The 207,218-nt window shown below is 59.0% G+C and carries 187 protein-coding genes and 3 pseudogenes; 91 read left to right on the top strand and 99 right to left on the bottom strand.

Going from position 1 to position 207,218, the window contains the following annotated elements:
* Nucleotides 1-324 precede the first annotated feature (324 nt).
* The 5 genes from RYA97_RS23800 to RYA97_RS23780 all read right to left on the bottom strand — a co-directional run bounded on the left by RYA97_RS23800 (nucleotide 325) and on the right by RYA97_RS23780 (nucleotide 5,591).
* Complete coding sequence (locus RYA97_RS23800) at nucleotides 325-1,785, bottom strand: aldehyde dehydrogenase family protein (protein ID WP_005780495.1); 1,461 nt, start codon at nucleotides 1,783-1,785, stop codon at nucleotides 325-327.
* 184 nt (nucleotides 1,786-1,969) lie between these two features.
* Nucleotides 1,970-2,830 carry a GNAT family N-acetyltransferase gene (locus tag RYA97_RS23795; protein WP_117139565.1) on the bottom strand — a complete coding sequence of 287 codons (861 nt, stop codon included), beginning with the start codon at nucleotides 2,828-2,830 and terminating at the stop codon, nucleotides 1,970-1,972.
* 38 nt (nucleotides 2,831-2,868) lie between these two features.
* Nucleotides 2,869-4,053 carry an NAD(P)/FAD-dependent oxidoreductase gene (locus tag RYA97_RS23790; protein ID WP_005744615.1) on the bottom strand — a complete coding sequence of 395 codons (1,185 nt, stop codon included), beginning with the start codon at nucleotides 4,051-4,053 and terminating at the stop codon, nucleotides 2,869-2,871.
* Between the two features lie 19 nt (nucleotides 4,054-4,072).
* A complete protein-coding gene (locus tag RYA97_RS23785; RefSeq protein ID WP_005744616.1) occupies nucleotides 4,073-4,465 on the bottom strand; it encodes a RidA family protein in 393 nt (130 codons plus the stop codon).
* Entirely contained in the window at nucleotides 4,455-5,591 is a 1,137-nt protein-coding gene (locus RYA97_RS23780; protein ID WP_029240853.1) for a DSD1 family PLP-dependent enzyme, read from the bottom strand. The genes RYA97_RS23785 and RYA97_RS23780 overlap by 11 nt, the downstream gene beginning before the upstream one ends.
* A 96-nt stretch (nucleotides 5,592-5,687) precedes the next feature.
* Here RYA97_RS23780 and RYA97_RS23775 point away from each other — a divergent pair, with 96 nt between their 5' ends.
* Together RYA97_RS23775 and recR are read left to right on the top strand one after the other, a co-directional pair.
* Complete coding sequence (locus RYA97_RS23775; protein ID WP_016980907.1) at nucleotides 5,688-6,572, top strand: LysR family transcriptional regulator; 885 nt, start codon at nucleotides 5,688-5,690, stop codon at nucleotides 6,570-6,572.
* 110 nt (nucleotides 6,573-6,682) lie between these two features.
* Nucleotides 6,683-7,285: a recombination mediator RecR gene (gene recR, locus RYA97_RS23770; protein ID WP_016980906.1), complete on the top strand. Its 603-nt coding sequence runs from the start codon at nucleotides 6,683-6,685 to the stop codon at nucleotides 7,283-7,285.
* Between the two features lie 21 nt (nucleotides 7,286-7,306).
* Here recR and RYA97_RS23765 read toward each other — a convergent pair whose 3' ends face one another.
* Both RYA97_RS23765 and RYA97_RS23760 read right to left on the bottom strand, forming a co-directional pair.
* Nucleotides 7,307-7,630 (bottom strand): EscU/YscU/HrcU family type III secretion system export apparatus switch protein, encoded by a 324-nt coding sequence (locus RYA97_RS23765; protein ID WP_016980905.1) that lies wholly within the window; start codon nucleotides 7,628-7,630, stop codon nucleotides 7,307-7,309.
* Entirely contained in the window at nucleotides 7,630-9,267 is a 1,638-nt protein-coding gene (locus tag RYA97_RS23760; protein ID WP_016980904.1) for a flagellar hook-length control protein FliK, read from the bottom strand. The genes RYA97_RS23765 and RYA97_RS23760 overlap by 1 nt, the downstream gene beginning before the upstream one ends.
* Nucleotides 9,268-9,457: 190 nt before the next feature.
* On the opposite strand from RYA97_RS23760, the gene ccmA reads away from it, so the two are divergent.
* Genes ccmA through RYA97_RS23710 form a run of 10 tightly spaced genes read left to right on the top strand, consistent with a single transcriptional unit; the run spans nucleotide 9,458 to nucleotide 16,836 of the window.
* Nucleotides 9,458-10,099, top strand: a complete 642-nt coding sequence (ccmA, locus tag RYA97_RS23755; RefSeq protein ID WP_011169058.1) for a cytochrome c biogenesis heme-transporting ATPase CcmA — start codon at nucleotides 9,458-9,460, stop codon at nucleotides 10,097-10,099.
* Nucleotides 10,096-10,767 (top strand): heme exporter protein CcmB, encoded by a 672-nt coding sequence (gene ccmB / locus RYA97_RS23750; RefSeq protein WP_005780512.1) that lies wholly within the window; start codon nucleotides 10,096-10,098, stop codon nucleotides 10,765-10,767. Before ccmA ends, ccmB begins: the two co-directional genes overlap by 4 nt.
* A 54-nt stretch (nucleotides 10,768-10,821) precedes the next feature.
* Nucleotides 10,822-11,625 carry a heme ABC transporter permease gene (locus RYA97_RS23745; RefSeq protein ID WP_005780514.1) on the top strand — a complete coding sequence of 268 codons (804 nt, stop codon included), beginning with the start codon at nucleotides 10,822-10,824 and terminating at the stop codon, nucleotides 11,623-11,625.
* The gene (gene ccmD, locus RYA97_RS23740; protein ID WP_002554222.1) at nucleotides 11,622-11,798 is read left to right on the top strand and encodes a heme exporter protein CcmD; all 177 of its coding nucleotides are present in this window, start codon (nucleotides 11,622-11,624) and stop codon (nucleotides 11,796-11,798) included. Before RYA97_RS23745 ends, ccmD begins: the two co-directional genes overlap by 4 nt.
* Nucleotides 11,795-12,262: a cytochrome c maturation protein CcmE gene (ccmE, locus tag RYA97_RS23735; RefSeq protein WP_005754652.1), complete on the top strand. Its 468-nt coding sequence runs from the start codon at nucleotides 11,795-11,797 to the stop codon at nucleotides 12,260-12,262. The genes ccmD and ccmE overlap by 4 nt, the downstream gene beginning before the upstream one ends.
* A 3-nt stretch (nucleotides 12,263-12,265) precedes the next feature.
* Nucleotides 12,266-14,239, top strand: coding sequence for a heme lyase CcmF/NrfE family subunit (locus RYA97_RS23730; protein WP_010198041.1), 1,974 nt, complete (start codon nucleotides 12,266-12,268; stop codon nucleotides 14,237-14,239).
* Complete coding sequence (locus RYA97_RS23725) at nucleotides 14,236-14,772, top strand: DsbE family thiol:disulfide interchange protein (protein ID WP_002554219.1); 537 nt, start codon at nucleotides 14,236-14,238, stop codon at nucleotides 14,770-14,772. The genes RYA97_RS23730 and RYA97_RS23725 overlap by 4 nt, the downstream gene beginning before the upstream one ends.
* On the top strand, nucleotides 14,769-15,239 hold the full coding sequence (locus RYA97_RS23720) for a cytochrome c-type biogenesis protein (RefSeq protein ID WP_004665807.1): 471 nt from the start codon (nucleotides 14,769-14,771) through the stop codon (nucleotides 15,237-15,239). The genes RYA97_RS23725 and RYA97_RS23720 overlap by 4 nt, the downstream gene beginning before the upstream one ends.
* A complete protein-coding gene (ccmI, locus tag RYA97_RS23715) occupies nucleotides 15,236-16,417 on the top strand; it encodes a c-type cytochrome biogenesis protein CcmI (RefSeq protein ID WP_046832740.1) in 1,182 nt (393 codons plus the stop codon). The genes RYA97_RS23720 and ccmI overlap by 4 nt, the downstream gene beginning before the upstream one ends.
* A gap of 11 nt (nucleotides 16,418-16,428) precedes the next feature.
* On the top strand, nucleotides 16,429-16,836 hold the full coding sequence (locus tag RYA97_RS23710; protein ID WP_005780519.1) for a hypothetical protein: 408 nt from the start codon (nucleotides 16,429-16,431) through the stop codon (nucleotides 16,834-16,836).
* 59 nt (nucleotides 16,837-16,895) lie between these two features.
* Here RYA97_RS23710 and RYA97_RS23705 read toward each other — a convergent pair whose 3' ends face one another.
* Together RYA97_RS23705 and RYA97_RS23700 are read right to left on the bottom strand one after the other, a co-directional pair.
* Nucleotides 16,896-17,894, bottom strand: coding sequence for a sulfate ABC transporter substrate-binding protein (locus RYA97_RS23705; protein ID WP_005780521.1), 999 nt, complete (start codon nucleotides 17,892-17,894; stop codon nucleotides 16,896-16,898).
* Nucleotides 17,895-17,997: 103 nt separating this feature from the next.
* Nucleotides 17,998-18,831, bottom strand: coding sequence for an ion transporter (locus RYA97_RS23700; RefSeq protein WP_005780523.1), 834 nt, complete (start codon nucleotides 18,829-18,831; stop codon nucleotides 17,998-18,000).
* A gap of 424 nt (nucleotides 18,832-19,255) precedes the next feature.
* On the opposite strand from RYA97_RS23700, the gene RYA97_RS23695 reads away from it, so the two are divergent.
* Entirely contained in the window at nucleotides 19,256-19,801 is a 546-nt protein-coding gene (locus tag RYA97_RS23695) for a GNAT family N-acetyltransferase (protein ID WP_005780525.1), read from the top strand.
* A gap of 20 nt (nucleotides 19,802-19,821) precedes the next feature.
* Here RYA97_RS23695 and RYA97_RS23690 read toward each other — a convergent pair whose 3' ends face one another.
* From RYA97_RS23690 to RYA97_RS23665, 6 genes are all read right to left on the bottom strand, one after another.
* Nucleotides 19,822-21,255, bottom strand: a complete 1,434-nt coding sequence (locus RYA97_RS23690; RefSeq protein ID WP_117139566.1) for an efflux transporter outer membrane subunit — start codon at nucleotides 21,253-21,255, stop codon at nucleotides 19,822-19,824.
* Nucleotides 21,252-22,136: an HlyD family secretion protein gene (locus RYA97_RS23685; protein ID WP_005733732.1), complete on the bottom strand. Its 885-nt coding sequence runs from the start codon at nucleotides 22,134-22,136 to the stop codon at nucleotides 21,252-21,254. Before RYA97_RS23685 ends, RYA97_RS23690 begins: the two co-directional genes overlap by 4 nt.
* Nucleotides 22,133-22,342: a DUF1656 domain-containing protein gene (locus tag RYA97_RS23680; protein ID WP_005744635.1), complete on the bottom strand. Its 210-nt coding sequence runs from the start codon at nucleotides 22,340-22,342 to the stop codon at nucleotides 22,133-22,135. The genes RYA97_RS23685 and RYA97_RS23680 overlap by 4 nt, the downstream gene beginning before the upstream one ends.
* Nucleotides 22,339-24,426 carry an FUSC family protein gene (locus RYA97_RS23675; protein ID WP_005780529.1) on the bottom strand — a complete coding sequence of 696 codons (2,088 nt, stop codon included), beginning with the start codon at nucleotides 24,424-24,426 and terminating at the stop codon, nucleotides 22,339-22,341. Before RYA97_RS23675 ends, RYA97_RS23680 begins: the two co-directional genes overlap by 4 nt.
* Nucleotides 24,423-24,875, bottom strand: coding sequence for a MarR family winged helix-turn-helix transcriptional regulator (locus RYA97_RS23670; RefSeq protein WP_002554194.1), 453 nt, complete (start codon nucleotides 24,873-24,875; stop codon nucleotides 24,423-24,425). Before RYA97_RS23670 ends, RYA97_RS23675 begins: the two co-directional genes overlap by 4 nt.
* 278 nt (nucleotides 24,876-25,153) lie before the next feature.
* A complete protein-coding gene (locus RYA97_RS23665) occupies nucleotides 25,154-25,393 on the bottom strand; it encodes a hypothetical protein (protein WP_010198023.1) in 240 nt (79 codons plus the stop codon).
* 37 nt (nucleotides 25,394-25,430) lie between these two features.
* Between RYA97_RS23665 and RYA97_RS23660 the strand changes: the two genes are divergently transcribed.
* Nucleotides 25,431-26,099, top strand: coding sequence for a polysaccharide lyase family 7 protein (locus RYA97_RS23660; RefSeq protein ID WP_005733740.1), 669 nt, complete (start codon nucleotides 25,431-25,433; stop codon nucleotides 26,097-26,099).
* Between the two features lie 19 nt (nucleotides 26,100-26,118).
* On the opposite strand, the gene RYA97_RS23655 is transcribed toward RYA97_RS23660, so the two are convergent.
* The gene (locus tag RYA97_RS23655; protein WP_054072754.1) at nucleotides 26,119-27,507 is read right to left on the bottom strand and encodes a heavy metal sensor histidine kinase; all 1,389 of its coding nucleotides are present in this window, start codon (nucleotides 27,505-27,507) and stop codon (nucleotides 26,119-26,121) included.
* Nucleotides 27,486-28,175 carry a heavy metal response regulator transcription factor gene (locus tag RYA97_RS23650; RefSeq protein ID WP_005780534.1) on the bottom strand — a complete coding sequence of 230 codons (690 nt, stop codon included), beginning with the start codon at nucleotides 28,173-28,175 and terminating at the stop codon, nucleotides 27,486-27,488. The genes RYA97_RS23655 and RYA97_RS23650 overlap by 22 nt, the downstream gene beginning before the upstream one ends.
* A 170-nt stretch (nucleotides 28,176-28,345) precedes the next feature.
* Between RYA97_RS23650 and RYA97_RS23645 the strand changes: the two genes are divergently transcribed.
* The 3 genes from RYA97_RS23645 (at nucleotide 28,346) to RYA97_RS23635 (ending at nucleotide 30,411) form a co-directional block, all read left to right on the top strand.
* A complete protein-coding gene (locus RYA97_RS23645; protein ID WP_004657065.1) occupies nucleotides 28,346-28,951 on the top strand; it encodes a hypothetical protein in 606 nt (201 codons plus the stop codon).
* A gap of 72 nt (nucleotides 28,952-29,023) precedes the next feature.
* The gene (locus RYA97_RS23640; protein WP_005780536.1) at nucleotides 29,024-29,644 is read left to right on the top strand and encodes a cytochrome b/b6 domain-containing protein; all 621 of its coding nucleotides are present in this window, start codon (nucleotides 29,024-29,026) and stop codon (nucleotides 29,642-29,644) included.
* Complete coding sequence (locus tag RYA97_RS23635; RefSeq protein WP_002554189.1) at nucleotides 29,641-30,411, top strand: molybdopterin-dependent oxidoreductase; 771 nt, start codon at nucleotides 29,641-29,643, stop codon at nucleotides 30,409-30,411. The genes RYA97_RS23640 and RYA97_RS23635 overlap by 4 nt, the downstream gene beginning before the upstream one ends.
* Before the next feature lie 745 nt (nucleotides 30,412-31,156).
* Here RYA97_RS23635 and efeO (RYA97_RS23630) read toward each other — a convergent pair.
* From efeO (RYA97_RS23630) to efeU, 4 genes are read right to left on the bottom strand one after another with little or no spacing between them, the layout of a single operon-like run.
* Complete coding sequence (gene efeO / locus RYA97_RS23630) at nucleotides 31,157-31,981, bottom strand: iron uptake system protein EfeO (protein WP_005733750.1); 825 nt, start codon at nucleotides 31,979-31,981, stop codon at nucleotides 31,157-31,159.
* Nucleotides 31,982-32,010: 29 nt separating this feature from the next.
* Nucleotides 32,011-33,333 (bottom strand): iron uptake transporter deferrochelatase/peroxidase subunit, encoded by a 1,323-nt coding sequence (gene efeB / locus RYA97_RS23625; protein WP_005780540.1) that lies wholly within the window; start codon nucleotides 33,331-33,333, stop codon nucleotides 32,011-32,013.
* Nucleotides 33,334-33,357: 24 nt separating this feature from the next.
* Nucleotides 33,358-34,569: an iron uptake system protein EfeO gene (gene efeO / locus RYA97_RS23620; protein WP_005780542.1), complete on the bottom strand. Its 1,212-nt coding sequence runs from the start codon at nucleotides 34,567-34,569 to the stop codon at nucleotides 33,358-33,360.
* Nucleotides 34,570-34,577: 8 nt separating this feature from the next.
* Nucleotides 34,578-35,432 (bottom strand): iron uptake transporter permease EfeU, encoded by an 855-nt coding sequence (gene efeU, locus RYA97_RS23615; RefSeq protein ID WP_005780544.1) that lies wholly within the window; start codon nucleotides 35,430-35,432, stop codon nucleotides 34,578-34,580.
* 313 nt (nucleotides 35,433-35,745) lie between these two features.
* Between efeU and RYA97_RS23610 the strand changes: the two genes are divergently transcribed.
* Together RYA97_RS23610 and ada are read left to right on the top strand one after the other, a co-directional pair.
* The gene (locus RYA97_RS23610; RefSeq protein ID WP_004657053.1) at nucleotides 35,746-36,360 is read left to right on the top strand and encodes a DNA-3-methyladenine glycosylase family protein; all 615 of its coding nucleotides are present in this window, start codon (nucleotides 35,746-35,748) and stop codon (nucleotides 36,358-36,360) included.
* 70 nt (nucleotides 36,361-36,430) lie between these two features.
* Nucleotides 36,431-37,537, top strand: coding sequence for a bifunctional DNA-binding transcriptional regulator/O6-methylguanine-DNA methyltransferase Ada (gene ada / locus RYA97_RS23605; protein WP_005780548.1), 1,107 nt, complete (start codon nucleotides 36,431-36,433; stop codon nucleotides 37,535-37,537).
* Here ada and ampC read toward each other — a convergent pair.
* Together ampC and RYA97_RS23595 are read right to left on the bottom strand one after the other, a co-directional pair.
* Nucleotides 37,526-38,683: a class C beta-lactamase gene (ampC, locus tag RYA97_RS23600; RefSeq protein ID WP_005780550.1), complete on the bottom strand. Its 1,158-nt coding sequence runs from the start codon at nucleotides 38,681-38,683 to the stop codon at nucleotides 37,526-37,528. The two genes, ada and ampC, sit on opposite strands and share 12 nt — an antisense overlap.
* Nucleotides 38,683-38,829, bottom strand: a complete 147-nt coding sequence (locus RYA97_RS23595) for a hypothetical protein (protein ID WP_005744526.1) — start codon at nucleotides 38,827-38,829, stop codon at nucleotides 38,683-38,685. Before RYA97_RS23595 ends, ampC begins: the two co-directional genes overlap by 1 nt.
* Here RYA97_RS23595 and RYA97_RS23590 point away from each other — a divergent pair.
* Both RYA97_RS23590 and zapE read left to right on the top strand, forming a co-directional pair.
* The gene (locus tag RYA97_RS23590) at nucleotides 38,828-40,273 is read left to right on the top strand and encodes a SulP family inorganic anion transporter (protein ID WP_004665792.1); all 1,446 of its coding nucleotides are present in this window, start codon (nucleotides 38,828-38,830) and stop codon (nucleotides 40,271-40,273) included. The two genes, RYA97_RS23595 and RYA97_RS23590, sit on opposite strands and share 2 nt — an antisense overlap.
* 50 nt (nucleotides 40,274-40,323) lie before the next feature.
* Complete coding sequence (gene zapE / locus RYA97_RS23585) at nucleotides 40,324-41,439, top strand: cell division protein ZapE (RefSeq protein WP_046832739.1); 1,116 nt, start codon at nucleotides 40,324-40,326, stop codon at nucleotides 41,437-41,439.
* A 3-nt stretch (nucleotides 41,440-41,442) separates the two neighbouring features.
* Here zapE and rarD read toward each other — a convergent pair whose 3' ends face one another.
* Complete coding sequence (gene rarD / locus RYA97_RS23580; protein WP_005744523.1) at nucleotides 41,443-42,327, bottom strand: EamA family transporter RarD; 885 nt, start codon at nucleotides 42,325-42,327, stop codon at nucleotides 41,443-41,445.
* A gap of 224 nt (nucleotides 42,328-42,551) precedes the next feature.
* On the opposite strand from rarD, the gene RYA97_RS23575 reads away from it, so the two are divergent.
* A complete protein-coding gene (locus RYA97_RS23575; RefSeq protein WP_010197997.1) occupies nucleotides 42,552-43,703 on the top strand; it encodes an MFS transporter in 1,152 nt (383 codons plus the stop codon).
* 6 nt (nucleotides 43,704-43,709) lie between these two features.
* Here the strand turns inward: RYA97_RS23575 and RYA97_RS23570 are convergent, their stop codons facing one another.
* Both RYA97_RS23570 and RYA97_RS23565 read right to left on the bottom strand, forming a co-directional pair.
* The gene (locus tag RYA97_RS23570; protein WP_117139567.1) at nucleotides 43,710-44,543 is read right to left on the bottom strand and encodes a PhzF family phenazine biosynthesis protein; all 834 of its coding nucleotides are present in this window, start codon (nucleotides 44,541-44,543) and stop codon (nucleotides 43,710-43,712) included.
* A gap of 128 nt (nucleotides 44,544-44,671) precedes the next feature.
* Nucleotides 44,672-45,154, bottom strand: coding sequence for a multidrug/biocide efflux PACE transporter (locus RYA97_RS23565; protein ID WP_016980896.1), 483 nt, complete (start codon nucleotides 45,152-45,154; stop codon nucleotides 44,672-44,674).
* Between the two features lie 99 nt (nucleotides 45,155-45,253).
* Here RYA97_RS23565 and RYA97_RS23560 point away from each other — a divergent pair, with 99 nt between their 5' ends.
* From RYA97_RS23560 to RYA97_RS23550, 3 genes are all read left to right on the top strand, one after another.
* Nucleotides 45,254-46,138 (top strand): LysR family transcriptional regulator, encoded by an 885-nt coding sequence (locus RYA97_RS23560; protein WP_002554175.1) that lies wholly within the window; start codon nucleotides 45,254-45,256, stop codon nucleotides 46,136-46,138.
* Between the two features lie 97 nt (nucleotides 46,139-46,235).
* Nucleotides 46,236-46,454: a DUF6434 domain-containing protein gene (locus RYA97_RS23555; RefSeq protein ID WP_005744517.1), complete on the top strand. Its 219-nt coding sequence runs from the start codon at nucleotides 46,236-46,238 to the stop codon at nucleotides 46,452-46,454.
* Nucleotides 46,455-46,661: 207 nt separating this feature from the next.
* Nucleotides 46,662-48,755, top strand: coding sequence for a PAS domain-containing sensor histidine kinase (locus RYA97_RS23550; RefSeq protein ID WP_005744516.1), 2,094 nt, complete (start codon nucleotides 46,662-46,664; stop codon nucleotides 48,753-48,755).
* Nucleotides 48,756-48,767: 12 nt separating this feature from the next.
* On the opposite strand, the gene RYA97_RS23545 is transcribed toward RYA97_RS23550, so the two are convergent.
* The gene (locus RYA97_RS23545) at nucleotides 48,768-49,328 is read right to left on the bottom strand and encodes an ankyrin repeat domain-containing protein (RefSeq protein ID WP_005734718.1); all 561 of its coding nucleotides are present in this window, start codon (nucleotides 49,326-49,328) and stop codon (nucleotides 48,768-48,770) included.
* Nucleotides 49,329-49,389: 61 nt separating this feature from the next.
* Complete coding sequence (gene katB / locus RYA97_RS23540) at nucleotides 49,390-50,895, bottom strand: catalase KatB (RefSeq protein WP_004665787.1); 1,506 nt, start codon at nucleotides 50,893-50,895, stop codon at nucleotides 49,390-49,392.
* A gap of 569 nt (nucleotides 50,896-51,464) precedes the next feature.
* Here katB and RYA97_RS23535 point away from each other — a divergent pair.
* The 4 genes and pseudogenes from RYA97_RS23535 to RYA97_RS23525 all read left to right on the top strand — a co-directional run bounded on the left by RYA97_RS23535 (nucleotide 51,465) and on the right by RYA97_RS23525 (nucleotide 55,034).
* The gene (locus tag RYA97_RS23535; RefSeq protein WP_005780566.1) at nucleotides 51,465-52,190 is read left to right on the top strand and encodes a GNAT family N-acetyltransferase; all 726 of its coding nucleotides are present in this window, start codon (nucleotides 51,465-51,467) and stop codon (nucleotides 52,188-52,190) included.
* 114 nt (nucleotides 52,191-52,304) lie between these two features.
* A pseudogene (locus RYA97_RS26655) lies at nucleotides 52,305-53,156 on the top strand (MCP four helix bundle domain-containing protein); the annotation flags it as partial.
* A complete protein-coding gene (locus RYA97_RS26650; protein WP_407719293.1) occupies nucleotides 53,151-54,014 on the top strand; it encodes a methyl-accepting chemotaxis protein in 864 nt (287 codons plus the stop codon). The pseudogene RYA97_RS26655 and the gene RYA97_RS26650, both read left to right, overlap by 6 nt.
* 138 nt (nucleotides 54,015-54,152) lie before the next feature.
* A complete protein-coding gene (locus RYA97_RS23525) occupies nucleotides 54,153-55,034 on the top strand; it encodes a CAP domain-containing protein (protein ID WP_005780568.1) in 882 nt (293 codons plus the stop codon).
* Between the two features lie 28 nt (nucleotides 55,035-55,062).
* Here the strand turns inward: RYA97_RS23525 and RYA97_RS23520 are convergent, their stop codons facing one another.
* The 3 genes from RYA97_RS23520 to RYA97_RS23510 form a co-directional block, all read right to left on the bottom strand.
* On the bottom strand, nucleotides 55,063-55,491 hold the full coding sequence (locus tag RYA97_RS23520) for a nuclear transport factor 2 family protein (protein ID WP_032637516.1): 429 nt from the start codon (nucleotides 55,489-55,491) through the stop codon (nucleotides 55,063-55,065).
* A gap of 141 nt (nucleotides 55,492-55,632) precedes the next feature.
* The gene (locus RYA97_RS23515; protein ID WP_005780572.1) at nucleotides 55,633-57,261 is read right to left on the bottom strand and encodes a methyl-accepting chemotaxis protein; all 1,629 of its coding nucleotides are present in this window, start codon (nucleotides 57,259-57,261) and stop codon (nucleotides 55,633-55,635) included.
* Nucleotides 57,262-57,446: 185 nt separating this feature from the next.
* Complete coding sequence (locus RYA97_RS23510; RefSeq protein WP_005780575.1) at nucleotides 57,447-58,076, bottom strand: TetR/AcrR family transcriptional regulator; 630 nt, start codon at nucleotides 58,074-58,076, stop codon at nucleotides 57,447-57,449.
* Nucleotides 58,077-58,300: 224 nt separating this feature from the next.
* On the opposite strand from RYA97_RS23510, the gene RYA97_RS23505 reads away from it, so the two are divergent.
* Nucleotides 58,301-58,822 carry a DUF3237 domain-containing protein gene (locus RYA97_RS23505; RefSeq protein ID WP_005780577.1) on the top strand — a complete coding sequence of 174 codons (522 nt, stop codon included), beginning with the start codon at nucleotides 58,301-58,303 and terminating at the stop codon, nucleotides 58,820-58,822.
* Between the two features lie 58 nt (nucleotides 58,823-58,880).
* Here the strand turns inward: RYA97_RS23505 and RYA97_RS23500 are convergent, their stop codons facing one another.
* From RYA97_RS23500 to RYA97_RS23490, 3 genes are all read right to left on the bottom strand, one after another.
* Nucleotides 58,881-61,001: a TonB-dependent siderophore receptor gene (locus RYA97_RS23500; protein ID WP_039847427.1), complete on the bottom strand. Its 2,121-nt coding sequence runs from the start codon at nucleotides 60,999-61,001 to the stop codon at nucleotides 58,881-58,883.
* Nucleotides 61,002-61,111: 110 nt separating this feature from the next.
* Nucleotides 61,112-61,549, bottom strand: a complete 438-nt coding sequence (locus tag RYA97_RS23495) for a GNAT family acetyltransferase (RefSeq protein WP_117139568.1) — start codon at nucleotides 61,547-61,549, stop codon at nucleotides 61,112-61,114.
* A gap of 54 nt (nucleotides 61,550-61,603) precedes the next feature.
* A complete protein-coding gene (locus tag RYA97_RS23490) occupies nucleotides 61,604-62,548 on the bottom strand; it encodes an alpha/beta hydrolase (RefSeq protein ID WP_004665782.1) in 945 nt (314 codons plus the stop codon).
* A gap of 363 nt (nucleotides 62,549-62,911) precedes the next feature.
* On the opposite strand from RYA97_RS23490, the gene RYA97_RS23485 reads away from it, so the two are divergent.
* From RYA97_RS23485 to RYA97_RS23475, 3 genes are all read left to right on the top strand, one after another.
* Nucleotides 62,912-63,394 (top strand): GNAT family N-acetyltransferase, encoded by a 483-nt coding sequence (locus RYA97_RS23485; RefSeq protein WP_002554160.1) that lies wholly within the window; start codon nucleotides 62,912-62,914, stop codon nucleotides 63,392-63,394.
* A gap of 459 nt (nucleotides 63,395-63,853) precedes the next feature.
* Complete coding sequence (locus RYA97_RS23480) at nucleotides 63,854-64,114, top strand: DUF1652 domain-containing protein (protein WP_117139569.1); 261 nt, start codon at nucleotides 63,854-63,856, stop codon at nucleotides 64,112-64,114.
* A 666-nt stretch (nucleotides 64,115-64,780) separates the two neighbouring features.
* Nucleotides 64,781-66,181, top strand: coding sequence for a pyridine nucleotide-disulfide oxidoreductase (locus tag RYA97_RS23475; RefSeq protein WP_117139570.1), 1,401 nt, complete (start codon nucleotides 64,781-64,783; stop codon nucleotides 66,179-66,181).
* 108 nt (nucleotides 66,182-66,289) lie between these two features.
* On the opposite strand, the gene csrA is transcribed toward RYA97_RS23475, so the two are convergent.
* The 3 genes from csrA to RYA97_RS23460 all read right to left on the bottom strand — a co-directional run bounded on the left by csrA (nucleotide 66,290) and on the right by RYA97_RS23460 (nucleotide 68,977).
* A complete protein-coding gene (csrA, locus tag RYA97_RS23470) occupies nucleotides 66,290-66,478 on the bottom strand; it encodes a carbon storage regulator CsrA (RefSeq protein ID WP_002554157.1) in 189 nt (62 codons plus the stop codon).
* A 557-nt stretch (nucleotides 66,479-67,035) separates the two neighbouring features.
* Nucleotides 67,036-68,388, bottom strand: a complete 1,353-nt coding sequence (locus tag RYA97_RS23465) for a GntP family permease (protein ID WP_004667761.1) — start codon at nucleotides 68,386-68,388, stop codon at nucleotides 67,036-67,038.
* A 100-nt stretch (nucleotides 68,389-68,488) separates the two neighbouring features.
* Nucleotides 68,489-68,977, bottom strand: a complete 489-nt coding sequence (locus RYA97_RS23460) for a gluconokinase (RefSeq protein WP_005732609.1) — start codon at nucleotides 68,975-68,977, stop codon at nucleotides 68,489-68,491.
* Between the two features lie 282 nt (nucleotides 68,978-69,259).
* On the opposite strand from RYA97_RS23460, the gene RYA97_RS23455 reads away from it, so the two are divergent.
* Complete coding sequence (locus RYA97_RS23455; protein WP_117139571.1) at nucleotides 69,260-70,276, top strand: LacI family DNA-binding transcriptional regulator; 1,017 nt, start codon at nucleotides 69,260-69,262, stop codon at nucleotides 70,274-70,276.
* A 328-nt stretch (nucleotides 70,277-70,604) separates the two neighbouring features.
* Complete coding sequence (locus tag RYA97_RS23450) at nucleotides 70,605-71,576, top strand: WD40 repeat domain-containing protein (RefSeq protein WP_046832738.1); 972 nt, start codon at nucleotides 70,605-70,607, stop codon at nucleotides 71,574-71,576.
* Nucleotides 71,577-71,654: 78 nt separating this feature from the next.
* On the opposite strand, the gene RYA97_RS23445 is transcribed toward RYA97_RS23450, so the two are convergent.
* From RYA97_RS23445 to glcD, 4 genes are read right to left on the bottom strand one after another with little or no spacing between them, the layout of a single operon-like run.
* Complete coding sequence (locus RYA97_RS23445) at nucleotides 71,655-72,062, bottom strand: heme-binding protein (RefSeq protein WP_002554153.1); 408 nt, start codon at nucleotides 72,060-72,062, stop codon at nucleotides 71,655-71,657.
* Between the two features lie 35 nt (nucleotides 72,063-72,097).
* Complete coding sequence (glcF, locus tag RYA97_RS23440) at nucleotides 72,098-73,330, bottom strand: glycolate oxidase subunit GlcF (RefSeq protein WP_117139572.1); 1,233 nt, start codon at nucleotides 73,328-73,330, stop codon at nucleotides 72,098-72,100.
* 2 nt (nucleotides 73,331-73,332) lie between these two features.
* Entirely contained in the window at nucleotides 73,333-74,391 is a 1,059-nt protein-coding gene (gene glcE / locus RYA97_RS23435; RefSeq protein ID WP_002554151.1) for a glycolate oxidase subunit GlcE, read from the bottom strand.
* Nucleotides 74,391-75,890: a glycolate oxidase subunit GlcD gene (gene glcD, locus RYA97_RS23430; protein WP_117139573.1), complete on the bottom strand. Its 1,500-nt coding sequence runs from the start codon at nucleotides 75,888-75,890 to the stop codon at nucleotides 74,391-74,393. Before glcD ends, glcE begins: the two co-directional genes overlap by 1 nt.
* Nucleotides 75,891-76,049: 159 nt before the next feature.
* On the opposite strand from glcD, the gene maiA reads away from it, so the two are divergent.
* Both maiA and hppD read left to right on the top strand, forming a co-directional pair.
* Nucleotides 76,050-76,685, top strand: a complete 636-nt coding sequence (maiA, locus tag RYA97_RS23425) for a maleylacetoacetate isomerase (protein WP_117139574.1) — start codon at nucleotides 76,050-76,052, stop codon at nucleotides 76,683-76,685.
* Nucleotides 76,686-76,829: 144 nt separating this feature from the next.
* Nucleotides 76,830-77,906, top strand: coding sequence for a 4-hydroxyphenylpyruvate dioxygenase (gene hppD, locus RYA97_RS23420; RefSeq protein WP_005780599.1), 1,077 nt, complete (start codon nucleotides 76,830-76,832; stop codon nucleotides 77,904-77,906).
* Between the two features lie 58 nt (nucleotides 77,907-77,964).
* Here hppD and RYA97_RS23415 read toward each other — a convergent pair whose 3' ends face one another.
* Nucleotides 77,965-80,163 (bottom strand): putative bifunctional diguanylate cyclase/phosphodiesterase, encoded by a 2,199-nt coding sequence (locus RYA97_RS23415; protein ID WP_005744494.1) that lies wholly within the window; start codon nucleotides 80,161-80,163, stop codon nucleotides 77,965-77,967.
* Nucleotides 80,164-80,519: 356 nt separating this feature from the next.
* Here RYA97_RS23415 and RYA97_RS23410 point away from each other — a divergent pair, with 356 nt between their 5' ends.
* Complete coding sequence (locus tag RYA97_RS23410) at nucleotides 80,520-82,091, top strand: sensor domain-containing diguanylate cyclase (protein WP_005744492.1); 1,572 nt, start codon at nucleotides 80,520-80,522, stop codon at nucleotides 82,089-82,091.
* A 1-nt stretch (nucleotide 82,092) separates the two neighbouring features.
* Here RYA97_RS23410 and RYA97_RS23405 read toward each other — a convergent pair whose 3' ends face one another.
* Complete coding sequence (locus RYA97_RS23405; protein ID WP_005744491.1) at nucleotides 82,093-82,884, bottom strand: IclR family transcriptional regulator; 792 nt, start codon at nucleotides 82,882-82,884, stop codon at nucleotides 82,093-82,095.
* Between the two features lie 138 nt (nucleotides 82,885-83,022).
* Between RYA97_RS23405 and hmgA the strand changes: the two genes are divergently transcribed.
* Nucleotides 83,023-84,330, top strand: a complete 1,308-nt coding sequence (gene hmgA, locus RYA97_RS23400) for a homogentisate 1,2-dioxygenase (RefSeq protein WP_057405110.1) — start codon at nucleotides 83,023-83,025, stop codon at nucleotides 84,328-84,330.
* A complete protein-coding gene (gene fahA / locus RYA97_RS23395) occupies nucleotides 84,327-85,622 on the top strand; it encodes a fumarylacetoacetase (protein ID WP_117139575.1) in 1,296 nt (431 codons plus the stop codon). The genes hmgA and fahA overlap by 4 nt, the downstream gene beginning before the upstream one ends.
* Before the next feature lie 18 nt (nucleotides 85,623-85,640).
* Here the strand turns inward: fahA and RYA97_RS23390 are convergent, their stop codons facing one another.
* Complete coding sequence (locus RYA97_RS23390) at nucleotides 85,641-86,255, bottom strand: TetR/AcrR family transcriptional regulator (RefSeq protein ID WP_005732625.1); 615 nt, start codon at nucleotides 86,253-86,255, stop codon at nucleotides 85,641-85,643.
* Between the two features lie 194 nt (nucleotides 86,256-86,449).
* Here RYA97_RS23390 and RYA97_RS23385 point away from each other — a divergent pair, with 194 nt between their 5' ends.
* The 3 genes and pseudogenes from RYA97_RS23385 to RYA97_RS23375 all read left to right on the top strand — a co-directional run bounded on the left by RYA97_RS23385 (nucleotide 86,450) and on the right by RYA97_RS23375 (nucleotide 89,888).
* Entirely contained in the window at nucleotides 86,450-87,547 is a 1,098-nt protein-coding gene (locus RYA97_RS23385; RefSeq protein WP_005780602.1) for an MBL fold metallo-hydrolase, read from the top strand.
* A gap of 112 nt (nucleotides 87,548-87,659) precedes the next feature.
* Nucleotides 87,660-88,884: pseudogene (locus RYA97_RS23380) on the top strand (cyanate transporter).
* 68 nt (nucleotides 88,885-88,952) lie between these two features.
* The gene (locus RYA97_RS23375) at nucleotides 88,953-89,888 is read left to right on the top strand and encodes a LysR family transcriptional regulator (RefSeq protein WP_316893195.1); all 936 of its coding nucleotides are present in this window, start codon (nucleotides 88,953-88,955) and stop codon (nucleotides 89,886-89,888) included.
* Nucleotides 89,889-89,895: 7 nt separating this feature from the next.
* Here the strand turns inward: RYA97_RS23375 and RYA97_RS23370 are convergent, their stop codons facing one another.
* From RYA97_RS23370 to RYA97_RS23345, 6 genes and pseudogenes are all read right to left on the bottom strand, one after another.
* On the bottom strand, nucleotides 89,896-90,045 hold the full coding sequence (locus RYA97_RS23370) for a hypothetical protein (protein WP_004656957.1): 150 nt from the start codon (nucleotides 90,043-90,045) through the stop codon (nucleotides 89,896-89,898).
* A gap of 126 nt (nucleotides 90,046-90,171) precedes the next feature.
* Nucleotides 90,172-90,849, bottom strand: a complete 678-nt coding sequence (locus tag RYA97_RS23365) for a type 1 glutamine amidotransferase domain-containing protein (RefSeq protein ID WP_005744484.1) — start codon at nucleotides 90,847-90,849, stop codon at nucleotides 90,172-90,174.
* A 165-nt stretch (nucleotides 90,850-91,014) separates the two neighbouring features.
* Nucleotides 91,015-92,232: an aldose 1-epimerase family protein gene (locus RYA97_RS23360; protein WP_005780610.1), complete on the bottom strand. Its 1,218-nt coding sequence runs from the start codon at nucleotides 92,230-92,232 to the stop codon at nucleotides 91,015-91,017.
* Nucleotides 92,233-92,886: 654 nt separating this feature from the next.
* Nucleotides 92,887-93,214, bottom strand: a pseudogene (locus RYA97_RS23355) (hypothetical protein).
* A gap of 83 nt (nucleotides 93,215-93,297) precedes the next feature.
* Nucleotides 93,298-94,209 carry a hypothetical protein gene (locus RYA97_RS23350; RefSeq protein WP_117139576.1) on the bottom strand — a complete coding sequence of 304 codons (912 nt, stop codon included), beginning with the start codon at nucleotides 94,207-94,209 and terminating at the stop codon, nucleotides 93,298-93,300.
* A gap of 65 nt (nucleotides 94,210-94,274) precedes the next feature.
* Nucleotides 94,275-95,435, bottom strand: coding sequence for a TDT family transporter (locus tag RYA97_RS23345; protein WP_005744481.1), 1,161 nt, complete (start codon nucleotides 95,433-95,435; stop codon nucleotides 94,275-94,277).
* Nucleotides 95,436-95,563: 128 nt separating this feature from the next.
* Between RYA97_RS23345 and RYA97_RS23340 the strand changes: the two genes are divergently transcribed.
* Entirely contained in the window at nucleotides 95,564-96,517 is a 954-nt protein-coding gene (locus tag RYA97_RS23340; protein WP_016982106.1) for a LysR family transcriptional regulator, read from the top strand.
* Here the strand turns inward: RYA97_RS23340 and RYA97_RS23335 are convergent.
* The 11 genes from RYA97_RS23335 to RYA97_RS23285 form a co-directional block, all read right to left on the bottom strand.
* Nucleotides 96,451-97,866, bottom strand: coding sequence for a lipid II flippase MurJ (locus tag RYA97_RS23335; RefSeq protein WP_005744479.1), 1,416 nt, complete (start codon nucleotides 97,864-97,866; stop codon nucleotides 96,451-96,453). The two genes, RYA97_RS23340 and RYA97_RS23335, sit on opposite strands and share 67 nt — an antisense overlap.
* Before the next feature lie 15 nt (nucleotides 97,867-97,881).
* Nucleotides 97,882-98,703: an acyltransferase gene (locus tag RYA97_RS23330; RefSeq protein WP_004665762.1), complete on the bottom strand. Its 822-nt coding sequence runs from the start codon at nucleotides 98,701-98,703 to the stop codon at nucleotides 97,882-97,884.
* Nucleotides 98,700-100,115 carry an O-antigen ligase family protein gene (locus RYA97_RS23325; protein ID WP_005744477.1) on the bottom strand — a complete coding sequence of 472 codons (1,416 nt, stop codon included), beginning with the start codon at nucleotides 100,113-100,115 and terminating at the stop codon, nucleotides 98,700-98,702. Before RYA97_RS23325 ends, RYA97_RS23330 begins: the two co-directional genes overlap by 4 nt.
* A complete protein-coding gene (locus RYA97_RS23320) occupies nucleotides 100,115-101,215 on the bottom strand; it encodes a glycosyltransferase family 4 protein (protein WP_005744476.1) in 1,101 nt (366 codons plus the stop codon). Before RYA97_RS23320 ends, RYA97_RS23325 begins: the two co-directional genes overlap by 1 nt.
* On the bottom strand, nucleotides 101,206-102,423 hold the full coding sequence (locus RYA97_RS23315; protein ID WP_005780622.1) for a glycosyltransferase family 4 protein: 1,218 nt from the start codon (nucleotides 102,421-102,423) through the stop codon (nucleotides 101,206-101,208). The genes RYA97_RS23320 and RYA97_RS23315 overlap by 10 nt, the downstream gene beginning before the upstream one ends.
* 2 nt (nucleotides 102,424-102,425) lie before the next feature.
* Nucleotides 102,426-103,739, bottom strand: a complete 1,314-nt coding sequence (locus RYA97_RS23310) for a cellulase family glycosylhydrolase (RefSeq protein ID WP_044293415.1) — start codon at nucleotides 103,737-103,739, stop codon at nucleotides 102,426-102,428.
* 1 nt (nucleotide 103,740) lies between these two features.
* Nucleotides 103,741-104,919 (bottom strand): glycosyltransferase, encoded by a 1,179-nt coding sequence (locus tag RYA97_RS23305; RefSeq protein ID WP_004656925.1) that lies wholly within the window; start codon nucleotides 104,917-104,919, stop codon nucleotides 103,741-103,743.
* Nucleotides 104,919-106,910 carry a GumC family protein gene (locus tag RYA97_RS23300; RefSeq protein WP_005744471.1) on the bottom strand — a complete coding sequence of 664 codons (1,992 nt, stop codon included), beginning with the start codon at nucleotides 106,908-106,910 and terminating at the stop codon, nucleotides 104,919-104,921. The genes RYA97_RS23305 and RYA97_RS23300 overlap by 1 nt, the downstream gene beginning before the upstream one ends.
* A 17-nt stretch (nucleotides 106,911-106,927) precedes the next feature.
* Nucleotides 106,928-107,707: a polysaccharide biosynthesis/export family protein gene (locus RYA97_RS23295; RefSeq protein ID WP_004656922.1), complete on the bottom strand. Its 780-nt coding sequence runs from the start codon at nucleotides 107,705-107,707 to the stop codon at nucleotides 106,928-106,930.
* Nucleotides 107,708-107,838: 131 nt separating this feature from the next.
* Entirely contained in the window at nucleotides 107,839-109,296 is a 1,458-nt protein-coding gene (locus tag RYA97_RS23290; RefSeq protein WP_005744470.1) for a mannose-1-phosphate guanylyltransferase/mannose-6-phosphate isomerase, read from the bottom strand.
* A complete protein-coding gene (locus tag RYA97_RS23285; RefSeq protein WP_005744468.1) occupies nucleotides 109,296-110,732 on the bottom strand; it encodes an undecaprenyl-phosphate glucose phosphotransferase in 1,437 nt (478 codons plus the stop codon). Before RYA97_RS23285 ends, RYA97_RS23290 begins: the two co-directional genes overlap by 1 nt.
* A gap of 522 nt (nucleotides 110,733-111,254) precedes the next feature.
* Here RYA97_RS23285 and yegS point away from each other — a divergent pair.
* Entirely contained in the window at nucleotides 111,255-112,172 is a 918-nt protein-coding gene (yegS, locus tag RYA97_RS23280) for a lipid kinase YegS (RefSeq protein WP_117139578.1), read from the top strand.
* Here the strand turns inward: yegS and RYA97_RS23275 are convergent.
* Nucleotides 112,156-112,818 (bottom strand): response regulator transcription factor, encoded by a 663-nt coding sequence (locus RYA97_RS23275; RefSeq protein ID WP_316893190.1) that lies wholly within the window; start codon nucleotides 112,816-112,818, stop codon nucleotides 112,156-112,158. The two genes, yegS and RYA97_RS23275, sit on opposite strands and share 17 nt — an antisense overlap.
* Before the next feature lie 157 nt (nucleotides 112,819-112,975).
* Nucleotides 112,976-113,407, bottom strand: a complete 432-nt coding sequence (locus RYA97_RS23270) for a hypothetical protein (RefSeq protein WP_002554116.1) — start codon at nucleotides 113,405-113,407, stop codon at nucleotides 112,976-112,978.
* 450 nt (nucleotides 113,408-113,857) lie between these two features.
* Here RYA97_RS23270 and RYA97_RS23265 point away from each other — a divergent pair, with 450 nt between their 5' ends.
* Together RYA97_RS23265 and RYA97_RS23260 are read left to right on the top strand one after the other, a co-directional pair.
* A complete protein-coding gene (locus RYA97_RS23265; RefSeq protein ID WP_002554114.1) occupies nucleotides 113,858-114,784 on the top strand; it encodes a chemotaxis protein CheV in 927 nt (308 codons plus the stop codon).
* A gap of 102 nt (nucleotides 114,785-114,886) precedes the next feature.
* Nucleotides 114,887-115,696, top strand: coding sequence for an MOSC domain-containing protein (locus RYA97_RS23260; protein ID WP_016982110.1), 810 nt, complete (start codon nucleotides 114,887-114,889; stop codon nucleotides 115,694-115,696).
* 48 nt (nucleotides 115,697-115,744) lie between these two features.
* Here the strand turns inward: RYA97_RS23260 and RYA97_RS23255 are convergent, their stop codons facing one another.
* Nucleotides 115,745-117,673 carry a transglycosylase SLT domain-containing protein gene (locus RYA97_RS23255; RefSeq protein ID WP_002554112.1) on the bottom strand — a complete coding sequence of 643 codons (1,929 nt, stop codon included), beginning with the start codon at nucleotides 117,671-117,673 and terminating at the stop codon, nucleotides 115,745-115,747.
* Between the two features lie 204 nt (nucleotides 117,674-117,877).
* Here RYA97_RS23255 and RYA97_RS23250 point away from each other — a divergent pair, with 204 nt between their 5' ends.
* Nucleotides 117,878-119,788 (top strand): ATP-binding cassette domain-containing protein, encoded by a 1,911-nt coding sequence (locus RYA97_RS23250; protein ID WP_016982116.1) that lies wholly within the window; start codon nucleotides 117,878-117,880, stop codon nucleotides 119,786-119,788.
* A 67-nt stretch (nucleotides 119,789-119,855) separates the two neighbouring features.
* Here the strand turns inward: RYA97_RS23250 and RYA97_RS23245 are convergent, their stop codons facing one another.
* Nucleotides 119,856-120,296, bottom strand: coding sequence for a universal stress protein (locus RYA97_RS23245; RefSeq protein ID WP_004665751.1), 441 nt, complete (start codon nucleotides 120,294-120,296; stop codon nucleotides 119,856-119,858).
* A gap of 131 nt (nucleotides 120,297-120,427) precedes the next feature.
* Between RYA97_RS23245 and RYA97_RS23240 the strand changes: the two genes are divergently transcribed.
* The 7 genes from RYA97_RS23240 to RYA97_RS23210 all read left to right on the top strand — a co-directional run bounded on the left by RYA97_RS23240 (nucleotide 120,428) and on the right by RYA97_RS23210 (nucleotide 128,870).
* Entirely contained in the window at nucleotides 120,428-120,865 is a 438-nt protein-coding gene (locus RYA97_RS23240; protein WP_002554109.1) for a hypothetical protein, read from the top strand.
* A 651-nt stretch (nucleotides 120,866-121,516) separates the two neighbouring features.
* Nucleotides 121,517-123,682: a fatty acid oxidation complex subunit alpha FadB gene (fadB, locus tag RYA97_RS23235; RefSeq protein WP_005744460.1), complete on the top strand. Its 2,166-nt coding sequence runs from the start codon at nucleotides 121,517-121,519 to the stop codon at nucleotides 123,680-123,682.
* A 4-nt stretch (nucleotides 123,683-123,686) separates the two neighbouring features.
* Nucleotides 123,687-124,862: an acetyl-CoA C-acyltransferase FadA gene (gene fadA / locus RYA97_RS23230; protein WP_004656895.1), complete on the top strand. Its 1,176-nt coding sequence runs from the start codon at nucleotides 123,687-123,689 to the stop codon at nucleotides 124,860-124,862.
* A 105-nt stretch (nucleotides 124,863-124,967) separates the two neighbouring features.
* Nucleotides 124,968-125,204, top strand: a complete 237-nt coding sequence (locus RYA97_RS23225; protein ID WP_005732650.1) for a DUF1653 domain-containing protein — start codon at nucleotides 124,968-124,970, stop codon at nucleotides 125,202-125,204.
* A gap of 114 nt (nucleotides 125,205-125,318) precedes the next feature.
* The gene (gene topA / locus RYA97_RS23220; protein WP_005744458.1) at nucleotides 125,319-127,931 is read left to right on the top strand and encodes a type I DNA topoisomerase; all 2,613 of its coding nucleotides are present in this window, start codon (nucleotides 125,319-125,321) and stop codon (nucleotides 127,929-127,931) included.
* Nucleotides 127,932-128,053: 122 nt separating this feature from the next.
* On the top strand, nucleotides 128,054-128,575 hold the full coding sequence (locus tag RYA97_RS23215) for a DUF6586 family protein (RefSeq protein WP_316893185.1): 522 nt from the start codon (nucleotides 128,054-128,056) through the stop codon (nucleotides 128,573-128,575).
* 61 nt (nucleotides 128,576-128,636) lie between these two features.
* Nucleotides 128,637-128,870, top strand: coding sequence for a hypothetical protein (locus RYA97_RS23210; protein WP_002554102.1), 234 nt, complete (start codon nucleotides 128,637-128,639; stop codon nucleotides 128,868-128,870).
* Between the two features lie 16 nt (nucleotides 128,871-128,886).
* Here the strand turns inward: RYA97_RS23210 and sulA are convergent, their stop codons facing one another.
* Together sulA and lexA are read right to left on the bottom strand one after the other, a co-directional pair.
* On the bottom strand, nucleotides 128,887-129,357 hold the full coding sequence (gene sulA, locus RYA97_RS23205) for an SOS-induced cell division inhibitor SulA (protein WP_005780643.1): 471 nt from the start codon (nucleotides 129,355-129,357) through the stop codon (nucleotides 128,887-128,889).
* 9 nt (nucleotides 129,358-129,366) lie between these two features.
* Nucleotides 129,367-129,975 carry a transcriptional repressor LexA gene (gene lexA / locus RYA97_RS23200; protein ID WP_002554100.1) on the bottom strand — a complete coding sequence of 203 codons (609 nt, stop codon included), beginning with the start codon at nucleotides 129,973-129,975 and terminating at the stop codon, nucleotides 129,367-129,369.
* A 258-nt stretch (nucleotides 129,976-130,233) separates the two neighbouring features.
* Here lexA and psrA point away from each other — a divergent pair, with 258 nt between their 5' ends.
* The 3 genes from psrA (at nucleotide 130,234) to RYA97_RS23185 (ending at nucleotide 132,813) form a co-directional block, all read left to right on the top strand.
* Entirely contained in the window at nucleotides 130,234-130,950 is a 717-nt protein-coding gene (psrA, locus tag RYA97_RS23195; protein ID WP_004665746.1) for a transcriptional regulator PsrA, read from the top strand.
* Nucleotides 130,951-131,064: 114 nt separating this feature from the next.
* Nucleotides 131,065-132,063: a beta-N-acetylhexosaminidase gene (gene nagZ / locus RYA97_RS23190; protein ID WP_170947350.1), complete on the top strand. Its 999-nt coding sequence runs from the start codon at nucleotides 131,065-131,067 to the stop codon at nucleotides 132,061-132,063.
* Between the two features lie 9 nt (nucleotides 132,064-132,072).
* A complete protein-coding gene (locus RYA97_RS23185; protein WP_002554097.1) occupies nucleotides 132,073-132,813 on the top strand; it encodes an S-methyl-5'-thioinosine phosphorylase in 741 nt (246 codons plus the stop codon).
* Nucleotide 132,814: 1 nt separating this feature from the next.
* On the opposite strand, the gene RYA97_RS23180 is transcribed toward RYA97_RS23185, so the two are convergent.
* Nucleotides 132,815-133,354, bottom strand: coding sequence for a cytochrome b (locus tag RYA97_RS23180; protein ID WP_004656874.1), 540 nt, complete (start codon nucleotides 133,352-133,354; stop codon nucleotides 132,815-132,817).
* Between the two features lie 216 nt (nucleotides 133,355-133,570).
* Here RYA97_RS23180 and RYA97_RS23175 point away from each other — a divergent pair, with 216 nt between their 5' ends.
* Genes RYA97_RS23175 through RYA97_RS23165 form a run of 3 tightly spaced genes read left to right on the top strand, consistent with a single transcriptional unit; the run spans nucleotide 133,571 to nucleotide 136,598 of the window.
* A complete protein-coding gene (locus RYA97_RS23175) occupies nucleotides 133,571-134,356 on the top strand; it encodes an endonuclease/exonuclease/phosphatase family protein (RefSeq protein WP_002554095.1) in 786 nt (261 codons plus the stop codon).
* A complete protein-coding gene (gene clsB / locus RYA97_RS23170; RefSeq protein ID WP_002554094.1) occupies nucleotides 134,353-135,603 on the top strand; it encodes a cardiolipin synthase ClsB in 1,251 nt (416 codons plus the stop codon). The genes RYA97_RS23175 and clsB overlap by 4 nt, the downstream gene beginning before the upstream one ends.
* On the top strand, nucleotides 135,600-136,598 hold the full coding sequence (locus tag RYA97_RS23165; RefSeq protein ID WP_005744453.1) for a lysylphosphatidylglycerol synthase domain-containing protein: 999 nt from the start codon (nucleotides 135,600-135,602) through the stop codon (nucleotides 136,596-136,598). Before clsB ends, RYA97_RS23165 begins: the two co-directional genes overlap by 4 nt.
* Before the next feature lie 19 nt (nucleotides 136,599-136,617).
* Here the strand turns inward: RYA97_RS23165 and RYA97_RS23160 are convergent, their stop codons facing one another.
* The gene (locus RYA97_RS23160) at nucleotides 136,618-137,526 is read right to left on the bottom strand and encodes a MurR/RpiR family transcriptional regulator (RefSeq protein ID WP_002554092.1); all 909 of its coding nucleotides are present in this window, start codon (nucleotides 137,524-137,526) and stop codon (nucleotides 136,618-136,620) included.
* A 292-nt stretch (nucleotides 137,527-137,818) separates the two neighbouring features.
* On the opposite strand from RYA97_RS23160, the gene RYA97_RS23155 reads away from it, so the two are divergent.
* From RYA97_RS23155 to RYA97_RS23080, 16 genes are all read left to right on the top strand, one after another.
* Nucleotides 137,819-139,756 (top strand): bifunctional 5-dehydro-2-deoxygluconokinase/5-dehydro-2-deoxyphosphogluconate aldolase, encoded by a 1,938-nt coding sequence (locus RYA97_RS23155; RefSeq protein WP_005744452.1) that lies wholly within the window; start codon nucleotides 137,819-137,821, stop codon nucleotides 139,754-139,756.
* 46 nt (nucleotides 139,757-139,802) lie between these two features.
* Nucleotides 139,803-140,708: a myo-inosose-2 dehydratase gene (gene iolE / locus RYA97_RS23150; protein WP_005744451.1), complete on the top strand. Its 906-nt coding sequence runs from the start codon at nucleotides 139,803-139,805 to the stop codon at nucleotides 140,706-140,708.
* 13 nt (nucleotides 140,709-140,721) lie between these two features.
* Nucleotides 140,722-141,531, top strand: a complete 810-nt coding sequence (iolB, locus tag RYA97_RS23145) for a 5-deoxy-glucuronate isomerase (protein ID WP_005744450.1) — start codon at nucleotides 140,722-140,724, stop codon at nucleotides 141,529-141,531.
* 28 nt (nucleotides 141,532-141,559) lie between these two features.
* A complete protein-coding gene (locus RYA97_RS23140) occupies nucleotides 141,560-143,062 on the top strand; it encodes a CoA-acylating methylmalonate-semialdehyde dehydrogenase (RefSeq protein WP_004665737.1) in 1,503 nt (500 codons plus the stop codon).
* Nucleotides 143,063-143,097: 35 nt separating this feature from the next.
* Entirely contained in the window at nucleotides 143,098-143,928 is an 831-nt protein-coding gene (locus tag RYA97_RS23135) for a TIM barrel protein (RefSeq protein ID WP_002554086.1), read from the top strand.
* Nucleotides 143,929-143,986: 58 nt separating this feature from the next.
* Nucleotides 143,987-145,924 carry a 3D-(3,5/4)-trihydroxycyclohexane-1,2-dione acylhydrolase (decyclizing) gene (gene iolD / locus RYA97_RS23130; RefSeq protein ID WP_005780650.1) on the top strand — a complete coding sequence of 646 codons (1,938 nt, stop codon included), beginning with the start codon at nucleotides 143,987-143,989 and terminating at the stop codon, nucleotides 145,922-145,924.
* A 67-nt stretch (nucleotides 145,925-145,991) separates the two neighbouring features.
* Nucleotides 145,992-147,002, top strand: a complete 1,011-nt coding sequence (locus RYA97_RS23125; RefSeq protein WP_005744448.1) for a Gfo/Idh/MocA family protein — start codon at nucleotides 145,992-145,994, stop codon at nucleotides 147,000-147,002.
* A 51-nt stretch (nucleotides 147,003-147,053) separates the two neighbouring features.
* Nucleotides 147,054-147,914 carry a sugar phosphate isomerase/epimerase family protein gene (locus tag RYA97_RS23120; RefSeq protein WP_005780652.1) on the top strand — a complete coding sequence of 287 codons (861 nt, stop codon included), beginning with the start codon at nucleotides 147,054-147,056 and terminating at the stop codon, nucleotides 147,912-147,914.
* A gap of 66 nt (nucleotides 147,915-147,980) precedes the next feature.
* Nucleotides 147,981-149,000 carry a Gfo/Idh/MocA family protein gene (locus tag RYA97_RS23115; RefSeq protein WP_005780654.1) on the top strand — a complete coding sequence of 340 codons (1,020 nt, stop codon included), beginning with the start codon at nucleotides 147,981-147,983 and terminating at the stop codon, nucleotides 148,998-149,000.
* A gap of 252 nt (nucleotides 149,001-149,252) precedes the next feature.
* Entirely contained in the window at nucleotides 149,253-149,423 is a 171-nt protein-coding gene (locus RYA97_RS23110) for a hypothetical protein (protein WP_155276221.1), read from the top strand.
* A 41-nt stretch (nucleotides 149,424-149,464) separates the two neighbouring features.
* Entirely contained in the window at nucleotides 149,465-150,406 is a 942-nt protein-coding gene (locus tag RYA97_RS23105) for a sugar ABC transporter substrate-binding protein (protein WP_004665734.1), read from the top strand.
* Nucleotides 150,407-150,469: 63 nt separating this feature from the next.
* The gene (locus RYA97_RS23100; RefSeq protein WP_005744444.1) at nucleotides 150,470-152,047 is read left to right on the top strand and encodes a sugar ABC transporter ATP-binding protein; all 1,578 of its coding nucleotides are present in this window, start codon (nucleotides 150,470-150,472) and stop codon (nucleotides 152,045-152,047) included.
* Between the two features lie 47 nt (nucleotides 152,048-152,094).
* Nucleotides 152,095-153,120, top strand: coding sequence for an ABC transporter permease (locus tag RYA97_RS23095; protein WP_002554079.1), 1,026 nt, complete (start codon nucleotides 152,095-152,097; stop codon nucleotides 153,118-153,120).
* A gap of 304 nt (nucleotides 153,121-153,424) precedes the next feature.
* Nucleotides 153,425-153,829, top strand: a complete 405-nt coding sequence (locus RYA97_RS23090; protein WP_002554078.1) for a TraR/DksA family transcriptional regulator — start codon at nucleotides 153,425-153,427, stop codon at nucleotides 153,827-153,829.
* A gap of 176 nt (nucleotides 153,830-154,005) precedes the next feature.
* Nucleotides 154,006-155,610, top strand: a complete 1,605-nt coding sequence (locus RYA97_RS23085; protein ID WP_010197581.1) for a methyl-accepting chemotaxis protein — start codon at nucleotides 154,006-154,008, stop codon at nucleotides 155,608-155,610.
* A 283-nt stretch (nucleotides 155,611-155,893) separates the two neighbouring features.
* The gene (locus RYA97_RS23080) at nucleotides 155,894-157,378 is read left to right on the top strand and encodes a T6SS phospholipase effector Tle1-like catalytic domain-containing protein (RefSeq protein ID WP_005780662.1); all 1,485 of its coding nucleotides are present in this window, start codon (nucleotides 155,894-155,896) and stop codon (nucleotides 157,376-157,378) included.
* 19 nt (nucleotides 157,379-157,397) lie between these two features.
* Here the strand turns inward: RYA97_RS23080 and RYA97_RS23075 are convergent, their stop codons facing one another.
* Entirely contained in the window at nucleotides 157,398-157,637 is a 240-nt protein-coding gene (locus RYA97_RS23075; RefSeq protein ID WP_002554074.1) for a DUF2789 domain-containing protein, read from the bottom strand.
* 445 nt (nucleotides 157,638-158,082) lie between these two features.
* Between RYA97_RS23075 and RYA97_RS23070 the strand changes: the two genes are divergently transcribed.
* On the top strand, nucleotides 158,083-158,550 hold the full coding sequence (locus RYA97_RS23070) for a hypothetical protein (protein WP_002554073.1): 468 nt from the start codon (nucleotides 158,083-158,085) through the stop codon (nucleotides 158,548-158,550).
* A 19-nt stretch (nucleotides 158,551-158,569) separates the two neighbouring features.
* On the opposite strand, the gene RYA97_RS23065 is transcribed toward RYA97_RS23070, so the two are convergent.
* The 7 genes from RYA97_RS23065 to RYA97_RS23035 all read right to left on the bottom strand — a co-directional run bounded on the left by RYA97_RS23065 (nucleotide 158,570) and on the right by RYA97_RS23035 (nucleotide 165,735).
* Complete coding sequence (locus RYA97_RS23065) at nucleotides 158,570-158,950, bottom strand: Na+/H+ antiporter subunit G (RefSeq protein WP_002554072.1); 381 nt, start codon at nucleotides 158,948-158,950, stop codon at nucleotides 158,570-158,572.
* Nucleotides 158,947-159,225 (bottom strand): K+/H+ antiporter subunit F, encoded by a 279-nt coding sequence (locus RYA97_RS23060; RefSeq protein ID WP_002554071.1) that lies wholly within the window; start codon nucleotides 159,223-159,225, stop codon nucleotides 158,947-158,949. Before RYA97_RS23060 ends, RYA97_RS23065 begins: the two co-directional genes overlap by 4 nt.
* Nucleotides 159,222-159,710: a Na+/H+ antiporter subunit E gene (locus RYA97_RS23055; RefSeq protein WP_005732668.1), complete on the bottom strand. Its 489-nt coding sequence runs from the start codon at nucleotides 159,708-159,710 to the stop codon at nucleotides 159,222-159,224. Before RYA97_RS23055 ends, RYA97_RS23060 begins: the two co-directional genes overlap by 4 nt.
* The gene (locus tag RYA97_RS23050; protein ID WP_005780665.1) at nucleotides 159,707-161,392 is read right to left on the bottom strand and encodes a monovalent cation/H+ antiporter subunit D; all 1,686 of its coding nucleotides are present in this window, start codon (nucleotides 161,390-161,392) and stop codon (nucleotides 159,707-159,709) included. Before RYA97_RS23050 ends, RYA97_RS23055 begins: the two co-directional genes overlap by 4 nt.
* The gene (locus RYA97_RS23045; RefSeq protein ID WP_002554068.1) at nucleotides 161,389-161,733 is read right to left on the bottom strand and encodes a Na+/H+ antiporter subunit C; all 345 of its coding nucleotides are present in this window, start codon (nucleotides 161,731-161,733) and stop codon (nucleotides 161,389-161,391) included. Before RYA97_RS23045 ends, RYA97_RS23050 begins: the two co-directional genes overlap by 4 nt.
* The gene (locus RYA97_RS23040) at nucleotides 161,733-164,651 is read right to left on the bottom strand and encodes a monovalent cation/H+ antiporter subunit A (RefSeq protein ID WP_005780667.1); all 2,919 of its coding nucleotides are present in this window, start codon (nucleotides 164,649-164,651) and stop codon (nucleotides 161,733-161,735) included. Before RYA97_RS23040 ends, RYA97_RS23045 begins: the two co-directional genes overlap by 1 nt.
* A 160-nt stretch (nucleotides 164,652-164,811) precedes the next feature.
* Nucleotides 164,812-165,735: a DMT family transporter gene (locus tag RYA97_RS23035; RefSeq protein WP_005744435.1), complete on the bottom strand. Its 924-nt coding sequence runs from the start codon at nucleotides 165,733-165,735 to the stop codon at nucleotides 164,812-164,814.
* Nucleotides 165,736-165,856: 121 nt separating this feature from the next.
* Here RYA97_RS23035 and RYA97_RS23030 point away from each other — a divergent pair, with 121 nt between their 5' ends.
* Nucleotides 165,857-166,426, top strand: a complete 570-nt coding sequence (locus RYA97_RS23030; protein WP_004665725.1) for a helix-turn-helix domain-containing protein — start codon at nucleotides 165,857-165,859, stop codon at nucleotides 166,424-166,426.
* A gap of 41 nt (nucleotides 166,427-166,467) precedes the next feature.
* A complete protein-coding gene (locus RYA97_RS23025) occupies nucleotides 166,468-167,871 on the top strand; it encodes an FAD/NAD(P)-binding protein (protein WP_005780669.1) in 1,404 nt (467 codons plus the stop codon).
* A 152-nt stretch (nucleotides 167,872-168,023) separates the two neighbouring features.
* Here the strand turns inward: RYA97_RS23025 and RYA97_RS23020 are convergent, their stop codons facing one another.
* Entirely contained in the window at nucleotides 168,024-169,130 is a 1,107-nt protein-coding gene (locus RYA97_RS23020) for a sigma-54 interaction domain-containing protein (protein WP_005744433.1), read from the bottom strand.
* Complete coding sequence (ssuD, locus tag RYA97_RS23015; RefSeq protein ID WP_002554062.1) at nucleotides 169,130-170,269, bottom strand: FMNH2-dependent alkanesulfonate monooxygenase; 1,140 nt, start codon at nucleotides 170,267-170,269, stop codon at nucleotides 169,130-169,132. Before ssuD ends, RYA97_RS23020 begins: the two co-directional genes overlap by 1 nt.
* Before the next feature lie 389 nt (nucleotides 170,270-170,658).
* Here ssuD and RYA97_RS23010 point away from each other — a divergent pair, with 389 nt between their 5' ends.
* Both RYA97_RS23010 and ligD read left to right on the top strand, forming a co-directional pair.
* A complete protein-coding gene (locus RYA97_RS23010) occupies nucleotides 170,659-171,564 on the top strand; it encodes a Ku protein (protein ID WP_005744432.1) in 906 nt (301 codons plus the stop codon).
* A gap of 20 nt (nucleotides 171,565-171,584) precedes the next feature.
* Nucleotides 171,585-174,185: a DNA ligase D gene (ligD, locus tag RYA97_RS23005; protein WP_005744431.1), complete on the top strand. Its 2,601-nt coding sequence runs from the start codon at nucleotides 171,585-171,587 to the stop codon at nucleotides 174,183-174,185.
* 62 nt (nucleotides 174,186-174,247) lie between these two features.
* On the opposite strand, the gene pssA is transcribed toward ligD, so the two are convergent.
* Nucleotides 174,248-175,591, bottom strand: a complete 1,344-nt coding sequence (gene pssA, locus RYA97_RS23000; RefSeq protein ID WP_004656805.1) for a CDP-diacylglycerol--serine O-phosphatidyltransferase — start codon at nucleotides 175,589-175,591, stop codon at nucleotides 174,248-174,250.
* Between the two features lie 248 nt (nucleotides 175,592-175,839).
* Here pssA and RYA97_RS22995 point away from each other — a divergent pair, with 248 nt between their 5' ends.
* Nucleotides 175,840-178,026 (top strand): TonB-dependent receptor, encoded by a 2,187-nt coding sequence (locus RYA97_RS22995; protein WP_005744427.1) that lies wholly within the window; start codon nucleotides 175,840-175,842, stop codon nucleotides 178,024-178,026.
* Nucleotides 178,027-178,070: 44 nt separating this feature from the next.
* Here RYA97_RS22995 and RYA97_RS22990 read toward each other — a convergent pair whose 3' ends face one another.
* Nucleotides 178,071-179,228, bottom strand: a complete 1,158-nt coding sequence (locus tag RYA97_RS22990) for a glycerophosphodiester phosphodiesterase (protein ID WP_004656799.1) — start codon at nucleotides 179,226-179,228, stop codon at nucleotides 178,071-178,073.
* Nucleotides 179,229-179,486: 258 nt separating this feature from the next.
* Here RYA97_RS22990 and RYA97_RS22985 point away from each other — a divergent pair, with 258 nt between their 5' ends.
* The 3 genes from RYA97_RS22985 to RYA97_RS22975 all read left to right on the top strand — a co-directional run bounded on the left by RYA97_RS22985 (nucleotide 179,487) and on the right by RYA97_RS22975 (nucleotide 181,587).
* A complete protein-coding gene (locus RYA97_RS22985; RefSeq protein ID WP_005744425.1) occupies nucleotides 179,487-180,419 on the top strand; it encodes a 2-hydroxyacid dehydrogenase in 933 nt (310 codons plus the stop codon).
* A gap of 110 nt (nucleotides 180,420-180,529) precedes the next feature.
* Entirely contained in the window at nucleotides 180,530-181,264 is a 735-nt protein-coding gene (locus tag RYA97_RS22980) for a CTP synthase (protein ID WP_005744424.1), read from the top strand.
* The gene (locus RYA97_RS22975) at nucleotides 181,261-181,587 is read left to right on the top strand and encodes an antibiotic biosynthesis monooxygenase family protein (protein WP_005744423.1); all 327 of its coding nucleotides are present in this window, start codon (nucleotides 181,261-181,263) and stop codon (nucleotides 181,585-181,587) included. Before RYA97_RS22980 ends, RYA97_RS22975 begins: the two co-directional genes overlap by 4 nt.
* A gap of 3 nt (nucleotides 181,588-181,590) precedes the next feature.
* On the opposite strand, the gene RYA97_RS22970 is transcribed toward RYA97_RS22975, so the two are convergent.
* From RYA97_RS22970 to RYA97_RS22960, 3 genes are all read right to left on the bottom strand, one after another.
* Nucleotides 181,591-183,015 carry a short-chain fatty acid transporter gene (locus tag RYA97_RS22970; RefSeq protein WP_057404148.1) on the bottom strand — a complete coding sequence of 475 codons (1,425 nt, stop codon included), beginning with the start codon at nucleotides 183,013-183,015 and terminating at the stop codon, nucleotides 181,591-181,593.
* Between the two features lie 282 nt (nucleotides 183,016-183,297).
* A complete protein-coding gene (locus RYA97_RS22965) occupies nucleotides 183,298-183,954 on the bottom strand; it encodes a CoA transferase subunit B (RefSeq protein ID WP_002554052.1) in 657 nt (218 codons plus the stop codon).
* A gap of 41 nt (nucleotides 183,955-183,995) precedes the next feature.
* Nucleotides 183,996-184,697 (bottom strand): CoA transferase subunit A, encoded by a 702-nt coding sequence (locus RYA97_RS22960; protein ID WP_057404149.1) that lies wholly within the window; start codon nucleotides 184,695-184,697, stop codon nucleotides 183,996-183,998.
* A gap of 129 nt (nucleotides 184,698-184,826) precedes the next feature.
* Between RYA97_RS22960 and RYA97_RS22955 the strand changes: the two genes are divergently transcribed.
* The 3 genes from RYA97_RS22955 to RYA97_RS22945 all read left to right on the top strand — a co-directional run bounded on the left by RYA97_RS22955 (nucleotide 184,827) and on the right by RYA97_RS22945 (nucleotide 186,820).
* Entirely contained in the window at nucleotides 184,827-185,717 is an 891-nt protein-coding gene (locus RYA97_RS22955; protein WP_057404150.1) for a LysR family transcriptional regulator, read from the top strand.
* Between the two features lie 89 nt (nucleotides 185,718-185,806).
* Nucleotides 185,807-186,088, top strand: coding sequence for a hypothetical protein (locus RYA97_RS22950; protein WP_002554048.1), 282 nt, complete (start codon nucleotides 185,807-185,809; stop codon nucleotides 186,086-186,088).
* A gap of 123 nt (nucleotides 186,089-186,211) precedes the next feature.
* Nucleotides 186,212-186,820 (top strand): LysE family translocator, encoded by a 609-nt coding sequence (locus RYA97_RS22945; protein ID WP_004661013.1) that lies wholly within the window; start codon nucleotides 186,212-186,214, stop codon nucleotides 186,818-186,820.
* A gap of 7 nt (nucleotides 186,821-186,827) precedes the next feature.
* Here the strand turns inward: RYA97_RS22945 and ssuE are convergent, their stop codons facing one another.
* The 13 genes from ssuE to RYA97_RS22880 all read right to left on the bottom strand — a co-directional run bounded on the left by ssuE (nucleotide 186,828) and on the right by RYA97_RS22880 (nucleotide 201,869).
* Entirely contained in the window at nucleotides 186,828-187,409 is a 582-nt protein-coding gene (ssuE, locus tag RYA97_RS22940) for an NADPH-dependent FMN reductase (RefSeq protein WP_005744418.1), read from the bottom strand.
* Between the two features lie 249 nt (nucleotides 187,410-187,658).
* Nucleotides 187,659-188,747 carry a polysaccharide biosynthesis/export family protein gene (locus tag RYA97_RS22935; RefSeq protein WP_057404151.1) on the bottom strand — a complete coding sequence of 363 codons (1,089 nt, stop codon included), beginning with the start codon at nucleotides 188,745-188,747 and terminating at the stop codon, nucleotides 187,659-187,661.
* Nucleotides 188,748-188,828: 81 nt separating this feature from the next.
* Nucleotides 188,829-190,238: an undecaprenyl-phosphate glucose phosphotransferase gene (locus RYA97_RS22930; protein WP_054078540.1), complete on the bottom strand. Its 1,410-nt coding sequence runs from the start codon at nucleotides 190,236-190,238 to the stop codon at nucleotides 188,829-188,831.
* Nucleotides 190,239-190,251: 13 nt separating this feature from the next.
* Nucleotides 190,252-191,481, bottom strand: coding sequence for a glycosyltransferase family 4 protein (locus RYA97_RS22925; protein ID WP_057404152.1), 1,230 nt, complete (start codon nucleotides 191,479-191,481; stop codon nucleotides 190,252-190,254).
* Nucleotides 191,482-191,554: 73 nt separating this feature from the next.
* Entirely contained in the window at nucleotides 191,555-192,670 is a 1,116-nt protein-coding gene (locus RYA97_RS22920; RefSeq protein ID WP_057404153.1) for a glycosyltransferase family 4 protein, read from the bottom strand.
* 83 nt (nucleotides 192,671-192,753) lie between these two features.
* On the bottom strand, nucleotides 192,754-193,971 hold the full coding sequence (locus RYA97_RS22915; RefSeq protein WP_057404154.1) for a glycosyltransferase family 4 protein: 1,218 nt from the start codon (nucleotides 193,969-193,971) through the stop codon (nucleotides 192,754-192,756).
* A complete protein-coding gene (locus RYA97_RS22910) occupies nucleotides 193,968-194,969 on the bottom strand; it encodes a glycosyltransferase (RefSeq protein ID WP_005780700.1) in 1,002 nt (333 codons plus the stop codon). Before RYA97_RS22910 ends, RYA97_RS22915 begins: the two co-directional genes overlap by 4 nt.
* An 85-nt stretch (nucleotides 194,970-195,054) precedes the next feature.
* The gene (rfaH, locus tag RYA97_RS22905) at nucleotides 195,055-195,567 is read right to left on the bottom strand and encodes a transcription/translation regulatory transformer protein RfaH (RefSeq protein WP_057404155.1); all 513 of its coding nucleotides are present in this window, start codon (nucleotides 195,565-195,567) and stop codon (nucleotides 195,055-195,057) included.
* Nucleotides 195,568-195,620: 53 nt separating this feature from the next.
* Entirely contained in the window at nucleotides 195,621-197,828 is a 2,208-nt protein-coding gene (locus RYA97_RS22900; RefSeq protein WP_004665708.1) for a polysaccharide biosynthesis tyrosine autokinase, read from the bottom strand.
* Complete coding sequence (locus RYA97_RS22895; RefSeq protein WP_002554036.1) at nucleotides 197,829-198,281, bottom strand: low molecular weight protein-tyrosine-phosphatase; 453 nt, start codon at nucleotides 198,279-198,281, stop codon at nucleotides 197,829-197,831.
* The gene (locus RYA97_RS22890; protein WP_005754376.1) at nucleotides 198,271-199,206 is read right to left on the bottom strand and encodes a glycosyltransferase family 2 protein; all 936 of its coding nucleotides are present in this window, start codon (nucleotides 199,204-199,206) and stop codon (nucleotides 198,271-198,273) included. Before RYA97_RS22890 ends, RYA97_RS22895 begins: the two co-directional genes overlap by 11 nt.
* Before the next feature lie 3 nt (nucleotides 199,207-199,209).
* Entirely contained in the window at nucleotides 199,210-200,742 is a 1,533-nt protein-coding gene (locus RYA97_RS22885) for a lipopolysaccharide biosynthesis protein (RefSeq protein ID WP_117139585.1), read from the bottom strand.
* Between the two features lie 5 nt (nucleotides 200,743-200,747).
* Complete coding sequence (locus RYA97_RS22880; protein WP_005744404.1) at nucleotides 200,748-201,869, bottom strand: DegT/DnrJ/EryC1/StrS family aminotransferase; 1,122 nt, start codon at nucleotides 201,867-201,869, stop codon at nucleotides 200,748-200,750.
* Between the two features lie 585 nt (nucleotides 201,870-202,454).
* Here RYA97_RS22880 and RYA97_RS22875 point away from each other — a divergent pair.
* Nucleotides 202,455-203,648 (top strand): cysteine desulfurase family protein, encoded by a 1,194-nt coding sequence (locus tag RYA97_RS22875; protein ID WP_316893174.1) that lies wholly within the window; start codon nucleotides 202,455-202,457, stop codon nucleotides 203,646-203,648.
* A 57-nt stretch (nucleotides 203,649-203,705) separates the two neighbouring features.
* Nucleotides 203,706-205,514: an aminopeptidase P family protein gene (locus RYA97_RS22870; RefSeq protein ID WP_316893173.1), complete on the top strand. Its 1,809-nt coding sequence runs from the start codon at nucleotides 203,706-203,708 to the stop codon at nucleotides 205,512-205,514.
* A 25-nt stretch (nucleotides 205,515-205,539) separates the two neighbouring features.
* Here RYA97_RS22870 and RYA97_RS22865 read toward each other — a convergent pair whose 3' ends face one another.
* Together RYA97_RS22865 and rhtA are read right to left on the bottom strand one after the other, a co-directional pair.
* Complete coding sequence (locus RYA97_RS22865; protein ID WP_002554031.1) at nucleotides 205,540-205,854, bottom strand: hypothetical protein; 315 nt, start codon at nucleotides 205,852-205,854, stop codon at nucleotides 205,540-205,542.
* Nucleotides 205,855-206,029: 175 nt separating this feature from the next.
* Entirely contained in the window at nucleotides 206,030-206,917 is an 888-nt protein-coding gene (gene rhtA, locus RYA97_RS22860) for a threonine/homoserine exporter RhtA (protein ID WP_016980612.1), read from the bottom strand.
* Nucleotides 206,918-207,218: the final 301 nt, after the last annotated feature.

The raw sequence follows: 207,218 nt of genomic DNA, 5'->3' as shown, positions 1-207,218 counted from the left end.
GGATCAGTGACAGGGCGAAGGAACCCGACGAAGTCGGGCCGGAAACAGGAGCGAAAGGCTTTGGTTACTTTGGCCTCATCAAAGTAACTCGCCGAGGGGCGAAAAGGTGACCTGAGCCGGACACAAATATCACTGACATAGCAGAACCGCTGTGTGACGCAGAGCGTCACGAACTGCATGCCTACGCGGAGCGCAGGCACGATAATCAACAGCCCTACCACGATCGCGAAGAGGTCACCTGCCACCTGCGCAGGCACGATAATCATCTTTGTTATAAAGATGAGCGAGCATGAGCCGAGCATTCGTGCGTATCACTCGCGCCACTCAACCAAACCCCACAATAGCCTTGGTCTCCAGATACTCTTCAAAGCCATGCACGCCATACTCACGGCCATTGCCCGAGCGCTTGTAGCCGCCGAACGGGGCCATCGGGTTCCAGGCGGGGTAGTTCAGATGCACTTGTCCGGCACGAATGCGCGAAGCCACCGAACGGGCCTGCTCAATATCCTGCCCCTGTACATGCGCGCCCAGACCGTAAACGGTGTCGTTGGCAATCGCCACCGCCTCATCAACCGTGTCGTAGGCAATCAGGCACAGCACCGGACCAAATATTTCTTCCCGGGCGATACGCATGGACGAGTCCACTTCGGAAAATACCGTCGGCCGGGTGTAGAAGCCTTGCTCATGGCCTTGCACACGGCCTGGCCCGCCGCAGACCAGCTTCGCGCCTTCACTCAGCCCGGCATCGATCATCGCCTGTACGCGGTGAAACTGTGCCTCGTTGGCGATCGGCCCCAGCACTGTTTCCTCCCGCTGCGGATCTCCCACAATGATCGCCTTGGCCGTCTCGGCTGCCAGCGCTTCAACTTCCGCCAGTCGGTTCCTGGGCACGATCATGCGGGTCGGCGCGCTGCACGACTGGCCAACGTTGCGGAACGCGGCCATCACGCCGGGCGGCACCGCTTTGGCGAAGTCGGCGTCGGGCAGCAGAATGTTCGGTGATTTACCGCCCAGTTCCTGAGTTACCCGTTTCACAGTCGGTGCGGCGGCCTGCGCCACCAATGCGCCTGCACGGTTGGACCCGGTGATCGAGATCATGTCGATGTCAGGGTGCGCAGCCATCGCGCCGCCCACTTCAGGGCCGCTGCCATTGACCAGATTGAATACCCCAGGCGGCAGACCCGCATCGTGAACCAGTTGCGCGAACAGCAAGGCGCTTAGCGGCGACAGTTCGCTGGGCTTGAGCACCACTGTGCAGCCAGCGGCAATCGCCGGGGCGACTTTTGCCGTAATTTGATACAGCGGCCAGTTCCATGGCGTGATCAGCCCGCACACACCGATAGGTTCGCGTTCAATCGCGGTGCCGCCTTCGACGCTCTGGAATCGATAGGTCGCCAGCAGGTCACGCGCAACACGAACATGCTCTGCGGCAAGCTGCACCTGCATCGCCCGCGCAGTACTGATAGCTGCGCCCATCTCCAGCGAGATGGCCTGCGCCAGTTGTTCCTTGCGCTCGAGGATAAGCTCGTGGATGCGCCCGATTATCTCGGCCCGGGCGTGCGCCGAGGTGCCGGACCAGCCCGCAAAGGCTGCCCGCGCCGCTGCAACCGCGCGGTCGACGTCGGCGGCCGAGCCACTGGCAACGTGCGCCACCACTTCTTCGGTTGCCGGGTTGATCACCGCAATGCTGGCCGGGTTGAGCGGCGCCGACCAGCGACCATCGATATAGAATTTCTGCGCGGTGTCTGGATCAACGCGATGGCTGTTCAAGGACTGTGAGGTCATCCAGCGAGCTCCCTGGAGCGATAATGGGCGAGGTCAGGCCGTTTGATATCAGGCCGTTATATGCCTATAAGCTAACAAAGCGGTCTGGATAAAAAGCGCCGATCTGCCGGGCTGCAAAGAATAATCTGCTGTATGCAACCCGCTAACATTGCGGACCTGTTCCGGGGCTTTATCCGCGCCGATTTCAGCCTATGGCCTGGGTCACCAGCGCAAACTGCTGCACGTTCTTGCTCAATGGCGGCGGCGTTCCGAGCACCATGCGCGGTGCCCTGTCGACACACGGCAGGCCCAGGCTTTCGAGCCACGGTGCCAAGCCGCAATCAGCCAGGATGTCGAAGCGCACGAACATGCCGGGTATCTGTTGCAACAGGTGGGCAATCAATTGCCGGGCCTGCTCTGCATCACCGGCCACCAGCGGGCCGATGATATGCCCGCGGCCGAAGCGGCGCAGCAGGGCGATGCCTGTCAGGCGCCCCTCATGGTCGATGCCCACCACCTCTTCTGCATCGCGCGACAACAGGTCATTCAGCACGACGGTGCGATCCAGACCGCTGCCTGCGTTGGCCAGCCTGATCAGTTCGGCATGGTCGGCCTGACCTAGCGTGCGAATCGGCAGACCATCGCTCGGTGTCGCCAGCCCTGACAGGTCAGCAATGCCCTGATGCTGCTGGATCCGCGCAAAATCGACAAAGCCAAGGCTCCGGTACAACGGCGCGCCCAGTTCCGTAGCATTGAGGATCGGTGTGCGCGGTGCGGTTGCGTCAAGGCACAGATGCATCAGGCGGCGACCGATGCCTTTGCCCTGATGTTCATCGCTGACAATCACCAGACCTATGGATGACCAGTCGCCCTGATGGCAGGTGAATGCCACGCCCACCAGTTGGCCGTCATGTTCGGCGACAAAACCCTCGGAGGTGCGTTGCACCATGGCCCAGTCTTCTTCGCGGTGCGGCCATTTGAGGTGTGCCGAGAGGGCATGGGCCGCAGGAATGTCCGCCTCAGTCACCGGGCGATATCGATAGAGGGTATCTGGGGTCGCGTGCATGGAGCCTCCGTTGCAAGGGCGAAGTGGGTCGTTTCGGCTCATATGAGCTTGCCTGTGCTCATCAGGCTGGACGTGAACGGCATCTCGATGGCCGTCGGGTCGGTGAAGCGGCGGATATCGAATGGGGAGATCAGCGTGCGCGTGCTGCCGGTGCTGATCAGCTCGGCCATAACATCGCCGACGCCGGGGCCGAGCTGAAAGCCGTGGCCGCAGAAGCCAAACGCGTAGAACAGGCCGTCCACCTTGCCACTGCGGCCCATGATCGGCAGCGAATCCGGCGTATAGCTCTCGATGCCGCTCCAGACACGGATGATGTTCAGCTTCTCTGCGCCGGGTAACAGGCGTTTCATCTGCTTCATCTGGTTGATCAGGCTTTCCGGTTTGAAGTAGGCGCGGCGGTTGAGCATGTCCGGTTTGTTGCGATTACCACCGCCGATGATGATGTTGCCGCGCGGTATCTGGCGGAAATAGATCACTTCTTCCTTGATTTTGGTGAACACTCCGATCACCGTCGGCAGGGCGTAGGGCACCGGTTCGGTCACTGACATTTGCGGCCCGTTGGGCTCCAGCGGAACCGGCTCGCCGAACTGCTCGGCCAGCTTGGCCGCCCAGGCCCCGGCGGTGATCAGCAATTGCTCGGCGACGAACAACTGGCCGTCGGTGGTGCTGACGTGAAACTCGCCGCCGACCTTCTGCACCTCTGCCACCTCGGTGCGCTCTTCGATTCTTGCCCCGGCGCGAATCGCCGCACGGGCGAAGGCGGGTGCGGCCAGGCGCGGGTTGGCGTGCCCGTCGTGGGGCGCATAAGAGCCGCCTTTGACCTCCGGGCCGAGAAACGGGAAGCGCTCATGCAGCGTGTTGCCCCTGATCACCTGCAAATCCAGCTCGCGGGCTTCGGGTGCGGCGGCATAGGCCTCCAGTTCAGCGATCTCGTCTTCGCGATAACACACGCGCATATGGCCGCTTGGAATGAACTCCAAGTCTTCGCCGATCAGTTCGGGCAGGCGTTTCCACAGCGCCCAGGAGCGATTGGAGAGTTCCAGCTGGCCAAGAAAGCGGCCCTGGCGGCGCACGTTGCCGAAGTTGACGCCGCTTGCGTACTGGCCTATCTGGTCGCGCTCCAGCAGAGTTACCGAGCGCCCGTGCTGGCGCAGGAAAAACGCTGATGACGAGCCCATGAAGCCGCCGCCGATAATCAGAACGTCGCTTTTTTGCGGGGTCATGAGGTGCTCCCGATAGTGTTCATCGTACGGTGCGCGCCAGGGCTTCGATCTCGATCAGGTAGCCGTGGTGCAATTCTGGAACCGGCACCACAGCGCGGGCCGGGCGATGGTCGCCCAGATAGCCTGCATAAATGCGGTCGAAGGCCGGCCAGTGCTGGATGCCTGCGATGTAAATGGTCACTTTCAGCAGGTCATCGGTCGTGCATCCTGCTGCCTCAAGAATGGCAGCCAGGTTGTCCAGCGCAATAGCGGCCTGCACCTCGAATGGCTCGTCGACGCTGTGGCTGCCGTCAGCGCGCACCGGCAGTTGCCCGGAAACATGCAGCGTGCCTTCATGCAACACTGCCTGGGAATAATGCCCGCCCGGCGCGGCGGCCAGGGGTGTGCGAATCAGTTCGATATCACCAGCCATGCAGGCGACTCCAGGTGTGAATTGCGCCTTCGGCATCGCAGGCGTGGTAGTCCGGGAACTGCGCACCGGTAGCACAGGCGTGGTTGGGCAGAATGCGCAGCCGGCTGCCGATGGGGAAGCGCGCAGTAATGTCTGCCTGGCTGCCGGTGGCGAGCGTGATGATGCCATGCTCCTGATTGGCACTCGTCACCCGCGCGCCGTCGATCCACTCGCCGGTTTCGCTGCACACCTGGCCGTAGCCGAAATCCTCACGCTGGCGCTGGGTGCCGCGATCCCGGCTCATGGCCATCCAGCCTGCGTCAACGATGATCCAGCCCTTGTCCTGCTGATGGCCGATGACCGTGGTCAGCACACTCAGGGCCAGTTCGTCGGCGCGGCATACGCCGATGTTGTGCATCACCAGATCGAAGAATACATAGACCCCGGCACGTACTTCGGTCACGCCTTGCAGGCTCTGCGCCGACAGCGCGGTAGGCGTCGAGCCGATGCTGACTTCCGCGCAGTGCAGCCCCGCTTGCCGAATGCGCTCGGCGGCGCTGACGCAAAGCCTGCGCTCCTGCTCGGCGAGAGCTTGCAGCGCTTCGGGGGTGTCGAGGTCGTAACTGGACCCAGCATGGGTCATGACCCCTCGCAGGTGCATGCCGCCCTCGATCAGCGTTCTCGCGACTTCGACGAGCGAAGGGTCGTCGACGGTCAGCCCGGAACGATGGCCGTCGCAATCGATTTCGATCCACACATCAAAGTTCTCATCATGTCGCTGGCCGAAGGCGACAATCGACTGGGCAGCGACCACGCTGTCGGTCAGAATGCTCAGGCGGCAACCGTTGCGCCGCAGTTTGAATGCCTGGTCCAGTTTGCCAGGTGCGATGGCGACGGCGTAGAACACGTCGTTGATGCCCTCGGCAAAGCAGTGTTCGGCCTCTTTCAGGGTCGAGACCGTCACGCCGCTGGCACCTGCAGCTATCTGCGCCTGAATCACCGGCAGGCATTTGCTGGTCTTCACGTGCGGACGCAAACGCACACCCAGCTCATTCATGCGGTGTTGCATGCGCTGGATATTGCGCTGCATACGCGGCACATCAAGCAACGCGACAGGCGTATCGAGAGAAGACAAAAGGGCAGACATGGACAGAGCTCGCGTGACTGGGGACGGCTGCCACTCTACTCACGGGTGATGAAGCTGTGGTTCAATGCTTTGTCATCAATCCTTAAGCTGAGCTGAATGATCGCTATCGAAGACCTGCGTCTGGCCGTGGCGCTATCGCGCTGCGAGTCCCTCAGTGCTGCGGCCAGAGTCCTGAATGTCTCGCCGCCCGCGCTGTCGATGCGCTTGCGCAAGCTGGAGACGCAGCTGGGCATTACCCTGGCCAATCGCGACGCCAGACGCCTGAGCCTGACGGCAGATGGCGAACGTTTCGCACAGGAAAGCGCGCATCTGCTGGAACAGCTTGAAGCGCTTCCGGAATCGTTCAAGCAGCACGATGAGCGACTGGTCGGCACCCTGCGTCTGGCAGCGCCGTTTGGTTACGGTCGCCAGCGCATTGCGCCGTTGCTGGCGCGCTTTGCCAAACTGCACCCGCAATTGCGTCTGCACCTGGACCTGCGCGAAACGCCGTGGCCTGATCGGCATGACAGCGACGCGGTGATTCATATCGGCAGCCTCAATGACAGTCTGTGGATCGCCAGACCTCTGGCGCACAACCATCGCTGGCTGTGCGCCAGCCCGGCTTATCTGGAGCAGCACGGCGTGCCTTCGACGCCTGACGAGCTGGCGTGTCATCGCTGCATCTGCATCCGCGAAAACGATGAAGACGTGACCCTCTGGCACCTGAGCAAGGGCCAGGCGAAAAAGACCCTGCGCATCGAGCCTGCGCTGCTCAGCAACGACGGCTCGGTTGCCCGGCGCTGGGCCGAGCAGGGGCTGGGCATCGTCTTGCGCTCGCAGTGGGACGTCAGCGACGCCATTGCCAGCGGCAGGCTGGTGAGGGTGCTGGCCGATTGGCAACTGGCCAGCGCGCCGATCAACCTGCTGGTGCCCGTGCGCAAGCACCGCAGCGCCAGGGTGCAGGCACTGACGGAGTTTCTGGAGACGGCGCTGAAGGGCTGATCACATTAATCGCGTAGGCGCTGTTGGTCGCAGTATCGAACACCTCAATTGACGCTCACGGCAACGCGCGGGTATAAACCGCGTCTTGTGTTTTTGTCGGATTTTTCTCCATGAGCTTCAGCCCCCTGATTCGCCAGTTGATCGATGCCTTCCGCGTGCTGCCGGGCGTCGGTCAGAAAACCGCTCAACGCATGGCGTTGCAGCTGCTGGAGCGCGACCGCAGCGGCGGCTCACGGCTGGCGCTGGCCTTGGGGCAGGCGATGGATGGCGTTGGTCATTGCCGCTCATGCCGCACCCTCACCGAAGAGGAGCTCTGCCCGCAATGCGCCGACCCGCGCCGTGATGACACGCTGCTGTGTGTGGTGGAAGGGCCGACGGATGTCTACGCGGTGGAGCAGACCGGTTATCGCGGTCGCTACTTTGTGCTCAAGGGCCATCTGTCGCCACTCGACGGCCTGGGACCGGAAGCCATCGGCATTCCGCAACTGATGGAGCGTATCAGCCAGCAGGGCACCTTCACTGAGGTGATCCTCGCCACCAACCCGACGGTGGAAGGCGAAGCGACGGCGCATTACATCGCCCAGTTGCTCCACGAAAAAGGCCTGGTCGCGTCGCGCATCGCCCACGGTGTGCCATTGGGTGGCGAGCTGGATCTGGTCGACGGCGGCACCCTGGCGCACTCGTTTGCAGGGCGCAAGCCGATTTCGTTGTGATGCGCACTTGTTCCTGCGCTATCAGTAGCGCGGGGTAATATCCCGCTCCACAGGCGGCGCATCCGGGTCCTGGCCTGCCGGAAACTTGCCTTTCAGGTGCCAGGCGAAGGCGATGATTTCGGCAATCGTGCGGTACAGCGGCTCGGGGATGCTATCGCCCAGTTCCATGCGTGCCAGCAGTTTGACCAGTTCGGCGTTCTCGTAGATCGGCACTTCATATTCACGGGCAATGGCCAGAATGGCCTCGGCCAGCTGGTCGTCGCCCTTGGCGCTGAGCGTCGGGGCCTGTTGGCCGTCGTAGCTCAGGGCAATAGCCTGGCGCGGGACATGGTCGGGTAGGGACATCAGGCGTTCTCGTCAATCCAGCGTTGTTCAAGGGCGGTGCGCGGGCCACTGGGCGGTGCGCCGTGGCTGCAGGCCAGTTCGCCCACTGCCAGGCCGCAGGCAATCAGCCGCTCGCGCAAATATCCCAATTCATGTTCAATCAAGACCGCGCTGTCGGGCCGCTCGGCCCACAGCTGACTGGACAGCGTGCCGCGCAACAACTGCGCATGCACCTGCAGCGGCCCCAACGGTTCAAGGTCGAATGCCAGATCGACTTTCCAGAGCTTTTCCCGGGTTTCCTTGACCTCGACATCGTCACGGTCTTCGGCAGCTTCCTGATCCGGCTTGTCTTCACGCTGCACCTTGACCTGCAAGGGCACGATGTCATGCGCGTTACGCATTGGCACTTCCAATTGCCAGGTAGTCACCTGAGTGCCGTCGGCATTGGTGCGGGTCTGCTCCAGACCGCCCAACTGGTGGCTTTGCAGGCGCGAAACAGCTGCCGCAGCCAGCTTGAGCAGAATCTCCAGGTCGTCCTCTTTTTCGCCACCGCTGACGTTGCGCGACGGCAGCGGAAAGATGCTCGGCTGGGTGCGTGCGGCAACCAGCCCAAGGGTGCCCAGGGCATTGCGAATCGCGTTGGGCATGGCCCGCGCCAGGGTATTGGACGCAGCGGCGGCGCTGTAAGTGGTGTTGTCCGGCAACCCCGGAAGAATCTGCGCAATCAGGCGCATCAGGTTGGCTTTCATGTCCGGAACCTGAGCCGGATTGAGCCCGGCAAGCAGCTTCGCTTCCAGAAACACGCCGCTGGCATTGAGGGCCTGGGCGACGCCTTTCGGTGTGCTCATCTGCTCTATGTCGGGCAGATCGTCCAGCAACTGGCTGATGGCGGCTTGCAGCGGGGCACTGATCGCTGAGTTGCTGGCAGGGCTGGCACTGGTTGTATTGGCTGATTGCAGGTTTTGCAGGGCGTTGATCAGGTTATCCAGCGAGCCCTGGCGGTTTTGCTGAGCAGCCAGTTGCTGCGCCACGGCCAGTTGATCGAAACGACCGGGCAGGGCGACGAAGTTCAGCGCCTGGTTGCCTTGTACCTGCGCGCTCAGCAGGCTGCCGACCGTCAGCGGCTGCGGGCTTTCGATGGTCAGGCTGGAGCCCGCCAGCGCAGTATTGAGCAGCATCACGATGGAGCGATAAGTGGGCGTTGCGGCACCCGGGTTTTGCGTGGCCAATTGATTGACTGCCTGCGCGATCACCTGGCTGGTCATGACCTTGCCCTGCAACAGCGTGCCGACCGGCAATTGTTGCGTATCGATGCTGGTCATCGAGTTTTTCAGTGCGCTGTTGATCTGTTGCAGCGTCAGCGTCAGTTCGTTGGGCGACGCTTGCGCTACTTGCAACAGACTGCCGGGCGTGAACGGTACGCTGCTGGTGACCTGCAGGTTGGTCAGGCTGCCATTGGCGAGTACCAGCCGCAGCAGCAACTGGAAGTTCTGGTTGACCTGCTTGAGGGTCAGCACTTCGGCGTCGACGGTTTCGCCTTCGGGAATCAGATTATCCGCCGATTGCAGCAGGGTCAGCACCTGCGCAGGGGAGATGCCGGCGCGCAGCAGGGTGGTGGTAGGGATTGTCGCCGGGACGCTGGTGATGTCGCCTGTCATTGAAATATCGACCTGAGGAAATTGCCCCTTTGATAACAGGACTCGCATGTATAATACCGGCCAAAACCGGACCAGCCGCCATTAACTTCTCTTCATGTAACGGCCATATCACCCCCGACTTGAACCGCCTTTTACTGCGTATGTGTCTGTTTTGGTACATTTCGCGACGCTCCAGCACTGGAAACGCCCGATGATCCCAGCCCCCCCATTTTTGCAAGCGACGGCTCTGACGTGTGAGCGGGACGGGCGGATGCTGTTCGAAAACCTTGATCTGCAGGTGCGCACGGGGGACATGCTGCAGGTCAGCGGTCCCAATGGCAGTGGCAAGACCAGCCTGCTGCGCCTGTTGTGCGGGCTGATGCAACCCACGGCCGGGCACGTGCTGCTCAACGGCCAGCCAGCGGGCCGCCAGCCGACAGCGCCGGGGCTCAATCTGTTGTGGGTTGGCCATGCGTCGGCGCTCAAGGACCTGCTGACACCGCTGGAGAATCTTTCATGGCTCTGTGCGCTTCATCATCCTGCCGATGCCGATGCCATTTTCAATGCGCTCGACGCGGTCGGGCTGGCAGGTTTCGAAGATGTGCCGTGTCACACCTTGTCGGCCGGGCAGCAGCGTCGCGTCGCGCTGGCGCGTCTGTATCTGCCAGGCCCGCCACTCTGGTTGCTAGATGAACCGTTCACCGCGCTGGATCGCCAGGGCATTGCCCAACTGGAAAACCATCTCGCCGGGCACTGTGAAAAGGGCGGCATGATCATCATGACTACTCATCACACCCTGAGCCGCCTGCCTGCGGGCTATCGGGATATCGATCTGGGGCAGTGGGCAGCATGAGCAACGTCTTTGCCCTGCTGATCGTCCGTGAGTTTCGCCTGCTGGCCAGGCGTCCGGCAGAGCTTGCCAACCCGCTGGTGTTCTTTGCGATAGTGGTCGCCTTGTTCCCGCTGGCACTGGGGCCGCAGACGCAATTGTTGCAAGCCTTGTCACCGGGGCTGGTCTGGGTCGCGGCACTGCTGGCCGTGTTGCTGTCGCTGGACGGGCTGTTTCGCAGTGATTTCGAGGATGGCTCGCTGGAGCAGTGGGTCCTTTCGCCGCACCCGCTGGCCCTTCTGGTCTTGAGCAAAGTGCTGGCACACTGGGTTTTTTCCGGGCTGGCACTGGTATTGTTGTCGCCCTTGCTGGCGCTGATGCTGGGGCTGCCGGTGCGGTGCCTGCCGGTGTTGATGGTGTCGCTGCTATTGGGCACGCCAGTGCTCAATCTGTTGGGTGCAGTGGGTGCGGCGCTGACCGTGGGTTTGAAGCGCGGCGGCCTGTTGCTGGCGTTGTTGATTCTGCCGCTGTACATCCCGGTATTGATTCTGGGCAGCGGTGCGTTGCAAGCCGCGCTGCAAGGCATGCCAGCGACTGGCTATCTGCTGTGGCTGGGCTGCCTGAGCGTGCTGGCGATCACTCTGACCCCCTTTGCGATAGCCGCTGGCCTGAAAATCAGCGTCGGTGAATAAATTGAGGTTCCGGGATCGAGAATTCGATGCCGGTCAACACCCTGGATACACCTGATGAAAAGCAACGCCATGAAAAGCAGCATCGGTTGGGCCTGGTTGCACACACTCGGCTCACCGAAAGGGTTTTACCGCATCAGCTCACGCTTGCTGCCGTGGCTGAGTGTGGGTGCTGCACTGCTGCTCGGCATCGGCATCATCTGGGGGCTGGCGTTTGCGCCGCCGGATTACCAGCAGGGCAACAGCTTCCGGATCATTTATATCCACGTGCCTGCCGCCATGCTCGCCCAGTCCTGCTACGTCATGCTGGCCCTGTGCGGCGTGGTCGGGCTGGTCTGGAAAATCAAACTGGCCGATGTCGCGCTGCAATGCGCTGCACCCATTGGCGCGTGGATGACCGCGCTGGCACTGGCGACCGGCGCGATCTGGGGCAAGCCGACCTGGGGCGCGTGGTGGGTCTGGGACGCGCGCCTGACCTCAATGCTGATTCTGCTGTTCCTGTATTTCGGCCTGATCGCATTGGGCAATGCCATCAGCAACCGCGCCAGCGCTGCCAAGGCCTGTGCACTGCTGGCCATCGTCGGCGTGGTGAATATCCCGATCATCAAATATTCGGTCGAGTGGTGGAATACCCTGCACCAGGGCGCGACGTTCAGCCTTACGGAAAAACCGGCCATGCCTGCCGAAATGTGGCTGCCGTTGCTGTTCACGGTGTTGGGTTTCTACTGCTTCTTCGGCGTCGTATTGCTGCTGCGTATGCGCCTTGAAGTGCTGCATCGCGAGTCGCGCACCCAGTGGGTCAAGGCCGAGGTTCTGCGGAGCCTGGGGCAAACGCCAGAACCGTCGGAGGGCAGGTCTTGAACTTCGCGTCATTCAGCGACTTTCTCGCCATGGGCCGCCACGGGCTGTTTGTCTGGTCGGCCTACGGTCTGTGCCTGTTGGTGCTGCTGATCAACGTGGCAATGCCGCTGGTGGCGCGCCAGCGGTTCCTGAAACAACAGGCGCGTCGCCTGAAGCGGGAGAATCGTTGGTGAACCCGTTGCGCAAAAAACGTCTGTTGATCATTGCCGCCCTGCTGGCTGGCGTCGGGCTGGCCCTGACCCTGGCGCTCGGTGCGCTGAAGGAAAACATCAATCTGTTCTACACCCCAAGCCAGATCGCCAACGGCGAAGCACCGCTGGACACGCGCATTCGCGCTGGCGGCATGGTGGAAAAGGGCTCATTGCAGCGTTCGGCGGACTCGCTGGATGTGCGTTTTGTGGTCACCGATTTCAACAAGTCGGTGACCATCACCTATCGCGGCATTCTTCCCGATCTGTTCCGCGAAGGGCAGGGCATTGTCGCGTTAGGCAAGCTCAATGCGCAGGGTGTGGTGGTGGCCGATGAGGTGCTGGCCAAACATGACGAGAAGTACATGCCGCCCGAAGTCACCAAGGCGCTGCGCGACAGCGGCCAGGCGGCACCGGGCGGCTCTTCCACACCTGCGAAACAGGGCTGATCGATGATTCCCGAACTCGGCCATCTGGCGATGATTCTGGCACTCGGCTTTGCGCTGGCGCAGGCGATTATTCCGCTGATCGGTGCATGGCGCGGCGACCGCCTGTGGATGAGCCTGGCGCGTCCGGCGGCGTGGGGCCAGTTCAGTTTTCTGATCTTTGCCTTCGGTTGCCTGACCTACGCGTTCATGACCGACGACTTTTCCGTTACCTATGTGGCGCAGAATTCCAACACGGCGCTGCCCTGGTACTACAAATTCAGCGCCGTGTGGGGTGCGCATGAAGGCTCGTTGCTGCTCTGGGCGCTGATTCTCGGCGGCTGGACCTTCGCTGTTTCGGTGTTTTCCCGGCAATTGCCCCAGGTCATGCTGGCGCGGGTGCTCGCCGTGATGGGCATGATAAGCCTGGGCTTCCTGTTGTTTCTGATCCTCACCTCCAACCCGTTCGCCCGTCTTCTGCCGCAAATGCCTGCCAACGGACGCGATCTCAACCCCCTGTTGCAGGATATAGGCCTGATCGTGCATCCGCCGATGCTCTACATGGGCTATGTCGGTTTTTCCGTGGCCTTTGCCTTTGCCATCGCCGCCTTGCTTGGCGGCCGACTCGACGCCGCCTGGGCGCGCTGGTCGCGGCCATGGACGCTGGTAGCCTGGGCCTTTCTCGGTGTCGGGATCAGCCTTGGCTCATGGTGGGCTTATTACGAACTGGGCTGGGGCGGCTGGTGGTTCTGGGACCCAGTGGAAAACGCCTCGTTCATGCCATGGCTGGTGGGCACTGCGCTGATTCACTCGCTGGCGGTCACGGAAAAACGTGGTGTGTTCAAGAGCTGGACGGTGCTGCTGGCGATTGCCGCATTTTCCCTGAGCCTGCTGGGCACGTTTCTGGTGCGTTCCGGGGTGCTGACTTCGGTGCACGCTTTCGCCTCGGACCCGGCACGCGGCGTGTTTATCCTGATGTTCCTGCTGGTCGTGGTGGGCGGCTCGCTGACCCTGTTTGCGATTCGTGCGCCGGTGGTCAAAAGCCATGTCGGATTCGGCCTGTGGTCGCGGGAAACCCTGTTGCTGGGCAATAACCTGTTGCTGGTGACTGCTGCGTCGATGATCCTGCTGGGTACCCTTTATCCGCTAGTGATCGATGCCATGAGCGGAGCCAAGATGTCGGTCGGCCCGCCGTATTTCAATGCGCTGTTCGTACCGTTGATGGGGCTGTTGCTGGTGGTCATGGCGGTCGGCGTGCTGGTGCGCTGGAAGGACACACCGCTGAAATGGCTGCTGGGCATGTTGGCACCGGTACTGGTTGGCAGCGCCGTGCTGGCAGTGCTCGCCGCTCTGCTCATGGGTGATTTTCAGTGGGCGGTGCTGGCCACCTTCATGCTCGCCGCCTGGGTGCTGCTGGCCGGGGTTCGCGACCTGCTCGACAAGACCCGTCACCAGGGCCTGCTTCGCGGCGCGCTTGGCCTGACCCGCAGTTATTGGGGCATGCAGCTGGCGCACCTTGGCATTGTGGTGTGCGCGCTGGGCGTGGTGTTGTCCAGCCAGAACAGCGCCGAGCGCGATTTGCGTATGGCCCCTGGCGAGTCCACTGAGCTGGGCGGTTACGTCTTTGTATTCGAGGGCGCGAAGCATTATGAAGGGCCGAACTTCACCTCCGATCGCGGCACCGTTCGCGTCTTGCACAACGGGGCGCAGATCACGGAACTGCACCCGGAAAAACGTCTGTACAGCGTGCAGCAGTCAATGATGACTGAAGCAGGCATTGATGCCGGTTTCAGCCGTGATCTTTACGTAGCATTGGGTGAACCGCTGGGCAATGGCGCATGGGCCGTACGGGTTCACGTCAAACCGTTTGTGCGCTGGATCTGGCTCGGCGGCCTGCTGACCGGTCTGGGTGGTGTGCTGGCGGCGTTTGACCGTCGTTATCGCACGCGGGTCAAAAGCAAGGTGCGCGAGGCATTGGGCATGTCAGGAGTTGCACTGTGAAGCGCTGGGTCATGCTCCTGCCGCTGGCGTTGTTTCTCGGCGTGGCGGCGTTCCTGTATCGCGGTTTGTATCTGGACCCCGCCGAGCTGCCGTCGGCGCTGATCGGCAAGCCGTTTCCGCAGTTTTCGCTGCCCGAAGTTCAAAGCAGCCGCGTATTGACCCGCGCCGACCTGCTAGGCAAACCCGCGCTGGTCAATGTCTGGGGCACTTGGTGCGTGGCCTGCCGGGTCGAGCATCCCGTGCTAACCCGGCTGGCGCAGCAGGGCGTGCTGATCTACGGCGTTAACTACAAGGACGTCAACGCCGACGCGCTGAAATGGCTCAAGGAGTTTCACGATCCTTATCAGCTGAATATCCGTGACGACGACGGCTCGCTGGGGCTGAACCTGGGCGTGTACGGTGCGCCGGAGACCTTCCTGATCGACCGTCAGGGCATTATTCGTTACAAACATGTCGGGGTCATCGATGAGGCAGTGTGGCGAGAAAAGCTCGCTGCCCGTTACCAGCAATTGGTTGATGAGGCGCAGCCATGAAGCGCTGCCTGATGATTGTCCTGCTCAGCGTGCTGTGCTCAGGCATCGCCCACGCCGCTATCGACGCCTACACCTTTCGCGACGATGCCGAGCGTGCCCGCTACAGCGAACTGACCAAAGAACTGCGCTGCCCCAAATGCCAGAATCAGGACATTGCCGATTCCAATGCGCCGATTGCCGCCGATTTGCGCAAGGAAATTTACCGCATGCTGGGTGAAGGGCAGAGCAATCAGCAGATCATCGACTTCATGGTTGATCGCTACGGTGACTTCGTTCGTTACAAACCCAGCCTCAATGCGCGCACCTGGTTGCTCTGGTTCGGCCCGGCCGGTCTGCTGATCGGCGGTCTGGTGGTGATCGGTTTCATCGTCGGGCGGCGTCGCAAGGCGCACTCCGAACAGGCCGATGTGCTTTCCGAGGATGAGCGACAACGCCTCGCCGCTTTGCTGGATGACCACCGCCCATGATCGATTTCTGGATCGCGACCGGGCTTCTTTTGCTCGTGGCGCTGGGTTTTCTGCTGATACCAGTGCTGCGCGGCCATCGTGCGCAACGTGAAGAAGACCGCACAGCCCTGAACGTGGCGTTGTATCAGGAACGGCTGGACGAGTTGCAGGTTCAGCAAGAGCAGGGCGTGTTGTCGGTGACGCAATTGCAAGGCGCTCGTGCCGAAGCTGCGCGCGAGCTGCTCGCCGACACTGAAGGCGCAGAGCCTGCCCGCACATCGCGTCTGGGCAAGCCCTCGCTGGTGCTGGCTGCGGTGCTGGTCCCTGTATTGGGGCTGGCGGGTTATCTGCAACTGGGTGCCAGTGACCGGGTTGAACTGAGCCGGGAATTCTCTCGACCACCAACCTCGCTGGCAGACCTGACCCAGCGCCTGGAGCGCAGCGTGCAGGCTCAGCCGGATTCAGCCGAAAACCTGTATTTTCTGGCGCGCAGCTACATGGCGCAGAACCGCCCCGGTGACGCCGCGCAGATGTTCGAGCGCTCGGTGACACTGGCCGGAAGATCGCCAGAGCTGCTCGGGCAATGGGCGCAGGCGTTGTATTTCGCCAGCGACAAACACTTCACCGCACAGGTGCAGGCGCTGACCGACGAAGCGCTGCAGGCCGACCCCAACGAAGTCACCAGCCTCGGCCTGCTGGGGATTGCCGCGTTCGAAACACAGCGTTATCAGGCAGCGGTGGATTACTGGACCCGCCTGCTGGCGGCGTTGCCCGCGCAGGACGCTTCGCGCTCGGCGCTGGAAGGCGGCATAGCCCGCGCCAGAGAAAACCTTGCCGGGCAGGCCGCGCCGGTCAAGGCCAGGGCGCTCAAGGTGCGTGTCACGCTGGCTGCCTCGCTCAAGGGTAACGTTCAACCGGGTGACAGCGTGTTCATCTTCGCCCGTGCAATCAACGGCCCGGCCGCGCCACTGGCGGTCAAACGCATCACGGTGGCGGACCTGCCTGCCGAGGTTGAACTGAGTGATGCCGATGCAATGATGCCGCAACTGAACCTGTCGAACTTTGCGCAAGTCCAACTGGTTGCGCGAGTGTCTCGCGCAGGGCAGCCAACCACCGGTGAGTGGGTTGGCCGCAGTCAGCCGCTGGCCAGCGACATCGCGGCGCAGCAGTTAGTGACCATCGACAGTCCGGATAACTAGAGAAATTGCTTATGTACCGTACCGCACGCATCACCTTGTTGGGGCTGGTCGTTGGCCTGAGTGCCTGTGCTGTCCAGCATCCGGCACCGCCTCACAGCCAGGATCCGATCCTTAACCTGCCGGGCGGCCAGCAACCCGGCGCACCGCGCCCGAACACGGCGCCTGCCGAGCCTGCCAAAGCGCCAGCCGCAGCGCCGAAGACCTCGGCCAGTTTCGCCCCGCCACCGGGCGGTGGCAGCCATTGGGACCCGCGCCTGGGCGTGTACGTGATGGACGATCAGCCCAACACCTTCTATCGCCAGCGTACTTACTATCAGTGGAACAACGGCTGGAGCTGGGCAACCAACCCTAACGGTCCGTGGCAGGCGACCGACGCCAGCGGCGTTCCGTCTGGGCTGGGTAAGCAGTTCAGTAACTGATTCAAGCCTGCAAATGAAAACGGCGACCTGATGGGCCGCCGTTTTGCGTTTCGGGGGACTTATTTGCCCGGATAGATCTGGTCGAACACACCACCGTCAATGAAGTGGGTCTTCTGCACTGTGCGCCAGTCACCGAAGGTTTTCTCGACCGACAGAAAGTCCACTTTCGGGAAGCGGTCGGTGTATTTGGCCAAGACCTGCGGGTCGCGTGGTCGCAGGTAGTTTTTCGCCGCGATTTCCTGACCTTCCGGTGACCACAGGTATTTCAGGTAATCTTCGGCCAAGGCGCGGGATTGTTTCTTGTCCACGACCTTGTCGACCACACTCACTGGCGGCTCGGCTTCTGCCGACACGGACGGGTAGACCACTTCAAACTGGTCGCGACCGAATTCACGAGCGATCATTTCCGCTTCGTTTTCGAAGGTCACCAGCACGTCGCCGATCTGGTTGGTCATGAACGTTGTGGTCGCGCCTCGACCACCTGTGTCGAGCACGGGCACATGGCGGAACAGTTCGCCGACGAATTTCTTCGCGGCCGCTTCATCGCCACCTTTTTTCAGGGTGTAGCCCCAGGCCGACAGGTACGTGTAGCGGCCGTTGCCCGAGGTTTTCGGGTTAGGCACGATGACTTCCACGCCATCCTTGATCAGATCCGGCCAGTCTTTCAGGGCTTTCGGGTTGCCCTTGCGCACGATAAAAACAGTGGCCGAGGTGAACGGCGCACTGTTATTCGGCAGGCGGCTGACCCAGTCTTTCGGCACCAGCTCGCCATTGTCGGCCAGCGCGTTGATATCGGTCGCCATGTTCATGGTGATGACGTCAGCCGGCAGCCCGTCGATGACCGAGCGCGCCTGCTTGCTCGAACCGCCAAAGGACATCTGCACGGTCACGTCTTCATTTTTCTCGGCTTTCCAATGCTTCTGGAAGGCGCTGTTGTAGTCCTTGTAGAAATCACGCATCACGTCGTAGGAGACGTTGAGCAGCGTCGGGGCTGCCTGGGCAGCGCTGGCAAAGGCCAGGCCAGCGGCCAGTAGCGAGGCGGCGAAGAGTTTATTCACTGCAGGGTCCTTGAGATGAAGAGTCGTGTGTAAAGCCTGATGGCGTAATGCCGCGACACTATCAGTATCGCGCCTGCTGTTTAAAGACTGAAAAGGTCTTTGCTTATGCCTTGTGCTCTACTTTTGCAAACAATTGATTACCGCAGCGCGAACAGAACGCCGCGCCGTGCTCGTGGAAATTCTTCGAGCACACCGGGCAATCGTGTTTCAGCTGTTCGCCGCGCATGGCATTGGCCAGTTCGGCGGTGAATATACCGGTGGGCACGGCGATGATCGAGTAGCCGATGATCATCACCAGCGACGAGAGCATCTGCCCGACCGGTGTCTTCGGCACGATATCGCCAAAGCCCACAGTGGTCAGGGTCACGATAGCCCAGTAAATGCCTTTGGGGATGCTGGTGAAGCCGTGCTCCGGGCCTTCGATCACGTACATCAGCGTACCGAACACCGTGACCAGAGTGGAAACGGTGACCAGAAACACGATGATCTTCTGCTTGCTGCCGCGCAGCGCAGCCAGCAAATAGTTGGCCTGGCGCAGATAAGTGCCGAGCTTGAGCACCCGGAAAATCCGTAGCATACGGATGATCCGCACGATCAGCAGGTATTGCGCGTCGCTGTAATAGATCGACAGAACCCCCGGCACAATGGCCAGCAGGTCGACCAGCCCGTAGAAACTGAACGCGTACTTCAGCGGTCGGGGCGAGCAGTACAGGCGCAGGATGTATTCGATCGCGAACAGCAGCGTAAAGCCCCATTCGATCCAGGCGAACAGCATTGCGTAATCGCGATGAATACTCTCGATGCTGTCGATGACCGTGACCAGCAGGCTGAGCAGAATCGCGACCAGCACAATCTTGTCAAACGTTCTGCCGGCAGGCGTATTCGCCTCGAAAATAACGATATGCAACCGCTCGCGGCGGCTGAGAGAGGTGTCCATGGTGCTTCCCGAAGCAAAGATCGGCAGAGCCTAGGAGCATTGGGCAGGTGAGTGCAAGCACACAACACCTGCGGGAGCGAGTCGTGCGACGCTTCGCCTGCTCGCGAAGAGGTCGTTATAGCCCGCGTAAACAGGGTGTTTGGAGCAACGTCTTCGTGAGTAAGCTCACTCCCACAGAAGTCTTTATTCACAGTTCGACAGGCGGCAGCCCCCGCTTTTCGGGTTCTTGTAAGACCTACGTAGACAGATCGGCGCTGGAGCGTAAGGAACGACAGCCTCAATTATCGTGCGACGCTCTGCGTCGCATACCGTTTTGGACGCTCCGCGTCCTCTTGTGGCGCAGAGCGTCCAGTGCTGGAATCATCAGGGCTGCTTATAACAAGCCAGGTGGTGAGCGTCGGCAATGGCTGACGCGGGAGGATGCATGCAGTATTCAGGTGAGGGCTTTTCGATCAGAGTATTGGCGTTTGATGATTGCGAGTTGATCAACCGTTACGAAAAGGCCAATCGCAAGCATCTGCAGCCTTGGGAACCGTTCAGGGACGATGACTATTTCATTCTCGAAAACGCCAGATCCAGGGTTCAGCAGCAGTGGGAAAGCATGCAGTCCGGCAGCGCGGTTTTCTTCCTCGTCATCGACTCAGACGGCGGCGAATTGCTGGGGCGGTGCAGTTACACGAATATCGTGAGGGGCGTTTTTCAGGCCTGCAACCTCGGCTTCTCGCTGGCAGAGACTGCTCAGGGGCGTGGCTTGATGCAAAGGGCGCTTGAGGTGAGCAATCGCTATTGTTTCGAACAGATGTGGCTGCATCGAATCATGGCCAGCCACATGCCAGCCAATGTACGCAGCGAGCGACTTCTGCAATCACTCGGCTTCGAAAAGGAAGGGTACGCGCGCGCCTACCTGAAAATTGCCGGAGTTTGGGAAGACCATGTCCTGAGGGCACTGATCAATCCGAACGAGGCCTGATGGCGAGGCGAGCGCCTTTCCTACTTCTGCGCCACGTCATCCTTCTCCCAGCCGCCGCCGAGCGCCAGAAACAGGTTGATCTGTCCCATGGCCACCTGGGTGTTGGCTTCGGCCATTTGTGCGCGCACGTCGGTGTAAGTGCGTGTGGCTTGCAGGTCAGCGAGGAACGAGGCGCGTCCGGCCTGATAGAAACGGTGGGTCTGGTCAGCCGCTTCCTTGGCCGATTGTTCGGCTTCCTTGAGAGCATCGCGACGGTCGAGCAGGGCGGTGTATTGCGCCAGACCGGTCTGGGTTTCACGGATGGCGTTGAGCACTACACCGTCAAAGCGCGCCAGAGCAGCCTGGGCCGAAGCTTCGGCCTGATGGATGCGTGCGCGTGAGCCGTTGGACGGGATGGTCCAGTTCAGCAGCGGCCCGAAGCCCCAGCGGTTGGCGGCCGGTTTGCCGAGGTTCTCGATCAGGCCGGTAGTGCCGATGCTCGCGCCGATGCTGATGTCCGGATACAACTCGCCGGTGGCAACACCGATCTGCGCAGTCGACATTGCCAGATGACGTTCAGCCTGACGCACATCCGGGCGGCGTTTGAGCAGTGTTGCGCCGTCGCCTACCGGCATGACCTGCGCAATGTGCGGCAGCGCATTGCAGCTGCTGACCCCGGCGGGCAGTTGCTCTACAGGTTTGGCCAGCAGCATCGACAGGCGGAGCATCGCCGCCTGACGCCGCGCTTCGTAACGGGGCATTTCGGCTCGCAGTGACTTGAACTGCGTCTGCGAGCGAGTGACCTGGGTTTCATCGCCTCGCCCGGCATCGCGAAGACGCTGGTTGAGGGTTACGCTCTGTTGCTGCAGGTCCAGCGATTCGCGGGCGATGTCGAGTTCTTCGTTGGCAGCGCAAATCTGCGTGTAGGCGCGCACCACATCGGCGACTACGGTGACACGTGCCGTATCCACCGCCGCCTGATTGGCATCGACATTGGCCTGCGCTGCTTCGATGCCGCGCTGCAAGGTGCCGAACAGATCGAACTGATACGACGTAGTCAGACCCACATCCCCGACGTTGGCGACCGGCACCTTGTCGGTCAGCAGAAACGCTTCGCCTGATTCCTGCACGCGCTGTGCGCCGATTTTCGCGCCGTTGGTAAATCCGCCCGCCGCCTCGGCCTCCGAGGTCTGGTAGCGGGCGCGCTGCAGGTTGGCGGCGGCGATGCGCAGGTCGGTATTAGAGGCAATGGCCTGGCGCACCAGTTCATCCAGACGCGCATCCTGATACAGCCGCCACCAGTGCGCAGGCACCGGGGCCGATACCGTATTGACCGAGCGCCCGGCCAGTTCGCCCTGTAAATCCGGACGATTGATCGCGCCATCCTTGGGCAGTTGGTAATCCGGCCCGACTACCTGACAGGCCGACAACACGGCAGTAAAACCGAGTGCGGCCACGCGTAAGGCACGTTTCATCGTGTGCCCTCCTGCGTATCGTCGATGATTGACACCGTTGCAGTACGCCCGGCGATCATACGGAAGTCGGCAGGTACGTCATCGAAGGCAATGCGTACCGGAATGCGCTGTGCCAGACGCACCCAACTGAAGGCCGGGTTGACGTTGGGCAGCAGGTTCGAGCCACTGCTGCGGTCGCGGTCTTCGATGCCGGCAACGATGCTCACCACATGGCCGGTCAGCCGTGCGTTGTCACCGATGACACGAATGTCGACACCCTGGCCGACATGAATGCCGTCCAGTTTGGTTTCTTCGAAATAGCCGTCGATATGGAACGATGCGGCATCGACCACCGATAACACCGGGCGCCCGGCGGTGACAAATTCATGGTCGCGGGGCGCGCGGTCGTTAAGGTAGCCGTCCACCGGGCTGCGGATCACCGAACGGTCCAGATTCAGCTGCGCGGCATCCACTGCGACCTTTGATTCACCGAGCGCAGAAAGGGCACGCGCTTCGCGGGACTGGCTTTCTTCCAGTTGCTCACGCGCCACCAGGTTGCCCAGGCCACGGTTACGCTTGTTCTCGCGGCGTGCCTGCTCCCAGGTTTCCTGGCGCTCGGCGACTGTCGCCTGCGCCTGACGCAAGGCCAGGCGGAAGCGGTCCTGATCGATGGTGAACAGCACCTGGCCCTTGTGCACGGGCTGATTGTCGGTGACTTCGACCTTCTGGATCAGCCCGGACACGTCCGGCGCGATCTGCACGATATCGGCGCGAATATGCCCGTCGCGGGTCCACGGCGCGTACATGTAATACATCACCATGCGCCACACAACGACGGCGGCCAGAGTGACAACCAGCAGGGTCAGGACCACGCGGCCCAGTGTCAGTATCGGTTTTTTCATGTCATCAGGTATCGACTTAGAGTATCCACGGCGCCGAGCAACAAAGCGTATAGACCTACGTTGAACAAAGCCCGGTGCCAGACCAGACGGTAGAAGTGGGCACGCGACAGCAGCGCGTGCACGGCGAGAAACAGCAGATAGGCGATGCCCATCATCGCCAGGAACGTGGGGATGAAGATCCCGCTGATATCCAGATCACCGATCACAGGGGCGCTCCGTCGATGTTATGCGGCAGTTGCTCGGTCAGTTCGCCGCCCACGGTGACAATCTCGACCCCCGGCAACAAGGCCAGACGCAGGCCGCTGAGGGCGTGCAACAGATGCAACCGGGCCGGGTTGTCGCCCATCTCCTGAGCCGTCAACGAACGGCGTGCGCGGTCCATGGCCATCAGCAGGCCGCGGGGCGCGGGCAGCCTTTCACCGGCCTTGCGACAGTGTTTGAAATAGCCGCTGACTTCATCGATCACCTGACGCAACAGCACCTGGGCCGCAGGCGTGGCGCGTCGGGTGTAGGCCAGCAGGTCGAGCATGTTCAGCGCGACCCGCAGTTCACGCAGGGCAATCCCGGTGTCTTGCGCGGTGAGCGTCAAACGCGGCAGTTGCTGCATCAGGCGGTCGAGCATTTGCACGCCCATGCGCCGGTGTTCGGCCAGAGACGCGTCTTCACTGAGGCTGGCGATGTCACGCCAGCTGAAACGGGTCAGACGCTTGACCGCCAGTTCAACCCCGAACGGGCGGAACACCAGCGTCCAGATAAAGGCGAACAACAGCCCGGCAGGTCCGGCCAGGTTGGAGTTGAGAAAGTTCATGAAGTCCGCGTCGTAGGCGCTCTGAATGCTGATGAACGACGAGGTGTTGACGATGGTCAGCAGCGTGCCGAGAAAGAAGCGCGGTTGCACAGTCAGGGTGCCGACGCAGATGAAGGGCACCGCAAAGGCCAGCACCAGCATCGGAAAGTCGTGCAGGTTAGGCAGCACCACGAACAGGTACAGGCTGGCAAATACCACCGAAAGCAGAGTCCAGAAAAAGAACCGGTAGATTTGCGGGGCAGGGTCGTCCATGGCTGCAAAGAAGCTGCACGACACCGCTGCCAGCGCCACGGCACTGGCGCCGTCTTTCCAGCCCAGCAGAATCCACAACACCGATGCAGCGATGATCGCCAGCACCGTCGAGGTCACTGAATAGAGCATCAGGCCGCGGTCCAGAAACGGCGTCAACCGACCCAGACGCCAGTGGCGATAGACCGCTCTCCATGGCGATTGATCGTCTGTCTTGATCGCATATTGCAGGGTCCGGCAATCCAGCCACAGGTCAATCCACTCGCCGAGCCTGAAAAGCGTGTTGGAGAGCAGCAGCTGATCGCGGTCGTCCAGTTGCGTAGAGTTCGGCTGAAGGCGTTCCAGCTCATCATGCAACTGTTGCCATTGCTCCCGTTGCGGGCCGTCGGCAGTGCTTTCAAGCCAGTCGCAAGCCTTTTGCAGCACGGGTTTCAGGCTGGCCAACAGCTCAGGCGTGCGTCGCTCCAGCGCCCATAATGCGTCATCCAGTGCATCGATGACCGGCAATAGATGGATCATCCGGCCGCGCAGCTCATTGGCGTTGCGTACGGTTTGCTTGCGTGCGCCCTCGTGGCTCAACTGGCCGATCATCATTTCCAGAGAGTTGAAGCTGCCAACCATCGAATTGCGCAGTGCGCCGATTTCCTCGGGCTGACAGGTGCGGCTGATAAAGCGCTGGCTGTAGGTCGAGGCGTCACTGAACCATTTTTCCGTGGTGGCCTGAAATACCGGTGCCAGACGTCTGGGCCAGAACATTGCACCCACGACGGCGGCGCAGATGATGCCGAGGAAAATTTCTTCGGTACGCGACACGGCGATGTCGAACACGGCCTGCGGGTTGTCGACCACCGGCAGGGAAATCAGCGGCATGGTGTAACCCGCCAGCATCAGTGCGTAGCTGTTGGCCGTGCGCAAGTGCAGGGAAAGGAACAACAGGGTGCCGGTCCACAGTCCGACCACGATGGCCAGTAGCAAGGGCGTCTGTACGAACATCGGTACCAGCAGCACCGACGCCGCTGCACCGGCCAGGGTGCCGGCGGCTCTGTACAGGGCTTTGGAGCTGGTCGGGCCGACAAAGGGGCTGGAGACAATGTACACCGTGGCCATGGCCCAATAGGGGCGAGGCATTTCCATCAACAGCGCGATGTACAGCGCCAGCATCGACGCGCCGAAGGTACGCACGCCGTAGAACCAGTCGCGTGCCGGTGGGACGCTGGAGAAAAATCCGTTCAAACCTGCCCCCCGTGCTCACCTTGTGCAGCCTCGGCGAAGGCCTGAAATACCCGCAAGGTGGCTTCGAGATCGGCAGGTTGAAGGCCCTGAAGCACATCCGCCCGCAGACGCGTCAGCTCCTGTTCTATCGAGCCTGCCAGCGCACGACCCTTGTCCGTAAGGCTGAGGGCCTTGGCGCGGCGATCATTGGGGTCTTCGCTGCGGCAGACGATGCCGGCCTTGCACAGCTGGTCGAGCAGGCGCACCAATGTCGGGCTTTCCATGCCGGCCGCCTGCGCGACTTTTACCTGATGCACGCCGTCACCCAGGCGCGCAATGGCCAGCAGTGGCCCGGCACATGCTTCAGAAATTTCATAGGTGACCAGTGTGTTCTGGCAAATGCGTCGCCATTGGCGAGAGGCGGCTACCAGGCCGCTACTGACAGCGCGATGCAGTGGGTCGACAAGCATGAATCACCGGGGGCTGAGTCGTGAACAATTTAGTTAGGAACAATATTGTTAGGGAGGATATTAGTAGGATGCTAACTAATATCTCGTAACAAGTTCTTGCAGTCAACCCGTAACTGCCCAGTGGTGCTTTTTGGGTCGCAGGGACGCCCGAAAGGGTTTTTTGAGGGAGCGTAGAGGCGATGAACGGCTGTTTGCGTCCGCTTTTAGCGGGGAAAGTTCATTATTTCAAAAAATAATTGCTACCGTTCGTCGGTAATAAGCCCAAAAATGCCGAGCTTTTACTCAGCCTCATTCAAAAAAATGGCGCGGCACCCGATAGAAGGGTCCTGATGAATCGCCGTCTGCAGCAAATGGATGGCAATCTGCCTTGTGTCGTGATCTGACATCAAAGTAGTGGCATCGGTCTTTTTGTGGCGGTTTATTGGCGTCATTGCGTTGTCGTTGCTGTTTAAAAAATAAACGATTGAGCCGATAGTCTGGTTGACCACAACGGGCCAGCACGCCCGTTCCAGAGCCATTCTGTCGGTGCGCAATGCGTACCTTGCGAGCTACTCCATGATCGACCTTGCCACCTGGAATCTTTCCGTCCCTGTCGGAAGTCCCGCTACCATCATTGAAACCCCCAAGTTGGTTAAGGGTTATCGGGATGGCTATTTTCAATCCGGGGATACGCTGTTTTTCTGGGCACCGGTGACCGGTTCCACCACAGAGAACGCCAAGTACCCGCGCTCCGAATTACGCGAGACGACGTCCGATGGCAGGGTCTTCAACTGGGCCTACTCAAGCGCTGACAATTTTCTGCGCGCGACGCTGGAGGTCGATCAAGTGCCTTCCACGGGCAAAATCGTGATCGGTCAGATTCACTGCTACCAGAGCACCGAGCCGCTGCTGAAGGTGGAGTACCAGTACAAGGAGAAGCTGCAGACCGGCAATATCGTCGCCAAGTTTCGTCGTACGCCAGACTCGGAAATCGAGGTCATTACCATTGCGCAGGGCGTGCCGCTCAACAAGCAGTTCAACTACACCATCAACCTGTCGCCCAGCGGCGACCTGACGGTCAATGCCTTCGACGCAGTCTGGTACGCCAAGCTGGATTCAGCCTGGGCCAGTAAACTGTTCTACTTCAAGGCAGGGGTCTATACCCAGGACAATACCGGTTACACCACTGAAGGCGGTTCGGCCACTTTCTACAAGCTGGCCATTGCCCACGAGAAAAAGAATTGATCGTTACGGTCTGGAAGATTCAGACCGCTGGAAATATCAGACTGAAGCAGATTCTGCCGGCGGCGGGTTGAGCCACTTCGACCCGCCCGCCATGCAGGTGCATGATTGCTGTAACAATGGCCAGCCCCAGGCCGTTGGAGTCCGAGCGCTCATGGCGCGAGGCGTCACCCCGATAGAAGCGGTCGAACAGTCGCGCGAGCGTGGCTTGGGGTAATACCGGGCCCTGATTTTCTACCTCGATTCGCCACTGACGATCAACTGCCGCAACACGAATCAGGATTTCGCTGTTTTCATTCGCATAGCGAATTGCGTTGGCGACCAGATTGCTCAGTGCACGGCGCAGCAGGATCGGGTCGGCCAGCAACGTGCCTTGTCCGCTGTGGCTCAGCCGAAGATTACGCTCTTCAGCCAGCCCTTCGAAATAACCAGCCACGCGTTGCAATTCATCGTGCAGGTCCAGCGGCTGGCGTTCCAGCGCAGCCTGGGCTTCGTCCGCTCGAGCCAGAAACAGGATGCTTTCCACCAGCCTTGAGATACGTTCCAGCTCTTCCAGATTGGAAGCCAGCAGGACCTGATATTCGTCGGCGCTACGGTTCTGGCGCAAGGCAACCTGGCAGTGGCCCATCAGCGAACCGACCGGCGTACGAATCTCGTGGGCCAGATCGGCGGAGAACTGCATCAGGCGTCGATAGCCATCGTCCAGACGGTCAAGCATGGCATTGAAGGCATCGCTCAATTGTTGCAGCTCGACAGGCGTGTCGTGGCTGTCGAGCCGTTTGTGCAGGCTGGCCGGGGTTATTGCGGCAGCGTGGGCGGCCATTCTGCGCAGTGGGCGCAAGCCGCGTCGCAGCAATACGTAACCCAGCACGGCGGTAATCAGGAACGCCAGCGCAACGGCGATATAAATGCTCTGCCGGAAGCTGGCGAGCATGGCCATCTCCTTGACCATCAGGTGCGCGGCCTGCAAGCGCACTGCAACGCCATTGGACATTACTTGCACCGCCGCGGCACGCAACGGCACGCCTTGCAGGCTCAGGCCGCTGCGCAGGTCATCGACCCGTAAAGGCTGATCCTGCGCCACGGTCGGTAGCTCTGGCAGTGGCGCGCGTTGCGGGTTGACCGATATCACCGGTGGCTTGCCCGGTTCGCCGATGATGAAAATATCTTCCTCGCTGTCGAGCATGTTCTCGAACAGTTGCGGGCTGCCTTTGAGGTTGTCCATCGTCAGGTCATAGCGCAACAGCTTGCGGAAATGATCGAGCCGCGCCAGTACCGCGTGGTCGCTGCGTTGCATGACCGTTTCTTCTATGGACTGGTACAGATAAAGCCCCGCGCCGCTGACCGTAAGCATGGCCACCAGCGCGAAGGCGAGGGTAGAACGCAGGGTCAGGGAAGGCTGGCGTCGCATGACCGCACCTCACACACATAACCGATACCGCGTACGGTGTGGATGAGCTTGACCGGGTAGGGCAGGTCGACCTTGCTGCGCAGGCGCTTGATGGCGACGTCCACAACATTGGTGTCACTGTCGAAATTCATGTCCCAGACTTCCGAGGCAATCTGTGCCCGTGACAGCACGTCGCCTTCGCGGCGCAATAACAGGTGTAGCAGGGCAAACTCTTTGTTGGTCAGCACGATGACCTGCTGCTGACGCGTCACGCGGCGGCGCAGCAGGTCCAGTTCAAGGTCGGCCAGATGAAAATGGTCTGCCTCGCGCACCACGCCCCGGCGCAGGATGGTGCGGATGCGCAGCAGCAGTTCAGTGAAGGAAAATGGCTTGACCAGATAATCGTCGGCGCCCAGTTCCAGGCCGCGAATCCGGTCCTGCAACTGGTCGCGCGCGGTGAGAAACAGCACCGGCACGTCCTGCCGGGCGCGCAGTACTTCGATGATTTGCCAGCCGTCGATGCCTGGCAGCATCACGTCCAGCACGATCAGGTCGTAGCGGTTTTCCAGTGCCAGGTGCAGGCCGTCGGCACCGTGCTGGGTCCAGTCGACCTTGTAGCCGGATTCACCCAGGCCCTTCTTCAGGTATTCACCGGTTTTGGTGTCGTCTTCAATCAGCAGGATATGCATCGTTTTGTCCGCTACGCTTTTGCAGGCACCCACGGTGCGCCGATGCCAAAGTCTAACCAGTTGCCGACAAGGTGTCCGGCGAATGACAAAAATGTCATTGCCCGGTCATTCTGCGGTGCCGGTAGCGGTGCAAGGATGGGTTTCAGATATCAACTGCCAAGGAAGTACCGATGAAGACTGCACTCTCTACAACGTTCGGCCTGCTGTTGCTCAGCGCTGCTGTCATGACTCAGGCTGCTGACATGAAAGTGGTCAAACCCATGCGCGGGACCGTCGACAGCGTAAGCGCCGACACACTTGACTTTACCACCCGTGCGGGCCAGCACCAGAGCATCAAACTGACTGAAAAGACCGGTATTCGTCTTGTATCCGAAGCCGATTTCAAGCAGATCAAAGGTGACAGCTTCGTGGGTTCGGCTGCCATTCCCCAGGCTGATGGCACGTTGAAAGCGCTGGAAGTGACCGTGTTTGAAGCGAGCCTTAAAGGCAGCGGCGAAGGCCATTATGGTTGGGAAAACGCGGATGGCAGCACGGGCACCATGACCAATGGCACCGTCGGCACGCTGGCCGGGGCTGATGGTCGCACGCTGACCGTCAAGTATGAGGGTGGCGAGAAGAAGCTGGTGGTGCCACAGGATGTGCCTATCGCCTACGTTGAACCGGGCAAGGTCGACCAGTTGACCAAAGGCGCCAAGGTCGTGGTGTTCCCGGCTGACGACGGCAAGTCGGCACGTGGTGTCGCAGTCGGCAAGGACGGTTTTACCCCGCCGATGTAATCGCAGCCGAGGCTGTCAGTGGCAGGCTGCTGCTGACAGCCTCGGTTACACCTGATCTAGAGGGATCTGCGCATGAAAACCCGCCCTATTCACCCGTGGCCGGTGCGCCTGACGCATTGGGTCAATGCCGTGGGCATGGTCTGCATGTTCATGAGCGGTTGGGCTATTTATAACGCGTCGCCACTGATGCCATTCACCTTTCCCAAATTCCTGACACTCGGCGGCTGGCTGGGCGGCTCGATCGCCTGGCACTTCGCGGTGATGTGGCTGTTGGTGATCAACGGCCTGCTGTATGTGCTGTATGGCGTATTCAGCCGCCACTTCAAACGCGATCTGCTACCTGTTCGACCGTCTGAAGTGAAGCGTGACATGAGTGATGCGCTGCATTTTCGCCTGGCCCACGTCAAAGGCCGTTACAACGCGGTGCAACGGCTGATGTACTGGCTGGTGTTGATCATGGGCGTGCTGGTGGTGGTGTCCGGGCTGGCTATCTGGAAACCGGTGCAGTTTCAGGGCCTGGTTGCCCTGCTGGGCGGGTTCGATTTTGCCCGCTGGGTGCATTTTGGCGCGATGACGGCCATCGGCGCGTTTGTTGTTGTTCATCTGGTGCTGGTCGTGCTGGTGCCCAGTACCTTGTTACCCATGATTACCGGCGGCCGCCAGCCGAACGAAGACGGAACTGTGCAACCATGAACGAACCTCGTAAACGCATCACCCAGCGCATTCGTCTGGAGCCTGCGCAGCAGAGCCAACTGGTCGATATTCAGCGCCGCTCGTTTCTACGCGCCGGGCTGACAGTGGGGGCGATGTCGATGCTCACCGGCTGCAACCTGCAGGATGGCGATCAGGTCGACAAAGTGCTGTGGGCCATGTCGCGCTGGAATGACCGGGTTCAGGCCTGGCTGTTCAACGGCCAGAAACTGGCCCCGACCTACAGCAAGGCGCAGCTGACCAACCCGTTCCCGTTCAATGCGTTCTACCCCGAATACAACGTGCCGGAGGTGGAGCTTTCCGACTATCGGCTGGCAGTGTCCGGGCTGGTGCGTGACAAGCAGCCGTGGACGCTGGATGCACTGCGCAAGTTGCCGCAACGCACCGACATCACGCGGTTGATCTGCATTGAAGGCTGGAGCGCGATAGGGCAATGGGGCGGTGTGCCGCTGAAGACGTTTCTGGAGTACATCGGCGCCGATACCACGGCACGTTTCGTCGGCTTCAAGTGCGCCGATCGCTATTATTCAAGCCTGGATATGCCTACTGCGCTGCATCCGCAGACATTGCTGGCGCTGGACTTCGGTGAAGTCGCCCTGCCACCGGATTACGGTTACCCGCTGCGGGTGCGAGTGCCGACCAAGCTGGGCTTCAAGAACCCCAAGCACATCGTCGAGATCTTCGTCAGCAACGAGAATCCTGGCGGGTATTGGGAGGATCAGGGCTACAACTGGTTCAGCGGGATCTAGGCGCGGACGCAGAGCGTCCAGAAGGGCATTCGACGCAGAGCGTCGCACGATGGCGGTAGTGAGACTATCGTTCCTCACGCTCCGCGTGGGAATGCCGTTCGTGACGCTCTGCGTCACACAGCGGTTCTGTGGTGCCAGGTGGATGTAGGCTCGACTCAAGTCACCTTTTCGCCCCTCGGCGAGTTACTTTGATGAGGCCAAAGTAACCAAAGCCTTTCGCTCCTGTTTCCGGCCCGACTTCGTCGGGTTCCTTCGTCCTGGCACTAAGGTCGCACTCTGCGTCGTCAGCGCCATCGTGGTTGAAAAGCATTTCGGTGGTAGTTAATGCGATTTTGACTATCGTTCCTCACGCTCCGCGTGGGAATGCCGTTCGTGACGCTCTGCGTCACACAGCGGTTCTGTGGTGTCAGGTGGATGTAGGCTCGACTCAAGTCACCTTTTCGCCCCTCGGCGAGTTACTTTGATGAGGCCAAAGTAACCAAAGCCTTTCGCTCCTGTTTCCGGCCCGACTTCGTCGGGTTCCTTCGTCCTGGCACTGATCCGGGGGTCGCCGCAACGGGCCATCCATGGCCCGGTGCGGCTAGCCTGGCGTCCTGCCAGGCTACCCCCGGATCAGCGCCAGGACTCAGCCGTCACTAACGTCGCACTCTGCGTCGTCAGTGCCATCGAGTTAAAAAGCGCTTTCAAGTGCAGTAACCGCTGGTACGGCAAAAAGCCGCACCTCGAACAGGCGCGGCGTTTCAGGTCAGTTCAGGCCCAGTTTGCCGCGCAGGGTCGAGAGGTCTTCGGCCAGGGTGTTGACCGGGCCGACCAGGGCTTTGCGGTCGTTCTCTTTCACCTTGTCGTAGGTTTCAAAGCCACCGTCCTTGGTCTTGTACTTGGCCAGAATCTTGTCCACGGTGGCGAAGTTCTTGTCGACTTTGCTGGAGAAGGCTTTGTCCTGCTGCTCGATCTGCGGGCGGAACAGGTCGACGATTTTCTTCGCGCCGTCGATGTTGCCCTGGAAGTCGTACAGGTCGGTGTGGCTGTAACGGTCTTCTTCGCCGGAGATCTTGGTCGCCGCAACTTCTTCCAGCAAGGCGGCTGCGCCACCGACGACTTTTTCAGGCGGGAAGGTCAGGTCGGCTACGCGCTTTTCCAGGTCCTTGACGTCGCTCATCAGTTTGTCGGCGATAGGGCCCTGGTCCTTGGTGGTGTTCTGCGAGAACAGCGCGTACTCCAGACGATGGAAACCGGTGAAGTCTTCTGCCGTGACGCCTTGTTCGTGGTCGTCGACGCGTGAGTCGATGGACGCGTCCAGGTCACTGAACAGTTCGGCAATCGGCTCTACCGACTCGTAGTACACGCGGGTAGGGGCATACAGCTTTTTGGCCGTCGCGATGTCGCCCTTCTTAACGGCATCGGTGAACTTCTGGGTATGGCTGACCAGTTCTTCGATGTTTTCGGTTACGTAAATCTTGTAGTCCGAAACCGGACCTACCAGGTCCAGCGGCGCGGTGGCGGCAAAGGCAGCCAGTGGCGTCTGGAGCAGGCCAAGGGTCAAGAGCAAAGCCAGGGGCGTCTTTTTCATGGGTGTCTTCCGGGTCTGGAGTGGTTAGGTCATGCGGTTTTAATGGACGAAGCAGCTGCCAGCAGCGAGCGGCCGATGAAATCCTGGTCACCGGTTACCCCCGGCAGGGTGAAGAAATAACCACCACCGACCGGCTTGAGGTATTCCTCCAGCGGCTCGCCGTTGAGGCGGCTCTGAACGGTAATGAAGCCTTTTTCCAGGTCAGCCTGATAGCAGATGAACAGCAGGCCCATGTCCAGCTGACCGTTCTTGTTCACCCCGTTGGAGTAATTGAACGGACGGCGCAGGATCAGGTTGCGCTGGCTTTCGGCGGTACGCGGGTTGGCCAGGCGGATGTGCGAATCCAGTCGGGTTTTCTTGCCTTCCGGGTCTGCCGCGTAGTTGGGTACGTCGGTCTCGACCTTGCCGTCCATAGGTGCACCGGTGCTTTTGCTGCGGCCGAAAATCGATTCCTGCTCCTGCAATGGCGTGCGGTCCCAGCGTTCCACGAAGTTACGGATGATTCGCACGGCCTGATAGCTGCCGTTGGCGGCCCACGCTGGCTCGTCGCTACCCGGCTGCACCCAGACCAGCTCGTTCATGGTCTTCTGGTTGTTGGAATCCGGGTTTGCCGAGCCATCCCGGAAACCGAGGAAATTGCGCGCGCTTTCCGGCGGCTGGCCAGGCTTCTTCGGTGCCTGGGGCGGCACGGTGCCTTCCTGTTTCCAGCGCACCAGCAGCAGGTCAGGCAGGTTCTTGACGATGTCGCGCAGGGCGTGAATGTTGCTGTCGGCGGTGTTGGCGCAGAACTGGATGCTCAGGTCGCCATGGCAACTGGCCGGATCCAGCGCGTCGTTGGGGAAGCCGGTCATGCGGATCAGGCGTTTGGGTTTGACCGGGGTCAGGCCAAAGCGCTCATCGAACAGCGATTCGCCTACCGACACGGTAATGGTCAGGTTGTCCGGGGTGACCACCGGGCCAAGAATGCCGGAATCAGGCGGTGGCAGTTTCGGATCAATCTCCGGCACCGGGCCGCCGGTCATCAGGAACGCGATGCGCTCATTGAGCGTGCGGAACAGGCGCTCGAGATCTTCGCGGTCGGCAGCCAGCACGTCGAACGCGACCAGCATGCCTGCGGCCGGACGCGGGTTGACGATGCCGGTCTGATGCAGGCCATGAAAGTCGTTGTGGTCCTGGGTCTTTTCACTGTTCGGTGCTTCGGTGACTTGCGCCGGCGTTGCGGCCAGTACGTTGCCGCTCAGGCTGCTGCCAGCCAGCGCGGCACCGGCAGCACCGAGACCCATCAGGACACGGCGACGCTGTATTGAAGCGGGGGCGTTAGTGGCTTCTGGACTGTTGTCTGGGTTTTTCATGGTAGTGTGCTGTGCTCCAGTGAATCAGAGGTCAGAAAGGCCAAGTGCCGCGTCGATGCCGTTGAGTGCGTCAGCCAGCGCGCCAGCCTTGGCGGCGATTTGCCGACGCTGCGTCTCGTCCACCTGGTCATAGGGGCGCATGCCTCCCTCAGTGGTGCTCAACGCATCAAGTGTGGTGTCCAGATCAGCCATAGCCGCATCGATCTTCTGCAGCAGATCGGCAGCACTGCGGGTCAACAACGGACGCAGCAGATCGACGATTTTGCGGGTTCCGTCCAGGTTGGCGGCAAAGCCGTTGAGGTCGCTGTGGCTGTAGCGTTCCTCTTCGCCGTTACTGCGTACGTCAGCCAGGCTGCGCATCGTGCGGGTGGCGATGGCGGCCAGTTGTTCGGGGGCCAGCGATTGCGCCATCAACTGCTGTTTGAGCTGAGTGACATCGGTTTGCAGGCGCTGCGCGACGGGCGACAGGCCCTCGACGCTGTGCTGATCGAACAATGCGTATTCAATGCGGTGGAAGCCGGTAAAGCCCGGATCCTGTTCACGCTTCTCGTAGTAATCGGCGCGGGCATTGATGGCATTGTCCAGTTCCGAGAGGCGCTGAGCAGCCGGAGCAATACGCTGATACGCGGTGCGGGCGGGCAGGTAGGCCGCCTGAGCGGCGCTCAGGTCGCCAGCTTCAATGGCTTGTTGCAGAGCCGTCACGGCCTTGATCAGCGCCGAACCTTGCAGGCTCAGGTACACCCGGTATTCGGAAAGAGGGCCGATGAAGGCGGTCATCGACGGGTGCGCCTTGGCTTTTGCATCGGACTCGGCGGTCGGGGTGACGTGCAAGGTGCCGCGCGGGTTGCTGAGCAGGCCGCAGGTGATCGCGTAATCGCCGGGTGCCAGGTTGGCATTGATCACCTGGCTCAACCCCGGCGCAATGTTTTCCCGCTCTTCAACCACCAGCACGCCATCGAGAATTTCCCATTCGACGGCGCGTTCCGAGCGGTTGACGATGCGGAAAGCATTCTTGCCCGCCGCCACCGTCAGCACATTCGGCTCACAGTTGCGGGCGTGAATATTGACCACGGTTTCAGTGCCGGCATTGGCCGCGCGCTTTTTTGCGGCGACCTGCGAGGCGTAATAGAACAGCCCGCCTGCGGCAATCATCAGGATCACCGAACCGGCGACAGCCAATTGCAGGACACGGGGCGGCCGGGCTTTCTCGGAAGGCCCTGGGGTACGGATAGACATGGGTGCCCTTATTCGTTCGTCACAGAAGATGTTTTCGGCTGTACGGTCTTACCGGACGCCGGGGTGTGCGGCATGAAGAACAGCAGCAGCGCCCCGATCAGGTAAATCAGGTAGACGCTCAAGGTGCTGACGGTCGGAGCGTCCTGGTAACCGAACATGCCAGCCAGTACCGAGCCGGCAGGCCCATCCATCGGCAACAGTGCGCTGATGTCGAAGACCACTTCCTGCAGATGATTCCAGACTCCGGCTTCATGCAAAGCCTGAACGGAGTTGGCGAGAATGCCCGCAGCCACCACCAGAATAAACAGCCCGGTCCAACGGAAAAACAGGCCCAGGTTCAGGCGCATGCTGCCGCTGTAAATGGCTACGCCGAAGCCCACGGCCAGCAACAGGCCGAGCAGGGCACCCAGCGGTGCGCCCGAGCCTTCGCTCTGCTGGAACACGGCGAGCAGAAAGAATACGGTCTCCAGCCCTTCGCGGGCCACGGCGAAAAACACCATGGCGATCAGCGCGTAGGTCTGGTTTTTCGAGCCGGTGAGGGCAGCGTCCAGAGACTCATGCAGCGCGTGCTTGATCGAGCGGGCGACCTTGCGCATCCAGAACACCATCGAGCTTAAAATACCCACGGCGATCAGGCCGACAATGCCTTCGAACAACTCCTGTTGCTTCTGCGGGAATTCGGCGCTCATCAACTCAAGCCCGCCACCGACGAACAGCGACAGCGCGGCAGCGAGGAACACGCCGATCCACACCGCAGGCATCCACTCGCCGCGGCCGGTCTGCTTCAGGTAACTGGCGATAATGCCAACAATCAGCGCGGCTTCGATGCCTTCGCGCAGCATGATCAAAAACGGAACGAGCATATCTCACCGGGTCAAAACTGTAGGCTGAACGTGCTTCAGCGAGCTATAAGCCGGAAACACTGCGTAACATAATGATACTCATTCTTGACTGCGGGTAGTTGTTTTTTATCTGCATCCCGGTTTTGGCAGGTTGTTCAGGTCAGGTTCAGCTGGGCTGGCTTGAGCGTAATAAATACCGGGGCGGCCCACTGTGTGGTCTGACCTGCCTATTTCAATTTGGGAAAACACGATGTCATCAGAATCAGACGCACCTGGTAGCGAGTGCGTACCGCCACGTGACGCGAACGCTGCTGCACATGCAGAGGCGGTCGAAATGCTCAAGGCCATCGACAGGCGATGGGAATTACTGATCAATCACGTCGGCCCCTGCCTGCACCCGGTCACTGCCGCGCAGGATCCATTTCAGGCGCTGATCAAGGCCGTCGCCTATCAGCAACTGCATGCCAAAGCGGGTGACGCTATGGTGATGAGGCTGCGCGCCCTGTTTCCAGACGCAACCTTTCCGGCCGCGCAGGCATTGATCGATCTGGATGAGCAAACACTGCGCTCCTGCGGTTTCTCGGCGTCCAAATGCCGAGCGATCAAAGCCATTGCCGCGGCACGGGTCGATGGTCTTGTCCCCGATGTCAGCGCTGCATTGGCCATGAGCAATGAAGCGCTTGTCGAACGCCTCATCCAGTTGCCGGGCGTAGGTCGCTGGACGGTTGAGATGATGCTCATTTACGGTCTGGGCCAGATGGACGTAATGCCCGCCAGCGACTATGGCGTGTGCGAAGGCTATCGACGGCTGTATGCTCTTGAACTCAAACCGGGTCATAGGGAAATGGCCAGAATTGGCGAACGGTTCGGCCCTTACAGGACGATTGCCGCCTGGTATTTGTGGCGAGTACCGGCCAACTTCAGCGACATCGATTTATCTCGAATTTGAGAGCAAGACTCGGAGTGCCTGTGTGTTGCGACAGGGATAGGCTCATCGAAACCCAAGACAGGCTATCAGCATGGAAAACATGAAAGGCACGTTGAAAACGCGTGCGCCACGAACCGAAGAGGACCCGCGCTGGGAGATCCTGCTCAATCGTCGTTCAGGCGCGGGCGCTGACTTCGTCTACGGTGTGCTGACAACCGGTATCTATTGCAAGCCCGGCAGCCCTAGCAAACTTCCAAGGCCGGAAAACGTCGTGTTCTTTTCTTCGGCGAGCGAGGCTGAAGCTGCCGGGTTTCGCCTGTCGCGGCGCAGTGGCAGTGATCAGCAAAGCGTGGACCTCAAGCATGCTTCGGCCGTTTCCGAAGCCTGCAGGCTGATAGACGCCTGCGACTCGATGCCCAATCTCGCTGCGCTTGCGGAAAAGGTCGGGATGAGCAGTTTTCATTTTCACCGCACTTTCAAGAAGCTCACCGGGTTGACGCCCAAAGCCTACAGCGTCGCTTCCTTGCGCTCGCGAGTGAAAGTCCAGCTTTCCCACGATGTGACCATCACCAGTGCGCTGTATGAAGCAGGTTTCAACTCCAACAGCCGATTCTATGAGGCTTCGCAAAAAATGCTGGGCATGAAACCTTCTGAGTACCGGGCAGGCGGGGCCAATGTCGACATCAGGTTTGCACTGGGTGAAAGCTCGCTGGGTTCGATTCTGGTGGCCAGAAGCCCCAAGGGTATCTGCGCCATTTCACTCGGAGAAGACCCCAATGTGCTGGTCGAAAAGTTTCAGGATCAGTACCCCAATGCCAACCTGATCGGCGGGGATGAAGAGTTTGAACAACTTGTCGCCAGGGTCGTGGGCTTTGTCGAGTCGCCTGCGACCGGACTCGCGCTGCCGCTGGACATCCGCGGCACGGTTTTTCAGGAGCGGGTATGGCAGGCGCTCAGGGATATACCTGCCGGATCGACCGCAACCTACACCGATATCGCCACGCGTATCGGTATGCCCAGCGCAGTTCGCGCAGTGGCGAATGCGTGCGGCGCCAACACGCTGGCAGTTGCCATTCCCTGTCATCGGGTCGTGCGCAGCGACGGGTCGTTATCCGGTTATCGCTGGGGTGTCGAGCGCAAGCGCAAGCTGCTTGAAATCGAAGCTGCCGGGGGAGCAGGGCTTTTTTCAGGGCTTTGAACAGCAGCCGGACTCGCCGAGAATCCGGTAGGCCAGCCTTACCCGTTCTTCATTCGGATAGTTCTTGTTGGCCAGAATCACGATGCCGAGCTGTTTTTCCGGTATGAACGCGACATAGCCACCGAAACCGTTGGTTGATCCGGTCTTGTTGACCCAGACCGCAGATTGCGCTGCCTGCGGCGGCTCGATTACTTCGGTTTTGAGGGTGTTCAGCATGACACTGGCGTTGCCTTCAAGCAGCTGCCCCAAGCCAACCGGCATCGGATACTGCTCCCAGATCAGGTCCTGAGTCATGCCGCCGACTTTGAAATAGCTGATCCGTGTGTCACTGAGAGCGCGTTGCAGCGGCGCGTCGTACTGACCAGGCCCAAGGTGTGCCTCGACAAAACGAATCATGTCCCGAGCACTCGATTTCACGCCGTAGGCTTCACTCGCCAGAGGACCTGGGTTAACCCTGACCGGTTCGTCGAGTTTGTTGTAGCCCTGCGCATAAAGCTTTTGCTTTTCGTCGGGCACGTTCACGTAGGTGTTGCTCAGGTTCAGCGCCGGAAACAGGCGCTGCTGGAGGGCTTTTTCATATGGCAGCTTCATGCTGCGCGCCGCAACCATGCCGAGCAGGCCCACACTGGGGTTGGCATAAGTGCGGTGGGTGCCGGGCCGGTAGTCGGGCTGCCAGGCCTTGAAATAGTCCATCAATTGGCGAGTGTTCTGCACCTTTTCGGGCACTTGAAGGGGGAAGCCGCCTGCTGTGTGGGTGCCGAGGTGAAAGACCGGTATTTTGCCCAGGCGTGTGTCATTCAATTGCGGCAGGTAGGTGTCGATGCTGTCGGTCAGCGACAACTGCCCATTGGCCTGCGCCCAGGTGGCCAGTGTGGCAGTGAAGGTTTTGCTGATCGAGCCCAGTTCGAACAACGTATCGCTGGACACCGGCTGGCCGATTGTTTTTGAGGCGACGCCGTAGTTATAGAACTGTTGTGTACCGTTGCGGGTGATGGCGATGGACATGCCTGCAATGTTGTTTTCCTGCATCACCTGCTGCGCCGCTTGCTGCACAACGTCATCAAGGTCAGGTGCCGGGTCTTGAGCGCAGGCAAGGGAAGCGTTCAGCACAAGCGCCGCGCATAACAGTGTCTTATTCCTTGGCATCACATGATTCCTTGTTGTTTTGGGTCGCCGCCGATCATCGAAGAACGCTGTTTTGAAGCCTTGCTGCGGTGGTCGGTGGCGGCGGGTTTGCGTAATATGCCTCCTTTTTTGCGCTTCCTCCACGGGGCGCGGTTCAGGTAACCCATGAAATCAATCCGTATACGCGCCGAAGTCCTGGCCGGGCTCACGACATCCTTTGCCTTGGTGCCCGAGTGCATTGCCTTTGCACTGGTGGCCCATCTCAACCCGCTGATGGGGCTCTACGGCGCGTTCATCATTTGTACGCTGACAGCACTGTTCGGCGGGCGTCCGGGTATGGTTTCCGGCGCGGCCGGTTCGATGGCGGTGGTGATCGTCGCGCTGGTGGTGCAGCACGGCGTGCAATATTTGCTGGCGACTGTATTGCTGGGCGGTTTGATCATGATCCTGTTCGGGCTGCTGCGGCTCGGCAAACTGGTGCGGCTGGTGCCTTATCCGGTGATGCTGGGCTTCGTCAACGGCCTGGCGATTGTCATCGCGATGGCGCAATTGGAGCACTTCAAGGTGGGTGAGTCATGGCTCAGCGGTACGCCGCTGTACGTGATGCTCGGGCTGGTGGCGCTGACCATGGCGATTGTCTATCTGTTGCCACGCCTGACCCGCATTGCGCCGCCAGCGCTGGTGGCGATCCTCAGCGTCGGGCTGGCGGTCTACCTGCTCGGCCTGCCGACCCGCACCCTGGGCGACATGGCGCACATTGCCGGTGGCCTGCCGGTATTCGCCATGCCGGACATTCCGTGGAACCTGGACACCCTGCGCATCATCGCCCCATACGCCATCCTGATGGCGCTGGTCGGCCTGCTGGAAACCCTGCTGACCCTGAACCTGACCGACGAGATCACCGAAACCCGTGGTTACCCGGATCGTGAGTGCGTAGCGCTGGGCGCTGCCAACGTGGTCTCCGGTGCCTTCGGCGGCATGGGCGGTTGCGCGATGATCGGCCAGACGGTGATCAACCTCAGTTCCGGCGGCCGCGGTCGTGTGTCGGGCGTGGTGGCGGGTTTGATGATCCTGATGTTCGTGCTGTTTCTGTCGCCGCTGATCGAGCGCATTCCATTGGCGGCGCTGGTCGGGGTGATGTTTGTGGTTGCCCAGCAGACTTTCGCCTGGGCATCGTTGCGTGTGCTGCGCAAGGTGCCGGTCAATGACGTACTGGCGATCATTGCCGTGACCGTGGTCACGGTGCTCACCGATCTGGCCACTGCGGTGCTGTTCGGGATCATTATCGCGGCGATCAACTTCGCCTGGCAGCAGGCTCGTGAGCTGTACGCCGACAGCCATGTCGAAGCCGACGGCAGCAAGGTCTACCACCTGCATGGCACGCTGTTCTTCGCCTCGACCACACCGTTTCTCGACCAGTTCAACCCGGCCGAAGACCCGGCGCAGGTGACACTGGATTGCCGCCACCTGAGTTTCGTCGATTACTCGGCCATTGCTGCGCTCAAGACCTTGCGCGAGCGCTATGTCAAAGCGGGCAAGCATTTGCGCGTGGTGCATCTGTCCGAGCGCTGCAAGCGGCTGCTCAAGCGCGCCGGCGTGCAGCACGCATGAGCCGTTTTTAGACCGTATGTCTTTTCTCTGATACCGAAGGTGTGTGCCTGATGGATGCCGTTTCCCCGCTGCAAGCCTACGAACGTGCCGTCCAGCGTGGTTTTCAGCCTGATCAGGCGCAGTTGCAGGCTGCCCGACAGTTGCAGGCGTGCTATGAGGACCTGGCCGATGCGCGGGGTCGGGCACAGGGCGTCTATTTGTGGGGGCCGGTCGGGCGCGGCAAGACCTGGTTGATGGACCGCTTTTTCGAAAGCCTGAGCGTGCCGGCCCGGCGTCAGCATTTTCATCACTTCATGCGCTGGGTGCACAAGCGCATGTTCGAGCTGATGGGCACGCCTCAGCCGCTGACCGTGGTCGCCAAAGAGCTGGCGCGGGAAGTGCGGGTGATGTGTTTCGATGAGTTGTTCGTGACTGACATCGGCGACGCAGTGATTCTCGGCGGGTTGCTGCAAGTGATGTTCGAAGAGGGCGTAGTGCTGGTCTGTACGTCCAATCAGCCACCGGAAAAGTTGTACAGCCACGGCCATAATCGTGAGCGCTTCCTGCCAGCGGTCGCCGCGATCCTGAAATACATGAATGTGGTGGCGGTCGACGGCGGCGAGGATCATCGCCTGCACCCCGGACAGTTGCACCAGCGTTACTGGGTTGCACAGGCCGGTCAGCCAAGTGCATTGAAGGGGATATTCGAAGCGCTGAGCGCTGGCCAGCCGGTTCACGACTCGCAGGTCATGCTCGGCTATCGCAGCATCAATGTGGTTCAGCATTCCGATACGGCAGTGTGGTGCCGCTATCGTGACCTGTGTGAACAACCGCTGGCGGCGATGGATTTTATCGCGTTGTGTGATCGTTTCTCGGTGATTCTGCTCAGCGAAGTGCCGCCCCTCAGCGCCGCCCAGCGCGAGGCGAAGATTGCCCGTGGCACCGAGGATGGCGTGGAGCAGGTGACGGCAGGCGAACGCGAGCTGCCGCAGTTATCGCCCAACGACGACGGCGTGCGACGTTTCATTGCGCTGGTGGACGAATGTTACGACCGGCGCATTCCGCTGTATGTCGAAGCGCCTGTGCCGATGGACGAACTGTACACCCAGGGTTATCTGTCGTTTGCCTTTCGGCGCACCCTGAGTCGGCTTCAGGAAATGCAACTGGAGCGTTTCACCGAGACCTGAGCTTCAGGCTGCATCCCGACGGCGCTGGGTCAGCACGTGTTTGGCACCTTCGATCATCAGCACCACGACGGCCAGCCAGATCGGCAGGTAAGTCAGCCATTCATCGCGGCCGATGCTCTCGCCCAGCAACAGGGCGACGCCGACCAGCAGCACCGGCTCGACATAACTGAGCAACCCGAACAGGCTGAACGGCAGCAAACGGCTGGCAACGATGTAACTGACCAGTGCCGAGGCACTGATGACCCCGAGCACGGGAATCAGCAGGTACAGCAGCGGTGCCTGCTGGATGGCTTGTGGATGACCGTTGGCGATAAACCACAGGCCGATGGGTAGCATCAGCAGCATGTCGAACCAGAGCCCGCCGAGGTGGTCGGTCTTGAGCTTGCGTCGCAGCACGAAGTACAGCGGATAACCGCCCGCGACCAATAGCGTCTCCCACGAAAAGCTGCCCAGCCGCCATAGCTCATGGCCAACACCGATCATGGCAAATACCGCCGCGACCTTTTGCAGATACGAAAGGTGCTCGCCGTACACGATGCGGCCGGTGAGAATCATGCTCAGCGGCAGCAGGAAATAACCCAGCGATACCTCCAGACTGCGCCCGTGCAGCGGTGCCCACATGAAGATCAGTAACTGCGCGCCGAGCAGCACCGAAGACAGCAGCAGCGCGAAGATCAGCAGCGGTTGCTGCCTGAGCCGGACAGTCACTTCGCGGACTCGCCGCCAGTCTCCGCTGACCAGCATGAACAGCGTCGCGCATGGCACGGTGAGCAGCATGCGCCAGCCGAAGATCTCTTCACCGTCGAGCGGGGTCATCAGTGACGTATAGAAATACATGACCCCGAACAGCGTTGACGCCAGGATCGACAGCACCACACCTTTGTACACGACGGCCTCCGCGACAGCTGATTCGACAGATTGCGCACCTGTCTGGTGCGCGTGGTCGTCAGTCTACTGGCCTGAGGTGCAAAAAGCTGCAAATCGGACGGCCCTTGCACGACGATGGAACGAGCCTCATGCAAGTGCATCAGAGGTTTTGGCTAATCGATCAGCTTTGTTAGGCTGTCGCGCTGGCCGGTGTGACCGTACTCGGCAAATTACAAGGAGCATGCATGACCTCTTTCAGCACCGCAGCCCAGGATGCCAAGGCTCGGGCGGAGCAGTCTTCGACGCGTATCGCGTTTTTCATTGCCGGTTTCAGTGTCGCCTCTTGGGCGCCGCTGGTGCCTTACGTCAAACAGCGGATGGGCCTTGATGAGGGCACGCTCGGGCTTTTGTTGCTGTGCCTCGGCGTAGGCTCGATTCTCTCGATGCCGTTGGCCGGTGCGCTGGCAGCGCGGTTTGGCTGTCGGCGGTTGCTGGTCTGCTCGACGGTGTTGATCTGTCTGTGTCTACCGCTATTGGCGACGATATCCAGTCTGCCGCTACTCATAGCCACGCTGTTCCTGTTTGGCGCGAGCATGGGGGGCGTGGATTGCACGGCCAACGTTCAGGCGGTGATTGTCGAGCGTGCCAGCGGCAAGACCATGATGTCGGGATTCCATGGCCTGTTCAGCCTCGGTGGGATTGTCGGTGCCGCGGGTGTCGCCGGCTTGCTCAGTCTGGGCATCTCGCCATTCACGGCGATGCTGATCGTGGTATTTCTGACGTTGGTTGCGCTGGCCAAAGCGGCGCCGAATCTGTTGCCTTACGGCAGTCCGGCCGATGGGCCAGCCTTTGCCATCCCGCGTGGCGTGGTGCTGTTCATCGGCCTGCTGTGCTTCACCGTATTTCTGGCCGAAGGCGCAATGCTTGACTGGAGCGCGGTATTCCTGACCTCGTTGCGTGGTGTCGAAGCATCGTATGCCGGACTGGGCTATGCGGTATTCGCCGCGACCATGACCCTGGGGCGGTTGTTTGGCGATGCGGTGGTAAAACGGGTGGGCTCCAATCGAGTGATCATTCTTGGCGGGCTGTGTGCCGCAGCGGGGCTGGCCGTCGCGACATTGATCCCGGTCTGGCAGGCGGCGCTGCTGGGGTATGCATTGGTAGGCGCGGGTTGCTCGAACATCGTACCGGTCTGCTACAGCGCAATCGGTCGGCAGAAGACCATGCCGGAAAGCGTGGCGATTCCGGCGATCACCACGGTTGGTTACGCCGGGATTCTGATCGGTCCTGCGGCAATCGGTTTCATCGCCCATGTCAGCAGCCTTGAGCTGGCGTTCATGATCGTTGCCGTGATGCTCTTGGGCGTGGCTATCGGCGGCAGCAAGCTCAGGACCTGATTCTGACTACAACGTGCGCGCCATCCCCGACACCCGGATCGAACTCCCGGGCTGCTCGGGGATTTCCGCGCGCAGATGTGACGGGCTGCCCATGTCCTCGCCCTGAATAATGTCTATCAGGCCACCGTGCGGCCAGCCTATATCGCGCAGATAACCACCCAGGGCCGCCGTGGCCGCACCGGTAGCCGGGTCTTCATAAACGCCGCCGAAGGCAAACGGGTTGCGAGTGTGGAACAGCTGTTCGGTTTCGGCCCATACCAGCAAAATAGTCGCCCAGCCTTCGCGTACCATCAGCTCTCGACCGGCCTGCTGGTCATAGTGCATAGCCTTGAGCTGTGCCCGGCTGTTCAGCGCGAGCACAAGGTGCCCGGCACCGCCGTTGATATGCGCTGGCTTGATGCGTTCATCCAGATCGTTGTGCGTATAGCCGAATAGCGCCAGGGCCTCTTCCAGCAACTGCGCGCTGATCGGCTTGCTGAAGGTCGGTGGCGATTGCAGTGCTGCCGAAGTCAGGGAGCCTTGCGCATGACCCTCGACAGTGATCTGCGCCTGATTGAGCGTCAGGTTGAACACGCCGTCGCCTTGCCGTGCCGCCAGCGCTGCGCCCAAAGCGATGGTCGCGTGTCCGCAGAACGGGACCTCTGCCAGCGGCGAGAAATAACGCACACGCCAGCAACCTTCCACAGGAGCGGCAAACACGGTTTCGGAAAAGCCGACCTCGGCGGCAAGCTGCTGCATGACGACGTCATCGGGCAGCGCATCGCCAATCCACACGCCTGCCGGGTTTCCACCGCGATCGCCATCGCTGAATGCCGCCAGTTTGATTATTTCAGTTGTCATTGAAGGGTGTCCTTGCCGTGGTCATTGGGCGACAGTTTGCAACGGAGCTGATTTGATAATCCAGTGAGAAGAACTGATGCGGTGCATCTATATAGCTGATGCCTGAGCGCCCGCGCAGGCCTCTCCTCTCAAGGCACCTCACACCTGGCCATACGCCGCTGCACTACACGTTCACGCAGTGCGTCGTAGGCCCAATTGAACAGCATGGTGTAAGGCAGAAACATCAGCAGCAGACCGATATCCAGCCAGAATGCTTCCATCAGGCTGATCGTCAGCCACCATGCGGCCAGTGGCACGACGGCCAGAATCAGTCCGGCTTCGAAACCTGTTGCGTGCAGCACGCGAGTGGTCAGGCTCATGGCAAACCCGTACCTGTTGCGCAGTCTGTCGAACAGGGCGTTGTAGAGCATGTTCCAGAGCATGGCGATGGTGGAGATCATCACTGTCATGGCGCCCATCATTGTCAGCGAATGGTTCATGAGCCAGGCCAGCAGCGGTGCGACCAGAATCACGCCACCGATCTCGAAGAGGCTGGCGTGCAGCGCCCTTTCACGCAGGGTCTTGGACGCTACGGATGCGTGCTGGCTGGCGTGTTGTGGGCTGTTGCTCATGATAAGACCGTCCTTTGTGCTCGTGGGTGGCAGCATTATCATCGGTGTTTACGTTAACCTGAAAATCAATACCATCGGTAAAGCCGATAAGAGAGTGTCATGAGTTATTCACCGGAAGCCCTGGAAGCCTTCGCCCAGATTGCCGCGCTGGGTTCGTTCAGTGCAGCTGCACGCCGTCTGGGCAAGAGTCAGTCGACGATCAGTGAAGCAATTGCCCGCCTGGAGATCGATTTTGGGCTGGAGCTGTTCGATCGCTCTTCCAGGCAACCGGTTCTGACTGAAGCCGGGCGGGTCATGCTTGGCCGTGTCGATGACCTGTTGTGCGCCTCGGACCGACTGCGCCGGGCTGCTGCAAGGCTTGCGGCAGGCGTCGAGCCAAGGCTGACGCTGGTGCTGTCGGACGCCAACCAGTTCGCTGATTTCGAACGGCTGATGACCGAGCTGGATCAGCGCTTTCCAGAGCTGGAGATGGAATGCGTATTCGCCGAGCACGGTGATGCCATCAGCCTGGTGCAGTCGGGCAGGGCATCATTGGGGCTGCTGTCGGCGCAAGCCAGCTACCCACCGGAGATCGGTCACGCGACCATCGACGAAAGTGCCGATTTCGGTCTGTTCGTCTCGCATAAACATCCGCTTGCCGCGCTGGAACGGGTCGATTATCAGCAACTGGCGGGTTACCGCGCACTGCGCCTCAACACGCTGGTCGAGCACAGCATCCCCACCGACGACCTGCCCACCAGCGGCCATCGTCATTGGTCAGCGCCCAATTACCTGCTGTTGATGGACATGGCTGCCTTCGGTTTTGGCTGGTCGGCGTTGCCGCGCTGGCTGGTGTCGCGCTATTCGGGCGGGCTGCTCAAAGAGCTGAAAGTCTCGGGCTGGCCGCGTCGCTCGGCGGTCGATGTCATCTGGTCATTCCAGCGCAGCCTGGGGCCAGCAGGTGCATGGCTGCTGGAGTCGCTGGTGCCGTTTGCCGGAGAGTAAACGGATCGGCTCTCATAACCGGCAGCCAGCAGTCGCGGGGCTTGCTGATTTCCAGCTATAAAGCACAGACTTTCAACACTGTCGGGTAGGGTAACGCATGACATTCGACTGGCACTCCGATCCTGTTACACGTGATACCCCGGTGGACGACCGCTACCGAAATACGCAGAACGTGAGGCGCTTCATGACCGGACAATGCGGGCCGTCGTTCAGGTTCGACCGGCCATTCATGGCGTGGATCACTGATGGCGAGCCCAAAAACATGGGCCAGGTCGTGGATGAATGGTTGCTTCTGCGAACAGCAGGATCGGAATGAGCTGACGTTGTGTGCTGTTGGAGGGCTGCTCGGCCGGGCTCGCTCTGGCTGTATCGAGAAGCACATACCGCCCTGACTTTCGAAAATCATCGATTTTCGAATGCAAAATGCCATTATTTTTGCAACTGAGCGTTTTTTCTCGTAGCGTGCTCGTGCCGCCCTGCCTGAAGGGAACGCGGCGCAACCCACACCGCAGGTGCCTCCGCCGTGACCCCGACAGATCTACAACATCTCCAGAGCCGATTATCGGCTCTGGAGCAGGAAAACGCCTCGCTTAAAGAGCGCCTGAGCGTCAGTGGTCAGGAGGCCGAAAACGCCCTGGCGCACTCTCAGGAGCGTTATCGTTTTCTGTTCAACGCGATGGATGAAGGCTTTTGCATCATCGAGTTCTTTGACGGCCCGCACGGCCCGTTGAGCGATTACATTCATATTGAAGCCAACCCGGCTTACGAGTATCACGCGGGTATTCCCAATGTGGTGGGCAAGAAGCTGCGCGAGATGGTTCGCGAAGAGGCGGATGGCTGGGTCGAGTTCTACGGCAAGGTATTGCGCACCGGTGAGCCGGTCCGCTTCGAGCGCGAGCTGGTGGCGACCGGGCGCTACCTGGCACTGACCGCGTTCCGCATCGAGCCGGCCAGCCGCAAGCAGGTAGCGGTGTTGTTTCAAGACATCACCGAACGCAAGCGCGCAGAGCTGGCGTTACAGCAGATGAATGAAACGCTGGAGGCTCGTATTGTCGAGGCCGTCGCCGAGCGCAATGTGCTCGCCGATGTCGTCAATGGCACCAATGCATTCATCCATGTCATCGACGCCAATTACCGCTGGATGGCCATCAATGGCTCAGCGCTACGCGAGTTCGAGCGTCTTTTTGGCGTCCGTCCTCAGGTAGGCGACAATATGCTCGACCTGCTGGACGACTGTCCGCAGAGCAAAGCGGGCCTTAAGCAGCGCTGGACGCGGGCGTTGGCAGGCGAGGAGTTTGCCGAAAGCGTCAGCTTCAGCGATTCGAAGGATCCGGCCAGCCACTTCGAAATGCGTTACAGCACGCTTCGCGATGCACAAGGCCAGGCCATTGGCGCGTATCTGTTTGCCTACGATGTCAGCGAACGGTTGCGCGAGCAGGAACGCCTGGCTCAGGCTGAGGATGCCTTGCGCCAGTCGCAGAAGATGGAAGCGGTCGGTCAGTTGACTGGCGGTATCGCCCACGACTTCAACAACCTGCTGACCGGTATCACCGGCTCGCTGGAACTGCTCAAGACGCGCATGAGCCAGGGCCGTTTCACTGAAATAGATCGCTACATAGGGGCTGCGCAGGATGCATCCAAGCGTGCAGCGTCGCTGACTCACCGGCTGCTGGCGTTTTCACGTCGACAAACGCTTGACCCCAAGGCGGTCGACATCAACCGGCTGGTGATCGGGATGGAAGAGCTGATTCGACGTACGGTCGGACCTCACATCACGCTGGAAGTCGTGACCTCAGTCGGGTTATGGTCGACGTTCATTGACGCCCCGCAACTGGAAAATGCGCTGTTGAACCTGTGTATCAATGCCAGGGATGCCATGCCGCGAGGCGGGCGAATCACCATCGAAACCGCTAACCGGTGGATTGACGAGCGCGGCTCCCAGAGCCGGGACCTGACACCGGGGCAATACCTGTCGCTGTGTGTCAGTGACACCGGTACCGGCATGTCGCCTGAGGTTATCAACCGCGCGTTCGACCCGTTTTTCACCACCAAGCCACTCGGGCAGGGCACGGGTCTGGGATTGTCGATGGTGTACGGTTTTGTGCGCCAGTCCGGTGGGCAGGTGCGTATCTACTCTGAACCTGAGCAGGGCACGACCATGTGCCTGTACCTGCCGCGTCATTACCTTGGGGCTCCGGAAGAGGTCGAGGCTGTCGAGACTTGCGAATCGGCGCCTGCGCAGACCGAGCGTACGGTGATGATTGTCGACGATGAGCCGACCATCCGCATGCTGGTGGCCGAAGTGCTGGAGGATCAGGGGTATATCCCGATCGAGGCGGGCGAGGGCGCGTCTGCGCTGAAGATGCTGGAGTCCGATATGCGTATCGACCTGCTGGTAACCGACGTCGGGTTGCCTGGCGGCATGAACGGTCGGCAACTGGCGGATGCTGCGCGCATCATTCGACCAGACCTTAAAGTGCTGTTCATCACCGGTTATGCTGAGAACGCCATCATTGGTAACGGCCATCTGGATCCGGGGATGTGGGTGCTCACCAAGCCGTTCACCATGGACGCGTTCGCCAGCCGCATCTACGAAATGATCGAACGCAAGGATTGAGTCCAAAAAACGTCAGCGGGCAGGCAGCGTCTGGAATTCACCTTTCGACAAGCCCTGCACGTCGTTGCCCATGCTGTCACGGATGGTCAGGTCGGCACCCTGGTCGGTCAACGCCTTGAGCACTTCAGTGCGTTTGAACAGCGCCGCGTACATGGCCGCCGTCTGCCCGGCATTGTTGGTCAGGTTTGGGCCGCAGTCGGCCTGAACCAGGCGCTTGGCGATGCTCAGTTCACCCTTGAAAATCGCGCCCATCAGTGCAGTGTTGCCGCGATTGTCCTTGGCGCAAGGGTCAGCACCGGCATTGATCAGGCGTTCCACCGAATCTTCATGGCCGTGATAGGCGGCCAGAATAAGGCCGGTATAGCCCTGTTCGTCACGCACGTTGAGGTCGTAATGGGCTTCGATGAAGGTGTCCAGCATCGGGTTGTTGCCTTCACGGGACGCGTCGAAAAACAGCGTGCGCAACTGGCTGGCGGTCTGTTCAGCGGTCAGTTCGGAAGCGGGTGCCGGGGCGGGTGGGGTTGCGTTTGCGGCTGCAGCAAACAGCAGCAAGGCATAGATCAGATTTTTCAAAGGCGTTCTCCTGGCTGGAACCGCCCCGGCGTCGTGAACGCCGGAGCGGGACATCAGATCATCAGTCTTTGAGGCTTGCAGCCAGCGACTTGACCTTGCTCAGATCGCCCTTGGCGACTTCGGTTACCCGAGTGCCGTAGTCCGGATCTGCCTTGTACAGGAACGACAGCATAATGTTCTTGCTTTCGGTGTCGGTGTCAGCCAGCGACTCGCCAAAGCTCTGTACCAGGTCGGTCTTCTCTTTAGGGCTGTAGGAGCGATACAGATCACCCGCCTGCTTGAAGTTCTGCTCACGCGTGATCTTCGCCTGCTGGGTGGTGCCGCTGATCGGCAGTTCGCTGTAGCGCGCTTTTTCGTCGGCTGGACGTGGCTCCAGACGGCTCGGCTCATAGTTAACGCCGCTGGTGGTGTGACCGGTATTCAGAGCACCGTCCTGATTACCGTTGTTCACCGCAACCTTGGGCTGGTTGACCGGCAGGCTCAGACCATTCGCGCCCAGGCGATACATCTGGGTGTCGGCGTAGGAGAACACACGGCCTTGCAGCAGACGGTCCTCGGAAGGCTCGATACCAGGAACCAGGTTAGCCGGGGCCATGGCGACCTGTTCGGTTTCCTGGAAGAAGTTGTCGACGTTCTTGTTCAAGACCATCTGACCGATTTTCTTCTCAGGGACATCAGGCCAGATCTTGGTGGCGTCCAGTGGGTCGAAGTCGAATTTCGACAGCTCTTCAGGCTTCAGGACCTGAACGTACAAGTCCCATTTCGGGAAATCGCCTTTTTTGATGGCACCGACCAGATCGTTGGTCAGGTGGCTGTAGTCCTTGGACTGGACCTGAGCGACTTCTTTCGGATCAAGGTTCTTGATGCCTTGCAGGGTCTTCCAGTGGAACTTGACGTAGTGCACTTCGCCTTTGGCATTCACCAGTTTGTAGGCGTGTACGCCGTTGCCGTCCATGAAGCGATAGCCTGCAGGCGTACCCTCATTTGAATACAGCAGTGTCAGCGTACGGGTGGCTTCTGGAACATGCGAGAAGAAGTCAAAGCGACGCGAATCGTTGTCCAGGTTGGTACGCGGGTCAGGCTTGAAGGCGTGGACCATGTCCGGGAACTTGATGGCGTCACGGATGAAGAAGGTTGGAAAGTTGTTGCCTACCAGGTCCCAGTTACCGTCTGCCGTGTAGAACTTGGTGGCGAAGCCGTGTGGGTCGCGCAGGGTTTCAGGCGAGTGGTTGCCATGGACAACGGAGGAAAAGCGCACGAAGACCGGGGTTTTTTCGCCCGATTTGAACACCGTGGCTTTGCTCAGATCGCTGATATCGGCCGATGCGGTGAACTCACCTTTGACACCCGTGCCGCGAGCGTGGACCACGCGCTCCGGAATACGCTCGCGATCAAAGCGCTGCAGCTTTTGCAACAGCTGCACATCTTGCAGCAGGACAGGCCCTTGGGCGCCTGCAGTCTGAGAGTTCTGATTGTCGCCGACGACGGCACCATTGTCGCGAGTCAGGGTGTCTGCTGCATAGGCGGTCGGAACAGTAACGAGACCGACTGCAGTCAGACACACCATATGTCTGGACCAGTTTAATAACGGCATTTTGAATCCCTCATATTTTTAGTAGGCCGGTTTATCTTAGGCGCGTGAGGGCAGGGCGGTGATTATAAAAATATATCGGGGTGATTAAGATAAATACTGAGAGGGGAGAGGAACCGAGTAAAAAACTTTCCCAATTAGTTGAATAATTTCCTTGGCTATGAGGAAGACGGGCTACAGGTGAACGTATAAAAAAATCATGGTTTTAGTTATGTATGGACATGAAATTAAAGGATTTTTTATTAAATGTTGGTGTTAATAAAAGACACGTTTAATCACGCTGTTAAAGGATAATAGCAATCATTATCATTTTGAAAGCTCGTCAATAATAAAGTCCTGGCGTCCCGGTGTGGAACGATCGTGCAACTAAATAATGTGACATTCAAGATTGCTGGCTTTTTGATATTGTCTTCTGAGGTCGTCGTATAAGTTACAACTAAGTTATCCTGCGGCAAAGTGACATTATCGGTTTTGAAAGCGTTGACGCGCTATCATGTGGCCACACCTTGTGCAGCCACGCCGCGTTTAATGGAGCCCCTCGTCTCATGCCCACCATCATGTTGCTACAAACCCCGCCACCGGAGTTCATCCGTAGCCAGATCCAGCAGATGGTCGTGGACTACGTGACCGACATCAGCATGGTAGCCATTGCGCCGAGCAATCCGCTGTACAACCTGTATCAGTATGGCGTGGGGTATGAGGTGCATCTCTACCTGAACGCCATGGACGGCTCGCAAAACCTGGAGGTCGAACTGATCGTCGCGCTGGACGATGAGGACCCGGAAACCGTATTGGGGTTTTTACTGTACCTGCCTGTGCAGGATGATCCACAGGCTTGTGCCGTGGCCTATATGGCGGTGCGCGAAAGCCATCGTCGCCAGGGCATTGCACGCTCGATGCTGAATAAGATGGTCGGCCGCTACCCGCACGCAGAACTGTATTGCGTGGTGGGCAAAGTGGCGTATTTCGAAGCGCTGGGCTTCCAGGTCCTGGGCGCACGCGGCCCGCAGGTCATCATGAACACGCTGGATCATGGAACGGATGGCCTGCTTGCGGTCATGGACATCGCTCCGATCTACAGCTCGGTAGAAGTGCGTCAGATTCATGCGTACTTGCTCAAACAGCACGGCAAGAGAGCGATGGTCGATGCAGAGAAGCAGCGTGACCGTCATCTCGACCGTATGACCCGGGATGCCAGGGCGTTCGCCGAGCAGCGTCTTGAAAATCGTGGCGTGCCGGAAGGTGTTGCGCAAGCGTCAAGGCTGCACTGACAGCCAGGGTGTCGCGCAGGCAGACCTGTATTGATAGACGGAAGTAGTTGCACAAGCGCTATCTATCAAAAAGTGGGGAGTGCGTTGGAACGATCCAAATGGAGTGAAGTCATTATGACATCACGACTATTTGGTCACTCTCAGGCACGGATGTCGCCCCTCATTCAGCAACAGGTAAGCCCCATGAATTTCCTGCGTCAGTCCAAGTTTTCGACCAAGCTTCTTTCGGCATTCATTGTTTGTGCACTGATCACACTGGCCGTTGGCGGCCTGGGCATGGTCGGGGTTACCCGCTTGGGCAACGCGCTTGAGCTTACCTTTTCCAACAACCTTGTTTCTGTCAGCAACACTAATGAAACGCTGACCAGCCTCACCGCTCACAACCGTGGACTGTACCGTTTGCTGGATGCGCAGGATGGCGGTGTTCCTGAAGCCGACAAGGAACGTGTTCGACAGGCGTTGAGCGAAGATCTGGCTCGCGCACAGAGGGTATTCGCGATTTACCGTGCCACGCCGCTGGAAGATGACGAGCGTGCCGCCGGTGACCAGTTTGAGCTGATGATGCCCGGCTACGTTGCCGGAGCCCAGCAGGTTGTCGATCTGATCAAGGCCGGTGATTACGACGCTGCCCGCACCCGACTGAACACACTGTCTTCGGAAGGCTTTACCAAGGTGCGCAGCTATTTGCGCATTATGATTGATTCCAACAACCGTCAGATCAAAGAGGGTGCTGCGGCTGCTGCCGATCTTCGGAATTCTTCGGTGATGATGCTTGAAATCGGCGTAGTCATCGCCTTTCTGGTGGCAATCATGTTGGGGCTGTTGATCACCCGCATGATTACCCGGCCGTTGGCGGTCGCGGTAGCAAGTGCTCAGCGCATTGCCGGTGGCGACCTGACCCAACCGATTGTTTCTGATCGTGGCGATGAGGCCGGACAACTGCTGGACGCACTGTCCGACATGCAGACCGGTCTGAAAAATACCATTCAACAAATTGCCAGTGCTTCAGACCAGTTAGCCTCTGCTGCCGAAGAATTGAGCGCCGTTACCGATGAAAGCACCCGCGGACTGACTCGCCAGAACGACGAAATCCAGCAGGCTGCGACTGCCGTGAATCAGATGACTGCTGCCGTGGAAGAAGTGGCGCGTAATGCGGTGTCGACGTCCGAGGCGTCGAAGGCTGCAACCGATGATGCAGTCGATGGACGTGGTCAGGTGGATCATACGGTCAAGGGCATCACCACCATGGTGCACGAGATCACCGAGTCCACCGGCGCTGTGTCAGAACTGGCCGGGCATGTGCGGGAAATCAGCAAGGTGCTGGACGTGATTCGCAGTATCGCCGAACAGACCAACCTGCTGGCGTTGAATGCCGCCATCGAAGCCGCGCGTGCCGGCGAACAGGGTCGTGGTTTTGCGGTGGTGGCTGATGAGGTTCGTGCCCTGGCACACCGTACCCAGGCCTCGACAGTGGAAATCGAAGGCATGATCAGCACCGTGCAGTCCGGAGCCGATGGCGCCGTCGCTGCGATGGGCAAGAGCCTGTCTCTGGCCACCAATACTCAGGAGCTGGCGCTGCGTGCCGGTGCCGCGCTGGAAAAAATCACCCTGGGTGTGGCGACCATCAACGAGCGCAACCTGGTCATTGCTTCGGCTTCCGAAGAGCAGGCCCAGGTCGCCCGCGAGGTGGACCGCAACCTGATCAACATTCAGGACCTTTCGACCCAGAGCGCCGCAGGTGCCAACCAGACCAGCGCTTCGAGCCAGGAACTGTCGCGACTGGCCACCTCGTTCAATTCGCTGGTCGCCAACTTCAAGCTTTGAGTCGTTTCAACGCGGTACTGTCTGGCGCACGTCTTTGCGTTTTCGGTGGCTAATTTCCGCACTGACATGAAAAAGGCGTTGCGCCCGACCGGGTCATTTCGCGCATCATAGGCGGACTCAGCCCGAGAGAGACTTTTCATGCCTGTCATTTTCAACACCCTGTGCCTGTCGCTCCCGAGAGTATCGTTATCATTTGTGGCCGTGCTGTGCTCTGCAATCTTTGCCAGTGCTGCGTTGGCCAGCGACGATACGCAACTGATCGAATCCATCAACGCCTATCGTGGTCAGGCACAGCGCTGTGGCGAGCAGGTATCCATGGAACTGCCGCCACTGACCAGTGATGCACGTCTGGTGCTGCCCGCCAGTGGCAATCTGGACCTGCAACAGGCGCTGACGCGTGCCTCCTATCCAATGGTCACTGTGCAGGCGATCAGTCTGTCCGGCCCAAATGACGCTGACTCGGCACTTAAAGCGGTGCTGGAGAGTTTTTGCCGGGTAGTGCTGGACCCGCAATTTGTCGACATCGGGGTTAGCCGGCAGGGGCGAGACTGGCGCATTGTCCTGGCACGCTCGCTGGTGGCTTCGCGTCTTGGCGATTGGCAGGTAGAAGGGCAAAAAATTCTGGAAATGGTCAATAACGCCCGTACCCAGGCGCGTCAGTGCGGAACGCAATCCTTCGCTTCTACCACGCCACTGGTCTGGAACGCTGTTCTGGGCAGTGCCGCACAACGTCATTCGCAGGCAATGGCCAATCAGAACTTTTTTGACCACAAGGATCGCGACGGCCGTACGCCTGGCGATCGGGCCGAACTTGCTGGCTATATAGGCCAGCAGGTCGGTGAGAACATCGCTGCAGGCCAGGACAGCGCGCGCAAGGTGGTGGATGGCTGGCTGCTGAGCCCCGGCCACTGCGCCAACCTGATGAGTCCTGATTTCCGCGAGTTGGGAGCAGCCTACGCGATGGACCCGAAAAGTGACGCAGGGATTTACTGGACGACGATGTTCGGCACGCAGCAGTAGCGCCTGCTGCTGCCTTGAACCGGTGGGTTTAGAAGCGGAATGCCTGACGGCCGATGAGCAGCCATTGGCCATTCTGCTTTTGCCAGATCTGGAAGTTCTCGATTTCGGTCGGCACAACCTTGCCGCTGTTCACTGCCTGTGCCGAGAAATGATTGCGCACCAGGGCAGTATCGACGGAAAGAATGATTTTCTGATTGAGCATCTTCAGTTCGTTAAAGGCGCTCTTGCCGGTCTCGATGTCTGCGATGAACGCTTTCTTGTCCTGAATGGTGCCGCTGGAGTGTCCGTATGTGAGGTTGTCGGCGGTCAGCGCATTGAGTTGCTTTATGTCCTTGTGCCACATGGCTTGCGTGAGTTTGTCTACCGCCTCGGCAACATCAGTCTCGTCAGAAGTTGCCGCAGCGGCGTAGCCGGTAAACAGGCACAGAAACGCCATTAGCAGTGTCAGCTTTTTCATGTTCATCCCTTTTTCTTGTCGTTATTGAATGTGAGCGAAGCCCGCGCAGATGAGTAATTCATCTGTCGTCGTACAACTTAGATCAGGGCAGGCCATTCGACAAGGGGAGATGCCGGGAAGCGCGCTTCCCGGCGATAGAGCTTAAACGCGGAACTGCTTGGTAAGACGGTTCAGGCCTGACGCCAGCGTCGACAACTCGGCAGTGGCGATGGCGGTCTGATTGGAGCCCTCGGACGTCTGACTGGACAGGTCACGAATGCTGACCAGGCTCCTGTCGACCTCACGAGCAACCTGGGCCTGTTCTTCGGCAGCGGTAGCGATCATCAGATTGCGTTCGTTGATCTGGCTGATGGAGTCGGTAATTTCGAGTAGCGCCTTGCCGGCGCCATTGGCCATCTCCAGGGTCTTGTGTGCCTGAACGCTGGTCTGCTCCATGGCAGTGACAGCGTTGCCGGTGCCGGTCTGAATAGAGCCGACCATCTGTTCGATTTCGCGGGTCGATTGCTGGGTGCGGTGTGCCAATGCGCGTACTTCGTCCGCGACCACGGCAAAACCTCGCCCTGCTTCGCCTGCACGGGCCGCCTCGATCGCAGCGTTGAGTGCCAGCAGGTTGGTTTGTTCGGCGATGGCGCGGATCACATCCAGCACCTTGCTGATGTCCGTTGCCATGACCGCCAGGCCCTGCACCTCGGTTGAGGTGATCTGCACTTTGGAGACCATCAGGTTGATCGCCGTGACAGTCTCATCGACCTGCGCACGTCCGGCCATGGCTGCGGTGCTCGATTGAGACGTCACTTCCGATGCCGATGCGGCGTTGCTGGCCACTTCCTCTACCGCCGCGCTCATCTGGTTGACGGCCGTAGCTGCCATTTCGATCTCATTGCTCTGACGCTGAATGGTGCGCGATGCATCTTCGGTGACTGCGTGCATCTCTTCGGAAGTAGCGGCCAGTTGGGTGGACGAGTCGCCGATGAGAGTCAGGGCACTGCGCAGGTTGGCTTGCATCAACGCCAGTGCGGCGATCAGTCTGGCCGCTTCATCACTGCCGTCTTGTGGAATATCTTTGCTCAGGTCATTGGCCGCAATGCGTTGCGCAATGTTCAGCGACTCACCGATCGGCTGAGTCAGGCTGCGGGTGTACATCCAGGCCAGCAGCAGGGTAGTAATCACGCCGACCGCGATAAAAATACTCACCATCAACAAGGTTTGCTGATAAGCAGATTCGGCTTGATCACCCGCTTTTTCCGCTTTGCTGTCGTTGATGCCGATGAGTTTTTTCAGTGTGTTTTCGACCTGATCCGCCGCAACTTTCATGTCGCCATTGGAAATGGCAACTGCCCCTTCCAGATTGCCCGCTGCAACAGAGGCCAGGTAGCGATCCTGGGCTGTTTGATAGTCGGCGTTGGCTTTGCGGAGCTCGTCGAATGCCTGACGCCCTTGAGGGGTAACGATCAGTTTGCTGAGAGAGTCCGAAAGACCGGCAATCAGCGAGCGGGCCTGCTGAATGTCGCTAAGTGCCTTGGTCCTGCGATCCTGCGGCTCAAGGGGGTTACGAAGTCGGGCGTTATTGCCCCTGATACCGATAAACTCCCTGTCCAGAGAGCCGAGCAGTTTTACGCTGGGTAGCACGTTGGTTTCGATGAATTTTTCTGCTGTGTTGAGAAGTGCTGCCTGACGCAAAGCCAGTAGGCCCAGTGCAACGATCATCAGGCAAAAAATACCGAAGCATAAAGCCGAACGCGGTGCAAGATTGAGTTTTCGCAGGATCATTATTATTTCTCCGAAGTGGGCAATAGGCTATCGCCTGCCTTCGGGTTTTCTTGACGAGCTATACGGGCCCGGAATCGAGGTTTGAATCAGGTTGTCCGAATAAATGGTAAGCAAATATGTCACGGCCTGGCAGCTTTACATTTTAACCAGCATTTAAAGAGGGCTACCTGTCGCAGCCCGGTGAATCAGCGCTTTTCCATGCCCAGCATAAAAGTATCAATTGCTCGTTTGACCATGCTTTGAATCTGCTCGACGCTCAAGCGTGCGGGTGTTTGTTGATAGAGGCGAATGTCGGTTTCCGCGGTCAGCAGCGAGGTGAGTTGCAGCGCTGCGATATGCGGATCAGTGGTACGTAGCTGGCCACGTTGCATGGCCGCATTCATCAGCGTCGTCACCGTTTGCAGGAATTCCCTGGGGCCTGAGTCATAGAACATTGTGCCGATGTCGGAGTGCCCGGATTCGGCCACTACCATGCGGTACACCGCCAACGCGCTGTCATCATTGATGAGTACCATCAACATTCGCTCCCCGAAGCGCGTGAACAGCGTTCGCAGGTCTAATTCTGCATCTGTGTCCTTGTCGACAGAGATCGCCAGTTCCGAAACGGCCTCGGCAAGATGAGCGGTTGCAACCCTGTTGACCACGGCGATGAACAGCTCCTCCTTGGAGGGGAAGTAGCTGTAGATCGTTGCTTTGGAGCCGCCCATCCGTTTGGTGACTTCATTCATCGACGCACGTTCGTAGCCCATTTCAAGGAAGACACTTGCTGCGGCATCGATGATGGCTTCGCGGCGTGCTTCAGTACGCACCTTCATTTATATCCTCAATCCCTTAGTGAACCGGGTAGTACAGTAAATGCAAAATTCTCTAGACTGGAACTGAACCGTTCGGTACGATTTCAGCCGGTTTCAAGGAGCTTACTGGAAAAGACAGCGCAGATAAATGCCGACGGATCGAGGCGCTCTATATTTTGCAAATCCGATGGCTGGGCCCAGCCATCCATTGCCCGAATTCATTCAACGATGGAGTGAACAGGTCCATGAACATCATCGATTTCAAGAAACCCGTCAAACGCTCTTTTCGTGGTAATACGGCAGTGGTGCCTCAGCTTGAGAAAGTGCTCACCGTCATTCTGAAGACCGACGTTCCTGTGCTTATGGGCATATGCAGCGATGGACTGCGTAGCAGCAGCAGGATTCTGGGCGGAGAGTTCCATTCCGAATATTTCAGCGGCTCGGTGCAGGCTGGCGGCAGCAGCATGCAGGTTGAATTGTCATCCGAGCTTGCCTTTCTGGACACTCGTTTCACTCTGGTCACGCAATTGGGTGAATTGATCAGCGTTGAAAGCCAGGGTGTCCTGCTCATGGACGAAGTGGGTCAGCAGGAATTGCAGAACGGGGTCTGGCCGATCAGTGACGGCCATTACCAATGCACATGCACGCCGCGCTTCAAGGTTTCCCTTGGGCCTAATGAATGGCTGGAAAAGAGCGCCTTCATTGGCAAGACCGAATACATTCAAGACAATGAAACGCTGATCAGTTTTTACCGGATGAAGTCCTGATTCGTCCCTTTGGTTGGGCGTGGGGCAGGCTTTTGCAAGCCTGCTCCGTTGTAACTGGTTAAAAAGTGACACTTGCGCTCAGGCGCGCGGTGCGCGGCTCGCCAACGTTGACCTGCAACTGGCTGCCTGTACTGGACGGGTAGTACTGCTTGTCGAACAGGTTATCGACGTTCAGTTGCAGGCGCGTCTTGTAACCGGCCATCGGCACATCCCAGCGTAGAAATGCATCGGCTACGGTGTAGCTGCTCATATAGAAGGTATTGGCATCATCACCAGCGCGCTCGCCCACATAGCGTGCGCCGCCACCTGCATGCCAGTCGCCCAGACCGGACGGGACTTGCAGATGGTGGGTGAGGTACAGGCTGGCCGTATGCTTGGGTGCCTGGCTAAGACGATTGCCCTTGTTGCTTGGATCATCCAGCACTTCGGTGTGGGTGTAAGCGTAAGTGCCGATCATGTCCCAGCGCTCGGCTATGCGCCCGGTCACGTCCAGCTCCACACCTTGTGAGCCGACCTTGCCAGCTGCTTCGCTGACGCCGGTCACGCCAGTGGGGGTGACGACGTTTTTCTTCTCGATGTCGAACACCGCGAGGTTGAGGTTAAGCGCCGGTGCCAGTGCATATTTGGCACCGACTTCGTAACTGCGGCCTTCTTCCGGGTCGAAGGTCGTGCCGTCATCGTTCACATCGTCGTTGGGCACGAACGAACGGCTGTAGTTACCGTACAGCGAGAGGTCTTCATTGACCTTGAATACCAGACCGGCCATTGGCAGAAATACATCGTCATTCTTGTCCAGATTGGTGACTCGGCTAGCACCAAGGCCTTGTTTGATGTACTGGTCATAATGCTGATAGCGACCACCCAGGACCAGAATCCAGCGGTCATTCAGGTGCCAGTTATCCTTGAGGTACAGGGAAGATGAGGTCAGTTGATTGCTCAGGTTGCTGTTCGCCGCGCTGACCACACTGGGCTCGGCCAGGCTGCCATACACCGGTGAGAAGATATTGAAGCCGTTTTGAGCCGTGTTGCGGTAGGTCTTGCCACGATACTTGTCGGAGTCTTCCTGCTCGGCACCGATCAACAGATCATGTTGCTGGCCAAGAATCTCTTGCTTGCCGATGAAGTCCCAACTGGCATAACGCGTTTCATAATCATAGTGGCCGCCATTGGCCTGACGACGCAGCACACCACTGCTGGACAATGTGCTTGGCTGGGCAATCGAGAGGCTGTAGCGGTCGTTGTTCCAGCCGTAGGTCAGACGGGTTTTCCAGTCATCGCTGAGCTGATACTCGAAGCGCGCGGTTGCGGTTTCGCTGATGCCCACGGTATTGGCCCACTTTTCGTCGAGCCGCTTGTCATAGCTGATATCGGCCGGATGACCACCTGTGAACACCGTGCCGCGGTCGAACGGGCTGATGTAGTCGTTGTATTCGTAGGCGAGCGTCAGGCTGGCGCGTTCTCCGGTCCAGGACAACGAGGGCGCGATCAGGGTGTGCTGATCGACGCCATAGTTACGCCAATAGTCCTCGCTCTGACGCTCTGCCACCAGTCGGTAGGCCAGCCCGGAATCGCCCAGCGGTCCGGTGGTGTCGATGCCGAAACTGCCACCGCCTTCGCTGTAGGCCGAGCCACTGAGCGTGGTGCTTTGCACATATTGCGGTTGTTTGCTGATCACGTTGATCACGCCACCCGGCTCCATCGCGCCGTACAGCAGCGATGCCGGACCTTTGAGTACTTCAACGCGCTCGGTGGTGGCACCGAAGTTTTTCGATACCACCGAGCGTACGCCATCGCGCAGGATCGAGCCGTCGTCGTTGGTACCGAAGCCACGCTTGATCACCGAGTCCTTGGTGTTGCCCAGTGTGTTGCCCTGGCTGACGCCGCTGACAAACTTCATGGCATCGTCCAGCGAGCGCACGTTGTAGTCGGCGATGGTCTGCGGCGTTACCACATTGACCGACTGTGCCTCCTCCTTGATCGGTACATCACTTTTGCTCGCGGTACTGGTGCTTTCGGCGCTGTAGCCTTCCCGGCCTTCGGTAGCGGCGGCGGATACCTGGGTGGCAGGCAAGGTTGCGGTTTCAGCAGCATGCACTGCGCCGCTGGCGCACATCGCCAGTGAAAGTGCGGACAGCAAAAAAGGGCCGGGACGGCGAGGGCATTGGGAGGAGGTGCTCAAGGGAAATGCTCAGCAAGGACGTTAATAGCAATAATTGTAATTTGATACTGATTCTCATGTAAATAAATGATTGAGCCCGGTGCTCTGCAAACAGGGGCCTTTTCAGGTTATCAATGACTATCGACGTTGGCGTCAATCCGCTTGCCCATGCTGATGATGGGCTCGGGCGTGTACCCCAATGTTTGATAAAAAGCCTGCACACTTTCGTTGAACGTATGAATCTGCAGATTGATCTTGACGCAGCCAAGGTCCGTAAGAGCCTGTTCTGCGTGCCTGACCAGTGCTGTTCCCAGTGCTTTGCCACGCTGGTGCGGGGCAACTGCAACCGAATACAGCCAGCCGCGATGGCCGTCGTAACCGGCAAGAATGGTCCCGGTCACGCGGCCGTCCATGACGGCGACGAAAAACAGCCGGTCCCCGACAGCCAGTTTCTTGTCGATCGACAACTCCGGACGGTTATGCGGCATGGGGTCATTGAAGACGGTCTTCCACAGCTCGATGACGGCAAGGCGGTGATGCGGGTCTGAATACTCGACAATGCAGTTCATTGCGCGGTCTCTGAGTGATGAGCCCAGAGACTACTGCGTCGTGTCCGGCCATGTCTAACCGGCGTTCTTTGACGGCTGGTCCTGTGTTGTGACCCTGGGCAGTGATGCCGGTGTATCAAGCAACGTACGGATGGCCCGACTATAAGCGGGCTGTCCGATCTGCATGCTGTTGTTGTGTGTACCGCCAGGCACCAGTATCAGCTTCTTGGGTTCCTGCGCTGCTTCGAACAGCTGCTCGCTGAAGCGTGCCGGTACGTAGCGATCCTCGGTGCCGTGCACGATCAGCACTGGCATGTGGATGTCTGCAATCTTGTCCAGAGAGTCGAACTTCTGCGACAGCAACCAGCGCACAGGCAGCGAGGTATTGGCCAGCGCAGTGGCCACATCGGCCAGGTTGGTGAAGGTGGATTCTATTATCAGCCCGCGGGCCTGAATCGGCGCGTTGTCCTTTTCTGCGTCATTGCCCAGTTCGGCTGCCAGATCCACCGCAACTGCACCGCCCAGCGAGTGCCCATATATAAGTCTGCGTTGCGGATCGGGCTGCAGTTGTTTCAGGCGTGCCCAGGCGATGCGTGCATCTTCGTACACCGACTTCTCGGATGGCAGCTGGCCCATGCTCTGACCGAAACCCCGATAATCGATTGCCAGTATCGAGTAGCCCTGCGCCTTGAGTTGCTGGATACGGAACAACTGGCCGGTGAGGTTCCATCTTGAGCCATGCAGGTACAGCACGGCCGGGGCGTTCTTGTCCGATGCGGGCCACCACCAGGCGTGGATATTCTGCGATGGTCCAAATGACGGTGTGCTGAGTTCGATCTCCTGCACATCGGCGGGCAGGCCGCTGTACCAGCTTGCGGTGCCGGGCTCGATGCGAAACACCAGCTCGCGTTCCTTGTGCTCAAGCACTGCACAGCCGACCGGGAGGCCAATAATGATGGCTAACATGCAGACCCATTTGATCGGACGAGCCTTGAAGCGAGCAAGGGGCGAAATCGGCATAAGACGCATGATCCAGTCAACAAAGTGAAATAAATGCCGGTTCTGCGTCAGGGTTGCAAGATGAACCACCAAACATGGGTTACAGAATATTGCACAGCGGGGTTCCGGGTATGTTTTCAAGCTGAGCAATCATGATGTACACGCAAACCCCTACGCTTCAATACGTTGCGCCAAGAGGTCCGAATGCAGCGTCAACAAAGGCGCTCAATAGCACAATTCGTTATTGAGGTGCCCTTTTCGATAGCCGGGGATTATGCTGTGAAGGGACAGGCGCTGTATTTTTGTCACCAGCTGTTGCCCAAATCGCCGATCTGCTTAACGTTTACTCGCGCTTTCTTCAATTTCTTCAAGAGGTTACCGCTCATGTTCCATCACCGCCCCCTGGAAGAAAAAGACATCCCCACAATTTGCGAACTGCCGCAGAATGCCGACGAACTGTTCTACATGTTCCCCAGAGCGACTTACCCGCTGACTGCCTCGCAACTCAGCGAAGCACTGGAGACCCGACACGACTCGACCGTCATCGAGATGGATGGCGAAGTTGTCGGTTTTGCCAATTTCTCTCAATGCAAATTTCGCGGCCGTTGCTCGCTGGGTAATGTGATCATCGCTCCGAAGGCCCGCTCCAAAGGGGTAGGGCGTTACATGATTACCAGTATGATGGGGATCGCATTTGACAAGCACGAAGCGACTGAGCTGATTGCATCCTGCTACAACCATAACGTCCCCGGGTTGCTGTTTTACCCGCGGATGGGCTTTCGCCCTTATGCCATCGAAGAGAAACGCGATAAACAAGGTGCCCGGGTGGCGCTGATCCATCTGCGTCTGTCTGGCTCGGAACAGTAAGTTTTTCATGCGGGGGCACGCACGGCCATTATTGCATCGGCCCGGGCGTGCCTTTTATCTTCAACCCGTTTTTTAAGCGACTCGATAACAGTGTCTGGTTATTTTTTCAGATAACGCCGTCCCGGCAGTCGACCGTTCGTCAGTATTTATGCTGCTTTCTAGTGTGACTTCTGTACGCCGTGATTCACGTCAGGCCGTAGTACGCTGGAAATCATTACGGTGAATCGTTTTTTCTGTTGATTCTTCAATAAGGGACAGCATTAAAAGGAGCAAGGATATTCGGTTGTGGAAGTTGCTAGAGGGGCTGCGAGAGGTGTATAACTCGTTTAAGCATAACGCGAGTGACGACAGATAATTGGCGGGCTGGTCTGGGCCGTTTTTTAAAAGAGTCATCAACAATAAAAATTGTCAAAATTTGTCATGGTCGGGACATGCTTACACCCATAAGGAGATAAAGAGATGATTACGAGTGGACTGTCTGAGTTAGAACTCAGGAGTATCGTTGAACGTGCATTCCTGCCGTTGCGTTGCACCTGCACCATTGCCAACGATCAGATGACGGTGCAAATAAGCGATCCGGTGTCCGGGCGTACCCATCGTCAGACGAGCCTCCCGCTCAGCCGTATCAAGACTGTCCGGGATATCTCTGCACTGGTAGCCGGGTTGCGTGAAGAGTCGGCAAAAGCCAAGGCGTCACAAGCGCATTACAGCGCTGCCTGATACTGCTTCATCCCTCTGATGCCCAGGCATCACGCAGCAGGGCCTCGATCAGTGTTGATCGGGGCCTTGTCGTTTGTGCGGTTGCCGGTTCTACTTTTTCGGGCAAAACTCGCTGCCCGGTCGCACGTCAATTTAACAGCGTCGGAGTCATGCTGTTTCGGAGATGGGCGATAAAAAAATAATAGAAATTCATGAAACTTTTTAACCGTCTTGAACCATGCGCACGTCAAGGTTTTAAAAAGGTACAAGCGCCGTGAAATCATCAGGTTATAGCGCGCTATTGAACGGGTTGCTCAACGCCCTGCCTATTTGACACTTTTGCGTTTCTTTGCAACTATTTGATTGCCTCCTGAATGCGTAACGCATTGTCACGCTTTTCCACTTGATAAAAACGCCGCCTTAAAAAACGGGCGGTAGCATTGAGCGGTTTTTACTGCCCACTCCGTTACTTCAAGGTCCCGCCTGTTTTACGTGTTGTAACTTTCTGTAAAAAAACACTGTTTCATGACGACTCATCACTTCGGTGAATGAGCCTTTGTCGGTGTTCGGTTGTATGTGTTTCGCCTCGAATCGTGCAGGGACGCTGGTTCGCCTGATCAGCCAGGCACTCGATCATCCAGAACTTCTGTGCTGCACCAACGTATGAAATGACGATGGAGCATCATCATGTTTGATAACGGTATGGAAACAACCTGCGGCTGCGTCGTCGGAGGGGCCGGGCTCGCCGGCATGGGTTTTTTGTTCAATGCCCTGAAGACCGGCGCAATGCCAAGAATTGCCGCGAAAGGATTGGTCGTCATTGATGCAAGCGACCGGCCCGGAGCAGGCGTGCTGGGGGAGTATCGGATTACCGCCAATTCTGTGGGCGATGTATTCATCGATTGCCTGCGCGATCCGGCATTACGTGAGGTATTCGAGCCGTTGGAAAACTCGGCAGCGTATTGGCGTATCAAAGCGCAGGCGCAAAGCGCGCCGCAGCTGTCTGATGCAGGTCTGCTCATGGCCGAGGCCGCCAGGCTGGTACTGGACCACATCGTGCAACGCTACGGAGTAAAAGTCTGGTCCGGTACGACCATTAATGAAGTGGTCAGTGACGGCAACACATTTTGCCTGCACGTTGACGGTCCGCACGGCAAAAGACGTGTGCGCTGCCGGGCGCTGGTACTCAATCTGGGTGGGCGTCAGGATCCACAGCACCTGATTGATGCTCTTGCCGGGCAGGGGCTGGCGCTGCCAGGCAATGTGAGTATTCAGAGCGCGGACAGGTTGCTGCGTATGAATGCGGTGCAATTACGCGAAGTGTTCGGTCCCGCGCTGGCCGGTAAAGGGCGAATCACGATTGTGGGTGGCTCACACAGTGCCTTTTCAATGCTGGAAAATCTGGCAGATGCACTGGAGTTCGCGGGCTTGCAGGAACTGACGCTTATTCATCGAAGCCGCATCAGGCTGTTTTACGAAAGTGTCGAACAAGCACAGGCAGCTGGTTACCTTTTCGACGCCCAACACGATGTGTGTCCGGTATCAGGCCGAGTCAACCGCTCCGGCGGCTTGCGTTATAGAGCGCTGGACATTGGGCGCGAGGCGCTGTGTAGCGGCCGTGTCGGCAAGACGGGCGTGCGGGTGCAGATGTTTCAAACGCTGGGCGGGCGACCTGATGACCACGAGCCGGCCCGACTCGCGCTTGCCGACTCGGCGGTGATCGTGCAGTGCTCTGGCTATCAACCTGTGCTGCCGACGCTAAAAGATGCCGAAGGCAACTTCATCAGCCTGCGCGAGACAAAGGGCGGTCTTGAGTCCGACGCTTGCGGCTGTCCGTTGGACCAGCAGGGTCGTCGAATGAAGGGCCTGTATCTTTTTGGTCTGGGGGCCGGGCTTGGCGTCGATCCGCATCTGGGCAGTGAACCCGCCTTCGATGGACGTATCTACGGCGTCTGGCAGTTTCACCATGATGCAAGCCGAGCAGTGGTTGAGGCCGTCACCAGCAGGCTGTCCTGTCCAGCTGCTGTTCCCGAGATGATCGGTATGGACTTATTCATGCAGGCAGCGCTTCACATTCAGGCGGGTTAGGCAGCAATTACAGGTAAACAGCACCATAAAAAACGGCGCCCCAGGGACGCCGTACGGCTGTCTGCCAGTAAATGGCAAATCAACATTGAATAAGGGGTACTGCAGGAATTATTGTGGGTCCTGGTTCGGAGCCAGTTCTGCCTGGATACGTTTGTAGATTTCTTCACGATGCACTGAAACATTTTTTGGTGCATTGATGCCCAGGCGGACCTGAAGCCCTTGAACGCCAAGAATCGTGACAGTGATCTCGTCACCGATGTTTATGCTTTCGCCTACTTTGCGAGTGAGTATCAACATAATCTTTTCCTTGATGGCCTCTTGAAAACGCCTCTCTCAAGAGGCTGGCGTTTGCCTTTGCGTGGTGATTGTTGCCGAGTGCATCCAAATGCATCCGTCTTATGACGTCACATGGGTGAATTAAATTCCCTCGGTTCATTTTCTTGTCATCGAGATTTGCATCTGCGATACGACGAGCGCGCCAATTCTGCCCGTTTCGACGTGAAAATGCCCGTATTTACTGGCGTCATGTAAAAAGTATCGTGAACCGCTGCACGCTGTGAGGTCGTCATCGTCTCACTCGACGAGGCGGGATAAGCCCATCTCGGCATGAGTGTAAGCGTAGGCATGACTTTGCGAGATTGCTCGGACTTTCTGAAAATTCAGTTGAAAGTGTCGAACGAGGATGTAGGAAAGGGCTGCCGGGTCGCCATCGCTACTACGCTCAGGCGTGTTGACGCTATCAGGGACACTGGGTGGCCGATCCGGAGTGCGCGCTGTGGCGCAGAGATGCGATGTACAGCAAGGCGTTGGCCTTCGCGGGTTTCATTGCCCGCAAAGGCCCTGCCGGAATGGGCTTAAAGCGCCATCGACAGCAACATGATGAAGATCAGGCCGACCACCGACAGGATGGTTTCCATCACCGTCCAGGTCTTGAAGGTTTCGGCAACCGTCATGTTGAAGTACTGCTTCACCAGCCAGAAACCGGCATCGTTGACGTGCGAGAGGATCAACGAGCCGGCACCGGTTGCCAGCACCAGCAGCTCGCGGTTGACGCCAGGAATCAGGCCGACCACGGGTGCCACGATCCCTGCGCCGGTGATGGTTGCCACGGTAGCCGAACCGGTTGCAATACGGATGACGGCAGCCACCAGCCAGGCCAGCATGATCGGGTTGATCTGAGCCTGCACAGCCATGTGTCCGATGACGTCACCCACGCCGCTGGCGACCAGCATTTGCTTGAAGCCACCGCCTGCACCCACGATCAGAACAATTGCGGCAACCGGTGCCAGGCTCTGGTCCAGTAGTTTCATGATTTTTGTACGGTCAAAGCCACGCGCCGCACCAAAGGTGTAGAACGCCAGCAAAAGCGCTGCGAGGAGGGCGCTGATCGGGTGACCGATCAGGTCCATCCAGATGCGGAACATGTTGTTTTCCGGCAACACCACGTCGGCAAAGGTCTTGAGCAGCATCAGGAAGACCGGCAGCAGAATGGTCACCAGCGTGATACCGAAGCCTGGCAGGTTCTCAGTGCTCGACTCTTTGGCAATCTGGTCCATCAGTTCCTTTGAAGGAGTGCCAGGGATGCTTTTTGAAATCCAGCTACCGAAGATCGGGCCAGCGATGATGGCCGTCGGCAGTGCAACGATCAGTCCGTAGAAAATGGTCTTGCCAATGTCGGCACCGAAAATGCCGATGGCCAGCAACGGACCCGGATGTGGCGGAACCAGGCCGTGCACGGCTGACAGGCCTGCCAGCAATGGAATGCCGATCTTGACGATGGATACGCCGGTACGACGGGCAACAATGAACACCAACGGGATCAGCAACACAAAGCCGATCTCGAAGAACAGCGGGATGCCCACCAGAAAGGCCGAGAACATCATTGCCCAGTGCACTTTCTGCTTGCCGAAGGTGCGTATCAACGTTTGCGCAATCTGGTCCGCGCCGCCCGAGTCCGCCATCAGCTTGCCGAGCATGGTGCCCAGGCCGAGGATGATACCGACAAACCCCAGTACGCCGCCGAAGCCGTCCTGAAACGATTTCATGACTTTTTCAACCGGCATTCCCGAGGTCAGGCCAAGAAAGCCTGCCGCCAGGGTCAGCGCGACGAAAGGGTGTACCTTGAAGGTGGTGATCAACAATACAAGGCCGACGATGGTCACCAGCGCATCGACGAGCAGGAACGTCTCATGGGTCATACCGAACATGGGTGTTTCTCCGGTTTATTGTTTTAAGGAGCTGTTAACAGCGCCGACGTTAATATCGTGTGTACGCAAGACAGCGCTGTCTTCTGCGCTCACGCCTTTATCAGGCGTGGGAGTCTTTCCACCATGCTGCGGCTTGTTCACCGATGACATCGATAGGCTGCGATGCGTCGACGATCAACGTCAGCGGCTCGCCGTAAGGCGGCTCGAGGGTTGCGAACTGGCTGTCCACCAGACTGGCGGGCATGAAATGCCCCGGCCGGTGCGAGCAACGTTCGGCGGCAAGTTCCTTGGTAAGTTCCAGGAAAACAAAACCCAGGCCGGGTACGGCATCGCGCAGACGCTGGCGATAGATAAGCTTGAGTGAGGAGCAGGTCAGCACAGGGTGCTCACCGTTTGCCAGGGCAGCAGCCATCTCTTCGCCCAGGCGGGTCAGCCAGCCGGCCCGGTCGTCATCATTGAGAGGGGTTCCTGCGCTCATTTTTTCGATATTGGCGGGAGGGTGGAACGCATCGCCTTCGATCAGGCGACCGCCGCTGTTGCGGGCGATCTCGGCACCGACGGCGCTTTTGCCGCAGCCAGAGACACCCATTACCACAAGGGCGGAAATAGCAGTATTCGCAGTTGTCACAGTAGGCACCTCATCTGGAGACAGCGCTGTCTTTGTCCGGTGGACATCAGGCTCAGCCCGGGCTGTTCCAGTTTTTGTCGTTGTTTTGGGCTCGTCAATAAGCATTGGAGGCTGTTCTCCGCGGCGACCCTGACCGGGCTACCCATGTGAAACCAGCGATAAAGCATTGTCACCTTCCATGAGACAGCGCTACCTTATGGGGCATTCGACACATTTGGCAACCCCTATGTTAGTTGGCAACGCATGATCCGCATTGGTTCCCGCTCTACTGGTCGCCCTACGCTCAATGAGGTGGCGAGGCTTGCTGCCGTGTCGCCGATCACGGCCTCCCGGGCGCTGCGCGGCGTTACCACCGTTGCGCCGGAGCTGGCGGAAAAGGTTCGCGCTGCGGCACAGACCCTGGGCTATGTCGCAAATTCTGCAGCCAGGGCGCTGGCCTCTTCCTGCAGCCAGACCGTCGTTGTGCTGGTGCCTTCACTTTCCAACCAGTTGTTTATCGAGACGCTGGAGGCCATTCAGGACGTGTTGCGCATCCGTGGTCTGGACGTGGTGATCGGCAACTATCACTACTCGCCCGATGAGGAAGAGAAACTGCTGCGCAACCATCTGGTCAATCGTCCGCGCGGTATTCTGCTGACCGGTTTCGATCACACCGCAGCGTCGCACCAGATGCTTGAAACCAGCGGCGTGCCTTGCGTGCACATGATGGAGCTCGATACGCGACTGGGTACCTATTGCGTCGGCTTCTCGCAACAACAGGCAGGAGCCGAAGCCGCACGCCATCTGTTGGGCCGTGGTCGTCGCCGACTGGCTTACATGGCCGCTCAGCTCGACCCTCGCGTATTGCAGCGCGGGGCCGGGTTTCGCCAAGTGCTGGAGAACGCCGGGCTGTTCGACCCCGAGCTGCAGGTCTCGACGCCTCAGTCGTCCTCGATTGGCCTGGGTGGTGAGTTGTTTGCCCGCCTGCTGGAGCAACATCCGGATGTCGACGGAGTTTTCTTCTGCAATGACGACCTGGCACAGGGTGCCGCTCTTGAGGCTTTGCGTCTGGGCGTCGCCATTCCCGAACGCGTATCGCTGGTGGGCTTCAACGACCTGCCCGGTTCTGCCCACATGGTGCCGCGCCTGACCTCGATACGTACGCCCAGGGAGGAAGTCGGGCAGCGCGCGGCACAGGTGCTGCTGGGCTTGCTCGACGGGGTCACGCAGCATTCGCAGGTGGATCTGGGGTTTGAGCTGGTGGTACGGGAAAGCTCCTGAGTATTGATTAAGGCCATCCCTGCATGCTTCCCCCCTGGCCATCACGCTGACCAGTGGTCGTTGCGCTCCGGGCTTTCCCGACGCTGGGCTGGAGTGCCCGACGGCCCTGTCCTGCAACGCTGCTGATACCCTCATTCGGACGGTTTCGGTGCGTCTGGACTGTTATTTCTGACAGTACCCATCCCCTCGTGTTGAGTATTCAATGACCCTACGTTTTTGGATCGGAGCGGCATAAGTGTCTTGGCCGCATCGTTGGATGACGGGGATATATCTTCTTATCTATTCCCCGTCCTGGCGGTCTTACAAGACCTATTGAAGGGTGAGAGAAATGCAAAAAAAAGCATCTCAAAACGTTAGAGCTCTGACTCACATCGCAGACCCGGTCGGTTCAGGAGTCCCTCTGGACATCGCATGGTTGACCGGCATCATCCCGCTGGGCTTTGTACCCGCTGAGATCGTTATCAGTCCCGATGAAACTACGCTGTATGTCGCTCATGAGAGTGGCCGCGAAGTCAGCGTGGTCGACATCGCCAGTGCAAGCGTGGTTGGCAGTATCAAGCGGGCAGGCGCGGGTGCGATTACCCTGAGCCCCGATGGGAAACGGCTTTACACCATTGGCCAGAAGAGGTGCTACGTGGTGGACACGCGCTTGCGCGAGGTCATCAGGATACTTCCGGCTGCCAACGTCAACCGCATCCTGTGCAGCCCGGATGGCCGTTTTATCTGCCTGTCCTTTCAGAATGCGCTTGGCGGGCTTATCCGCCTGATCGAGACCGAGAACTATACGGTCGAAAACGAGTTTGATCTGGGTACCCTGACCAATGCGTCGCTGGCCCTCGGGATCAGCCCCCTGAATGACCGGTTTTACGCAACGATGCTGGTCGACCGGACGGCACCCACCGATGTTCTTGCAATCAGCAGGGTGGATTACCTGCAGCATGATATTCCCGGGTTTTCAGATCCGCGGTCGATGGCCTTCAGTTCCGATGGCGCCTGGCTGTATGTGGGCGGAATCGACGAGGTGTACATTATCGATGCCGCCACCAACAAAATGTTTTATCGGGAGAAGATAGGTACCCAGGGCTATCCGGTAAAAGTCATAGGCGTCACGCCGGATGAGCGCTATGTGTATGCGATCTACACCTGCAATTACGACGTCTACCGGATCGACACTGTGAAGGGAATCGCCACCTGTATCGCCTATTTTCCTTCGGTGGGCGGCGCAGTACTCAACAGGACCGGTACGTATATCTACTCCTCCCACCCGGACATGAGCTGGATTTCGATCTACAGGCTGTAGGTGCGCCTGCCAAACCTGCCACGGCGGATGACGCAGGCGCAGTGGCCGGTTGTATATAGTCATCGGCGGCTTGCGCTGTCAGTCGGCATTCAGCGCCGCGATGCCGGCCTTGGCCACTTGTGCATCCTGCTCGGCCTTAACGCCGGAAACACCCACCGCGCCAATCACCTGACCGTCGACGATGACCGGAACGCCGCCTTCCAGCGAGGTCAGCAGCGGGGCGCTGAGAAATGCCGTACGCCCGCCGTTGACCATTTCTTCGTAACCTTTGGACTCACGTTTGCCGAGTGCCGAGGTGCGGGCTTTTTCGATCGAGATATAGCTGCTGATCGGCGACGCGTCGTCCAGTCGCTCGAATGCGAGCAGATGGCCGCCGTCATCAACGACCGCGATGGCCACAGCCCAGCCATTGGCCTGGGCCTCGTCGCGTGCGGCACCGAGCATCAGGCTCACTTCGGTTTGGGTAAGGACGGCTTTGATTTTCATGGGTTGCTCCGGAGCAGTGGTTATTGGATAGGAGTTCAGCGAGATTCTGGAGTGCCAAGCGCTTCATCAATCAGCTCGATCCAGTGCCGTACCGAAGTTCGGTTGGCGCTGGCCAGGTGAGTCTGACAACCGATATTGGCGGTGGCGATGACCTGAGGTTTGCCGCTTTCCAGCGCGTTCATGCGGTTGTCGCGCAATTGACGGGCCAAGGCCGGCTGAGTGATTGAATAGGTGCCGGCAGAGCCGCAGCATAAATGGCCGTCCGGCACCTGGGTCAGGTTGAAGCCTAGACGAGTCAGTACGCGTTCCACTTCACCACCGAGTTTCTGTGCGTGCTGCAAGGTGCATGGGCAGTGGAACGCCAGTCGCGTATCGACCTTTATGCCCAGGGTTTCCAGCGGCTCGTCACGCAGTACTTCGACCAGATCCTTTGTGCACGCACTGATGCGCTCGGCCTTGTCTGCATAGGCTGGGTCGTGGCGCAGCAAATGGCCGTAGTCCTTGACGAATGCACCGCAACCGCTGGCCGTCTGGATGAGGGTTTCGGCACCGCCTTCGAGCGCGGGCCACCAGACGTCGATGTTGCGCCGCGCCCGGTTCAGACCGGCCTCCTGTGCATTCAGATGGTAATCCACGGCGCCGCAGCATCCGGCCTTGCTGACCGCAGTAATACCGATGCCCAGACGATCAAGCACGCGTGCCGTGGCAGCGTTGGTATTAGGTGACAGACCTGGCTGCACGCAACCATCAAGCAGCAGCGCCTGACGCGCATGACGAGTGGTCGGCCGAAGCCCGGCAGCATGGACTGTTGCAGGCAGTTTGGTTGCCAGTGTCTGCGGCAACAAGGGCGTGAACTTCATGCCCATTCCGGTCAGCAAACGGAACAATCCGGCATTGGGAATTACCTGGCGCAGGCCTTCACGCAGCAACCGCTGGCCAAGCGGGCGGGGCACCAGGGCCTCAACCGCTGCACGGCCGATGTCCAGCAGGTTGTGATAATCCACGCCGGACGGGCAGGTGGTTTCGCAGTTGCGGCAGCTCAGGCAGCGGTCCAGGTGCAAGCGGGTTTTTTCGGTGACTTGCTGGCCTTCGAGCACCTGTTTGATCAGGTAGATCCTGCCGCGCGGGCCGTCCAGCTCATCACCCAACAGTTGATAGGTCGGGCAGGTGGCATTGCAGAAACCGCAATGCACGCAACTGCGCAGGATGTGTTCGGCCTCTTCGGCGCGGGGCAGGGTTCTGGCGTGTTCACTCAATGTGGTCTGCATGCTTAAAACTCCGCGTACAGTCGGCCGGGGTTGAAAATGCCCTGCGGGTCGAGCCGGGCCTTGAGGGCCTGGTGGTAACGCAGTACAGGTGCGGCCAGCGGCTGGAACGGGTTGTCGACAACGCCCTGGCTGTAGCAGGTTGCATGCCCGCCAGCCGCCGTGGTGATCGCTCGAATGGTTTCGCCGTCTGCGTCGGATTTCAGCCAGCGTTGTGCGCCGCCCCAGTCGAGCAGTTGCTCGCCTGGCAGTTCCAGTACGGCGCTTTGGGCAGGTACGCAGAGCCGCCATAAAGGTCGCGGGTCCAGAAAAAAGGGCAGACGCTGCTCATTCAACTGCTGCCAGTAAGCGCCATCGAACACTTCGCCACCGAGCCGCTCATGGGCTGCTGCCACCGAGCCTTCGCCGCCCTCAAGACGCAGGCGCAGCACTTGACCGTCGTGGCTGGCTGCGCTGATGGGCATAGGTTGCTGACCCCATTCGGCAAGGCGGGCCAGGGCTTGCGAGCTGTCCATCTGCAGCGCGATGCTGCTGCACAGACGCGGTTTGGGCAGCACCTTGAGCGACACCTCGGTCAGCACCCCAAGGCAGCCGAAACTGCCTGCCATCAGGCGTGAAACGTCATAGCCTGCAACGTTTTTCATGACTTCGCCGCCAAAGCGCAGATGCTTGCCGAGGCCGGTAATGACCCGGGTGCCCAGCACGAAATCACGCACCGACCCGCTCCAGGGGCGGCGCGGGCCCGACAGTCCTGCGGCGACCATGCCGCCGAGCGTTGCGCAGCCAAAATCGGGCGGCTCACAGGGCAGCATCTGGCCTGCGGCGTCCAGCACCTGCATCAGCTCGCTCAGCGGCGTACCGGCGCGGACGGTGATCACCAGTTCTGTCGGGTCGTAACTGACGATGCCACGGTGTTCGCGGGTATCGAGCACCTCACCTGTTGTCTCACGTCCAAGCAAGGCCTTGCTGTTGCCACCCTGAATACGTAACGGCGTGCTGTCCCGTAGCGCTTGATCGACCCGTTCGAGTAGAGCCTGGCTGACGTCTTTGTCCATCTCGCTCATCAGAAGCGCTCCAGTTCGGGAAACGGCAATTGCCCGGCATGAATATGCATGGCACCGAATTCCGCGCAGCGATGCAGGGTCGGGATGTTCTTGCCGGGATTGAGCAGGCCGCTGGCGTCGAATGCGGCCTTGATGGCATGGAAAAAAGTCAGTTCGTCACTGTTGAACTGCGCGCACATCTGGTTGATCTTCTCGCGACCGACACCGTGCTCGCCGGTGATGCTGCCGCCGACCTCGACGCACAGCTCAAGGATCTTGCCGCCCAGCGCCTCGGCGCGCTCCAGCTCACCCGTCTGATTGGCATCGAACAGGATCAACGGGTGCATGTTGCCATCGCCAGCATGGAACACATTTGCCACGCGCAGGCCGTACTGAGCTGACAACTCCTTGATGCTGCGCAATACCCCTGGCAACTCGCGTCGCGGGATAGTGCCGTCCATGCAGTAGTAATCCGGTGACAGACGGCCCACGGCGGGGAAGGCGTTCTTGCGCCCAGCCCAGAAGCGCACCCGTTCGGCCTCGTCTTTCGCCTGACGCACTTCGGTCGCGCCAGACAGTGTCAATACCTCGCGAACCCGTTCGCAATCGGCATGTACATCGGCTTCGACCCCGTCCAGCTCGCAAAGCAGGATGGCTTCTGCATCAACCGGATAGCCTGCGTGAATGAAATCCTCGGCGGCACGAATCGCCAGATTGTCCATCATCTCCAGCCCGCCGGGGATGATGCCTGCGGCAATGATATCGGCCACTGCACCGCCGGCTTTTTCCACGGAATCGAACGCCGCCAGCAGCACTTTGGCCACTTGCGGCCTGGGCAACAGCTTGACCGTGACTTCGGTAATGACACCGAGCATGCCTTCGGAGCCGGTAAACAGTGCCAGCAAGTCGAAGCCCGGTGAGTCCAGTGTGTCGCTGCCCAGGGTCATTGGCTCGCCTTCGACGGTCAGTATCTCGACCTTGAGCAGGTTGTGCACGGTCAGTCCGTATTTGAGGCAATGCACGCCGCCTGCATTTTCTGCCACGTTGCCACCGATGGAACAGGCGATTTGCGAGGAAGGGTCGGGTGCGTAATACAGACCGTGGGGTGCTGCTGCCTGGGAAATGGCCAGGTTGCGTACGCCGGGCTGGACCCGCGCCAGACGAGCAGCCGGATCAATAGCGAGGATCTGATTGAAGCGCGCCATCACCAGCAACACGCCTTTCTCCAGTGGCAGTGCGCCACCCGACAACCCGGTGCCCGCGCCGCGAGCGACCACCGGCACGCGATGCGCATGGCACAGTTTGAGCAGCGTCTGCACTTCTTCGACATGGCGTGGCAGCACCACCAGCATCGGCGTGGTGCGATAGGCCGATAACCCGTCGCACTCGTAGGGCCGAAGCTCTTCGGCGCGGTGCAGAATGTCCAGGTCGGGCAGTTGGCGTCGTAGCTCGTACAGCAATTGTTGCTTGTCGACTGCGGGCAGCACGCCGTCGATGCGTTCGTCATAAAGAATATTCATGCAGGCACCCAGCGTTGTTTTTATCGGGTTAATGCATCCTAGCTCATTCAGCACAAGGCTTGAGTTGACAGCGTCAGGCGGATCGCGCAATTTACGCATTACGTAATGTGGTTACGAAAATAATAAACACAGCACCCGTGCGTCAGGCAGGCGACTTCCGTGGACCTATTCACTTACTACCGCTCGACCTCAAGTTACCGTGTGCGTATTGCGTTGGCCCTAAAAGGGCTGGATTACGCTGCGATCCCGGTCAACCTGCTGCTTGATGGCGGCGAGCAGCGCACACCCGGCTACAAGGCGGTCAACCCGCAGGGCAGGGTGCCTGCATTGAGGCTGGACGATGGCGTTGTCATCACCCAGTCACTGGCGATCATTGAATACCTGGAAGAGTGCTACCCGCAGCCTGCGTTACTTGCGCAGGATGCTGTTCTGCGTGCGCGCCAGCGGGCCGTTGCGGCGCTGGTCGGCTGTGACATTCACCCCTTGCACAACGTTTCGGTGCTCAACCGGTTACGCGGTCTGGGTCACGACGAACCCGCTATTCTGAGCTGGATCGAGCACTGGATCGGCGAAGGTTTGCAGGCCGTCGAGCAGTTGATCGAAAAGGATGGTTTCTGTTTTGGTACGAGCCCCGGCCTTGCGGACATTTACCTGTTACCACAGCTGTATGCAGCCCATCGCTACAACGTCCAACTGAGTGCATACCCGTGTATCCAGCGGGTCGAGCGTCTGGCCATGCAACATCCGGCCTTTCAACAGGCACACCCTGATGCACAATCGGACAAGCCGGAGTAGGCTGCCCTCATGAAGATTCTTGGTCTGCAACTGATATTCGGTGATTTTCTCGCGCGCAGCGTGCGAGGGATCCCGTGTGCGCCGCCCGCAGGACAGTGATTGCGCTGGTTTAACCACTCTCACTTTTCCTGCAAGGAGCCAGTCATGGCTGATCTCTACGAAAACCCCATGGGCCTGATGGGCTTTGAATTCATCGAATTCGCGTCACCGACCCCCAACAGCCTGGAGCCTGTGTTTCAGATGATGGGTTTCACCAAAGTCGCAACCCATCGCTCCAAGGACGTGACCCTGTATCGTCAGGGCGCGATCAACCTGATCCTCAACAACGAGCCGCACAGTCTGGCCTCATACTTTGCCGCCGAACATGGCCCTTCTGTATGCGGCATGGCGTTCCGCGTGAAAGACGCGCAAAAGGCCTACAACCGGGCACTTGAACTGGGCGCACAACCGCTGGAAATCGCCACCGGCCCTATGGAATTGCGCTTGCCCGCCATCAAGGGCATCGGTGGCGCGCCGTTGTACCTGATCGACCGTTTCGGTGAAGGCACCTCGATTTACGACATCGACTTCAACTTCATCGAAGGCGTCGATCGCCACCCGTTCGGTGCCGGCCTTAAATTCATCGATCACCTGACCCACAACGTGTATCGCGGGCGCATGGCGTACTGGGCAGGGTTCTATGAAAAGCTGTTCAACTTCCGCGAGCTGCGCTATTTCGACATCAAGGGCGAATACACCGGTCTGACCTCAAAGGCCATGACCGCCCCGGATGGCATGATCCGCATTCCCCTGAACGAAGAGTCGTCCAAGGGTGCGGGGCAGATTGAAGAGTTCCTGATGCAGTTCAATGGCGAAGGCATTCAGCATGTAGCGTTCTTTACCGATGACCTGATCAAGACCTGGGACGCGCTGAAGACAACCGGCATGCGTTTCATGACGGCGCCGCCGGATACTTACTACGAAATGCTTCAGGGAAGACTGCCCGATCACGGTGAGCCGGAGGCCGAGCTCAAGTCACGCGGTATTCTGCTCGATGGCTCTTCCGAAGGCGGCGAGCGTCGCTTGCTGTTGCAGATATTTTCCGCAACGCTGATGGGCCCGGTGTTTTTCGAATTCATTCAGCGCAAGGGCGACGACGGGTTTGGCGAAGGCAACTTCAAGGCGCTGTTCGAATCCATCGAGCGTGACCAGATACAGCGTGGCGTACTGACGCCGGATTGAGCGATAAGCGGAAGTGTCCGCCTTGCGATCAGACGAGCCTGCTCAGGCTCGTTCTGAGTCATTTGTGCTTGAGCACGTCAGCCTGCCGATTGAGAGACGAGATATAACGCTCGGTAAATTCATGCGCTGGCATGGGACGACCATATAAATAGCCCTGACCCTCGTCGCACACATAATGGCGCATCAGACTTTCCTGCTCGCGGGTTTCTATGCCTTCTGCCGTGACCTGGAGATTGAAGCCGTTCGCCAGCCTGATAACGGCCTCAATGATGACTTCGTCTTTCTTGCTGCGCTCCACGCCACTTACGAATGAGCGGTCAATTTTCAGCCGTGTCACCGGATAGTCTTTCAGCAGGCTCAGGGACGCATAGCCGGTACCGAAATCGTCGAATGCAATGCCCACACCCAATGAGCGAAGGTGGCGCAACGGTTCCATAATGCGTTGTTCGTTTCGCAGGATGATGTTTTCCGTGATCTCCAGCTCGAGTGAGTGTGCCGGCAAGGAAAAGTCTTCAAGCGCACTTTCAACCATTTCGGCAAAGTCACGCATGCGAAACTGAGCGGCGAACAGATTGACGCCGATGCGAAATTCGTCACAGCCGGTGTTTCGCCATTGCGCTGCCTGCTCACAGGCTGAGCGCAGGATCCATTCGCCCACCGGTACCGCGAGAAGACCCGCTTCCAGTGCAGGTAGAAAAACCGCCGGAGACACCACACCCAGTGTCGGATGGTTCCAGCGTATAAGGGCTTCGGCTCCGGTAATACGACCGTCCGCAAGTCGTACCTGAGGCTGGTAGTACAGCTCGAACTCTTTGTTGGCCCACGCCTGACGCATCGATGAGCTGAGCGCGCCTCTTCTTGACGCGGTCTGTCGATGCTCGGAGGTGAAGGTGCGAACAAGGGAGCGTCCGTCAGACTTGGCCTGGTAGAGCGCCAGATCCGCATTGCCGAGCATTTGCTCCTCGTCGTAGTCGGAGCCGGACCTTACGGAGACGCCGATGCTGGCACCGATGTAGATTGAATTGTCTTCAAACTCAATCGGCTCCTCGATGACCGCTATGAGCGCCAGGCCCAGACTGGTTGCGTTGTCAGGGTCTGTCGTGTCTGACAGGAACACGACAAACTCATCGCCGCCCAGACGGGCGACCATATGGCAGGCCGGTACGTGTTCGCGAAGACGCTGAGAGGTCACCTTGAGCACAAAATCACCCGCAGCGTGGCCCAGCGTGTCGTTGACGTCCTTGAAACCGTCCAGATCGATCAGCAGGATAGCTGCTGGCAGCTGCGCATCGCACGCCTCCTTGATCCGCCTTTTGAGTGTCGATCGATTGGCAAGCCCGGTCAGATGATCGTATTCAGCCGCATGCTTGAGTAATTTGTCCGCCTCGACACGCTGGGTGACGTCACGAATGATCGCCCCGAATTGTGGCTCGCCGGCATACGTCCATTGTGAGAGCGAAAGCTCGATCGGGATTGTATGACCGTCGCGATGTATGGCCGTCAGGTTAATGGATTTTCCGATAATGGAGGTCGGGCCGCCTGACGCCACCCTCGACAAACCTGCATGATGCCTGGAGCGCATTTCGGGCGGAATAATAATGTCGAGAGGCTTTCCCATGGCGTCCTCGGATCGATGCCCGAAAATGAGCTCGGCCGAATTGTTCCATGAGATGATCCGGTTTTTGCTGTCCGAGCAGATAATCGCGTCGGGTGAAGTCGAGGTGATATTCATGAAGCGGGCGTGGCTGTCTTCATTCTCAAGCGCAAGCCGACGCAACTCCATTCTTTCGATGACTATGACCGCCAGATCCTGAAGAACCCATTGATCTCGCTGTGAGAAAGTCTCCCGAGGTTTATTGTCGATCAGGCACAGGCTGCCCAGCACATGACCGCTGGCGGTTATCAGCGGCGCCCCGGCATAAAAGCGAATATAGGGAGCGCCTACTACCAAGGCGTTTGAGCTGAACCTCTCATCCTGCAATGCATCAGGCACCAGAAAAACGTTACGGCCCATGAGCGCAAAATTACAGAATGAGACGTCACGGCCCGTTTCGCAGACATCGAGGCCGATACGCGCCTTGAAGAATTGCCGATCGCGATGAACCAGCGAAATCAGCGCAATGGGCACATCGAAAATCCGCGATGCCATTTGCACGATCTGATCGTATTCGTGCTCAGGTGGGGTATCCATCAACGAAAAAGCATTCAAAATCCGAATACGCTCTTCGTCGTCATCGCCGACTGGGTAAGTACTCATTTGAGGTCATCGCTATAAGCTGATCGCGCCTGAAACGCGAAGCGATCGATGTACAATGCCGCTGTGCCGGCATCGGTGAAAACACCCTGCCAACACGCGCTTGCGCCATGCCGGAAAAGCAAAGTTCGATACATTGCAGCACCTCTCACAGTAGTGTATCGGTAGCTGTCTCTAGCAGCCTAGAAGCTGTATCGTCAAAAAACCGAATACCTGTAATGACTTCTTGAGCAACTAGCCTGCGGGGCATTCATTCAACTAAGCCCCGCGTGACCTCGGTGTAACAACGTATTCGGGTTAGTGGCGCTAAGGTATGGAAACTGCATGGCGGGGTTCACTGCCAATTTGATGACAACCCTATGAAACGGCTTTCCTTTATTTCGACGAGGCTTACACCTTCGGCGCTCAGCAAAGCGTTGATCGGCTTCATTGCCCTGGTTTGTCTATCGCTGACCCTGGCTACCGTCTGGCAGATGAACCAGTCGAAGCTCGAGCGCGCGGCCACCGCCAGGATTGCGGTGTCCAATATCGTGCTTGCCGCTGAGCAGCAGGCTCAGGACACCCTGCAACAGGCTGACAATACGCTGCGTGACCTTGTCGAGCGTGTGGAACAGGACGGGGTCGCAGGCCAGCAGCAAAGCCGCTTGACCAGGCTGATGGCTCAAGACCTGATAAACGTCAAAGGGCTTCAGGGGCTGTTCATCTACGATGCTCAGGGCAACTGGGTCGCCAATTCCTTTGCCAACGGCGTGCACACCAGAAACAACGAAGACCGCGATTACTTCATTTACCATCGCGATAACCCTGACCCGTCCATTCATGTAGGGTCTATCGTAGAAAGCCGTAATACCGGGGATATGGTCATCCCGGTCAGTCGGCGTATCAATGCTGCGGATGGCAGTTTTGCTGGCGTTGCACTGGCCACCGTACCGGTGGCTTATTTCCAGGCGTTTTTCCAGCGCATGGATGTAGACGACAAGGGGGTGATCTTTCTCGCTCTGAACAATGGCGACCTGCTGGCGCGGCGCCCCACATTAACCGCACTGATGACCACCAATGTCGCCAAGGGCGATATCTTCACTCGCTATCTGCCCTACAGCGACAGCGGCACCGCGTTGATCAACTCCGTGGTGGACGGGGTGGAAAGGATCTACGCCTATCGGCGGGTGTCCGGGTTGCCGATCGTCGCCGCTGCAGGCGTCTCCTGTCAGCATGTGTTCGCGCCTTGGTGGGCCTATGCATACCGGTCCATGACCATCACCGGCATTATTATCCTTGCGCTGGTTTTGCTTGGCGTCCTGCTGTACCGGCAAATCCAGCAGTTGATCAATGCGGAAGGTGAACTGAACATCGCCAGGAACGAGCTGGAGATCATCGCTCACACGGACAGCCTCACGCACCTGGCCAATCGACGCTGCTTCGATGCGGCCTTGCAGCAGGAGTGGGGGCGGGCGAGTCGGAATACTGCAACTATCGCAATTATTCTGCTGGATATTGACTGGTTCAAACAATACAACGACACCTACGGTCATCTGCTGGGAGACGACTGCCTGAAGCAAGTGGCTGGGCTCATAGGCAACAGTCTTGACCGGGCTGGGGATATCGCGGCACGTTACGGCGGCGAAGAGTTTGTCATTCTGCTGCCTGAAACCGACCTGGCAGGGGCGCTGAAGATCGCGGAAAAAATCAGATCATCCGTTGAAACCAATCGTATAGAGCACTCGGCCAGCCCGCTGGGCAAACTGACCATCAGCTCGGGCGTGGTGTCGATCAACGCAGCAGAGAAGGATGGACATACCGCCGCGTTGGCGGAAGCGGATCGGCTGCTTTACCTGGCCAAAACCAGAGGGCGTAACCGCGTCGAAGGTCGGCTGATTCACGGCTGGCATGGAGCGAGCCATTTTGCCAGGGTATCAACCGCCTCTTCCTGAGTCAGTCTGACGGACGGCTACCGCCCATACGCTCGCTGATGGCCTGCGCCGTTTGCAAAAGCCGCCTGGCCGCCAGATTCTGCGTCTCGTCGTTCAACACCGATCCCGGCCCAACCACGGTGATCACGCCCACCAGCTTGTTGCCCATGGCGAACAGCGGCGAAGAGGCTGCGTTTATGCCCGGCATCAGCAAGCCCTGAATCTGGTGGACGCCCGTCGTACGGATCTGCTCGATATGCAGCTTGACGTCGCGCAACTGGTCGGCACTCAGCAAAGGCATTTCCTGCTCGCGAAGCGCAGCGGTTTCGCGCTCGTTCAGAAAGCTGTCGAATACCAGGCCGGTAGACGAGCCGAGCAACGGCAGCACCGAGCCGATTTGCGTCACCAGCGTCACTGCGCCCATCGACGCTTCGACATACACCACGGTCGGCCCTTTGTTGCCCCATACCGCCAGGAAGCACGTCTGGTTCAGTTCATCACGCAGGCTGGCCAGCCACGGCGCCGATACTTTCAGCACGTCCAGTTTGCCGAGTGAGGCCAGCCCGACCAGCAACGCTTCGCGCCCCAGCCCGTAGTGATTGTTGACAGCATCCTGCTCGGCAAAGCCACTGGCAATCAGCGCCTGTAGATAACGATGAACCTTGCTGGCAGGCATGCCCAGATGCTCGGCCAGTTTCGACAGGGAAGTGGAGGGCGACAGATCGGCCAGCGCCTTGAGCACGCCCAGTCCAACTTCGGCGGCCTGAACCTTTTGCTGACGTCCGCCTGTCGGGCTTTCGATGTCCTGGGTCATGGGTGCTGTGCGCCGATCGGGAAAGGCAGCTTTATAGCTTGACCGGCTGGCAAACTCAAATTACGTTATGCGTAATCGTTTTACGTTAAATGATGTTTTACCCGTCTCTGCCCGACCCCATAACAACAAGAGGTCCAGATGGCTATCCACTCCCGTTCCGACGCATTGGCTTATCAGTCGGGCTTTGGCAACCAGTTCAGCAGCGAGGCGCTGCCCGGAGCATTGCCGATTGGCCAGAACTCTCCGCAGAAGCACCCGCTGGGGCTGTATGCCGAGCAGTTCTCGGGTACTGCCTTCACGGTCGCGCGCAGCGAAGCCCGGCGTACCTGGTTGTATCGCATCAAACCTTCGGCGGCCCATCCGCGTTACCAACGCATGGGTCGGCAGATCGCCGGTCAGGAGCAGGGCCCGATCAACCCCAACCGGCTGCGCTGGAACGCTTTCGATATCCCCGCAGAGCCTGTCGATTTCATTGACGGCCTGATCCCTTTGGCGAGTACCTCGGCGGCGGATCAGGCAGACGGTGTGAGCGTCTACGTATACGCAGCCAACACTTCGATGCAGCGTGCGTTTTTCAGCGCCGATGGCGAATGGTTGATTGTGCCGCAACAGGGGCGACTCAGAATCATCACCGAATTAGGTCTGCTGGACATCGAGCCGCTGGAAATCGCCGTCTTGCCGCGAGGCATGAAGTTTCGCGTGCAACTGCTCGACAGCAGCGCCCGCGGTTACATCTGCGAGAACCACGGTTGCGCCTTGCGCCTTCCGGAGCTTGGTCCGATCGGCAGTAACGGGCTGGCCAATCCACGTGATTTTCTGACGCCAGTGGCCTGGTTTGAAGACAATCAGCAACCGGTGGAGCTGGTGCAGAAGTTCCTTGGTGAACTGTGGTCGACACACCTGGAGCATTCACCCTTTGATGTGGTGGGCTGGCACGGTAACAACGTTGCGTACAAGTATGATCTGCGGCGTTTCAACACCATCGGTACGGTCAGTTACGATCACCCGGACCCATCGATTTTCACTGTGTTGACTTCACCAGGTGCCGCCCACGGCCAGGCCAATATCGATTTCGTTATATTCCCGCCGCGCTGGATGGTGGCGGAAAATACCTTTCGCCCGCCGTGGTTCCACCGCAACCTGATGAACGAATTCATGGGCCTGATCGATGGCGCCTACGACGCCAAGGCTGAAGGCTTCATGCCCGGGGGCGCCTCGCTGCACAACTGCATGAGCGCGCACGGCCCGGATAATGTCACGGCAGAAAAGGCCATTACTGCCGAGCTGAAACCGCACAAAATCGAAAACACCATGGCCTTCATGTTCGAGACCGGCAAGGTATTGCGTCCCAGCCGCCACGCGCTCGGCTGCCCGCAACTGCAAGCCGATTACGATGCCTGCTGGAACGACATGACCAGGACATTCAACAAGGAACCGCGCCGATGACTGGCTCTCTCAATCGTCGCAGTTGGGTGGCATCGGCCAACGAGCACGCTGATTTTCCGTTGCAGAACCTGCCGCTGGGTGTGTTCAGCCATGGCACTACCGGCCCGCGTGGTGGCGTGGCGATTGGCGATCTGATTGTCGATCTGCGCGCAGCAACAGCCGCGGGGGTTTTTCACGGGCAGGCCGCTGAAGCTGCCGAAGTGGCCAGCCGTGACCAGCTCAACGATTTCTTTGCACTGGGCGCTCCAGCACGTCAGGCATTGCGCAGCGCATTGCTGCAACTGCTGGATGCGGACAACCCGCAACGTGACAGTGTGCAGGCGGTTGAAGGTTTGCTGCTGCCGATGAGCGAGTGCAGTCTGCACATGCCGGCGCGGGTAGGTGATTATTCTGACTTCTACGTTGGTATTCACCATGCGCTGAACGTCGGAAAGCTGTTCCGTCCGGACAATCCGCTGCTGCCCAACTACAAATATGTGCCAATTGGCTACCACGGCCGGGCATCGACCCTCTGCACATCCGGTACGCCGGTCCGGCGGCCCAGTGGGCAGACCCTTGCGCCGGGTCAGGATGTTCCCGTTTTCGGTCCCTGCAAACGCCTGGATTACGAACTGGAGCTGGGTGTGTGGATCGGGCCGGGGAATGCGCAGGGCGATGCCATCGCGATTGACCGGGCCGCCGAACACATCGCCGGGTTTTGCCTGCTCAACGACTGGTCGGCGCGTGACATTCAAGCGTGGGAGTACCAGCCGCTGGGACCGTTTCTGTCCAAGAGCTTTGCCACGACGATCTCGCCCTGGGTGGTAACCGCCGAAGCGCTGATACCCTTCCGCAGCCCCCAGTCACTGCGTCCGGAGGGCGATCCTCAGCCGCTGCCGTACCTGCTTGATCAGAATGATCAGCAGGGTGGCGCGCTGGACATCGAGCTGGAAGTGCTGCTGCTGACCGCGCAGATGAAGGCCGAGGGGCTGGAGCCTTACCGGTTGGGTCTGAGCAACTCGCTGAACATGTACTGGACCGTGGCGCAGATGGTCGCGCACCACAGCGTCAACGGTTGCAAGCTGCAACCGGGCGACCTGCTTGGCACCGGTACGCTGTCCGGCCCTCAGACAGGTCAGTACGGCAGCCTGCTGGAGATGACCGCAGGCGGCAAGCAGTCAGTGGCGTTGCCCAACGGTGAAAAGCGCATATTCCTGGAAGCTGGCGACGAGGTCATCCTGCGTGCCCGTTGTCATCGGGAAGGGCAGGTGTCGATTGGCTTTGGCGAGTGCCGGGGCGTAGTACTCGACTGAAAAACCGGATCAGAAGCCTCAGGGAGTCACTTCGTACCAGCCCAGAAACATGTTCAACGCCGACTCGACCACATCACTTTGCTCCTGAGGGTTGAGCAGTGCGGCATTGAAGGTTACCTGTGGCCAGAATGCGAACGACTTGAGCAACGCGTGCATCTGCGTCGCCGCAAAACCGGGGTCGACAGGCTTCAGGCGACCGCCTTTCTGGGCCGCCCGGATCCACGCGCTGAAGGTTTCTTCGCGCTCATTGATACGGGCCATCCACACTTGAGCACGCTCGGGCGAGTGAATGGTAGCGCCCACCACGACACGCGCCAGGTCGAGAAAATTACTGTTGGTGAGGTTGCGCATCTTGCCCCACAGCAGGTCTCGAAGTTGCTCGCGCAGACTGACATTGGGGTGATAAATCACTTCCGATTGCGGCGGGGCACAGCTCCACAGACGCTGCAGCATCTCGGCGAACAGCTCTTCCTTGCTGGGGAAATGGTTGTAGACCGTGCGTTTGGACACCTCAGCCCGAGCAGCGATGCGGTCCATGCTGGTGACCTCGAAACCACGATCGCCAAATTCGGCAATAGCTGCCTGGACGATGGATTCGCGTTTCTGATCGGTGAGGCGCATGGGTGCGGTCATAGGTTCGCTTCAAACGTACGTTTAGAGAAAGTTACACTCAGCAGTTTACTTGTCGCCAAGAATCACGCAAGCTTAAAACTACACCGTGTAGTGTAAAACACTGTTACATATCTTTCATCGAGCATCCTGCAACGGGATCACGTACAAAGTATGCACGGCTGGAGCCTCAACCTGTTCCCAGGAGTCAGCAAACCATGGCCTCGACACATCAGAAAAAGGATGCTTCTTCACTGCCTGTCCTGTCCCGTCATGAGGGGCGATATCGGAATCACGCGACGATGAAACCGGCGAGTCTGCTGCGAACACTCCGCATTTTCTGGGATCAGGCATTCAATAAGCCCAAGGACACGCGCCCCGCAGGCGAAATTCCGGTGCAGCCGCTGTCGCGTCAGCAGTTGCTGGCAGCGCCCAACAACACGGTGTATCGCCTCGGGCATTCGACGGTCCTGCTCAAATTACGCGACCAGTTCTGGCTGACTGATCCCGTGTTTGCCGAGCGCGCGTCGCCGGTGCAGTGGGCGGGGCCGCAGCGCTTTCATCAGCCGCCGATCAGCCTCGAAGAGTTGCCGCCAATCAAGGCAGTGATTCTTTCGCACAACCACTACGACCATCTGGATCGTATGGCAATCAAGGCGCTGACCGACAAGACCGAGCATTTTCTGGCACCACTTGGTGTAGGCGATACGCTGATTGAATGGGGCGTACCCGCGCACAAGGTTCGTCAGCTGGACTGGTGGCAGTCCACCGAAGTGGCGGGCATCGAGTTCGTCGCTACGCCTTCGCAGCATTTTTCCGGGCGTACGCTGCTCGACAGCAACCGTACCCTGTGGGCGTCCTGGGTGATAATCGACGGCGATCAGCGGATCTTTTTCAGTGGCGACAGCGGCTATTTCGATGGCTTCAAGACCATCGGCGAGCAATACGGACCGTTTGACCTGACGCTGATGGAAACCGGGGCCTATAACGTCGAATGGCCGCATGTGCACATGCAACCCGAGCAGACGCTGCAGGCGCATCTGGACCTGCGTGGTCGCTGGTTGCTGCCGATTCACAACGGCACCTTCGACCTGTCGATGCACGCCTGGCACGAACCGTTCGATCGTATCCTGGCGCTGGCCTGGGAGCAGAATGTTTCGATCACCACGCCGATGATGGGCCAGCCGTTCTATGTGCAATACCCGTGTCGCGGTTTGACATGGTGGCTGGGCGTCGATGAAGTTGCCGAGCCTGAACCCGAGCCCGAGCAGCACGGCCGAGTAACGAACTGCAAATGCCCTCGGCAAAATGCCTGAAACTGCCCGCGCCATTGCTGAACTGATTTTTAAATAGCAGCACCCAGATTTTGATTTGTCATATGAGCACGCGCCCGGCCTAATCCTGATCATCGAAATTAATGGTGACGGTATGCAGGTGCGTAGCTTGGCGGTTCGGAATATGGGGTTGATGGTCAGTATCGTACTGGTGGCGCTCAACCTGCGCCCATCGATGGCAGCGGTCGGTCCGTTGCTTGCGGCGATTCGTCTGGAGGTGCCGCTGGGCTTCGGGATGGCGTCATTGCTGACCATGCTGCCGATCATGGCCATGGGGCTGGCGATGTTTTTCGGCATCTGCATCGCGCGTTACCTGGGGACGCATCGCAGCATCCTGCTTTCACTGGTGCTTATCGGCCTGGCAACCCTGGCGCGTCTGGTTCTCGATTCTGCTGTCGAACTGATTTTCAGCGCTGTGCTGGCAGGTCTTGGCATTGCCTTGATTCAGGCGCTGATGCCCGCATTGATCAAATCGCGTTTCAAGGCCAACGTCTCATTGTGCATGGGCCTGTATGTAACCGCGATCATGGGTGGCGCGGCCCTTGCCGCATCATTCAGCCCATTGGTGATGAGCAGCAGCGGCAGTTGGCGCGCTGGTCTGGCGGTGTGGTCGCTTCTGGCACTGTTGGCAGTGTGCGTCTGGTTCGCCCAGCGGCGCGTGTTACAGGTCGACACTTCAAACGCTGCCGGGCCCCGGCAGGCTTTTTCCATATACCTCGGGCCTGGATGCTGGGAGTTTTCTTCGGCCTCGGTACTGCGTCCTATACCTGCGTACTGGCCTGGCTTGCGCCTTATTACCTGGAGAACGGCTGGAGCGAGCAGGATGCCGGCCTGTTGCTGGGCTTTCTGACCCTGATGGAGGTCGTATCGGGTCTGCTGGTTCCGGCGCTGGCTAACCGCAGTCGCGATAAACGCGTAGCGCTGGCGGTGCTGCTGGTGTTGATGATGATCGGTTTTGCCGGGCTGATTCTGCTGCCGCAGCGGCTGGGCCTGCTGTGGACCTGTTTGCTGGGGTTGGGGATAGGCGGTTTGTTTCCGATGAGCCTGATTGTGTCTATGGACCATGCCGATGATCCTCGACAGGCAGGCGGCCTGACCGCATTCGTGCAGGGCGTGGGTTATCTGATTGCCAGCCTGTCGCCGCTGTTTGCCGGAATAATCCGCGACCTGACGGGCAGCTTTGCAGGCGCATGGTGGTCACTGATGGCGTTGGTCGCGATCATGCTGTTGATGGTGGTGCGACTCGATCCCCGACGCTATGCTGAGCACCTGCGCAGCGCCGGCGTCAAACGGTCATTATTGGCGAGGGGGCGGCATGATTGCATTTTGATGCTATCTTGTCCGCGTGGACCTGATCGTCCGGTCGCAGCGCCAGCGAGATGCCTCAATGCTCAACAGTAATGCCCTGAGAAAGCTGGACATGCAGGACCTGATGGTCTTTGTCTCGGTGTATGAACAGCGCAACCTGACCCTGGTCGCAGATGCGCTGCATGTCAGTCAGTCAACGGTTAGCTACTGCCTGAAAAAGCTGCGCGCCAACTTCGAAGACGATCTGTTCATCTGCACCCGCAATGGCATGCGTCCGACCCGCAAGGCATTGGCCATGCACGCCCATGTGCAGCAGATTCTCGAGTCGGTCAATTTGTGTCACGACGGCCTGGGCCTGTTTGATCCGACCCGCAGGCAAACCACTTTCACGGTATGTGCCCCCGAGTATTTTGAACTACTGGTATTGCCGCACCTGATGCGCGACTTTGTCGCCGCTGGCTTTTCGGTAACGGTCAATGTGCAGAAGCTTGAGAAGCAGTTACCCGCCGAGCAATTGAACGATGGTCGTTTTGACCTCGCCCTGTGCTTCGGGCCGGGCTTTCACCGAGTCCCGGACGGCCTGGTTTCACAAGTGTTGCTCGAAGATGACCTGGTCTGCGTCATGGACGCCCGGTTCGCGCCGCTCAGCGCCCTGATCGACATTCAGACCTTCAACGGGCACCGCCATGTGTACCCGACGCCATGGGCGTCCGACACCAACATGGTCGATGGCTGGCTGCAACGTCAGGGGCTGGAGCGCAACATTGTCGCGCGCGCGAACAGTTACCGCGCGGCGTTGCAATTGCTCGAGGGCACAGATTTCATTCTGGTGCTGCCAAGGCGCATTCAGACGCTGCTGGGCAATGAGCCATGGATTGCCGTGTTCGAGCTGCCGCCGGATCTGCCTGGTTTCAGTCTGGACATGCTGTGGAGCGCTCAGGCCGATCAGGACGAGGCCAGTGGCTGGCTGCGTGAGCAAGTCGTGAAGGTCTGCGCCGAGCGCGGTCTGCTCTGACGCGTGGTCAGTTGCCAGACTTGTCTTTCTGCGGGTCTGGCGAAGTACCAGGCCGCGGTTGCTCGCCCTGTTGATTGAGCTGTTTGTTCTTCTCGCCCACCTTGCCGGCGTTTTCCGGTTTGTGCTCGAGGTCTTCGCGTTTGGATTCATCTGCCATGACCGTATTCCTTTTTGTCGGGGGGTGTGGTGATTGGTCAGTGTGGCGGGTGCAAGATTCGATTTAAATGACGCGCGGTTCATTGTCCGGTGCTGTTAGCGTCGGACGCTGAACCGCGCACATCGATCAGCTCAACAGAGTGATCAAGTCTTTGGCCGCCTGCGCAGAGCTGGCCGGGTTCTGGCCAGTTACCAGCTTGCCATCGGTCAGCACGTAGACGCCCCAGTCGTCGCCCTTGGAATAGTCACCGCCCAGTTGCTTGAGCGTGTCTTCGACCAGAAAAGGCACGACATTGGTCAGGCCGACCGCTTCTTCTTCACTGTTGGTGAAGCCTGTGACACGGCGGTCCTTGACCAGCGGTTGGCCGTCCGGCGACTTTACGTGACGCAATACGCCAGGTGCGTGGCAGACCATCCCGTGTGGCTTGTCTGCATTGGCAAAGGCCTCGATCAGCGCGATGGAGTCCTTGTCTTCAGCCAGGTCCCACAGCGGGCCGTGACCGCCCGGGTAGAACACGGCATCGAAATCGGCCGCATTGACGCCAGACAGAAGGCCCGTATTGGCGAGCGCTTTCTGCGCATCTGCATCTTTGGAGAAGCGCTTGGTGTCGTCGGTCTGAGCGTCAGGCTCATCGCTTTTCGGGTCCAGCGGTGGTTGACCGCCTTTCGGAGAGACCAGCGTAACGTCGGCCCCGGCCTCTTTGAATGCGTAATACGGAGCGACGAACTCTTCGAGCCAGAAACCGGTTTTCTTGCCGGTGTCGCCCAGTTGGTCATGGGATGTCAAAACCATCAGGATTTTCATGTGCATGCTCGTCTTCGAAGGGTGAGAGGGTGTAGACAGGCGAAACCCTCAAGTGTTGTGAGAATTTTTTACCTCAGGAACAAGCAGGGCCGGATATCGACACAATGGCTTGCGTCGACATCCGGCCCTGTTTCACCGCTGCGTTGGAGAAACGTCAGATGAGGATCATTGCTCCTTGGTCAGATCCACCAGCGGCTCTTTGCGCACCTCAGTCTCGCGACCGTCCTGAATGCTCTTGACCTGGCCAAGCGCCTTGTCGACCGCGCCCTTGTCAGCCAGCAGGCTGTAGCTGATCTGGAACTGACGTTGCTCTTTGGGTGCTATGGTCGGTACCAGATTCAGCGGACGCTGGAAGCGGCGGTTGTAGGAGAAGCTGGTGCCCGGTTCCAGCCCGGTCACGTAACCCTGACCTTTGGTGTCAGTGTTTTTCCACAGCGAGAACACCGGCAACTGCCTGGTATTGAAACCGACCGACACGCCCAGGCTGCCAGCCTTGTTGTGCAGCACGGTCAGCGTATCGCCCTTGGCATCGCCATAAGGCACGACGTTGTAGACCGTTTCGTCGTAATCCGGCGTCGGCGCACGGTAGGTCTGCCAATCGCCCAGATCACCCTTGGCTTTCTCGTTGAACGGTGAAACCTGCTTGACCGGTGCTTCGAAGCGCGCCCCTTGCTCGAGGAACGGTGTGCTGAAGTTACTGTGGTACAGCGCCTGGTATTCTTTCGGATAATCGCCATTGTTGGTCAGCGTATCGTTGAGCGAAAAGCTCGTGCTGCCTGGCTCGGTGACCAGTTCGGTTTGCACTGAAAAGTCGACCTTCTTGAACGCCTGCTCCTTCAATTCACCCTTGAGGCGGATCGCGTAAGGCGGCTTTTCGTCGATCTGCAGCGTCACTTTGCTGGCCGGAATGTTGGCAGCGCGACCATGCAGGGTCAGCAGTTCGCCATTGTCCATGCCCGGGTGGCCCACCCACTCGTATCCGCAACGGGTCACCAGTTCGTTGAAACCCTCCAGCCAGCCCAGCCCGCCGCGGCCATTGAGTTCGATAAACGCCGGATTGACTACATCCTTGACCGGCGAATCCCAACCCATGCGTACCTCACCCACCGATGCCTGCAGCACATTCATGCCGCGGGTAGGCACCACCGAAATCTTCATTGTGCCGTTATCGATATCAATGATGCTCACGCCTTCCTGACGACCGCCGTGCAGGGTTCGCATCGTGACAGTGAACGGCTTGTCGGTCTTGACGCCCAGTTGCTGACTGGTGATCTGCTGATTCTGCGCAGCCTTGTCGGTGTCGAGCAGCACGTAATCCCAGGCAAACACACTGGAAGCGGCTGTGAGGGCACCGAGGCCCACGAGCAGGGGAAGGGATTTCATGGTGGTGGTCCTTCTGTAATTATTGGAATTATGGTGCTGCATATCGTTTGAACAGCTATTTAACGCCTAGTTAATCGATTCAGCAATGGGCCGAGTCCAGGCAAAGCGCTTTTCAATCACCATGGCACTGAAGACACGGAGTGCGACGTTATCGAAGTAACTCGCCGAGGGGCGAAAAGGTGACCTGAGTCGAGCCCCGATTCACCTTACACCACAGAACCGGCGTGTGACGCAGAGCGTCACGAACTGCATTCCCACGCGGAGCGTTGGAACGATGGTCAAACAGCAGCCGCTCTCAGCGCATTGTTTTTTTACCGCGATGGCACTGACGACGCAGAGTGCGACGTTAGTGACAGGGCGAAGGAACCCGACGAAGTCGGGCCGGAAACAGGAGCGGGGACGTTGCTTACTTTGGTCCCTCAAAGTAAGGCGCCGTAAGGGCGCAAAGGTGACCTGAGCCGAACCTTAATCCACCTGAAATAACAGAACCGCCGTATGACGCAGGGCGTCACGAACTGCATTCCCAAACGGTGCGTGAGGAACGAGGGGTACCTCTGCCAAACTGTCGTGACTCAAGTGCGCATAGGCATGCCCGACGCCCGTTTTCGAACCTGCGGTACTCAGCCATTAATAACGGATGCGTTGCAGGAACGGTCATTGAGACTCAGGTGACTGCCCCCCGGACCTGATCGGCCGCCTCACTCAACAACTGCTCGATCTGCGCATGCTCCCAGCCACTGAGCAAACTGACCGGGTCGGTGCGCAGCCAGCTTTCGAACGAGCCCTCACGGCCTTGCGGACAGCAGCACGACCGACAGCGCGTCGGGCTGCCATCGGTTATTTCCAGCGTCAGCAACCAGCCGTCGATATCGACCTGTTGCAGCCCGGAGCCGGAGGTTGTGCCGATAAGCCTCAACGACCGTGTGCCCATCGCAGCATCCCGCAGTTGCTGATACACCTCACGAGTCGTCAGAGCTTTCACAGGCGTCACCCGATTCCATTTTTTTTGAGTAAAGCACGATTTCGAAGCGTGCAGGATGAGATAACTGTCAGCTCAAAAGCCCTTCAGGGCGCCGCGCCAAACAGGCGCTCGATCTCGGGCCGGGTCTGATTGATCGCACCCAGTTGGCGGATCAGCTCGGCCTGTCTGCTGCCACGTATGCCTGCGGTGGTCATGACCGCGTCGCGCACGTAGGTATAGACACCGCTGACGCCAAACGGCGTGATGTAACGCACGTGCTCGCTGATCCCTCGCGTGATGGCCTTAAAGTGCTCGCTGGCGTAATAGGTTCGACGGGCCCAGGCCGATTCGAACACCAGTTCCATCATGATGATGTTCAGGCGTGACGCCTCGACCTTGTGATCAACGTCGGGCGCAGGCGGTGCCGGCTGCGCGTTGTCGTAGGGTTGCGCGAGGTGCAGGCGCAGTTTGAGTACGGCATCGGCACCGGCCATTTCATTCGCGAGCTTTTCAATGGCCTTGCGGGCGGCGGGCAGGTCATCGCTGGCGAGATGGAAATGCAGGTGCATTTTGTCCAGCGTCGCCGTTTCGTTGGGAATCGGATCGGGCAGTCGATCCACCAGTGTGCTGGAGCCATCCGGCACGTCGTAAGCAATGGTTTGCTCAAACATGTTCTGCTCGTCGGAGAACAGCAGAGCGCTGGCGTCCTTGAATTGTTGCTGACTTTCGGCGGATAGAAAGCCGATCTCCACACCGCCATCCAGCACGTAGCCCGGCAGTGGTGTGACGCCTTCGATCAGCGGCCACAAATGACCATCCTTTTCACGCGTCAAGTGATGCTGCACATACCAGCCAAGGCCCTCAAGCCTCGCGCACAGAGGGCCGTGAACATCGCGCCAGTAGGTGGCGAACAAGTCATGAGGAACGCCGTTCCTGCGCAACACCGTGGTATACGAATTGATAACGATGTTTTCATCGCGAGCGCCGTAGTTACCGGAAAATTCTGAGGTATGCATGAGTGCTCTCTGTCCTGAAGATGTTTCTCTCAGGCGCTTCGTCCGCGAGGTAAGTTCAAGGCAAATTACCGGCGGACACATTGGCTCGAAGCAATGCACGGCGAGACGAACAGATGCCCCCGGTAGGCGCCTGCCAGAGTACGTGCCGACACCACCGACCACATCAGTGCCAGCAGCGCGACGAGCCCGGTACCAAACACGTCGAAAAAGCTCAGGTGCAGGCTAGCGCCGAGTTTGAGCGTCGCCAGCGCATACACGCCGAGCGGGAAGGTAAATGCCCACCAGCCCAGATTGAATTCGATACCCTGCTTGAAGTAACGCGCGGTGATCAATACAGCCAGCGCCAACCACCATAGCCCCAGCCCCCAGAACAGCGTACCGACCATCACACCGATGCCAGCCACCACCGTGCCGAGCGACGCCAGGCCGTGGGCGGCAAAGATGACCGGGGCCTCGTTGCCCATCACCAGCATGCCCAATGCGCCTGTGCCGATAGGGCCAAGTGCCAGCCAGCTCGACGCCGCCATGCTTTCATGAGGCAGTTTGTGCAATGCCAGACGCAACAGCAGAATCACCAGAATGCTCAATGCCACCGGTACCGAGTAGGCCCACAACACGTAGCTGGTGATCAGCACGGTGAACTGCGAATCAGCGGCTGCGAGGTTGGGGGTCAGCAGCCCGCCGCAGGCTGCTGCAACTTCTGCTGCCACCACGGGCAACAGCCAGACAGCGGTCATCTTCTCGATACTGTGTTCCTGACGGGTAAACATCATGAACGGAATCAACACGCCACACGCCAGGGCCATTGCTACATCCAGCCACCACAATGCTTCGGCCAGCGGCACGATAGCAGTACCCCAGCGCGCCGGACCATACACCAGCAGGCCGCTGATGACAGTCGCCAGCCCCATGGGAATGGTGCCGAAGAACATCGATACGGTGGAGTGCCCGAACACCTGACGCGCCTCGTCGAAAAACAGCAGCCAGCGACTGGCGTACATAACGCTGAAGAGGGTGAACAGGCCGATGTTCAGGAACCATAACGCTTCACCCAGCGTGCGCAATGCAGCAATGTCCCCCGGCAGTTGCGCCAGTGCCAGTGACAAAATTCCGGTGCCCATAGTCACTGCGAACCAATTGGGGGTGAACTGTCGAACGGCCTCCAGCGGGCTCGTCAGCGCTGCGAGAGGCGCGTTGCCCTTGTTGATAATAGCGAACCTGCTCATGGCCGTATCCTGCTGCTGAATGGGGAACAGGTTTCAGTCTACGCAGTCACAGAAAATCTTCTAAACGGGTAATCTATCTTCTTGTTACCTGATTTTCAGGTAGGTTTGCCCGGCTACGGAGTTCAGTCTTGAGACTCAACCTGCGTCAATTACAGATTTTTTGCGCAATCACCCGCTGTGGCAGTACCACCAGCGCGGGTCATGCCTTGTCTTTGTCCCAGTCGGCTACCAGTGCGGCATTGAACGAGCTGGAAAGTGCGCTGGGCACCCGGCTGTTCGACCGGGTGGGCAAGCGGCTGGTCCTCAACGATAACGGCCAGACATTGCTGCCACGTGCCATGAAGATGCTGGAAAATGCCCAGCAGATCGAAGACAGCTTTCTATTGCCGGGCGCGACCTTGAATGCTCGCCTGCGAATCGGCAGTAGCAGCACCATTGGCAATTACGTCGTGCCGCAGATAGTCGGCGCACTGCGCAGTTCGACGCCTCTGCTGCGAGTCGATGTGGACATCGGCAACAGCACACTGATTGCTCGCAAGGTCGCGCAGTTTGAAATCGATATGGGCCTCATCGAGGCACCGTGCCATCTGCCAGAGCTGATCGCCGAGCCATGGCTGGTCGATGAAATGGTCATTGTTGCCGGCAGCGCTCATCCGTTGGCTCGACAACAGCAGGTTTCACTGGGGGAGCTGCAAAACGCTGAATGGCTGTTGCGTGAGCAGGGTTCGGGGACCCGGGAGGAGGTCGAGCACTTGTTGCTCAGGCATTTGCACGATCTGCAGGACATGCGCCAGGTAGGCAGTTCTGAAGCAATAATGCGCACCCTCGCTCAAGGCATTGGCATCAGTTGTCTGTCTCGTCGTATCGTCGCTGATCTGCTGCTGAGCGGGCAATTGCGCACGCTCGCCAGCCCGCTGCCGCCGCTCAATCGTCGGTTCTTCATGATCACTCACCGCGACAAGTTCGTCTCACCGAGCCTGGAGCGGTTCAGGGAGGCCTGTCGGCAGTCTGCCGATCAGGCAGGCACGTTGCGCCATGGTTTGAGCCACAACGCCAGCCCGAGCAGCAGCAAAGCGCCGTAAACACAGCTCAGGCCCAATTGCAGCCAGGTGTCGTGAAGCGGGTGCAGGAGCAGGGCGGCGAAGATCATCAGCAGGCTGGCCAGCAGCCAGTGACTGCGCCACGGCAAAACGCCGAGCAACGCCTGACGGCGCATCAGCAGCACGCCTGTGACCAGCGCGCCGCCCAGCGCCGCGATGGCGATACCGGTCAGGCCGAAGACAAAGGGCAGCGTCGCCAGCAGCAGCGCGTTACACAGACTGCCGATCAACTCGCAGTTGAGCGGCAGGCGCGTGTCACCGGCGGCGTAGGCGTAGCGCGCCAGCAAGGCGTTCCAGGCACCAAACATCAGCGGCACGGCAAACCAGGCCAGCAGCTCAGGCAACGGACCCTCATGGCTCTGATTGGGCAGCAACAGGGTCACCAGCGCACCGGCCGCACCGATCAGCCCGGCTACGGCCGGCAGGGTCAGTAATGTGGCGCTGCCCAGCCCGCGTCTGAGTAGCGACAAACGCTGCTCGCCCGCGCTGCCGCTCATCAGTCCGAGCAGTACCTGGTTCAGGCTCATCAATGCAATGAGCGGCAGGTTGATCAGTTTGCGCGCCAGATTGACCCAGGTTACCGCGCCTTCACCGAGCAACGACGCGACCATTCGCTCAAGCAAGGCAAGGCCCTGGCTGGCCAGGTTGCTGCTCAGCAGTGGACCGATGCGTTGCAGCAGTTCGCGCACGGCACCGGCTTCTGATTGCCACTGCCAGGGTCGCCATCCCGAACGATACAGGGCAGGCAACAACACGCCCGGCATCAGCACGCTGCCCAGTACGCACGCGCTGGCTAGCCCGGTCGATGTTGCGGCGTGGCTGAACGTGGCGAGGTAGATAACGGGCGGCAGGTTGAACAGCAGCGAGCCGAGCCCGGCCAGCACGAAGCGCGAACGGGCCTGCAAAGGTATGCAAAACAGCGCGTGGAGCATGAAACCGGGCGCGCACCAGGCCAGCCAGCGCAGGCCGCTGGCTGCCTGTGCATAGCCGTCGGCGTCCAGCCCTGGACCGATAAGACGCACCAGAAACCCTGCACCGATCGCCAGCACTGCGCTCAATGCCACCCCGGTCAATAACAAACGCGGTGCCATGCAGCCCAGCCAGCGTTGTTGCCGGTCAGCCGGACGTTGCTGATAAAGGGGCAGGGCGGCAGCGCTGAGCAGCCCCGCGGCCAGTGACATGCGCAGCGCTTCGGGCAAAAACATCGAGACCAGAAAGGCATCGCTCTGACTGCCGGCACCCCAGGCTGCCACCAACAGCCATTCACGGGCAAAACCGGCTGCCAGGCCGGTGAGGGTGGCCAGTGTCAGCCAAAGTGTCGAGCCCAGCATCGCGCGCCCTGCCGATCAGTGAAACAGGGTGAACAGGCCTTTGCCGCCCACCTTGTACTTGAGGCCGCGGGCGCGCTCACCCTTGACCTCGGCATTCGGCCCGCTGACGATCGCATATGGCGCGACAGGTTTGGATACCACACTGTTGCCGCCCACTACCGCGCCTTCGCCGATGTCTGCACCGAACGAGAGCAGCGCGCGGCTGCAGATCCATGCGTAGTCGCCGATGAACACCGGCCCGCCGACCGCCCAGAATTCGGGCTCGGCAAGGTCGTGTCCACCCGCGATAATCAGCACGTGTGAAGCGATGGTGACGTGATCGCCAATCACCAGCCCGCCACGGGCGTCAAGCTGGCAGTGCCAGCCCACAGTGGTGTCGTTGCCGATGCGCAGGCTATCGACGCCCAGCACCTCGGTATTGCGCCACACCGTCGAACCCTTGCCGATTTTCGCTCCACCGATGCGCAACCACAGCAGGCGCAGGGTATGGCTGGGGATCTTGCAGATCAGGATGTTGTAAGCCTGTTCCCAGGTCCGCAACATGCGGTCACGCAGGGTCGGCCAGTTGATTCCGTACAAAGGAATCAGCGCGCCCAGGGTTTCGCTGGACAGCAGCTTGTAGAAGCGCCGCGCCAGCGGGTTTTCGATTCTTGGTTCGATATTCAGGTAGCAGATGAACGACAGGGTGCGATCCTTGATACGTGTTTCAAAGCACACTTCGTTGTCCAGCATCCACTGGTAGGCGGCTTCCAGCTCTTCGAGCGGCACCGCCATCTTGCGCGCGTAGTCGGGCAGTGCCTCTCTGAGATTATGAGAATGCATCATGCGGTGTTTCATGAGGAGGCTCCCGGCTCGTGTGAGGCGTCAGGGTGTTGAGGAGTCGTTTCGGCCTTGGCGCGCAGGCGTCTGGTTTCGTGCAGGCTGATACCGACAAATAGCCAGAACAAGGCAACCAGCACGCTGGTGAAACTGAAGTAGTGGTCAAACAGGCCGCTGAACAAAGCAGACAGCACGCCCGTGGTGCAGCCCAGCGCAATGGCGTTTTCCCGAGTCAGCACTACCCGGTCGCTGCCTGGGCGAACTTCTTTCCACCAACTGATGGTCACGGCGATGAACAGCAACATGCCCGGCAGGCCGATCTTGTAGATGAAGTTCAGCCACAGGTTGGAAATACCGAATTTTGTATAGCCCAGTACCGGCGGGTCGACCTTGAAGCCTATGCCGAACGGGAAGGTGGCGACTGCGTCGGGAAAATGACTGTATTCCAAGAAGCGAATCGCGGTACTGGCGTCGTCGGCGGTAAACAACCCCATCAGCCGGTCCTGCAGCGGCGGGTAGAACGCCAGCAGGAAAATACCGGCGACCAGTCCGCCCATCAACAGCCGTCCCAGATGCGGAATGCGTCGTCGGGCCATCAACAGCATCACGGCGATCAGGCTCAGCAGCGCGCCGCGTGAGCCGGTCAGCAACAGACCGATGGCACCCAGTGCCGCCACCGTCAGGCCCAGTCTGCGCGCCGAGCCGGTGCGCGTCATACCGAAGCAGAATGCCAGTGGCAGCAACATGGCCAGAGCACCGCCTGCCACGTTGGGGTGCATCCACGGTGAGCCCATGCGGCTGGCAAGCGAAAGCAGGCTCTCGCTCAAGATGTCTGCACCGCTGTAGCCCAGGCTGCCGAGGATCGGAATGATGGCAGTTGCCGAGCCTTTGGTCACATACACCGAGATCGACAGCACCAAAAGCAGCAAAGTCCCGCCGAGCAGCGCCATGACCGCCTTTTCCAGGGTCTTGAGGTCGGTCAGCAAGCGCGGCACCAGAAACAGGATAGACAGGTTGAACAGCCAGCGAACCCAGTTGATCGGGCCGTTGCCGTCTGCGACGACGGTCAACTGGCCGACCAGAAACGGGAACGCACTGAACAGCATCAATGCCACCAGCAGTTTTTCGGTGCTCAGCATTTTGGGCACAGTGTTGCGTTCCTGAAAGACTGCATGCAGCAGGTAGCTGGCCCAGGTCAGCATGATCAGCGCTTCGGACACCGTGGTACGAACGCCAATCTGAATTGTAGAGTAGGGCAGGAAGGTCCCGATCAGGCAGAACAGCACGAGCCCACGGACCGGGCGGCGAATGATCGTGGCCGCCGCTGCCAGACCGATTGCTGCCGCCACGACGAACGGTGCAGGCAGCATGCAGATCATCACACCGAATATCAGGCTGAACATCAGCCCCAGGGGTAAGGCCAGTGGCATCAGCGCAATTCCTCCAGCGTCGCGTGCACGCGTTCGCAAAAGGCTTTCAACTGGTAGCGCTCTGTCCATTCCCTGGCAACTGCGGGGTCCTCTCCGGGCGCATGCGACAACGTGCCCATCAGTCTGATCAGGTTGCCACTGTCGACAGGTGAAAAGCGCGGGCTGTCGGGCGGAGCGATTTCATCCAGCGAAGAGCCGGTGGCCACGGCAACCGGCGTGCCTGTGTTCAGTGCTTCGATCACCGGTAGCCCGAAGCCTTCGCTTCTGGACGGCTGCCAGAGTCGCTCGGCACTTTGGTAGACCGCGTGCAGTTCTGCATCGCTCAGGCCGCTGAGCACGTGCAGGCCCGGTAACTGGCGCTGGGCTTCGGTCAGCGGATCGTCGCCACCGACCAGTACCAGTTCCGGGGTGTCGACAAATTGCATGCGTGCGGTCTGCCAGGCATCCACGAACCACTTGATGTTCTTGCGCGGTTCGCGTGTGCCCACGCATAGCCAGTAACGCAGGGGCATTCGCAGTTGGCTGATATCAGCCGGCTCACCCTTGAAACCTTCTACCAGCAACGGCACCACGCGCAGCTTGCCTTTGACCCTGGGAAACAGGCGCGCGACTTCGTTGGCAGTGAATTGCGACGGCACCCAGATCTGGTCGGCCACTTTCAGCGACCAGGCAATCGACAGGTAGTCGGTCAGCCGGTAAATCCTGGCTTTCAGTCGTGAGCCGTGACTGTTGTGCTGAGTGATCTGAAACAGATCGTGCAGCTGTAATACGTAGCGCATGTCAGCCGGTTTGCGCCCCAGCGGCAGGCCCATGTTGATGTTGGCGAAGTAGATCTGCACCCCGGCATCACGCAGGGCGCCCGGCAGGAACATGCCTTCGAAGCGCAAGCGATCCGGCAGGCGATGAACCGAGTCCAGTGGTGCCGCCCAGCGTGGGGTGTGCATCAAACGGCGTACCGGATGATCGTAGGGGGCCACGCCGAACAGCTGCAATTGCACGTCCGGATGTTCACGAAACGCCTGTTCCAGCGCGAAATTCTGGCGACCGATGCCGCTGATGGGGTAACCGGCTGCCGCGCGGTAGTCGAGTCCTATACGCATGAGCGCGATCCTTGCTTGGGGAGCGAAAAGCGGGTGTAGATCACTTCCAGCTGGGCGGCCGAAACGGACCAGTCGTGCCGGGCACGCACATAAACGCGGCCGGCTTCGCCAATCTGGTCGAGCCGTAACGGTTTATCGGTGTATTCAACGATCAGGGTTGCCAGCCCGGACGCGTCTTCGCTGCCCAGGTAATGTTCGCCATTGGTGACCGACAACCCGGAAACGCCTTGCGCGGTAGTGACTACCGGCAGTCCGGCGGCCATGGCTTCCAGCGTCTTGAGCTTGGAGCCGCCGCCCTGGCGCAGGGGCGCGAAGAACATTGAGGCACTGGCCTGCAAGACGCGCAGGTCAGGTACGAAACCCAGCCATTCGATACGCGGGTCAGGCCAGCGTTCACGCCAGGCTTCAGGCAGCCCGAAGCCGCCGATGGCAAAGCGCACAGCAGGTGCCTGAGCCCAGACCAGCGGCATGATTTCGTCCAGCGCCCATTCGATGGCATCGATATTGGGGCCATATTCGTAGTTGCCGATGAACAGCAGGCGATGGCTGTTTCGGTCCGCATGAACGCTGGCGTAGTAAGCGCAGTCGACGCTGTTGACGACATAAGACGTGGCCCTGCCGCTCAAGCGCGACAGCACCTTGGCGTCGTCTTCGGTGACCGCGATCAACTCGCCGGTCTGGCGAAATACCCGGGTTTCCCAACGCCGGTAGCGCCAGCGGTCATACACGGCGAAGGCATTGGCCCAGCGTGGCAGGCGGTCGTAACTGGCAGCGCCAAGGTCTGATTCAACATTATGTTCGGTCAGCACGAACGGTTTGCCCGAACGCTTGAGTACGCGTTCGAATGGCTGAAAGAAATAGGTGTGCTGCAACTGGATGATGTCCCAGTCCTCTTCAAGCAATTGCTCGAAGACTTTTTCCAGTTTCGGGGCGTAGCCGTTGACGCTGGCGAGCATCGGCGCAGGTGCAAACGCCACGGCCAGCAACGTGCGCAGGCTTAACAGCGGGCGTCGATCGATCACGATCAAGCGCTCCAGCCAGGGTTCCAGTGCCGAACGAGCGCTGTCGTCCAGCGCGTTCTTGGACTGCACCAGCAGGGTGATGCGATGGCCGCGGGCTGCCAGATTGCGCAGCAAATGGTATTCCCGGGTTTTGCCGCCGCTGGTGGTAGGCCAGGGCAGGTAAGGGAGCGTCCATAGAATTCGCATACTCAGGGCTTCCATTCCAGAATTTGCAGAGTCGGCTTCAGCAGCAGAGTGACACCCTGGCTTGCGGACAATGGAGTGCGGCTGCCGCTCAGCGGGTCATGCACGACCGCGTCGGTGATGTTCGGGAAATTCAGCGAGGTGCCGGTCGCACTCCAGAACATCAGTAGATGAGTGCCATCGTCACGGGTCCACGGCACTGCGTACAGATCGTCCGGTACACGGCTCACTGCGGGCGGCTCGGCGGGTTGCAGGCGCGGGCCGGTGATCTTGAGAAAATTCTGCAGTGCGGTGTAGACCGGCTTGGGGCTGGCTTGCAGGTCAAGCAGGCCGTAACCCTGATCGCGGGCCGAGGCGCGCTCATCCAGATCACTGAGATTGAACAGGAAGATGCGCTGAAAATCCATCGCACTCATCAGTGCCAGACGGCGCAGGGTGTAGTCGGCCTGACCTGAAGTGCCAATCAAATGTTGCATCTCCACTGGGCCTGCATAGCTTGACCAGCCCCATTCAGTGGCCCACACCTGCTTGACGCCATTGCTGTGCAGCAACTGGTTCATGGCATTGGCGCGCACCAGAAAATCGCGGTCCGGTAGCGAATCGCCTTCGGGGTACTCGGAGTACGGATGGTATGCCGCCACGATGTTCTGCTGGCCCAGGCCATTATCGAGCAGGGCCTGCAGCATGTAGCCAGAGGTACTGTGCATCTGACTGTAATAAGCCATGCCCGCAGTGACGATGGTCTTGTCCGGCAGGGCGGCGCGAATCGCGCTGGCAGTGGTGGTCAGCAGGCGTCCATAGGCGGTCGGATCCTCCTTGGGCAGCCAGACAATGTTCGGCTCGTTCCAGACCTGCCAGTTGTTCACCTGTGGATAGCGCTGGGCCAGGGCGGTCATGCGTGCGGCAAATACGTTGAAATCCGTGGGCGGATACTGATCGCGGCTTTTCGCACCGGCCGGTGCGCTGCTGGCGAAAGGTGCCGCGCCCACCAGATAAGCCACCGTGTTGTAGCTGTGCGCCTTGATTGCGGCCATGGCGGCATCCAGCTCGGTCAGTGCGTAGTGATCCTTTTGCGGCTCGATCACCGGCCAGTGAATGGTCAGGCGCACCCAGTTGAGGCCCAGTTCGTCCAGGCGGCTCATCTGTTGTTGGTAGATGTCAGGCGCAAAATATTGAAACTGCACGTTGACGCCCAGAAAGTCCGCCCAGACCACCTCGCGAGGTGCCTTGAGGACCGTTGCTGCCTGGGCCGCGCCAGTCATTGCTGCGCTGAGCAGTGCGCTCGCGACGATTTGCCGGAATCTGGATGGACGCTGCATGTCACTTCTCCTCGCACGCCTGGCGGAATACATCCCGAAAATGCTCTGCGGTGTGACTCCAGACTCTGGCCTTGCCCATGTGCGAGGCGTTTTCGGCCCATTTTTTGACCAGCTCCGGATCCGCGCAAGCTTGCGTCAGAGCCTTTGCCAGTCCGTCCACATCGCCTTGCGGATAAATCATGCCGTTGCCGTGCGAGACTTCTTCGGCAAACGAGCGTGCATCAGAAGTAATCACGCCCCTGCCACACGCCACCGCCCATGACAGCGCGCCGCTGGTGCCGCGCAGTTTGCCCAGAAGCTTCAGTTTGCTCGATTCGCGATAAGGCAGGACCATCACGTGATGGGCCTGGATTACCTGCGGGATCTGCTCGGCAGGCAGGTCCAGTTGCCAGTCGATCAGATCGACAAGGCCCAGTTGGCGGATACGCAGGCGCAGTTGCTCCAGGTAGCTGCCGGACGGGCCGAAGGCCATTTCCGGCTCGCTGCCGCCTGCCAGGGTCAGGCGTACGGTCGACCTCAACGCAGGCTGCGCGGTGAAAACGCTGGCCAGCGCATCAAGCAGGTCTTCGATTCCCTTGCCGCGATAAATGAAGCCGAAATACAGCAGGCGCAATGGCTTCAGAGGTGGTAGCGGGGCGGGAGCGATGGCGACGTTGCCGTGACTGATCACCGCCATCTGTGCGGTTTTCAGCCCCATGCGCTGACGCAGGCTCTGGCTGCCCGCCTGGGTCAGTGTCACCAGACGGGTCATGTGCTGCGCCAATTGCCGTTCTTCACGCAGGCACAGCGGGTCGGCCAGCACCGTCGCCATTTCCGGCAGCGGTGAGCGCATGCCGCTGGCGATCGATAAGGGCCATGGCAGTTTTTCGCGCCGCCACACCAGCCGCTCGGGATCGTGCACTGTCGCGGTCAACGGCAGCTTCGGGAAGCGTCGACGCAAGGCACGCAGGGCCTGAAACTCTGCCAGCCGTCCGCCGCCCAGTTCGGCATGGACCAGATCGATTTCGCTCCAGTCCGTTTCGGCCACGCGCCGTTCTGCGGCACGTGGATCGTTGCCGACACCCAGCAGCGGTGTACTGACCTGCAGGCCGAGGCTTTCGAGCGCATGCCGCAGGTGACCGGCATAATCGGCGATGCCGTTCTGCTCGGGTGGCAGCGGCGCAAGCAGGGCAATGCGCATCAGCCTCGGCTCCCGATCCGTTTGAGGAAGTTAAGTACCTGCTCCGGTACCTCGAAACGACGGCGGTTGATAATGATGCCGTCGACTTTCTTGAATGCGGTGTTGAGGTTATTCAAGGTGTCTTCCAGCATCGGCACGGTGGTGTCTTCGGCACGCACCACCAACACGATCAGGTCAGCCTTGCGTAGCAGCACAAAAGCATCCTGATTGGCGGAAAGTGCCGAAGCGTTGATCAACACGATTTCGCCAGGACTGGCCGGCCCGCGGCCTTCGGTGCGGACCTGATGACCCTGTTCGATCAGCAAGGTGCTGAGCCGCTCGATCACGAACGACACGCCCGCGCCTGACTTGACCGAGGTGAAGCCGATGGTCAGGCCGCGCTCGTCTACCTGATCGAGCGGCAGAATGCCGTATACCCGGTGCAAATTGGAGGTGAAGGCTGCACTGCGCTCCTGAGCACGTTCCAGGTCGGGCAGACTGGTCCAGACCGGGACGCCGAAGCTGCTCTCGATCTTGTCGCCGTCGTGGATGCGCTGGTCCAGCAGGTAGAAGAAGTAAAGCGCCACGGCACCGACCACAATACTCAGCGGGAATGCCAGAAACAGCATCAGCAGGCTTTTCGGGAACACCCGGCTGGGGTTGAAGGTGGCGTCTTCGATGGTCGCGATATTGCTGATCTGGCTGTTGTCCAGCTCACGGTCAATACGCGATTTTTCCAGGCTGTCCTTGTACAGCGCATAGCTTTTCTCGGCCGCATCCAGTTCGTTCTGCAGGCGCGAAAGCTCCGGCTCCAGATTCAGTGCCTGCTGGCGGTCGCTTTCCAGCTGCGCGATCTGCGCATTTTGCTGAACGAGCTGGGTTTGCAGGCGCGCGTAGCTGGTCTGCTGATCGGCGTACACGTTCTGCATGCGGTTGTAGATGGGGTTGGGAGTGATGCTTTCAGAGCGCTGGACGGTGGCTTCCTGTTCCTTGAGCAGCTTCTTGAGGTTGTTGACCTCCTCATTGATCGCCCGGATTGGCGGCGCCTCTTCCTTGAACGAGCGGAGCATTTCCTGACGCTCCACTTCCTTGCCATTGATGCGGTTCTGCAAGTCCTGGCGATTGGGGTTCAACGCCAGTTCGCGACCTGCCGAGACTGTCTTGGGCTGCTCTGCCAACTGCTTTTTCAGCAGGTCCAGGCCGGCCTTGGTAGACGCAATGGAACGGGTTGTGTTGTTGCGCTCGGTACGCAGATCGTTGAGCCCCTGCGAGGTATCCGCCAGGCGCTGGGAAATGCTCACTGCGCTCAACTGGTTCAGGTAATTCTGGATTTGCTTCTTGTACTCGATGATGTTCGCGCCGGTCGTTTTCACTTCCGATTCATAGAACGCGTACAGGCTGACCCGGCCCAGTGTCTTTGTGCGTTGCAACTGGTACTCGGTGATCCAGGTCCTGAGCACGGTCTGGGCGATGTCCGGGTCGTTCCAGGTAAATCTCAGCTCCATCACCGACGAGCCCGGTTCGTGGCTGACCTTGAAGTTTTTCTCCAGATCCTCGGCCAGGCGTTCGGCCTGCGAGCGATGCTCCACCAGACCGATAAATTGCAGAACGTTGCGTACGCCGTTGACGACTGCCCCGACGACTGCCTTGAGGCCGTTTTTCACCGACGCCAGAACGCCGGTTTCAGGCGGCACCATAGACAGCTCGGCGAGGTATTTTTCGGACACGGCACGCATGATCGGCCGCCCGCTGAGCATGCGCTCTTCGTCGAGCAGCGGATCACGCAGGCCGCTCGGTATAACGATAGCCTGACGGTCGGACAGCTCGATAGGTACAGTGCTGCTGTCACGGCCGGGCTTGACCAGCAGCAAAGCTGTGGACTCGTAGCGGTTGGGGAGCAGAAACGCGCCCAGAAGGATGATGACGAAGGTCGCCAGCACGGTGATCCTGACTTCGCGCTTGAAAATGAACAGCAGGCGCAGCAGGTCGCGGAATGAGCGGATGTTGATCATGTCTGTTTCCCTGACAATTAATTGTTGTTGCGCAGCTCGTAGTTCATGCCCAGGCCGATCGACTTCGCGAAGGGAATCAGCTGGTTGAAATACAGGGATACGCCGTCAACCTTGTTGCCGACCGATGATTTGGGAACGAACACGATGTCGCCACGTTTGAGCAGCACCGGCGCTGTAGGGCCACCCGCACCACCCGCCCAGAGAAATTTGCTGTAATCAAAGAAGTAGGTCTTGTAGAGCCCGTTTTCTTCCTGACGCAGCAGCGCGACCTGGCCGGCATCGGCATCCAGCGCTACACCGCCCGCGCCGACAATCGCCTGATCGAGATTGGTGGCGACATTGACCGGTAATGTCACCGAGTTGCGCACGGCACCGCCGACAAACACGGTATTGCCCGGTGACTGGGAAATGTTGATGGTCAGTGCAGTCTCGCGGTAGACATTCTGCAGCTTGCTTTCCAGCAGGTCATTCAACTGCTGGAGTGTCAGGCCCGCAGCCTTGACAGTGCCGATGTAAGGGTAGGAAAAGGTGCCGTCGTTGAGCACCTGAAACAGGGTCAGCTCGTAGATGGAGTTGGCGGTAAACGCCGAAATCGACGGTGCCTCGCCACTGTTGCGCACGATTCGCAGGGTATCGCCAGGACGGATTCTTTCCGGCGGCAGCGGTTTGCCCGCCAGTGCGCGACCTGCCGCCTGACCGGCTTCAATTTGCGCACGGTCATCCGGCAAGCCCACCCTGGACGGGGTGTTACATGCACTCAACAGCAATAAGCTTGCGATCAGCATCATGCTTTTCATTGGTCCTGAACTCCTGTCGAGCACAAATACGGCTCCCTTGCGGGTAATAAATTCATGTTGGCGGGTACTGCCTGTTCCGGTTGCTATCAATTGAAAACCGAGTGAATCAAGCGGCGTTTGCCGCTCGTGGATCAGCTCTTCACAGTCTTGTCGGGAACACGTCCGTAAATATCGGTGAAACGCACGATATCGTCTTCGCCCAGGTACTCACCGCTCTGCACCTCGATCATCACCAGGTCGATGACGCCCGGATTGACCAGCCGGTGCGTGAACCCCGGTTTGATGAACGTCGACTCGTTGGTATCAAGCATGAATTCACGCTCGCCGTTGGTGACGGTGGCCATGCCGCTGACCACGATCCAGTGCTCGCTGCGGTGATGGTGCATCTGCAATGAGAGTGATGCCTGCGGGCGAACCACAATGCGCTTGATCTTGAAACGCTTACCTTCTTCGAGCACCGTGTAGGTGCCCCACGGACGCGTGACGGTGCGGTGCAGACGGTAGGCATCATGGCCCTGGCGCTTGAGCTCCTGAGCGATGACCTTGACGTCCTGACTGCGGCGTCCGTCTGCGATCAGCAAGGCGTCGGGGGTGTCGATGATGATCAGGTTGTCGAGGCCAATAGCGCCCACCAGACGTTTGGGTGAGTCGATGTAGCAATTGCTGACGTCATGCAGCACGGCTTCGCCATTGCAGTAATTGCCTTGAGCGTCGACGGGAGACAGCTCACGCACGGCCTGCCAGGAACCGATATCACTCCAGCCGAGCTGGCAGGGCACTACGGCGACCTTTTCGGAGCGCTCCATCAGCGCGTAGTCGATGGAAATGTCCGGGGTCAGGGCAAACGATTCGCTGTCCAGCTCGACTTGCAGTTCACGATTGCCTTCCTTGCGCGGGCTCGATGCCAGGCAACTGCTGACCGCATTCAGCACGTCAGGCGCGTGAGTACGCAGCTCTTGAAGCACGGCATCGGCACGCATGCAGAACATCCCGGCATTCCAGAAATGCAGACCACCGTCCACATAGCCCTGGGCGGTGACTGCATCGGGTTTTTCGACAAAACGGGCGACCTGACAGGCATCGGCGTCAAGTGCCGGGCCTTTTTCGATATAGCCAAAACCGGTTTCCGCTGCGGTCGGCACGATGCCGAACGTCACCATCCAACCCTCAGTGGCCAGCTTCTGCGCGGCCGTCACTGCTCTGGAGAATTCCTCGACATTGGTAATCAGGTGATCAGCAGGCAAAACCAGCAACTGCGCGTCATCGCCATACAGCTGGCTGACATGCAGCGCAGCGGCAGCGACCGCCGCTGCGGTATTACGCCCGAAGGGCTCGAGGATGAAATCCAGACGCGCATTGCCTTTGTTCAACTGGCGGTAGTCGTCCACCGTGCGGAAGTACACCTCCCGGTTGGTAACCGTCAGCAGGCGGTCGACTCCGGGCAGGCCGACCGCACGCAGGAAGGTTTTCTGCAGCAGGCTCTGGCCGTCGGGAAGGCGCATGAACGGCTTGGGCATGGCTTCTCGCGAGACCGGCCACAGACGGGTGCCGGAGCCACCGGCGATGATGCAGGGAATAAGCGTGCTCATCAGTAAGCCTCGCGAGTGAATAGCACTGCAGGCACAGTGCGCATAAGGATGTACAGGTCGAACCAGACAGACCAGTTTTCGATGTACTCGAGATCAAACTCGACGCGTTTTTCGATTTTTTCCACGGTGTCGGTTTCACCACGATAGCCGTTAATCTGCGCCAGCCCGGTGATCCCCGGTTTGACGCGATGCCGCGACGTGTATTCTTTCACCGCTTGCTCGAACAAAATCCCTGCAGCCTTGGTGGCCGTCGCATGTGGGCGTGGCCCGACCATTGACATGCTGCCTGCCGCTACGTTGAACAGCTGTGGCAATTCATCCAGGCTGGTCTTGCGAATGAAGCGCCCGACCCGTGTGATTCTGGCATCGCCACGGGTGGTCTGGCGCTCGGCCGTTGCATCGGCCTGGTGCTGATGCATGGAGCGGAACTTGAATACTTCGATCAGGCGATTGTTGTAACCGTAGCGCTTCTGGCGGAAAAACACCGGGCCTGGGGAGTCGAGCTTGATCGCCAGCGCAACCAGCAGCATTACCGGTGACAACACCAGCAAAGCGAGCGACGACAGAACGATATCTTCGGCGCGCTTGATGAATGGAGACCAGCCACTGAGCGGCAGATCCGACGCATTGAACATCGGCAGCCGGGCCACTTCGGTAATGCGGTTGTGGGTATGCCGGAAGGCAATCATGTCCGGCACCAGCAACACGTTGACCGGTAGCCTGCGCAGTTCGCGAATGATGTAATCCATGCGGTTTTCCGCCGTCCAGGGCAGGGCGACCAGCACCTGGGTCACTTTCTCTTCGCGAATCAGCCGTTCCAGGTCGCTGGTATTGCCCAGCAGGGGCAGGTTGGCCACAGTCTTGGGCATGCGACCGATCCGGTCGTCGATAAAGCCGGTGACACCCGAACGGATGTCCTGATGCTCAAGCAGGTACTCGGCCAGGCGCAGGCCATTTTCCGTCGCGCCCAGAATCACAGCGTGTTGCAGGAATACACCCTTGCGCATCTGCCGCTTGAACAGCATCAACAGCAGCAGGCGAATGATGCCGAACAGCGCCAGGCTGGTCAGGTACCAGATCAGCGATTCTTCGGGAGAGAGATAGCCGAACAGCCCCATTGCCTGTTGCATGAACAGCAATAGCCCGAAGGCTGCGGTCCAGGCAACTGCCAGCGCGCCCATGCGCAGATCGTTGCTGAACAACGCTTCGGAATAGACGCCCATGGCCTGAAACACCAACACGCCGACAAAGCCGAAAAACAGCAGCATGGTCATATAACCCTGCTGTGTTTCCGGGCCGTCATGCTTGATAAGCATCATGATTGCAAGGCCGGGCAGAATGCAGGCAATGCCATGGGCCAGCCGAATACCGAAAAGATAGTATTCGACCAGACTGGTGCGGGTGAGCGAAAGACTGTCGACCGGCTGCAACCTCATAGAACTCCCTTACTCCCTGTATGCGTCTGGATCCTGCTGATCCTGGGCGTTTTGCGATGACGCTTTTGCAGCTTCAAATAGGCATCTGTTCACAGATAGTGTCCAAGCGTAGCCAGTTACGTGTCGAGGTCATGACGAATCCGGCCTGTCTTTTGTGAATATCACTTTATATATGTCGTCCTGTTCCGAATTTTATTTAAGACTTTTCAACCATTTGTAGATGAAACTTCCCTCAAGTGAGGGGCCTGCTGTCAGTAAAGCTCATGAAACAAATAGCGTCAGTACAAAAGTGTGCCAACTCTGATGCAATCGTTGCTCCAGAGCTTCTGCTTCCGGGTTTTGCCCAGTATTGGCGGGGGTTGATCTGTTCTTGATGACGTGAAAAAAATTTCTGTGACGGGTGGGCCTTTTTGACATGTGCGGGGTCACAGTCATGCGTCGTGCGAAATGTATGCGGGCGCTGACTACAGAAAGAGCGTCGCTCGCAGGCTTCAATTCGTAGGGTTCGTCAGAGGAGGTGTCATGACACAACGCAGGGCAATGCTCATTCTTCACGGTAAACAGGCGCTCAACGAAGACGTGCGTGATGCCGTTGCAGACAAGCGCAAGCAGGGCTGGGAGCTGGACGTGAGGCTCACCTGGGAAGCTGGGGATGCCCAGCGCCTGGTTGGCGAAGCGCTGGCCGCCGGGCATCGGCATATCGTGGCGGGCGGTGGTGACGGTACCTTGCGAGATATCGCCGAGGCCCTGGCGCTGGCCGAAACACAAGCCAGCCTGACTATTTTGCCGCTGGGCACTGCCAACGATTTTGCCCGCGCAGCCGGGGTGCCTCTTGAGGTCTCCAAGGCTCTGCAACTGATGGACCTAGCACCGCGTGCCGTCGATCTGGGTGAAGTCGGCGGCAAACTGTTCCTCAACATGGCTACCGGCGGCTTTGGCAGTCAGGTAACGGCCAACACATCCGAAGACCTGAAAAAGGTATTGGGCGGGGCGGCCTATCTGTTTACCGGCCTGACAAGGTTCAGCGAATTGCATGCTGCCCACGGCGAACTCACCGGGCCGGATTTCCACTGGCGCGGCGATCTTCTTGCCTTGGGTATCGGTAACGGCCGGCAGGCTGGCGGTGGACACGAGCTGTGCCCGACCGCGTTGGCTGATGATGGCCTGCTCGACATCAGTATCCTGCCAGCGCCTCAGGAAGTGGTCGGCACGCTGAGAAGTCTGCTGGAAGGCGGACTGGGCATCGACAACATGTTCATCCGCGCGCGTCTGCCCTGGGTAGAACTCAAGTCGGCTCAGGGGCTGGATATCAACCTCGATGGCGAGCCGTTATCTGGCGAGGACCTGCGCTTCGAGGCGCGACCGGGCGCGCTACAGGTGCATTTGCCGGCCGATTCACCGGTGCTGAGCCGTGCACCGATGCTCAATCGTCCAGACTGATAATCCGTTCGCGAACGCAAAACAGGACCAGCCCGGCGACATCGAATATCTGCAGCCGCTTCATGACCTGGGAGCGGTGGGTCTCGATAGTCTTGATGCTCAGCCCCAGGCCGTCGGCGATCTCACGCGTGGACTTGCCACGCACGATCAGGCGCAGGATTTCCAGCTGGCGAGCGGTCAGGTGATATCGCTCCTTGGCCGCCTGGGCCCTGTCCGAGCGTGTTCCGCGCAGGGCGCGCTCGATAACGGTATGAGCGATGGCCTGGCTCAGATAGCGTTCGTTGTTGCGCAGCGCTTCCAGTGCCTGTTCCAGTTCGGTCGCGGTGGTGTCCTTGAGCAGATAGCCGCGAGCTCCGATGTCGAGCGCACGCATGATCATGTCCGGGTCGGTGTGCATCGACAGGATCAATACCTTGCAATGTGGCTGTACTTTCAACAAGTGTTCGAGCGCCTCAAGGCCGTCGACGCTCTTCATCCAGATATCGAGCAGGATGATGTCGGGCTTGAGTCGCTGCGCCAGGCTCGACAACTGCGCGCCGTCCGCCGTTTCACCGATAATGGCGTAGCCCGGCATTTCTGCAACCAGCGCTCGCACGCCGGCTCTGATCAGGGAGTGGTCGTCGACCAGTAACAGATTGCAGGTCATTGTGGCTTCTTGTGTAAATGGGACCGCCGAGGCGTGCTTTCAGTCCCTGGTCAACCTTTAAGACGATTTGAAAGCAGTGAAGACAATAGGACGGAAAACCCTGACGTGACAACATCACTTCAATGACATTGCGTGTGTGATGCTCGACAGTCGAGCGTTATCGTTGGGTTGCATCCTTCACCGCTGCCGATTGCGAGGAAGCGCTGGCCAGCTTTTCCAACAGCTCCAGCTGTTCGTTGTTGTCCATCGTCAACTCACCCGTTTGCGGATCGAGAAGCTCGACCTGCCAGGACATAAGCATCAGGCAGTTTTTGACGGTCAGCAGGGTTTCCTGTGAGAGTTCGTTGGCCTGGTCGCCGCTTTTCAATAATTGACACAGCTGACGTGAAAACTCGGCAATACAAGGCACAGGCGCGGCTTCCGCCTCCTGGGCCAGCGTGCGCAGGGTGGTCAGAAGGCAGCCGGTGGCGTCCTCGTCGTTGGGGATCAACTCCAGGTGCGAAAGACATTCTTCCGACTTGTACAGAAGTGCCTGAGAGGTGCTCAGGAACTGGTCGTGCTTATGCTGCCAATCGTTGTTGCTCAGCATCCTTTGTCTCCACTGATCATGGATAGCGAACTTCCGCCCGCGGCGAATGGCTGACAGTTAATGTCGATTTCAAACAAAAGTATGTAGGGCATTTCTGAATGTTGCCAGCGCCGCTTGATTACAAGGTTTGAAAAGCGGACACGAACCTGACGCCATTCTTGTATTGAGAATGGCGTCACAATAGTGGCAATTAGATGTCGATCATATCAGGTTATCCCCGATTGACTTTTTGTGCTTCTTTGATTTTTACCTTGAGCGACTGGGTATGTTCAGGCTTTTCCAGAGCGCGCTCATCGTCGTATTTGTCTGGCAGGAAAGCGACACCAGTAAATCATGATGGTAAAGTGACATCAATACTGAGAATGGCCTTTCATCGCCATTAAGGTCCGGCTGGTTTCAGCCGATACAGGCTCAACAGACTCATCGTGACCATTGCTTCAGGAGCTAATAATGGCAGGCATTCTCGACACAGTAGATCAGCGCACACAACTGGTGGGCGAGAATCGCCTGGAAATCCTCATGTTTCGCCTTGCCGGTCGGCAATTGTTTGCGATCAACGTGTTCAAGGTCCAGGAAGTATTGCAGCTACCCAAGCTGACCCTCATGCCGCAACGCCACTCGTTCGTCTGTGGCGTAGTCAACCTGCGTGGCCAGACCCTGCCGGTGATCGACCTTTCCCAGGCCATTGGTATGCGGCCGCTGGTGCCGGGGCCTGGCAGCACGATCATCGTCACCGAGTACAATCGCTCGGTTCAGGCCTTCCTGGTCGGTGGTGTGGATCGCATCGTCAACATGAACTGGGACGCGATCATGCCGCCGCCGGCCAGCGCCGGTCGTCAGCATTACCTGACGGCGATCAGCAAGGTCGATGACCAACTGGTAGAAATCATCGACGTCGAAAAAGTACTTGCCGAGATCGTGCCGTACAACGCCAAGGTGTCCCGCGAGAAGCTCGAAGACCCGGTACTGGAAAATGCCCGTGGTCGTGAGGTGTTGCTGGTCGATGACTCCAAGGTGGCACTGGCGCAGTTGCGCGACACGCTGTCTCAATTGGGCCTCAAGCTGCACGTGGCCAGTGATGGTCTCAAGGCGTTGAACATGCTCAAGGGTTGGGCGGACGCGGGCGAGAACGTCCATGAAAAGCTGCTGATGGTATTCACCGATGCCGAAATGCCGGAAATGGACGGTTATCGCCTGACCACCGAGATTCGCAACGATCCGCGTTTGCGCAGTCTTTACATCGTTCTGCACACCTCGTTGTCCGGCAGCTTCAACGAATCGATGGTCAAGAAGGTCGGTTGCGACAACTTCCTCTCCAAATTCCAGCCCGACAAGCTGGTCGAAGTAGTGCGCGAACGTCTTTTGATGATTGGCTGATACCTCGCGCGATTGTTGATCGCGGATGCCTGCCGCTCCGGCTTCGGATAAGCTTCGATGTCTTCGTCAAAGCTTATCCCGCCATCAAAGGAACCGGCTCTCATGTTGCGTCTCAGCTCTCTCTATCGTTTCCCTCTCAAATCCTGCAAGGCGGAGACGCTGCAACGCGCGTCGTTCGACCAGTTGGGGTTGGCGGGGGACCGACGCTGGATGCTGGTCGACGAAAGCAACGGTCGGTTCTTCACCCAGCGCGCCCTGTCGCACATGTCCCAACTGACGGTGTTGTGGAATGCCAGCGGCGGCGTAACCCTTTCGGCACCCGGTTTCGAGCCTCTGGATGTCGCGGTTCCGCTGGACATCGAGTCGAACCTGCGTGGTGTGACAGTCTGGCGTGATTCGTTGCAGGTGCCGGACGCTGGCGATGTGGCAGCCGAATGGGTCAGCCGGTTTATTGGCAAGCCCACCCGCATGGTTTATCTGCCGGCAGAGCGTGCGCGCTGGCTGCCCGGGAGCTATCAGACGATTAACGATCGGGTGAGTTTTGCCGATGGCTTCCCGTTGCTGCTGATTGGTCAGGGCTCGCTCGATGACCTGTCGACCCGCCTGGGCAGGCCATTGGAAATGCTGCGCTTCAGACCCAATCTGGTGGTTGAAGGGGCCGAGGCCTTTGCCGAGGATGGCTGGAAGCGCATCCGTATCGGCGACATCGAATTCCAGCTGCTCAAGCCTTGCGCGCGCTGCATTCTCACCACTATCGACCCCGCTACCGGCGAGCGCAGCCCGGATCGCGAACCCTTCGCCACGCTCAAGACCTATCGGGAAGTGGAGGGTAACGTGCTGTTTGGCCAGAACGTGGTCAACGAGGGGCTGGGCGAGCTTGAAGTGGGTATGCCGGTCGAAGTGCTGGAATAGGTGTTGCGTGGCGGCAGGAGTGCTCTGAGAAGCACTCCTGCCGACCGGTCACTGATCGTCGAAAAACCGCTCGTGCCAGTCAACCAGCGGCTGAGGCGAGTTGAGCTTCTGGCCGTAGATCACCGAATAGGACAACACGTTCTGTACGTACTGGCGGGTTTCATCGAACGGTATGCTCTCTACCCAGACATCGAAGGCCAAGTGATTGGCACCTTTCAGCCATTGGCGTACGCGGCCTGGCCCGGCGTTGTAGGCGGCTGAAGCAAGCACGCGGTTGCCGTTGAACTGGGCATGCACCGAACTCAGGTAGGCAGCGCCCAGCTGAATGTTGGTGTCCGGGTCCAGCACCTGCTGCGGCGAGGCCAGCGGGATGCTGAACTTGCGGGCAGTTTCCTTGGCGGTGGCAGGCATCAACTGCATCAGCCCGCTGGCACCGACGCCCGAGCGAGCGTCATCCATGAAGGCGCTCTCCTGGCGCGTAATGGCGAATACCCAGCTTGAGTGCAGTCCACGCACCTTGGCTTCGCGTACCAGCGTGTCGCGATGGGCCATCGGGAAGCGAATGTCCAGATCATCCCAGTATTGCGCCTGACTGATCGTGCGAATGGCCGGGAAATACCATTTCAGGTCGTAGGCCAGTTTGGCCTGGGCAACCATTTCGTCACGGTTGAACTGGCGGCTGACGTGATACCACTCGCGTCGTCCATCGACGATTTCGCCGCGATCATGAAACTCCAGCGCACGACGCACTCCAGGGGTATTGCGTACCTTGTTGATCAGCGCCTGGCTGAGCACCAGGGGCTTGTTGTTGAGCTGATAGGGGCTTTGTGTGCGGTCGGCCGCCAGAAAACCGTAGAAGTCGCGTTCTTTGGCCACGTCCTTGTACAGAGCGGCAATCAGCGGGCTGTTGGGCTGCGCCAGTTCCAGAGAGCGGGCTTCCCAGTAACGCCAGCGATTGGTTGCAGCAAGGTCCTTGGGCAGTCGACGTGCCAGTTCGTAGGCGTCTTCCCAGCGACCCAGCCGCAGCAGCAGACGCATACGCCACTCGGTAACCGTATTGTCGCGCAGCTCCGGGTCGTACCGGGTCATGACCTCCAGGGCGCGGTCGTCGTAGCGACGTGCCAGGGTCAGGCCGATTTCCTTGGCAATTTCCACCTGCTCTTCACGGGAGAAGTGCATGGTTGCCGCGTAGCCATCGAGCATCGACAGGGCTTTCTGCGGATCCTCCTTGGCCAGTCTGCGCAGGCCAAGGCCGACCACATCGGACATGGCTTCATCCACCGGCGCGAACTGCGCGGGGTTGTTGACCATTTCCGGCTTCTGGGCGACGGCCAGCAGCAGGCGTCCTTGCGGGGCCAGCGAGTTGAGACTGTTGACCAGGGTGTTGGCCAGGCTGTAATTGCGTGCCTGAGCGGCCAGTTTGGCCCGTTGCCAGCGTTTCTGCTCTGTCAACTGGCCTGCGGCTGCCCATTGCGCGAAAAAGCCGTCGCAGGCGGCTGGCAGTGTCTTGCCGGTCATCCACAGTTTTTCTGCACTGGCATAGCCTTCGGCACGCTTGTTGTTGCTCAACTGGTATTGGCCGTACAGGCAATCCAGTTCGACGAAATTCATTTTCGGGTCGTAGTACTTGACGAACGGTTGCCAGTCACCGCGTTCCGCCAGCCAGCGCAACCAGCGCAACTTCATCCAGTTGGCCTGCGGCAGGTCTCCATGCTCGGCAAGAAACTTCTCGATTTCCGCGTTGCTGGCAGTCTTCAGGCGCGCCGTCAGCTCGTCGTATTCGAGGTAGGGCTCCAGCGGATAATCGGCCAGCGCCGTGCTGTACATCTGATACGGGCCTGAATCGCCCTTGGCCAGCGCACGCTTGGCTTCGTCGTAATACTTGCGTTGTTGGTTGAGGTCTACCGCATGAGCAGTCTGGATGGCGGTGGTGGAGAGGAGCAGGCACGATAAAAAGCTGAACAAACGACTGCGCATGAGACTTCCGAGCAGATGAGTCGTGAAAAGTATTGCTAGCTTAGCCTTTTGCCAGCTCATGGTGAAAGCATTGCCGACGAGCTTGTCTCATATGGAAATAATTGTCGGTTATGAAGGGTATGTGGAAGTTGTCACGGGTGCCACGATTCCCGACATCCGCCGGTTATCTCAGGTAGAATGCGCGCCCGGTTTTTGGAGAAGCTCATGACCCTGCTCAAATTCAGCGATGTGTCCCTTGCTTTCGGCGCCATGCCGTTATTGGACAAGGTGTCCTGGCAGATCGCCCGTGGTGAGCGGGTGTGCATCATCGGCCGTAACGGCACAGGCAAATCCAGCATGTTGAAGCTGGTAAAAGGCGTTCAGAAGCCTGATGACGGGGCTGTCTGGCGTGCGCCCGGCCTCAAGATCGGCGAATTGCCCCAGGAATTGCCGGTAGCCGACGGACGGACTGTCTTCGACGTGGTGGCCGAAGGTCTGGATGGCGTCGGTGCGTTGCTGGCCGAATACCACCATCTGGCGCAGAACTGCGTCACCGAGGAAGACCTGAACAAGCTGATGCATGTTCAGCAGGACCTCGAAGCCCGTGATGGCTGGCGCTTGCAGCAACTGGTCGAGAGCACGCTCAGCCGCTTGCAGTTGCCTGCCGACAAGACCCTGGCCGAGTTGTCCGGTGGCTGGCGTCGCCGTGTTCTGCTGGCTCAGGCGCTGGTTTCCGAGCCGGATCTGCTGCTGCTCGACGAGCCGACCAACCACCTGGATATTGGCGCTATCGCCTGGCTTGAAGAAGCCCTCAAGGATTTCCAGGGTGCGGTGCTGTTCATCACGCACGACCGGGCATTCCTGCAAAACCTTGCGACCCGTATTCTTGAGCTGGACCGCGGTGGACTGATCGACTGGGACGGCGATTACGCCAGTTTCCTGGTCCACAAGGAAGCCGCACTGGCAGCCGAAGAGACTGCCAACGCACTGTTCGACAAGCGTCTGGCCCAGGAAGAGGTCTGGATCCGGCAGGGCATCAAGGCTCGACGTACCCGTAACGAGGGCCGCGTGCGTGCCCTGAAGGAGCTGCGTGTAGAGCGTAGCGAGCGCCGTGAACGTACCGGCAAGGCCAATATCCAGCTCGATACTGCCGAGAAATCCGGCAAGCAGGTCATGGTTCTCGACAACGTCAGCTTTGCCCATCCGGGTGGCCCGATGTTGATCAAGGATTTCTCCATGGTCCTGCAGCGCGAAGACCGTATCGGTCTGCTCGGCGCGAACGGCACCGGCAAGACCACATTGCTCAAGCTGATGCTCGACAACCTCCAGCCGACCGGTGGCAAGGTTGAAGTCGGTACGCGTCTCGATGTGGCCTATTTCGACCAGTTGCGTCACCAGCTCGACCTGGAAAAGACCGTGATCGACAACGTTGCCGAGGGGCGTGACTTCATCGACATCGATGGCCAGAGCCGTCATGTCCTGAGTTACCTGGGTGACTTCCTGTTCAGCCCGCAACGTGCCCGCACGCCAGTCAAGGCGCTGTCCGGTGGCGAGCGTGCCCGTCTGTTGCTGGCCAAATTGTTCAGCAAGCCTGCCAACCTGCTGGTGCTCGACGAACCGACCAACGACCTGGACGTCGAAACTCTGGAGCTGCTCGAAGAGGTCTTGCTGACCTTTAAGGGCACCGTGCTGATGGTCAGTCACGACCGGGCATTCCTCGACAACGTCGTCACCAGCACGCTGGTGTTCGAAGGTGAAGGCAAGGTTCGCGAATACGTCGGTGGTTATCAGGACTGGCTGCGTCAGGGCGGTTCGCCGCGTCTTCTGGGTGTTGCCGACACCAAGTCGGGCAAGGCCGAACTGGCCAGCGCTGTGGTGCAGGCCGCACCGGTTGCCGCGCAGGACATGCCGGTCGCCAAGAAGAAGCTTAGCTACAAACTTCAGCGCGAGCTGGAGGCGCTGCCTGCGCAGATCGATGAGGTTGAAGGCAGGATGGCCGTCCTGACTGCAGAAATGGCCGAGCCGGGCTTTTACCAGCGTTCGGCGGAACAGACTGCTGCCGTGCTGGCGCAACTGGAAAACCTGCAGGCTGAGCTGGACAAGCTGCTGGAGCGCTGGGCCGAACTGGACGAGTGATCGCCTGACGCGTTCGTGTGATGCAGAAAAGCCCGGGTAACCGGGCTTTTTGCTGTAGCAGGCCAGATTACTCGGGCTTTTTGAGGCTCACTGCCAGCACGTCACATGGTGCGCCGTGCAGGACGTCGTTGGCAGTGGAGCCAAGCAACAAGGCCAGGCCGTGGCGGCCATGGCTGCCGACGACGATCATGTCACAAGCCTTGCTCTTGGCGAGTTTGTGGATTTCCTGCCGTGGCTGACCAATCACTATGTGGTTTTCGCTGGTTTTCAGCTGCGGGTACTTGAGTTTGAGCTTTTCGAGCTTCTCCTGGGCCTGATCCATCTGTTGCTGTTGCAATTGCGAAAGGTCCATCGGGACGTCACCGCCGAACGCCATGGCGATTGGTTCGACGATGTGCACGACCGACAGTTTTGCTTCGCTGGCCTTGGCCAGCAAGCTGGCGCGACGGATGACCGGGTCACACTCATCGGTGAGGTCAATAGCAACCAGAATGTGTTCGTATGGCATGAGGGTGTCCTCCGGGAACATTGCGATGGTGGGAGTATGGCTCTTTCGTTCGCATCTGGGCAGACCCTTGTGCAAGCCATTGTTTTCAAAAATGTTGTGAGAAGTCCGAGATCGGGTGGGGGGCAAGAAATATGACGGTCTGGATAGTCCTGTCAATCATTGGTGTGATGCTGAGCCCGCTTGTGTGGTTGCGCCCGTCGCGTCATCAGAGCGGCAGGATGGCATTGCGCATGGAGGCGCGCCGTCTGGGAATGGGTATGCAGCTTGCCCCGCAAGAGTGGCCGCACTGGCTGACGAAAGAGCCGCCAAGCCCTTGCGCACAGTACCATCGCCCGCGGCTGGGCTCGCATGCAGATGCCTGGGTTTACTGGCAGAGCGAGCCGGGTGTCTGGCGCAACCGCTGGCGTGAGGTCTGCGAAGATCCAAAGCTGCTGCCTCATCTGCAGACGTTACCCGCAGATGCCTACAAGGTCGAGGCTGACGGGCAGATGGTTGCCGTGTACTGGGCGGAGCGGGGCGAGGCAGAAGTGTTGCAGCGTATTGATAAGCTGCTCAGGGAATTGGCCTGAGCCTGACTCAAAGGCATTAAATCGCAGGCATTAAAAAGCCCGATAACAACATCGGGCCGGGGTTGGCCAGGCAGGCCGATAATTCGTCGCGTGCCGACAGGCTTTCGCCGCCATGTCGGCCTTCGCTGTTGCGCACCCGCAAATCAGCTGCATTGCGAGCCTCTTGTGGCGCAGTGTTGCGACTCTAGCCCTTTTGCTCCATTTTGTCGCGATTCCTGCAAATATTTTTTGTATGTGCCCTCAGGCGGTGCGTCCGCGCCTGATTTTCCTGGCCTACAGCTGTCTCGTGTCACGCTCTCTAGATCAGGCTACAGCACCTGAGTTCGGCTACTATCACGCTGGCGAATGATGGCGGATCGCACACAGGCGTGGGCATTATGGAGTGCCTGCATATTCCCGCGAAAACGAATATTTTCGAGTGTTTAGTCGAATTGACAATCTCTCGGTTATGCCTGATGGTGTGCGTACCCAAATCAAACGGGCGTATGAAATGATCGTTTGGTCGTCAGAAGGCTCTGACAGAATCCTGGCTACCACGTCGCGGCGGGTAAACGTGTGATTTGGCGAGTTCATCGACGGCGACGTCGTAGCCCCGTCGGACATTAATGTCCGGCGGGTATTGTTCAGCTTCCATATTGTGGAGATCAGTTGATGATTTACGAAGGTAAAGCCATCACGGTTAAGGCTCTTGAAAGTGGCATCGTCGAATTGAATTTCGATCTCAAGGGTGAGTCCGTCAACAAGTTCAACCGCCTCACCCTCAATGAATTGCGTCAGGCAGTCGATGCAATCAAGGCCGATGCCTCGGTCAAGGGCGTGATCGTCAGCAGTGGCAAGGACGTGTTCATCGTCGGTGCCGACATCACCGAGTTCGTCGACAACTTCAAGTTGCCGGAAGCCGAACTGGTTGCGGGCAATCTGCAAGCCAACAGGATTTTCAGCGATTTCGAAGATCTGGGCGTGCCCACCGTTGTCGCTATTAACGGCATTGCGCTGGGCGGCGGTCTGGAAATGTGCCTGGCCGCAGACTATCGGGTCATCTCCAGCAGTGCTCGCATCGGTCTGCCCGAAGTCAAGCTGGGCCTATACCCTGGTTTCGGCGGTACTGTGCGTTTGCCGCGCATCATCGGTGCTGACAACGCAATCGAATGGATCGCGTCAGGCAAGGAAAGCTCCGCAGAGGATGCTCTGAAGGTTGGTGCCGTTGATGCGGTAGTTGCACCCGAGAAGCTTCAGGCCGCGGCCCTTGACCTGATTCAGCGCGCCATTTCCGGCGAGTTCGACTACAAGGCCAAGCGCCAGCCCAAGCTGGACAAGCTCAAGCTCAATGCCATCGAGCAAATGATGGCATTCGAAACCGCCAAAGGTTTTGTCGCAGGTCAGGCCGGACCGAACTATCCGGCACCGGTCGAGGCCATCAAGACCATCCAGAAAGCCGCCAATTTCGGTCGTGACAAGGCGCTGGAAGTCGAAGCCGCCGGTTTCGTGAAAATGGCCAAGACATCTGCTGCGCAGAGCCTTATCGGCCTGTTTCTGAACGATCAGGAACTGAAAAAGAAAGCCAAGGGCTACGACGCAGTCGCCAAGGATGTGAAACAGGCCGCCGTACTGGGCGCCGGGATCATGGGCGGCGGCATTGCCTATCAGTCGGCAGTCAAGGGCACGCCGATCCTGATGAAGGATATCCGCGAAGAAGCCATTCAACTGGGTCTGAACGAAGCCTCCAAACTGCTTGGTGGTCGTCTGGAAAAAGGCCGTCTGACTGCGGCGAAGATGGCCGAAGCGCTTAACGCGATTCGTCCTACGCTTTCCTACGGCGATTTCGGCAACGTCGACCTGGTGGTCGAAGCGGTTGTCGAAAACCCGAAGGTCAAGCAGGCGGTACTGGCCGAAGTCGAAGCCAACGTGGGTGAGCACACCGTTCTGGCGTCCAACACTTCGACCATCTCGATCAGCTTGCTGGCCAAGGCCCTCAAGCGTCCGGAAAACTTCGTCGGCATGCACTTCTTCAACCCGGTGCACATGATGCCGCTGGTGGAAGTGATCCGTGGCGAGAAGTCCAGCGAAGAAGCGGTCGCCACGACCGTTGCCTACGCCAGAAAAATGGGCAAGAACCCGATTGTGGTCAACGACTGCCCGGGCTTTCTGGTCAACCGCGTACTGTTTCCGTACTTCGGCGGTTTTGCCAGGCTGGTCAGCGCAGGCGTGGATTTCGTTCGCATCGACAAGGTCATGGAGAAATTCGGCTGGCCGATGGGGCCTGCCTACCTGATGGACGTTGTCGGTATCGACACCGGCCACCATGGCCGTGATGTCATGGCCGAAGGTTTCCCTGACCGGATGAAGGATGATCGCCGCTCTGCAGTTGACGCGCTGTACGAAGCCAATCGTCTGGGGCAGAAGAACGGCAAGGGTTTCTACGCCTACGAGACCGACAAGAAGGGCAAGCCCAAGAAGGTCAATGACCCGGCTGTGCTGGATGTGCTCAAGCCGATCGTCTACGAACAGCGTGAAGTGAGCGATGAAGACATCATCAACTGGATGATGATCCCGTTGTGCCTGGAAACGGTTCGCTGCCTGGAAGACGGCATCGTCGAAACCGCTGCCGAAGCCGACATGGGCCTGATCTACGGTATTGGTTTCCCTCCATTCCGTGGCGGTGCGCTGCGCTACATCGACTCCATCGGTGTTGCCGAATTCGTTGCCCTGGCTGACCAATACGCCGAGCTGGGTGCCCTGTATCAACCGACCGCGAAGCTGCGTGAAATGGCCAGTAAAGGCCAGAGCTTCTTCGGTCAAGCGTCTTCCGAGGAATGAACGAATGAGCCTTAATCCAAGAGACGTCGTGATTGTCGACTTCGGTCGTACCCCGATGGGTCGCTCCAAGGGCGGCATGCACCGCAACACCCGCGCTGAAGACATGTCCGCGCATTTGATCAGCAAATTGCTCGAGCGCAACAACAAGGTTGATCCGGCTGAAGTCGAGGACGTGATCTGGGGCTGTGTCAACCAGACCCTGGAGCAGGGCTGGAACATCGCGCGCATGGCGTCATTGCTGACCCAGATCCCGCACACTTCGGCTGCGCAGACAGTAAGCCGTCTGTGTGGTTCGTCCATGAGCGCGCTGCACACCGCTGCGCAGGCGATCATGACCAACAACGGTGACGTGTTCGTCATCGGTGGTGTGGAGCACATGGGCCACGTCAGCATGATGCATGGCGTGGACCCGAACCCGCACATGTCCCTGCACGCTGCCAAAGCCTCCGGAATGATGGGCCTGACCGCTGAAATGCTCGGCAAAATGCATGGCATCACCCGCGAGCAGCAGGATGCCTTCGGCCTGCGTTCCCACCAGTTGGCCCACAAGGCGACGCTGGAAGGCAAGTTCAAGGATGAGATCATCCCGATGCAGGGGTATGACGAGAACGGCTTCCTCAAGGTCTTTGACTACGATGAGACCATTCGTCCGGACACCACCCTGGAAAGTCTCGCCGCGCTCAAGCCGGCGTTCAATCCAAAAGGTGGCACCGTGACTGCCGGTACGTCCTCGCAGATCACTGACGGTGCGTCGTGCATGATTGTCATGTCGGCGCAACGCGCCCAGGACCTCGGTATCCAGCCTCTGGCGGTGATTCGCTCGATGGCCGTGGCCGGTGTCGACCCAGCGATCATGGGCTATGGTCCGGTTCCGGCAACTCAGAAAGCGCTCAAGCGTGCAGGCCTGACGATCGCCGATATCGACTTCATCGAGCTCAACGAAGCCTTCGCTGCACAGGCCTTGCCGGTGTTGAAAGATTTGAAAGTGCTCGACAAGATGAACGAGAAGGTTAACCTGCACGGCGGCGCCATCGCTCTGGGTCATCCGTTTGGGTGTTCCGGCGCGCGCATCTCCGGCACCTTGCTCAATGTCATGAAGCAAAATGGCGGCACCTTCGGTGTGTCTACCATGTGTATTGGTCTGGGGCAGGGCATCGCGACCGTTTTCGAACGCGTCTGATTCCTGTGTGTGATGCGAGCCGGGGCTTGGTGCCCCGGCTTTTGTTTTTTGAAAAAAAGGTTTCTTCAGCCAAATTTTTTGAACGTGTTACAAGAGGACCGCAGCATGCAACTGCAACCAGGGCTCTATCGCCATTACAAAGGCCCGCAGTACCGGGTTTTCAGTGTTGCCAGGCATTCCGAAACCGAAGAGGAAGTCGTGTTCTATCAGGCTCTGTACGGCGATTTCGGGATGTGGGTGCGTCCCTTGAGCATGTTTCTGGAGTCGGTCGAGGTTGACGGCGAGCACGTCCCGCGCTTTGCTCTGGTTGAGGCTGAACCCAGCCTGTTTTCACCAATGTGAGAAGGAATTGCACAACAGGCTGTGCTTGACCTCACCTTGTAGCCACTATATATAGCGTGGCCTTTACAAGCTCCTCACTGTCTTTCATCTAGTTATTCAGGAATTTTCTGATCCATGGGCAAATCGCTGGTCATCGTGGAATCCCCGGCTAAGGCCAAGACCATCAACAAGTATTTGGGCAACCAGTACGTGGTGAAGTCGAGTATCGGCCATATCCGAGACCTGCCCACCAGCGGTTCGGCTAGTGCCGCCAAAGACCCTGCCGCCAAGCGTGGCAAGGCTGCTGCGGGCGAGGGCCCGGTACTGACGCCTAAAGAAAAGGCGCAGCGCCAGCTGGTCTCGCGCATGGGAGTCGATCCGGAACATGGCTGGAAGGCCAAGTACGAGATCCTTCCTGGCAAGGAAAAGGTCATTGAAGAGCTGCGCAAGCTCGCCAAGGATGCCGACACCATCTATCTCGCGACGGACTTGGACCGCGAAGGGGAAGCCATTGCCTGGCACCTGCGCGAAGCCATCGGCGGGGATGACAGCCGCTACAAGCGCGTGGTGTTCAACGAGATCACCAAGAAAGCCATTCAGGAAGCGTTTTCCAAGCCAGGCGAGCTGGACATTGCCCGGGTCAACGCTCAGCAGGCGCGTCGTTTCCTTGACCGCGTCGTAGGCTACATGGTCTCGCCGCTGCTCTGGCAGAAAGTGGCCCGTGGTTTGTCTGCCGGTCGTGTGCAGTCGGTTGCGGTGAAGCTGGTGGTGGAGCGTGAGCGTGAAATTCGCGCGTTCAACCCTGAAGAATACTGGGAAATCCACGCCGATCTGGGCACCGCCAAAGGCGCCAATGTGCGGTTCGAAGTGGCGCGTGAAAACGGCGAAGCGTTCAAGCCGCTGAACGAAACCCAGGCCATGGCGGCCCTTGAAAAGCTCAAGGCGTCCAGCTACAGCATCGTCAAGCGTGAAGACAAGCCGACCAGCAGCAAGCCATCGGCGCCGTTCATCACCTCGACCCTGCAGCAGGCGGCGAGCAATCGCCTGGGCTTCGGCGTCAAGAAGACCATGATGATGGCACAGCGCTTGTATGAGGCTGGCTACATCACTTATATGCGTACCGACTCGACCAACCTGTCGGCCGACGCGGTAAGCATGGCGCGTGACTACATCGAAACCGAGTTCGGCAAGAAGTACCTGCCGGAATCGCCTAACGTCTACAGCAGCAAGGAAGGTGCGCAAGAGGCTCACGAAGCGATTCGACCTTCCGACGTCAACACCCACCCGAGCAAGCTTGCCGGGATGGAGCGTGACGCCGAGCGCCTTTACGAGTTGATCTGGCGCCAGTTCGTGGCTTGCCAGATGCTGCCTGCACAATACCTGTCGACCACTGTCACGGTCGCAGCAAGCGACTTCGAGCTGCGCGCCAAGGGCCGCATCCTCAAGTTCGACGGCTATACCCGTGCGTTGCCACAGATGGCCAAGCCGGGCGATGACGACGTTCTGCCGGACATGGCGCAGGGCGAAGCGCTGAAGCTGAACAAGCTCGACCCCAGCCAGCACTTCACCAAGCCGCCAGCGCGTTATTCCGAAGCCAGTCTGGTCAAGGAAATGGAAAAGCGCGGTATCGGTCGCCCGTCGACCTACGCCGCGATCATTTCGACCATTCAGGACCGTGGCTACGTGGCGCTGCACAATCGCCGCTTCTACTCGGAAAAAATGGGCGACATCGTCACCGGACGTCTGTCCGAAAGCTTTTCCAACCTGATGGACTATGGCTTTACCGCCGGGATGGAAGAAAACCTCGACGACGTGGCTCAGGGTGAGCGCGACTGGAAAAACGTCCTGGACGAGTTCTACGGTGATTTCCGTAAAAAGCTCGACGTGGCCGAGGCCGCTGATGGCGGCATGCGTGCCAACCAGCCGGTGATGACCGATATCCCGTGCAAGGTATGCGGCCGCCCGATGCAGATTCGCACCGCCTCGACTGGTGTGTTTCTGGGTTGCTCCGGCTACAGCCTGCCGCCCAAGGAACGCTGCAAGGCGACTGTCAATCTGACCCCCGGCGACGAAATTGCCGACGATGACGAGGGCGAGTCCGAGTCGCGGGTTCTGCGCGGCAAACATCGCTGCCCGATCTGTAGCACGGCGATGGACGCGTATTTGCTCGACGAAAAGCACAAACTGCACATTTGCGGCAACAACCCCGATTGCACAGGTTACGAGATCGAGGAAGGTACTTACCGGATCAAAGGCTACGAAGGCCCGAGTCTGGAATGCGACAAGTGCGGCAGCGAAATGCAGCTCAAGACCGGTCGTTTCGGCAAGTTCTTCGGCTGTACCAATCCGGAGTGCAAGAACACCCGCAAACTGCTGAAAAGCGGCGACGCAGCACCACCGAAGATGGACCCGGTGAAGATGCCGGAGCTCAAGTGCGACAAGGTCGACGACACCTACATTCTGCGTGACGGCGCTTCGGGCCTGTTCCTGGCTGCCAGCCAGTTCCCGAAAAACCGTGAAACCCGTGCCCCGCTGGTTATCGAGATCGCGCCGCACAAGGACGAAATCGATCCCAAGTACCACTTCCTTTGCGAAGCGCCGAAGAAGGATCCGGACGGTCGTCCAGCAGTGATCCGTTACAGTCGCAAGACCAAAGAGCAGTATGTCCAGACCGAAGTAGAGGGCAAGCCTACGGGCTGGCGTGCGTTCTACGACGGCAGCGCCTGGAAGGTTGAAGACAAGCGTTGATCGCAAGCGCCCGACGCAAACATGTCGGGCGCTGTTTTCGACAGGCACGGCCTGCGGTGCCAGACTGATCCGGCGCCACAGGCTATGCTGTTCTGTATCCCATTGTTATGGAGAGTCTCGCCATGGCTCATGAGCTCTATACCCGTACCAACCAGAAGATCTATTTCGCAGGGCTTGCGCTCGAAGCGTTGGGGAAGGCGGAGAAGGGGCAGGCGGTGAACGCGCCTGCATTGTTGCAGGCCGAGCGTGAGTCCGCCTTGTTTCATCTGTATGGCGCGCTGCTCGGCTTGTGCCACGAGATCGCGGGGTTCTACCGACTGCCCCAGGCCGGCTCGCGTCGTGCGGAGGACTTGTTGACTCAGGAAGTGCTGAACGCCATAGCAATTCCCGAAATGGCCGAGTTGGTTGAGCTTGCCCAGAACCGCCAGACATGGCTGGCTCAGTTGCTGACGGCCTATAACGCGTTGTATGAGCCGCCGCGTGCACCGAAAAAGCTCAAGGGTGACGTCACACAGCCGATGATACAGGCTGTGAACCTGGACGCTGAGCCGGAGTCTGAACTGACACGTGAATATCTCGAAAACTGGCGTCAGCAACTCAAAGGGTTGGCCATCCGTTTTCGTGAAGGCCTGAGCGAGTGCTGAAAACCAATGAAGTGCAGGCTGGCAGGCTGTTACAATGCCCGCCTCTTGCGGAGTAACTGTAATGCCTACCTCTTTCCTGGAAATTGTCGAACTGCCTGACGGACGTATTGAACTGCGTCGTGCCGATGACGAGGGTTCTCTGGTGACGCTTGATTTCTCTGCGGATGCCAAAGCGTTCATGCAAGGTCAGCATGTTGAAGTCGCCAAGGCCATGTTGAGTGTGGGCGTACAGATGGCTGGCCGTCTGGCTGAGGGCGAAGTCGAGAAGGATGACGTGCCCCACGTCCTGCACTGATCGACGACCGGGCTTTTTAGCCCAGCCGGATGTTCAGGCTCTGTGCTTCCCCGATTTTTGCAGCACTGATCAATTGCTGACGCGCTGCGGCGCCAAGTGGATTGATCCAGCTCACAACCGTATGGCTACGGCCAAGTCTGAGTGCTTCGCGAGTCAGCTCCAGTACACTTTGTGTGCCGCGCGGCTGCAGTAGCAGAATCCGTTCCCTGTTGAGTCCTGCATCGCGCAACCAGGTCTGGGTCAGGCTTGAGGGTGGCGCAATCAGCGTCAGCCAGCGTGCGTCGATTTCTTCGCTCAGTTCCCGAAGGATAGGGGCCAGAAGGTTCAGGCAGTTCCCGGCGGCGCCGCGCAAAGACAGTTCACTGAAGAGTTCTGGCTCGTTGCCCCAGGGTGTTTCGACTGCATCGGCAAGCAGCGGGGCGATGGGCTGAGCCAGAAACGCCTCGAACAGTGGCAATTGTGAATGCGGTGCTTGATGGAACTGCATAACGCCTCCTTAGCGGCGAATGACGCCGACGCTCAAACCTTCGATCACCAGCTCCTGATCCTTGAGATCGACCTCGATAGGGGCAAAATCAGGGTTTTCAGCCAGCAGCCAGACTTTGCTGCCTTCACGCTTGAAACGCTTGACGGTGACTTCGTCGCCGATCCGGGCAACTACGATCTGGCCGTTACGTGCTTCGCGAGTGGTGTGCACCGCCAACAGGTCGCCATCCAGAATCCCGACGTCCTTCATACTCATGCCGTGAACGCGCAGCAGGTAGTTGGCGCTGGGGTGGAAAAAGGAAGGGTTGATGTTGCAGGACTCTTCGATATGTTGCTGAGCCAGAATCGGCGCGCCAGCTGCTACGCGACCAATGACCGGCAGGCTGCTTTCATCCGGCCGTGCTTCAAAGCCGGGAATGCGGATGCCGCGTGAGGCACCAGGGGTCATTTCGATGGCGCCTTTGCGAGCCAATGCCTTAAGGTGTTCTTCCGCTGCGTTGGGCGATTTGAAACCCAGCTCCTGGGCTATTTCCGCACGTGTAGGTGGAAAGCCGTTGTCTTCCAGGCAGCGTTTGATGAAGCCCAGGATTTCAGCCTGGCGTGGCGTCAGTTTGATCATGATGGGCGCTCTGGCTTTTTATACAGTGACTGGGATTATATACAGTGAACGCGCGTTGGCAATCATCCTTTTTACTTTCGCTGCCAGGCGGTGCGATGTGTGGTTGCGAAGCCTTGCGTCAAAAAGCGCTGCATAAGCTGTCTATTGTCATTTAACATCCAGTTTCGTGACTGTTCAGCCACAAAATGAACGGGTCCGCTTGACAAACGGGGCGCCTGATACGTATGTTTCAAACGTTCGTTTGTTAGGCAGAGAGCCATGGCCCAGTCGGAAACCGTTGAACGCATTCTTGATGCTGCCGAGCAGTTATTCGCAGAAAAGGGGTTTGCTGAAACCTCCTTGCGTCTCATCACCAGCAAGGCTTCGGTCAATCTGGCTGCGGTGAACTATCACTTCGGTTCGAAAAAGGCGCTGATTCAGGCGGTGTTCTCACGTTTTCTCGGCCCGTTCTGCATCAGTCTCGATCGCGAGCTGGAGCGTCGCCAGGCAAAACCCGAACACAAGCCGAGCCTGGAAGAACTGCTGGAGATCCTCGTCGAGCAGGCGCTTGTCGTGCAACCGCGAAGCGGTAACGACCTGTCGATCTTCATGCGTCTTTTAGGGCTTGCCTTCAGTCAGAGTCAGGGACACCTGCGCCGTTATCTTGAAGACATGTACGGTAAGGTGTTCCGTCGTTACATGACACTGGTCAACGAAGCCGCCCCCCGTATTCCGCCTATCGAGCTGTTCTGGCGCGTGCACTTCATGCTTGGTGCCGCTGCATTCAGCATGTCCGGCATCAAGGCCTTGCGCGCGATTGCCGAAACCGATTTTGGCGTCAATACCTCCATCGAGCAGGTCATGCGCCTGATGGTGCCGTTTCTGGCCGCAGGCATGCGTGCCGACACCGGCGTCAGTGACCCGACAATGATCGCCGCTCAACTCAGGCCGCGTAGCAAGAGCAGCACCGGCACGCCTGCGGTAGCCAAGGCCTGACCCGCAAAGCCTTAATGTACCGGCGCATCGCATTGCGTCAGGCTTCAGGATCAAGCACCATGCCCGGATTGCAAATGGGCACTGGTGTGTAAGGGTTTTTCTATGAGTTCTGGCCTGCAAGGCTCCCTGATGGTCGATGTCGCCGGCACCTGGCTGACCAGCGAAGACCGTCAGTTTCTGCGTCAGCCCGAAGTGGGCGGTTTGATTATCTTTGCCCGAAACATCGAGCATCCCCGTCAGGTTCGTGAACTGAGTGCGGCAATTCGCGCCGTTCGCCCGGACTTGCTGCTGGCAGTGGATCAGGAGGGCGGCAGGGTCCAGCGCCTGCGGCAGGGGTTCGTGCGTCTACCGCCGATGCGCGCCATTGCCGACAAGCCAGATGCTGTGCTGCTGGCCGAGCATTGCGGCTGGCTGATGGCCACCGAAGTATTGGCTGTCGGCCTGGACCTGAGTTTTGCTCCGGTGCTGGACCTGGACTACCAGCGCAGCGCGGTCGTCGGGACGCGTTCGTTTGAGGGCGACCCGGAGCGTGCGGCGCTGCTGGCAGGGGCGTTTATTCGTGGCATGAACGCGGCTGGCATGGCTGCGACCGGCAAGCATTTCCCTGGCCACGGCTGGGCCGAAGCCGACTCTCACGTGGCTATCCCGAATGACGAGCGCAGTCTGGAACAGATTCGCGCCAGCGATCTGGTGCCGTTCGCACGCCTGAGCCGACAGCTCGCTGCAGTGATGCCTGCTCATGTCATTTACCCGAAAGTCGATTCGCAGCCTGCCGGTTTCTCCAAGCGCTGGCTGCAAGACATCCTGCGCGACGAACTGAAATTTGACGGTGTTATTTTCAGCGATGATCTGTCGATGGCCGGTGCCCATGTGGTCGGTGATGCCGCCAGCCGTATCGAGGCTGCGCTGACGGCGGGTTGCGACATGGGGCTGGTATGTAATGACCGCGCTGCGGCAGAGCTGGCCCTCGGTGCGGCCCAGCGCCTGAAAGTCAGGCCTTCGCCGCGCATCGCGCGTATGCGCGGTCAGGCATCAGCCAGTACTGATTATCGGCAACACCCGCGCTGGCAGGCCGCGCTTCAGGCCCTGCGCGCTGCTCAACTGATCGATTAAGGATTTGCGATGACTGTTTACGCGATTATTGGTGGGACTGGCCTGACCCAGCTGGAAGGCCTGAACATTCGGCAGTCCTTGCCGATGAACACGCCTTATGGCGCACCTTCCGGCGAAATCCAGATCGGCGATTATGCCGGTCGCGAAGTGATGTTTTTGGCGCGGCATGGCCATCCGCACCGTTTGCCACCGCATCAGGTCAACTACCGGGCCAACATCTGGGCCTTGAAGCAGGCTGGTGCCGAAGCGATTCTGGCGGTCAATGCGGTAGGTGGCATACATCCAGCGATGGGCACCGGGCACTTTTGCGTGCCGCATGATCTGGTCGACTACACCAGCGGTCGCCAGCACACGTTCTTTGCCGATGATCTGGAAGAGGTCACGCACATCGACTTCAGCTATCCCTACAGCGAAGCGTTACGGGCGCGGCTGGTTGCAGCACTGGCCGCTGAAGGGTGCGAGTTCTCTGATCGGGGTGTCTATGCCTGTACTCAGGGGCCGCGCCTGGAGACGGTCGCCGAAATCATCCGCCTTGAGCGTGATGGCTGCGACATCGTCGGCATGACTGGTATGCCCGAGGCCGCTCTGGCCCGTGAGCTGGAGCTGGAATATGCCTGCCTGGCGCTGGTTGTCAATCCGGCAGCGGGCAAGTCGACCACTGTCATAACCATGGCAGAAATCGAACAGGCCCTGCGCGATGGTATGGGCAAGGTAAAAGCCACGCTCGCCCGGGTTCTGTCAGCCTCCTGACTTACAGCATGCGCTTGAGGGTATTGTCCTTGCGCACAAGGTGATGCCAGAGCGCGGCGACTACGTGCAGGGCGATGACGTAATAGAAGATCGAGCCCAGCAACTTGTGCACATCTTCGAACGTTTCGGCCCTGCGATCCGAGGTCGGCAGGGGCCAGGGTATCTGCAGGTCGGTGAGGGGAATGGGTAACGCGCCTTTTTCCACCATCACCGTCAGCAGACCCAATAAAGGCTGAGCGAACAGGAACGCATACAGCGCGTAATGCGTAAGTGTCGCGGCTAAGCGCAACGCGCCTTCAAGCGGCGGCGTTATGCCGGGCGGACGATGCCGTCGACGTTCGGCGACGCGGAAAAACGCCATGGCCAGAATCACAATCCCCACCCAGAAATGGCTCTGCACGACCAGTGTGCGGTATTCAGAACCCTTGCCAAACTGACTGCGGCTCAGAATCAGGGTATACGCCAGCACAATCAGTATGGCCATGACCCAGTGCAGCCATCTGGCTCGTGCGGTGTAGCGTTGAGAAGTCGGTGCATCCACGGTTGGATTCCTTGTCGCTTTTTTACAGGTCCGGTAAGCAGTTTAGGCAGTTGCCGGGATCCTGCGTTTCATTTGTACGCGTTTTTTTCAGCGTCAGATCAGTGCCATTGAATATGCCCGACTGAATATGGCAAATACGCAGCACAGGCGACACGGGACGGAACCTGTGCCGATGGGTGGCTTCATATGACGTGAATATTCACCCGGGAGCGAGTCTTGACCAGTGCCAATCCGCCTGTCGGCCCAGCAACGCCAGTGTCCGCCAGTGTTTCATTGAATGTACTGACCATGAACATGCACATGGGCTTTGGCATTTTCAATCGCCGCTTCATTTTGCCGGAGTTGCGTGAGGCTGTGCGTACTGTATCGGCCGATATCGTGTTTCTTCAGGAAGTGCACGGCGAGCACCAGAGCCATGCGCGCAGCGTCAAGGACTGGCCGACGATTTCCCAGTACGAGTTCCTCGCCGACAGCATGTGGAACGACTTTGCCTATGGTCGTAATGCGGTGTACCCGGATGGCGATCACGGTAACGCGCTGCTGTCCAAGTACCCGATCATCCAGCACGAGAACCTCGACATTTCCATTCATGGCACCGAGCAGCGCGGTTTGCTGCACTGCATCCTGGAGGTGCCATACGCCGGTCGGGTGCATGCGGTGTGTGTTCACTTGGGCTTGCGTGAAAGCCATCGACGTCAGCAGCTCAACCTGCTCGCCGAGCTGATGGAGCGTCTTCCCGAGGGTGAGCCGGTGATCGTTGCCGGTGATTTCAATGACTGGCGTCAGCGCGCCGATGCTTTGCTGGAGGGCACCGGGTTGCACGAGGTTTTTGTCGAGCGCTTCGGCGCGCCGGCCAAAAGCTTTCCGGCCCGCTGGCCGTTGCTCCGGCTGGACCGGATTTATGTCCGCAACGCGACTTCCCACAGGCCGAAAGTATTGTCCAGCCGCCCGTGGTCTCATCTTTCCGATCATGCACCGCTGGCGGTGGAGTTGACCTTATGAGTAATACGACAGGGCAGTGGTGTGATGGCAACTCGGTAGAGCTGCTGATCAACGGTGAAGACTTCTACGCCCGGGTGTTCGAGTGCATACGGGCCGCGCGCAAAGAGGTGTTGATCGAGACTTTCATCATCTTTGAAGACCGGATTGGCGAGGGCTTGCAACAGGCGTTGCTCCAAGCTGCGGCCAACGGCGCGAAAGTGGTTGTCACGGTAGATGACTACGGGACATCGGACCTGAGTTCGGTGTTTGTCAAAACCATGATCGATGCCGGTATTCAGATTCAGCTGTTCGACCCGCGCCCGCGATTCATGGGTATGCGCACCAACCTGTTCCGCCGTCTGCACCGCAAGGTGGTCGTCATTGATGGCGAACTGGGCTTTATCGGCGGCATCAACTACAGCGTCGATCACATGACTGACACGGGGGTGACGGCCAAACAGGACTATGCCGTTCTGGTCCGTGGCCCGATTGTTGGCGATATTCACCACAGCGCGTTGAACATGCTCAGCAAGGTCGTTCGTGACAAATTGCCGCCCATTGCACTGAAGCTGGACCGCGCCGGTGACGCCAGTATGCTGCTCGCCGAGCGCGACAATGACGAGCACAGTACCGATATCGAAGAGCAGTACCTTGAGGCGATTCGCGCTGCGAAGCAACGGATCACCCTGGCCAACGCGTATTTTTATCCCAGCTACCGCTTTCTGCGTGAGCTGCGCAATGCATCACGGCGGGGCGTCAAGGTCACCCTGATTTTGCAAGGTCAGCCCGACATGCCGTTCGTGCGGGTCTGCTCGCGGCTGACCTACACCTACCTGCTGCGCGACGGCGTGGTCATTCACGAGTACAAGCAACGTGCATTGCACGGCAAGGTCGCGCTGATCGATCAGGACTGGTCCACCGTGGGCTCCAGCAATCTCGACCCGCTGAGCTTGGCGCTGAACCTGGAAGCCAATCTGTTCATCCGTGATCGCGGACTCAATGAGCATCTGCAAAACCATCTGATGGAGCTTGCCGCTGCGCACAGTAAGCAGATGAGCCTCAAGGGCGCGGCGCGCGGCCAGTGGTGGCGTGCGCCGATGATCGTTTTAAGCTTCTTTTTCCTGCGGCGTTTTCCGGCCATTGCCGGCCTGTTCCCGGTTCACGGTGTGCGCCTCAAGCCGTTACGGGCCGGTGACGTGGTGCCGGAAGCGAAAGTCATCGAACAGCAACAGAACAACCACGAGATGGACCAGGAGAAAACTTCATGACTCAGGCCGCAAATGCAGCGCCGCGAAGTGCGCAGGGAGCCAAATGGAAATGGGCAAAGCGGATATTCAATCTGTTTTTCTTCATTGCTGTCCCGGTCCTGTTGTTTCTGCTGGTCAAGAACCTTGACTGGCAAGAGGTCAAGCAGGCGCTGTCGTCCTACAAGGCCAGCACTCTGGCCATTGCCGCTGTTGTGGCCTTTGCCAGTTACGCAACCTATTGCGGTTTTGACATACTGGCGCGGTATTACACCCGCCACACATTGTCGATCAAGCAGATCGTGCCTGTGACCTTTGTCTGCTACGCATTCAACCTCAATCTCAGTTCATGGGTTGGCGGCATCGCCTTGCGTTACCGGTTGTATTCCCGGTTGGGGCTGGACGTGTCGACCATCACCCGGATTCTGAGCCTCAGCCTGATTACCAACTGGCTGGGCTACATGCTGCTGGCCGGTTTCGTGTTTTCGATGCGTTTTCTGGAGTTGCCAGAGGAATGGTCGATCGGCACCACGACCCTGCAATTGATCGGTTTCGGACTGTTGGCCGTGTGTTTTGCCTACCTGTTGGCCTGCCGGTTTTCCAAAAAGCGCTCATGGACCGTTCGTGATCAGGAATTCAATCTACCGTCGATGAAGCAGGCCTTGATGCAGGCCAGCCTGGGGGCTCTGAACTGGTCGCTGATGGCTGCGGTGATTTACACGCTGCTGCCCGACAAGGCGTTTTACCCGGCGATTCTCGGTGTGTTGCTGATCAGCAGCATCGCGGGTGTCATTACTCACATTCCAGCCGGGCTGGGCGTGCTTGAGACTGTATTCATTACCTTGCTGGCTCACCAGTTCTCCAAGGGCAGTCTGCTGGCAGCTCTGATCGGCTACCGCGCCATTTACTTCCTGCTGCCGCTGTTGATTGCATTGGTGGTGTATCTGGTGCTGGAAAAACGCGCGAAGAAAATGGGCCAGAAGAACCAGCAGCGAATGGGGCAGGAAGCGAAGACCTGAGGGCCGGGAATCTCAGCCCTCAATCATCAAACCCGACCTGCTCGTGGATCTCGTCGACTTTCAGCTCCAGCCGATACGCCACTGCAATGAATAGTGCCTGGCACAGGCACAGGGTGGCGCTCAGCGAGCGGAAGGCGAACGAGCTGCCTTCATTGACCAGCAACACCGAGTTAGCACGCTTGGCCAGCGGCGACAGATTGCTGTCGGTGATGATCAGCGTCTTGGCCTGATGATGCTGGGCGATGCGCAGGCAATGCTGGGTTTCCTTGCCGTAGGGCGTGAAGCTGATGGCAATCACCAGATCGTTGGCACGCACGCTGCGCATCTGCTCTCGATAGCTGCCCCCCAGGCCCGATATCAAGTGAATACGCTTGTTGGTGTGTTGCAGGTTGTAGACCAGATAATCCGCCACGGCAAATGAGCGGCGCACACCCACCACGTAGATATTGTCGGCGTTGACCACCAGATCTACAGCCTTTTCGAACTCATCGTCGTCCAGCTCTGCACTCAAACGCTCCAGCCCGGAGAGCGTTGCGCTCACGCATTCGCGTGCCAGATCACCCGAGTGGGCCTTCTGAGACTTATTGGCGATCATGCTGCGGATTCGTTGCTGGTAGTTCTGCACCGGCGTGGTCTTGTGCGTGTAAGCCTCGCGAAACAACGCCTGCATCTCACTGAAGCCGCTAAACCCGAAACGCTGGGAAAAGCGCACGATGGCCGAGGGGTGGACTTCGCACTCGCGGGCAATGTCACTGATCCGGTCAACCATGATCCGGTCGCTCTGCTGGCTCATATAGCTGGCGATGCGCTTGAGCTGACGCGGTAAACCGTCGTACTCATCAGTGATCAGCCTTAGCAGGCCTTCGGCATTGGTCGGCGGCATGTCGACGCTCGTCTCGGGCAGAGTGGGCTGATCGGCGCGGGTCATATTCAAATCCTTTCTACTTGTTCTTTCAGGGCAATTTCTTACAGAGCAACATCTTTCAAGGTAACGCAGTTGTGTGCCCGACGATGGAGGCTGCCTTGGGCCGGGACGACTATAGCTTACCCGTCTGTGCATTGTGCCAGCACTTGAATAGCGGTATGGAAAAAATATTCCACTAAAAATAATTATAGAATAAATATTGATTGATGAGGCTCGACGTTTTACGCTGCATTCACAAAGCAGCGTGTACACATGATGCAGGCGCTGCAGGCTGATAAAAATAACAGGAGCCACCATGGGCCAGACACGCTTTGCCACTGGGCGTCAGTTGGATCTGATCTGCCTCGGACGCCTGGGCGTCGATCTTTATGCGCAACAAGTAGGTGCGCGGCTGGAAGACGTTTCCAGTTTCGCCAAATACCTGGGCGGCTCATCGGCCAATATCGCATTCGGTACTGCCAGGCTGGGGCTCAGGTCGGCCATGCTGAGCAGGGTAGGTGATGACCATATGGGTCGCTTCCTGGTCGAGTCGCTGGCCCGCGAAGGCTGTGATGTCAGCGCTATCAAGCGCGATCCCGAGCGCCTGACCGCCATGGTGTTGCTGGGGCTGAAAGACCGTGAAACGTTCCCCCTGGTGTTCTACCGCGAAAATTGCGCCGACATGGCTTTGCGCGCCGAGGACATCGACGAACAGCAGATCGCGTCGAGCAAGGCGCTGCTGATCACCGGCACGCATTTTTCTACCGATCAAGTGTTCAAGGCCAGCAGCCAGGCGCTCGACTACGCCGAAAAGCACGACGTCAAACGCGTGCTGGATATTGATTATCGCCCGGTGCTTTGGGGCCTGGCGGCCAAGGCTGATGGCGAGACACGTTTTGTTGCCGATCAGAAGGTCAGTCAGCATGTGCAGCGCATCCTGCCGCGTTTTGACCTGATTGTCGGTACTGAAGAAGAATTTCAGATTGCCGGCGGCTCTACCGATTTGCTCACTGCCCTGCGTACCGTGCGCGAACTGACGGCCGCGACGCTTGTGGTCAAGCTCGGCCCGCAAGGTTGCACAGTGATTCACGGTGCGATTCCTGCGCGGCTTGAAGACGGCGCAATCTACCCCGGCGTGCGGGTTGAAGTGCTCAACGTGCTGGGCGCTGGCGATGCGTTCATGTCCGGTTTTCTCAGCGGCTGGCTCAAGGATGCCAGCGACGAGCGCTGCTGCCAGCTGGCCAATGCCTGTGGCGGGCTGGTGGTATCGCGCCATGCCTGCGCGCCTGCGATGCCGACGCCTGCCGAACTGGATTACCTGTTCAGCAGCCCGCACCCCATTACCCGGCCTGATCAGGATGTTGTCCTGCAACGGCTGCATCAGGTCAGCGTGCCACGCAAGCAGTGGCGGCAGTTGTTCATCTTCGCCTTCGATCATCGCGGCCAACTGGTCGAGCTGGCCCAACAGGCCGGGCGCGACCTGAGCAGCATCAGCCAGCTCAAGCAACTGTTCGTGCAGGCGGTTGAGCGGGTCGAAGCCGGCCTGCGCCAGCGTGGCATCGAAGCCGATGTCGGGCTGCTCGCCGATCAGCGCTTTGGTCAGGATTCACTTAACGCTGCGACCGGTCGCGGTTGGTGGGTGGCGCGTCCGGTGGAAGTGCAGGGTTCAAGACCCCTGGCGTTCGAGCATGGCCGCTCCATCGGCAGCAATCTGCTCGCCTGGCCGCAAGAGCAGATCATCAAGTGCCTGGTGCAATATCACCCCGATGACGAGCCCATGCTGCGTCTGGAACAGGAAGCGCAGATCAAGGCGCTCTACGACGCGTCAAAAGTCAGTGGTCACGAACTGCTGCTGGAAATCATTCCACCCAAGGATCACCCCTCGTCTCATCCTGACGTGATGGTCCGGTCGCTGAAGCGTTTGTACAACCTGGGCATCTACCCGGCGTGGTGGAAGATCGAGGCGCAGAGCGCGCAGGTCTGGCAGCAGCTGGACGAGTTGATCCAGCAGCGCGATCCGTATTGCCGTGGCGTGGTACTGCTCGGGCTCAATGCGCCTGTCGAAGACCTCGCTGCCGGTTTTGCCGAAGCACGACACAGCCGCGTCTGCCAGGGTTTTGCCGTCGGCCGGACCATATTTCGCGAGCCAAGCCGGGCCTGGATGGCCGGGGAAATAGACGATGCGGCGCTGGTCAGTCGGGTGCAGAGCACCTTCAACTGGTTGATCGAGTCCTGGCGCGAAAGCCGCGCCTGACTCTTTCTTGATCTGACGTCGCGATAACAACAAAAAAGGTGCAGCCATGCCCGTTTCCATTTCCACACCCAGGATCCGCATCGGCATCAACCCGATCTCCTGGAGCAACGATGACTTGCCGGCCCTCGGCGGAGAGACGCCACTGAGCACAGCCTTGAGCGAAGGCAAAGCCATTGGTTACGAGGGCTTCGAGCTCAACGGCAAATTTCCGAAAGATGCCAAGGGCGTCGGCGATGTGCTGCGGCCCTATGATCTGGCGCTGGTTTCCGGCTGGTATTCAAGCCATTTGGCGCGGCGCTCGGTGGCCGAAGAAATCGAAGCCATTACCCCGCATGTGCAATTGCTCGCCGAGAATGGCGCTTCGGTACTGGTGTACGGTGAGGTGGCTGACTCGATTCAGGGGCAGCGCATTCCGTTGGTTGAACGACCGCGTTTTCACACCGATGCAGCCTGGCTTGAATATGCCGAAAAACTCACCGAACTGGCGCGTTTCACCCTGTCCCGAGGGGTACGCCTGGCGTATCACCACCACATGGGCGCTTACGTCGAGTCGCCACAGGATATTGATCGGCTGATGACACTGGCCGGCAAGGAAGTCGGACTGCTGTTCGATTCGGGGCATTGTTACATGGGCGGCGGCGAGCCTTTGCAGGTGCTGAGCAAGCACATCGAGCGTGTCTGCCATGTGCATTTCAAGGATGTGCGCAAACCTGTGGTGCAACTGGCGCGCAACAATCTCTGGAGCTTTCCGGACTGCATCATCAATGGCACGTTCACGGTGCCAGGCGACGGTGATATCGACTTTTCTGCGCTGCTCAAGGTGTTGTTGCAAGCCAGCTACAGCGGCTGGCTGGTGGTCGAGGCCGAACAGGACCCAGCGGTAGCGCCGAGTTATGTGTATGCCAAAAAGGGCTATGACACCTTGCGCCAACTGCTGGCCGATGCGCAATAAGGAGGATTGAACCATGAATCTGCTGACCAAGAGCAAACCCCAGGGCCGTGACATCGTGGCGCTGGCGCCCGGCTCGCTCGAGTACGTGAACTTTGCCGCCTACCGACTGGAGGGCGGTGAGCGCCTGCCTCTCGCTGCAGAAGAAAACGAACTGTGCGTGGTCTTGCTGGCCGGGCACGCCAGCGTGAATGGCGAAGCACCGGGGCAGGGCGCTTTCAGTTGGGAAAACATCGGCGACCGGCAATCGGTGTTCGAGGAAAAATCGCCGTTTGCGGTCTACCTGCCACCGCATAGTCAGGCAGAGTTCGTTGCGCGTGGGCCGCTGCATCTGGCCGTATGCACGGCGCCGGGCGATGCGGGCAAACAGCTTGCGGCGCGGCTGATCATGCCGGGCAGCATGAAACGCAGCGTACGTGGCAAAGGGGCCAACACCCGTTACGTGTGCGACATTCTGCCGGACAGTGAACCGGCGCATTCGCTGCTGGTGGTCGAGGTACGGACTCCTTCGGGACATTCGTCCAGCTACCCGCCGCACAAGCACGACCGGGACAATCTGCCCCACGAGAGCTTTCTCGAAGAGACCTACTACCACCAGGTCAACCCGCCGCAGGGTTTCGTTTTCCAGCGGGTTTACACCGACGACCGCAGTATCGATCAGGCCATGGCCGTGGAAAACAATGATCTGGTGACAGTGCCCAAAGGCTATCACCCGGTGTCTGTGCCCTACGGTTACGAATCGTATTACCTGAACGTGATGGCCGGTCCGACACGCGCCTGGCAGTTCCACAACGACCCGCAGCACAGCTGGCTGCTGGATCTTTGATTTCCCCTTTTTACTCTGGAGGCATGAGATGAACGAGTCACCGGTAATCGGCCATTACATCAACGGACACCTGAATGACGGCGATGGTGAGCGTTACAGCGATGTCTTCAACCCGGCAATCGGCACTGTTCAAGCGCGCGTTGCGCTGGCCAGCGTGAAAACCGTGGATGAAGCGGTCGCTTCGGCCAAGGCTGCTTTTCCCGGCTGGGCCGATCAGTCCTCGCTGCGCCGGGCGCGGGTTATGTTCAAGTTCAAGGAATTGCTGGACCGGCACCACGACGAGCTGGCGCAGATCATTTGCCGCGAGCACGGCAAGGTGCTGTCCGATGCGCGTGGTGAAGTGGTGCGCGGTATCGAGATTGTCGAATTTGCCTGCGGTGCGCCCAGCCTGCTGAAAAGTGATTTCAGCGACAACATTGGCGGTGGTATCGATAACTGGAACCTGCGCCAGCCTCTGGGCGTCTGCGCCGGGGTCACGCCGTTCAATTTTCCGGTCATGGTGCCACTGTGGATGATCCCTATGGCATTGGTGACCGGCAACTGCTTCATCCTCAAACCTTCCGAGCGCGATCCGTCGGCCAGCCTGCTGATGGCGCGCCTGCTCAAGGAGGCCGGTCTGCCTGATGGTGTATTCAACGTGGTGCAGGGCGACAAGGTCGCGGTCGATGCCTTGCTGCAGCACCCTGACATCGAGGCCATTTCGTTCGTCGGTTCGACGCCGATTGCCGAGTACATCCACCAGCAGGGCACGGCCCACGGCAAGCGCGTGCAGGCGCTGGGCGGGGCCAAGAATCACATGATCGTGATGCCCGATGCGGACCTGGATCAAGCCGCCGACGCCTTGATCGGGGCGGCGTATGGTTCGGCGGGTGAGCGCTGCATGGCGATTTCCATTGCAGTGGTGGTAGGCGATGTCGGCCAGCAACTGATCGACAAGCTGCTGCCGCGCATCGATCAGCTCAAGGTCGGCAATGGCATGCAGGCCGATTCGGACATGGGGCCGTTGGTCACCGCCGTGCACAAAGCCAAGGTAGAGGGTTTCATCGATCAGGGCGTCAAAGAGGGGGCGAAGCTGATTGTCGATGGTCGCCACTTCAAGGTGCCGGGTGCCGAGCAGGGCTTTTTCGTCGGGGCGACGCTGTTCGACCACGTCACGCCGCAGATGCAGATCTACAAGGAAGAAATCTTCGGCCCGGTGCTGGGCATCGTCCACGTCGCGGATTTCGCCAGTGCCGTCGAGCTGATCAACGCACACGAATTCGGCAACGGTGTGTCATGCTTTACCAGCGATGGTGGTGTGGCCCGTGCGTTTGCGCGGACCATCAAGGTCGGCATGGTCGGTATCAACGTGCCGATCCCGGTGCCCATGGCCTGGCATTCGTTTGGCGGCTGGAAACGTTCACTGTTTGGCGATCACCACGCGTATGGCGAAGAAGGCCTGCGCTTTTACAGTCGCTACAAGAGTGTCATGCAGCGCTGGCCGGACAGCATCGCCAAAGGCCCCGAGTTCAGTATGCCGACTGCCAAATAGCCTTCATCAATGGAATGTTGCGGAGAACAAGAACAATGAACCAACCTCTGCGTTTCGCCCTTAATCGAATGGTCGCGCCGCGCCTGTCTCTGGAAGGTTTCGTCGATCTGGCGGTGAAGCTGGGTGCCGATGCCATCGAGATTCGCAACGACCTCAAGGGTATCGAGATCGAGGACGGCACTGCACCCCAGGTCGTTCGTGACCTTTGCGCTGCCCGAGGGGTAAAAGTGCTGTCCATCAACGCCCTGTACCCATTCGATGTCTGGAATGAAGAGCGCGCAGCCCAGGCGACGAAGCTTGCGCAGTACGCTCGCGACTGCGGTGCGCGCGGTCTGGTGCTATGTCCGCTCAATGACCGTGCAGATCCGCGTAACGGCGCGCAGCGCGCTTCGGGGTTGCGCACCGCGTTGACTGCGTTGGCACCGATTCTTCGTGAGCACGGCATTCTCGGCTTCGTCGAACCGCTGGGCTTCGAGGAGTGCTCGTTGCGCCTCAAACGTCAGGCGGTGGACGCAATCAGGGCGGTGGGTGGGCTGGACGTTTATCGGCTGGTTCATGACACCTTTCACCACCACCTGGCCGGTGAGGTCGAGCTGTTTCCAGAGTTGACCGGGCTGGTGCATATCTCCGGTGTCGAGGATGCGCAGGCACCGCTCAACAGCATTCGCGATGGCCATCGCGTGCTGGTCGGCGAAGCTGACATTCTGGGTAATGCATCGCAGATCGAGCGTTTGCTGGACAGCGGCTATGAGGGCCATCTGTCGTTCGAACCATTCGCCGAAAGCGTCCATGCGCTGGCCGACATCCCTCAGGCGATAGCGGCGAGCATGACGCACTTGTCACGAGCCGTTTCGCAGCGTCACTGACGTCAGCCGTCAGGCCGCCTCAAACCCTGGCCACCTCAAACAACAACAAGGTGCGAACATGAGTACAACCCGACTGACCATGGCCCAGGCCCTGGTGAAGTTTCTCGATAATCAGTACGTCGAAGTCGACGGCGTGCAGAGCAAATTCGTCGCTGGCATCTTCACCATTTTCGGGCATGGCAACGTGCTGGGTCTTGGGCAAGCGCTGGAACAGGACAGCGGCGACCTGGTGGTTCATCAAGGCCGTAACGAGCAGGGCATGTGCCACGCCGCCATCGGTTTTGCCAAGCAGCATCTGCGGCGCAAAATCTACGCGTGCAGCTCTTCGGTCGGGCCAGGCGCGGCGAACATGATCACCGCCGCCGCAACGGCCTCGGCCAACCGCATTCCGTTGTTGCTGTTGCCGGGGGACGTCTACGCCAGCCGCCAGCCTGACCCGGTGCTGCAACAGATCGAGCAGTTTCACGACCTGAGCATCAGCACCAACGATGCGTTCAAGGCGGTGAGCAAATACTGGGACCGTATCAACCGCCCCGAGCAGTTGATGAGCGCGGCGCTCAATGCCATGCGCGTACTGACCGATCCGGCTGATACCGGTGCCGTCACGCTGTCGCTGCCTCAGGATGTGCAGGCCGAGGCCTACGATTATCCGGACAGCTTCCTGCAAAGACGTGTGCACCGTATCGACCGCCGCCCGCCCAGCAAGGCCATGCTTGACGACGCATTGAAGCTGCTGGCCGGCACGCGCAAACCGCTGCTGATCTGCGGTGGTGGCGTGCGTTATTCCGGCGCAGCCGATGCCTTGCAAGCCTTTGCCGAGCGCTTCGATATCCCGTTCGCCGAAACCCAGGCAGGCAAGAGTGCCATCGTTTCGGCGCACCCGCTGAACATGGGCGGCATCGGCGAAACCGGCACGGTGGCGGCCAATCGGTTGGCGAAAGAGGCGGACCTGATCATCGGCGTCGGCACCCGCTATAGCGATTTCACCACCGCGTCGAAATGGCTGTTCCAGAACCCGGATGTGCAGTTTCTCAACCTCAATGTCGGTGCCTTCGATGTGCAGAAGCTGGATGGCGTGCAGGTCCTGGCCGATGCGCAGGTGGCATTGCAGGCACTGACCGAAAGCCTGCAAGCCAGCGGTTACCGTGCTGCCTGGGGCGATGCGCCGCGGACAGCCCGTGCGCAGCTGGATGCCGAGGTTGATCGCCTGTATGCGGTCGAGTACCAGAGCGAGGATTTCGTCCCGGAAATCAACGATCACCTGGACCCGGCCGTGCTACGCGAGTTCATCGAGCTGACCGGCTCGTGTCTGACCCAGAGCGGCGTACTGGGCATCCTCAACCAGAGCGTACCTGACGACGCAGTGATCGTCGCGGCGGCGGGCAGTTTGCCGGGTGATCTGCAGCGTGCCTGGCGCAGTACCGGGGTCGACACCTATCACGTCGAATATGGCTATTCATGCATGGGCTATGAGGTCAATGCGGCACTGGGCGTCAAGCTCGCTGCGCCGCACCGCGAGGTCTTCGCGCTGGTCGGTGATGGCTCTTACATGATGCTCCATTCAGAGCTGGCGACCTCGATTCAGGAGCGGCGCAAGATCAACGTGGTGTTGCTGGACAACATGACCTTCGGCTGCATCAACAACCTGCAGATGGAGCACGGCATGGACAGTTTCGGCACCGAGTTCCGCTTTCGCAATCCCGACACAGGCAAGCTCGACGGCGACTTTGTACCGGTGGATTTCGCCATGAGCGCTGCCGCCTATGGCTGCAAGACCTATAAGGTCAGCACCGCCGAACAACTGCGTCAGGCGCTCGTCGATGCGCAACGTCAGACGGTCTCGACGCTGATCGACATCAAGGTCCTGCCCAAGACCATGATCCACAAATACCTGTCGTGGTGGCGTGTCGGCGTTGCCGAAGTATCAACGACCGGCACCACGGCCCAGGTTTACGAAAAACTCAACCGCGAACTGGCCAAGGCTCGACAGTACTGATCACTGTTGATCGTTCAGCACCCGTGACCCGTTCACGGCAACATCCAATAAAAAAAGGAACATGAAAATGGCATTGAAACTCGGTGTGATCGGTACAGGCGCAATCGGTCAGGATCATATCCGGCGTTGCAGCAAGACGCTGGTTGGCAGTGAGGTGGTAGCCGTCACCGACATCAACCTGGAGCAGGCAGCCAAAGTGGTGCGCGAGCTGGACATCGGTGCCGAAGTGTATGCCGACGGCCACGCGCTGATTGCCGCGCCCGACGTCGAAGCGGTGCTGGTCTGTTCCTGGGGCCCCAGCCATGAAGAGTACGTGCTGGCGGCCATTGCCGCAGGCAAGCCGGTGTTCTGCGAAAAGCCTTTGGCCGTTACCGCCGAGGGTTGCCGGCACATTGTCGAGGCCGAGATCGCCAGCGGCAGGCGTCTGGTTCAAGTGGGCTTCATGCGCCCCTATGATCAGGGCTATCGCGCCCTGAAATCGGTGATCGACAGCGGCCGAATCGGCGAACCGCTGATGCTTCACTGTGCGCACCGCAACCCTCGGGTCGGCGAGAACTACAAGACCGACATGGCGATCACCGACACGCTGATTCATGAGCTCAATGTGCTGCGCTGGCTGCTCAACGATGACTATGTGTCGGTACAGGTGGTGTTCCCGCGCAAGACCAGCAAGGCCCTTGCGCACATGAAAGATCCGCAGATTGTGATGCTGGAAACGGCCAGAGGCACGCGCATCGACGTCGAAGTGTTCGTCAACTGCCAGTACGGCTACGACATCCAGTGTGAAGTGGTCGGCGAGAGCGGCATTGCCAAACTGCCTGAGCCTTCTCAGGTGCAGTTGCGTAGCGAAGCGAAATTGTCCAACGCGATCCTGATGGACTGGAAAGACCGGTTCATTGCTGCCTATGACGTCGAGTTGCAGGACTTCATCGATGGCGTCAACGCGGGCACGATTTACGGGCCTTCTGCCTGGGACGGTTATGCCGCTGCGGTGGCCGCCGATGCCTGTGTTCAGGCGCAGAACAGCGGAGCGGTCGTACCGATTGCCCTGGAGATGCGTCCCGCGTTTTATGACTGACAGAGGTATCTGGAGTCGGGTTGTTTTTCAAACAATAAAAAGGAGGGCATCATGCGCATCGCACTGGATCCTTACATGTATCGCCACCTGTCGCTGGGTGCGATGGTCGATAAGGCGGCGGAGCTGGGCTACGACTACATAGAGCTTTCACCGCGCGAAGATTTCATGCCGTTCTACAAGTACCCGCGCGTGGATCGTGCGCGGATCAGGGAGTTTCGCAAAGCCCTGAGCGATGCCGGTGTGAAGCTCTCCTCGCTGCTGCCGCTGTACCACTGGGCTGCGCCGGATGAAGACTTGCGTATTGCAGCGGTGCGCAACTGGAAACGCGCCATTCAGGTGGCCGTGGAAATGGACTGCGACCTGATGAACACAGAGTTCAGTGGGCAATCTGATCATGCACTGGTGTGCGAAAACCAGTTCATGAAATCCATGGATGAACTGATGCCGCACTTCGAGCGAGAAGGCATCCGGCTCGATATCCAGGCCCATCCTTATGACTTCTGCGAACGCAACAACGAGTCAGTAGACATCATTCGCGGCCTGGACCGGGACTGGATCAATTACCTGTATGCCGCGCCACACACCTTTTTCTACGATGATGGCGTGGGGGACATTGCCTCCATGCTGAGGTACGCAGGTGACAAGCTCACCCACCTGATCATTGCCGACACCTATAATCACCGGGCTTCGTCCAACCTGCGCTACATCGTCAACCCGCCTGGCGTCACGGCAACGGTGCATCAGCATCTGGACATCGGGCAGGGCGAGGTGGACTGGGACGCGTTCTTCTCGACATTGCGGGACATTGATTTCGACGGTATTGCCACAGTGGCCGTATTTGCCTGGGAGGAGCGTGCAGATGAATCGAGCCGATTCATGCTGGAGCGGGTCAAAAGCGAGCTGCTTCGTTGAAACGGTGGCATCCAATACACGACCGATGGCTGCGGCCATGAGGTTCATGGACTACAGGAGATATCCATGCGAGCAGGGCTGGTGGGCTACGGCAAAGGCGGGCGTTACTTTCATGCAACGCTGATTTCGAGTTTGCCCGGTGCCACATTTGCAGGCGTTGTCACCCGTTCACCCGAGCGAAAACAGGAAGTGGTCAACGATCATCCCGGCGTGGCAACTTTTGACACGCTGGCCGAGCTGGTCGCTGCCGGGGTAGATGTAGTGATGATTTCCACGCCCCTGGCTTCGCGCCGAGCGTTGATCCTTGAAGCGATAGAGCTGGGCGTCGGGGTGGTCAGCGACAAACCCTTTGCCAGCGACGCCGCCCAGGCGCGCGAGCTGGTGGAAGCGGCCGAACGGCGGGGCGTGCTGCTTAGCGTTTATCAGAATCGGCGCTGGGATTCCGACTTCCTCACCGTACGCAAGTTGATCGACAACAAGACGCTGGGGCAGATCAGCCGTTTCGAGTCCAGCATCGAGCGCTATTCGCCACGCTCGGTAGGCAAGGCCAGCGGTGGTGGCATGCTGCGTGATCTGGGCAGTCATCTGGTGGATCAGGCACTGGTACTGTTCGGGCCGGTCGAGCGGGTGTATGCAGAATTGCAGTTCGCTACGCCGCAAGACGAACTGGACCACACGTTCTTCGTGTCCTTGAGGCATGCCAGCGGTGTGACTTCGCACCTGTCAGGCAGTTGTCTGCAAAATACCCCCAAGCCGCGTTTCAGGGTCAGTGGATCAAAGGGCTGTTACAGCGTCGAAGGGCTGGACGGTCAGGAGGAGGCTGCGTTTGCCGGCCTCACGCCACGGTCCGAGGGCGAGCGCTGGGGTGTCGAAGAGCATCGGCGCTGGGGCTGGTTCGAGCAGGGTGACCATCGCGAGCGTGTGCCGTCGGAGCGCGGTTGCTGGATTGAGTTCTACCGCCTGTTGCAGAGCGCCGTTGACGAGCAGGGCGGTAATCCGGTTGATCCTCATGATGCCATCGCATCGACACAGGTCATGGATGCAGCTCGCTTGAGCGCCAGTGAAGGGCGGGTTGTGGTGTTGTAATCATCGCGTGCCACGCTGCACATTCAAGCCTGCCATCGGACAAAGCCCGACGCCTGACAAGCGTCGGGCTTTGTCGTATGTGCAGCCGAATAAAAATGAAATGGAATAAAATTCTAAAATCAGTTGAATTGGAAAATATTTTCCAATAGAGTCTTTTTCAGGTTACCGACTATCGAATCACTCGGGCTTTGAAGGTCTTTCAAGTCACGAGATGCACACCAACAAAAACAAAACAAAAGATAGGTACTGTCGATGAAAACCCCTACCTCTGGCCTCACCGCCAAGCGTTCTGCCACCTCTTCATTCTGGATTCGGACCATGGAGCGATTTCTCACAATCGTTGCCTGTGGCATGTGCGTGCAACACAAGGACGCGCAACTGTTCTGCATTCCCGGAGCGACCGGGATCCGCCTGTCACGCTGATTCGCTGCATCCGAACAACAATAATTTGGAGACAGATCCTCATGAAGACCAAGATTGCTTTGACCTCATTGGCCATGGCGCTGATGTTGGGCAGCGGTGCAGCTTTGGCCGATATCAAGATCGGTGTGGCCATGTCGCAGTTCGATGACACCTGGCTGACCTACCTGCGTGACGACATGAATGCCAAGGCCAAAGCCATGTCCACGACCGAGAAAGTGGACCTGCAGTTCGTCGATGCCCGCGCGGACGTCAACAAACAGCTCGACCAGGTCAAGGACCTGATCAACAAGAAAGTCGACGCCCTGATCGTCAATCCTGTCGACACCGCTGCCACTGCACGGATCACCAAGGACGCGGTCGCCGCCGGCATCCCGCTGGTCTACGTCAATCGCCGCCCTGACGATCCGAAACTGCCAGCAGGCGTCGCCACCGTTACGTCGGATGACATGGAGGCAGGTCGACTTCAGGCGCAATACATCGCCGACAAACTGAAAGGCAAGGGCAGTGTCATGATTCTTCTGGGTGACCTGGCCAACAACTCCACGCAAAACCGCACCAAGGGCATCAAGGAGGTGTTGGCCAAGTACCCGGACATCAAGATAGATCAGGAGCAGACCGGCATCTGGCTACGCCAGAAGGGCATGGACCTGACCAACGACTGGCTTACCCAGGGCCGTAAATTCAACGCGGTGCTGGCCAACAACGATGAAATGGCCATTGGCGCGGCGATGGCGCTGAAGCAGGCAGGCGTGGATGTGGATAAAGGCAGCGTGTTAGTCGCCGGTGTCGACGGTACACCAGACGGGCTCAGCGCCGTTACCAAGGGCGACCTCGCAGTCTCCGTTTTTCAGGACGCCAAGGGCCAGGCCGACGGGGCGATTGATGCCGCCGTGAAAATGGCGAAAAAGGAAAAGGTCGAGCCCCAGGCGATCATCATCCCTTATCGCCTGATTACGCCTGAAAACGTCGCCACCTTCAAATAACAGCAATCGGCAGGCCAGGGAGGATCGTTCCTCCCGCAGCCTGCCGCTTGAGGAGTTGTGATCATGTTCGGTTCAGCTACTGCCAACCCGCCCGCACAACGCGATCTGCCGTCCAGTGACAGCGATAGCCCGACGCCGGATGCCCAGCCGCCTTATCTGCTTGAAATCAGCCATATCAGCAAGGGCTTCCCCGGTGTCATCGCGCTCAACGACGTCCAACTGCGTGTGCGCCCCGGCAGCGTGCTGGCGCTGATGGGCGAGAACGGTGCCGGAAAGTCAACGCTGATGAAAATCATCGCTGGCATCTACCAGCCGGACTCGGGCGAAATCCGTTTGCGTGGCAAGCCGATTCGCTTCGAGACGCCACTTTCGGCCCTTCAGGCCGGCATTGCGATGATCCATCAGGAGCTGAACCTGATGCCGTTCATGAGCATCGCCGAGAACATCTGGATCGGTCGCGAACAGCTCAACGGTCTGCACATGGTCGATCACCGGGAAATGCACCGCTGCACTGCCGAACTGCTGGAGCGCCTGCGCATCAGGCTCGATCCCGAAGACCTGGTGGGCAACCTGAGTATCGCCGAGCGGCAGATGGTCGAGATCGCCAAAGCTGTGTCATATAACTCGGACGTGCTGATCATGGATGAGCCGACTTCGGCCATCACCGAAACCGAAGTCGCTCACCTGTTTTCGATCATCAACGACCTGCGCGCTCAGGGTAAAGGCATCATCTACATCACCCACAAGATGAACGAAGTCTTCGAGATTGCCGACGAAGTAGCGGTTTTTCGCGACGGCGCCTATATCGGCCTGCAGCGCGCCGAAAGTATGGACGGCGACAGCCTGATCACCATGATGGTGGGGCGTGAGTTGACCCAACTGTTTCCCGAGCGGGAAAAGCCGCCAGGCGAAGTGCTGCTTTCAGTCAGCAACCTGTGCCTGAACGGCATTTTCAAGGACGTGAGTTTCGATTTGCGTGCCGGAGAGATTCTTGGCATTGCCGGATTGATGGGGTCGGGCCGGACCAATGTGGCAGAGACCCTGTTCGGCATAACCCCCAGCGACAGCGGCGAGGTACGCTTTGATGGCACTACGGTACACATTGCCGACCCGCATCAGGCCATTGAACTGGGTTTTGCGCTGTTGACGGAAGACCGCAAGTTGACTGGGCTGTTTCCATGCCTGTCGGTGATGGAAAACATGGAAATGGCCGTGCTCGCCAACTATGCCGGCAACGGTTTCGTGCAACAGAAGGCACTGCGTGCGCTGTGCGAGGACATGTGCAAAAAACTTCGGGTCAAGACCCCGTCACTGGAGCAGTGCATCGACACCTTGTCGGGCGGTAACCAGCAGAAGGCGTTGCTGGCACGCTGGCTGATGACCAATCCCCGGGTACTGATTCTGGATGAGCCCACCCGCGGCATCGACGTAGGGGCCAAGGCGGAAATCTATCGCCTGATCTCCCTGCTCGCCAGTGAAGGCATGGCCGTCATCATGATCTCTTCAGAGCTGCCGGAAGTCCTCGGTATGAGCGACCGGGTGATGGTCATGCACGAAGGCGAAATGATGGGCATCCTCGATCGAGGCGAAGCGACCCAGGAAAAAGTCATGCATCTGGCCTCCGGCCACAAGGTTCATTGAGTTCGCACTACAGGGCTCGGTAGAAGAAGAACAAAAGGGGAACGAACATGAGCAACGCGATTTCGCAAAACAAACCAGCCTTGGCACCGACCAGGAACAAACGGCGGCTGCCAACCGAGCTGAGTATTTTTCTGGTGCTGATCGGTATCGGTCTGATCTTTGAGCTGTTTGGCTGGATCGTCCGTGATCAGAGCTTTCTGCTCAACTCCCAGCGTCTGGTACTGATGATTCTTCAGGTGTCGATCATCGGCTTGCTGGCCATCGGCGTGACTCAGGTGATCATTACCACAGGCATCGACCTGTCGTCCGGTTCGGTGCTGGCACTGTCAGCGATGATTGCCGCGAGCCTGGCGCAAACCTCGGACTTTTCCCGGGCAGTATTTCCTTCCTTGACCGACCTGCCCGTGTGGATTCCGATCGTGGTCGGGCTCGGAGTCGGGCTGCTGGCGGGTGCCATCAACGGCAGCATCATTGCCATAACCGGTATTCCGCCATTCATTGCCACGCTGGGCATGATGGTCTCCGCGCGTGGCCTGGCGCGCTTCTACACCGAAGGTCAGCCGGTGAGCATGCTCTCTGACTCCTACACGGCTATCGGACAGGGCGCGATGCCGGTGATCATCTTTCTGGTGGTGGCGGTGATCTTCCACATTGCCCTGCGTTACACCAAGTACGGCAAATACACCTACGCCATCGGCGGCAACATGCAGGCTGCGCGTACTTCCGGGATCAACGTCAAGCGCCACCTGGTTATCGTCTATAGCATCGCCGGGCTGCTGGCCGGGCTGGCAGGGGTGGTTGCCTCGGCACGTGCCGCAACCGGGCAGGCCGGAATGGGCATGTCCTATGAACTGGACGCTATCGCTGCCGCAGTCATCGGCGGCACCAGCCTGTCCGGTGGAGTAGGGCGAATCACCGGCACTGTGATCGGTGCGCTGATTCTCGGCGTAATGGCCAGTGGTTTCACCTTTGTCGGCGTAGACGCTTATGTTCAGGACATTATCAAAGGCCTGATCATTGTAGTGGCGGTGGTAATCGATCAATATCGCAACAAGCGCAAGACCAAGCGCTGATATTCAATAATCTGCATCAAAGGGCCTTTTCAGGCCCTTTTGTGCGTTGAATGTTGCAGGAACCGATTAGCTGTCAGCAGGTCAGAGCCTCATCAAGCAGCATGCTGGCCGGGTCTTTCGCCCGCATTTCAAGGGTTTTACGGCAATTGTTGTACAAAAATCCTTCAATTGTGTTGCCGAGCCCGCTAGCCGGCCTTAGACTGCCGCCCCTCGTAAATTGAGTGCCAGGTGGCGCTTGGAGATTATTGGTTTGCACGGCAACGTCAAGCCGCTCCTCAATGCACGTTTTTTTATAGAGAAATAAATGACAAAGGAAAAGTTGCTGGCCATGCCGGCCGATGACTACATGAACGCCGAGCAGCACGCTTTCTTCGTCGAGCTGTTGCAGGGCATGAAGGTCGAGATCCACGAGCGAATCGAGCAGAGCCGTATTGCGATCGAGAGCCTGGACACGCCTGCCGATCCTGCAGACGCCGCTTCGGTTGAAGAGGAGCGTCACTGGCTGGTCAATGTGATCGACCGCGACCAGCGCATGCTGCCCCAGTTGGAAATGGCCCTCTCGCGTATTGCCGACGATACCTTCGGCTGGTGCGATGACAGCGGTGAGCCAATCGGCCTGAAGCGTCTGCTGATCAGCCCGACCACCAAATATTGCATCGAGGCGCAAGAGCGCCACGAGCAGATCGACAAGCACCAGCGCCAGGCCTGATACGCAGGCAGCAGCTGAGTGACCGAACCGGGAGGCAAGCGATTGCCTCCCGGTTTTGTTGTGCCCGGAATTTGTCCAAAACGTATTGCTCGCTACGACCAACGGGGCATGGCATAAGGCCGTTATCTAGCGTTTAATAAACGTAATAATGATAAATACCGATGGGGTGACGCAGCATGGCCGAGAACCTATCCATGGCAGCCGGATTACCACTGGCCGATGCTCGCGGCGCTGCGTCGAAGTGGTGGGTGCCAGCGGTGCAAAGTGTCGTGTTGTGCCTGCTCTTCGCCGCAATGAGCGTTATCGGTTTGTCTCTTTATATCGTCATTCCCGCAGCGCTGCTGGTCGCCTGGCTGCCGCTTTTGTTGCGCAGAAGGCAGCCTGGCCTGCAAGTCGAGGCAAGTGACAGTGATATCGCGCTGCTGACCCGCGACCTGTCGCGCACCACTAGCCACAACGCATTGTCGGCCGCTCAGGTGGCATTTTCTGTCGGGCAACTGGCGGGCAAGGTGCAGTCGCAGCTGGGTGCTGCCGGACAGATAGTCAACAGCGCCGAACAGATGATTGCGACCGAGCAGCAGACTGCCCAGTTGAGTCAACAGGCATTGGTTGCAGCCAGTGAGGCGCGCCAGCGCAGCGAATCAGGAAGCGGCGTTCTGAATGAGTCTATCGAGCGCATGCACCTCTTGAGCAAGCGTGCTGTCGGCAGTCGTGAGTTGATCGAGGCGTTGAGCCAGCGCAGTGAAGAAATCCAGCGTGTGACGCTGGTCATTCAATCTATCGCCAGCCAGACCAACCTGCTGGCGCTCAATGCGGCCATCGAAGCTGCCCGGGCAGGTGAGCACGGGCGCGGTTTTGCGGTGGTCGCTGACGAAGTACGCGGGCTTGCGGGCCGTACTGCCAGTGCTACCGGGGAAGTCGGGCAGATGGTGGCCGATATCCAGCAACGCACCGCACAGGTGGTGGAGCAGATTCGCGAGCTGTCTTCTGATCTCGATGCGGGGGTCGAGCAGGTCGAGCTGACCGGACAGCATCTGGGCAATATCGCCCGGCTTGCGATCGAGGTGGAAAGCCAGGTCAGCGAAATTGCTCAAGGCGCGAGGAGCAACCAGGACCAGTTGGCCAGCCTGTTCGATGCCGTCGAGCACATGCGCAGTGATCTTGCCGTCAGCGATGAACAAACCCGGCAACTGGCCAAAGCCGCAGTACAGATGGAGGGGCAGGCCGAGACCATCAGCCAGCGGCTGGCTCAGGTCGGTCTGGATGACTATCACCAGCGTATTTACGACCTGGCCCGCGAAGGTGCGCGGCTGATCGCGGAAAAATTCGAGGCTGACATTGTGCAGGGGCGCGTCAGCCTGGATGACTTGTTTGATCGCAACTACAAACCCGTCCCCAATACCTCACCCACCCGCTTTACCACGCGTTTTGATCGTTACACCGATCAAGTATTGCCGGCATTGCAAGAACCGTTGCTTTCGCGCCATGAAGGTCTGGTATTCGCTATTGCCTGCACGCAGCAAGGGTATGTGCCGACGCACAACAACGCTTTCAGTCAGCCTTTGACCGGCGATGCGACGGTGGACAATGCGCGTAATCGAAGCAAGCGCAAGTTTGATGATCGTACCGGCATTCGCTGCGGCAGCCATCAACAGCCTGTTCTGCTGCAAACCTACACCCGGGACACCGGCGAACTGATGCACGACCTGTCTGTGCCTATTGTGGTCAACGGGCGACATTGGGGTGGTCTGCGCCTTGGGTACAAACCGCAAAGCCGCTGATTCTTTAAAACAGGCGGCTCAGGTTAGATCAAGTATTAAATAACCTGCCCGGTTGGTTTTTCTGTTTGGTGAAATTGCGGGTTCTGAAACCCGTTTGCACAAACGTGTAGGTGTTTGTTTATAAATAATAAATACCTGACGACAGAAGTTGTAGGAATACTCTGAATACGCGCTGCATGACTTGACTGATCACCGTCTTTAAGCAAGCTGTTTAAATCAACGTTATTTACGTTTTGATTTAAGTGCGGCCTTTTCTTGGCCTGCCTCTAGGGATGGAAAAGATATGAACGATAAATGGAGTGTCGAACAAACAGCAGCAATCTCGGATGTGGTAACGCGGCGTGTTACCGCACGGATCGGAATTTTCTTCGACGGCACGGGAAATAATCGCGTCAACAGCCAGATCGGGGCTGACTGTCAGGCACTGATTGAAATGAATGATGGTCAGCACATTAAAGAGTGTGCGGGTCGTCATGTTCATCCTGGCAGTAGTTATAGTAATGATCTGAGTAATATAGCCAGGCTGGTTGATCTTTATCGGCTGCAACGTGTTGCCGAAAATGACAGTGCAGGCTTGAAGGTGTACTACCCGATCTATGTAAGCGGGGCGGGTACTACCTCCGGCGGGCGTGATTCGGTATGGCCGGGACAGAGTTTCGGCCGTGGCACCACTGGTGTGATATGCAAAGTGGAAAATGCATTCAGAAAGCTTGAAACGGTATTGAAGGCATTTCCACACGACAACCCGGATTGTGTACTGGAAGCGCTTGAACTGGACGTATTCGGCTTCAGTCGAGGGGCTGCGTCGGCCAGGCACCTGGCCAACGAAATCCTGAAACAGCGGGCAGGAATGCTTGAGCCGATACTTCAAAGCCGCAAAGTCAGGCTGAGTGAGCATTTCAGCTGGCGCAACGGCAGTGTACAGCTCAAGGTTATCGGCCTGTTCGACACGGTCGCCGCCATCGGCAGTTTCAGGGATATGGGTAATACCCGGTACGCGAGCAACAGGAGGGTCAATCTGTACCTGCCGCCGGGTTGTGCCCAACAGGTGCTGCATCTGGTTGCTCGTGATGAATCACGGCGCAACTTCGCGCTTAACAGCGTCCTGCCGGAATGGCCGAAAGAAATCGTTTTACCCGGTGCCCATTCCGATATCGGCGGTGGTTATCCTCCTCAGATGGAAGAAAGCGTGTTGCTCACGCGTCCGCAAAGCAGCCTGGTCAACCGTGACAGCCCATGTGAGGCGGCGCCTTGCTGGAAGAACGCCCAGGCCCTGTTAAGTGCCATGAGCCGGGATGACTGGATCGACCCGCTGGACAGACAGGCATTTCTGAGGGTTCAGACCTGCGAAAGCAAATGTTACCCGTGCAGAAAAAACCTGAGTGGCATGAAAACGATCGTTACTGCAGTGGGTATGAACCGCCAGGTCTTTGGTCACTTGTCGAGGGTGTCGTTACAGGTCATGCATGCACTGGCCTGTGATGAGGGGGTACCTTTCGACCCGGTGCCGAACAGCCCTGAATTTCAGCTTCCTCCCGAGCTCGAAGGCATTTCAGCCCGCCTGATCGATTATGCGCGAGGCGGGCCTTACTTACTGGACAGTCATGAAGAGCAGCTATTGCGCTGGCGCTATATCCATCAGTCTGCGCACTGGAACGCAGTGGTCGGCAGAATGGGCACCTTTAGTGACGCTGTTTTTGTGCATGCCCCGCAACCGGGTGGCAGGACATTGCACCCCAATGTCGGCCAGCCCGGTTATCCGCAATAGGAATCAACGCCCGAGTGGTTCACTCGGGCTTTTTGTGAAGGCGCACATTCAGTTCGTCGACCACCATCGCCCATTCGGCATCCTCATGCAGCTGCTCCTTGAGAAAGTCAGCCTGCCGCGGCGTCCAGAAGTCGGCATCAATCAGCTTCACGTCGTCAGGCAGGGGATGGCTGGCGATGAACGCTTCGATGCTCTCATCGTCCGAATCCAGTGCCAATTGGGCGAACAGGTCGTTGATGGTCGTTGTAGTCTGTTCCATGTCATCTCCTCGCCGGGGGATATCCCCGTCTTCATCAGTTCTTATGGGAGTGGCCGACGCACGCAAGAGTTCGATGCATTTGGCCTTATGAGAAGATGGCCTTTTGTGCTCTGCCTACAAGTGATATGTTTCCAGTATCGCCGAATGCACATTGATCGCCTGGCTGGAACCCGTCCAGCCTTTAAGTCGTGGTCAAGCTGGCCGCCGGTTTCAGGGCTCCAGCGCTTTTGCGACACTGCAGTGTACAAAAGGTATATATCCCGTAGCTGCCATGAGCCGGTAGAATCCGCCACCCGCCTGCACAAGGTTTGCGGTGGCGTTTTCAGCGCTTCCGCGTGCAGCGTGCCGGAAAAAATCCGGTCGCTTGACGCGGTCTATGGATTAACCACTTTCTTGACTGCCCTGACATCAGGCAGCCTCATTTTTATGTTTGAGGGTTTGTACTTTGGCTGTAAGTAATCTGGATACCCATGCCTTGTTCGTGCTCGGCGATCTCCGCGCACAGTTGGTCAAGCAGTTTCAGTCCCGTTTTGTCTACATCACCGAGCAGTCAGCCGAAGGTATTTATATCGCTGAAATCGACACCGAAACCGCTCTGGTCGTCGACGACAAGCCGCGCCTGGAGCTCAAGGTGGGCGATCATTTCCGCGCGTCGGTATTGCCAAGCCGTGAAGGCGGCAAGCTCGAATTGAAATTCCGTGAAATCAAAATGACTGTGTATGGATTGGGCGAATATGCATTCGTCGATATCCCAGAAGGCCACGGCATTGTGTTCAAGGAAGGTCAGGCTGTGGTCATGGTGTTTGCCGCAAAAGAGCAGCTGCAGACCGGTATGAGCAAGGTTCTCAAAGGCGCAGTCGGCAAGGCCGCCAAATGGCGCAAGGGCGAGCTGACCTTCAAGGCCAGCGAGTAACGCTGGCCAGGCTGAAGATTCAGCCGCCTGCCGATTCTCCATTGCCAGTGCCGCTACTGACTTCTGCGGGCACATCGTCACCGGCCATGCGCTTACGGAACAGCGCCGTACGTGCCAGCAGCAGCGTGGTCACAGGCACGGTGATTGCCAGCAGCACCGGAATCAGCCAGGCGTGAATCACCGGCTCTGCCTTCAGTGCAGAGAAATAGATGATCGACGCCAGCGCAACGCACCAGGCGCCCAGCGTCGACGCGAGGGCTGGCGGGTGCATGCGCTGGAAGAAGTCCTTGAGGCGCAGCAGCCCGAGGGCACCGGTCAAGGCAAACAGACTGCTGGCGATCAGCAGCCCGGCGGTCAGTATCTCAGCCCAGAAGGGCACGGTGTTCGGCAGTCCGGTCATTCGATCACTTCTCCGCGCAGCAGGAATTTGGCCAGAGCGAAGGAGCCGACAAAGCCGAACAGGGCAATCAGCATGGCTGCTTCGAAGTACGTGTCACTGGCGTAACGGATGCCGAGCACCAGCATCATCAGCATGGCAATGATGTACAGGTAGTCCAGCGCCAGCACCCGGTCCTGGGCTGAGGGACCCTTGAGCAGGCGCAGCAGGGTGATCACCATCGCCAGGGCGAAGATCAGCAGGCTGATCAGGATCGCGTTGTCGAGCAATGCACTCATTGAAAGATCTCCATCAACGGTCGCTCATAGGTGGTCTTGAAGTGTTCGATGAATTGCGCTTCATCCTCCAGATCAAAAACATGCATCAGCAGCACACTGCGATCCAGCGCCAGTTCCGACCATACCGTTCCGGGTACGACCGTGGTGACCATCGCCAGCGCGGCGAGGCCATGGGCATCGTGCAGGTCCAGCGGGATACGCACGAAAGCCGAGCGTGGCGGACGACTTTCGAGCCGCCATACGCTCAAACCGACCTGAAGATTGGACACCACCACATCCCACCCGACCAGGCACAGAAACTTCAGGATTGTGCCAGGTTTGCGGATGCGCACCGGCAGCGGGCGCAGCGGTGCCATCAGCAAGGGCGCGAGCAAGCCCAGCACCGCACCCAGTAGCAGGTGGCCGGGGCTGATCGACAGGTTCAGCACCAGCCACAACAGCCACAGTGCCAGAGAAAGCAGAGGAGCCGGAAACAGGCGCTTCATGGCTGCCCCTCCGAACTGATTTCCTGGCTGGTAGGGCCGGGTATCGGACGTGTGGCAAGGACCGACTGCACATACTGCTTGGGCTCATGCAGCGCGGCGGCGGTGTCCTGGGTATAGCGCAACAAGGGCTCGGCCTTGAATGTCAGCGCAACGCAGAGGCCCAGCAGGATGATGATCGGCAAGCATTCATTGCGTCGCAGCATCGGCGAAGGGCGCTCGTGTGGTGTCCAGAAGCGCTGTGTGCCAAGCCTGGAAAAAGCGATCAGCGACGCCAGCCCGGAGAAGATCAGCAGGCCGATCAGCATCCATGCCGGGGTCGAGAGCGCTTCGTCCTGCGCGACGTCCAGCCCCAGCGGGTTCATCAACGCGCTGAGCAGCGTGAGTTTGCCGATGAACCCCGATAGCGGTGGCATGCCGATAATCAGCAACGCACAGGCGATAAAGCTCAGGCCCAGAAATGCCATGGTCATGGGTATGACCTGACCGACTACGACTTTCTGCTCGTCGTCCAGGTTGGTGCCGGGTGGCGGATGCAGCGACTCAAGGGTGCGGGGCAGTTGATCCACGTCGTACTCCAGAGGGATCTCGTTGGCCGAGCGGGAACGCTCGACCAATTCGCCCAGCAGGAACATTGCGCTCAGCGCCAGCGTCGAGCTGACCATGTAGAACAGCGCACCCGAAGTCAGGCTCGGCTGGGCAAAACCGACCGCTGACAGCAGAATGCCCGCTGATACCAGTATGCTCAGGCTGGCGAGGCGCTCCAGGCGCTGGGCAGCGATGATTGCAATAGCAGCTGTGAAAATCGTCGCCATGCCGCCGTAGATCAACCAGTCGCCGCCGAAGAATGCCGAGGCCCCGGCCTGACCGGAAAACAGTAGTGTCCACAGGCGTAGCAGGGTGTAAACGCCCACTTTGGTCATGATCGCAAACATGGCCGCTACCGGCGCGCTGGCTGCCGAATAGGCCGGGACCAGCCAGAAGTTCAGCGGCCACATACCTGCCTTGGCCAGAAATGCCGTGGCCAGAATGGCAGCGCCTGCATGCAGCAGGCCCAGATCGGACTCTGCCACTTGCGGGATCTTGATCGCCAGATCGGCGAAGTTAAGCGTGCCGGTTACGCCGTAGATCAGCGCAGCGCCGATCAGGAACAGCGACGAAGCCAGCAGGTTGATCGAAATGTAATGCAGGCCGGTCGACACCCGCGCCCGGCCGGAGCCATGCAGCATCAAGCCGTATGACGCTGCCAGCAGCACTTCAAAGAATACGAACAGGTTGAACAGGTCGGCGGTCAGGAATGCGCCATATAGCCCCATAAGCTGGATCTGGAACAGTGCGTGGAAACTGGCACCGGCCCGGTCCCAGCGCGCCAGCGCGAACAACAGGGCGCAGACACCGATTATGCCGGTCAGCACCAGCATCAGTGCCGATAGGTGATCTACCACCAGCACGATACCGAACGGCACACCCCAGTTGCCTGGCAGGTAGACACCGATCGAACCACTGCTGCCGCTGTGCTGCACCCAGAAAAACAGCACCACGGAAATGCCCAGCCCGAGGATGCTGGAAAACAGATTGATACGTCCCTTGAGCGGCCGATGCTTTTCGCCCAGCCAGAGCATCAGCCCTGCGGTCAGTAACGGCAGCAGGATCGGCGCAATGATTAATTGATTCATCCAGCTCATGCCTTGGGCTCCCGGCCATCTACATGGTCGGTGCCGGTCAGGCCTCTGGAGGCGAGCAATACCACCAGAAACAGCGCGGTCATGGCGAAGCTGATGACAATGGCGGTCAGTACCAGCGCCTGCGGCAGTGGATCAGTGTAATTGAGCAGGTCTTGGGGAATGCCGTCCTTGATGATCGGTTCTCTGCCGATGAACAGGCTGCCCATGCTGAAAATGAACAGGTTGACCCCGTAGGACAGCAGGCACAGCCCCATGACCACCTGAAAGGTGCGTGGGCGCAGGATCAGCCAGACGCCCGAGGCGGCCAGCACGCCGATGGCGATTGCAATGACTTCTTCCATCAGAGGATTCCTTGCGGGTTGGCAACGGGCTTGGGCAGTTGCGTCGGACGGTGGCTGCGCACCGACTGGTGGGCCAGTGCGGTGAGGATCAGCAGCGTCGAGCCAACGACCACGGCGTACACGCCGACATCAAAGAACAGCGCACTGGCAATGTGAATATCGCCCAGAACCGGCAAATCGACGTGCGCGGTGTGCGTAGTCATGAACGGATAACCCAGCACCATGGAGCCGGCTCCGGTCAGAACCGCGCACAACAGGCCTGTGCCCATCCAGCGTAACGGGCGCAGGCTCATTTGCGCCTCGACCCATTGGGTACCTGCCACCATGTATTGCAGAAGGAACGCCACCGACATCACCAGACCGGCCACAAATCCGCCACCTGGCTGGTTATGACCACGAACGAACAGGTACATCGAGATGATGAAGGCAATCGGCAACAGTAATCGCACCAGCGCTGCCGGAACCATCATGAAACCGAGTGCGGTATCGCTGGCACTGCGCGGGTTAACCAGATCAGTCACCACGTCACGGGCCAGCAGGCGTTGCTGTGTGGGCAGCAGAATGCTTTCCTTCGGCGGGCGGAAGCGTCGCAACAGGGCAAACACTGTCAGGGCTACCGCCGCCAGCACGGTGATTTCGCCGAACGTATCGAAGCCGCGGAAATCCACCAGCATCACGTTGACCACGTTGGTACCACCGCCCTGAGGCAGCGCGCGGCTCAGGTAAAAGGACGAAATAGCGTTGGGTGTCTGACGGGTCAGCATGGCGTAGGACAATATCGCCATACCCAGGCCGACAAGAACCGCCAGCCCGAAGTCGCGTATTCGCCGGGTACGAGCGCGCAGGCGCGCGCTCAATGGGGCGACGTCTTCATTGCGTCGCGGCAGCCAGCGCAGACCGAGCAGGATCAGTACCGTCGTCACTACCTCCACGACCAGTTGAGTCAGCGCCAGATCAGGTGCCGAGAACCAGACGAAGGTGATGCAGGTCATCAGGCCGCAGACGCTGACCATGACCAGTGCTGCCAGACGGTGATACTTGCCTTGCCAGGCTGCACCTATTGCGCAGGCAATTGCGATAAGCCAAAGCGTGACAAACACCCCGGAGCCCGGAATCTTCGGCCGGTCGCCCCAGGTCAGGCCACTGAAATACATCGGTATGAAGCCGCCCAGTACGGCTGCCAGTACCAGCAGAAACAGTTGCGGCTGCAAGCGACGAGTGCTGACCTTGCGCTCGAAACGCCGCGCCCAGTGCATCATCACCACCTGACTGCGTTCAAAAAAGCGCTTGCCGTTGAGTCTGCCCACCAGCGGCGGGGCAGTAATGCGCTCGTGCTTGAGAGGTTTGCGCAGCAATAGATACAGGATGATACCGCCAGCCATCGCCACCAGGCTCATAACCATCGGCAGGTTCCAGCCGTGCCAGATCGCCAGGCTGTATTCGGGCAATGTTCCGCCGACTACCGGACGCGCAGCGGCGGCGAGCAGGGGAGCGACCGATTGCGCCGGGAAAATCCCCACGATCAGGCACGTCAGCACCAGCAGTTCTACCGGCGCACGCATCCAGCGCGGCGGCTCATGCGGCAAGTGCGGCAGGTCCTTGGCGGCCGGACCGAAAAACACATCGACCGTGAAGCGCAGCGAATAGGCAACGCTGAATATCCCGGCGATGGTCGCGATCACTGGCAAGGCAATTTCGACCCAGGCAGTGGCGGAAATGAACACGGTTTCGGCAAAGAACATTTCCTTGGACAGAAACCCGTTGAGCAGCGGCACGCCTGCCATCGATGCACTGGCGACCATCGCCAATGTTGCGGTGTAGGGGAGCAGCTTCACCAGCCCACTGAGACGCCGGATATCTCGCGTTCCGCTCTCGTGGTCGATAATCCCGGCGGCCATGAACAGCGAGGCCTTGAAGGTCGCGTGGTTGAGAATGTGAAAGACCGCAGCTACCGCAGCCAGCGGGCTGTTGAGGCCCAGCAACAGCGTGATCAGGCCCAGATGACTGATGGTCGAGTAGGCCAGCAGGCCCTTCAGATCATTCTGGAAGATGGCCGCGTAGGCACCCAGAATCAGCGTGCAGGCACCTGCGCCGCTGACGATCCAGAACCATTGCTCAGTGCCGGACAACGCAGGCCACATTCGTGCCATGAGAAACACCCCGGCCTTGACCATGGTCGCCGAATGCAGATACGCCGACACGGGTGTAGGGGCGGCCATTGCGTGGGGCAGCCAGAAATGGAAGGGAAATTGGGCGCTTTTGGTCAGCGCGCCGATCAGAATCAGGGTCAGTAACACCGGGTACAGGGCATGCGCACGAATCGCGTCGCCGGAGGCCAGGACACGGTCCAGGTCGTAACTGCCGGCCACATGGCCGAGGATCATCATGCCGGCCAGCAGCGCCAGCCCCCCCGCACCGGTGACCATCAGCGCCATGTAAGCGCCGCGCCGTGCATCGGCGCGGTGGTGCCAGTAGCCGATCAGCAGGAACGAGAACAGGCTGGTCAGCTCCCAGAAAAACACGATCTGAATCAGATTGCCGGACATCACCAGGCCGAGCATGGCGCCCATGAAAGCCAGGAAAAACGCGAAGAAACGCGGTACCGGATCATCTGGCGACATGTAGTAGCGGGCGTAGAGCGAGACCAGCGCACCAATGCCCAGCACCAGCATCGAAAACAGCCAGGCGAAGCCGTCGATACGCAGAACGAAGTTCATCCCCAGGCTCGGCAGCCAGAAGTACTCTTCGCGAATAACGCCGCCGTCGGCGATCTGCGGGAACCACAATGCCATCTGGATAGCGCCGATGAGGGCGACCAGACCGGCCAGAAACGATTCTGCGTTACGCGCGTTGTGCGGCAAAAAGGCCGCCAGACAGCTGCCGATGAAAGGCAGAAGCAGTAGAACTATCAGGGACATAGGCTTCTAATCTGCAGGGGAATGTCAAGCATCATACGTGCCAGACACCCCGATACCAAAGGGACTGTTTCCGAAATTTCCTACAAAAAGTGTCTGCTGTTTTTAAGACAGCAAAAAGTTGTCACGGGACATGTGTTTCACGGCGCACAATAGCCGCCGTTCACTCGGCTTTGCGCATGCCATCTTCTTCAGCAAGGCTCTGTTCACCGGGGGCAGAACGCCGCTTCATTTCGCTGACGATCACCCCGGCCACAATCAGTGCTGCGCCCAGCAGGGCGATACCCGGCAAGCGCTCCCCGGCAAGTCTTCCGACAATCCCGGCCCAGACCGGTTCACCGGCATAAATCACGGTGGCGCGTGTAGGCGAAACACTTTTCTGTGCCCAGTTCATCGCGATCTGGATAATCGCACTCATCGCGCCAAGTCCCACCGCGCTAAGCACCAGCAGCCAGGAGAAATCCGGCAAGCGTTCCTGAGTCGGCACGATCATCAGAAAGGCCAGGGCGGAGGCGGTTGCCAGCTGCACCACGGTGACCCGCCGCACATCGACCTTGCCGGCATAGGCGCTGATCATGATGATCTCGGCGGCGATGGCCACCGCGCTGATCAGCGTGACGATCTCGCCGGAGTTGAGTTGCAGAGAAGCACCTTGCGGCCCTGATACCAGCATCAGCCCGGTAAAGGCGAGGAGGATGCCCAGTGTCGGCATCAGGCCCGGTCGACGGCCAAGCACCAACCATTGCAATAAAGGCACGCAGGGTACGTAGAGCGCTGTGATGAAGGCGGACTGGCTGCTTGGGATGGTTTGCAGTCCAATGGTCTGCAAGCCATAACCAAGCATGATCGCGGTGCCGATGAATACGCCGGCCTTGAGTTCAAGAAAGGTCAGTCCGCGCAGCACCTTCATTGAAAACAGCGCTACGATAAGCGCCGCTGCGGCGAAACGCAGACCGACGAAGAGCATGGGGCCGCTGACGGTCAGCGCATGCTGTACCAGTAAAAAAGTGCCTCCCCAGAGCATGGTAATCAGAATCAGAACGGCTTCTGCCTTGCTGATGCGGGGTAATCGGCTGATAGACTTCATGTCAGCTCCAGATTCCTGTGAACGGCTATAAATGACGATGCGCCTGATGAGAGGCTGAGCACCCTGAAAATGGTCTCGAATTGGGCAGTATAATGCGCAACGGTTTGATGTGAGCACCACCATGCACAAAGAAAATTCCCCGCGCCCAGCCGTGTTGCAGCACGTCAGCCAGAACGTACGGCGTTTGCGCAACTGCGCTGACCTCAGCCAGACCGCCCTGGCAGAAAAGTCCGGGGTCAGCCGCCGCATGCTGGTCGCTATCGAGGCGGGAGAGAAAAACGTCAGTCTGGCGACGCTGGACCGGGTAGCAGAAGCATTGGAGGTGGCGTTCAGCGATCTGATCCAGGCCCCCGAAAATCGTGATTACAGCCGTATCAACGAACTGGCCTGGGCGGGTACGATTTCTGGCAGCAAGGCCGTGCTGCTGGCCCGAGCGATTGCCCGCCGGGAAGTCGAGCTGTGGGAGTTCTGCCTGGAGCCCGGCGATGCCTATGTCTCGGAAGCCGATCCGGACGGCTGGAGTGAGCAGGTGTATATCGTAGAAGGGTATCTGACTCTGCGCCTCTCCGATCCTGCGGCCGTGCAACAGATCGGTCCAGGCGAGTTTTTCATGTTCCCCAGCAATCAGCCGCACCGCTATTGCAATGAGGCTGACGTGCCCTTGCGCTTTGTGCGTAACGTCGTGCTCTGACCTTCCTGTTCTTTTATCGCAACTGACCGAGGCGCTGTTCGATGAGTGAAGACCCTAACCAGACAGCTGACATTCTGATCATCGGCGGCGGTCTGAGCGGCACCATGCTGGCGGCGCAGTTGCTACGCAGGCCTGGCCAGCGCCGGATCCTGATCATCGAAACCCGCAGCGAGCTTGGCCGGGGCGAGGCCTACAGCGCAACAGAGCCGGGCCATACGCTCAATGGCAATGCGGCGCGCATGAGCGTCGACCCCGATGACCCGGACGACCTCACGCGCTGGCTGACGGCCTATCTGGCCGAGGGCGGCTGGCCTGAAGCGGCCGCGCAGAAGGTCCCGGTCGCCGAGCTGTTCCCGCCGCGCGGTGTGTTCGGGCTTTATGTCCAGCAGCGATTGCGTGAAGCCCGTGGCGCTGGCGAGGTGTTTGGCTCGACGGCAACGCATGTGCCCGGCGAAGCGGTCGATGTACAGATCGATGAACACGGCGTGAGCGTGACGCTGGCCGACGGTCGTCTATTGCGTGGCAGTCGGGCCGTGCTGGCGACCGGTATGTACGCCGCTTCACGCACACCGCAGCGTGAGTCGAACGCACTGAACGCGGCAGCGCTGGACCCTTGGAATGTACAGGCAATGCAACAGCTCGATGCACAGTCCAGGGTGTTGATCATTGGCTCGGGGCTGACCATGGTCGATGCGCTGGTCTCACTGGAAAAGGCCGGGCACCGCGGGCCGATTCAGATCTATTCCCGGCATGGCCTGCTGCCCCATGTGCGGCGCCAGCCCCCGGAATGGTCTGATTTCCTGGCGCAGGACCCGAGTATCCGCAGCACTCGCCAACTGGTACGCAAGGTGCGCGAGCAGTGCGAGCTGGCCATCGAAAGCGGCATTGACTGGCAGGCCCCGCTGGACACCGTGCGCGCCAACGTCGGCAGGCTGTGGAATCAGGCCAGTGACAGGCAGCGCCGCCAGTTTGTCCGTCATGTACGGCCATGGTGGGAGAGTCATCACCATCGCTCGCCGCCACCCAGCGCCGCACTGCTGGCGCAACTGATCAGGCAAGGTCGGCTGAGCATTGACGCCGCTTCGTTGCAGGCTGTTGCGAGCCTGCCGTCAGGCCAGGTGCAGATCAGCGTGCGTCGGCGCGGTGATAGCGAACCGACGCAGATCGTTGGCGATGCCTTGATCAACTCCACCGGCATCGAGTACGACTGGCGACGCGTGGATCGCCCGTTGCCTCGGCAATTGCTGCTGCGAGGTTTGATTCAGCCCGGACCGCTTGCGCTGGGCATTGCTGCCGACGCCGGTGGCGCGGTGCTCGACGCGCAAGGTCACTGCTCGTCACGCCTGTTCGCCATGGGCCCGCCACTGCGCGGCATGTGGTGGGAAAGCACCGCAGTGACCGACGTGGCGATTCAGGCCAAGGCTCTGGCGATGCGTTTGTCGTGAAGCGCCGCGTGATCAGGAGAGGACGCAGAGCGTCCAGAAAGGCATACCCACGCGGAGCATCGGCACGATAGCGTTCTTGCGGACAGCGCTCGTTCCTCACGCTCCAGCGTGGGAATGCCGTTCATGACGCTCCGCGTCACCGGTCTGGACCTTCACACCGACAAATGCAGCATCCGGTCGCCCTGTATATTTTCACCCGGCCTGCGTTTGTTGACCGCCAGCTCACCGATCTTGATCAGACGAGTGCGTGTCACGTTGCGGGTCAGGCCCAGCAGGCTGGCGGTGTGTACCTGGTTGTGATGGCAGTAGCGATACGCGGTCCTCAGCAACGTGTCTTCGACCTTCTCGTGCAAGGCACCTGCCTGTTCTTCAAACAGCTTTTGGAACGCCCGATTGAGCAACTGTTCGGCTGACTCGTCAGCCGGATTCTGCTCGTCCTGACGCTCGATCCTCAGGTTCGACAGGCGCAGGTCGTCACGCTGAATGACTCCTTCGCGGCAGACCAGCAAGGTGTGATGAATAACGTTTTCCAGCTCGCGAATATTGCCTGGCCAGCTGTAGGTCTTGAGCTTGTGCTCGGCTTCGGCGCTGATGCGCACCGGGCCATGGCGCAGACGCTGGCTGTAGACCTCTATGAAATGCCGGGCCAGCGGCAGGATATCGCCGGGCCGGTCGCGCAGCGGGCTCAATTCCAGATTGACCACGTCCAGGCGGTAGTAAAGGTCCTCGCGAAAATGCCCGGCATTGATGGCTTTTTCCAGTTGTACGTTGGTGGCTGCGAGCACCCGCACGTCAATAGGCACGCTCTTGCGCGAGCCCAGGCGGACCACTTCACGTTCTTGAAGTACGCGCAGCAGCTTGACCTGGAGAGTCATGGGCAGGTCGCCGATTTCATCGAGAAACAGCGTGCCGCCATTGGCCTCTTCGAACCAGCCCGCCTTCGCGCTGATCGCGCCGGTGAAGGCGCCTTTCTCGTGGCCGAACAACTCGGCCTCGATCAGGTTCTCGGAGAATGCTCCGCAGTTGACCGCCACGAACGGTTTGTCGCGACGGGCACTCAGTTCGTGGACGTGCCGTGCCACCAGTTCCTTGCCAGTGCCGGTTTCACCAATGATCAGTACGCTGGCATCGCTGGGCGCCACCTGGCGTACGTGAGCGAGCAGATCCTTGGATTTGGGGTCCTCGAATACCTGCGCAGTGGCTCTGATCGAGGTCGCCAGCGCAGGCGAGTGCGGTAAGGTCAGCAGTTGCCCTGACATCACTTGGCCTGCGGGGGCAGATCGTTGGCGATCATTTCGCCGAACGGGCCCGTCAAATTGGTGATGCCGCGCCCGGCGAGGCTGGCGTAAGGCTCAGGCAGCAGCGGGAAGACCAGTTCGGCAAAGCGGTACGCTTCTTCCAGGTGCGGGTAGCCCGAGAAAATGAAGCTCTCGATGCCCAGGTCTGCGTATTCCTTGATGCGTGCCGCGACTTCCTGCGGGTTGCCGACCAGTGCCGTGCCAGCACCGCCACGAACCAGACCCACGCCCGCCCACAGGTTAGGCGCGATTTCCAGGTTGTCGCGGCGTCCGTCATGCAGCGCAGCCATACGGCGTTGACCTTCGGAATCAAAGCGCGAGAAAGATTTCTGGGCCGCAGCGATGGTTTCGTCGCTGATGTGTTCGATCAATGTGCTGGCGGCTTTCCAGGCTTCTTCACTGGTTTCGCGCACGATGACGTGCAAGCGAATGCCGAACTTCACGGTACGACCTTTGCGGGCTGCCCGTTCACGCACATCGGCCAGCTTTTGGGCCACAGCTGCCGGAGGTTCGCCCCAGGTCAGGTAAACGTCCACCTGATCGGCCGCAAGGTCATGCGCGGCATCGGAAGAGCCACCAAAGTACAGCGGCGGATAGGGCTTTTGAATCGGTGGATACAGCGCTTTGGCATTCTGCACGCGCAGGTGCTTGCCTTCGAAGTCGACTGCTTCGCCCTGTAATACGCGACGCCAGATCTTCAGGAATTCGTCGGTGACTTCATAGCGTTCGCTGTGATCGAGGAAGCTGCCGTCGCCACGGTTCTCGTCCGGGTCGCCACCAGTCACCACGTTGATCAGCAGTCGGCCGCCGGATAAACGATCCAGCGTGGCCGCCATGCGTGCCGAGACGGTAGGGGAGATGATTCCCGGACGGATCGCCACCAGGTACTTCAGACGCTCGGTCAATGGCACCAGTGCCGAGGCGATGACCCACGAGTCTTCGCAAGAGCGACCGGTCGGAATCAATACCCCGTAATAGCCCAAGTCATCGGCGGCCTGCGCCACCTGTTTCAGGTAATTGAGGGTGACGGGACGTGCGCCCTTTGTCGTGCCCAGATAATGGCCGTCGCCGTGAGTCGGAAGAAACCAGAAAACGTTCATGACAAATCCTTGGGAGTGATCAGCTGAGTGAAAGCTGACGGGACCAACTGTTGATTCGCAGACAGTTCGCCAACAGCGTTCGGGGTGGGGCCATTTATAGAACGTCTTATTTATTCCGCAAAAGAACGTTAAACCATATTTTTAGATCTTAAACGCATATGTGACTTGAAAAATCCTGATTCTCTTTGCGCGAACCCCTCTACTACAAGGCTTTGACGGCTGTAAGCATCCCGTTAATACAGTTCGCACCAAAAGCCAAAACGTTGACAGTCAGATTGCCAAGATGAAAAACGGGCTGCGCCTGCGCGGATTTTCCGGCACTCGTCAGGCTGTCGAAACTTTTGTTCGACCGGTCCAGTCACTTTTTCAGGATCAACAGGAGTCAGACCATGGCAAGGGCAATCTGGAAGGGCGCAATCAGCTTCGGGCTGGTGCATATACCGGTCGCATTGGTGTCGGCGACAACGTCGACCAGTGTCGACTTTGACTGGCTCGACAAGCGCAGCATGGACCCGGTTGGCTACAAGCGAATCAACAAGGTCACCGGCAAGGAGGTCACCAGCGAAAATATCGTCAAGGGCGTGGAGTACGAAAAGGATCGTTATGTCGTACTCAGCGAAGAGGAAATTCGCTCCGCGCACCCCAAATCGACGCAGACCATCGACATATTCGCCTTTGTCGACAGCCAGCAGATTCCTTTGCAAAACATCGACACGCCTTATTTTCTGACCCCGGATAAACGCGGCGAAAAAGTCTATGCGCTGCTGCGCGAAACCCTTGTCGACACCAAAAAGGTGGCGCTGGCCAATGTCGTGCTGCATACCCGCGAACACCTGGCGGCGGTCATGCCGCTGGAGTCGGCGCTGGTCATGGTGATCCTGCGCTGGCCTGCCGACGTGCGTGAGCTGGACACGCTGGAACTGAGCGACGCAGTGACGGACGTACAGTTGAACAAGAGCGAACGCGACATGGCCAAGCGTCTGGTCAAGGACATGAGCGCCGACTGGCAGCCTGAGCAGTACCGCGACACTTTTCAGGAAAAGATCATGCACCTGGTCAAAACCAAGGCAGACGAAGGCGAGATCGAGGATGTCGAGACGGATCCGGCCGAGGAAGAGCGCAAAAGTGCCGACGTCATTGACCTCACCGACTTGCTGCGACGCAGCCTGGCGGGCAAGGGGGGTGCCAGTAAAGGCAAAGCGAGCAAGCCCGCAGCAAAAGAAAAACCTGCTGACAAGGCCGCGGCCAAGCCCAAGCGGCCCGCAGCCCGCAAGAAAACCAGCAAAGCCTCTTGAGCCAGACGGAGACACCGGACATGGCCAAGCCCGCCAGTGAATACACGCGCAAGCGCAATTTCGCCATCACCTCCGAGCCTGCCGAAAGCACGCGCAAAGGCAAGTCTTCGTCCAAGGCCAAGGCGCTGGGTTTCGTGATTCAGAAGCATGACGCACGCAACCTGCACTACGACTTTCGACTGGAGCTGGAGGGAACGCTCAAGAGCTGGGCGGTGCCCAAAGGCCCGAGCCTGGACCCCAAGCAAAAACGTCTGGCGGTGCATGTTGAAGACCATCCGCTGGACTATGCCGATTTTGAGGGCAGCATCCCGAAAGGGCAGTACGGCGGCGGTGATGTGATTGTCTGGGACCGTGGCGTCTGGCAGCCGCACGGTGATCCGCAAAAAACCTATGAGGAAGGCAAACTCAAATTTACCCTGGTCGGCGAGAAGCTCAGCGGCGACTGGGCGCTGGTGCGCACGCGGCTCACTGGCAGTGGTAGCAAGGAGCAATGGCTGCTGATCAAAGAAAAGGACGCCATTGCACGGCCTGCTGCCGAATATGACATCACTCTGGAGCAACCGCAGAGCGTGATCAGCGGCGCGCACGTAGGGGCAGGGCGTGCAGCGCCAGCGAAGCCAAAAGCCAGCGCCGCAAACGAAAAAGCCAAAGCCGGTGCAGCGAAGCCTGCGCGCAAGCCCGCGCAAAAGAAGTCGAAAACGGTTTTCCCGGAAACCCTTTCGCCGCAACTGGCCACGCTGGTGGATGCACCGCCAGCGGGTGACTGGCTGTATGAGATCAAGTTCGATGGCTATCGCATTCTGACCCGCATTCAGGGCGACGAAGTGCGCCTGTTCACCCGTAACGGCCACGACTGGACCGAACGGCTGCCCGAGCTGGTCAAGGCGCTCAAGGGCCTGAAATTGCAAAACAGTTGGTTCGACGGCGAAGTAGTGGTTCTCGACGAGCAAGGGTTGCCCGACTTTCAGGGGTTGCAGAATGCCTTTGACGCAGGGAACAGCAAAAACATCCTGTATTACCTGTTCGATATGCCGTTCCTGAGTGCGGAGGATCTGCGTGAAGTGCCCCTTGAACAGCGCCGCGACGCCTTGAAACAAGTGCTCGACGCCCAGCGCAGTCGCCTGCTGCGTTATTCGGATGCGTTTCAGGCCGGGCATCAGGATATTGTGGCAAGCGCTGCGGCAATGGGCCTGGAAGGGGTGATCGGCAAGCGGGCCGGCAGTGTTTATATCGGCAAGCGCAATGCCGACTGGATCAAACTCAAATGCCGGTTGCGTCAGGAGCTGGTGATCGTCGGCTACACCGCCCCACAAGGCAGCCGCTCCGCATTCGGGGCCTTGTTGCTGGCGGTCAATGAAGGCGATGAAGGGCTGGTCTATGCCGGGCGGGTGGGCACCGGCTTCAGTGAGGTGACGCTTGAACAGCTTTATCAACAACTCAAACCGCTGCAGCGCAAGGATTCGCCCCTGGCGAAAAAACTGACCTCGGCTCAGGCCCGCGGCGTGCAGTGGGTAGAGCCGCAGCTGGTCTGTGAGGCGGAATTCGCCCAGTGGACCCGCGAAGGCATTGTGCGACAAGCCGCATTTGTTGGGTTGCGCAGTGACAAGCCTGCCAGTGAGGTGGTGCGCGAAGACGCTCAGCCCGCCAGGGTTGCCAGCCAGACCCGGACGCAATCGACATCGGCGGCGCCGCGTTCAGGCAAGAAAACCGCTGCCGGCAAAGGCAAAGTGGACGTAGCGGGCACGGGCATCAGCCATCCGGATCGGGTGATCGACAGCAAGACCGGCACCAGCAAGGTCGAACTTGCGCAGTTCTACGCGTCTATTGCCGAATGGATTCTGCCGTATCTGAACAAGCGTCCTGTGGCATTGTTGCGTTGCCCGGAAGGCATCGACGGCGAGCAGTTCTTCCAGAAGCACGCCGAGCATCTTGCGATTCCACACATCAAACAGCTGGATCGTGCTCTGGACCCCGGGCATGCCGCGCTGATGGAGATCGATTCATTGCAGGCGCTGGTCGGTGCCGCGCAAATGGGGGCCATCGAGTTGCACACCTGGGGCGCTACGCGTGACAGGATCGAAACGCCGGATCATTTTGTACTGGACCTTGATCCCGACCCGGCGCTGCCCTGGCGCAGCATGATCGAAGCCACGCAAATGGTGCTCGCCGTGCTGGAGGAACTTGGGCTGGAAGCTTTTCTCAAGACCAGCGGTGGCAAGGGCATGCACATCATCGTGCCATTGGCGCGGCAGGCTGACTGGGACACGGTTAAAGCCTTCGCCAAGGCTATCGCCGAATTCGTCAGCCGTCAGTTGCCCGAACGCTTCACCGCGACCATGGGGCCGAAAAACCGGGTAGGGAAAATTTTCATTGATTACCTGCGCAACAGCCGTGGCGGCAGCACCGTGACTGCGTATTCGGTGCGCGCCCGGCCAGGTTTGCCGGTCTCGGTGCCGATTGCTCTGGATGAACTGGCAGGCCTGAAATCCTCGGCGCAGTGGGACATCACCAACCTTGAGCAGCGTTTAAAGAAACTCAAGGCCGACCCGTGGGCAGGCTACAGCAACCGCCGCAAAATCACGCAAAAGATGTGGAAGCAGTTGGGGGCGAAACGGCCCTGACACACCCTGTTTCTTTGGTTGTATGGCCGACATGCCAGGCATGTCGGCCTCAGGCTTGAGGGTCAGAGTATCCGGTACAGCAATCGCTCGACCCGCACACGGCTGACGCGCTTGAGGAATTTGCGTACCCCTTCGGGATAATTGGCCAGTGTGTCGAGTTCGTCGTACTGGTTGACGCGTTGGGTGTTGCGCATCAAATGGGCGATTTCCGCCTCGCGCGTTTCGCTCCACTGGCCCTGCGGATCATCGATCAGCAAGGCGTTTTCCAAATCAAGATTGAAGGCGCGAGGGTTCAGGTTGTTGCCTGTCAGCAGTGTATAGCGCTGATCGACCCAGATGCCTTTGAGGTGGAACGTATTATCGCCGTGTTTCCACAGGTGCACGTTGAGGCGGTTCTGCGCGATTGCCTTCTGATGCTTGTGGGCAAAGCGTCGCAGGCTGATTTCATACAGATAGGGCAGGGCCGAGATCACCTTGAACGGCTCGTCCGGGTCGATGAAGAAGTCGTTGGCAGTTTTGTCACCAATGATGATATCGACCTGCACACCGCGCTTGAGCGCCCGATTGATTTCGCGGGTGACCGCCACCGGCAGGTTGAAATACGGCGTGCAGATGGTCAGCTGGATCTTGCTCGAGGCGATCAGGTCGCAGATGGCACGATTCAGATTGTTACGCGGCCCGACGCCCAGCAGCGGAATCACCCGCAGCTCGCCGTTTTCCTTTTCGCCTGCTGAAGTGTCGTACGCAGCGCGTTTCAGATCCGCACGAAAAGCGCGAATCTCGCTGCGAATGCTGCGCGAGCCAGGTGGCGATTGCAGGTCGAGGCGGTGCACCGCCGGTGAAGGGAGTATTTCGCGCTGCACCAGGTTCTGGAAAGCGTCGGCCAGTGGCGCACTTTCGATCAGGTGGTAACGGTCCAGACGATATTTGTCGAGCTTGTGCAGGTAGACGTTGTTGATGCTTGCGCCACTGTAGATCACACAATCGTCGATCACGCTGCCCTTGAGGTGCAGCACGCCGAATAGCTCACGGGTTTGCACCGGCACGCCGTAGATCGGCACTTCTTCATCGTATTCAAGGTTCTGCGCCTGATACCAGGTCGAGTTGCCCGGTTGCCGCCCGGCACCGATCAGGCCCCGCTGCGCGCGGAACCAGTCAACCAGAACCACGACATCCAGCTCAGGCCGTGCGGCCTTGGCCGCGTACAGTGCGTCGAGGATCTCCTGACCAGCTTCATCCTGTTGCAGATACAACGCGATGATATAGATGCGCCGGGTGGCCGAAGCGATCCTTTCCAGCAGACAGCGCCGATAGTCGGCGGCAGAAGGAACAATGGAGATTGCACCGCTTGGCAAGGCAAAACCACGAAGTGCTGCCAGTGTCGAGCGTCGGAAAGTGGATTGCATAGGCCTCTCGATGGGAAAACCAATAGCGTACGAGCTTACACGAGAGTCGCACTCAGGTGGCTGTCCCCTACCTGTTTCAAAGCATTGCTGTGTGAGACGTAGCGATGAGCGTTGGTTATGTGACGCCCTGCACATAAATTAATGATAAGCATTCCCAGTAACATGTGGTAGCATTTCGCATCCACTGAGTCGGTCATCTCCAGGAAGGTTTCTTCCGATCTCGCTCATCTCGTCAGCAGGACCTTTTCATGCACACCCCATCGATCCCGATGCGCCTCACGTTGCTCGCATTTTGCTGTTCCATTGGTTCTCCGGCCTGGGCCGCTATTGCTGCCGCCAGTCAGCAGGAAGGCCCGATGGTTCTCGGAGAGACCGATATCAGTGCCGACAAGGCCGACCCGCACGCGCTACCGCCTGTGTACGCAGGAGGGCAAGTGGCTCGCGGCGGGCAGTTGGGTGTTCTGGGCAATGCCGACGTCATGGACGTGCCGTTCACCATGACCAGCTACACCGAACAATTGATCGAGGACCAGCAGGCCGAAGACGTCGGTGATGTGCTGCTCAATGATGCATCGGTTCGCCAGTCAAGCGGCTATGCCAACGCCTCGAAGATCTTCGTCATTCGTGGCCTCAAACTGACCACCGATGATATTTCCTACAATGGCCTTTACGGCGTGCTGCCACGCCAGATCATCTCCACCGATGCGCTGGAACGGGTTGAGGTTTTCAAAGGCCCCAATGCCTTCATCAACGGCGTAACACCGACCGGCTCCGGTATTGGCGGCGGCGTAAACCTGCAACCCAAGCGCGCTCAGGACACGCCGACACGGCGTTTTACCACCGACATCAGCAGCGACGGCCGGGTCGGCGAGCACCTGGACCTCGGCCAGCGCTTTGGCGAAGGCAATCGATTCGGCGCACGCCTCAACCTGTCTCAGCGCGAAGGCGAGACCGGCGTTGAAGACGAAGAGCATCGCAGCAAGCTGTTCGCGCTGGGGCTTGATTATCAGGGTGACAACTTCCGTCTTTCCGGCGATTTTGCCTACCAGAAGCAGCGCATCAATCAGAATCGCAACATGGTGTTCGTTGGCAGTGGCCTGACCCGTGTGCCGCATGCACCGGATGCCGACACCAATTACGCGCCGAACTGGACCTGGACCGAAACCGAAGACACCTTCGGCATGAGCCGGGCCGAATACGACCTCAACGATGACTGGACGCTGTACGCTGCAGCCGGTGCCAAGCACACCCGTGAAAATGGTATCTATGGCTCGCCGACTATCAATGACGCCGCAGGCAACATCACGGCGTCACCGTCTTCCATTCCGCATGACGAAGACAACAAGACAGCCATGGCCGGCATCAACGGCAAGCTGCAGACCGGCGCGGTCAGTCACAAGGTCAACTTCGGTCTGTCCGGCATCTGGACCGAGCAGCGCAGTGCCTACCTGTTCGGCAGTCCGGCTGGCAGCAACCTGTACAACCCAGTGGAAACAACACGTCCTGCGCTGGACAGCTTCTCGGGTGGCGATCTCAGTGATCCCGGTATCGTCGGCAAGAGCCGTATGCGCAGCGTAGCGTTCTCCGACACGCTGGGCTTTTTCGATGATCGCCTGCTGCTGACCGCAGGCCTGCGTCGCCAGCAACTGCGCGTCCAGGGCTACGACTATGGCAGCGGCCCGCGCAACGCACTGTATGACGAGGCAATCACCACGCCGGTCTACGGGCTGGTGTTCAAGCCTTGGCGCTATGTGTCGTTCTATGCAAACCGCATTGAAGGCCTTGCGCAGGGGCCGACGGCGCCGAGCACCGTGACGATCAACCCTGGCGAGGTGTTCGCGCCGGCGCGTTCAAAACAGATTGAAGCGGGCGTGAAGCTGGACATGGGCACCTTCGGTGCAAGCCTGGGTGTATACCGTATTGAACAACCGACTGATGGCTACCAGATTCAGGATGGCAGCGGAACGCGCTACGTCCGTGATGGCGAGCAGCGCAACCGTGGCGTGGAAATGAACGTGTTCGGCGAGCCCGTCAGCGGCCTGCGTCTGCTAGCCGGTCTTACTCTGATGGACACCGAGGTGAGCGGCACGTCGGGTGGCAGCAACGATGGCAACAGGGCCATTGGTGTGCCGACCTTCCAGTTCAACGCGGGTGCCGATTGGGATGTGCCAGGCGTCACGGGCGCAGCCATCAATGCGCGCATGCTGCGCACCGGCGGGCAATATGTCGACGCTGCCAACAATCTGAGCATTCCGACCTGGAACCGCTTTGATCTGGGCGCGCGCTATACCTTCAACGTTGCGCAAAAGGACGTCACGCTGCGTGCCAACGTCGAAAACCTGATGAACAAGGATTATTGGGCATCGGCCAATGGTGGCTATCTGACTCAAGGCGAGCCACGCACCTTGAAGCTGTCCGGCACCATCGATTTCTGATCAATCGGCGCTGGCCGCATCGCAGGATGCGGCCAGCCAGTCGATCAGTAGCCGTTACGCTTCAGAATCGTCTCGATGCTCTCTTTCGCTGGCCGCCCGTAGAACTTCAACAGTTCGGCAGTGCGGTTGGTGAAGAAACCGTCAACTCCATCATTGCTGATCCGCTTGAAGTCCTCTGCGTCGTCCACCGTGTAAGGGTGGATCACCATGCCTTTCTCGTGGGTCAGGTTGTTCATCCAGGGTTTGACCAGGTCCATGTAGCTCTGATCGCCACCCTTGGCCAGTTGCGAAGAAGGGCCGGTGCCGATCGCACCATGAGCCTTGGCCCAGTCAATCCACTTCTGGAATTCCTCCGGCGATTTGACTTCCTGCGCTGCGTAGTAGCTGGCCTTGTCCTTGGCCCCCGAGTCTTTGAACGCGACGCTGGATTTAGGCTCTATCGAGCCTTCGCCAATCCACAGCAGCATGACCTTGGGCACTTTCGGCATTTCTTTTTGCAGGAGTTCCAGGCTCTGCTTCTCGAACGTCTGCAATACCACACGCCCCGGCATGTGCGCGACGTTCACATGACCGGCCGCAGCAGCAGGTCGCTGAGCCAGCCAGCCACGTTTGGTCAGCACCTTTTTAAGATCGGCTTCGACACCGGGAAACTTGTTCGGCACCTTGGTCTCGATATACAGCCCAGGCTTGTTCGCGCCGCCTTCGGCGATATCGATGACCTCATCCAGCGTCAGGATCTGCAACCCGCTGTAGCTTGCGCGCGCCCGGTCGGGGTAAGCCTTGTTGAACCATGAGCCGGCGTCCAGTTGCTTGAGCTCCGCCAGGGTGAAGGTGCTGACCGGGTCCTTGACCCGTGTCGGGAACACTTCGGCAATATTGGTCGTGCGTTCCAGTACGTCATCGTGCAGCGCTATCAGCACGCCATCTTTAGTGCGCTGGATGTCCATCTCCAGATAGTCCGCGCCCAGGTCGCGTGCCAGGGTATACGCCGGAATGGTCTCCTCCGGAGCGTCGAACGAAGCTCCGCGATGGGCGATCACGGCTGGCCAGGGCAGACCGTATTTTTCGCTCAGCACCTTGCCCGGTGCATCCGCCGCCGCTGCCATACCGGATGACAGCATCAGGCCCGACATGACCGCTGCGGCCAGGAAGGTCTTTTTCAACAGGGTTGTGGTCGACAGAGTGGCGGAAAATCCTTGCATGGGCGGTTGGTTCCTTATGGTTGGAAGGTGTTCGACTGCACCAGCCAATACCGTTACTGGTCACAGCGTTGCACGCAACGATAGCGCACTATCGCGTTGGCGAGGTTGCTTGTAACGCAGTCTGTCCGGCAAATGCGTCCACTTCATGAACACCTGGCGTTATCGCGAAAGGTTTTTTTCCAACGAGCGCCATTGGCTCTGCACAAGCGCACCGAGTCGCGTTACTGTCAGCGTTTTGCTGACCGAACGGGAGTGCGCATGACAACGGTATTGGTGCTGGTGGAAAATCTGGACATGTATTTGCCGATTCTGGAAAGCAGCGGTTATCAGTTGATTCGTGCGCCGACGGCCGAACTGCGCGCCGAGGCAATTGCTGCACACGGGAAGAGCATCAGCGCCGTGATGACGCGTGGGCCACTGGGTTTTTTCGCCGAGGAAATGGATGCACTGCCGAACCTGCGTATCATTTGCGTGAGCGGTGCCGGCTACGAGAAGGTTGATTTGCCCGCCGCCCAGGCACGCGGCATCACCGTGACCAATGGTGCAGGCGTCAACGCCGCCACAGTGGCTGACCATACGCTGGCGCTGTTGCTGTCGCTGGTACGCGACATCCCGCAGGCCGATGCGTCGGTACGCCGTAGCGAATGGCGCAAGGTGGTTCGACCGTCGCTGGCAGGCAAGCGCCTGGGAATCGTCGGACTGGGGGCGGTTGGGCTGGCGATTGCCAGGCGTGCAGCCGCGTTCGACATCGCCATCGGCTATCACAATCGCAAACCGCGCACCGACTGCGACTACACCTGGCACGCCACCGCACAGGCGCTGGCTGCGGCGTCGGATTTCCTGATCATTGCCACACCCGGTGGCAGTGGCACGCAGCACCTGATCGATGCCGGTGTGCTTGAAGCGCTGGGCCCTGACGGCTTTCTGGTCAACATTGCGCGTGCCAGTGTGGTGGATACCCATGCGCTGGTCAGTGCACTTCAGAACGAGCAGATTGCCGGGGCCGCGCTGGATGTGTTCGACGATGAGCCCGCTGTGCCGGACGTACTCAAAACGCTGGGCAATGTTGTGCTTACGCCCCATGTCGCAGGCCTGTCGCCCGAGGCTTCCAGAGACAGTGTGCAAATGGTCAACGATAACCTGCTGGCGTTCTTTTCCGGGCAGCCGGTGCTGACGCCGGTAACTGGCTGAAGAAACGTGCAGCGCTGCACGCCAGGCATTGCTGCAATGCCCATTCTGCTGGTTTTGCTGCCTGTTTATAGTCCGCCCGGGTTATACGAAAATCGAACAGGGGGCAGGGCATGGGCACAATCAATAACGTACGCAACACTTTGCAGATCGGGCTGGTGGGCGATTTCAACGCCGATGTGCCAGCCCATCAGGCCATTCCGCTGGCGTTGGCGATGGCGGCTGAGACCGTTCACGTGCCGGTCAGTTTTGAATGGCTACCGACGCCACAGATCGGCAGCGGTGCACGGCTTGGCGAATTCGACGGTCTATGGTGTGTACCGGCCAGTCCGTACCTGGACATGCAGGGTGCGTTGACGGCCATCCATTTCGCACGCGAGCGTCTCGTACCGTTTCTGGGGACGTGCGGCGGCTTTCAGCACGCACTGGTGGAGTACGCCCGCAATCAACTGGGCTGGGCAGACGCCGAGCACGGCGAAACTGCGCCGCAGGCGGCAAACGTCATCATCGAACCATTGAGCTGCTCGCTGGTTGAATCCGTGGCGGCGATTCACCTGCAACCTGACACTTTGATTGCCCAAGCCTACGGCACGCTGAATATCGAGGAGCGTTATCACTGCCGCTACGGTCTGCGTCGTGAGCTTGAGCCAGCGCTGTTCGGCGATGCATTGAACGTCAGCGGCCGCGGCCCTGAAGGCGAAGTGCGCAGTATCGAATTGCAGGGCCACCCGTTCTTCGTCGCCACACTGTTCCAGCCGGAGCGGGCTGCGTTGCAGGGCAAGGGATCTCCTGTGGTTGCTGCGTTCGTCCGCGCGTGCAGCCAGGCCGCGCAGAGGAATCGATCATGATGGCAGCGCGCTTTCCCACACCCTACTTTGCGGTGGTGTTCACCTCACTGCGTACGTCTGACGAGGGGCAGGCGTACGCAGATGCGGCGCAGCGGATGATAGAACTGGCCAGGCAGCAGCCCGGCTTTCTGGGCGTGGAATCGGCTCGCGACGAACACGGACTGGGCATCACCGTGTCCTACTGGAGCGACGAAACCGCGATTCTGGGCTGGAAACAGCATGCCGAACATACCGAGGTCCGTGAGCAGGGACGCGCGCGCTGGTATCAGGCGTTCACCACGCGAATCTGCAAGGTCGAGCGTGATTACTCGTTCAACGGCTGACGATCAGGGCATTACCGGTGGCGTATAGACCAGCGTAGTGCCCAATGCCCAGAGCAGAAACAGCACCAGCGGCGTGTGGACCAGCAACTGCACGAACGAGAAACCGATCAGGTCACGTGCCTTGAGGCCCAGTACGCCCAGCAGCGGCAGCATGTAGAACGGATTGATCAGGTTGGGCAGCGCTTCGGCTGCATTGTAGATCTGCACCGCCCAACCGAGGTGATACTGCAGGTCGTTGGCGACTTGCATCACGTAAGGCGCTTCAATGATCCACTTGCCGCCGCCCGACGGAATGAAGAAGCCCAGAATGGCCGAATAAACGCCCATCAGAATCGCGTAGGTGTCGTGGGAGGCAATGCTGGTAAAGAATGTCGAGATGTAGTGCGCCAGGGTCTGCGCATCAGCGCCTTTGACTGTGGTCAGTAACGCAGCAATCGAACCGTACAGGGGGAATTGAATCAACACGCCAGTGGTGGTGGGTACGGCCCGCGCTACGGCATCGAGAAAGCTGCGTGGTCGCCAGTGCAGCAACGCACCCAGCATGATGAACAGAAAATTGTAGGTGTTGAGCCCGGAAATTGCGGTGATCGCCGGTTTGCTCGAAAACTCGCTGAACAGCCAGCCGACCCCCAGCAGCACCATCAGGATGATCAACAGCGGGCTGTATTCCAGCCATTCGCCCGGCCGTGTGCGAGGTGCCAGTGGCGGCAGGCTGAATGCCGGGTCGACACCGCAGGCTTTGGCGTCACGGGCACTGTTCGGGCCAGGGGCGGTGGCATAGGCCACGATCAGCGATATGACTACCAGCGCGGCGAGCATGACCCCGGATTGCCAGAGAAAGATGGTTTCAGTGAAAGGGATCACGCCGGTTATCGCCAGGATCGACGGCGGCAGACTGGCCGGGTTGGCCTGCAACTGTGCCGCCGAAGACGACAGCCCCAACGCCCAGACTGCGCCCAGCCCCAGATACGCGGCAGCACCGGCTGCGCGATAATCCATGCGCAGGTCGGTACGGCGGGCGAGGGCGCGCACCAGCAGGCCGCCGAACACCAGTGACAGCCCCCAGTTGAGCAGCGAAGCCAGCATGGAAATCAGCGCCACCCATGCCACTGCCGAACGACCGTTACGCGGCACAAGGGCCAAGCGGTCGATCAGGCGCACCGCGGGCGGCGAACTGGCCACGACGTAACCGCCGATGACCACGAAGGCCATTTGCATGGTGAACGGAATCAGGCTCCAGAACCCGTCACCGAACGCTTTGGCAGCCTCGGCCGGACGTGCGCCAATGGCCAGTGTTGCCAGTGTGACGATGACCACCGCCAGCGCGGCAAATACCCATGAATCGGGAAACCAGCGTTCAGCCCATGCGGCGCAGCGCAAGGCGAATCGGGCAGAGCGGCTTTCTTCTACGTTGGCGTTGGCGGCCATTGGGGGCACCTCTTTTTGTAATTATTATCGGGGAGTTACTTGAACAGCCGACTATTGCGGACGCAGAGCGTCCAGAACGACAAATCCTGTGGGAGCGAAGAGGCCAGTACAGTCCCTGGATATCGAGTGTTTGAACCAACGTCTTCGTGAGCAAGCTCACTCCCACAACTGTCCGGAATCTGTGGGAGGGGACTTGTCCGCGAACTGCCGGGAACCGGCAGCAAAACGAAATCATAGAATCTCCCACAGAGATATATCCATCCTGCTCGAAGATGCCCGCGTTCAGAAACTCATCTCGATCACATCATCCGGCACAATCAGCCTGCCCGCGGTTTTTGCCACGATTTCTTCCACGCTGACCCCCGGCGCACGCTCGCGAAGGATGAAGGCACCGTTGTCGATTTCCAGATACGCCAGGTCAGTCAGTACCTTGCGGATGCAGGCCGCGCCGGTCAGCGGCAGGCTGCAGCGGGGCAGCAGTTTGGATTCGCCATCTTTCGAGGCGTGGGTCATGGTCACGATGATGTTGTCGGCACCTGCCACCAGGTCCATCGCTCCGCCCATGCCTTTGACCAGCTTGCCGGGGATCATCCACGACGCGATATTGCCCTCGACATCCACCTCGAAAGCGCCGAGCACTGTCAGGTCTACATGACCGCCGCGGATCATGGCGAAGGATTCGGCCGACGAGAAAATCGACGCGCCGATACGCGCCGTAACCGTCTGTTTGCCAGCATTGATCATGTCAGCGTCTATGGTGTCTTCGGTCGGAAATGCGCCCATGCCCAGCAGACCGTTTTCCGACTGCAACATGACGTCGATGTCGTCCGGTACATAGTTGGCCACCAGGGTCGGAATGCCAATGCCCAGGTTTACGTAATAACCGTCCTTGAGTTCACGGGCGACGCGTTGAGCCATTTGTTCGCGAGAAAGTGCCATGGTCTGAAATCTCTTTGTTGTTGTATGGCCGAGCTGCTCTGTCAGGGTTTTCTGACGGTGCGCTGTTCAATGCGCTTTTCGAACGTGCCCTGAATCACACGGTCGACGTAAATGCCAGGCGTGTGGATCTGCGTCGGCAAAAGCACACCTGGCTCGACGATTTCCTCGACCTCAACCACCGTGATTCGTCCAGCAGTGGCTACTACCGGGTTGAAGTTCTGCGCGGTGTGACGATAGATCACGTTGCCGAAGTGGTCGGCTTTCCAACCCTTGACCAAGGCGAAGTCGCCGGTGATGGCCTCTTCCAGGATCACATTGCGGCCATTGAACTGCCGGGTTTCCTTGCCTTCAGCCACTGGCGTGCCATAACCGGTCGCGGTGTAGAACGCAGGTATGCCCGCGCCGCCTGCGCGCAGCTTTTCTGCCAGGGTGCCTTGCGGGGTGAGTTCGACTTCCAGCTCGCCGCTGAGCAACTGCTTTTCGAACAAGGCGTTTTCGCCCACGTAGGACGAAATCATTTTCCGGATCTGCCGGTCCTCAAGCAGGATGCCCAGGCCGAAGCCGTCAACGCCACAGTTGTTGGAAACGACGGTAAGGCCCTTGATGCCCATACGCTTGATCTGCGCGATGAGGTTTTCCGGAATGCCGCACAGACCGAAGCCGCCGCAGAGTACCGTCATGTTGTCGGTCAGCCCGGCAAGGGCTTCTTCGTAGGTCGTTACTCGTTTATCGAGTCCAGCCATGATGATCCGCCTTTTATAGTTGTTGACCGACAATCGCACTGTCGGAGGATCGGGTGACTTGCATCTTCTCTCGCAGCGACTGATTTGTTAATTTTGTTTTTCTGATCAATTGATAAGAAAAACAAATATATGAACGTCAAGCAGCTTCGGGCTTTTCTGGCGGTGGCGCAGTACCTGAGCTTCGCCCAGGCCGGGGAACGACTGAACATCTCGCAACCGGCGTTGAGCCTGACCGTCAAGAGCCTTGAGGAGGACCTTGGCGGTCAATTGCTGACACGCACCACTCGCAACGTCGGCCTGACACCCGAGGGCGAAACCCTGTTGCCGCTGGCGCGCCAGTTGCTGGCTGACTGGGACAACACCGAAGAGCTGTTGCGACAGCGGTTTACCTTGCAAACGGGCCGGGTTTCGGTCGCCGCCATGCCGTCGTTTGCCGGCAATCGATTACCGGCAGCGCTGAAGGTGTTTCGCGGGCGCTACCCACGGGTCAATGTCGCGGTGCATGACGTGATCAATGAGCAGGTGCTGGAGATGGTGCGTCACCGCCGTGTCGAGCTGGGCATCGGCTTTGAGCCCGAGTCGAACAACGCGTTGTCGTTCACTCCGTTTTATATGGATCGCTTCGTGGCTGTGGTCTCGAAGGATTCACCGCTGGCCGGGCTTGGCGAAGTGTCCTGGGCCGAGCTGTTGGGCGAAGACTTCATTGCCCTGCAAAGGCCTTCGGCTGTGCGTTTGCTACTGGAGCAGGCCATTGAGCCGATGCACGGCAAACTGGCGGTGGCGTTTGAAAGCCATCAGCTGTCCACCATCGGGCGCATGGTTGCCAATGGCTTGGGTGTCAGCGCGGTGCCGTCGCTGTGCATCGGGCAGATGCAGGAACTGGGTGCTTGCTGCATCGCGCTGGTAGAACCGCGTATCGAGCGCCGTATCGGCCTGATGATGCTGGCCGATCACAAGCTTTCCGCTGCGGCTCAGGCGTTGCGCGAGGTATTGATCGAGGATGCTCGCAATAGTCGATAGCGACTATCACGGCGGATGATTTTTGCTGCGTCGGGGGCGGGCGTAACCTTGCGTCATTCCTGAAACGAAGCCTGCCCCGGAGGCCCCAGATGAACCGTATACTTGCCCTTGCGCTTGTCCTCACATTCACCGTTGCACTGCTCTCCGGCTGCTCCACCCACCATGCTGTCGAGCAGCGTCCCTTCAGCGCCGAAGAAAGCCATCAACTGGCGCTTGAAGACCTTAACCGGCGCGGCCTGTCGTTTGATGAATACCAGGCACGCAAGGCGCAATTGATGGCTGATCCGCAGGCACAGCAGGCGCGCGAATTCGATGATAAAGGCGAAGCAAGCGTTGACCTGAATGTGACTGGCCAGCAGCCACAAGGTTAACAGTCCGCTTTAAAAGAGTTTTTTATCAAACTGTACGGTAATAATTACCGGTCAACTGTCCGTGTGTTTCTTGCAGCGCCTTCTATAGGGTAAGTGCCTGACTCACTGATCTGGACAGGCTGTATGGTGCTCTCTTTCGATTTGCTTCTTGCCTTCACACTCTTCGCGTTCGTCACCTCTATTACCCCCGGCCCGAACAACATGATGCTGCTGGCCTCGGGCGTCAATTTTGGTTTCAGCCGTACGTTGCCGCACATGCTGGGAATCAGCATCGGTTTTTTTGTCCTGGTGCTGGCCGTCGGTTTCGGGCTGGGTAGTGTGTTCAAGGCATGGCCGCTTCTCTACACCATTCTGCGCTATGTCGGCGCCGCTTATCTGTTGTACCTGGCGTGGAAAATCGCCACGTCAGGTCCTGCCTCCGATAACGTCGACAGTCAGGGCAAGCCGCTGAGTTTCATGAGTGCAGCGCTGTTTCAATGGGTCAACCCCAAGGCCTGGATCATGGCGATTGGTGCCATTAGCACCTACACGCCGATGCAGGGCTATTTCTACAATGTGGTGGTGATCTCGGCGGTGTTTGCGCTGATCAACCTGCCCAGTGTCGGCATCTGGGCAGGCTTTGGCAGTTTGTTGCGCAATGTTCTGCGTGACCCGCTGGGGTTGCGCATCTTCAACGGCGTGATGGCCGTGCTGTTGGTGGCCTCGTTGTATCCGCTGTTTGTCGAGCATTGATGCCGGGCTATAAAGCCAGTTGCAAATGCCCGCCGGCCTGCTTGTGACGTGCTTGCAAACGACGTTGCAGGCCGTGATGGAAGTGCTCCAGCCCCTCATGCAGGCGCTCGGTGAGGATTTCGTCCAGGGTGCCGCCTTCTTCGTTGTCGTCGTAGCTGATCTGGGTATCGATGGCGAAGATGCCGTGTAGCACTTCCTGCGATTTGAGCGCCGACAGTACCGGTTTGAGCGCGTAATCCACGGCCAACATGTGCGCGATACTGCCGCCGGTGGCCAGCGGCAAGACCACTTTGCCATGCAGTGCACGCTCGGGCAGTAAGTCGAGCAGGGTTTTCAGTGCGCCTGAAAATGACGCCTTGTAGACCGGCGTACCAATCAGCAGGCCATCGGCTTGCCTGACCGCTTCGATAAATTCCAGCACTTGTGGGCTGTCGAAGCGGGCAAAAAGCAGGTCCTCGGCATTGAAGTCGCGTATGCGCAGCGTGGTGACTTCAACCCCGCGGCTTTGTAACCAGCGGCTGGCATGAGCCAGCACTACGCCGGAACGGGATTTGGGCGAAGGGCTGCCGGAAAGTGAAACAACGAGCATATGGGATTTCCTTGCGATAAGCGTGTGTCTGTAAAGCAGCTTGTGTGCCAGCCTTCGCAAGGTCCGGCGATGGCTCGCAGACATTGGGTTTGCGCGCTTTTCATACCGATGGTGCGGCGTTGCCATGCTGACGAAAAGCCAGCCAACTGTTGAACCACTGTTGCTCAGGCAACAGTTTTGCGTTGTTCGGCGGGCCAAAAAAAATCCCGCAAAACTGCTTGCAGGAAGATTTTCAAAGCTTCGTCAGAGTCAGTTGCGGAACGCTGCGCCGGTCTGCACCACACTGGCCGAACCGAGCAACTGACTGATGAATCGGCTCCAGCGGGTGATATCGGCCGGGCCGACAAATACCACGTCCTGCGCCTTGAGCTCGAACTGCCCCGCCAGCAGGTAGGCGGTGGGCTTCCTGGCATTGAGGTGGTAAACGGTAGACGTCGCTTCGGCAAAGTTTTCCGCACCGCGTATCACATACACCGCATCGCCATCTGCGCTGTCCGGGCTGAGGCCGCCGGAGTTGCCCAGTGCCTCCAGCAACGTCAGGCGGGTGGTGCCGAAGGAGATCACTTGCGGGTTACGTACTTCGCCCAGCACGTAGATCTTGTTTCGCGAATTGCTGTTCAGGTGCAGGTAATCGCCATCCTTCAGGAAGATTCTGCTCAGTTGCGAGTCTCTGCGGTTCAGCGAATCGATGTCGATCAGGTAATCGCGGCCATCGCGGCGCAGGGTCAGACCGGCCAGATTGGCATCGGTCAGGTCAACGCCCGCGACACTTACGGCCTGCACCAGGCTCAACGGAATATTGGTAATAGGTTGCGGGCCGGGCACTTTGAAGGAGCCGGACAGGAGTATTCGCTGACTGTTGTAGCGCAGCACTTTGACGTCGACCTTGACCTCGGTGTATTGCGGCGCCAGTCCCATGCGCAACTGCTCGCGCACTTCGCTCACCGTTCTGCCGCTCGCGCGGATGCGTCCGACGTAGGGGAAGTAGAGCGTGCCATCGTTGAGCACTTCCCGGGTGTTGGCATCCAGCTGGTCCTGCGAGCCTGGCGCAGTCAGTTCCGGGTGTTCGAACACGGTGACCAGCAAGGTATCGCCAGCGCCGATCACGTATTCCGGAGTCTTGTAGTCAAGCAGCGCCTGCGGCAGTGCCCTGGCATCTGCGGTGGCGCGTTGTTGCTGTTGCTGAAGACTTTTCGGTGTGACCTCGACCAGTTGCGCCCGGGGCTCGTCCGGTTTGCCAGTGCTAACGTCGTCCGGCGTCATGTGCTGCCCCGGGGCGAATGCGCAGCCATGCAGCGCCAGGCTGGTGAGCAGTAAAGCAACTAACCTTGGATTCATTGCGTTTTTCCTTTCATGGCATTGCTCCTTTCTTTCGGCGTACCGACGAATTTCGGCGCGTTCGTTCACTCAGGGGAAGCGTCAGAAGGCGTTCTTGTTGACGAAGCCTTTGAACAGCGTCAGCAGAATGATTTTGAGGTCGAGCCAGATCGACCAGTGCTCGATGTATTCCAGGTCGAATTCCACGCGCATGCGCATCTTGTCGAGTGTGTCGGTTTCACCGCGCCAGCCATTGATTTGCGCCCAGCCGGTGATGCCGGGTTTGACCTTGTGGCGCAACATGTAGCCGCTGACCTGCTTGCGGTACTGCTCGTTATGGGCGATGGCGTGAGGGCGCGGGCCGACGATGGACATATCGCCGTGCAGCACATTGAAAAACTGCGGCAGTTCATCCAGCGAAGTGCGCCGCAAAAATGCCCCCAGCGGCGTTACCCGCGCGTCATTGCGCGTTGCCTGAAGCACCACATCGGCGTTTTCCTGGACGCTCATGCTGCGAAATTTCCAGACCATGATGGAACGGCCGTCCAGCCCATAGCGGCGCTGGCGAAACAGCACCGGGCCCGCAGAGGTGAGCTTGATGGCCGCCGCGATGGCCAGCAGTGGCAGGGCGATCAGCAGCAGAATCAGACTGGACAGGACGATGTCTTCGGCGCGCTTTACCAGGCTCCAGGCACCGTCCATGGGCGAATCGAAAATGCTGATACTGGCCAGGCCATTGATGCTTTCACTGCGGGCGTGCAGCAGGTCGAACATGAACACGTCGGGAATCAGGTACACCGAGGCGGTGGTGTCGCTCAAACCGGTAATCAGCTCGCGCAATTGCGGCTCGGCGCTGAACGCGAGGGTGATGTACACCTTGTCTAAACGGCCTGCACGGGCATCCTCTATCAACTGGTCCAGATCACCCAGCACTGGCAGACGACGTTTTTCAGCCTGCAGATTCATCTGCTGCGGGTGCGAGTCGTAAAACCCCAGCAGGTTCAGTCCCATCCACGGCGCGAGGGAGATGGAGCGGGCCAGTCGCTCGCCGACCTGACCGGTCCCGACAATTGCCACCCGGCGCGTATTGAAGCCGTGCCGACGCAGCGTGTGCAGGGCCAGGCGGATCAGCAGTCGATAGCCGCACAGCACCGCAAGCGTCAGGGCGAACCAGCTCATCTGGCCGTTATCGGGCAATTGCGTCTGGTTGAGCAGCAGGCTGTTCAGTGACAGCAGGGTAATGAAGGTCATCGCCCAGTAACTGAAGACCTTGGTCAGTTCGCGCAGGATGCGCTCGCCACGCCATGAACCATATAGCTGGTGATATTCGCTGACCCAATGAAATACCAGTACCGCGAGGATAATGTGCGACCAGGCCTCGGTGCTGTCGGTGACCTGCAGCCCGGTTTGCCAGTAACCGATCAATACGATGATGATCAGGTCCAGCAGACGATGGGCGAGCGACAGCGCTGACTGATGGGCATGCAGAATGCCGCGGACGGAAGTGCGCATTGGAGGGGCTCGCTCAGACGGTTTTTATGGGGACGACACGGCCTGGCAGTTCGCTGCCCGAGACCGGCGCTGGTTGAGCGACGCGGTGCGGGTGGGGCAGGCGAGCCAGATGCACAAGATGCGAGGTGGCCAGACGATTCTCGACGAAGGCTTTGATCTCCTGCTCGAAACGCGCCACCGAAAACCGTTCGGCGTTGGCCCGGCAGGCCTGCGGCGAGATGCGTGATTGCGCAGCTTCAAACTCGCCGATGGCGGCGCTCAGCGCTGCCACGGTTTGCTGCCGGTAGAGCACGCCGGTCGGTTGCGGGTGATCCAGGCCGTGCACGGTCTCCATGATGCCGCCCTTGCCGAACGCTATTACCGGCGTGCCGCAGGCTTGGGCTTCAACCGGGCTGATGCCGAAATCCTCCTCGGCGGCGAAGACGAACGCCTTGGCGCTGCGCATATGTTCCAGCAGTACCGCGCCAGGCTGGAAACCCAGCAGCGTTACGTTAGGCGCCTGCCTGGCAATGGCCTGCGCCTTGGCCAGGTCCGGTCCGTCACCGATCATGACCAGGCGTTTGTCCGGCATGGCGGCGAAGGCTTCGACGATCATTGGCATGCGCTTGTAGGGCACCATCCGCGAGGCACACAGGTAGAAGTCCCCACGCGCGCCTTGGGGGGTGAAACCGAGCGTGTCCACTGGCGGATAGATGACGGTGGAGTCACGTCGATACGCCTTCGAGATGCGTGCGCCGATAAAGCCCGAATTGGCAATGAATGCGTCCACACCGGTCGACGTGCGTTGGTCCCACAGGCGCATGTAATGCAGGACCAGGCGCGCCAGACTGCCCTTGATTCCCTTGCCCAGCCCTGATTCCTGCAAGTACTGGTGCTGCAAGTCCCAGGCGTAGCGAATTGGCGAATGCACATAGCTGATGTGCAGTTGGTCCGGGCCGCAAAGCACGCCCTTGGCCACTGCGTGGCTGCTGCTGATGATCAGGTCGTAGCCGGAGAGGTCCAGTTGCTCGATGGCCAGCGGCATCAGCGGCAGGTAGCGTGAATAATGTTTGCGCGCGCCGGGCAGCTTCTGGATGAACGTTGTTCTGGCTACCTTGCCGCGCAGCTGCGCGCGGTCCTGATCGTTGAGAAAGTCGATGACTGCAAACAGATCCGCATCGGGCCAGACGTTGATCAGTGAAGCAAGCACGCGCTCGGCACCGGCGTAACTCACCAGCCAGTCGTGGACAATAGCAATTCTCATGGGCGTTCCTTGCTGTAATGGCCCGCGCTACTGCGGATGCGACAGGGCGCATCCTGGCGTTACTGTTGTGGGTTCAGGGTTTGCCGGCGGACGACTCGGGTACGACGTGCTGCTTGCTTGGCGACGCAGGAGCAGACTCCAGCAGCGCATCGATACGCTGGGAAAGGCGCTGCGCGGAAAGGTCCCAGGAAAAACGCTGCACGTTATGCAATCCCTGAACACGCAGCGCATTGCGCAACGGCGCATCCACCAGCACGCGCTGCATTGCTGCGGCCATGTGGCTGACGTCCAGCGGGTCGAAATACAGTGCGCTGCCTTGCAGGACTTCGGGAATCGAAGCGGCATTGGCGGCCAGCACCGGGCAACCGCAGGCCTGTGCTTCAAGCGGCGGAATGCCGAACCCCTCGTAAAGCGAGGGAAATACGAACGCTGTGGCACCCTGATATTGGCTGATCAGCTCGGCATCGCTGAGTCGCCCCAGAAAACAGATGCGCGGGTCACGGCAGGCGAGGTGTTGCAGATCAGGGTCGGCGAACAATGCGCTGGCTGCGCCGACAATATGCAGTTGCAGGTCGGTGTGGCCACGCAAACTCAGAAATGCCTGAATCATCCGGTTGAAATTCTTGTGTACGGCGGGTGAGGAAACTGCAAGCAAGTATTTCGGCTGATCGACAGGTGTCGGCCTCGGCGTGAATTCGTCACTGACCGCAGCGGGCACGACCAGCACCTTGTCCTCGGCGTAGCCATAGAACGAGGTTATTTCCCTTCGCGAGAAGTTGCTGCCGGTGATCAGCGTTCTGGCGCGTGACAGCAGAATCGGGGTGATGGTCCGATAGGCCAGACGGAATAGCCGGGTGTAGCTTTGCGGATAGCGCACATAGGTGATGTCGTGGTGAGTCGCTATCTGGTTGCCATAGAACATTGGCCCTGTGTTGCTGACTGAAATCAGCAGCGGGCTGCCCTGACGTTTCAAGTGAAGCGGCAGGTCGATCTGCTCCCACATATGCCCGGTGGAATGACCGATGCACTGGGCCTCCAGTGCGCTGGCACAGTCATGCAGCCTGATGGTGCGCGGAGCGACGAATACCAGATCGTCGCGCAGCCGCTTCAGGGCTCTGCACATATGCTCTGCGTAACGCTGTACACCGCTGACATCCTGGGTGAGGAACCGTGAATTGATGACAATCATCTCGAGCATCCTGCTGATGAGGGTGATCTGGCTGGTGCCAGATCCTGTCCTTGAACGGGCTTGATGGGGCAGATTGCGCCCCTTCACTGTGTGACGTACGTGCGGCGGTCCTGTAGGGTCTGGGCAAAGATGCTTTCGTACTGGTCCAGCATGAGGTCCAGGTTCATCAACGACGCGACGCTGTTGCGCGCCTGGCTGCCGAGGCGCTTAAGCAATTCGGGTTGCTGGTGCAGTTTGAGCATTGCCATCCCCAACGAGTCCGGGTCATCGGGGCTGCACAGCAGACCGTTGAGCGGTTCCTGAATGATTTCCGTCAGCCCGCCCATGCGGCTGGCGATGACTGGCAGAGCATGTGCGCAGGCCTCGACGGCCACCATGCCGAACGGCTCATTCCACAGGGAGGGGACGATTGCCACGTCGATCTGGCGGTAGAAGTCTTCGGGCTTCTGGACGCCGACAAAACTGATGTCCGGTGATGTGGCCATGGCCCTGAAGTGCTTTTCATCAGATGCCTGCCCACGGCCGGCAATCTGCAGGGTGGCTTTGAACGGCAGATGCTGAAACTGATCAATCAACCATCCCAGCCCCTTGTTTGTGGACAGCGTGCCCAGGTAACCGAAGCGCAACGGTGCATCATCGGCGGGTGCCTTGGGCTGCCCCGAAATCGGTGGAGTGAACGGGCTGGCGTTATGCACTACGTAACCCCGCGCGCCTTTGAAATAGCCCTGCGCCTGCAAGGTGTCGAGCATGAAGCGGCTGACACCCACGACCGTGTCGACCTGTTCTGACTGCTGTGCATGATTGCTGCGCAACTGCGTGCACATCGTGCATTGGCGCTGGCAGTTATGACCCTTCTTGAACATGGTGCTGGCCGGGCAGAGCAAGTAAAAGTCATGCAGGACCTGCACGATCGGGCGATTGGCCCTGGTTATTTCGTCCCACGCCGACACCGACCATCCGGTCAGGTTATGGCACACCACCAGCTCCGGTTGCTCCAGTTCCATCACCCGCCCTACGTATTCGCGCATGCCGGCGTTGTAGCGATCACGCCAGTGCCAGGCAAGCCGCGCCAGACGGCCCGGACGCTGGGCCATGAAGTGCCAGTACCGGTTAAGCAGGCCGGCGCGATAGACCTTGACCCGATTGACCTCTGCCAACTGCAAACCGGGCCGGTCGGTGGTGGCCAGCACGGCGACGCTGTGCCCGCGTTGCTGCAAGCCCTCGACAGTACGTTGCAGAATGATCTCTGCGCCGCCGCCGATATCGGGCGCATAAAGGCTGCTGATAAACAGAATTTTCATAACGGGTAGGCCTTGTTCAGGCCCAGCACGCTGGCTTCCCCATCGTGAATGGCGTCGTTGAGCAGGTTCAGGCGCGCATCGGCGTCATAGCGCCAGGCATACAGGCTCAACAGGCAGAGAAATACCAGGCGATTGACTTGATAGAGCAGTGGGGAGGACGCCCAGATATGCCTGTCGAACCACGCCTGGTTACGCGCGGCGTAATAAGCGCGCAGGTCCGATCCGCCCGACAAGTAGCTTTCATAGACGTTGCGGGTGCGCGCCTTGATGTTCCATGAGTCCTCGAGATCCTCCAGCAGCGCTTCGGGGACCAGAAATACCTTCCCGCCACCGTCGGTAATGCGCCAGGTGTATTCGGTGTCATCGCTGTACAGCTTGAGCGCGTCCAGTGGCAGTCCGATCTTCTTGTACAGGCTGCGATGGGCCAGTAACCCCCCGTAGGTGGCGAAAGGGAGCTGCACCCGTTCCGGCATGGGCACGCTGGCACCGGGCTTTCCGAAGGGCAGGCGTCGCCAAATCTTGTATGGCAACTGGGCGATGTGAAAGCCGAAGAAGCTTGAGCGCCGCTGAATGGCGTAACGCAGCGGTACACCCGCGGCGATGTCCGCTTGATGCGTGGGGCGAAAGCCGAGCACTGCGCAATTGTCCCTGCCGTCGATCGTTTCACGTTCATGAAGAGACCGGTGTAACACCTCAATGGCATGGGTGGTCGGCGCGTTATCGTCGTCCATCAACCAGATGTAATCGTCGCCGGTTTCCAGCGCGGCCTTGATGCCTGTCGAATAGCCGTTGGCCGAGCCGGTGTTGTCAGGCAGCCAGAGCACCTGAATCCGGTCGGGCCACTCATCGCACAGCGCCTGCAAGGGTGCAACGGAAGCATTGCTGACAATGATCACACGACCGATCAGCGGGCTCTCCAGCGAGCGGCTGATCAATGTGTGCAGATAGCTGAAACGGTCACCATAGGTGAGCGTCACCAAGGTGGTCTGGTGGGGCATGGTGTGGTTCCGGGGCTGGTTAAGCAGGCTGAGACGCATGTTTCAGGCACACGCCTTGGGCAGTTTCCTACAGGTGCGGCAGGTCTTACGCGCGGGCTTCGACCCTTGACAGGCTGCTGATGGGCAACACCATTTTTTGCTGGCGTTGCAGCATGTTGAGCAGAATCACCGCACGCTCGGTACCGTCTTCGCTCAGAAAGATGGCTTCCACATCACTCCAGCTGCCCGTCGTGATCATTACCGGATCACCTTGAATAAATCGTGCTTTGGGCGCAGGTGTGGAGAGTCGCTGGCGGATCTGCTCGATCAGATGATCGCGGACCGGCACCGGGTGCCCGCCGAACGTCACAATGCGCGAGACTCCGCGTGTGAAGCGAATCGGGTACCAGTTGTCCTGTACCTGATCCATCTGAATGAACAGGTAACCGGGAAACAAAGGCTCGTCGGCCTGAACCCTGGCAGCGGTTTTTTTCACATCGACCTGCAGCGGTCGGTAGCACTGGAAATGCTGGCGTCGCAAATGCTCTTCGGCGCGGGCTTCCTGACGCGGTTTGGTCTGGATCAGATACCAGCGAGCTTCCTGGGCGGAGAGGGCCATGATTAATTCCTTTTAAATGAAACAGCTCAGTGAACGGCAGGCGTCAATACGGGTTATCGGGGCGCAGGGTGGTAGTTGTAGCCATAGGCCGCGTAGTCGTAATCGGACGTCGTGGCCTTGCGTACCACCGCGTTGAAAATGGCACCCTTGATCAGAATTCCGTTCTGGCCCAGGCGGCGCTTGCAGGCTTCGATTTCCTGGGCGGTGGTCATGCCGAAACGAGCAACCAGCAGACAGGTGCCTGCCTGGCGACCCACCAGCGTCGCGTCGGTCACAGCGAGGATGGGTGGCGTGTCAATCAGGATCAGGTCATACAGTGGCGACAATTCGGCCAGCATCTTGTTGAAGTTGTCATGCATCAGCAGTTCCGAGGGGTTGGGTGCCGCGAAACCACAGGACATAAAATCCAGATGCCGGACCCGCGTCTGATGGATGACTTCGGTGCACCGCAAGCGGGCGGCCAGCGTGTCGGACAGACCGTGTTTGGGCTGCAGGCCAAAGAGGCGATGCAGGTAGCCTTTGCGCATATCGGCATCGATCAGCAGAACCCGCCTGCCGGTCTGGGCAATGATGGTTGCCAGATTGCTCGATACAAACGATTTGCCGGCGCCTGGTGTCGGGCTCGATATCATCAGTACGTTGTTACGCGCCTCCAGCATGGCGAAGTGCAAGCTGGTACGCAGGCTGCGCAGCGATTCGATGGCCAGCTCGCCGGGTGCGGCAATGCTCAGCAGTCTTGAATCCTTGCTATCCTGATCGCGCTTTTCCAGGCGTTCCTGCTGACGCGAGTGGGGGAGTGATGCGTAGACCGGCATGCCCAGACTTTCGATGACTTCGGCGCTCTCGATGCCCCGATAGAACGCCTGGCGCACGAATACGATGGTCATCGCGACCAGTGCGCCGATCAGCGTGGCGATCAGCACAATCAGCGTCTTCATCGGTTTGACGGGTTTCTCGACATTGGTGTCGGCGTTGTCGATGACCCGCACATTACCAATGCTGCCAGCACGCAGAATGTCCTGCTCCTGACTCTTGTTGAGCATCAATGTGTAGGTCTGGCTGATGACCTGCATATCGCGGGTCAGACGCAGCAACTCCTGCTGGGTCATGGGCAGCGCGTCGATCTTCTTCAACAGGCCTTGTTTCTGTTGTTCCAGCTGGTTCATCTGGCTCATCAGGCTGCGATAGGTCGGGTGCTCACGGGTGTACAACCGTTCCAGCTCTACGCGCCTGAGTTTCAGTTCGGAAAGCATCGAGTCGAGGCTGACCACCTGATCAAGCACGCCTTTGGTTTCGATGCTAAGGTCCACCGACCTGGCGCTGGTCTGGAAGGTGTTCAGCGCAGTCTCCGCGTCCTCCAGCTGTTTGCGCACGGCAGGCAACTGCGAGCGTAGAAACTGCAGCCGCTGCGCGGCCTCGGCCGAACTGCGCTCCACGTTCTGGCGTACATAAAGATGGCTGACTTCGTCGAGAATCCGGTTGGCCCGCTGTGCGTCCTGGTCCTCTATGGACAGGTAGATGATGCCCGAGTCCCGGCCGGCTTCGGCGATTTTCAACCGGTTCTGATAAACCAGCGCGGTGCTGAGCGTGCGCTGTCTGGAGACACTGAAATCGGTACCGGGACGCGCCCGCAGCGCAGCGACCTGAATCTTCACCCCGTTGCCTTCGACAATGCGGTTGATGGTGCCGCCAAGCAGCAGATTGTGCTCGTTGTCGTAGAGCGAGAACTGGCCAGGCTTGCCTGCGATGAGGGTGAGTTTTTCGCCCAGCAGGTGCTCCGGCACCTCCAGTTGGAATACCTCGATTTTCTCGCCACCCCACGCGTATTGCGTCAGGCCGAATAACGGCTTAGCCAATTCACCGTCGCGCACTGGCTTGAAGGTACGGTATAGGTAAGGGCCGATTACCGGAAAGAAATCAGGTGTCTGCAGCGTATTGAGCTTCAGATCGTCGACGACCTTGCCCAACAATGCGCGCGACTTGATCAGCTCGATCTCGGTGGTCGCCTGCGACACTGACAATGGCTTGGCGCTGACCTCCGGGGTGCCCTCGATGCCGATTTTTCGGGGCTCTATCTGGATCATGGCGGTGGCCTGATACACCGGCGTGGCCAGAATGGCATAGCCCAGACCGATCAGAAAAAACAGGCTGACGGTCCACAGGATCAGCGCTTTGTGATCGAAAAGCATGCGCAGGACCGCTGCCAGATCAATCCGGGAGTCCTGGTGGAAATCCAGCGAAGGACGGTTCATGACGGTCATTTATCCTGTTGCTCCTGACTGAAAATGAGGAAGCCAGTCGTCAATGCAGCGTGAGAGCTGCGTGTAGGTCTGTTCAAAGGCTGATGCGGGACGTCGGTAAGGGTCGGCGATGTCGAGCGGGTGCTGCCATTTACCGATCAGAAAGGCTTTGCCGCGTACTTCGGGTGCGAGTTTGAGGACGTCGGCAAAATGTGCCTGCTCCATCAGCAGAATCAGGTCGGCCTGGCGTAGCAGATCACGGCTCATCTGCCGAGCTGCATGGCGCTGCGGCTGTACCCGGTGCGTTTGCAGAACCTGCCGAGCCGCCGGGTCGATGGACGAACCTGACAGCGCGGCGATGCCTGCTGACTGAACGCGCACCTGCGTGGCCTCCAGGCGTTGATGCAGTATCGCGACGGCCATCGGGCTGCGGCAGATGTTGCCGACGCACAACACCAGTACGTTACTGAACATGTGCTTTGCCACTGGTCTGGAACAGGCGTCTGCTCAGGTTGACGACAACATTGCCGGCCACTTTCCACAACGTCTGCAGTTTGTGGCGGGGGGCGAGCGCGGCCAGCGAGAGGCACACCGTCTGCATCAGGAAGTGTTCGTACAGGGGCTGATTGCCCAGACGATTGTAATAGTTGGCCAGGCTTGAACAGGTCTGCAGGTTCATATGCAATTTGCGTTTGTCGCTGCGCATGGAAAACACGCCGCCGGGGTGCAGCCGATAGGCAGCCGGCTTGATCTGCGCCATGAACTTGCCTTTGCCGTAGGCCCCCAGCAATGACCACCAGCACATATCGTTCAACGGTGCTCCGCACATGCTCAATTCGGGCGGCATTGTGCTGAACACATTGCGAAAGCAGACGGTCAGGGTCGACAGGCGTCTGGCCTGTTGCAGCTCCAGCGCCGTAGCATCGTTGCGCAACAGGCCTTGCAGTTGCACGCCGTACTGGCCGTATTCGTCGAAGGCGAACGCGTCGTGATAGGTGATGACGTAATCGGCATGGCTCTCGAGAAAGTCCACTTGCAGCTGCAGCTTTCGCGGATCAGTCCAGTAATCGTCGGCTTCGCAGTAGGCGATATAACGGCCGCGGGCTTCGGCGAACAGGCCCGGAACGCAAGGTGCGCCCTGACTGTACTGGTTGACCTGTTGATAGAAGGGCCGAATGATCGTCGGATATCGCTCGGCGTAGTGCGCAATGATGCGTGCAGTGCTGTCCGTGGATGCATCGTCGTTGATCAGGATTTCAAACCTGAAATCGGTCTGCTGTGACAGAAACCCTTCCAGTGCCTGAGCAATGAAGGCCTCCTGGTTGTAGGCGGGGCATATGATGCTCAGCAACGGCGATGCCACGCAGGGTTCGCCGGTATTTTTTGCAGTGTCGTCCATGGCTCAGGTACTCGGTTTGCTGAACAAAACATAGATTTTTGACGCTAGCGGCCCATGGCTTGCCGCCACCAGTGCCAGAGTGACAAGGCCGCTGGCGGCGAGCGCCAGCAGCAGGCTGCCACGGCTTTCATCGGCAATCAGATGGAACACAGGCGCGCTGATCGCCAGGCCCGCAGCGGTCATCGCACTGATACGCAGAATGTCGCTCAACCATTGCCGATGAAGACCCGGTGCCAAGTGCTGATGGACGATGACGGGCCATATGGCGAAGGACGTCGCACGCAGGAAAAACCACGCCAGCGCTGCGCCGTAAACGCCTTGATAATGTATAGCCACGAACATTACAGGCACGCTGATCAGTGTCGAAATCACGCTGTACCACAGGTGCAAGTGCATTCGGCCATAGGCGTATTGCAGGTAGAACTGGAAAGCACTGGCAGCCATGATTGCGCTGCCCAGCGCGTACCAGCCCAGCACCGGTCCACTCCAGCGCGCAGCTGTGTGATCACCCGTCCAGGCGATAATCAGCGGCTCGGCATACAGGGCAATTACGCCTGCCAGAGGGAGCAGAAAGGTACAGGCAAGGCGATTGGCTGCCAGAAACAACGTGTGCATGTCGTCGCGCCTACCTTCGGCCACCAACACAGTCAGGCGCGGCAAGAGCGTCTGAACCAGCGGGTTGCTCAGCATCACGATGCCCGTGGCGATCAACGCAACCAGTGAGAAGTAGCCGTACTGGTCCAGTGGCAGCAGATTCGACAGCAGCACCTTGTCCACCTGAGTCAGCACAATCCACAGCACTGCGCTCAACGACAGACTGGCGGCGAACGGCAGCAGCGGCTTGATCAGTTGCCAGTCCAGGCCGGTCAGCCAGCGCGGCGCAGGCATCTGCCTGCGGGCTTTGCTGGCAAAAAGCAGGGCTTCGAGCAGCCCGACCACGAGCTGAAATACAAAAAAGTCTTGTGGGTCTCGGGAGAACTGACTGACCAGCAGCAAGCCGCCGAAGTAGCGCAGCGTTGCAATCGACACATTGGTAGCGTTCAGCCAGGCGTGCTGCTCAAGGCCCTGAATGGCGCTTTTATAGAGTGTCGAATACAGGCGCAAGGCGATGACGATGCCCATCAAGGTGATGCAATGCGCCAGAGTGTCGGGTTGCAGCGTATTGGCGTTCAACCATTGTGCTGCGATCCAGGGACTGGCGACATGGACAAGCAGGCCGCAGAGCATCGTGATCGGTAGAAATATCAGTTCGAATGAGCGCAGTAGACGGCCCAGGCTTTTCTCGCTCACGGGAGTGCCTTGCTGATGTGCCACTGCGCGCACCAGGCTGGGAGACAGTCCCGCGTCCAGCAGTTGCAGCCAGGCTTGCAGCAGGGTGAAGAAACCGATCAAGCCGTAGGTCTCGGCACCCAGATGGCCCAGATAAAACGGCATGATCAGAATCCCGACCAACATTACATAGGCCTGTCCGCTGTAGTTCAGGACGGTGTTGCGAATGATCGAACGGCTGCGAATGACCGGGCTTGTGTCACGCATGATAGTCAGCAGACCCTGGCAGCGGAGCAAGCCGGGTAGTCCATATCTGTCACAGCACAGGTTTCGATCAGCGTGCGTATGACCAGGTCCTGCTCGCTTTTCAGCAGGCCGGGATAGATCGGCAGGCACAGCACTCGTTCGCTCAATGCTCTGGACACAGGCTGGCCGGGCTGTGGTTGCAGGTATTCAAGGGTGTCCAGTGAGGGGTAAAAATAGCGGCGAGGGTTGATCTTGCGCAGGTTGAGCGCGGTGCGCACCGTCAACAGCTGTTGCTCGTTACGCAGCGCCACCGGGTAATAGCTGTTATTGAGCTCGCTGTCGGCCTGGGGTTTTTGCAGATCCAGGTAGCTTTCCAGCGCTGACGTATAGTGGTGAGCGATTTGCGCGCGCTCTTCAAGGATGTTGCCTATGTTGTCGAGAATGCACAGCCCCATGGCTGCGGAGAATTCGTTGAGCTTGGCATTGATGCCGATGCCGTCGATTCGGTCTACTCCCGATATGCCAAAGTTGCACATCAGGTGGGCGCTTTTGGCCAGTTCGTCGTCGTTGGTGATGATCGCGCCGCCTTCAATCGTGTGGAACAGTTTGGTGGCATGAAAGCTCAGGGTGCTGATATCGCCATGATTGAGGACCGACTGGCCGGCATGACGCACGGCAAATGCATGTGCGCCGTCATAGATCACCTTGAGCTTATGTTCGCGGGCAATCTGCTGAATGGCTTCTACGTCGCAAGGATTGCCAAACACATGGGTGCCCACGATTGCCGTAGTGTCTTCGGCGATGCTGCGTTTGATGTGCTGTGGCGAGATATTCCAGGTGTCCGGATCAATATCGGCAAAGACCGGGCGAATACCTTCCCATTGCAGCGAGCTGCTGGTGGCGACGAAACTGAATGGCGTTGTAACAGCGCTGCCATTCAAGCCCAGAGCCCGATAGGCAATCTGCAGGGCCAGGGTGCCATTATTGGTCAGAATAATGTGTTTGACGCCCAGATAGTCCTTGAGCCGGTCCGTCAGATCCTTGGCCAGCGGGCCGTGATTGGTCAGCCAGCCGCGGGCGTAGATACCTTCAACGTAGCGTTTGAACTGGTCGATATCACCCAGATACGTCTTGGTCACATTAATCATCGAAGCCTCCATGTTTCTCTGAATCGGGGTGTTGCCGAGTGAGTGACCAGACATCTTTTTCGCGTACGGGCGCTGCATTGCTTCAGGCAACGCTACCGCCACACCGAACGTGTTCAGTACTTTAAAAATAGAATGGAGAGTCAACAGACATCCGCCGGCGCCTGCTGAGCACCGTGGAAATAACTGAAAGCGTGGGACGGAACAGCGGTCAACTTCGGCTTGATTATCCCGACGCCATGCTCTGCGGCATGTGCGTGACAACGGAATGCGCCTGACGGTCCTATATATCGGTCGCGGCAGGGTATCTGTCAAATTATTTCGTCATCTTTCTGTTATATTTTTCATAAATGGTAAAGCAGATTTCATAACTAACTGATTTATAAGGGTGTCAAAAAAATATCATCTTGCAGGTGTATTTAAATGACACGCTGAACGTGCTTTGCAAGACGTCAATAAGTCGCTGGATTTTACAATCTGCGCCTCTTTATATTTCCAATTTATCTATTTAAATATCAATTAATAATTTTTGGTTCTATGTGGTTTGGTGCATGATCGTGTTCATGGACTGCAGGCAGGAGAACGAACATGAAAGAGCCAGTGCTGTATTTTGATTACGCCGCCACTACGCCTGTGGACGAGCGTGTTATCAGGGTCATGGTCGATTGTCTGGGTGTGTCAGGCAATTTTGGCAACCCTGCATCCAGCGCTCATTCATTCGGACAAAAGGCCCGCGTTGCGGTAGAGATTGCCCGTGAGCAGGTTGCCCGTCTGGTAGGTGCTCAGGCCTCGCAGATCATCTGGACCTCCGGTGCCACCGAATCCAGCAATCTGGCGCTCAAGGGCGTGGCTCAAGAACGCGCGAAGAGGCAGGCAGCATTCGCCGGAGGCAGATCCGGTCATATCATCACCAGTCAGATCGAACACAAGGCAACCCTTGATACTGCGCGGCAACTTGAGGAAGTGGGCGTCGAGGTTACCTGGCTGGCCCCGGACAGCGATGGCCTGATCAGCGCCGACGCGGTCAGTGCCGCTTTGCGCAATGATACGTTTCTGGTCTCGCTGATGCTGGTCAACAACGAACTGGGTACGGTCAACGACATCGCGGAAATCGGCAGGCGGGTAAGGGCTCACGGCGCATTGTTGCATGTCGACGCTGCGCAGGGCGCTGGCAAGTTGCCGATTGACTTGAGTCAGCTCGCGGTAGACCTGATGTCGCTTTCTGCACACAAAATCTATGGGCCCAAAGGGATTGGCGCGCTGTATGTCGGCCCGCGCGCGCAGCAACGGGTTCTCGCCCAGATTCACGGAGGCGGGCATGAATGTGGTCTGCGCTCCGGCACCCTGGCGACGCATCAGATTGCCGGGATGGGTGCGGCCTTTGCCCTGGCGGCCGAAGTGCTTGAAGAAGAAGTTGTTGAAATACAGCGGCTCAATAGTCTTCTCTGTGAGCGACTGGCCGATATTCCGGGTGTGTGTATCAACGGCAGTCCCACCCAGCGGATTGCCCACACCCTCAGTTTTACATTCACCCACAATGATCTCGACGTTGCAGCGCTGGGCGACAAACTTGCCTTCTCTTCTACCTCGGCCTGTAACTCGGCGAAGAACCTGCCTTCACACGTCCTGCTGGCTCTGGGACTGAGTCCGCAGGCTGCCGGTCAGACCATACGTCTGAGCCTGGGGCGCTTCACTCGTGATCAGGATATCGAGCGTGCGGCCGAGTCGATTCATGCCTGTCTGATTCAACCAGCGTTCTGGGCGGTTGCTCAGTCTCGATGAGTGCTCCATTATCTGAACCGGTGAAAGCAGTCAATTTCCGGGTCAGCAGGAGAGTCAATGAGCACGCAATCCAATGCCAGTTCAGAAGTGGCAGAACGTTTGGCGCAAACCCGCGCCTTGATGAGCAGGGAGCGCATCGATGCCTATCTGGTGCCGTCAGCGGATCCGCATCTCTCCGAATACCTGCCCGGCTATTGGCAGGGGCGCCAGTGGCTGTCGGGTTTTCACGGTTCGGTCGGTACACTGATCATTACCCAGGACTTTGCAGGCATATGGGCTGACAGTCGCTATTGGGAGCAGGCAACCAAGGAACTGGCAGGTAGCGGTATCGAGCTGGTGAAACTGTTGCCGGGCCAGCAGGGGCCGCTTGAATGGCTGGCGGACGAAGCCAAAGCCGAAAGTGTAGTTGCCGTAGACGGTGCGGTCCTGGCCGTTGCCTCTTCGCGCACTCTTGCAAGCAGGCTTTACGCGCGTGGTGCTCGCCTGCGCACGGATATCGATCTGCTCACCGAGCTGTGGCAGGACCGTCCTGCCTTGCCGTCTCACCCAATCTACGAACACTTGCCCCCTCAGGCATCTCTGGACCGTGCTGAAAAACTGGCTCGTGTTCGCCAGATCGTTGCCGAGCGAAACGCTGACTGGCACTTCATCGCAACACTGGATGACATAGCCTGGCTGTTCAATCTGCGTGGCGCTGACGTTTCCTACAATCCGGTTTTCATCGCCTTCGCCTTGATCGGTCCGCATAGCGTCACGCTGTTCGTGGACTCAAGGAAAGTGCCTGACCCGGTGCGCTCGCGTCTGGAGCGCGACGGCATCAATCTCATGGAATACACGCAGATTGGCGCAGCCTTGCGCGAGCTGCCGAAAGACGCACGACTGCTGGTTGATCCGGCGCGTGTTACCTGCGGCTTGCTCGATTACCTTGACAGTGAAGTCACCCTGGTTGAAGGGCTTAATCCGAGTACGCTGCTGAAATCGCAAAAAACCGAGACCGATACAGGTCACATCCGTCAGGCAATGGAGCAGGATGGTGCGGCGCTCTGCGAGTTCTTCGCCTGGCTGGACAGTGCGCTGGGACGTGAGCCCATCAGCGAAGTGACGATTGATGAAAAGCTTACTCAGGCACGGGAGCGACGTCCTGGATATGTTTCACCCAGCTTTGCAACCATTGCAGGGTTCAATGCCAACGGCGCGATGCCGCATTACCGAGCGACTGAAGCTGAGCACGCGCAGATAGAAGGTGATGGCTTGCTGTTGATCGACTCGGGCGGTCAATACCTTGGTGGCACCACCGATATCACGCGCATGGTTGCGATCGGAACGCCGAGTGCCGAGCAGAAGCAGGACTGTACGCGGGTTCTCAAAGGCGTTATTGCGTTATCGCGCACGCATTTTCCCAAAGGCATTCTTTCGCCGTTGCTGGATGCCATTGCCCGAGCGCCAATCTGGAGTGAAGGCGTCAACTACGGTCATGGCACCGGGCATGGTGTCGGGTATTTTCTGAACGTCCACGAAGGGCCACAAGTTATTGCCTATCAGGCACCTGCAACGCCGCAGACAGCAATGCTCCCAGGCATGATCACGTCTATTGAACCTGGTACTTACCGGCCCGGGCGCTGGGGTGTGCGCATCGAAAACCTGGTGATTAATCAGGAAGCGGGCACTACCGAGTTCGGCGAGTTCCTGCGTTTTGAAACCCTGACGCTTTGCCCGATCGATACGCGTTGCATCGAGGTCTCGATGTTGAACGAGGAAGAACGCACCTGGTTGAACGATTACCACGCTCACGTTCTTGTGCGATTGAGCCCTCTACTGCAGGGTACAGCGCTGTTGTGGTTGCAGGCACGCACGGTCGCTGTCTGATATCTCGAAGCGCGTTACCGCAGGCTCAGTCCTGCGGTAACGGATCCGTCAGTGGTGTGCTTTTTCTGCAGACGATAATCATGCTGCGGCTGGTATAGCCTGCGGGGTTGAGGCCGAACGGATAGTCTTCCGGCTCTTCGGTGGCATCGCCCGATTTTGCGATGACCTTGAACGTCCTTGACGCACAGGCGTTGGTCGCAAGCTCGTAGCATTTGGCCCAGGAGGACGTCAGGCCGGAGCAGTTGATGTGAATGCCGCGCTTGCTTTGCTTGACAGGCTTGGATGTGGCTGCACAACCTGCCACAGCCAACATGGCCAATACGATAAAAATGTATTTCATTCCTTTCCTTAGCAGGCCATTGCTAATCGCGATCCATCCGGATGACTGGATCATGAGTCGATAAAACTGTAACGCAGAACTCTCGAACATCTGTAGGTCAGGTGTAAACATGGCGCATGCGCTTAACAAATGCTAGTGCCATGTCGCTTCTTGACCTTATGACCGCGTGGTCAGTTCAGTCGGCAGGGACCAATTGAGGTTTTGTGTTTGCAGAACCAAGGGTGGCACCGATGGATGCGAAGATGATTGCGCCAATTGCCAGCCATTGGGTCAGCGAAAGGCTCTCGTGAAGAAACACCAGACCTGATAGCGCTGCGAAGACAGGCTCCAGGCTTGCCAGTGTGCCGAATGTGCGTGCCGACATTCGCGTCAGAGCGATCATTTCCAGGCTGTAGGGCAGGGCGGTCGACAGAATGGCGACACCCAGCGCTGCCGGTACCAATGAAATGTCAAATAATGCAGAGCCTGCGTGTATCACGCCGACAGGTCCGATGAAGAGTGCGGCAATCATCACGCCAAGCGCGGCGGTCTGTACGCCGTTGTCTGCACCTGCTTTATGCCCGAACACTATATAAGCGGCCCAGCACACTCCGGCCCCCAGTGCATACGCAGCGCCGAGCAGATCAATCGCTTCGTTCGAGGCCCCGAGGGGGATCAATAGCAATAAGCCGATAACTGCCAGCGAAACCCATAGAAAATCGATGGGCTTGCGCGAAGACAGCAGAGCTACAGCCAGTGGACCGGTGAACTCCAGCGCGACCGCGATTCCCAAAGGCACAGTCTGCAACGACATATAGAAAAGGAGGTTCATGCTGCCCAGCGCAATGCCGTAGATCACCACAGTGCGTAGCGATTTTGCGGTCAGATTCGCTCGCCATGGGCGCAGGATGGCGATAAGGATAAGGCTCGCAAATACCAGCCTCAGGGTCGTGGTGCCTTGCGCGCCCACTACGGGAAAAAGACTCTTTGCCAGTGACGCGCCGCTTTGAATGGAGATCATGGCGATCATCAGCAGCCCTAGGGGGAAAAGGGCGGACGCTATAGTGTGGGGTTTCTCAGACATTTTGGTTGTACATCCTGGGTGTGATCCGGGCACTGATAATCGAACATGATGCGCAACAATCGATGCATGGGCAATATATTGCGCAATTTTTGCTTTTCCTTCTATATAGGTAATCACGAAACGGGCAATTTCGGTGATTTTGAAATTAACGGTTGACGCCCTCTGTGATCTGTCTATAATTCGCCCCACTTCCGGCGCAGACGGAAACGAAAAAGCCTTGCAGATCAATAGTTTACAAGGTTTTGAAGTAAAGAGTCAGCGAGGAAGGAGGTCGAGTCTGCAGTGATCGACAGCGGTGAGA

The organism is Pseudomonas syringae group sp. 26L6 (genome assembly GCF_032587815.1).
GTDB classification, from domain to species: Bacteria; Pseudomonadota; Gammaproteobacteria; order Pseudomonadales; family Pseudomonadaceae; genus Aquipseudomonas; species Aquipseudomonas amygdali.
This window is presented reverse-complemented; position numbering and strand designations above follow the sequence as displayed.

Bases quoted from the DNA above. Each gene is read 5' to 3' on its own strand.
- RYA97_RS23800 (WP_005780495.1), bottom strand. From the start codon at position 1,785: ATGACCTCACAGTCCTTGAACAGCCATCGCGTTGATCCAGACACCGCG.
- RYA97_RS23795 (WP_117139565.1), bottom strand. From the start codon at position 2,830: ATGCACGCGACCCCAGATACCCTCTATCGATATCGCCCGGTGACTGAG.
- RYA97_RS23790 (WP_005744615.1), bottom strand. From the start codon at position 4,053: ATGACCCCGCAAAAAAGCGACGTTCTGATTATCGGCGGCGGCTTCATG.
- RYA97_RS23785 (WP_005744616.1), bottom strand. From the start codon at position 4,465: ATGGCTGGTGATATCGAACTGATTCGCACACCCCTGGCCGCCGCGCCG.
- RYA97_RS23780 (WP_029240853.1), bottom strand. From the start codon at position 5,591: ATGTCTGCCCTTTTGTCTTCTCTCGATACGCCTGTCGCGTTGCTTGAT.
- RYA97_RS23775 (WP_016980907.1), top strand. From the start codon at position 5,688: ATGATCGCTATCGAAGACCTGCGTCTGGCCGTGGCGCTATCGCGCTGC.
- recR (WP_016980906.1), top strand. From the start codon at position 6,683: ATGAGCTTCAGCCCCCTGATTCGCCAGTTGATCGATGCCTTCCGCGTG.
- RYA97_RS23765 (WP_016980905.1), bottom strand. From the start codon at position 7,630: ATGTCCCTACCCGACCATGTCCCGCGCCAGGCTATTGCCCTGAGCTAC.
- RYA97_RS23760 (WP_016980904.1), bottom strand. From the start codon at position 9,267: ATGACAGGCGACATCACCAGCGTCCCGGCGACAATCCCTACCACCACC.
- ccmA (WP_011169058.1), top strand. From the start codon at position 9,458: ATGATCCCAGCCCCCCCATTTTTGCAAGCGACGGCTCTGACGTGTGAG.
- ccmB (WP_005780512.1), top strand. From the start codon at position 10,096: ATGAGCAACGTCTTTGCCCTGCTGATCGTCCGTGAGTTTCGCCTGCTG.
- RYA97_RS23745 (WP_005780514.1), top strand. From the start codon at position 10,822: ATGAAAAGCAACGCCATGAAAAGCAGCATCGGTTGGGCCTGGTTGCAC.
- RYA97_RS23730 (WP_010198041.1), top strand. From the start codon at position 12,266: ATGATTCCCGAACTCGGCCATCTGGCGATGATTCTGGCACTCGGCTTT.
- RYA97_RS23720 (WP_004665807.1), top strand. From the start codon at position 14,769: ATGAAGCGCTGCCTGATGATTGTCCTGCTCAGCGTGCTGTGCTCAGGC.
- ccmI (WP_046832740.1), top strand. From the start codon at position 15,236: ATGATCGATTTCTGGATCGCGACCGGGCTTCTTTTGCTCGTGGCGCTG.
- RYA97_RS23710 (WP_005780519.1), top strand. From the start codon at position 16,429: ATGTACCGTACCGCACGCATCACCTTGTTGGGGCTGGTCGTTGGCCTG.
- RYA97_RS23700 (WP_005780523.1), bottom strand. From the start codon at position 18,831: ATGGACACCTCTCTCAGCCGCCGCGAGCGGTTGCATATCGTTATTTTC.
- RYA97_RS23695 (WP_005780525.1), top strand. From the start codon at position 19,256: ATGCAGTATTCAGGTGAGGGCTTTTCGATCAGAGTATTGGCGTTTGAT.
- RYA97_RS23690 (WP_117139566.1), bottom strand. From the start codon at position 21,255: ATGAAACGTGCCTTACGCGTGGCCGCACTCGGTTTTACTGCCGTGTTG.
- RYA97_RS23685 (WP_005733732.1), bottom strand. From the start codon at position 22,136: ATGAAAAAACCGATACTGACACTGGGCCGCGTGGTCCTGACCCTGCTG.
- RYA97_RS23670 (WP_002554194.1), bottom strand. From the start codon at position 24,875: ATGCTTGTCGACCCACTGCATCGCGCTGTCAGTAGCGGCCTGGTAGCC.
- RYA97_RS23665 (WP_010198023.1), bottom strand. From the start codon at position 25,393: ATGGCTCTGGAACGGGCGTGCTGGCCCGTTGTGGTCAACCAGACTATC.
- RYA97_RS23660 (WP_005733740.1), top strand. From the start codon at position 25,431: ATGATCGACCTTGCCACCTGGAATCTTTCCGTCCCTGTCGGAAGTCCC.
- RYA97_RS23655 (WP_054072754.1), bottom strand. From the start codon at position 27,507: ATGCGACGCCAGCCTTCCCTGACCCTGCGTTCTACCCTCGCCTTCGCG.
- RYA97_RS23650 (WP_005780534.1), bottom strand. From the start codon at position 28,175: ATGCATATCCTGCTGATTGAAGACGACACCAAAACCGGTGAATACCTG.
- RYA97_RS23645 (WP_004657065.1), top strand. From the start codon at position 28,346: ATGAAGACTGCACTCTCTACAACGTTCGGCCTGCTGTTGCTCAGCGCT.
- RYA97_RS23640 (WP_005780536.1), top strand. From the start codon at position 29,024: ATGAAAACCCGCCCTATTCACCCGTGGCCGGTGCGCCTGACGCATTGG.
- RYA97_RS23635 (WP_002554189.1), top strand. From the start codon at position 29,641: ATGAACGAACCTCGTAAACGCATCACCCAGCGCATTCGTCTGGAGCCT.
- efeO (WP_005733750.1), bottom strand. From the start codon at position 31,981: ATGAAAAAGACGCCCCTGGCTTTGCTCTTGACCCTTGGCCTGCTCCAG.
- efeB (WP_005780540.1), bottom strand. From the start codon at position 33,333: ATGAAAAACCCAGACAACAGTCCAGAAGCCACTAACGCCCCCGCTTCA.
- efeO (WP_005780542.1), bottom strand. From the start codon at position 34,569: ATGTCTATCCGTACCCCAGGGCCTTCCGAGAAAGCCCGGCCGCCCCGT.
- efeU (WP_005780544.1), bottom strand. From the start codon at position 35,432: ATGCTCGTTCCGTTTTTGATCATGCTGCGCGAAGGCATCGAAGCCGCG.
- RYA97_RS23610 (WP_004657053.1), top strand. From the start codon at position 35,746: ATGCTCAAGGCCATCGACAGGCGATGGGAATTACTGATCAATCACGTC.
- ada (WP_005780548.1), top strand. From the start codon at position 36,431: ATGGAAAACATGAAAGGCACGTTGAAAACGCGTGCGCCACGAACCGAA.
- ampC (WP_005780550.1), bottom strand. From the start codon at position 38,683: ATGCCAAGGAATAAGACACTGTTATGCGCGGCGCTTGTGCTGAACGCT.
- RYA97_RS23590 (WP_004665792.1), top strand. From the start codon at position 38,828: ATGAAATCAATCCGTATACGCGCCGAAGTCCTGGCCGGGCTCACGACA.
- RYA97_RS23595 (WP_005744526.1), bottom strand. From the start codon at position 38,829: ATGGGTTACCTGAACCGCGCCCCGTGGAGGAAGCGCAAAAAAGGAGGC.
- zapE (WP_046832739.1), top strand. From the start codon at position 40,324: ATGGATGCCGTTTCCCCGCTGCAAGCCTACGAACGTGCCGTCCAGCGT.
- RYA97_RS23575 (WP_010197997.1), top strand. From the start codon at position 42,552: ATGACCTCTTTCAGCACCGCAGCCCAGGATGCCAAGGCTCGGGCGGAG.
- RYA97_RS23570 (WP_117139567.1), bottom strand. From the start codon at position 44,543: ATGACAACTGAAATAATCAAACTGGCGGCATTCAGCGATGGCGATCGC.
- RYA97_RS23565 (WP_016980896.1), bottom strand. From the start codon at position 45,154: ATGAGCAACAGCCCACAACACGCCAGCCAGCACGCATCCGTAGCGTCC.
- RYA97_RS23560 (WP_002554175.1), top strand. From the start codon at position 45,254: ATGAGTTATTCACCGGAAGCCCTGGAAGCCTTCGCCCAGATTGCCGCG.
- RYA97_RS23555 (WP_005744517.1), top strand. From the start codon at position 46,236: ATGACATTCGACTGGCACTCCGATCCTGTTACACGTGATACCCCGGTG.
- katB (WP_004665787.1), bottom strand. From the start codon at position 50,895: ATGGTGTGTCTGACTGCAGTCGGTCTCGTTACTGTTCCGACCGCCTAT.
- RYA97_RS23535 (WP_005780566.1), top strand. From the start codon at position 51,465: ATGCCCACCATCATGTTGCTACAAACCCCGCCACCGGAGTTCATCCGT.
- RYA97_RS26650 (WP_407719293.1), top strand. From the start codon at position 53,151: ATGCAGACCGGTCTGAAAAATACCATTCAACAAATTGCCAGTGCTTCA.
- RYA97_RS23525 (WP_005780568.1), top strand. From the start codon at position 54,153: ATGCCTGTCATTTTCAACACCCTGTGCCTGTCGCTCCCGAGAGTATCG.
- RYA97_RS23520 (WP_032637516.1), bottom strand. From the start codon at position 55,491: ATGAAAAAGCTGACACTGCTAATGGCGTTTCTGTGCCTGTTTACCGGC.
- RYA97_RS23515 (WP_005780572.1), bottom strand. From the start codon at position 57,261: ATGATCCTGCGAAAACTCAATCTTGCACCGCGTTCGGCTTTATGCTTC.
- RYA97_RS23510 (WP_005780575.1), bottom strand. From the start codon at position 58,076: ATGAAGGTGCGTACTGAAGCACGCCGCGAAGCCATCATCGATGCCGCA.
- RYA97_RS23505 (WP_005780577.1), top strand. From the start codon at position 58,301: ATGAACATCATCGATTTCAAGAAACCCGTCAAACGCTCTTTTCGTGGT.
- RYA97_RS23495 (WP_117139568.1), bottom strand. From the start codon at position 61,549: ATGAACTGCATTGTCGAGTATTCAGACCCGCATCACCGCCTTGCCGTC.
- RYA97_RS23490 (WP_004665782.1), bottom strand. From the start codon at position 62,548: ATGCCGATTTCGCCCCTTGCTCGCTTCAAGGCTCGTCCGATCAAATGG.
- RYA97_RS23485 (WP_002554160.1), top strand. From the start codon at position 62,912: ATGTTCCATCACCGCCCCCTGGAAGAAAAAGACATCCCCACAATTTGC.
- RYA97_RS23480 (WP_117139569.1), top strand. From the start codon at position 63,854: ATGATTACGAGTGGACTGTCTGAGTTAGAACTCAGGAGTATCGTTGAA.
- RYA97_RS23475 (WP_117139570.1), top strand. From the start codon at position 64,781: ATGTTTGATAACGGTATGGAAACAACCTGCGGCTGCGTCGTCGGAGGG.
- csrA (WP_002554157.1), bottom strand. From the start codon at position 66,478: ATGTTGATACTCACTCGCAAAGTAGGCGAAAGCATAAACATCGGTGAC.
- RYA97_RS23465 (WP_004667761.1), bottom strand. From the start codon at position 68,388: ATGTTCGGTATGACCCATGAGACGTTCCTGCTCGTCGATGCGCTGGTG.
- RYA97_RS23460 (WP_005732609.1), bottom strand. From the start codon at position 68,977: ATGGGTGTCTCTGGCTGCGGCAAAAGCGCCGTCGGTGCCGAGATCGCC.
- RYA97_RS23455 (WP_117139571.1), top strand. From the start codon at position 69,260: ATGATCCGCATTGGTTCCCGCTCTACTGGTCGCCCTACGCTCAATGAG.
- RYA97_RS23450 (WP_046832738.1), top strand. From the start codon at position 70,605: ATGCAAAAAAAAGCATCTCAAAACGTTAGAGCTCTGACTCACATCGCA.
- RYA97_RS23445 (WP_002554153.1), bottom strand. From the start codon at position 72,062: ATGAAAATCAAAGCCGTCCTTACCCAAACCGAAGTGAGCCTGATGCTC.
- glcF (WP_117139572.1), bottom strand. From the start codon at position 73,330: ATGCAGACCACATTGAGTGAACACGCCAGAACCCTGCCCCGCGCCGAA.
- glcE (WP_002554151.1), bottom strand. From the start codon at position 74,391: ATGAGCGAGATGGACAAAGACGTCAGCCAGGCTCTACTCGAACGGGTC.
- glcD (WP_117139573.1), bottom strand. From the start codon at position 75,890: ATGAATATTCTTTATGACGAACGCATCGACGGCGTGCTGCCCGCAGTC.
- hppD (WP_005780599.1), top strand. From the start codon at position 76,830: ATGGCTGATCTCTACGAAAACCCCATGGGCCTGATGGGCTTTGAATTC.
- RYA97_RS23415 (WP_005744494.1), bottom strand. From the start codon at position 80,163: ATGAGTACTTACCCAGTCGGCGATGACGACGAAGAGCGTATTCGGATT.
- RYA97_RS23410 (WP_005744492.1), top strand. From the start codon at position 80,520: ATGAAACGGCTTTCCTTTATTTCGACGAGGCTTACACCTTCGGCGCTC.
- RYA97_RS23405 (WP_005744491.1), bottom strand. From the start codon at position 82,884: ATGACCCAGGACATCGAAAGCCCGACAGGCGGACGTCAGCAAAAGGTT.
- hmgA (WP_057405110.1), top strand. From the start codon at position 83,023: ATGGCTATCCACTCCCGTTCCGACGCATTGGCTTATCAGTCGGGCTTT.
- fahA (WP_117139575.1), top strand. From the start codon at position 84,327: ATGACTGGCTCTCTCAATCGTCGCAGTTGGGTGGCATCGGCCAACGAG.
- RYA97_RS23390 (WP_005732625.1), bottom strand. From the start codon at position 86,255: ATGACCGCACCCATGCGCCTCACCGATCAGAAACGCGAATCCATCGTC.
- RYA97_RS23385 (WP_005780602.1), top strand. From the start codon at position 86,450: ATGGCCTCGACACATCAGAAAAAGGATGCTTCTTCACTGCCTGTCCTG.
- RYA97_RS23375 (WP_316893195.1), top strand. From the start codon at position 88,953: ATGCTCAACAGTAATGCCCTGAGAAAGCTGGACATGCAGGACCTGATG.
- RYA97_RS23370 (WP_004656957.1), bottom strand. From the start codon at position 90,045: ATGGCAGATGAATCCAAACGCGAAGACCTCGAGCACAAACCGGAAAAC.
- RYA97_RS23365 (WP_005744484.1), bottom strand. From the start codon at position 90,849: ATGAAAATCCTGATGGTTTTGACATCCCATGACCAACTGGGCGACACC.
- RYA97_RS23360 (WP_005780610.1), bottom strand. From the start codon at position 92,232: ATGAAATCCCTTCCCCTGCTCGTGGGCCTCGGTGCCCTCACAGCCGCT.
- RYA97_RS23350 (WP_117139576.1), bottom strand. From the start codon at position 94,209: ATGCATACCTCAGAATTTTCCGGTAACTACGGCGCTCGCGATGAAAAC.
- RYA97_RS23345 (WP_005744481.1), bottom strand. From the start codon at position 95,435: ATGAGCAGGTTCGCTATTATCAACAAGGGCAACGCGCCTCTCGCAGCG.
- RYA97_RS23335 (WP_005744479.1), bottom strand. From the start codon at position 97,866: ATGCTGGGCTCGACACTTTGGCTGACACTGGCCACCCTCACCGGCCTG.
- RYA97_RS23330 (WP_004665762.1), bottom strand. From the start codon at position 98,703: ATGAAACACCGCATGATGCATTCTCATAATCTCAGAGAGGCACTGCCC.
- RYA97_RS23325 (WP_005744477.1), bottom strand. From the start codon at position 100,115: ATGCCACTGGCCTTACCCCTGGGGCTGATGTTCAGCCTGATATTCGGT.
- RYA97_RS23320 (WP_005744476.1), bottom strand. From the start codon at position 101,215: ATGCGTATAGGACTCGACTACCGCGCGGCAGCCGGTTACCCCATCAGC.
- RYA97_RS23315 (WP_005780622.1), bottom strand. From the start codon at position 102,423: ATGCGAATTCTATGGACGCTCCCTTACCTGCCCTGGCCTACCACCAGC.
- RYA97_RS23310 (WP_044293415.1), bottom strand. From the start codon at position 103,739: ATGCAGCGTCCATCCAGATTCCGGCAAATCGTCGCGAGCGCACTGCTC.
- RYA97_RS23305 (WP_004656925.1), bottom strand. From the start codon at position 104,919: ATGCGCATTGCCCTGCTTGCGCCGCTGCCACCCGAGCAGAACGGCATC.
- RYA97_RS23300 (WP_005744471.1), bottom strand. From the start codon at position 106,910: ATGATCAACATCCGCTCATTCCGCGACCTGCTGCGCCTGCTGTTCATT.
- RYA97_RS23295 (WP_004656922.1), bottom strand. From the start codon at position 107,707: ATGAAAAGCATGATGCTGATCGCAAGCTTATTGCTGTTGAGTGCATGT.
- RYA97_RS23290 (WP_005744470.1), bottom strand. From the start codon at position 109,296: ATGAGCACGCTTATTCCCTGCATCATCGCCGGTGGCTCCGGCACCCGT.
- RYA97_RS23285 (WP_005744468.1), bottom strand. From the start codon at position 110,732: ATGAGGTTGCAGCCGGTCGACAGTCTTTCGCTCACCCGCACCAGTCTG.
- yegS (WP_117139578.1), top strand. From the start codon at position 111,255: ATGACACAACGCAGGGCAATGCTCATTCTTCACGGTAAACAGGCGCTC.
- RYA97_RS23275 (WP_316893190.1), bottom strand. From the start codon at position 112,818: ATGACCTGCAATCTGTTACTGGTCGACGACCACTCCCTGATCAGAGCC.
- RYA97_RS23270 (WP_002554116.1), bottom strand. From the start codon at position 113,407: ATGCTGAGCAACAACGATTGGCAGCATAAGCACGACCAGTTCCTGAGC.
- RYA97_RS23265 (WP_002554114.1), top strand. From the start codon at position 113,858: ATGGCAGGCATTCTCGACACAGTAGATCAGCGCACACAACTGGTGGGC.
- RYA97_RS23260 (WP_016982110.1), top strand. From the start codon at position 114,887: ATGTTGCGTCTCAGCTCTCTCTATCGTTTCCCTCTCAAATCCTGCAAG.
- RYA97_RS23255 (WP_002554112.1), bottom strand. From the start codon at position 117,673: ATGCGCAGTCGTTTGTTCAGCTTTTTATCGTGCCTGCTCCTCTCCACC.
- RYA97_RS23250 (WP_016982116.1), top strand. From the start codon at position 117,878: ATGACCCTGCTCAAATTCAGCGATGTGTCCCTTGCTTTCGGCGCCATG.
- RYA97_RS23245 (WP_004665751.1), bottom strand. From the start codon at position 120,296: ATGCCATACGAACACATTCTGGTTGCTATTGACCTCACCGATGAGTGT.
- RYA97_RS23240 (WP_002554109.1), top strand. From the start codon at position 120,428: ATGACGGTCTGGATAGTCCTGTCAATCATTGGTGTGATGCTGAGCCCG.
- fadB (WP_005744460.1), top strand. From the start codon at position 121,517: ATGATTTACGAAGGTAAAGCCATCACGGTTAAGGCTCTTGAAAGTGGC.
- fadA (WP_004656895.1), top strand. From the start codon at position 123,687: ATGAGCCTTAATCCAAGAGACGTCGTGATTGTCGACTTCGGTCGTACC.
- RYA97_RS23225 (WP_005732650.1), top strand. From the start codon at position 124,968: ATGCAACTGCAACCAGGGCTCTATCGCCATTACAAAGGCCCGCAGTAC.
- topA (WP_005744458.1), top strand. From the start codon at position 125,319: ATGGGCAAATCGCTGGTCATCGTGGAATCCCCGGCTAAGGCCAAGACC.
- RYA97_RS23215 (WP_316893185.1), top strand. From the start codon at position 128,054: ATGGCTCATGAGCTCTATACCCGTACCAACCAGAAGATCTATTTCGCA.
- RYA97_RS23210 (WP_002554102.1), top strand. From the start codon at position 128,637: ATGCCTACCTCTTTCCTGGAAATTGTCGAACTGCCTGACGGACGTATT.
- sulA (WP_005780643.1), bottom strand. From the start codon at position 129,357: ATGCAGTTCCATCAAGCACCGCATTCACAATTGCCACTGTTCGAGGCG.
- lexA (WP_002554100.1), bottom strand. From the start codon at position 129,975: ATGATCAAACTGACGCCACGCCAGGCTGAAATCCTGGGCTTCATCAAA.
- psrA (WP_004665746.1), top strand. From the start codon at position 130,234: ATGGCCCAGTCGGAAACCGTTGAACGCATTCTTGATGCTGCCGAGCAG.
- RYA97_RS23185 (WP_002554097.1), top strand. From the start codon at position 132,073: ATGACTGTTTACGCGATTATTGGTGGGACTGGCCTGACCCAGCTGGAA.
- clsB (WP_002554094.1), top strand. From the start codon at position 134,353: ATGAGTAATACGACAGGGCAGTGGTGTGATGGCAACTCGGTAGAGCTG.
- RYA97_RS23165 (WP_005744453.1), top strand. From the start codon at position 135,600: ATGACTCAGGCCGCAAATGCAGCGCCGCGAAGTGCGCAGGGAGCCAAA.
- RYA97_RS23160 (WP_002554092.1), bottom strand. From the start codon at position 137,526: ATGACCCGCGCCGATCAGCCCACTCTGCCCGAGACGAGCGTCGACATG.
- RYA97_RS23155 (WP_005744452.1), top strand. From the start codon at position 137,819: ATGGGCCAGACACGCTTTGCCACTGGGCGTCAGTTGGATCTGATCTGC.
- iolE (WP_005744451.1), top strand. From the start codon at position 139,803: ATGCCCGTTTCCATTTCCACACCCAGGATCCGCATCGGCATCAACCCG.
- iolB (WP_005744450.1), top strand. From the start codon at position 140,722: ATGAATCTGCTGACCAAGAGCAAACCCCAGGGCCGTGACATCGTGGCG.
- RYA97_RS23140 (WP_004665737.1), top strand. From the start codon at position 141,560: ATGAACGAGTCACCGGTAATCGGCCATTACATCAACGGACACCTGAAT.
- RYA97_RS23135 (WP_002554086.1), top strand. From the start codon at position 143,098: ATGAACCAACCTCTGCGTTTCGCCCTTAATCGAATGGTCGCGCCGCGC.
- iolD (WP_005780650.1), top strand. From the start codon at position 143,987: ATGAGTACAACCCGACTGACCATGGCCCAGGCCCTGGTGAAGTTTCTC.
- RYA97_RS23125 (WP_005744448.1), top strand. From the start codon at position 145,992: ATGGCATTGAAACTCGGTGTGATCGGTACAGGCGCAATCGGTCAGGAT.
- RYA97_RS23120 (WP_005780652.1), top strand. From the start codon at position 147,054: ATGCGCATCGCACTGGATCCTTACATGTATCGCCACCTGTCGCTGGGT.
- RYA97_RS23115 (WP_005780654.1), top strand. From the start codon at position 147,981: ATGCGAGCAGGGCTGGTGGGCTACGGCAAAGGCGGGCGTTACTTTCAT.
- RYA97_RS23110 (WP_155276221.1), top strand. From the start codon at position 149,253: ATGAAAACCCCTACCTCTGGCCTCACCGCCAAGCGTTCTGCCACCTCT.
- RYA97_RS23105 (WP_004665734.1), top strand. From the start codon at position 149,465: ATGAAGACCAAGATTGCTTTGACCTCATTGGCCATGGCGCTGATGTTG.
- RYA97_RS23100 (WP_005744444.1), top strand. From the start codon at position 150,470: ATGTTCGGTTCAGCTACTGCCAACCCGCCCGCACAACGCGATCTGCCG.
- RYA97_RS23095 (WP_002554079.1), top strand. From the start codon at position 152,095: ATGAGCAACGCGATTTCGCAAAACAAACCAGCCTTGGCACCGACCAGG.
- RYA97_RS23090 (WP_002554078.1), top strand. From the start codon at position 153,425: ATGACAAAGGAAAAGTTGCTGGCCATGCCGGCCGATGACTACATGAAC.
- RYA97_RS23085 (WP_010197581.1), top strand. From the start codon at position 154,006: ATGGCCGAGAACCTATCCATGGCAGCCGGATTACCACTGGCCGATGCT.
- RYA97_RS23080 (WP_005780662.1), top strand. From the start codon at position 155,894: ATGAACGATAAATGGAGTGTCGAACAAACAGCAGCAATCTCGGATGTG.
- RYA97_RS23075 (WP_002554074.1), bottom strand. From the start codon at position 157,637: ATGGAACAGACTACAACGACCATCAACGACCTGTTCGCCCAATTGGCA.
- RYA97_RS23065 (WP_002554072.1), bottom strand. From the start codon at position 158,950: ATGACCGGACTGCCGAACACCGTGCCCTTCTGGGCTGAGATACTGACC.
- RYA97_RS23060 (WP_002554071.1), bottom strand. From the start codon at position 159,225: ATGAGTGCATTGCTCGACAACGCGATCCTGATCAGCCTGCTGATCTTC.
- RYA97_RS23055 (WP_005732668.1), bottom strand. From the start codon at position 159,710: ATGAAGCGCCTGTTTCCGGCTCCTCTGCTTTCTCTGGCACTGTGGCTG.
- RYA97_RS23050 (WP_005780665.1), bottom strand. From the start codon at position 161,392: ATGAGCTGGATGAATCAATTAATCATTGCGCCGATCCTGCTGCCGTTA.
- RYA97_RS23045 (WP_002554068.1), bottom strand. From the start codon at position 161,733: ATGGAAGAAGTCATTGCAATCGCCATCGGCGTGCTGGCCGCCTCGGGC.
- RYA97_RS23040 (WP_005780667.1), bottom strand. From the start codon at position 164,651: ATGTCCCTGATAGTTCTACTGCTTCTGCCTTTCATCGGCAGCTGTCTG.
- RYA97_RS23035 (WP_005744435.1), bottom strand. From the start codon at position 165,735: ATGAAGTCTATCAGCCGATTACCCCGCATCAGCAAGGCAGAAGCCGTT.
- RYA97_RS23030 (WP_004665725.1), top strand. From the start codon at position 165,857: ATGCACAAAGAAAATTCCCCGCGCCCAGCCGTGTTGCAGCACGTCAGC.
- RYA97_RS23025 (WP_005780669.1), top strand. From the start codon at position 166,468: ATGAGTGAAGACCCTAACCAGACAGCTGACATTCTGATCATCGGCGGC.
- RYA97_RS23020 (WP_005744433.1), bottom strand. From the start codon at position 169,130: ATGTCAGGGCAACTGCTGACCTTACCGCACTCGCCTGCGCTGGCGACC.
- ssuD (WP_002554062.1), bottom strand. From the start codon at position 170,269: ATGAACGTTTTCTGGTTTCTTCCGACTCACGGCGACGGCCATTATCTG.
- RYA97_RS23010 (WP_005744432.1), top strand. From the start codon at position 170,659: ATGGCAAGGGCAATCTGGAAGGGCGCAATCAGCTTCGGGCTGGTGCAT.
- ligD (WP_005744431.1), top strand. From the start codon at position 171,585: ATGGCCAAGCCCGCCAGTGAATACACGCGCAAGCGCAATTTCGCCATC.
- pssA (WP_004656805.1), bottom strand. From the start codon at position 175,591: ATGCAATCCACTTTCCGACGCTCGACACTGGCAGCACTTCGTGGTTTT.
- RYA97_RS22995 (WP_005744427.1), top strand. From the start codon at position 175,840: ATGCACACCCCATCGATCCCGATGCGCCTCACGTTGCTCGCATTTTGC.
- RYA97_RS22990 (WP_004656799.1), bottom strand. From the start codon at position 179,228: ATGCAAGGATTTTCCGCCACTCTGTCGACCACAACCCTGTTGAAAAAG.
- RYA97_RS22985 (WP_005744425.1), top strand. From the start codon at position 179,487: ATGACAACGGTATTGGTGCTGGTGGAAAATCTGGACATGTATTTGCCG.
- RYA97_RS22980 (WP_005744424.1), top strand. From the start codon at position 180,530: ATGGGCACAATCAATAACGTACGCAACACTTTGCAGATCGGGCTGGTG.
- RYA97_RS22975 (WP_005744423.1), top strand. From the start codon at position 181,261: ATGATGGCAGCGCGCTTTCCCACACCCTACTTTGCGGTGGTGTTCACC.
- RYA97_RS22970 (WP_057404148.1), bottom strand. From the start codon at position 183,015: ATGGCCGCCAACGCCAACGTAGAAGAAAGCCGCTCTGCCCGATTCGCC.
- RYA97_RS22965 (WP_002554052.1), bottom strand. From the start codon at position 183,954: ATGGCACTTTCTCGCGAACAAATGGCTCAACGCGTCGCCCGTGAACTC.
- RYA97_RS22960 (WP_057404149.1), bottom strand. From the start codon at position 184,697: ATGGCTGGACTCGATAAACGAGTAACGACCTACGAAGAAGCCCTTGCC.
- RYA97_RS22955 (WP_057404150.1), top strand. From the start codon at position 184,827: ATGAACGTCAAGCAGCTTCGGGCTTTTCTGGCGGTGGCGCAGTACCTG.
- RYA97_RS22950 (WP_002554048.1), top strand. From the start codon at position 185,807: ATGAACCGTATACTTGCCCTTGCGCTTGTCCTCACATTCACCGTTGCA.
- RYA97_RS22945 (WP_004661013.1), top strand. From the start codon at position 186,212: ATGGTGCTCTCTTTCGATTTGCTTCTTGCCTTCACACTCTTCGCGTTC.
- ssuE (WP_005744418.1), bottom strand. From the start codon at position 187,409: ATGCTCGTTGTTTCACTTTCCGGCAGCCCTTCGCCCAAATCCCGTTCC.
- RYA97_RS22935 (WP_057404151.1), bottom strand. From the start codon at position 188,747: ATGAATCCAAGGTTAGTTGCTTTACTGCTCACCAGCCTGGCGCTGCAT.
- RYA97_RS22930 (WP_054078540.1), bottom strand. From the start codon at position 190,238: ATGCGCACTTCCGTCCGCGGCATTCTGCATGCCCATCAGTCAGCGCTG.
- RYA97_RS22925 (WP_057404152.1), bottom strand. From the start codon at position 191,481: ATGAGAATTGCTATTGTCCACGACTGGCTGGTGAGTTACGCCGGTGCC.
- RYA97_RS22920 (WP_057404153.1), bottom strand. From the start codon at position 192,670: ATGATTGTCATCAATTCACGGTTCCTCACCCAGGATGTCAGCGGTGTA.
- RYA97_RS22915 (WP_057404154.1), bottom strand. From the start codon at position 193,971: ATGAAAATTCTGTTTATCAGCAGCCTTTATGCGCCCGATATCGGCGGC.
- RYA97_RS22910 (WP_005780700.1), bottom strand. From the start codon at position 194,969: ATGCCCCACCAGACCACCTTGGTGACGCTCACCTATGGTGACCGTTTC.
- rfaH (WP_057404155.1), bottom strand. From the start codon at position 195,567: ATGGCCCTCTCCGCCCAGGAAGCTCGCTGGTATCTGATCCAGACCAAA.
- RYA97_RS22900 (WP_004665708.1), bottom strand. From the start codon at position 197,828: ATGACCGTCATGAACCGTCCTTCGCTGGATTTCCACCAGGACTCCCGG.
- RYA97_RS22895 (WP_002554036.1), bottom strand. From the start codon at position 198,281: ATGTTCAGTAACGTACTGGTGTTGTGCGTCGGCAACATCTGCCGCAGC.
- RYA97_RS22890 (WP_005754376.1), bottom strand. From the start codon at position 199,206: ATGGACGACACTGCAAAAAATACCGGCGAACCCTGCGTGGCATCGCCG.
- RYA97_RS22885 (WP_117139585.1), bottom strand. From the start codon at position 200,742: ATGCGTGACACAAGCCCGGTCATTCGCAGCCGTTCGATCATTCGCAAC.
- RYA97_RS22880 (WP_005744404.1), bottom strand. From the start codon at position 201,869: ATGATTAATGTGACCAAGACGTATCTGGGTGATATCGACCAGTTCAAA.
- RYA97_RS22875 (WP_316893174.1), top strand. From the start codon at position 202,455: ATGAAAGAGCCAGTGCTGTATTTTGATTACGCCGCCACTACGCCTGTG.
- RYA97_RS22870 (WP_316893173.1), top strand. From the start codon at position 203,706: ATGAGCACGCAATCCAATGCCAGTTCAGAAGTGGCAGAACGTTTGGCG.
- RYA97_RS22865 (WP_002554031.1), bottom strand. From the start codon at position 205,854: ATGAAATACATTTTTATCGTATTGGCCATGTTGGCTGTGGCAGGTTGT.
- rhtA (WP_016980612.1), bottom strand. From the start codon at position 206,917: ATGTCTGAGAAACCCCACACTATAGCGTCCGCCCTTTTCCCCCTAGGG.